Genomic DNA, 230,686 nt, shown 5'->3' with positions numbered 1-230,686 from the left:
GGCGCGGTGGATATGCCGGGCGAGCAGCTCTTTACCGGTGCCAGTCTCACCGCGAATCAGCACTGAAATCGCACGTGGAGCCAACTGCTCCAACTCCTCGCGCAATTGCCGCGAGCGTGGGTCAACGAACACCAACGCCTTGGCGCGAATGCTCAGAGGGCTTTTTTCCGCATCGGGAAAGGTCAGCAATGGCTGACCGAAAGTTTCGAAACTCATGGCAGGCTCCCGCCCAAAACCGCCAGCCGACGGGGGCGTTGAATAATGAGGTCAGGCGCGACGGCGGGCGTGATGTTCCAGGCGATTTTGCAGGCGATAGAGATAGGCGAAACCCTGCTCCCAACGCTGATGCCCGGACTTGACGTTGATGTGCCCGGCACCGGCAAGAATCCCCGCCTCCGCCCCCCAGTTGCGTGCCAGTTCGAGCGCGCGCGGGGCACTGACGGCGGCGTCGTTGTCGGAGCTGACGACCTGACTGGGAAACGGCAAAAGATCCGTCGGGATCGGCGCGAAATTGCGCAGTGCCGGCGCACAGGCAGGACGCTCGACATCGGCCGGCGCAACCAGCAACGCCCCGCGCACCTGACGCAGGTATTGCAGCGGCGCAGTCGCCGCCCAGTGGGCAACGGTGATGCAGCCGAGGCTGTGAGCGATGAGGATCACCGGGGTGCTGTCTGCGGCAATCGCTTCGGCCAGCGCCGCGACCCAGTCCTCACGGCGCGGCGTCAGCCAATCAGCCTGCTCGACCCGCGCGCTGTTGGGCAGGCTGTTCTGCCAATGGCTTTGCCAATGATCATCTGGCGATCCTTGCCAGCCCGGCACAATCAGGTAACGGATTGATTCGTTGCGCATGGGGAGCTCTCCTGCATCGTGTCTGTTCCGGGTCGAGTATAGGGAGAGGAGTTATATTCGTTAAGGAATAAGAAGCTATTTATTAAGACCTGTATCGAATATGTGATTTGTGTAGGGCATAAGATTCCCCCCCCTCACCCCAACCCTCTCCCCCAAGGGGGCGAGGGGGGAAAGGGAGCCGATCTTCAGGTTCTTCAAATCTTGAGTTCGACTGGATTTCTCATATCGGTGTATAGCCGCCAGACACCCCGGTCAGTCCCCTCTCCCTCCGGGAGAGGGCTAAGGTGAGGGGCTTTTTCAAAAACCGAACGCAAAAAAAAGGGCCGCACCCTGCCAAGGAGACGGCCCCGGAAAAACGAAAGTCTGTTACCGCGCGGTGATCACCGACAACTTGCTAATCCCCGCCCGTTCGATCGAAGCCATGGCTCGCGCCACTTCGCCGTAGTTCACCCCGTCATCGGCCTGCAACTGCACGCGCACCTCCGGGTCCTTGGCCTTGGCCGACTTCAGGTTGAATTCGAGCAAGTCAGGCTGAATCTCATCCTTGTTGATAAACAGTTTGCCGGCGCCGTCGATGCTCACCACCAGCGGGTCTTTCTGCTCGACCGGCGCCACCGCTTCGGTCTTCGGCAGGTTGATCGGTATCGCGTTGGTCAGCAGCGGCGCGGTGACGATAAACACCACCAGCAGCACCAGCATCACGTCTACCAGCGGCGTCACGTTGATTTCGCTGAGCACCTCATCCGTGTCTTGCGTGGAGAAGGCCATATCAGGACGCCTCCTTCACTTTTGCCGCGTTGCCCGACGTTGCCACTTTGTGTGCGGTCGGGTGGATCAGCACGCGGAACGCGCTCTTCTGCGCCAGGCTGTAGAAGTCGTGGGCGAAGTCATCCAGATCCGCGGCGGTCAGTTTCAGCCTTCGCAAAAAATAGTTGTAAACCAGCACCGCCGGCACCGCGACGGCGATCCCCACGCCGGTCGCGACGAGTGCCGCACCGATCGGGCCGGCCACCGTTTCCAGGCTCGCCGAACCGGCGGCGCTGATGCCTTTCAAGGCCTCCATGATTCCCCACACCGTGCCAAACAGACCAATGAACGGCGAGGTGCTGCCGATACTCGCGACAACCGCCAGACCGGTTTCCAGCGAACGCCGTTCGCGGACGATCTGCTGGCGCAAGGCACGCTCGAGGCGATCCTGATGGTTGATCGCCTGGCTCAGATCATTCGCCTGCGGCGCCTCGCCCACCTGGATCGCTGCATAGCCAGCCTGCGCCACTCGCGCTGCGGCGCCGGGCTGGGTTTCGCTCAACTCTGCCGCGGCATCCAGACTCGACGCCGCCCAGAAACGTTTGTGAAAGCGCCGATCCTGCGCTTTCAGACGACCGAACTGCACAGCCTTGAGCAACGCCAGGCCCCAAGTGGCAACGGAAAAAACCACCAGCAGCCAGATCACCGCGCTTTCGATGGATTCCAGTGGAGATGCCAGTAACGTCATGATGTGTTCCCTCGTGTAAACATTTCGCGCGAATTTGGTTTCGGTTTAATGAATCTTGAAATCGATGGGCACGCTGACCCAGCCGTCCTGGGCGACATCACCCTGCTTGGCCGGGACGAAACTCCAGCGCTTGACGGCATTCAGCGCCGCATCGTCGAGCTGTTGCCGACCACTGCTTTTGGCAATCTGGATCTCGCCCGGTTTGCCGCTGGCCAACACATGCACCCGTAACAACACCGTGCCTTCCCAACCGCGCCGCTGGGCCAGCGACGGGTATTCCGGCGCCGGATTTTTCAGATACGCAGCGTTGGCTGAAGCCGGAGTAACAGGCGCCGGTGCCGGTGGCGCAGGAGGCGCTGGAGCGGCGACCGGGGCTGCGGGTTTCGCTGGCGCTGGCGGTTGCTCTACTGCCTTCGGCGCCGGTTTGGGCGGCGGTTTCACCACCGGTTTGGGTTTGGCGATCGGCTTGGGCGGCGGCGGTTTTACCGCCAATTCGTCTTCCACTGGCGGTGGCGGTTCGACCACCGGCGCCGGCGGCGGCGGCGCAACAACCGGCGGCGCGGGCGGAGCCGGACGCGAAAACTCGATGGTCATCGGCGGAATTTCCGGCGGTACCACCGGCAGCACTGGCGTCGGCTTCTGGCTGACCCAGTAAATCACCGCGCCATGCACGACCAACGCGAGCACACCGAGCAAAAGGGTTTCGCGTCGACTCAAAATGCCCTTGGGAGCACGTTGCAAACGCAACTGCCCCAACGGCACCCTATGCGGCCGGCCAAGATCGACCAGCTCGCCACTCGGCGTGTGCCGCCACAGCAATTCCCCTGCGCTGGCGGCGGTCTGGACATTGCCCATTGTTCAACTCCCTGCGGTCTCTTTCGTTCTACTAGCCAAAGCGATCGTCTCGCCATTCGTGAAGCCCCCACGGCGTAGTCGACGGGGCAATCATTGGGCCTGAACGCTTATCACCGAAAGTAATCTTTGAAGTTATGTATAGATCTGCATGGAATATACAAATCGGTCTTTTTCACCGAGGCCACGCGCTACAAGGGCTGCAGCGATGAGCCGTAAATCGCATGCCTTTGCGGCATGAAAAGTATTCGTCCACGGCATCCATCCGCGCCCTTCAACGGCTGGCATTGGTTTGCTGCACGCCGACAGCGGGCGCGATCACTGCAGTCTCTGAACGCGGTGTACCGGCAGGCACCCAGTCATAGCTCACCGGCAGCGCTCGATACACCCAGTTGCTGATTGCATCGCTGCCCGGCGCTTTGCCCAGATACGGGCTGACGTATTCCCAAACGTTTTCACCACTGGCGGTTACCTGGAAAAACCGTCCGTTCATGCCTTCGTCGATCAACGTGTTGCCGTTGGGCAACCGCCGCGCACTGCTGATGAACGAGCTATAGAACGCCCAGCCCGGCTGCTTCGTATTGGCCGCGCTGTACTGCCAGACGATTTGGTTTTTCTGTGGGTCGATTTCCAGCACCCGCGAGCCGGATATCAACCCAAGGGTGACGTTTGGATAGCCCGCCGAGCCCTGGTTATCGAACACCAGCAGATTGCCGGCGCCGGGCAGCCCGGCGGGGATGATGTGCGCGTCATGCTGGCCGACGAACTGATCGACCGGACGCGGCAGTTTCTGCGCGGTTTTCGGATTGATCAGCGGCAGATTCGGCCCCAGCCGCCAGACCACTCTGCCGCTGCTTTTGTCGATGATGGCGATGAAGTTGGCGTTGCGTGAATCGATCAACAGATTGTCCGGACTGAAGCGCTTGTCACCGGCGTCGAACCACTTGTTCGGCCCGACCAGACTGAGGTTGTTGATGTGCAGGTAATCCGGATTGTCACTGGCGCGCACCAGTTTCAATTGCTCGGCAGTGAAGCCGAATTCGCTCAGATGATCCGAGGCCAGCCACTGCCATTTCACTGCACCGTCGGGGCTGACTTCGTAGATCACATCATCGATTACTTCGGGCGCCTTGAAGCCTGTGACCTTGTGCACCTTGTTCGCCAGCACCACGGTGTTGCCATTGCTCAAGCGCCGCTGATCGTGATGTTGCTGCGCCGCGCCACCGGGAGCCTTGTCGCCCCACTGCCAAACCACTTTGCCGTCCCAGTCGAGTTCGCCGACGCTCTGGTTGCCCAGGCCATTGCCCGCCGAGCCGAGCTTGCCGGGGTCCTTGTCACTCAATTGCAGCAGCACATGGCCGCGTTTACCGCCGACCAGTTGCGGGTCGATGATTGCGGACGGGAAACCTGCCTGCGGCCAGGTCTTCACTTCGTTGCCGTTCATGTCGATCAGGTGCGTCTGTTTGTCGGCACCGCTGAAGATCACGTACTGGTTAAACGCCTTGTCTGGGTCATAACGGGTGACTCCAGTCGGGTACACACTGGGCGCGGCGAAAGCACCGCTGCTCAGGACTGCGCCGGATAGCAGCAGGGGTAAAGCGCTTTTGATGGGCAACATGGTGCAGCTCCTTGAAGGCAAATCAGAAGTCGTAGCGACCGGTAACGCCGAGGGTGCGCGGGGTGCCGAGCAGGCCTTCATAGCCGCCGTTACCGCCGGTCCACAGGGTCGTGTAATAGGTTTTGTCGAAGGCGTTTTTCAGCCACAGCGAGACGTCCCACTGGCCCTGATTGAAATCGCCGCGCAGGCCGGTGGAAAGGTTGACCACCGCGTAACTGGGTATCTGCCCGTAATCGGAATCCTCGACCGTGCCCACCGCTTTGGAGCGAAACGCATAGCTGCCGGTGACGTAGGGTTCGAAGCCGTTAGCCAGATTCCATTTGTATTCGCCGTTGGCGTTGCCGATCCATTTCGACGCGCCGACCACTTGATGGCCGCTGAGGTCGCACGAGGCCGGTGCACCCGGGGCCTGGCTGACTTCCGGCGGGCACGGCGCATCCTTGTACGAGAGGTAGCTGACGTCGTTGTACGAGCCGTTGAAATTCAGGGTCAGGCCACGCAGCGGCACCAAGCTGCTTTCGAACTCGATGCCACGCGAGCGCACCGAGCCTGCGTTGGTCAGGTATTGCACGCGGTTGGCGGCGTCGTAGGCGTTGGTCTGGTAAGCGTTGACCTGGGTCCAGAACACGTTGGCGTTGAGTTGCAGGCGGCGATCCCACAGGGTGCTTTTGAAGCCGAGTTCGGCGTTGTTGGCGCGCTCGGTGCCGATCAATAACGAGTCGGCGCCAGCGGTAGGTGCGGAGCCGACCGCAAGGTTGACCCCGCCGGATTTCTCGCCGTGGGACAGCGTGGCGTAACCGAGTATGTCGTCGGTGATGCGATAGCTCAGGTTGAGCAGTCCCGAGGGGCTGGAGCTGTACTGATTCAAGTCTCCGGAATCGTAGACGCCGGCACGGCCGCGACGCGCATTGGCTGCCGCACCCGCCACCGCCACGCCACCGAGCGGCGCGTTGCGGCTGACCGAGGCGTTTTTCTCCTCGTAGGTGCCACGCACCCCGGCGGTGAAATCCAGCCGCTCGCTCAGGTGCCAGGTGCCTTGGGCAAACAGGGCGAAACTGTCGGTCTTGATATGGCCGTTGCCGACGCTGCTGACGTTGGCCAGGGCGCCTGCCGGCGTGCCGTTCCAGATATCCGCTTGCGGGCCGTAATAGGCGAAGGATTTGTTGTCCAGGTCCGAGCCGAAATAGTAGGCGCCGACCACGTAATCGAAGAACTCGCCCTTGGGCGAGGCCAGGCGAAATTCCTGCGAATACTGTTTGTCTTCCACCGACACACCGGCGTTGTAACTGGCCGGCACATTGAGGCCGTCATCGTTGCGCGGGGTGAAATTCCAGAAACGATAAGAGCTGACCGACGTCAGGGTGAAGTCGCTCGGCAACGTCCAGTTGGCTTCCACTGAAGTGCCGCCCTGATGCACGGTGACGTGCTGGTCATTGTCGAGATTGACCTTGCGATGCCGGCCGTTGACCAGCGTCGCCCCGGCCGCGCTGGCCCGCGATTCATACAGATTGACGCCGTTGATGGTCGGCCCGGTGTTGTACAGCACGCGGGTGCCGGCACTGGAATCTTCTTCGTTGTAATCGCCGATCCAGCGCAGATTGAAATTTTCATTGGGCTTGAACAACAGCTGCGCGCGGAAGCCCTCGCGGGAGCCGCCGTTGAGGTCGTGGCCGTCATATTCGTTCTTGATGTCGCCGTCACTGCGCGTGCGATAGGCGGAAAAACGTCCGGCCAACTCATCATTGAGCGGCCCGGAAATCGTGCCCTTGGTCTGGAAATAACCGTCCTCGCCGACCGATGTTTCGATGCTGCGCTCAGGCGTGAAACTGGGCGCGCGGGTGCTGATATTGATGACCCCGGCGGTGGTGTTCTTGCCGAACAGCGTGCCCTGCGGCCCGCGCAAGACCTCAAGCTGCTCGATATCCATCAAGTCGAACACTGCCATACCCGGACGGCCCAGATAAACGTTGTCGATGTACAGGCCAACGCTGCCTTCCAGGCCATCACTGGCCGGGTTGTTACCGAGGCCACGGATCGACACGCTGGACTGCCGCGCATGCATGTAAGCGACGTTGACGCTGGGCACCAGTTGCTGCAAATCCTGAATCCGGTAAACCCGCTGCGTCTCCAGATTCTGCCCGCTGACCACGCTCATTGGCGTCGGCACGTCTTGCGAACTTTCTTCGCGGCGGCGCGTGGTGACGGTCACGGTTTCCAGCTGCGAACCGTTGGCCGCCGCTGTGTCTGCGGGGACGGGCGGAGGGGTTTCGGCTTCGGCGGCATAGCCGTGAGTCCAGCTGGCGCTGCCTGCCAGCAACAGCGCCAAAGGCAGGCGTTTGAGCCGTCGGGGAGATGGGGGTAACGCGAGATTCAACGGACTCATGGCGCGGCTCCTGGTCAAAAAACACACAGACATCTTCAGTGCTGCATATTCTTTTCAGTTATTTATTTATGGATTTACAAATATTTACTGCATAAGAGATTGCCTTTATAAGGAGTCGACCTAATGCATATCCAATGCATTTCCCGGATATTTTTTATGTGAAAAATGCATATCGACTTGCGCCAATTGCGTCACTTCATCGCTCTGGTTGAGCAACGCAGCTTTGTCGCTGGCGCGCAGGCGGTGAACCTGTCGCAGTCGGCATTCAGCCGCAGCATCCAAGCACTGGAACACAGCGTCGGCTGCCAGTTGGTCGACCGTGGGCGCAAGGAATTGCCGCCGACCAAACAGGGCCATGTGCTGCTCGAACATGCGCGGCGACTGGTCAGCGGTGCGCAGCAGATGGCCAATGAGATCAGTCAGTTCAATGGCCTCGAGGCCGGGGAATTGCGCTTTGGTTGCGGGCCGGCGCCAGCCGCCGGATTGATCCCGCGCGCGATCGGCGCATTCATCGGCCGCTACCCGAAGGCGCGCGTACAGTTTCTGGTCGATGACTGGCAGAGCCTGAGCAAACGCCTGCTCAGCGAAGAGTTCGAATTTTTCGTCGCCGATACCCGACAATTCGAGGCCGACCCGGATTACCAGACCCACCGCCTGCGGGCGCGCAAATGGCATTTCTGCTGCCGCGCCGGGCATCCGCTGACGGCGTTCGAACGCATCACCGCCGAGCAGTTGCTGAGTTATCCACTGGCCGTAAGCATTCGCCCGCCGAACCTGCGCAAGGTCATCGTCGACCTCAGCGGCCGCCCTGATTTCACCCCGAATGTGGAATGCGAAAACGGTTCGACGCTGTTGAGCGTGGTGCTGCGTTCGGAGGCGATCGGAATTGTCGGCGCGTATTCCGATGCGCTGCATCTGGCCAAGGGTGAGCTGGTCTGTTTGAAGATCGAAGGCCTGGCGGATGATCTGGAGGAGCTGTACACCCGCTACGGCATTGTCAGCCGCGCCGGATATCGGTTGTCACCGTTAGCCGAAGCGATGATTGAGCAGATCAAAGTGGTTGATGCGGAGGATCAGGAAGTTTGTTCGCTGGAGAATTTTGCTGTCTGAGCTGGCCCCTTCGCGAGCAGGCTCGCTCCCACAGGAATACGCATTTCAAATGTGGGAGCGAGCCTGCTCGCGAAGAGGCTGATGCAATCGCTGCATAAAAACCATTCCCCAAATGCACTTGCCGAACACCCCACGCGAAAGCGAAAACCCTCACCTGTCCCACTGACCGGTGAATCCCATGCCTACCCCATCCAACCCCGTGCGCAACGTGCTGTACATCATGTGCGATCAACTGCGCCGCGATTACCTGTCCTGCTCCGGACACCCGCATCTGCATACACCGAATATCGATCGCCTCGCAGCTCAAGGGGTGCGTTTCAGCCGTGCCTACACCCAAGGTACGATCTGCGGCCCGTCGCGGATGTCGGCCTACACCGGGCGCTATGTCAGCAGTCATCAAGTGGCCTGGAACTCGGTGCCGTTGCCGCTGGATGAATTGACGATCGGCGATTACCTGCGACCTCACGGCATCCGCACCGCGCTGGTCGGCAAGACCCATGCGACGGCCAATGTCGACGCCTTGCAGCGGCTGGCGATCAACCCGCAAAGCGCGCAAGCCGAGTTGCTCAATGAGGTCGGCTTCGAACCGTACCTGCGCCACGACGGCATCTACCCCGACGATCCGTCATTCGACGACAAGCGCGAATCCGCGCCCTATACCCAATACCTGCGCGCGCAGGGCTTCGATGGCAAGAATCCCTGGCACGACTGGGCGAATGCCGCCGAAGGCGAGAACGGTGAAATCCTCAGCGGCTGGAAAATGCGTCATGCGAATTTGCCAGCACGAATTCCCGAGCAACACTCAGAGACTGTCTACACTACAACTCGGGCCATCGACTTCATCGCTGAGCAAGGCGATAAATCCTGGTGTTTACACCTCTCGTACATCAAACCACATTGGCCATATATCGTACCGTCGCCATACCACGCCTTGTACAGTACGAAATCGATTCTGCAACCGATCCGCGCGACGCTCTCCGAAGCCAGCAAACACCCCGTATACACTGCCTTTCGCCAACATGAGGAAAGCCGCAACTTCTCCCGCGATTCAGTACGATTGAATGTAATCCCCACCTACATGGGCCTGATCAAGCAAGTGGATGATCAGTTGGGGAGACTGTTCGATTTTCTACAGAGCAACGGGCGCTGGGATGACACGTTGATCGTGTTCACCAGCGATCACGGCGATTTCCTCGGCGATCATTGGCTCGGCGAGAAGGAGTTTTTGCTGGAGCAGGCGGTGGGTGTGCCGTTGATCGTGCGCGATCCTCGGGGGGCGGCGGATGTCACTCGCGGCACTGTCGATGAGCGCTTGGCAGAAACCATCGATGCGCTGCCGACATTTCTTCAAGCACTGGGATTGCCGGCAGCAGAGCATCGGCTTGAAGGGCGTTCATTGATCCCGTTGCTGCACGGGGAAAATCCCGATTGGCGCCGCTATGCAATCAGCGAATACGACTACGCCTTCCAGGCCCCGGCGCGGGAACGTCTCGGCCAGCCGATCGACCGTTGCCGCATGACCATGGTGCGCAGCGAGCGCTGGAAATACCTGGCGTACGACGGGTTTAGACCGCAGCTGTTTGATCTGTTGAATGATCCGCAGGAGCTGAATGATCTGGGTGAGGACCCGGCATACGCGGCGGTGCGCGAGGAGCATGCCGGATATCTGTTTGAGTGGATGAGGGGGTTGAAGCGGCGGACGACGATCAGCCATCCGGAGATCGATTTGCGCGGGCAGCGGTTTCGTTATGGCGAACCGGAAACCGAGAAGGTTGTTCAGATTGGTGTTTGGTAGCGGGAAGAGCCCCTCACCCTAACCCTCTCCCGGAGGGAGAGGGGACTGAATGGGGGATATTTCAGAGGTGCACCGACCTGATCCAGCTTCACCGAATCCATAATCGATAAGGTCTTTCAGGTCGATGCATAACGCGAGATAACTCGGTCGGCTCCCTCTCCCTCTGGGAGAGGGCTGGGGTGAGGGGCTCTTGATCTTCAATCACGACCTTTGATGGTCTGGCTGCGCTGCCCATTCACCCCCACCGGCACCTCGCCCTTGAGCGTCACCCGGCGCACCACGCGATCCTGGGTGCCGTAATCATCAATCGCGTAATGCTGCGTCGAGCGGTTGTCCCAGATCGCCACATCTCCAGCCTGCCAGCGCCAGCGCACGGTGTTTTCCTGGCGGATCACATGGCTCTGCAGCAAGCCGAACAGGTGTGCCGAATCGGCCTGTGAATAACCTTTGATGCGTTTGACGAAATGCCCCAGCAGCAAGCTCTTCTCGCCGCTGATCGGGTGCACGCGCACCACCGGGTGCTCGGTTTCGTAGACGGTCGAGGTGAAGACTTTGCGATAGCGCTCCAGCTTCTCTGCCGAGACGTCCGGCTTCGCCCCGGCGTAGTCGTACTCGTTGCTGTGCACAGCGGTCAGTTTGTCGGCCAGCTCACGCAGCTCGCTCGGCAAACCGCTGTAAGCGGTCGCGGTGTTGGCCCACAGCGTATCGCCGCCGAATGCCGGCGCAACCACCGAGCGCAGGATCGATGCTTTCGGATAGGCATCAACGAAGGTCACGTCGGTGTGCCAGGAATTGGCGCGCTGGCCCTCGGCGCCGTCCAGCTCCAGAAGGTAGCGAGTGCCTTCACGCACCGGCACGGTCGGGTGCGCCACCGGTTCGCCAAGCAGATGGGCAAAGGCTTCCTGACGCTGATCGTCGAGTTGCGTCTGCTCGCGGAAGAACAGCACTTTGTATTCGACCAAGGCTTGCTGGATGACTTCGACAGTGGCGGCGTCCAGCTCACCGGACAGGTGAACGCCGCGGATTTCGGCACCGATACGACCGGCCACCGGGTGAATTTCCAGCGCGTGAGAAACGGGTTTTACAGCGAGTGCGGCATTGCTCATGGGAAGACCCTCATCGACGGCTTGCGGTTTTGACGGCAGCGAAACAACGCTCTATCTATATTCCATTTACATCTAATAGATAATCACATGCTTCGTTGGCGGAATAAGAGCTTGCATTTAAAACCTCAAGCAACCCTCGTCGCAAATGCCTTCGAGCTATTTTTAGGATGCCGGAAAAGCATATGGATCTTCGCCAGTTGCGCTACTTCATCGCCCTTAACGAACACCGCAGTTTTGTCCGTGCGGCAGACGCCATGGGCATCACTCAACCGGCGTTCAGCCGCAGCATTCAGGGGCTGGAGCAGGAATTCGGTTGCGTGCTGGTCGATCGCGGCAACAAGGATCTGCGCCCTACGCCCGAAGGCCAGGTGGTGCTGCAACACGCCCTGAGCCTGGTGCAGGGCGCAGCTTTGCTCAGCGCCGAAGTGACGCAGATGACCAAGCTCGACGCTGGCGAAGTGCACTTCGGCTGCGGCCCGGCGCCGGCAGTGAAACTGGTGCCGGATGCGGTGGCGCAGTTCATCAATGCGCACCCGAAAGTGCGCACCTGTTTTCAAGTGGATAACTGGGAAAAACTCAGCCGTGCGCTGAGCCGCGAAGAGATCGAATTCTTCATCGCCGACATCCGCCATTTCGAGTCCGACCCGAATTTCCAGACGCAACCGCTGACGCCCAAGCGCGGCGTGTTTTTCTGCCGGCCGGGGCATCCGTTGCTGGCCAAGGAAAGCCTGTCGACCAACGACATGTTCGACTACCCGCTGGCCGCCACACTGATCCCGCCGGGCATTCGCAAGCTGCTGGCGAACCTGAGCGGGCGCATCGATTTCTCGCCGACCATCGAGACCGAGCACTTTCCGGCACTGGTCAAAGTGGTGCTGCAATCCAATGCGATAGGTGTCGGTACCGAGGAGGCGTTTGCCGAGGATGTCGCCAAGGGCTCGCTGGTGCTGCTGCACTGGCGCAACCTGCCGCAGAACCTCGAAACGATGAACGCGCGCTGCGGCATCGTCAGCCGCACCGGGTTTCGACTATCACCAGCAGCGAGGGCAATGATCGAGACGTTGATTGCGGTGGATCGGCAGGACGTCAGCGTCGCCGTCTGAAAACCTTCGTGGCACACGCCGATCGTTCCCACGCTCTGCGTGGGAATGAATCCCGTGACGCTCTGCGTCACAAAGGACGCGGAGCGTCCTCGGCTGCATTCCCACGCGGAGCGTGGAAACGATCTGGAAGCTAAAGCCTGGCTGCAGAAAGCTCTGGCGCCACCCAATCACTGACCTTGAACGGCTTGCGGATCAGCTTCTGCTGCGCCGCCAGGTCGACCTTGTCTTGCAGGCCGCTCAAGAACACCGGATCCAGTGTCGACGGGAAAATCTCGCTGAGATTCTGATCCTTCAGATCCTGAGCAAGAATCACCGGCGGATAACTGGCCAGCCCTGATACCAGCTGCACATAGGCGTCCTTGTTGCTGTCCTGCGTCAGCCACTCGACCGCTTGCTGCTGCGCCTTGAGCAGTTTCGCAATGACCTCAGGATGGGCGTCGACAAACTTGCCATTACCCAGCAGCACCGCCTGCACGCTGCCAGCGCCGCCAAGGTCCTTGGTGTTGAGCGGCAATTCCGCCAGGCCTTTGGCTTGCAAGGCACTCAGCGCGGAGCTGCCCCACGAGGCATCGATCTGCTTGGCCGCGAGTGCCGAAACCGCCGCGTTGAAATCCAGATTGATCACCTTCAGATCCTTCTCGCTCAGGCCCTGACTGGCGAGCGCCGCATCGAACGACAGCTGCGTCGCCGTCCCGCGAAAGATCGCCACGCGTTTGCCCTTGAGATCCTGCAAGGTCTTGATCCCCGAGCCGGGCACCACGCCGAGGTATTGCTTGACCCCACGCGCCGTCGCGCTGAGCAGGCGCGTGTCCAGACCGTTGGACTTGCCGATGATCGCGGCCAGATCGCCGAGATAGGCCAGATCGACCTGCCCATTGGCAAACGCCTCATTGATCACCGGCCCGGCGCCCTTGAAGAAACTCCACTGGATCTTGATGCCCTGCTCGGCGAAGGCCTTTTCGAAGATCTGCTGATCGCGCAGCACATCGACGATGCCGCCGCCGCTGTGTTGAGTGCCGGCGCTGAGGTCGGGCACGGCGATGCGGATTTCCTTGAGTTCTTCGGCTTGGGCGCCAAGCGCAAGAAAGCCTGCAAGCGCCGGGGCGGCCAGCAGGCTGATGATTCGTTTGAAGGGAAGGTTCATGGGTGCGGCTCCTTGATCGCTGAGGAGCCGAAAGTAGGCTGACTGGCTACATTCGCTTAAATACTAAAAATTCACATTTTTATATCTTTATGAGCTAAGCAAGTGGTTGTGCGGCGTGCAGCGCGATATGCATTAACAGCATCGAAAATATTCTTCGAATGCATTGGATGCGCGTAAGCAGGCAAGCCTTAAATGGATTCGCTTATCTCCCGATAGCATCGAATGCAACTTTGTTAGATCAGTTTCATATATGACGAAACCCAGTGTGGGAGCGAGCCTGCTCGCGAATAGGCCATACCAGCCGACATCAGTGCTGCCTGAAACAGCCATTCGCGAGCAGGCTCGCTCCCACATGAAAAGCGGTTCGCCATGCAACCCGACAACGGAGGTCACCCATGGCCCGTCAATCTCTGCTCAGCCTGCCGCTGGCCGCGCCGCCGCTGAAAAGCCGTCGCACCTGGCCGAGCCTGAATCAACGCCTTTTGCCCTGGCTGCTACCCGTCAGCCTGTTCGTCCTGTGGTGGCTGGCCGCGCGCAATCAGTGGATGAGCGAGCAGATCCTGCCGGCGCCATCGCTGGTGTGGAGCAGCGCTGTGGAACTGGCCCAAGGCGAGTTGTGGAGTCATTTGTGGATCAGCCTGCAACGGTTGTTCTGGGGCTTGTTGGCAGGCGTTTCGACCGGCGCGGTGCTTGGCGCCGCACTGGGCTTCAGTCGACGTCTGGAGCGCCTGGTTTTTCCGACATTCGCTGGATTGGCGCAGGTGCCGACGCTGGCGTGGATTCCGCTGTTCATGGTGTTCTTCGGCATCGGCGAAGTGCTGAAACTGGTGGTGCTGATCAAGGCCATTGTGGTGCCGGTGACCTTGCACACACTGGTTGGCGTGCGCGATGCGCAACCGAAACTGCGCGAAGCCGCCGCCGTGTTGCGCCTGCCGCCGCGTCTGCTGATTCGTCGTCTGGTGCTTCCCGCTGCGCTGCCGGCGTTCATGGCTGGCGTGCGCCTGGCACTCGCCGCCGGCTGGACCTCGTTGCTGGCGGTCGAGCTGCTGGCCTCCAGTGAAGGCATCGGCTATCTGATGGTCTGGGCGCGGCAGCTGTTCATGCTCGACATCGTGTTCGTGTGCATCGTGGTCATCGGTCTGATCGGTGTGGCCATGGATCGCGGCATCGGCCTGCTCGACCGCAGACTGGTGCACTGGCCGCACCCGGCCACCGCGCACATCACACGCGGCCCGCGCTATCAGGGCTGGCAACGCCTGCAACCGTGGCTGTTGCCGCTGGGCTTGTTGGCGCTCTGGCAACACGCCAATGATCAGCAGTGGGTCGACGCGAATATTCTGATCAGCCCTGCGGCTGTGCTGAGCACGACGTGGGACGGACTACTCGACGGCACGCTGGTCAACGGCATGGCGCTGAGCCTGAGCCGCACCCTGGGCGGCTTGCTGATCGGTGGCGGCCTCGGTTTCGCCCTGGGCTTGCTGCTCGGCCTGTCGCGTTTCAGCGAACGCCTGCTCGGCCCGACACTCGCCGCACTGCGGCAGATTGCGATTTTCGCCTGGGTGCCGCTGCTCACCGCGTGGTTCGGCCTCGGCGAACTGGCCAAGTGGGTGTTCGTCGCTCTCGCCGCCTTCTTCCCGCTGTTCGTCGCCACCCAGCGCAGCGTCGCCAATCTCTCGCCGCAACTCAACGAAGCCGCGCAAGTGCTGCGCCTGAGGCTCGGCCAGCGCCTGCGTCGACTGGTGCTGCCCGGCGCTGCGCCGGGGATTTTCGCAGGGCTGCGATTGAGCCTGATCTACGCCTGGCTCGGCACCATCGGCGCTGAATATTTCATGCCGTCCAATGGCGGCATCGGCAGCCAGATGATCGGCGCGCAGCAGCTGTTGCGCATGGATCTGATCATGGCCGGCATGCTGCTGGTCGGCCTCACCGGCGCCCTGCTCAACCTGATCGGCCAACGCCTGGAAATTCGCGCGACCCGCTGGAGACACGCATGAACGCACCGATTGTCAGCTTCAACCACGTAGGCAAATCCTTCGCCGTCAACGGTTTCGAACTGGAGGCGATTCGCGAATTCAACCTGGACATTGCCGAGGGCGAATTCGTCGCCATCGTCGGCTCCAGCGGCTGCGGCAAATCCACTTTGCTGCGTTTGCTGGTCGGCCTCGACACCGAGTTTCGCGGACAGATCAGTGTCGATGGCAAGGCCGTCAGCGGCATCGGCGGCGAGCGCGGTATCGTCTTTCAGGAACATCGTCTGTTTCCGTGGCTGACGGTCGCCGACAACATCGGCCTCGGTCTGGTCAATGAACCGCTGAGCGGAGCGCAGAAACAACAACGCATCAAAGACTTTATCGAGCTGGTCGGCCTCAGCGATTTCACCGCGGCCTATCCGCATCAACTCTCCGGCGGCATGGCGCAGCGCGTGGCGATTGCTCGCGGTCTCGTCGCCAGCCCGCGAATCCTGTTGCTCGACGAACCCTTCGGCGCCCTCGACGCACTGACCCGCCAGCAAATGCAGGACGAACTGCTGGCAATCCGCGAACGAGCAAAGATCACCACGATTCTGGTGACCCACGATGTCGAGGAAGCGATTTTTCTGGCCGATCGCGTGGTGGTGATGGAGCCGCGTCCGGGGCGGATCAAGCAGGTGGTCGACATCGCCCTGCCGCACCCGCGCCAGCGCAGCAGTTACGACTTTCATCAGCTGCGCGAAGAACTGCTGCACGAGCTGACCAGTGATGACCATTACCAACCGAGCGCACCGGTGCAGATCCGCGATCTGCCGCTGACGTTCATTGCCTGCTGAACAGGAGTTTCGCGATGCCGCAACGTCCCAACTTTCTAGTGATTCTGGCCGACGACCTAGGCTTTTCCGACATCGGTGCGTTCGGCGGCGAAATCGCTACGCCGAACCTCGATGCGCTGGCCGAGAACGGCCTGCGCCTGACCGATTTCCACACCGCACCGACCTGCTCGCCGACGCGCTCGATGCTGCTGACCGGCACCGATCACCACATCGCCGGCATCGGCACCATGGCCGAAGCGTTGACCCCGGAACTGATCGGCAAACCTGGCTACGAAGGCTACCTGAATGACCGCGTCGTCGCCCTGCCCGAGCTGCTGCGCGAGGCTGGCTATCAAACCTTGATGAGCGGCAAATGGCATTTGGGTCTGAAGGCTGAACTGGCGCCCCATGCGCGCGGTTTCGAGCGCTCGTTTTCACTGTTGCCGGGCGCTGCCAACCACTATGGTTTCGAGCCGACCTACGATGAGCAAACGCCGGGCCTGCTGAAATCCACCCCGGCGCTGTACATCGAGGACGATCAGTTTGTTGACGAGTTGCCGAAGGATTTCTATTCCTCCGATGCCTTCGGCGACAAGCTGCTGCAGTACCTCAAGGAACGCGATCAGACCCGGCCGTTCTTCGCTTACCTGCCCTTCTCCGCGCCGCACTGGCCGCTGCAGGCACCGGCCGAGATCGTCGAGAAATACCGTGGCCGCTATGACGCCGGCCCACAAGTGCTGCGCCTCGAACGCCTGGAAAAACTCAAGGCACTGGGTCTGATCGAGGCAGACGTCGAACCGCACCCGCTGATTCAGCTCAGCGCGCAGTGGGACGCGATGAGCGATGAGCAAAAGCAGATTTCCGCACGAGCCATGGAGGTCTACGCGGCGATGGTCGAGCGCATGGACTGGAACATCGGCCGGGTCGTCGATTACCTGCGCCAGCAAGGCCAGCTCGACAACACCTTCATCCTGTTCATGTCCGACAACGGTGCCGAAGGCGCGCTGCTGGAAGCGTTCCCCAAATTCGGCCCGGAGCTGATGACCTACCTCAACCAGCATTACGACAACAGCCTCGACAACATCGGCCGGGCCAATTCCTACGTCTGGTACGGGCCGAACTGGGCGCAAGTGGCAACCGCGCCGTCACGCTTGTTCAAGGCTTTCACCACCGAGGGCGGGATCCGCGTGCCGGCGCTGCTGCACTATCCGCAACTGCCGCTCAAAGGGCAGATCAGCCATGGTTTCGGCACGGTGATGGATATCACCCCGACCATTCTCGATCTGGCTGGCGTGCGGCATCCGGGTAAACAGTGGAAAGGCAAAGCGGTGGCGCCACTGCGCGGCAAGTCGTGGCTGGGCTTCCTGTCCGGCGAGACCGCGCAGGTGCATGACGAGCACACCGTGACAGGGTGGGAATTGTTCGGACGCCGGGCGATTCGCCAGGGCTCGTGGAAAGCGGTATGGATTCCCGGGCCGGTCGGGCCAGCGACCTGGCAACTTTATGATCTGGCGAATGATCCAGGGGAGATTCATGATCTGGCGTTGAGTCAGCCGCAGAAACTCAATGACTTGATCGGGCATTGGCAGCGGTATGTAGAAGAGACCGGGGTGATCCTCAGTGCTTCGCCGTTTCAGCCGGATTCATAGGGTCTGACAGATCGTATTCGCGAGCAGGCTCGCTCCCACAGGAAACCGGATTCCAACTGTGGGAGCGAGCCTGCTCGCGAAGGGGCCTGTGAGCGCAACCCATCAAGCCCGGGCTGAACTCACCTCTTCATGCACCATTCCAGCCGGACGCACAAACCGGTTCGCCCGGCCAAACGTGCCGAAATCATTGAACCGCACGCCCATCTCGCGCATCACCTTGTGCGCCACCGGCACGGTCATCTGACGAATGTAAAACGGCTCCTTGACCACGAAATGATGAATCCCGTGACTGCTGCCGAAGTTGAAGCAGAACGCTTGCAACGGCCACAGCCACCACGGGTTCAGCACCTGGCATTGCTGCAGCACATTGCCCGGTTCGACGTCGCCGTAGTAATGCATGTTCGAGCTGATGAAGTGCAGGCAGAAAGTGCGCAGCACGTTGGGGCCGATGATCACCACGGCGGCGATATCGATCACCTGCATCACCGACAGCGTGGTGGCCGACCACTCGATGGGCGAGCCGAGCAAATGCGCGATGCCGTTGGCCCCGTGAAAGCCGAGAAACACGTACCACGCTCCCCAATGCAGCAGCGCCAGCGGTGCGTAGACCTTGAGCACGCGCTTGCCGATGCTCCACTTGTGTGCCCAGGTCCTGGCGCGGAGCAGGCGGATAAAGGCCGACATGACGTTATCGCCAACCATCAGCAGACGGGCAAAACCCCACGGCTCGCCGTTGGTGATTGCGCGCTCTTCCATGTCGGCTTCAGTGCCGGAAACCTTGTGATGGTTGAGGTGCAGATGACGACGGATCCACGGGTTGATCGTGCTCGGTCGCGCCAGCCAGACCAGGCCCATCATCAGGTTGTGCGGCACGCGCTGCTTGCGAAAGTACATGCTGTGGATCAGGTCGTGTTCCAGCTCATGGGTCAGCGAGGCGAAAAAAGCATTGAACAGCAGGCACACCCACCAGGCCATATGGCCAGTGATGTACAGCGCCGCCGAGCCGATCATCCCGGCCAGCGCCAACGCCAGAATCCCCGCACCGAGGGCATCCTGACGCTGAAGAATCGGGTAGCGCTCACGCAATTGCGCACCCTTGGCCAACACCACTTGGCGAATATGTGCCGAGCGCTGCGCCGCATTCAGTCGTTCAGGGCTTGCAGAAGTACCGTCCATGCTTCCATCCTCGGGTCTAAGATGAATGCATCGTGCCTTGCCGGGGTTCGATCCGCGCTAGCCAAGAACGCCAACCTGTTGACCGGACGCGCCAATCAGCATGAAGGAACCGACCTCCCTCGCCAGCTGGACCCGCGCCTTGCGCAAACAACTCGACGCGCTCGGGCTGGACAGCCTTGCCTTGTGCCAACAGGCCGGGCTCGACCCAGCGCTGATGGACGACCCAAACGCGCGCTATCCGCTGTCCGGCACCACGCGCTTGTGGGCACTCGCCGTGCAGGCCAGCGGCGACCCGGCGCTGGGCTTGCGCGTGTCGCGTTTCGTCAGCCCGACCACGTTCCACGCGCTCGGTTATGCGCTGGTGGCCAGCGGCAGCTTGCGCGAAGTGTTCGAGCGCATCGTGCGCTATCACCCGGTGGTCAGCGATGCGCTGGAACTGGAGCTGAGCCGTAGCAATGACCGTTATCAATTTCGCCTGAAAATTCCGCCCGGCAACCCGGCGCCGGCCTTCGAAGCCATCGACGCATTTACGGCGATCTACGTGCGCACCTGCCGCAATCGCCTCGGCCGTGACTACGCACCGCTGGCGGTGTACTTGCGCCGCCCCGAACCGAGCGATGCCCAGCAATGGCACAAAGTCTTCCGCGCGCCGGTGTATTTTTCCGCCGCCGAAGACCGCCTGGAATTCGCCCTCAGCGACTTCGACAGCCACCTCGACGACGCCAACCCGGAACTGGCCGAGCACAACGAAGCCGTACTCAAACGCACCCTCGCCCAGCTCAAACCGCTGACCTGGGAGCGCAAGGTGCGCGATGCCATTGAAGAACAACTGCCCGAAGGCGAACCGAGCGCCGAGCGCATCGCCCAGGCCTTGCACCTGAGCCTGCGCAGCCTGCAGCGGCATCTGGCGGATGAGGGCTGTCGCTTCGACACCCTGCTCAACGAAAGCCGCGAAAATCTCGCGCTGCTGCACCTGCGTGACCCGCAGTGTTCCTTGAGTGAAGTCAGCTATCTGCTGGGATTCGCTGACACCAGCAGCTTCAGCCGCGCGTTCAAGCGCTGGACCGGGATGACGCCGGGGCAGTTTCGGGATCAGTTGCGCTGATCCGAAATCACCATTGTGTGATCCAGCGCCTTCGCGAGCAGGCTCGCTCCCACCGTTGGAATGCGTTTCCTTGTGGGAGCGAGCCTGCTCGCGAAGAGGCCGTCAGACCACCACAAACCCCAGCTCAAAAACAGTGCCGTCGGCGTCACTCCTCACCCGCACCTGCCCGCCATGCAACTGCATGATCGACTGCACGATCGCCAAACCCAGCCCACCCGAATCTCCCGGTTCCGCACGTGAAGGATCGACGCGGTAGAAACGGTCGAACAGTTTGCCCAGATGCTCAGGCGCGATGACCGGGCCGTGGTTGTGCACTTGCAGCCAGCACATACCCGGTTCATCGCGGCGTTGCAGGCTGATCAGGCTGCCGGGGTCGGCGTGGCGTACGGCATTGGCCAGCAGATTGCCGAGGGCGCGTTGCAGCAGTTGCTGGTCGGCGAGCAATTCGCCGTGCATGCGGTTTTGCAGTTGGAGGTCGCGGTCATCGGCCAGGGCTTCGAAGTAATCGCAGAGCTCGTCGCCGACGTTGCGCAAGTCCAGTGTGTGCAGATTGAGCGCACGTTCGGCCTGTTCGGCGCGGGCGAGGAACATCAGGTTCTCGGCCATGCGCTTGAGCCGTTCGAACTCTTCCATGTTCGAGGCCAGCACTTCCTGATATTCGGCCGTGCTGCGCGGATGGTTCAGGGCCTGGCCGTTGCTGGCGAGCAAGGTGTGCAGAGGGGTGCGGATTTCGTGGGCGAGGTCGGCGGAGAATTGCGACAGGCGCTGCACGCTGTCGTCCAGCCGCGCCAGCATGGTGTTGAGCGCGTGCACCGGCTCGCGCAGTTCGCTCGGCGTGCCCTCGGTAGGCAGGCGTCGATCGAGGCTGCGCAGATCGATACTGCGCACCGCTTCGCTCAACTGATGCAAGGGCTGCAAGCCACGCCGCAGCAATAACAGGCCCAGAGCAAACGCGAGCACCGCGCCGAGGCCGACGGACAGGTACAGACGCAGGCGATAACTGCCGAGCATCTGCTCACGCTCGCTGAGCACTTTGCCGGCGATCACCGTGAGGGTTTCACCGTTGGGGCCTTGGGCCTGGCCGGACAGCAAGGCCAATTCGGCGCCGTCGCTGGCCTGCCAGGTGAGCACGTCACGGCGCTGCGGCATTTGCTCTCGCGCTAATGCATTGAGCGCCGGCAGTTCACGCTGACGCGGGTTGATCGCGATCACGCTGGAGCCGTCGGCCCGGCGCACCAGCAGCAGACTGTCGAGATTACCGAGCATGTTCTGATACAACCGTGGCCGTGCCTGCAAGGCGTCGAGGCTGTCGCTGTCGGCGAGCAAGGCGCGCACTTGCTCGAGGCGACCGAGCAAGGCCATGTCGTCACGAAAGGCCAATTCCGAGGCCAGCGAGCGGTAGAGGAACACGCCGATTGCGCTCAGCACCAGCGCGCAGACCATGGCGAAGGCCAGCGCCAATCGCCAGGCGATCGACTTACTCCACATCGTCCGGCGCTTCCAGTTGATAACCGACGCCGCGCACGGTGTGGATAAGTTTCGGCATGTACGGGTCGTCAACCTTGGCGCGCAAACGACGCACGGCGACTTCGACCATGTTGGTGTCGCTGTCGAAATTCAGGTTCCACACCTGCGATGCGATCAGCGTGCGCGAAAGCACTTCGCCCTGGCGGCTGGCGAGCAGCTGCAAGAGGGCGAATTCCTTGTTGGTCAGGGCAATGCGCTGGCCGCCGCGACTGACCCGGCGGCGCAATACGTCGATTTCCAGGTCGGCGATGCTGTACGACTCGGCTTCGCGCATCGGCCCGCGTCGCAGTAGCGTGCGCACGCGCGCGAGCAACTCGGCGAAGGCGAAGGGTTTGAGCAGGTAATCGTCGGCGCCGAGCTCAAGACCACGCACGCGGTCTTCGATAGCGTCCTTGGCGGTGAGAAACAGCACCGGTGTGGCGCCGCGCTGGCGGATCAGTTGCAACAATTGCCAGCCGTTGAGACCCGGGAGCATCACGTCGAGGATGATCAGGTCGTATTCCTGCTGCTCGATAAAATAGCGGCCGTCGAGGCCATTGAGCGCAACATCCACGGCGAAACCCGACTCGCCCAGACCCTTGGCGAGGAAGTTGGCGGTTTTGGCTTCATCTTCTACGACCAGCAAACGCATGGCACACCTCGATTGATCAGGCACACAGGCTAGGCGTGTTCGGCGCCGTTGCCCATTACAAACTTGTAATCCGCCTGACGGGGTTCTGACGAAGTGCGCCGGTTAAGGTGCAGACCTTCCCATTCGGAGCCTGCACATGACCGTCAAATACCTTGTCGCCAGCCTGATCCTCGGCCTCAGCGGCGCTGCAAGTGCCACGCCAGAACTGCCGCGCCACGCCGATCTCGACCTGAAAACCGCACGCTGGCTGGCGGACAAGGCGATGAGCAGTTGCACCGGCACGGTGTCGGTGCTCGACCGTGGCGGTAACTTGCTGGTGACGTTGCGTGGTGACGGCGTCGGGCCGCACAACACCGCCGCCAGCCAACGCAAGGCCTACACCGCGCTGTCGACCAAGACGCCGACGCGGCTGTTCGCCGAGCGCGCCCGCAGCAACCCGGAAACCGCCAACCTCAACACCCTCGATGAATTGCTTTTGCTCGGCGGCGGCATTCCGTTGTTCGCCGGCAGCGAACTGGTCGGCGCCATGGGCGTGGCCGGTTCCGGCGGCGGTGAGCAAGACGAAAACTGCGCCCGCGCCGCCGCCGACAAAGCCGGCCTGACCATCACCCGTTCCCACTAAGGAGATCCACCATGACCACCCTGCGCATGACTCTCGCCGCCCTCGGCCTGAGTGCTGTTTCCAGCCTGACGATGGCCGCCGGCAATCCGCTGAGCGTGCACGTGCTCAACCTGGAAAACGGCCTGCCGTCACCGGGCATCAACGTCACCCTGGAAAAACACGTCGGCGAAAACTGGCAACCACTGGCCCAAGGCACCACCAACGAGCAAGGGCGGATCGCCGAGCTGTTCCCGGCCAAACAGCCATTCGAAGCCGGTGAATACCGCGTGGCGTTCAAGACCGGCGAGTACTACCAGAAGATCAAGCACGAGACGTTCTTCCCGGAAATTCCGGTGATCTTCCAGGTCAAGCAGACCGATCAGCACTACCACATCCCGCTGCTGCTGAGCCCGTACGGTTTCTCGACCTATCGCGGTTCGTAAAATAAACACAGATCCTTTGTTGGAACTGGTTTCTGTGGCGAGGGGATTTATCCCCGTTGGACTGCGCAGCGGTCCCATTTTTCAGGGCCGCTTCGCGCCCCAGCGGGGATAAATCCCCTCGCCACAGGTGCCAGTTCCGACATTGGATCGGTTTCAGTTTTCAGATCGTCGCCAAGGCACGCAATCTCGCCGCATCGAGAATTTCGATTTCGCCGTATGCGAGCCCGATAATCCCCTGCCCCTGCAGATCCTTGAGGATCTGATTGGTGGTCTGCCGCGACAGCGACAGCATCGCCGCCAGCTGCTCCTGCGGCAGTTGCAGCGTCCGGCGTGGTGCGTCGAGTTCGCCGTAGCCTTCGGCAATCATCAGCAGCCGATGGGCGAGACGCGCCGGGGCTGGCAGCAGGCTCAGCTGTTCGAGATTGATGAAGGCCAGGCGCAATTTGTGGCTCATCAACAGCGCCAGATGCCGCCAGTACTGCGGCTGTTCGTCGAGCAATTTGAGCAACGCCGCTTGCGGAACATTCAGCAAGGTGCACGACCCGACTGCATAGGCATCGTGAGTGCGAGGCTGGCCATCGAACAGGCAGATTTCGCCGAACCAGTGCGGCGCCTCCACCAGACTCAACAACGCCTCCTTGCCCTGCTCGCTCACCGCGCCGATGCGCACGGCGCCATCGAGCACTGCATACAGACCGCACGGCGCATCGCCACGCTGGAACAATCGTTGTCCCGCCGTCAGCCGCCGCTCCCGAGCCAGCGCCAGCAGGCTATCCTGAAAAGATGCAGGCAAATGACTGAACCACTGGCCGCTGAGTAACTGTGCACGAATTTGCATAACCACTCCTGGAGTGTCGCCTGCCCGACAGAGCGAACGCGGATCCCGAGGGATGATGCATTCAACCCCACTGGAGGAACAACAATGAAAAGCCTCGTCGACCATCTCAGTCAATACGCCGCCTACCACCGCGACCCGCGCAACATCGCCAGCCACTTTATCGGCATTCCGCTGATCGTGGTGGCGGTGGCTGTCCTGCTGTCACGGCCGCAGTGGGAGCTGGGCGGGCTGTGGATATCTCCAGCCGTTGTGGTGGCGCTGGCCTCGGCGTGGTTTTACCTGCGTCTGGAGTTGAAGCTTGGCGTGTTGATGACAGTACTGATGGGGCTGTCGGTGTGGGCCGGGCATGCACTGGCGCAGCAGAGCACCATGGTCTGGCTGAGCAGCGGCCTGGCGATGTTCGTGATCGGCTGGGTGATCCAGTTTGTCGGGCATCACTATGAAGGGCGCAAACCGGCGTTTGTCGATGACATCAGCGGGCTGATTGTCGGGCCGTTGTTCGTTGTGGCTGAGTTGGCGTTTCTGCTGGGGATACGGCAGGAATTGAAACAAGAGATCGAGTTGCGGGCGGGGATGGTGCGGGTCAATCCGAATCGCGCTGCTGTCTAGATCGTATTCGCGAGCAGGCTCGCTCCCACATTTGGAATGAGTTTTCCCTGTGGGAGCGAGCCTGCTCGCGAAGCTTTTGCCTTTAAATATTGGCGACTTTCTGCCAGACCTTCGGCTTGAAGAACAGGGTTTCACCCTTGGCCAACCCGATCAGGCTGTCGTGGTCTTTCACCACTTCGGCCTCGATCAAATCCGTCTGCCCCTCAACCTTCAACGTCACCCGCGTGGTCGCGCCCAACGGCCGGATATCGCGCACTTCAGCGGCATGGTGATCTTCCAGCTCATGCTTGGACAACGACACTTCGTGCGGGCGGAACAGCACGTGGTTGTCTTCGCTCAACAGCAAGCGGTTCGAGTCGCCGAGGAAGTGATAGACGAAATCGCTGGCCGGGTTTTCGTAGACGTCGCCCGGTGAGCCGATCTGCTCGATCACACCCTTGTTCATCACCACGATGCGGTCGGCGACTTCCATCGCTTCTTCCTGGTCGTGGGTCACGAACACCGACGTCAGGTTGATGTCTTCGTGCAGCCGCGCCAGCCAGCGCCGCAGTTCCTTGCGCACCTTGGCGTCGAGGGCGCCGAACGGTTCATCCAGCAGCAGCACTTTAGGTTCCACCGCCAAAGCACGGGCCAAAGCGATACGCTGACGCTGGCCACCGGACAACTGCTCCGGGTAGCGATCCGACAACCAGTCCAGCTGGACCATGTTCAGCAGTTCGTGGACCTTGGTGGCGATCTGGCTTTCGCTCGGGCGCTGGTTTTTCGGTTTCATCCGCAGGCCGAACGCGACGTTGTCGAACACCGTCATGTGGCGGAACAAGGCGTAATGCTGGAACACGAAACCGACGTTACGATCACGCACATCGTGGCCGGAAACGTCCTCGCCGTGAAAAACGATGTTGCCCTGATCCGGGGTTTCCAGACCGGCAATAATCCGCAGCAAGGTGGTTTTGCCGCAGCCCGACGGACCAAGCAGCGCGACCAGCTCACCGCTGTGGATATCCAGGCTGATGTTGTCCAGCGCCTTGAACGCGTTGAAATTCTTGCTGACGTTACGCACTTCGATCGACATGAATTATTCCTCCGCGGCGCTGGCGCGCAGGCGGTTAATACGGTTTTCGCTCCACTGCTTGAGCAGCAGGATGAAGAGCGCCAGGATCAGCAACAGGCTCGCCACGGCGAACGCGGCCACGTGGTTGTATTCGTTGTAGAGGATCTCGACGTGCAGCGGCAAGGTGTTGGTCACCCCGCGAATGTGCCCGGAAACCACCGACACCGCACCGAACTCGCCCATGGCCCGCGCGGTACACAGCACCACGCCATAAATCAGGCCCCACTTGATGTTCGGCACGGTGACGTGCCAGAACATCTGCCAGCCATTGGCACCGAGCAGGCGCGCGGCTTCCTCCTCTTGGGTGCCTTGTTCCTGCATCAGCGGGATCAGCTCCCGGGCCACGAACGGCACGGTGACGAAAATCGTCGCCAGCACAATGCCCGGCAGGGCGAAGACGATCTGGATGTCGTGATCCTGCAGCCACGGCCCGAACAGGCCCTGCGCACCGAACATCAGCACGTAGACCAGACCGGCGATCACCGGCGACACCGAGAACGGCAGGTCGATCAGCGTCACCAGCATGCTCTTGCCACGAAACGAGTATTTGCTCACGCACCACGCCGCACTGACACCGAACACCAGGTTCAGCGGCACCGAAATCAGCACCGCGAATACGGTGAGTTTCAGTGCCGAAAGCGCGTCCGGCTCAAAGATCGCGGTGAAGAACGCGCCGAGACCGTTTTTCAGACCTTGCGATACGACGATGAACAACGGCAGCAGCAGAAACAGGAAAAAAATCAGCCAGCCAAGACCGATCAGGACTCTGCGCGAAGTGGCGCTGCCACGGCGCGCAGCGTTGGCCGAAGAGGCGGCCGCAATGGACGATTGGGACATGTTCGCGCCTCCTTATGGGGTTTCGATGCGCCGCTGCAGCAAGTTGATCAGCAGCAACAGGATGAAGGAAACCACCAGCATCAATACGCCGATGGCGGTAGCGCCGGTGTAATCGTATTGGTCGAGTTTGACCATGATCAGCAGCGGCAGGATCTCGGTTTTCATCGGCATGTTGCCGGCAATGAAAATCACCGAACCGTACTCGCCGACGCCACGCGCGAACGCCAGGGCAAAACCGGTCAGCCAGGCGGGCAGCAGTGCCGGAACCAGAATGTGGCGAAATACCTGCCATGGCTTCGCACCCAGGCACGCCGCCGCTTCCTCGACTTCACGGGGAATATCGGCCAGCACCGGTTGCACCGTGCGCACCACGAACGGCAGCGTGACGAAGGTCAGTGCGAGGGTGATGCCCAGTGGGGTGTAGGCGATTTTGAAACCGAGATCGGCAGCGAACTGCCCGACCAGCCCGGCCGGCGCGTACAGCGCGGTCAGCGCGATACCGGCCACAGCGGTCGGCAGGGCGAACGGCAGATCGATCATCGCATCGATCACCTTGCGCCCGGGGAAGGTGTAGCGCACCAGCACCCAGGCCAGCAGCGTGCCGATGATGCCGTTGATGATCGCCGCACACAGCGCGGTACCGAAGCTCAGCTTCAATGCAGCCAGCACCCGTGGTGCGGAGATGATCGTCCAGAACTGATCCCAGGTCAGCTGGGCGGCGTGGACGAACATCGCCGCCAGCGGGATAAGCACAATCAGGCTGAGGTACACCAAGGTGTAACCCAGCGTCAGCCCGAAGCCGGGTATGACGGGGGAGATACGACGCGACATAAAAGTCCCTGGTTGAAAACGCATCAATGTGGGAGTGAGCCCTGTGGTGAGGGGACTTATCCCCTCACCACAAAAGCTCAGTCCCACATGTCATGTGCCCAGACATCAGGCCGGTTGAAGGCGAGATTACTGCGCCTGATAAATCTGGTCGAACACGCCGCCGTCGTTGAAGAATTTCGGCTGCGCGGATTTCCAGCCGCCGAAGTCCTTGTCGATGGTCACCAGTTCCAGTTTCGGGAACTGCTGGGCGTACTTGGCCGCTACATCCTTGTCACGTGGACGATAGAAGTTTTTCGCCGCGATTTCCTGGCCGGCCGGGCTGTATAGATGCTTGAGGTAGGCTTCGGCGATCTGCGCGTTGCCCTTCTTCTCGGCATTCTTGTCGACCACCGCCACTGGCGGTTCGGCGAGGATCGACAGCGACGGCACGACGATGTCGAACTTGTCCGCGCCGCCGTCTTCTTTCAGCGCCAGGAACGCTTCGTTTTCCCAGGCCAGCAACACGTCGCCTTGACCGTTGTTGACGAAGGTGATGGTCGAACCGCGGGCGCCGGTGTCGAGGATCGGCACGTGCTTGAACAGGGTTTGCACGTATTCCTTGGCCTTGGCTTCATCACCGCCGTTGGCTTTCAGGCCATAGGCCCACGCGGCGAGGAAGTTCCAGCGCGCACCGCCCGAGGTTTTCGGGTTTGGCGTGATCACCGAGACATCGTTCTTGACCAGATCGCCCCAGTCCTTGATGCCTTTCGGGTTGCCCTTGCGCACCAGGAACACGATGGTCGAGGTGTACGGCGTGCTCGCTTGCGGCAGACGCTTCTGCCAGTCGGCCGGCAGGCTCTTGCCGAGCTTGGCGATTTCGTCGATGTCACCGGCCAGGGCCAGGGTCACCACGTCAGCACGCAGGCCATCGATCACCGCACGGCCCTGCTTGCCCGAGCCACCGTGGGACTGCTGGATTTTTACAGTGTCGCCGGCATGGTCCTGCTGCCAGAACTTGATGAATTCGGCGTTGTATTCCTGATACAGCTCTCTCGTCGGGTCATACGACACGTTGAGCAGCTCGTAATCCTTGGCAACGGCGGAACCGGCAAACACGGCACTGACCAGCGCGGCCAGAGCGTAACGGCGAATCGACGACATGGTGAAAGCTCCTGGAATTCTTGGTGGTGGCTTTTTCTTATGTATTGCTGGAATCGGATCGCGTTGAAAGATCGCCGCCTTCGCCAGCTCCTGCACGCAGCCCCTGTAGGAACTGCCGAAGGCTGCGATCTTTTGATCTCACCCCGGTTGTTTACCGGGTTGCTGCAAACGAAATTTCTCTTTGCGTTCGATCTGTACGACTTGCGCGTTGTGCACAGTGATCTCCACCGCGCCGAACCGCAGATCGCGCAGGGCGCTCTGGATTTCACGCAAGATGGTGCTTTCGTCCTGACCGTCAACGCTGCGAAGGGATGCGCTCATGGTGCTGCTCCTTTGAAGGGGATTTGCCTGGCAGTGGGCGGCACTGCGTTCGGCGTGGGAGCAATATAAGAGAGGCATGGATATTCTTAAAAAGACTATTTAAGAATGTTTATATAACCAGAAAACAATATGAGAGAGGGCAAGGGGTTTGCGCTGATTTGAAATCGTCAAGAGAACTTGTGGCGAGGGGATTTATCCCCGTTGGACTGCGTAGCAGTCCCGTTTTTTTGGGGTCGCTTCGCGACCCAACGGGGATAAATCCTCTCGCCACAGGATCGGTGTTAGCCATATAGGCTTATTCAGCCAATCATTGGCGTTTTCGCCCAATCAAGCCGATCCGCAGACACCGGCCGCCCAAACCAGTAGCCCTGCCCCAGATCGCATTCCTGCGCCAACAGAAATGCCGCCTGCTCAACCTGTTCGATCCCTTCGGCATGGACCTGCATGCCCATGCTGCGGGCCAGCGCGATGATCACCCGGACAATCGCCACGTCATCTTCATCCCACGGCAACCCGGCGACGAAGCCCTGATCGATCTTGAGTTTCTGCACCGGCAGGCGCTTGAGCCGCAACAGCGAGGAATAACCCGTGCCGAAATCATCGATGGCCAGACGCACACCCAGCTCGCGCAAGCGATGCATCTGTTCCAGCGCCACTTCAGGGTCATCCATCACCGCGCTTTCGGTAACTTCCAGTTCCAGATAGACCGGATCCAGCCCCGTGTCGTGCAGCACCTGCGCTACCTGCTGGTAAAGCTCACGTCGGGCAAACAGCCGCGAGGAGACATTCACCGCGACGAACGCCAGCACCACGCCGCTCTGCTGCCATTGGCACATCTGTCGGCAAGCCTGCTGCATCACCCAGGCATCGATCTCGGCGATCAGCCCGGTGCGCTCGGCAATCGGAATGAATTCTGCCGGTGACACCAGACCGCGTTGCGGATGCTGCCAACGCACCAGTGCCTCGACGCCAACCAGACGGCCGCTTTGCAGGTCATGCACCGGTTGGTAGTAGACACGCAGTTCCTCCTGCTCCAGTGCGCGGCGCAGCTCGAAGGCGATTTCGACCCGTTGCTGGGCATGGGCGGTCAGCTCTTCGGTATACAGCGCGTAGCCATTGCGCCCGCTACTTTTGGCCTTGAACAGCGCGCTGTCGGCGTTGCGTAACAACTGCTCGGCGCTGAGGGCATCGCTGGGAAACAGGCTGATGCCGATGCTCGCGTTGATGAACAGTTGATTGCCATCTACCAGCACCGGCTCCTTCAAGGCGTCCAGAGTCCGTTGCGCCAGCGCGGCGGCCTGGGCCGGCTGTGGACAACTTTCCGCGAGCACCGCGAACTCGTCACCACCGAGCCGCGCCAAGGTAATGCCGTGGCCGAAGAGTTCCTGCAAACGCGTCGCCACCGCTTTTAGCAACCGATCGCCGACGTTATGCCCGAGGCTGTCGTTGATCATCTTGAAATGATCCAGATCGAGCATCAGCAGCGCGCAGCCACGTTTGTGTGTCTGTGCCGACGCCAGCGCCTGCTCGGCGCGATCGCTGAACAGCAGGCGATTGGGCAGATCGGTCAACGGATCGTGATGCGCCAGGTGTTTGAGCTCGGACTCGGAATCCTTGATCGCACTGATGTCGGAGAACACCGCCACGTAATGGCTGAGCCGGCCGGAATCATCGTGAATCACCCGGATGGTTTGCCACTGTGGATAAATCTCGCCAGTCTTGCGCCGGTTCCAGATCTCGCCGCTCCACTCACCTTCAGCCTCGAGGGTAGCGAACATCGCCTGATAGAAGCCCGGCGGATGATGGCCGGACTTGAACAGACTGGGCTGCTGGCCGATGACCTCGTCGCGCCGATAACCGGTGATCTCGATAAAGGCCCGATTGACGTGGACGATCAGGCCCCGGTGGTCGGTAACCAGCACCCCTTCGCGAGTGCAGTCGAACACGGCGGCCGCCTGACGCAGACGCTCACGGTCGGTGTGGCGCTCGCGCAAATGCGCGCCGATGCCGAGAAACCCGCACAGCCGCGCCCGTGCGAGGAAAATCAGCGCGGCGCTGATCGTCGCCAGCAGATAACCGTTGATCAGTTGCCAATGGGTCAGCTCACGGGAGTCATCGAAGAATCTGCTTAATAAATGATCAGAAACTTGCAGCCACAGGGCGGCCAGTACGAGGTAGAGCAGCGCTGCACGCAAGGCATCGCGGTAAGTCGCAGACATTCGGTCGTCCATGTCCCTACAAAAAGGTTGGAATTATAGGTCAAGAAACATTCAGCGACTTCTTATCTGAAAGGGCGACTGGTTTTATCTGTGTGCTTAGTGATAATGCAACGGCTGTTTTTATCTTTATCGAGGGCCCTATAGCCTATGTGGTACGAAGGTTTTCTTGGCTTGTCGGCCTGGTCACTGGTCGCGGTCACCCTGCTGATGACCCATGTGACGATTGTCGCCGTCACGGTCTATCTGCACCGTTACTCGGCCCACCGCTCGCTCGAGCTGAATGCGGGTCTGAAGCACTTTTTCCGTTTCTGGCTGTGGCTGACCACGGCGCAGAACACCCGCGAGTGGACTGCCATCCACCGCAAACACCACGCCAAATGCGAGACCGAGGATGACCCGCACAGCCCGGTCATCAAGGGTCTGTCCACCGTACTGCGCACCGGCGCCGAGCTGTACCGCAGCGAAGCGCAGAACCCGGAAACCCTGCGCATCTACGGCAAGAACTGCCCGGAAGACTGGATCGAACGCAACGTCTACAGCCGCTATCCGCTGCTGGGCGTGGCGATCATGGGCGTGATCGACCTGCTGCTGTTCGGCACCATCGGCATCACCATCTGGGCGATCCAGATGATGTGGATTCCGGTGTGGGCCGCTGGCGTGATCAACGGTCTGGGCCATGCTGTCGGCTACCGCAACTTCGAATGCCGTGACGCGGCGACCAATCTGGTGCCGTGGGGCATCCTGATCGGCGGCGAAGAGCTGCACAACAACCATCACACCTACCCCAACTCGGCCAAGCTGTCGGTGAAGAAGTGGGAATTCGACCTCGGCTGGGCGTGGATCAAGGTCTTCTGCTTCCTGCGCCTGGCCAAGGTGCAGCGGGTCGCACCGATTGCCCACCGCGTCGAAGGCAAAGGCAGCCTGGACATGGACACCGCCATGGCGATCCTCAACAACCGCTTCCAGATCATGGCCCAGTACCGCAAATTGGTGATCGGCCCGCTGGTCAAGCAAGAGCTGGCCAAGGTTGATCATTCGGTGCGCCACCAGTTCCACCGGGCCAAACGCCTGCTGTCGCGGGAAACCAGCCTGCTGGAAGACCGTCATCACCTGCGCATCCAGACCATGCTCGAACACAGCCATGCTTTGAAAGTGATCTACGAGAAGCGCCTGGCTTTGCAGCAGATCTGGGTCAAGACCAGTTCCAATGGCCACGACATGCTGGCCGCCATCAAGGAATGGATTCACGAGGCCGAGGCCAGTGGCATCCAGTCGTTGCGGGATTTTGCTGATCAGCTGAAAACCTACTCGCTGCGTCCTGCGACTGCCTGACCGGCAACGAGGCTGTGATCTCAAAGATCGCAGCCTCATTGCACTCGTCAGCTCCACCCCCCCACCGCCCGGCAGGACTCGGTAATGGCCGGGAACTTCGCCGAAAATCACCTATCTCAATGACACTTCGCCATTCCGGCGGGTTGTCCTGTGGCCGTTGTCGACATTGCGGCGCGCCCTTTGAGATTTGTGCCGATGGTCAACAACAACCAGAAAGACACAACCTACACCCAATGGCCTGAGGCCGCGCAAACGCTGATGGCGCTGATGCATGCGCAGGGCGAAGTCGCGCGCCTGAGCGAGCGCGAACAATTGATCAGTTCGCTGCTGGTCAGCGTCAACGCCGTGCTCTGGGCTTTCAACTGGGAAACCCGCCAGGTGTTGTACGTCAGTCCGGCCTATGAACGGATCTTCGGCCGTTCCGCCGCGCTGTTGTTGGCGGATTACAACCAGTGGCGCGACAGCATTTATCCCGATGATCTGGAGTACGCCGAGCAGAGCCTCGCCGAAGTCCTGCACCGAGGTGCGGTGGAAGATCGCGAGTACCGCATCATTGCCGCCGATGGCCAGGTGCGCTGGCTCAGCGACAAATGTTTTATCAATCGCCAGGACGAGCCTGGACAGCCGGTAATCATCGTCGGCATCGCCGAAGACATCACTGACAAGAAAAACATGGAAACCGAGTTGCAGCGCTTGGCCACCACCGATGTGCTGACGCAAAGCAGCAACCGCCGCCACTTCTTCGAATGTGCCCACCGCGAGTTCGCCGAGGCCCGCCGCCAAGGCACACCGCTGGCCTTCCTGCTGCTGGACATCGACGATTTCAAAGTGATCAACGACAGCTACGGCCACCCCGAGGGCGACAACGTGCTGCAACGGATCGCCGAATGCGGGCGCGGCTCATTGCGCCGTGGCGATCTGTTCGGGCGGATTGGTGGTGAGGAGTTCGCTGCGGTGTTTCCCGGCTGTGCGCCGGAGATGGCCGTGCAAGTGGCAGAGCGACTGCAGCAGGAAATCCAGCGACTGCGCTTCAACCACGACGGGCAAGCATTCAGCATCACCGTGAGCCAGGGTCTGACCAACCTCACCGACGAAGACAAGAGCCTGGACAGCCTGTTCGCCCGCGCGGATGCGGCGATGTACGAGGCGAAACGGCAGGGCAAGAACCGGATTATTGCGGCCTGATCCGTATTTTGTGGCTGCCGCAATTCCTGTGGGAGCGGGCTTGCCCGCGATGAGGCCCGCACTTTCAACAAAAATGTTGCCTGCGCTGGCGCCTTCGCGAGCAGGCTCGCTCCCACATTGGAATGTGCTGATCTGTCATTTGCGCATCCGCAGCAACTCCGGCAGCCCGATCTTGAGCAACCGCGCCGTCCGGCTCTTCGCCAGTTCCTCTACGCCTTCATGCTCGGTCAGCCGCGCCATCTGCGCCGCCATGTGCATCACCAGCGCCTCGCGACTGTAAACGCCACCACCGAGCTGGTAGGCCGAAGCAATCAACTCGCGCAACTCCAGCGGCAGACGCCAGCGGGTGCGCAATGCCGAGCCATAAGAGGCGCCAAACTTCGCCAACGCTTCACCCACCTCCTGCAACTCGTCCAGCTCGCCGCCGGCCTGCTGCCATTCCTGCAAGCAGCGCAGCAGCGCCAGATCACCGAGCCGATGCAGCATCCCGGCGCAATAGCAGCGCTCCTGATCCAGATCGAGCAGGCGCGCCAGCGTGCGGGCGTATTCCGCTGTGTGCAGTGACAGCTCCCAATAGCGCTCGGCGTAATCCGCCAGGCATGGATCGCTGAGTCGCGCGCTGCGTTTTAGCGCCAGGCCGAGAATCAGGTTCATGCTCTGCCCGGTGCCGAGTCGGTGCAGCGCCTGGGCCAGGGTTTGCACCGGCGCGCCGTAGTGTTGCGCGGCACTGTTGGCGGCTGCGATCAGCACGGCGGTAATCTGCGGATCGGTGCGGACCTCTTCCTCCAGCAACTTGAGGTCCAGCCCTTCGGGATTGAGGCTACGCTTGACCGCCACTTGCACGTCGGTCATCAACGGCGCGCCATCGGCCTGCTCGCGACGCCGCTCAAGGAACACCGAGAGCGTCATGCCCGGCGCCAGTGCCGGCACTTCGCATACCACCGCTTCGCCAGCGTTGAGCAGCAACCCCTGCAAGCGCTCGGTCAGGTCTTCCATATTCAACGGCTTGGTCAGGTACGCCGTCGGCGCCAGCGGAATCGCTTCGCGCACACTGGCGCTGTCGTTGCGGCTGCTCGTCAGAATGAACGGCAGCGGCGGATTGCGTTTGCGCTGCCGGACGCTGCGCAGCACATGCAATCCGTCGATGCCGGGCAGCTCCCAATCGACGATGGCCAAGTCGTAGGGCACCTCGCTGAGCAACGACATTGCCTGCTGGCCATCGGCACACAAATCCAGGCGCGCATCGCAGCGCACATTGAGCAGCACTTGTTTGAGCAGGTCACGGGACCAGGGATCGGCCTCGGCAATCAACACCCGGGGTACAGCGGGTAAATCAACGGCAGTCATGCGCGCTCTCCTTGCAATGCCTGAACCTTAGCCAATGCTGGCGATTCGATACAGGGCAAACAGGTCCGATGTGTTTCAAGGGACGAAAAAAACCCGCCGAAGCGGGTTTTTGTCGAACAAGTCACACCAACGGATCAGAGCTCAGAGAAGCACTCTTCGATGATCGCCAGGCCTTTGTCCAGTTGCTCGTCTGGCGACGTCAGCGGAACCAGCACGCGCAGCACGTTACCGTAAGTGCCGCAGGACAGCAGGATCAGGCCCTTGTCACGCGCCTTGGCCACCACAGCGGCCACGGCAGTCGGGTTCGGCTTGTGGCTGTCGCCGTTTTCGAACAGCTCGACCGCGATCATTGCGCCCAGCGCACGCACTTCACCGATCACCGGGTACTTGGCCTGAATCGCCTTCAGGCCAGTGACCAGACGCTCACCGACAGCCTTGCAACGGTCCAGCAGTTGCTCTTCTTCAAACACTTCCATCACGGCCAGTGCAGCGGCGCAAGCGATCGGGCTACCGGCATAGGTGCCGCCCAGGCCGCCCGGCGCAATGGCGTCCATGTACTCGGCCTTGCCGCACACGCCGGCCAGCGGGAAGCCGCCAGCGATGGACTTGGCGAATGTGGTGAGGTCGGCGGCAACGCCCATCTGTTCCATAGCGAAGAAGGTGCCGGTACGGCCAGCGCCGGTCTGCACTTCGTCAGCGATCAGCAGGATACCGTGCTGGTCGCACAAAGCGCGCAGACGCTTCATGAATTCCTTCGGCGCGACGTAGAAACCACCTTCGCCCTGCACTGGCTCGATGATGATCGCAGCGATGTCTTTCGGCTCGGCGTCGTTCTTGAAGATGCGTTCGATGGAAGCGATCGAATCGTCGATGCTCACACCGTGCAGTTCGTTCGGGTACAGCGCGCGGAAGATGCCGCCTGGCATCAGGCCCATGCCGGCCGAGTACGGCACGACTTTACCGGTCAGGCCGAGGGTCATCATCGTGCGACCGTGGTAAGCGCCGGTGAATGCGATCACGCCAGCGCGGCCAGTGGCGGCACGGGCGATCTTCACGGCGTTTTCCACCGCTTCGGAACCGGTGGTGACCAGCAGGGTTTTCTTGGCGAAATCACCCGGCACCTTGGCGTTGATTTTTTCGCACAGCTCAACGTACGGCTCGTAGGCCAGTACCTGGAAGCAGGTGTGGGTCAGCTTGTTCAGCTGTTCGGTCACGGCGGCGATGATTTTCGGGTGCACGTGGCCGGTGTTCAGTACAGCGATACCGCCAGCGAAGTCGATGAACTCACGACCTTCAACGTCGGTCACGGTGGCGTTCTTTGCCGACTCGGCGAAGATCGGGTGAATCTGGCCAACACCACGAGGTACGGCATTGGTGCGGCGGGCCATCAGTTCAGCGTTAGTCTTGCTCATTACAGTCCTCATTCGCCGCTCATCGGGCGGCGTGGTTCAAGGATGAAGCGGGAGAAATCGGCGGTAGCAGCATGCGATGATCGACTGCCACGGCGTTCCTGGCCGCAGAGAAAATTCCTGTTTGAAACCACGCAAAGGGACAGCGCTCTCGTGCCCTTTGCGTTTGCAGCGATCCCTTTCCCGGCTTAGATGCCCAGGCAGAGGTATTTGATTTCCAGGTAGTCTTCGATGCCGTACTTGGAGCCTTCACGGCCCAGGCCCGAAGCCTTGATGCCGCCGAACGGCGCGACTTCGTTGGAGATCAGCCCGGTGTTGACGCCGACCATGCCGTATTCCAGCGCTTCGGCGACACGGAACACACGGCCGAGGTCACGTGCGTAGAAGTACGAGGCCAGACCGAATTCGGTGTCGTTGGACATGGCGATCACTTCGGCTTCGTCTTTGAAGCGGAACAGCGGCGCCAGCGGACCGAAGGTTTCTTCCTTGGCCACGGCCGCGTTTTTCGGCACGTTGGTGAGAATGGTCGGCTCGAAGAAGTTGCCTTCCATCGCCTTGCCGCCCGCCAATACGGTGGCACCTTTGCTCACGGCGTCAGCGATGTGTTCCTGAACCTTGGCCACGGCTTTTTCGTCGATCAGCGGGCCGGTGGTGGTGCCGTCTTCCAGACCGTTGCCGATCTTCAGTTTGGCTACAGCTACTTTCAGCTTCTCGGCGAACGCATCGTAGACCGCGTCCTGAATGTACAGACGGTTGGCGCAGACGCAGGTCTGGCCATTGTTGCGGTATTTGGAGATGATCGCGCCTTCGACGGCCTTATCCAGATCGGCGTCGTCGAACACGATGAACGGCGCGTTGCCGCCCAGTTCCAGCGAGACTTTCTTGATGTCCTTGGCGCATTCGGCCATCAACTGGCGACCGATTTCGGTCGAGCCGGTGAAGGACAGTTTGCGCACGATCGGGTTGCTGGTCAGCTCGCTGCCGATGTCGCCAGCGCTGCCGGAGACCACGCTGAACACGCCCGCAGGAATGCCCGCGCGCTGAGCCAGTTCGGCCAGGGCGAAAGCGGAAAATGGAGTTTGCGATGCTGGCTTGAGCACCATGGTGCAACCGGCGGCCAGCGCCGGGCCGGCCTTGCGAGTGATCATTGCCGCCGGGAAGTTCCACGGGGTGATCGCGGCGGTGACGCCAATCGGTTGTTTGATGACGATCAGGCGCTTGTCCGGCTGATGACCCGGAATCACGTCACCGTAGATGCGTTTGGCTTCCTCGGCGAACCACTCGATGAACGATGCGGCGTAAACGATTTCGCCCTTGGCTTCGGCCAGCGGCTTGCCCTGCTCGAGGGTCATCAGGCGCGCGAGGTCGTCCTGGTTCTCGATCATCAGCTCGAACCAGCGACGCAGTTTGCCGGCACGCTCTTTGGCGGTCAGTGCACGCCAGGCCGGCAGCGCCTTGTCGGCGGCCTCGATGGCACGGCGGGTTTCAGCGGCGCCCATCTTCGGCACGGTGCCGAGGATTTCGCCGGTTGCCGGGTTGTTGACCTTGATCGTCTGACCGTTGTCGGCATCGACCCAAGCGCCATCGATGAAGGCTTGCTGGCGGAACAACTGGGTGTCTTTAAGCTGCATGTCGGCTTTCCTTAACAGCACCGCGGCCTGCGCGGAGCAAATTATGATTGTAGAAAGGCGCCTCGCAAGGCTGCCGTCAGGGAAATCAGTGAGCGGATTGTGGCGCATCAACAGTGCACGACCGGGCGCACCTGCGCTGCAACATCCCGCCAAAGAGCGTTTGAAATCTCAAACGGATCGTAGGTTCAAAGGGGGTAAAGGACAATAGGTCGTTCGAAAAAAAGAACAAAAATGCCGCTTTTCAGATCAACGCACACAATACCCATGCCGCAGGAAAAACCTTAGATCAACCCCGACGAAGCGCCAAGCGAGGGTTTTGCAGGACGTTACCGCTTTAAGGAATGCAGCGATTTTGCGCCGACACGCACACTGACAAAACCCGCCAAACCCGGCATGGACGCCCCGAGCCGACCTAGGTATGATGTCGCCCGCTGCACCAGTAGCTCAGCTGGATAGAGTACTGCCCTCCGAAGGCAGGGGTCGTGGGTTCGAATCCCGCCTGGTGCACCATGAATCAAACGAGAAAGCCCCGGACTGTGATGGTCCGGGGCTTTTTTGTGGGCGATGGCAAGATCGCTGGAACGCCGTCACTCCGTCGTCCAGTCAAACTCGTCATATTCATCGTCGTCATCCCCCTCCTCCTCAGCCTCGTCAAATACCTCGTCTTCTTCAACGAGGTCTTCTTCCGGCTGATTCAGCAGAAACTCCTTACGTGTCTCGGTTACTGCACGCCGCATTTGTTCGCCCTTTTCCGGGCAGTTGAGTAGCTGGGCGATGCGGTCGATTTTTGCTGCCACGGTGTCCTCCAGCGCATTGGCAATGGCTCGATAGTGCGCGTTTTCGCGGGGCAATGCCAAATGGCTGGGGATTCAGGGCAATCAGCCGCCCGGGAGCGGCCGAACCTCAGCGGTGATAACGCCGCACCGCGCTGCTGTTACGCAGCACGTGGCCTTTGATTTTTTCCATCAGCTCGGCGCGGGTCAGGCCGGCAGGCAGGGCGTCCGGAGCGAGGTCGAGGGCGTAGATCTGGATGATGTAGTGGTGCGCGCTGTCGCCCACTGGCGGGCATGGCCCCATGTAATGGGTGTTGCCTTTGCTGTTGGTGCCGCCGACGCCTTCGAGGGCGGATTTGGCACCGACGCCGGCCGCGATCTGGTGGGTGGTGGGTTTGATGCCGTAGTGAATCCAGTGATCGACGCCCAAGCCTTTCTGGCCATCCGGGTCGTGCATGACGATGGCGTAGCTCTGGGTACCGGCCGGGCCGGCGTTCCAGCTCAGCGCCGGCGACTGGTTCTTGCCGCCGCAGCCGGGTGCGTCACTTGCCGCTGCCGAGGTGAACAGACGGTTATCCGACACGCCGGGGATGCTCAGGGTGAAGCGCTCCTGGGCCTGCGCCGGGAACTGCACGCAAAGGGTCACGGCGATGGCCGCCAGCCATGGGTTGAGAGAGGTCAATCGGGTCATTCCGGGAGCACCTTGTGCAGTGAGGCCGTCGTCGGCCCGCAAACTATAGCCGTACCGTTCGTGCCTTGGCAGTAGCAAATGGCTGAACCTCGCGCGGCGCCGCCAACTCACAAGAGAAATGCCTGCGAGGAAGCCGAAAATGTCCCTGCACCGTGTCGCCCGTTTCGCCGATGTCCCGCAAGACCGTGGCCTGCAAGTCGAAATCGGCGACTGCAAGATCGTCCTGCTGCGTGCCAACGGCGAGTTGCGGGCTTTTCAGGGCCTGTGTCCACATGCCGGCGCACCGTTGGCCGAGGGGGCGTTGTGTCACGGCAGGTTGATCTGCCCCTGGCACAAAGCCGCCTACCGCGCCGAGGACGGCGGCCTGTGCGAGCCGCCATCGCTGGACAGTCTCAAGCGCTATCCGCTGGAGTTGCGCGGCGATGAAGTGTGGGTCGATGACCAGCCGTTGCCCGATCCGCACACCCCGCCCGCTGACGATTCAAGAACATTCGTGGTGGTCGGCGCCGGGGCGGCGGGCACGGCTTGCGCGGCGGCATTGCGGGAGAAGGGTTTTGGCGGGCGCATCGTGCTGGTCGATGGCGAACCGGGTGCCGGATACGACCGCACGGTGTTGAGCAAATTTGTCCCCGCGGGGGAAATGTCGCCCAAAGATGTCCCGCCGCTGCGCGATGAGGCGTTCTATCAAGCGCAACGGATTGAGCGCGTGCAAGGCGAAGTGACTTCACTCGACGCCCCAGGCAAAACGCTTCATCTGCACAACGGCGGCATCCTGCGCTACGACGCCGCTGTACTCGCCACCGGTGGCGCGCCCAATCCGTTGAAGCTGCCTGGCGCCGGGCTGGCGAACGTTTTCGTCCTGCGGTCGAAAGCCCAGGCTGAACAGATCATCAACGCCGCTCAACCTGGCCAGCGCGCGGTGATCATCGGCGACAGTTTCATCGCCCTCGAATGCGCATCGGCCCTGCGCGAGTACGGCCTCGACGTTACCGTGCTTGCACGCCATGCAATCCCCTTTGCCAAGCAATTCGGCGAAGCCGTGGGCAAGGCGATTCGCGCCTTGCACGAAGAGCACGGGGTGAAGTTCATCAGCGAACACGAGGCCACGCAGATACTCGGCGAAGACAAGGTCGAGGGCGTGCTGCTCGATAATGGCCTGCGTTTGGCGGCGGATCTGATCCTCGCTGGCGTCGGCGTTCACCCGGCCACTGCACCTTTTGACTCATTGCCCAAGGAAGAAGACCAATCGTTGCGTGTCGACGACGGCATGCGCGTGAGCGATGGTTTATGGGCCATCGGCGATATCGCCACGTTTCCGCTGAGCGGCCAGCCAACTCGCATCGAACATTGGCGCCTGGCCCAGCAACACGCGCGGATTGCCGCCAGCAACATGCTGGGTGGCGAGGAGCATTATCTGGATGTGCCGTTCTTCTGGACGTACCACTTCGGCAAGAACTACGACTATCTCGGTCACGCGCAGGAGTGGGACGAGGTCGAGTTCAACGGGGAGCCGGAACAGCCGCCATTCATTGGCCTGTTTGCAAAAGACGGTATCGTCGTTGCGGCGGTGGCCTGCGACAAGCAACGCGCGATGGCGCTGCTGGCCGAGCGGATGAAGCAACCTCTGCGGATCAAAGAGGCCTGGACGCTGATTCAGGCCTGACACCGGTCCTGTAGGAGCTGACGAGTGCAACGAGGCTGCGATCTCTTGATCTTGTTTTTACATAAGCAAAATCAAAAGATCGCAGCCTTCGACAGCTCCTACAGTGGAGGTCACGTCAGCCGGTTCACCGGCTCGCGATTGTCATCTTCATCGGCATGCAGAAAGATCACCCGCTGTTGCCCCAGCGGCGCGGGCAAGGCCTGCTGCTGTAACGGCCAGAAATGCGTTTCCACATGGCTGATGTCGCCGTCCTGATCGTTATGAATGGTCATCACCCCCGGCGTGCGCAGTTTCTGGAAACGCTCGTCGCACAGCTTGAAACTCTTGCTCAGACCTTCATCGCCAATCACCGGTGACGGCAAACGGCGCTGGGCGAAGCTGCGGCTTTTGCGTTGCTGGTAACGCGCCCAACCGATCAGAATCACCGCGTTGACCAGCGCCACCCACATATAAACCTGCAAAGTGCCCAAGGCGTCGAACGCCGAATGATCGATGCGCGGCCCGCCGGTGGTTTCGATCAACGGCCATAACCCGCGTACCAGCAGGAACAGCAGGCCAACCCAGGCCAGAACGGTGAGGATCACGTCGATCACCACCAGAAAGGGCCGCTGGCGAGTCCGGATAATTTTCATTTGATGACTTCCTCCTGGTCGTCGCCCAGCGGGCGAATGCCCCGATCAGGACTGACCCAGCGCGCGCGTTTTTTGTGTTGGCTGAACAACACTCTGGGGAAACTGACCAGGGTGGTCAGCAGACTGACGAGCCAGAACACCAACGGATACCAGACCACCCAGAACATGGTCTTGCCCAGACCCGGCTCATAGCGCCGGTCAATGACGATGCTGACGGCAAACTGCACCAGGCAGACAAACGCCAGCAACAGACCGGTGAAGGCCGGTGGCATCAGGTGATCCACGGCGATCGCGTCGGGCATGACCATGAACTTGCCCATGCCCCAGAAAATCACCGACAGCAGGAAAGTGAAGGCCCAACCGGTGGACAGGCAGTATTCGAACAGCAGCGGCCACAGGTAGCGATGGCGGTACTGCCAGATGCCGCGAATGTTCTTGAACAGCACTTCGGCGCCGCCCTGAGCCCAGCGCAGACGCTGCTTCCACAGACCGCCGAGGGTTTCCGGCATGAGGATCCAGCACAGTGCGCGCGGTTCGTAGAAGATGCTCCAGTGATCCAGTTGCAGCTTCCAGCTGATGTCGATGTCTTCGGTGATCATGTCCGGGCTCCAGTAGCCGACCCGGTTCAGCGCGGTGCGGCGGAACGCGACGATCACCCCGGAGACGGTAAAGATGCGCCCGAACACCCGTTGCGTACGTTTGATCAGGCCGATGATCGAGGAGAACTCGCCGACCTGCACCCGCCCGATCAAGGTCGAACGCGTGCGGATCCGCGGGTTGCCGGTCACTGCGCCAAGACGTGCGTTATCCAGCATCGGCGCGACCAGGTACGCCGCAGTGTTTGGGGCCAGCAAGGCGTCGCCGTCGATGCACACCAGATACTCGCTGCGCGCAGCAATCGCGCCCATGCGCAGGGCTACAGCCTTGCCCTGGTTTTCCGCCAGATGCAGAACCCGCAGTCGCGGATCTTCCTTGGCCAGCGCATCGAGCACAGCGGCAGTGTTGTCCTTGGAGCCGTCGTTGATCGCGATGACTTCGATGTTCGGGTAATGCTGCGCCAGCGCCGCGTGGATGGTATCGGCAGCGTTATCACCTTCGTTGTAGCAAGGAATCAGGATCGAAATCAGCGGTTCGCCTTCCAGCGGCGGCGGCAGCGTGTCGTCCTGCCATGGCCAGTGGCGCTCCCAGTGCAGCCAGAAATACAGGCCGCCGGCGATCCACAACCCGGACATGAACAGTGGGTAGAAGAACACGAACGACATCAGGAACTGGCCGGTCACGAGGAAGATCAGCCCCAGCGGAACGCCAAGGACAATCGCCAGAACAAGCAGGGCTAACAGTCTATCCAGCATGTTATGGATTCCATTTGTTGGAGAGTGCAGGCCTTACGGTTTTCAGGTCTGGCAGGTTGTCGAGAAAGTTGTCCGGGTAGTAACCGAAGCTGGTTGCGCCTTGACGCTTGAGCCGGCCCATCCAGTCCGCCAGATGCACGGCGTCGATATCGGCCTGATCCTTCTGGTTCCAGTCACGCGCCTGCAATTCGAACACGGTGCGGTTGAGCGCGCCGGGACGTTTCTTCACCGTGGCGACCAGTTCTTCCAGCCACGGGCCGGACTCGGCCAGCGTCTGTTTTTCCATCAACGGCATGGCCATTGGCGCCGTCCAGTCGTAGGTGGCGAGGAAGTCATCGAGGTTCTGTGCGAACCACGCTTCGCTCTCTGGATTGAGCATCGGTTCGGCGAAGATGTTGCGTGCCGTCAGCACTTGCGGGCCGCGAATCGCACGGACTTTCGCGGTCAATTCGTTGGTGAAGTCGATCAGGTAGCGGCTCTTGAAACGCGTCCAGCGTTGCATCGCCGCCGGATCGTCGCGCAGCGCGGCAATCGAACCTGGCAGACCTTGAGCGGCGTAGGCCTTCAGGGCATCCGGGCTGGCGTCCTCGAAATCCGAGAGCACCGCATCGTCGTGGTAGAGAATGCCGTCGACCGAGGTCAGCCGCGCCACGTCTTCATAGATTTCACCGATGATCTTGCGCACTTCCGGATTGAACGGTGACAGGCGTTTGTACTGTTTCGGATCGACCGAGGTGGTGGCGGTTTTCGGGTCCCAGCGGGTCACGCGCGGCAGCTTCGAATCCAGTTCGAAACTCAGCACCGGCATCCACGCAAAGACCTTCACGTGGGCACGGGTGCGCAATTGCCAGGCGACGCGGTCGAACAGGTCGGCGCGCATCGGCAAGTGACGGTTGGGGAAGTACAGCGAATGCACCAGACCATCGCCCTTGGGATCGGCGAAGGCTTGCAGGAACACCGTGCTGGCGCCCAGGTCAGCCATGCGCTGCACCAGTTTGCCGAGGTTGATGTCCTGCTGGGCCGGGTCCGGGTCGTAGACGTTGTCGAGGTCGACATGCACCACGCGCATCGGCGCTTCGGCCTGCACCGAGACGATGCTGTTGGCGAAATGCTCGCCATCAGGATCGGAGGCGACCAGAAAGCGCGGCCCGCTCATCAGGTTATCGAGGGTGTCGAGGCCGTCGTCCAGGGTCAGGGCCATTTCGTAGCCCTCCTCGCCAACCACGGTCAGCGACGTACCGTCGGCGGTGCCGTACGGCCAGACCCAGACGCGTGGTTTGTAACCGGTGGCCTTGCGGATCTTCTCGGAAATGTTTTTCACGTCGGTGCGAATGCGCGCCTGGAAATCGGCTTCGGATTCGTAGCGTTTGGTCACCGGGTCATAACGCCGGGTCGCGGCGGCCGGCTGCAGGTTGCCCTGCGGGTTGCCAAGGATGCCTTTGTGGTTGGCATCGGTGTGAGCGGCGATCTCTACCAACCCGGACCTGGAAATTTCGCGGATCTGCTGCCAGGTCAGGAAGTTCTCACGGTTACGCGGCGTGCCGGCGAAATCCACCGGTTGATTGAGCGGCGTGTCGATCCAGGTGCCAACCGGCGCCAGCAAGGCTGGCCAGTTGTAGGCGCGCAGCACTGGCAGCACGCGGGTATAGAAGCTGGCGTAACCGTCGTCGAAACTGAGCAACACCGCTCTCGCCGGCAGCTCCGGGCCGCCATTGCGTGCGGCCATGATCTGGTCGACGGTCACTGGTTTGTAGCCGTTCTCGCGCAGCCAGGCGAGCTGCTCGATCATGCGCTCGGTGCGCACCGCCACCACGGCCTGATCAGGATCACGGTCTTCGACATCGTGGTAGGCGATGCCGAGCACGTGGTTTTTTGGCCACGGTTGTTCACTGGCCGCGACCGGGCGCTCGGAGGGCGGCGCGAAGGCCGGGGCTTGCTGGGCGCAGGCGCTGACCAGCAGCGCTCCCAGCAGAAGGATGAAACGCGAGATAAAAGGCATCTTCAAACTCTTCTAGAAGCGGAAAGTGAGGTCGACAAGCAGACGCAGATCAGTTTCCCGATCACCGTCATAAGGCCGGTTGATCACACTGAACATGCCGCCCACATCGAACACGTCGTTCCAGGCGTACCGTTGGCCGTAACCGAGCAACGCCATGCCGCCGGTGCCGTGGTCGCGCTGGCTGTAGGTGCCCGCGCCGGCCTGGAATTGCTGGCTCCAGGAAGTTTCGTAGCGGTGGTAGAGCACGTGATTGACGTTGACCAGCGGCATCACGCTGAAGTCCGACTTCGGGTTGAAGTACGGCACGTCGTCGGATTTCGAGTTGTGGCTGGTGCCGACTTCCAGACCAGCGTCGACCTGAATGTTCGGCGCGGTGTAGATGCCCTCGCGCCCGGTCACCAAGGCTTCGACGCGGTTGTTGCCATCGCTGAAGTGCGACGGGCTGACCGACACGCGCCACTCGCGGCTTTCGTTGGCGCGCCAGCGCAGGAACGCACTGCCGCCATTGGCCTTGATGTCGCTGTTGAGCGCGCGCAGCGGCGTTTCCGCCGAGAGGTATTCGAGGCTGCCGCCGTACTGCCAGTGATCGTTGATGTCGCGGGCTATCGCCAGGCGTGCGCCTTGTTTGTCACCGAAGCCGTAATCGTGATTCGACACCTCGGCTTCGAGGGTCATGTCACGGGTGCGCCGTTCCAGGCCGACACGCTGGAAGCGATGGTGGCCGGTGCCTTCGGCGAAATCACCGGTGGCATAACCGGCCCCGGCGAAGACACGCCAGTCTTCGTTGATCGGCGGGCTGTACAGCGTGCTCTGGATACCGAAATCACGGCTGCCGCTGACCGCACCGGCATCGCCGCTGCCGCCACCGTTGGCCTTGCCGCCGTAGGCTTCGACGCGCAGTTCGGCCATGTCATGCACTTCCCGTTCGCGAGCCAGGCGCTGCACTTGGCGGTTGTCCGGATAACGCGCGACCACATCGTCGACCAGCGCATCGTTCTGCCGCCACTCCTGCAACTCCATCGCGGTGCGCGCCTGAGCGACTTCCAGGCCGGCATCGCGGGGCGCCATGCTCTCGGTTTCCTTGAGCTGATTTTCCGCGCGGCGCGGCCACTGTCGGGCGAGGTAAAGATCGGCCTGGGCCAGACGCAAGCCAAGGTTGCCCGGCGCCTGATCGACCAAAGTCTGCAAACGCTCTTCACCGTGCGGAAGATCGGAACCGTAGGTACCGGCCTGGGCGGCGAGTTGCTGGGCGTCCATCCATTCATCGTTGGGGTTGCCGATGGGCAGACCTTTGAGCTCGACGCGCGGACGCTGGGCTTTCGCTGCGTCTTCGGCGACCTTGCGTGCTTCATCGGCGCGGTCGCTTTCCAGCAGCGAGTAGTAAAGCGCAGTGCTGTCCTCAAGACGATCACCGACATCGGCGTCCGGCGCCGAAAGCACCTGGCGATACAGATCGGTGGCAATCTCGGGCTCACGCTGATCCAGATAAGACGCTGCCACCCAGCGCAGGGCATAGGTCGGAATTTCCACGCCTTCGGCTTGCAGCTTTTGATATTCGCTGATGACGTCGGCGGTGCGCGCCCGCGCCTTGAGCGCGCCCATGCGGTCGATGCGCCAGCGCGTCACGTCATCGTGAGCAGTGGCGTCAGGGGTCCAGGTTGCGAGCAATTTGTCGTAATCGGCCAGCGCGCGGTCGGCAATGACGTAGCGTTCCTTTTCGCTGCGGGTGGCCAGTTCGGCGAGGCGCACGCGTTCGGCGGCGAGATCGCCTTCCAGGCGGCGCAAGGTCACCGGATCAATCAGGCCGGGACGTTGACTGGCCAGCCGCAGCGCCGGTTCTGGCAGGCGGGCCTTTTGCAGGGCGACCACGTACTCGCGGGCAACTTCCGGCTTGTTGCCGGCGCGGATGAAGGCCTGATCGTATTCGAAGAGTGCGTCGTACTGTTTGCCGGCGCGACCGAGTGCGTAGCCCAAGGCGAGACGGCGTGACGGATCGTCGGGTTTGGCGGCGACCAGCGCCTGGGCGCGGGTGACGGCCTGATCGGGCTTGCCGGCATCGGCCTGAGTCAGCGCGAGACCCAGTTGCAGGTCGGCGTTGTCCGGCTCCAGCACCAGCGCCTTGTTGTACACCTGGGTGGCCTGATCCCAGCGCTTGAGGTTGCGATAGGCACGCGCAACGGCAGTCAGCGCCTGCACCGGCAGAACGCGGTCACGGCCTTGGGTTTCATAGACCTTGACCACTTCGGCATCGAGCCCGGCCCAACTGGCGATTTGCAGATGATCGCTGATCTGGCCTTCGCTGGCCTGGCCCGGCGGCACCTGACGCAGCACGGTCAACGCAGGCGTGTAATGCCCGGCCCGGGCATCGCGCACCATCTCGTCGTAGGGTGTGTCGGCCAACGCCAGCAGCGGCCAGAGCAACTGGCTGCACAGGGCGAATCGGAACAAAGGGCGTAAACCACGATGTAATACAGGGCCATCAATACGCGGCATTTGTCAGCATCCTTACATGGCCAGCCGGGTCGCAATGCCCTCCTTGCCCATTCGTAACGGTGGCCGACAAAAACAGCCTTCGGCCAAGCTTGGTGAGGCAGTCTGCACGCAAGCGAGAGCGAATTTTCACAACGCAATATTTGTTCAGAATCGGTCCATCTGTACAAAATCCGTACAGCAAAACGCCCGGCGCCTGTTCACACAGGGGCCGGGCGTCTGGGGGGGCGCGGTTGGGTTTATTGCTCTTGGGTGACGCCGGCAAACTTGCTCATGAGGAAACCGATGAACTGCTCGACGGTCATCTTCTGGCCGTTGAATTCGACCTGATTGGCCGCGTAATGCAGTTTGGTCACCACGTTGGTGCCGTCGGCGACAGCCAGTTGCGAGCCGACCGCCATGCCGGCGAACATGTCCGCCGCTTCCTTGGACTGATCGACGATGGCTTTGGCGTCAGTCTGGCCATCGAGTTGCGCCTGCACGCTGAGCAGATCGACCAGCATCGGCTTGGATACCTGAATGTTCAGGTCGAGCAGCGCGATCAGTTGCTTGCCGAGTTGATCCGGCGGCAGATCCATCGATTGCGGCTTGGTCAGGTCGATCACCAGATTGGCGCGGCTTTCACCGTTGGCGGTGTTGAACGACAGGTTCTCCAGCGCCAGTTGCGGGCCGGCCGCCAGCAACTTTTGCAGATCGGCTTTGACCTGGGCATTTTCCGCTTCGGTCAGATTCAGCTCCGGTGCCGGCAAACCCTGCGCGGCGGCCTCGGCGGCAGCTTTTTCGTATGGCTGCAATTTGGTCTGATAGATCTGCATCAGCGACATGGTCGACGGAATGTCGAGGTTCTTCAGGCTCATGGCCATGGCCGCCGAACCGACTTTCTTGTCGTTGAGCGTCACTTCGCCGATTTTGTAGTCGGCACGCCCCGAGGCGTTGCTGCCGCTTTCTTCGGTGCGGTTCTTCATTTCGAAGTTCTTCACGCCCAGCACCATCGGCTTGGCACCGAAGGTGGTTTTGCTGCTGGTCACTTCCAGGGTGTTTTCCCCGGTGTAGTAGCCGTAGCTGCTCTTGGCGAGGTTGCTGGCCAGGGTCAGACCGTTGAGCTCGACCTGCACCGGCGCCTGGTCTTCCGACACGGTGACCAGTTTCAGGTTGTCCATGTAGCCGTCGGCCTTGACCTTCTGCGCCTGGGCGCTGGCGGCGATGTCCATGCTCAGACCGGAAAACTTCAGGCTCGACTGCTCATCCAGCGCGGTTTCGAACGGCACCAGATTCAGAGTGCTGGTGGTCGATTCGTCGTAGCCGATGTTGGTCACGCCCTTGAGCGGCGCGGCGCCGTTGGTGGCGGCGAACCATTTTTCCGTGGACGGGCTCTTTTCCAGCTCGTAGTTGCTGGTGGCCATGACCGGCAGCCACTTCAGCGAAACCAGGCGCGAGAACGGCAGCGGGCCGTGTTCGATGTGGTCGACGAACAGCAGCTCGACCGGCGCATCGCCGAACATCTCGCCCTCGCCCTTGAGACGATAGTGCGCGGTGCTGGTGAAGGTGTGGCGCTCCAGCGATACCAGTTCCAGCGACGCGGTGCCGTTGGAGCCGGCCATGGCGGTCTGCAGCTCTTTGTTGGCGTTGCTGACGGCGTTGTTCAGTACGCCTTCGATCTTGGTCCCGGTGTACCAGGCCCCGCCTGCGCTGATCGCGCCAATGGCAACAACAATTCCGAGAAGCACGCCTGCTGATTTATTCATGAATGACCTGATCGGTTTCCGTGGCTGTGGATGAAGTCGTCTTCCTTGAACCCAGGATCGGGTCGCGGCTCGACTGTGCGCAATTAAGCGATGGAGATTAGCACCGGGCGCGGGCGACGGCCCAATGTTTAAAGGTTAAAGAGTGTCTATGGACACTTGGGAGAGCAAAAAGATCGCAGCCTTCGGCAGCTCCTACATTTGCAATCCGATTGTCCTGTAGGAGCTGCCGAAGGCTGCAATCTTTTGATTTCAGGAATACTGAACCTCGATTTCATCCAGCTGATGATCAAAGCTCTTCAGCCGCGCGGTCCAGGTATACACCAGCACTTCAAAGTCACGATCGATCACCGCTCCGCCGGTGGTATCCGCCCGCACATCGCAGAAATCCAGCTGATAGCGTTCACGAGCCATGGCCGTGGCGACGTCGGACAGCTCGCGCGCGTTGTTCAGCCAGTGCCAGCCGTCATCGGCGATCTGCTTGTCGAGTTCCAGGCATTGCTTCTTCAGCGCTTCGAGGCTTTTTTCCAGAGGCGTGCCGGTGAGCTCGCCCATGACTTCGGCGAAGGTTCGCCCGGGCTGCCAGTAACTGCCCCAGAAGTAGCGGTCGAACACGGTTTCGACCCGGCGCAGGGCGACTTTGGTGTCCCAGATCAGCACGAGCATCCTGCCCCGTTCGAGCTGGCGCTTCTTGACCCGTTGCAGCTGAATCGAGGTCCACGCGACGACGACGATCGCCATCACCGCGATCAGCGCAACGGCGCTGTCGAGGAAGATCATCGCCGTATCGATCTGGTGGGCCAGCATGATCCCGTAGAAATACGTGGCCGAGAGCAGCACCAGTGCGACCAGAGCGCACCAGAAGCCGAGAGCGTAAGGGTTTTTCATTATTGTTTCCCCTGGGCCAGCACGAGCAATGTGCATTGCAGGAGCGCTTGGCATGGGGCGCCCCTGCAACACTTCAAAGCATAGCAACGGCCTCAGGGTTTGCTGGCGCTCGAGGTGTTCGTTCGTCCGCTTTCCCAGCCACCGCCCAGGGCGAGGAACAAATCGATCTGGCTCATCGCGACCTGGGTGTTGGCGGCGGCCAGTTGCGCGGTGACATCGGTATAGGTGCGGGTCGCTTGCAGGTCGGCAAGGAACGACTCGCGGCCGGCCTGGAAGAAGCGGTGCGTCTGCTCGGCGGCGAGCTTGGCCGACTGCTCGGCTTCGGCCAGCGCATCGCGGCGTTGCAGCAGCGCGCTGTACTGGGCCAGACCGGTCTGCGTTTCGCGGATGGCGTTGAGCACCACGCCGTCGAAATGCGCCAGCGCGCCTTGAGTGTTGGCCTCGGCTTCACGAATGCGCGCACGGGCGCCGTTGGTCGGTACTTTCCAGCTCAGCGACGGGCCAAAGCCCCAGCGGTTGGTCGACGGGTCGCCAAGGTCATCAATGATGCCGACGGTGCCGATGGTCGCGCCGATGCTGATGTCCGGGTACAGCTCGCCGGTGGCGATGCCGATGCCGGCGGTTGCCGCTGCAAGACGCCGCTCGGCCTGACGAATATCCGGGCGGCGCTTGAGCAGCGCAGCGCCGTCACCGACCGGCACCAGTTGCGCGATCTTCGGCAACTCGGCGCAACTGGCGGTACCTGCCGGCAACTGTTCGACCGGTTTGGCCAGCAGCATCGACAGACGGAACAGCCCGGCCTGACGCGCTGCTTCATAGCGCGGCAAGTCGGCGCGCAGGGATTTGAATTGGGTCTGCGAACGGGTGACCTGAGTCTCGTCACCACGCCCGGCGTCACGCAGACGCTGGATCAGCGTGGTGCTCTGCGATTGCAGATCGAGAGAGTGCTCGGCGATTTCCCGCTCTTCGTTGGCTGCGCAGACCTGGGTGTAAGCACGAACCACGTCTGCCACCAAGGTGATACGCGCAGTGTCGGCTGCGGCCTGAGTCGCATCGGCATTGGCTTTGGCCGCTTCGATGCCGCGCTGCAAGGTGCCCCACAGGTCGAACTGGTACGAAGCGCTGATACCGATATCGGCGATGTTGGCCACCGGGACTTTTTCCGGCAGCAGGAACGCCTGACCGGATTCCTGCAAACGTTGCGCACCCATTTTCACCCCGCCGCTCCAGCCGCCAGCGGCCTCGGCTTCATCCACCTGAGCACGTGCCCGCGACAGGTTCGCCGCCGCCACGCGCAAGTCGGTGTTGGAAGCCATGGCCTGCTGTACCAGTTGATCGAGGCGCGGGTCTTTATACAGCCGCCACCAGTCCGCTGGCACCGGCGCCGAGACCACCGGCTTGCCGGCGACTGCCAGCTCACCCTGAATATCCTTGCGCTGCACCGCCGCGTCGGCGGGCACCTGATAATCCGGGCCGACCATCTGACAGGCCGAGAGCATCACGCCCAACCCGGCGATCAACCAGGCCCTGCTCATGGCTGCGGCTCCTCATGCTGGTCGTCGATGATCGACACGGTGGCGGTACGCCCGGCAATCATGCGGAAGTCGGCCGGTACATCATCGAATGCGATGCGCACCGGAATCCGCTGCGCCAGGCGCACCCAACTGAACGCCGGGTTGACGTTGGGCAGCAGGTTGCTGCCGCTGGTGCGGTCGCGGTCTTCGATGCCGGCGACGATACTTTCGACATGCCCGCGCAACCGCGCGCGGTCGCCGATCACGCGAATATCCACCGATTGCCCGACGTGAATGCCGTCGAGTTTGGTTTCTTCAAAATAGCCGTCGATGTGGAATGAATTGCTGTCGACCACCGATAACACCGGGCGCCCGGCGGTGACGAACTCCTGCGGACGCGGCGCGCGGTCGTTGACGTAACCGTCGACCGGGCTGCGGATCACCGAGCGATCGAGGTTGAGCTGTGCACTGTCGACCGCCACCAAGGCTTCGGCCAATGCCGACTGCGCACGGGCGACGCGCGACTGGCTTTCTTCCAGTTGTTCGGCCGGCACCAGGTTACCGAGGCCACGGTTACGCTTGGCTTCACGCTGCGCCTGGGCGAGGGTTTCTTCGCGATCGGCAACGGCGGCCTTGGCCTGGCGCAGAGCCAGTTTGAAGCGATCCTGGTCGATGCTGAACAGCACCTGACCGCGCTTGATCAACTGGTTGTCCTTTACCTCGACCTGCTGGATCAGCCCGGACACGTCCGGAGCGATCTGGATGATGTCGGCACGAATGTGGCCGTCGCGGGTCCACGGCGCGAACATGTAATACATCACCATGCGCCAGACGAGGACAACGGCAAAAGTCACGATCAGCAGGGTCAGAACCACGCGACCGATGGTCAGAAACGGTTTTTTCATGTCATCAGGTATCGACTGAGTGAGTCCACGCCGTACAGCAGCACGGCATAGAGCGCCACGTTGAACAATGCCCGGTGCCAGACCAGACGGTAAAAGTGCAGGCGTTGCAGCACGCCATGCACCAACAAAAACAGCACGTAAGTGATGCCCATCAGCACCAGCAGGGTCGGCAGGAAGATGCCGCTGATATCCAGATCACCGATCATAGGGGCGCTCCATCGGGCAGCGGTTCTTCGGGCTCGGCGCTGGAGACGAACTCGACGCCGGGCAGCAAGGCCAGACGCAGACCGCTCAAGGCGTGCAACAGGTGCAGACGGGTTTCATCGTCACCCTGGCCGTTGAGCGCACGGCGCGTGCGATCGAGGGTCATCAGCAGACCGCTTGGCGCCGGCAGGCGTTCGTCGGCTTTGAGGCAGGCACGGAAATATTCGCCAACCTCGCCCACCACTTGTCGCAGCAGGGCATTTGGCACGCCGGTGACGCGCGGGGTGTAGGCAAGCAGATCGAGCATATTCAGACCGACACGCACTTCGCGCATGGCGATGCCGGTGTCCTGACCTGTCAGGGCCAGACGCGGCAGGTGCTGCATCAGCCGATCGAGCAGCTGCACGCCCAACTGCCGATGCTCGGCGAGGCTGGCCGGCTCGGTCATGCTGACGATGTCTTTCCAGCTGAATCGGGTCAGACGCTTGGCCGCCAGTTCGGCACCGAATGGCCGCGCCACCAGCGTCCAGATGAAGGCGAACAACAGCCCCAGCGGTCCAGCCAGATTGGAGTTGGCGAAGGCGAAAAAGTCCGCGTCGTAGGCACCCTGAATACTGATGAACGACGAGGTATTGACCAGCGTCAGCAGCATGCCGAGGTAGAAACGCGGCTGCACGGTCAGCGTACCGATGCAAATGAACGGCACGGCAAACGCCAGCACCAGCATCGGGAAATCGTGCAGGTTGGGCAGAATCAGAAACAGATAAAGACTGGCGAACAGCACCGACATCCCGGTCCAGAAAAAGAACCGGTAAATCTGCGGCGCCGGGTCGTCCATCGAGGCAAAGAAGCTGCACGCCACCGCTGCCAGGATCACCGCGCTGCCGCCGTCAGGCCAGCCGAGCAGGATCCACAGCACCGAAGCAACGATGATCGCCAGAATGGTCGAGGTCACCGAGTAGAGCATCAGCCCGCGATCGATGAACGGCGTCAACCGGCCCAGGCGCCAGTGCCGGTACACCGCGCGCCAGCTGTCCTGGCGCTCGCAAAGAATCGCATCCTGCAGGCTGCGGCAGTCCTGCCACAGATCGATGAATTCACCGAGGCGGTAAATCGCATTGGAGAACAGCAACTGTTTGCGCTCCTCCAGCGCTTCGGCGCTCGGTTGCAACGCGTCGAGTTGATCTCTCAGTGCTTGCCAGCGCTCGAGATTGGCGTCCGCGTGGCCCAGCCATTCCCGGGTCGCGGTCAGCAACGGCTGGAATTTTTCCACCAGTTCCGGGGTGCGGCGTTCGAGGGCGTACAGCGAATCCTCTAGGGCATCGATCACTGGCAACAGGTGAATCATCCGGCCGCGCAGTTCCTTGGTGTTACGCACGGTTTGTGGCCGCGCGCCTTCGTGGGGCAACTGGCCGATCATCAACTCGAGGCTGTTGAAATTGGCGACCATGGCCATGCGCAGCGCGGTGACCTCTTCCGGCTGCACATCGCGGCTGAGAAACTTCAGGCTGTAGCTCGTCGCATCGGCGAACCATTTGCTCACGGCATCATTGAACACCGGCGCCAGGCGTCGCGGCCAGAACATCGCACCGACCACCGCAGCGACGGCGATGCCAAGGAAAATCTCTTCGGTACGCGCCTCGGCCACGTCCCACACCGCCAGCGGATTATCCACCACCGGCAGGGCAATCAGCGGCAAGGTGTAACCGGCCAGCATCAGCGCATAACTGTTGGCGGTACGCAGATGCAGGGACATGAACAACAAGATCCCCGTCCACAAGGCAATCACCACCACCAGCACATACGGGCTCTGCACGAACATCGGCACGAACAGCACCGCCGCCGCTGCGCCGAGAAATGTACCGGCCGCGCGGTACAGCGCTTTGGAGCTGGTCGGGCCGAGAAACGGGCTGGAGACGATGTACACCGTGGCCATCGCCCAATACGGACGCGGCATTTGCATGAGCAAGGCGATGTACAGCGCAATCATCGACGCGGCAAAAGTACGGACCCCGTAAAACCAGTCACGGGCCGGCGGCATGCCAGTGAAAAAACCGTTCAAGAATTGACCACCACAGGCGAACTCGCCGCCTCAAAAGCCCTGAGTACCCGAAGCGTAGCTTCCAGATCGCTGCGCTCGATGCCTTCCAGCACCTCATGCCGCAAGCGCACCAGCTCGGCCTCCACCGCTTGCACCAGCTCGCGGCCGGTATCGGTCAGGCTCAGGCACTTGGCCCGGCGATCCTGGGCATCTTCGGTGCGACAGACGTAACCGGCGTGGCACAGCTGATCGAGCAAACGCACCAGCGAAGGACTCTCCATCCCCGCAGCCTGGGCGACTTGCACCTGACGCACGCCCTCGCCCAAACGCCCGATCATCAACAAGGGCACGGCGCAGGCTTCGGAAATTCCATAGTTGACCAGCGTGGTCTGGCAGATCTTCCGCCAATGCCGGGCGGCCACCACCATGGCGCTGCTGATGTTCATCTGGAGACTGTCGAGGGAATCGGACACGGGATAACGGACACTGTTAGTTTGCTAACTATCAATATCGCATTGGAGGGGAATTTCAGTCAAGTTTTGAAACAAATCTCCCTACGCTTGGCCGAGGCGTACCACGAGTTGGATTTGTAATTTTTCGAAGAAAAAATCTAATGCGACGGACAAAACGAAATTTTTTTTACAGTAAGGAGGTTTTTTTTACATCTGAGCCTTTTCGCGCAATTTTTTTTACATGCTGCGCCTCATGCCAGACGATACATCAACTGATCCCGCACTTTGGTGGCCCAGTCCGGTCACTCAAGAATCTCATCGACAAACATCGGCCACTTGAATGAAGCGGGGGCTCGTTCAACGGTTCCTGGCAGCATCGTAAACGCTGCTGCGTTCGCGCTTGCCAACCGCTAGCACGGAAACCACGACTCGTTCGTCGATGACTTGGTAAACCAATCGATATCCCGAGGCTTTGAGTTTGATTTTGTAGCAGTCGGGCATGCTGTGGAGGGCGTCAGCCGGGATTCTGGGAAGCTTCAGCCTCTCACCCAGCTTCTTTTTGAACTGCTCCCGCAACGTATGACCCAGCTTGTTCCACTCTTTGTGCGCAGACGGCAGAAACTCAAGCTTATAAGTCATCCAGGCTTACCGAAATGGGCGTTTCGTGGAGGCGGGAACGAACAATGTCAGCCAGCTCAAGATCATCAAGCCGCTCCATCATTGCTTCATAAACTTCGGCCGGCACCATATAGCCCATGACGCGATTGTGGTTGAGGACAGCGACGGCCCCCCCATGTGCACCGTTCAACACGGCAGTAGGATTTTTCTTCAGTTCAGAGACACTGACAGCCATATCGGCGAGAACGCTTTGCATAATAAGAACCTCAAATTAGGACGTGATTTTGGTCTATTTATGCCATGTGGACAACTGTGGCGTTCAACGAGGATACAACTTCGCGATGATCACCCCACCCGCCCCTTCCGCAACATCACATTCAACTGATCCACCACCTCCGCCCAATCCGCATCATCCAGAATCTCCTCGCGCAGAAACTGCGCCTGACTTTCCGTCCAGAAAAACGCGTCAGCCAGATGCAAATCCGGTTTGAGCGGCGAATGGCTGGCGATGAATTGGTCGATGCCGGTCGGATCATCTTCGAGGCCGAGCTGTTTGAACAGGGCCGGTAGGCTGTGCTGCGGATTTTCCATGATGCAACTCCTCTGCAATTCAGGTCCGGCGTTGCGCCGTTTGCTGCAATGGAGTTGATCATAGCTGGCGCTGCGGGTTCAGGGTCTGGCGACGTCAGGTGAGCCTGCGGCCAGTTGCGCTGCCGGATAGACCGATTGCCACCCGCCGCCCAACGCCTTGTACAAACCGACCATCGCCAGGGAGACGCCGGTCGAGCTTTCCACCCATTGCTCCTGCGTGGCGAGCAAGGCGCTCTGCACGGTGAGGACGTTGACGAAATCGACCACGCCTTCGACGTATTGCTGTTGCGCGGTGCGCAGGGCGATCTGGTTCTGGCGCACGGCTTCGGCGAGGCTGTCGCGCCGGCGCTGGCTGGCGTTGTAGGCGGTCAGTTGGTCGTCGATTTCATGCCAGGCGCGCAGCACGGTTTGCTGGTAGGCGATGGCCGCTTCTTGTTGCTGGGCTTCGCGCAGTTGCAGCATGCCGCGAAGGCGACCGCCGTCGAACAACGGCAAGCTGAATTGCGGGCCGATGGCAAAGGCACGCGAGCCCCATGAACCGAAATCGCTCAGCTGCATGGCCTGTGAACCGAGGTTGCCGGACAGGGTGATGCGCGGATAGAAATCGCCCTTGGCCACGCCGATGTTGGCGGTGGCGGCGTGCAGACGCGCTTCGGCCTGGCGGATATCGGGGCGGCGTTCGGCCAATTGCGACGGCAGGCCGATGGCGACCTGCAGTGGTGACTGCGGTACTGCCGCGTCTGTGGATAACGTTTCAGCGAGAGCTTGCGGTGGCTCGCCCATCAAGAGACTGATCGCGTTGATCAGTTGCGCCTGACGCTGCTCGAGCGCCGGCAGCCGTGCCTCGATGGCGGCGACTTGCGCGGCGGCTTCGGCGACGTCCAGGTCGGTCGCCACGCCATCGGCCAGCCGCAGCTGCGAGAGTTTCAGGCTGTGGCGAGCGACGTCGAGGTTCTGCTCGGTGACGGCGCGTGTGTTTTGCACGCCGCGCAGCTGAATGTAGTTTTGCGCAGTGTCGGCGAGCACGGTCAGCAGCACACCGCGACGGTTGTTTTCCGCCACTTCGAGGTTGGCATCTGCGGCTTCGGTTTCACGGCGCACGCGGCCCCAGAAGTCCAGCTCCCATGAGGCCGAGAAACCGGCATCCCACAGGTTGAAAGCCTCGTCGCCGTTATTTCCCGATGGATCGTTCAAGCCTTTGCCACTGTTGCGTTTACGTGCGTAGCTGCCGGTGGCGGCGCTGTTCGGATAACGCTCGGCGGTGATCACCTGGCGCGCAGCGCGGCTTTGTTGCAGGCGGCTGCTGGCCAGTTGCAGGTCGAGGTTGCTGTTCAGCGCGCGCTGGGTGAGCGCGGACAGCTGCGGGTCCTGGAAGGTTTCCCACCAGCGTTCGTTCAAGGGTTCGCTGACGGCCTGGCTTGGGGCGGACCGCGCCTGTGTGGCCCAGTCGGCAGGTTGGGTGGCTTCGGGTTTCTGGAAGTCCGGGCCGACGGTACAAGCGCTGAGGCTGACTGCAAGCAAGGCACTCAGGGTGAGCTGCTGCCTATGCCCCCATCGCTGGCAAGCCAGCTCCCACAAGGATTGTGCAGGTTGTGCAAAATGGTTCAGCCTGCCAATGACCCCTGTGGGAGCTGGCTTGCCAGCGATGAGGCCAACCGATTCAACACCGATCATCGCTGCGTCACCTCGCGCCCGGACGCCTTTGAGCTGGCGGTATCAATACTCGCCTCGACGGACATCCCCACCCGCAACCGCTCGGCCAGTGGCTGGCCCGGTTCCAGCAAGATCTTCACCGGAATCCGCTGCACAACCTTGGTGAAATTACCGGTGGCGTTATCCGGTTTCACCGCCGCAAAGGTCACGCCAGTTGCCGGCGCAATGCTCTCGACGCGGCCAGTCAGGGCTTCACCGCCCAAGCTGTCGACCCGCACTTGCACATCCTGCCCGGGCTGCATGTCGGTCAACTGGGTTTCCTGAAAATTGGCCACCACATAGGCCTGCTGCAACGGCACCACCGCCAACAGCTTGCTGCCCGGCGTGACGTAGGCGCCGACACGCACCGCCCGCTCGCCGATCATGCCGTCCTGCGGCGCAGTAATACGCGTGTAAGAGAGGTTGAAACTGGCAATCTCCAGCGCCGCCTGCGCGTGTTTCAGATTGCCTTCGGCGGCGTTGCGCTGGGCGGTGAGAATCTCGACCTGCTTGCGTTCGGCCGCCAGTTTCGCCGTCGCAGTGTCGAGGCGCGCCGAGGCCTGATCGATGCGCGTGCGCGCCTGCTGCGCGTTCTGCACGGTACCAGCGCCGACACCGGCGAGATGGTTGTAGCGGTTCAGTTCCTGCTGCGCAAAAGCCATTTCCGCTTTGGCCGAGACCACGGTGGCCCGCGCCTGAGCAATCAGCGACGCCTGCCGCTCCAGGGTCGCGTTGGCGTTCTGCAACTGCGCCCGCGCGACCAGGGTTTGCGCATCCGCCGCTTCCGCCGCTGCGCGCAAATCACGGTCATCGATCAGCGCCAGCAACTGCCCGGCCTTGACCTGCTGGTTGTCTTCGACCAGCACCTGCTTGATGAACCCGGCCACGCGCGGCACAACCAGGGTGTAGTCGGCGGAGACGAAGGCGTCGTTGGTGGTTTGCTCGGTGCGTTGGCCGAACAGCCCGGGCATTGCCAGGTACACCAGCACGCCCACCGCCAGCGCGGCAGCCACGGCCACCGCGAGTTTTTGCTTGGATTGAGTCATAAAAAACCTTCAGTTTCAGTACAGCGATCAGGTCGGCGCGCGCGGCGGATAAATCCGCGTCGGCAGCCAGAAAATCAGCAGGATCAACGCCACGGCAACGCCGGCCATGCACAGGTACAAATCGGACGAAGTCAGCACCACCGCCTGCTCATGCACGCGGTGAGCGAGGCCCGGATCGCTGTGATCGGCCAGTGGCGAATTGCCGAGGCTGTCGACCAACATGGTCGAATGAAAATGCAGGCGCGCGGTGGTCAGCGCTTCGATGACGCCGGTGGCGACCACGGCGGCAAGGCCTTTGACAGTGTTGAACCACGCCGACGCGAACGGCCCTTCCATCGGCGTGATGCTGCCGGTCGACAACATCAGCAGCGGCAATACCGCCATCGGCTGGCCGAAAATCTGCAGCCATTGCAGGACGTAGAAATCATCGCGAATCCATACCGAAGTCAGGTGCGAACCGCCGAGGCAGGACAGCGCGAGCATGCTCAGACCAATGCCGAGCACCCAGCGGCAATCGACCCAGCGCAAGTTGCATAGCGCCGCCACCAATGGCAGCGCAATCAGCTGCGGCAGCGCGGCAATGAGCATGATCGGCGCGGTTTGCGCCGGACGATAACCCTGCACCTGGGCCAGATAACTCGACGGAATCAGCACCACCGCCAACAGCACGATCAACACCCCGGCGAGGGTGATCAGGGCGAACAGCAGGTTGCGGATGCCGAGCATCTGCAGCTTGAAAAACGGAATCGGCTGCGACCATTCATTGATCATAAAAGCCACCAGCAGCAGCGAACCGGCACCGAGTAATCCACAGATCAGATTCGACTCGAACCAGTCCAGCCGATTGCCCTGCAACAGACCGATCACCAGCATGCAGATCGCTGGAAAGCCCAGCAGCAGGCCTTTCCAGTTGAACGACTTGAGGCGCTCCAAGCGCAGCGGATCCTGGGGCAATCCGTAAGCCACTGCGGCCATGGCGATCAGGCACGGCACGATGATCTGCCAGAAGGTCCATTGCCAGCCGACGTATTCGGTCCACAGACCGGCCAGCGGCGTGCCGAGTCCCGGGCCGAAAGTCGCGGTCAGTGCGTAGCCGGCCAGTCCGTAAAGTTTGATGTTCGCCGGGAGAAAGCGCAGCGCGACGGTCATCAGCATCGGCGGCAATGCACCACCGGCGAGGCCCTGGAGGATGCGCATCAACAACAGACTTTCGTAGTTTGGGGCGAACGGGCACAGCACGCCGAGCAGAGTAAACAGGCCGATCGCGCAGAGGGTGAAGCGACGCAGCGAGAAGGTCACCGAGCACCACGGCGCAAAGGCCATGGCCGCGACCGACGTGGCGGTGTAGCTGGCGACCAGCCAGGTGCCTTCGTCGTAGCCGATGTGCAGCGCACCGCGAATATCGGCGAGTGCGACTTTGGTGACCATCTCGTTGAGGCCCGAGACCAGCACGGCCAACAGCACGCCGACCAGACCAATGATGATCCGCGCCCCGAACACCGGTGGCGCAGCCGCCGTCGCCGGGCTGGTCGCGGCGAGAGGCGCCGAGACCGTCAGGGATGTCATGAATGAAAAGCTCCGGGGGTGAAAATACCGGAGCATTTTAGTGGGGCTTGATGCTGACGAAAATTGACTTATTGGCAGGTTATAAGTGCATCAGACGCAACGGTGAATGCCTATGTGGGAGCGAGCCTGCTCGCGAAAGCGGTGGACCAGCCGCCATTGAGGTGACTGACTCGACGCCTTCGCGAGCAGGCTCGCTCCCACAGGGATTCGATGGTGCCTGATGATTTACGGCTGTGCCGCCAGCCACGTTTCATCGCAGCAGGTCTTGAGGGTTTCGCGCAGCCAGCGGTGGGCCGGGTCCTTGTCGAAGCGCGGGTGCCAGGCTTGGGTCAGCATCAGCATTGGCAGCGGAATCGGCAGGTCGAATGAACGCAGTTTCAGGCCCAGCCGCCGCACGCTGAGCAGGGCTTCTTTAGGCACCGGCAGGATCAGGTCGGAGTCGGGCAGGGCAAACATCGCCGCATGGAAACTCGGCGCGATCACCGCCACCCGGCGCTCCAGCCCCAACGCATTCAACGCCGTGTCGATCGGGCCGCGAGCGATGCCACGCCGCGACATGCTGATATGGGAAAAACCGGCGTAGCGCTCAGCGGTGATTTCGCCGTCGAGCAGCGGATGGTTCTCGCGCACCAGGCCGACGAAATGCGTGGAGAACAGGTTCTGTACCTTAACCTCCGGCGTGAGCGGTCGGGTGTTGCTGACGCTCAGATCGATGCGTCCTTCGCGCAGCGCTTCATCGTCGCCATCGCCTTCCGGGACGAAGCGCAATTCGCAATGCGGGGCGAGTTGGTCGAGGGTATCGAACAGCTTGCCGCCGTAAACGCCGACGAAGAAATCATTGGCGCGAATGCTGAAACGTCGACGCAAGGTGCCTAGCTCGACGCTGTCGGCGGAGCGAAACAGCAGCGCCGCCTGCTCGACCACGTCGCGCACCTGTTCGCGCAGTTCGAGGGCTTTGGGGGTCGGCACCAGACCACGCCCGGCGCGCACCAGAATCGGATCGCCGATGGCTTCGCGGATCCGCGTCAGTGTGCGGCTCATGGCCGCCGGGCTGAGGTTCATCCGCCGCGCCGCACCGACCACACTGCCCTCGTCGAGCAAGGCATCGAGGGCGACCAGAAGGTTCATGTCCGGGAGTTGCATGCTGAGCACTCTTGGCTGATCTGGATTGATCCGGGCGCAATGCTAACAAACATCCCTCAAGAGTGACGATGCCGGCGCTGGCCTCTTCGCGAGCAGGCTCGTTCCCACCCTGGAATGCGCTCTCATGTGGGAGCGAGCCTGCTCGCGAAGAGGCCGGCCCAGCCAACGAAGATCTCAGCGCTGCATACCCCAGCGCTTCACCGTCACCCGCTCAAGGGTGGCAAACACCAGATTCTCCACCAGCAAACCAATCAGGATCACCACCGCCAACCCGGCAAACACCTTGTCGGTGTACAGCTCATTGCGATTCTGGAAGATGTACCAGCCCAGCCCGCCCTTGCCACTGGTCGCGCCAAACACCAATTCGGCCGCGATCAAGGTGCGCCAGGCGAACGCCCAGCCAATCTTCAAACCGGCGAGAATCGACGGCAGCGCCGCCGGGATCAGAATGAACAACACAAGGCGCAACCCCTTGAGACCATAATTGCGCCCGGCCATACGCAGCGTTTCGGAGACGCCGAGAAATCCGGCATAGGTGTTCAGCGCCAGCGCCCACAACACTGAATGCACCAGCACGAAAATCAGACTGTTCTGCCCCAAGCCGAACCAGAGCAGCGCCAGCGGCAGCAGGGCAATCGCCGGCAACGGGTTGAACATCGAGGTCATGGTGCTGAGCAGATCACGTCCCAACTGGGTCGAGACCGCCAATGTCGTCAGAGCGAACGCGAGGACGATGCCGATCAGGTAGCCCTTGATCAGCACCACCAGGGAGATCCACACCTTGGCCAGCAACTCGCCACTGAGCAGACCGTCGAACAGCGCCTGCGCGGTTTGCAAAAAACTCGGCAGCATCAGGTCGTTGTTCTGAATCCGCGCGACCACTTCCCAGATGATCGCCAATACGATCAGGATCAGGCTTTTGCGCAACCAGCCCTGTTGCCACAGGCGCGTGCCAAGCGGCAATTCGCGCTCGACCGGCACTGCGGTCAGCGGCTCGAGCACGGTTTCGAATTCTTCACGCACGGATGATGAATGGCTCATCGGGTAGTCCTCCTGGCCGCTCAATAGGCGATGCGAATGTCGTTGAAGTCGTGATCACGCTCGGTCTCCAGCGCCTGGCCCTCATCGAACAGCAGACGATGAATGCGCCGCGCCGATTCCTGAAACGCCACGCCGCCGAGGCTGTGCAGGTCGTATTGATGGCTGTGCACTTCGGCGCGCACCCGGCCTGGATGCGGTGACAGCAAGAGGATGCGATTGCCCACCACCAATGCTTCTTCAATCGAATGGGTGACGAACAACAAGGTGAAGCGCACCTCTTCCCAGAGCAGCAGCAACTCTTCCTGCATCTTGCGGCGGGTCAACGCATCGAGTGCAGCGAAGGGTTCGTCCATCAAAAGAATTTTCGGTTGCATGGCCAAGGCCCGGGCGATCGCTACCCGCGCTTTCATGCCGCCGGACAAGGTGTGTGGATAGGCGTCGGCGAATGCTGCGAGGCCGACCTTTTCCAGATAGTGCAACGCACGCTCTTCGGCTTCTTTCTTGTTCAAGGTGCGCGAGGCGAGCAGCGGGAACATCACGTTCTGCTTGACGGTTTTCCACGGCGGCAACTGGTCGAATTCCTGAAACACCACAATGCGGTCCGGCCCCGGCGCATCGACGCGCTGGCCTTGCAGGCGGATCTCGCCTTCGCAAGGCCGGATGAACCCGGCGACCGCCTTGAGCAAGGTCGATTTCCCGCAACCGGACGGGCCGAGCAGGACGAAACGATCAGCCGGGTCGACGGAGAAACTGACTTGATGGGTAGCGCGCACCACTCGCTGCGGCGTGCGGTATTCGAGGCTGACGTGATCGACGGCCAGCAACGCTTCGCTGTGGGCGATCGGGTTGCTGGCCGCGTGGCCTGGCAAAGGGGCGTTCATGGTCGATCTCCGGCAAATCAGAAAGGCGCATCGCCCTGAATGGTCGTGCGATACAGCTTGCGGCGCAGGTGCGCAGGACAGCCGGCGGCGAGATGGATCAGCGAGCGGTTGTCCCAGAACACCAGATCATGCGGCTCCCACTGATGGCGGTAGATGTTTTGCGGCAGCACGCTGTGGGCGAAGAGTTCGCCGAGCAGCTGACGACTTTCGTCTTCCGGCAGACCGACGATGCGCGTGGTGAAGCCTTCGCTGACGAACAAGGCTTTGCGGCCGTTTTCCGGATGGGTGCGCACCACTGGGTGCACCACTTCGGCGACTTGGGCCAGTTGTTCCGGGGTCAGGGTCGGGCGCCAGTTACCTTCGAACTTGGTTTCGCTGTAGCGCGCGGTATAGGAATGCGCAGCGGAACGTCCTTCGACCGCAGTGCGCAAGGCAGCGGGCAAGTCGTCCCAGGCTTTGTGCATGTCGGCGAACAGCGTGTCGCCGCCCTCGGCGGGCAGCTCTTGGGCGTGCAGCATCGAGCCGAGACTTGGCAGCTCTTTATAGGAGAGATCGGAATGCCAGAACTTGCCGGCGTCACCGAGACCGATGTTCTGGCCGTTCTCGATAATGTTGGAAACGATGAGGATTTCCGGGTGATTGGCCAGCAGGAACTGCTTGAGCACATGGATCTGCAACACGCCGAAACGGCGGCTGAAATCGATTTGCTGTTGCGGGGTAATCTGCTGATCGCGGAAGACCACGACGTGGAAATCCAGGTGCGCGCGGTGAATCCGCGCGAAGTCCTGATCATTGACCGGCCGGCGCAGGTCGAGGCCAACGATCTCGGCGCCGACGGCACCGCTGAAGGGGCGAATTTCGAAGATTTGCGGCGCGACAGTTGCGGCGCTTTCGGTGGCAGTAGCGGCGGACATCAATCATCTCCCACGCACGGCGCGCTCACGGACGCGCTCGTCGATCAGACACTCACGCTGGATTGCGTGTCGGTTCAGGTCGTGCGGCGCGCCGATTGGTCGGCAGGTACGCAGGTGGGTGACTTTATAGCTATAAGAATTGGAAATTAAATACCGTTAATGAATAACGATATGGCGAATGGTGAGGGGGTGGGTGACCATTTGTGTCACTTACCGACGGATATGTAGCGCTTCGGAGGACGCCTTCGCGAGCAGGCTCGCTCCCACAGTTGGAATGCAATCTCCTGTGGGAGCGAGCCTGCTCGCGAATAGGCCGTCACCAGCGCCGAAAATCTAGCGCTCGTGCAACGCCTCAGCCCGCGCCCGGATAATCGGCTTCAGCAAATAGCTCAGCACCGACTTCTTGCCCGTGATGATATCCACAGACGCAACCATCCCCGGGATGATCAGCAGTGGCTTTTCATCCGTGCCCAAGTGGCTGCGCTCGGTGCGCACTTTGATCACGTAGTAAGTGGTTTTCTTGTCTTCGTCGGTGATGGTATCCGCACCGATCTGCTCTAGCTGCGCCTTGAGCCCGCCGTAAATGGTGTAGTCATAGGCGGTGAATTTGACGATTGCTTCCTGACCCGGATGCAGGAACGCGATGTCCTGCGGGCGGATCTTGGCTTCGACCAGCAGGGTGTCGTCCAGCGGCACGATTTCGACCATGTCGCTGCCCGGCTGGATCACACCGCCGATAGTGTTGACCAGCAACTTGTTGACGATGCCCCGCACGGGTGAGGTAACCAGCGTACGGCTGACGCGGTCTTCCAGCGCCTTGCCGGTGGCCTGGGCCTTGTTCAGATCGGTGCGCGCTTCGTTGAGTTGGGTCAGCGCTTCGCTGCGGAATTTGCCGCGGGTTTCGTCGATCTTGCGCTGCACTTCCTTGATCGCCGATTCGGCGCGCGGGATGGCCAGCGTGGTCGCGTCGAGCTGGCCACGGGTTTCCACTTCGGCACGCTTGAGGCGCAACACTTCCACCGGCGAGACCGCGCCCTGCGCCACCAGCGGCTCGGACATGTTGATTTCCTGACGCTGCAAGCCGAGTTGCTGACGGTACTGCGCCTGCTTGGAGCTGAACTCACGCAGCTCTTGCTGACGCTGGATCAACTGCTCCTGCAAGCCGCCGATTTCATCGTGTAACTGCTGACGGCGGCTGATGTACAGCGACTCTTCGCTTTTCGCCTGGCCCGGCACGGCTTTGAGTACGTCCTCGGGGAAGTTCAGCGGACGATCATCGACTTCCGCGCTCAGACGCTCGACCCGCAGCAGCATCGACAGGCGATCAGCCTCGGTTTCGCCGACGTTGGAGGCAAAACGCGTGTCGTCGAGACGAATCAGCGGCGCGCCGGCCTCGACGATCTGGCCTTCCTTGACGAACAGCTCGGAGACGATACCGCCCTCCAGGTTCTGGATTTTCTGAATCTTCGACGACGGAATCGCCTTGCCGTCGCCCTTGGTCACCTCGTCGATCACGGCGAAGTTGGCCCAGAGCATGAGGAACACGAAAAAGCCGATGATCGCCCAGATGGTCAGGCGCACGACGCGCGGGGCGTCTTCGATCAGCGCCTTGTTGACCTCCGGCAGCGGCTGACCCTGCAGCGAGGCAGAGCCCTTGAAGTAGCGACGGATCGACTCCTTGACACCGGACTTAAGCAACACTGATCTGCCCCTTCTTCAACGCTTCCATCACGGCGGCTTTCGGGCCGTCGGCGAGAATCTGCCCGCGATCGATCACCAGCAGGCGATCGACCAGCGACAACAGCGATGCCCGGTGCGTGACCAGCACCACGGTCTTGTTTTCAATCACTGCTGCGAGGCGTTGCTTGAGGCGTTCTTCGCCGGTGTTGTCCATCGCACTGGTTGGCTCATCCATCAGCAAGATCGGTGGATTGAGCAACAGCGCCCGGGCCAGGGCGACGTTCTGTCGTTGGCCGCCGGAGAGGTTCTGCCCGCGCTCGCCGACTTGCAGCTCGTAGCCTTGCGGGTGCAGACGGGCGAATTCGTGGACGCCGGCCAGTTCGGCGGCTTGCAGCACCAGCTCGTCTTCGACGTAACGCGCGCCGGACACCAGGTTGTCACGCAGGGTGCCGGACAGCAGCTGGATGTCCTGCGGCACGTAACCTATGTTGTAGCGCAGTTCGCTGACGTCGATCTGGCGGATGTCCACGCCGTCGACCAGCAAGGCACCGTCGTCCGGTTGATAAAGGCCCACCAGCAGTTTCGCCAGCGAACTCTTGCCCGAACCGCTGCGGCCGATGATGCCGATCTTCTCGCCGGGACGGATGACCAGGTTGATGTTCTTCAGCGCCGGGTTCTGCTGGTCCGGGTAGGTGAAGCTGAGCTGACGGCATTCGATCGCACCCTGCAAAACCTTGCGGCTCAGCGGGCGCTCTTCGAAATTGCGCTCCTGGGGCAGCTCCATCATCTGGTCGACCGAAGTCATGGTCACCCGCGCCTGTTGATAGCGCGTGAGCAGGCCGGACAGCGACGCCAGCGGGCTCAGCGCACGACCACTGAGCATGTAGCAGGCAATCAGCCCGCCCATGCTCAGGTTGCCGGCGATGATCTGGTACACGCCGAAGACGATCATGATCACCCCGGCCAGTTGCTGGATCAGCAAGGTGATGTTCATCGCCAGACCGGAGAGCATTTTCACTCGCAGCTCGAGGCGGCTGAGGGTGCCGATGGTCTGCTCCCACTGATACTGGCGCTCGCTTTCGGCGTTGTTGACCTTGACCGCGTCCAGACCGGCGAGGGTTTCGATCAGGCTCGACTGGCGCTCGGCGCCCAGCGCCATGGTCCGTTCCATGGTCGCGATCAACGGCTTCTGCAAGGCGTAGCCGATCAGCAGGGCAATCGGGAAAGCCAGCACCGGAATCCACACCAGATGCCCGCCGAGAATGGCGATGACGATGAAAATCAGGATGGTGAACGGCAGGTCGATCAGGCTGGTCAGGGTCAGCGACGCGAGAAAGTCGCGCAGGCTCTGAAACTCATGGATGTTCTGGGCAAAGCTGCCGACCCGCGCCGGGCGGTATTTCATCGCCATGCCGACAATGCGCTCGAACAGCGTGGCGGAGATGATCAGGTCGGTTTTCTTCCCGGCCAGATCCAGGCACAGGCTGCGCAGGCTCTTGAGGATCAAGTCGAAGATGTAAGCGCCGGTGATGCCCAGCGCCAGCACCCAAAGGGTTGCTTCGGCCTGGTTCGGCACCACGCGGTCGTAGACATTCATCACGAACAGCGGCGCGGCCATGGCGATGATGTTGATCAGGAAACTGGCGGCGATCGCATCGGCGTACAGCCAGCGCGAACGCTTGAGGGTGTCACGGAACCACGAGCGTGCGCGCGGGATCAGCGTGCCGTGGTTGACGTCGAATTTGTGCTGCGGCTGGGCGAAGAACACTTTGCCGGTGTAATCGTCGCTCAGCAGTTCGCGGCTGACCACCGATTCGCCGCCATCGCTTTCGCTGAGCAGCACGCGTGCTTCGTCGTCGCCCTGCCAGCCGAGCAGGACGGCGCTGCGGCCATCCTTGAGCAGCAACAGCGCGGGCATGGCGATCGCCGGAATTTCTTCGAGCTTGCGCTGCAACACCCGCCCCTGCAGGCCGGCGCGAGCTGCTGCGCGCGGCAGCAACTCGACACTCAAACGTTGTTTGGGCAGCGGCAGGCCGGTGGTCAGCATCGCCGCGCTGGCAGGCTTCTGGTGCAGCATGCACAGGGCGAGCAGACCATCCAGCAACGGATCGTCATGCAACGCGCGTGGATCATGGCTGAGTTGAACTCGACTGACTTCTGATTCCACGCTCGACACTCTTTAACAGTTGAAAGGGATAACTCAGTTCATCCCAGGCAGCTGGACCTTGGGCTTCACGTCGTTCTGCACAACGGATGCCAACGGCGCGACCACTCCCTGGCTTTTGAGCAATTGGCCCATGGTCGCCTTGATTCGGTACTGAGTAAATAACTGAATGTTCTTGATTTCCGCCAGACGCCGCGAGGCGGTGAACAGTTCGTTTTCGCTGTCGAGCAAGTCCAGCAGGGTGCGTTCGCCGAGGCTGAATTGACGCTGGTAGGCAGTACGCACCGAGGTGCTGCGATCGACGTATTGCTGAGCGATCGGCACCTGAGCATTGGCGTTGTTCAGCGCGTTCCAGGCCAGGCCGAGCTCTTCGTTCAACTGACGCAGGGCGTTGTTACGGATGTCCAGCGCCTGGTTGGCCAGGTACGACTTGGATTCCAGATCAGCCTTGTTGCTGCCACCGGAATACAGGTTGAAGCGCATGCGCAGCATGGCCTGCCATTCATTGTTGTGGCCGTTCTGGCCGTCGATATCGTTATCGGCGGTACGGCCCAGTTCGGCGTCGAAGCGCGGGTAAAAGGTCGATTTGGCGGTGGCGAACTGCTTCTCGGCAGCGGCAATATCCGACTCGGCGGAACGCAGGATCGGGCTGTTTTCCAACATCTGCGCGCGGGCTTCATTGAGGTTGGCGGGCATCATCGCCATGAACGGCGCCGGGCGCTCGAGCTGGTCGGGCATCTGGCCTACGGCGCTGAGGAAGTTGGTTTCCGCGTCGGCGAGGTTGGTCTGTTCGGTGATCAGGTTGTTGCGGGCCTGGGCCATGCGCGCTTCGGCCTGATCAAGGTCGGCACCGCTGCCGACGCCGCGCTGGGTGCGCAGCTGGATCTGGTCGTAGATGCGCTGGTGGCTCTTGAGGTTCTCCTCGGCCAGACGCACGAATTCGCGACGGGTCAGCACGTCCAGATACACCTGGGCGACGGTCAGTGCAGTACGCTCGGAAGTGCCCAGCAGCGAGTAAGCACGGGAGCTGACGTTGGCTTGTTGACGCGCAACTTCGTTGGACGTCGCGAAACCGTCAAAAACCATTTGCGAGAGACGTAAACTTGACTCGCTGCGGTTCAACGTCTCCCAGTGATTGCTTCCACCGTTCGCTCGCGTGGTCACACTGTCAGTGCCTTCACGGCCATAACCGCCCAGCAGATCGACCTTGGGCAGGTATCCCCCTTTCGCAGCCTTTAACTGATAATCCGCCGCCAATCGACTGTTGACCCCCGCCTGAATCTCCGGATGGACATCCAGCGCCTGTTGCATGGCTTCTGGTAAGGATTGTGCTTGTACAAAAGAGGCGGCGAGAGCGAAGGGAGCGGCAAGGAGCAAAAGCGAACGCATGGTTGGAATTTTCCCGGAACTTCTTGTCTTGAATCACAGCAGAAACGTGGTGCTGCGTCGGATGATGGCAACCCTAAAGACCGTATGTCGGAAAGTTCAAAACAGGAACTGGATGACAGGCTGAAGGACAGGTCGCCGCGGAAATATCAATGTGACATTAGTGGGGCGATTGTTTAGGATGGCTCCCAGAAGGTCAATAGTTTGGCATAAAGTTAATCGCGATAATTTATAGCCAGATTATTGACGGAAATACAGCGTCAATAAGTTATCCATTTATAGAAAGTACGTCCAGACTGAAGTGGCGCCGACGCCCGTCAGGTCCATGGAAGTCAACTGAATGTGACACCCCGGAGAGTCTTCAATGAGCAGTGTTGTTGCCGTCGTCAAAAGCATTGTCGGTCAGGTTTTCGTGGTGTCCCCAGAGGGCGTGCGTCGCGTACTCGTTGAAGGCGATCGCCTGTATGTCGGCGACCAGATCGATACCGGTCTGTCCGGCGCGGTGTCGCTGGAACTGGCCGATGGCCGCATGCTCGATCTGGGCCGTGACACTCAGTGGAGCGCCAGCTCGCCTGACTCCAGCACTGACCTGGCCGAAGCCACGGCGCAGGCTGCGCCTTCTGTAGAAGAACTGCAGCAAGCCATCGCCGCCGGTGTCGACCCGACCACCGCACTCGAATCCACCGCGGCCGGCCCGACCGCCGCAGGTACCGGCGGTGCGGCCGGTGGTGGTCACAGCTTCGTCATGCTCGACGCTACCGCTGGCCGCGTCGATCCGACCATTGGCTTCCCCACGGCGGGCATCAATTCTGCCGGGCAAGTCGCGCAGGACACCACGGGCGGCCTGACCACCGACACCACCACCAACGCACTGCGTGACTCGACCCTGAGCCTCAGCGCCACGCCGACCATCACCGAAGCCGGCGGCGTGCTGGTGTACACCGCGACCCTGACCCAGGCGCCGCTGACCGACCTGACCATCACCCTGTCCAACGGCGCAGTAATCGTCATTCCCGCCGGCGCCACCACCGGCACCGTCAACGTGCCGCTGGCACCGAACGACACTGTCTATAACGACCCGACCCAGATCGACGTGACCGTCACCGGCACCAGCGGCGGCAACGGCATCACCGTGACCCCGCCGACTATCCCGGCGACCACGCAAGTGACCGACACTGTCGACACCACTACCGTCACGTTGACGGCTGGTTCGAGCGTGACCGAAGGCAGCCAGATTACCTACACCGCGACGCTGACTAACCCGGCGCAGACACCGGTTACCGTCACCCTGTCGAATGGCTCGACCATTACCATTGGCGCTGGCCAGACTAGCGGCACCGTCAACGTGCCGACCCCAGCCAATGACGTCTACAACAATGGCAGCACCGTCAGCACCACCATTACCAGCGCTACCGGCGGCAACTTTGAAAACCTGGTGCCAAGCAACACGCCTGCGGTCACCACGATCACCGATTCTGTAGACAACACCGGCCTGACCCTGACTGCGACCAACAATATCGTTGAAGGCGGTCAGATCACTTACACCGCGACACTGACCAATCCGGCGCAAACCCCGGTAACTGTCACTCTGTCCAACGGTTCGACCATCACCATTGCTGCTGGCGAAACCGTGGGCACCGTCAACGTGCCGACTGCGGTCAACGACGTCTACAACAATGGCGGCACCGTCAGCACCACGATCACTGGCGCAACTGGCGGCAACTTCGAAAACCTGGTGCCAAACACCACGCCAGCCGTTACCACGATCACTGATTCGGTTGATGACACCGGCCTGACCCTGACTGCGACCAACAATATCGTTGAAGGCGGTCAGATCACTTACACCGCCACCCTGACCAACCCGGCGCAGACGCCGGTAACCGTCACTCTGTCGAACGGTTCGACCATCACCATCGCGGCTGGCGAAACCGTAGGTACCGTCAACGTGCCAACAGCGGCCAATGACGTTTACAACAATGGCAGCACCGTCAGCACCACGATCACTGGTGCAACCGGTGGCAATTTCGAAAACCTGGTGCCAAGCAACACGCCTGCGGTCACGACGATCACCGATTCGGTCGACAACACCGGCCTGACCCTGACTGCGACGAATAACGTCGTCGAAGGCGGCCAGATCACTTACACCGCGACGTTGACCAACCCGGCACAAACCCCGGTAACCGTCACTCTGTCCAACGGTTCGACCATCACCATTGCAGCCGGCGAAACCGTCGGCACCGTCAACGTGCCGACTGCGGCCAATGACGTCTACAACAATGGCAGCACCGTCAGCACCACGATCACTGGCGCAACTGGCGGCAACTTCGAAAACCTGGTGCCAAACACCACGCCAGCCGTTACCACGATCACTGATTCGGTTGATGACACCGGCCTGACCCTGACTGCGACCAACAATATCGTTGAAGGCGGTCAAATCACTTACACCGCGACCCTGACCAACCCGGCGCAAACCCCGGTAACCGTCACCCTGTCCAACGGCTCGACCATCACCATTGCTGCCGGCGAAACCGTTGGCACCGTCAACGTGCCAACAGCGGCCAATGACGTTTACAACAATGGCAGCACCGTCAGCACCACGATCACTGGTGCAACCGGTGGCAATTTCGAAAACCTGGTGCCAAGCAACACGCCTGCGGTCACGACGATCACCGATTCGGTCGACAACACCGGCCTGACCCTGACTGCGACGAATAACGTCGTCGAAGGCGGCCAGATCACTTACACCGCGACGTTGACCAACCCGGCACAAACCCCGGTAACCGTCACTCTGTCCAACGGTTCGACCATCACCATTGCAGCCGGCGAAACCGTCGGCACCGTCAACGTGCCGACTGCGGCCAATGACGTGTACAAGAATGGCAGCACCGTCAGCACCACGATCACTGGCGCAACTGGCGGCAATTTCGAAAACCTGGTGCCGAACACCACGCCAGCAGTCACTACGATCACCGACTCGGTCGACAACACGGGCCTGACCCTGACAGCGACCAACAACATTGTTGAGGGCGGTCAGATCACCTATACCGCGACACTGACCAATCCAGCGCAGACGCCGGTTACCGTCACCCTGTCGAACGGCTCGACCATCACCATTGCTGCGGGCGAAACCGTCGGTACCGTCAACGTGCCAACAGCGGCCGACGACGTCTACAACAATGGCAGCACCGTCAGCACCACGATCACTGGCGCTACCGGTGGCAATTTCGAAAATCTGGTGCCAAACACCACACCAGCCGTGACCACCATCACCGACTCGGTCGATGACACTGGCCTGACCCTGACCGCGACCAACAACATCGTTGAAGGCGGTCAGATCACTTACACCGCGACACTGACCAATCCGGCACAAACCCCGGTAACCGTCACTCTGTCGAATGGTTCGACCATTACCATCGCGGCCGGCGAAACCGTCGGCACCGTCAACGTGCCGACGGCGGCCAATGACGTCTACAACAATGGCAGCACCGTCAGCACCACGATCACTGGCGCTACCGGTGGCAATTTCGAAAACCTGGTGCCAAGCAACACGCCTGCGGTCACCACGATTACCGATTCGGTGGATGACACTGGCCTGAGCCTCAGCGCCACCGGTTCCGTGGCCGAGGGTGGCCAGATCACCTACACCGCCACGCTGACGAATCCGGCCGGCACCCCGGTAACCGTGACCCTGAGCAACGGCTCGGTGATCACCATTGATGCCGGCAAAACCACCGGCACCGTTAGCGTTCCAGCGCCGGCCGATGACGTCTACAAAGACGCCGGCCAGGTCGAAGTCAGCATCAAGGACGCCACCGGCGGCAACTTCGAAAATCTGGTGCCGAACACTACGCCGGCTGTGACCGAAATCACTGACACCGTCGATACCTCGACGGTGAAGCTGAGCGCAGACACCTCGGTTGCCGAAGGCGGCACCGTGACTTACACCGCCACCGTCGGCGCGCCAGTCACCGGTTCGCCTGTGGTCGTGACGTTGGCCAACGGTCAGAACATCACCATCGCCGTCGGCCAGACCACTGGCTCCATCACCTACACTGCACCGAACGATGCCTTGACCGGCAACGCTCCGCTGACCAATTCGATCACTGGCGTAACCGGTGGCAACTACGAAAATCTGGTGGCGGACAAAACTCCAGTTTCGACCACCGTCACCGACGTGGCCGACACCACCAATCTGTCGCTGAGCGCGACCGCTTCCGTGGCTGAAGGCGGCCAGATCACTTACACCGCAACCTTGACCAATGCTGCTGGCTCGCCAGTGACCGTGACCTTGTCGAACGGCGCCGTCATCACCATCAAGGCAGGCGAAACCAGCGGTAATGTGAGCTTCCCGGCTCCGTCCGACGACGTCTACAAAGACGCCGGCTCCGTGCAGGCCACCATCACCAGCGCCACCGGCGGCGACTTCGAGAATCTCGTTCCGAGTACCACGCCAGCGGTCACTCAAGTCACCGACACCATCGATACCTCGACGGTCAAATTGACCGCCGACACTTCGGTCGCTGAAGGCGGCACCGTCACCTACACCGCCACTGTCGGCGCGCCCGTCACCGGCTCGCCAGTTGTCGTGACCCTGGCCAACGGCCAGAACATCACCATCGCCGTCGGCCAGACCACCGGCAGCGTTACCGCCCCGGTATCGAATGACGTGCAGATCGGTCACGCACCACTGACCAACTCGATCACCAACGTCAGCGGTGGCAACTACGAGAATCTGGTCGCCGACAAGACCCCGGTCAGCACCACTGTGACCGACACCGTCGACACCACCAGCGTCGCGCTGACTGCCACCGGCAACGTCAACGAAGGCGGGCAGATCACCTACACCGCGACGCTGAGCAACCCGGCCGGCGCGCCTGTGACCGTGAATCTGAGCAACGGCTCGGTCATCACCATTGAAGCCGGCAAGACCACCGGCACCGTGACCGTTCCGGCACCTGCCGATGACGTCTACAAAGACGCCGGCAAAGTCGAGGTGACCATCAAGGACGCCACCGGTGGCAACTTCGAAAATCTGGTGCCGAGCACTACGCCTGCGGTGACCAATGTTGCCGACACGGTCAACACCACGCACCTGACCCTCAGCGCAGAAAGCTATGTGCTCGAAGGCTCTTCGATCACTTACACCGCAACGCTGACCAACGCCGCGCAGACGCCGGTGACCGTCAACCTGAGCAATGGCCAGACCATCACCATCGAAGCCGGCAAGACCAGCGGTTCGGTGACGATTGCCGCACCGAGCGATGACGTCTACAAGGACGTCAGCAAGCTCACCGTAACCATGACCGATGCCAGCGGCGGCAACTTCGAGAAACTCGACGTCAGCAAGACCCCGGTCAGCACCACGGTCAACGACACCGTCGACACAACCGCACTGACCCTGACTGCCAGCGATACCGTCAGCGAAGGTGGCCAGATCACCTACACCGCGACCCTGAGCAATCCGGCCGGCACTGCGATGACCGTGACCCTGGCCAACGGCGCGGTGATCAACATTGCCGCTGGCGCGACCAGCGGCTCGGTGAATTTCCCGGCGCCCGCCAACACCCCGTACATCGATGGCAGCAACGTGCGGACGGCGATCGCCAGCCACAGCGGCGGCAATTTCGAGCGCGTCGAGGCCGATCGTTCAGCTGTGGTGACCAAAGTCACCGACGCCGTCGACACCACCAACATCAGCCTGAGCGCCACCGGCAGCGTTGCCGAGGGCGGCTCGATCGTCTACACCGCCACCCTGAGCAATCCGGCCGGCACCGCCATGAGCGTGACCCTGAGCAACGGCGCGGTGATCAACATTGCCAAGGGTGCGAGCACTGGCACTGCGACCGTCGCCGCGCCTGGCGATGATGTGTACAAGGACGCCGGCAAGGTCGATGCGAGCATCGCCAAGACCAGCGGCGGCAACTTTGAAAATCTGGTGATCGACAAGACGCCTGCGGTAACTGATGTCACCGACACCATCGACAACAGCACCGTTGCGCTGACCGCCAGCGCCAGTGCGGTGGAAGGCGGCGTGGTTGTATACACCGCGTCCGTGACCGCACCGGTCACCGGTTCGCCAGTGCTGGTGACTCTGTCCAACGGCCAGACCATCACCATTCCGGTCGGCGCCAGCAGCGCCAGCGTCAACTTCACCGCGCCAAACGATGCACAGGCCGGCGGCAACACTCTGAGCGTGAAAATCGACGGCGCCAGCGGTGGCAATTACGAAAATCTCGTCGCCGACCAAACCCCGGCGGTGACCTCGGTAACCGACGTCGCCGACACCACCAACCTGTCGCTGTCCGCGACCGGCTCCGTCGCCGAGGGCGGTTCGATTGTCTACACCGCGACCCTGAGCAACCCGGCCGGTACCCCGGTGACCGTAAATCTGAGCAACGGCGCGGTGATCACCATCGAGGCCGGCAAAACCAGCGGCACCGTCACCGTTCCGGCACCTGCCGATGACGTCTACAAAGACGCCGGCAAAGTTGAAGTCACGATCAAGGACGCCACCGGCGGCAACTTCGAAAACCTGGTGCCAAGCACCACGCCAGCGGTTACTGATGTCACCGACACCGTCGACACCTCGACGGTCAAACTGACCGCCACCGAAACCGCGGCCGAAGGTGGCACCGTCACCTACACCGCCACCGTCGGCGCGCCGGTCACCGGTTCGCCTGTGGTCGTGACCCTGGCCAATGGTCAGAACATCACTATCGAAGTCGGCAAGACCAGCGGCAGCGTGAGCACCACCGCGCCGAACGACGTCCTCTCCGGCCACGCGCCGCTGACCAACTCGATCACCAACGTCAGCGGCGGTAATTTCGAAAATCTTGTCGCCGACCAGACCCCGGTCAGCACCACCGTGACCGACACCGTCGACACCACCAACCTGTCGCTCAGCGCGACCGGCGCGGTGAACGAAGGCGGCCAGATTACCTACACCGCAACCCTGAGCAACGCCGCCGGCACACCGGTCACCGTGACCCTGTCGAACGGTGCGACAATCCTCATCGAGGCCGGCAAATCCACCGGCACCGTGACCGTCGATGCACCGAAAGATGACGTCTACAAAGACGCCGGCAGCGTTGAAGCGACCATCCAGAGCGCAACCGGCGGCAACTTCGAAAACCTCGTCACCAGCACAGCGCCGGCGGTGACCACGGTCAACGACACCATCGACACCACCACCGTGTCGCTGAGCGCCACTGCGAACGTCGCTGAAGGCGAAACCGTGGTCTACACCGCGACCGTGGGCGCGCCAGTGACCGGTTCGCCGGTCACCGTCAGCCTGTCCAACGGCCAGACCATCACCATCGCCGTTGGCGAAACCACCGGCAGCGTCAACTACGTCGCGCCGAACAGCCCGCTGGCGGGCGGCAGCTCGTTGAGCGTGACCATTGATGGCGCCACGGGTGGCAATTACGAAAAACTGGTGGTCGACGGCAAGTCCGCAGACACCGTGGTTTCCGACACTACCGACACCACCAATCTGAACCTGAGCGCCAGCGACTCGGTCGCCGAAGGCGGCCAGATCACCTACACCGCAACCCTGACCAACCCGGCCGGCACACCGGTGACCGTGACCCTGTCGAACGGCGCCACCATCACTATCGATGCAGGCAAAACCACCGGCACCGTGACCGTCGACGCACCTAAAGATGACGTCTATAAAGATGCCGGCAAAGTCGAAGTGACCATCGAGGGTGCGACCGGCGGCAACTTCGAGAACCTGGTGCCAAGCGCGGTTCCAGCGGTGACGAATGTCACCGATACCATCGACACTTCGACGGTCAAACTGACCGCCGATACCTCGGTCGCTGAAGGCGGCACGGTCACCTACACCGCCACTGTGGGTGCTCCGGTCACCGGCTCGCCTGTGGTCGTGACTCTGGCCAACGGCCAGACCATCACCATCGGTGTCGGCCAGACTACTGGCACTGCAACCGCTGTTGCTGCGAACGATGCGCTGACCGGCAACGCCCCGATCACCAACTCGATCACTGGCGTAACTGGCGGCAATTTCGAAGATCTGGTTGCAGACAAAACTCCAGTTTCGACTTCTGTCACGGACGTTACCGACACCACCAACCTGTCGCTGAGTGCGACCGGTTCCGTGGCCGAAGGTGGCTCGATCGTTTACACCGCTACGCTGACCAACGCCGCTGGCTCGCCAGTGACCGTGACCTTGTCGAACGGCGCTGTCATCACCATCAAAGCAGGCGAAACCACCGGCAATGTGACCGTTGCGGCACCGTCCGATGACGTTTACAAAGACGCCGGTTCCGTCCAGGCGACGATCACCAGCGCCACCGGCGGCAACTTCGAAAACCTGGTACCAAGCACTGCTCCGGCCGTGACGACAGTCACCGACACCATCGATACCTCGACCGTCAAACTGACCGCCGATACTTCGGTCGCTGAAGGCGGCACCGTGACTTACACCGCCACAGTCGGCGCTCCGGTCACCGGCTCGCCAGTTGTGGTAACTCTGGCCAACGGTCAGACCATCACCATCGGCATTGGCCAGACTACTGGCACTGCAACCGCTGTTGCTGCGAACGATGCGCTGACCGGCAACGCCCCGATCACCAACTCGATCACTGGCGTAACTGGCGGCAATTTCGAAGATCTGGTTGCAGACAAAACTCCAGTTTCGACTTCTGTCACGGACGTTACCGACACCACCAACCTGTCGCTGAGTGCGACCGGTTCCGTGGCCGAAGGTGGCTCGATCGTTTACACCGCTACGCTGACCAACGCCGCTGGCTCGCCAGTGACCGTGACCTTGTCGAACGGCGCTGTCATCACCATCAAAGCAGGCGAAACCACCGGCAATGTGACCGTTGCGGCACCGTCCGATGACGTTTACAAAGACGCCGGTTCCGTCCAGGCGACGATCACCAGCGCCACCGGCGGCAACTTCGAAAACCTGGTACCAAGCACTGCTCCGGCCGTGACGACAGTCACCGACACCATCGATACCTCGACCGTCAAACTGACCGCCGATACTTCGGTCGCTGAAGGCGGCACCGTGACTTACACCGCCACAGTCGGCGCTCCGGTCACCGGCTCGCCAGTTGTGGTAACTCTGGCCAACGGTCAGACCATCACCATCGGCATTGGCCAGACTACTGGCACTGCAACTGCTGTTGCTGCGAACGATGCGCTGACCGGCAACGCCCCGATCACCAACTCGATCACAGGCGTAACTGGCGGCAATTTCGAAGATCTGGTTGCAGACAAAACTCCAGTTTCGACTTCTGTCACGGACGTTACCGACACCACCAACCTGTCGCTGAGTGCGACCGGTTCCGTGGCCGAAGGTGGCTCGATCGTTTACACCGCTACGCTGACCAACGCCGCTGGCTCGCCAGTGACCGTGACCCTGTCGAACGGTGCTGTGATCACCATCAAGGCTGGCGAAACCAGCGGTAATGTGACCGTTCCGGCACCGTCCGATGACGTCTACAAAGATGCCGGTTCCGTCCAGGCAACGATCACTAGCGCTACCGGTGGCAACTTCGAGAATCTGGTACCGAGCACAGCTCCGGCCGTGACGGCTGTCACCGACACCATCGATACCTCGACAGTCAAACTGACCGCCGACACTTCGGTGGCTGAAGGCGGCACCGTGACCTACACCGCCACAGTCGGCGCTCCGGTCACCGGCTCGCCAGTTGTGGTAACTCTGGCCAACGGCCAGACCATCACCATCGGTGTCGGCCAGACTACTGGCACTGCAACCGCTGTTGCTGCGAACGATGCGCTGACCGGCAACGCCCCGATCACCAACGCCATCACCAACGTCAGCGGCGGCAATTTCGAGAATCTCGTCGCCGACAAGACCCCGGTCAGCACCACCGTGACCGACACCGTCGACACCACCAATCTGTCTTTGAGCGCCACCAACTCGGTGGCCGAAGGTGGCCAGATCACCTACACCGCGACCCTGACCAACGCCGCTGGCTCGCCAGTGACCGTGACCCTGTCGAACGGCGCCGTGATCACCATCAAGGCTGGCGAAACCACCGGCACCGCAACTGTTCCTGCACCGTCCGACGACGTTTACAAAGACGCCGGTTCCGTCCAGGCAACGATCACCAGCGCTACCGGTGGCAACTTCGAGAATCTGGTACCGAGCACAGCTCCGGCCGTGACGACAGTCACCGACACCATCGACACCTCGACCGTCAAACTGACCGCCGACACTTCGGTGGCTGAAGGCGGCACCGTGACCTACACCGCCACCGTCGGCGCTCCGGTCACCGGCTCGCCAGTGGTTGTGACTCTGGCCAATGGTCAGACCATCACCATCGGCGTCGGCCAGACTACTGGCACCGCAACCGCTGTTGTTGCGAACGATGCGCTGACGGGCAACGCTCCGATCACCAACTCGATCACTGGCGTGAGCGGCGGCAATTTCGAAGATCTGGTTGCGGACAAAACTCCAGTTTCGACTTCTGTCACCGACGTTGCCGACACGACAAATCTGTCCTTGAGCGCCAGCAATTCGGTGGCGGAAGGTGGCCAGATCACTTACACCGCGACCTTGACCAACGCCGCTGGTTCGCCAGTGACCGTGACCTTGTCGAACGGCGCTGTGATCACCATCAAGGCTGGCGAAACCACCGGCACCGCAACTGTTCCTGCACCGTCCGACGACGTCTACAAAGATGCCGGTTCTGTGCAGGCGACGATCACTAGCGCTACCGGTGGCAACTTCGAGAACTTGGTACCGAGCACAGCTCCGGCCGTGACGACTGTCACCGACACCATCGATACCTCGACAGTCAAACTGACCGCCGATACATCGGTGGCTGAAGGCGGCACGGTCACCTACACCGCCACTGTGAGTGCTCCGGTCATCGGCTCACCTGTGGTCGTGACTCTGGCCAACGGTCAGACCATCACCATCGGCATTGGCCAGACTACTGGCACTGCAACCGCTGTTGCTGCGAACGATGCGCTGACCGGCAACGCCCCGATCACCAACTCGATCACAGGCGTAACTGGCGGCAATTTCGAAGATCTGGTTGCAGACAAAACTCCAGTTTCGACTTCTGTCACGGACGTTACCGACACCACCAACCTGTCGCTCTCGGCGACCGGTTCTGTGGCTGAAGGTGGCTCGATCGTTTACACCGCTACGCTGACCAACGCCGCTGGCTCGCCAGTGACCGTGACCCTGTCGAACGGTGCTGTGATCACCATCAAGGCTGGCGAAACCAGCGGTAATGTGACCGTTCCTGCACCGTCTGATGACGTCTACAAAGATGCCGGCTCTGTGCAGGCGACGATCACCAGCGCTACCGGTGGCAACTTCGAGAATCTGGTACCGAGCACAGCTCCGGCCGTGACGACAGTCACTGACACCATCGACACGTCGACCGTCAAACTGACCGCCGATACTTCGGTGGCTGAAGGCGGCACCGTGACTTACACCGCCACCGTCGGCGCGCCGGTAACCGGTTCGCCTGTCGTCGTGACTCTGGCCAACGGCCAGACCATCACCATCGGCGTCGGCCAGACCACTGGCACCGCAACCGCTGTTGCTGCGAACGATGCGCTGACTGGCAACGCTCCGATCACCAACTCGATCACTGGCGTAACCGGCGGCAACTTCGAAGATCTAGTCGCCGACAAAACTCCGGTTTCGACTTCTGTCACCGACGTTACCGACACTACAAATCTGTCGCTCAGCGCCACCAACTCGGTGGCCGAAGGTGGCCAGATCACCTACACCGCGACCCTGACCAACGCCGCTGGTTCGCCAGTGACCGTGACCTTGTCGAACGGCGCTGTGATCACCATCAAGGCTGGCGAAACCACCGGCACCGCAACCGTTCCGGCCCCGTCCGATGACGTCTACAAAGACGCCGGTTCCGTCCAGGCAACGATCACTAGCGCTACCGGTGGCAACTTCGAAAACCTGGTACCGAGCACCACGCCAGCCGTGACCAGCGTCACCGACACCATCGACACCACCACCGTAAAACTGAGCGCAACCGCCACAGCGGCAGAAGGCGGCAACGTCGTCTACACCGCGACCGTCGGCGCGCCAGTCACCGGTTCGCCAGTGGTGGTCACTTTGGCCAACGGCCAGAACATCACCATCGCGGTCGGCCAGACTACCGGCACCGTAACTGCCGTCGCACCGAACGATGCGCTGACCGGCAACGCGCCGCTGACCAACTCGATTACCAACGTCAGCGGCGGCAACTTCGAAAACCTCGTCGCCGACAAGACTCCGGTCAGCACCACCGTGACCGACACCGTCGACACCACCAACCTGTCGCTCAGCGCGACCGGTTCCGTGGCCGAAGGTGGCCAGATCACTTACACCGCGACCCTGACCAACGCCGCTGGCTCGCCAGTGACCGTGACCCTGTCGAACGGTGCCGTGATCACCATCAAAGCGGGCGAAACCACCGGCACCGTGAACGTTCCAGCGCCAGCTGACGACGTCTACAAAGACGCCGGCACCGTGCAGGCGACCATCAGCAGCGCCACCGGTGGCAACTTCGAAAAACTGGTATCGAGCACCACGCCAGCAGTGACCAGCGTCACCGACACCATCGACACCACCACCGTCAGCATCACTGGCAGCAGCTCGGTGACCGAAGGCCAGACCGCCAGCTATACCGTCAGCCTCAATCACCCGGCGCAGACCGAAGTGACCCTGAAAATCGTCTACAGCGGCACTGCTGCCGACGGTTCGGACTTCACCGGCGTGTACACCGTGAAGATCCCGGCGGGCGCCAGCAGCGCGCAGTTCAACGTCGTCACCCTCGATGACAAGATCACCGAAGGCACCGAGAACTTCGTGGTCAAGATCGATTCGGCTACCGGCGGCAACTTCGAGAACCTCGCGGTCAGCAGCACCAATGGCAGCGTCAGCACCTCGATCATCGACAACGATGCGCCACCGGTGCTGGATCTGGATGCCAACAACTCCAGCGGTGCGACCGGTGCCGATTACAAAGTGACGTTCACCGAGAACACCCCGGGCGCCGGCGTGTCGATCGCTGACACCGACATCAGCATCACCGACCCGGACAGCACGATGCTGACCGGCGCCACTGTGGTACTGACCAACCGTCAGGACGGCGATGCGCTGAATCTGGGCAATAGCGTCAACGGCATCACCATCAATGCCAACAGCACCAACGGCACGGTGACCCTGACCCTCTCGGGTAACGCGACCCTGGCCGACTACATGCAGGCCATCAAGAACATCAGTTTCACCAACAGCAGCGAAAACCCGAGCACCGTGCCGCGCGTCATCACCGTGACGGTGACTGATGGCGGCAATTACTCCAACACCGCGACGACCACGGTCAACGTGGTGGCGGTCAACGATGCACCGGTTGCTGCGCCGAGCAATGTCACCGGCAACGAAGACACGCCGCTGGTACTCGGCTGGTCGACCTTCGGCGTCAGCGATGTCGACAGCCCGGCGAGCAGCCTCGGTATCAAGATCACGCAACTGCCGGGCGAGGGCAAACTGCAGTATCTGGACGGCTCGACCTGGAAGGATGTTGCCAACAACCAGACCTTCAGCAAGGCCGACATCGACGCCGGCAAGCTGCGCTTCCTGCCGGATGCCAACGAGTCGGGCACCAACGGTTATGGCGGCACCGGCCTGGGCAACAATCAGGCGGACTACGCGCAGATCAAGTTCCAGCCTACCGATGGCCAGACGCTGGGCAGCACCGGCACGGTGAAGATCGACATCACGCCAGTGGCGGATGCGCCGACCGTAGCCGTGGCTGACAACAGCGTGAAATCCACCGGCCTGATCAAGGAAGTCTGGACCGGTCTCGCGGGGCTGGGCACTGACGGCAGCGGCGCGAACTCGACCACCCTGAAAAACGTGATCGACGCCGCCGGCAAACCGAACTCCAGCGGCAACGTCACCAACGTGCAGTCTGACGGCAGTGTCGCCGCCGGTACGGCGTCGAAGACCTCGGGCCTGATCTACCTGGAAGCCGGCAAGACCTACAGCTTCAGCGGCGTGGCCGATGACAGCCTGCTGATCACCATCGGCGGCAAGAACGTGGCGTCGGGTACCTGGGGCGCGGGCGGTGCGATCAACGGCTCGTTCACCCCGACCACCAGCGGTTACTACACGCTCGACATCTACCACCACAATCAGAGCGGCCCGGGCAGCTACGACGTCAACCTGTCGGTCAACGGCGGCACGCCAATCGATCTGAGCAACGCCGGCGTGCCGATCTACACCGGTGTGCAGGACCTGATCAACTCGGGCGTGACCGTCTCCGATCTGCACGGCACCAACGGCGAAGGTTATTACGACGGCTACAAGCTCAACACCGGCGCTGAAGGCACCACGGTGAAACTGTCGGCAATCAGCACCGCGCTGACCGACACCGACGGCTCGGAAACCCTGAGCGTGAAGATCAGCGGCGCACCGGTCGGTTCGGTGCTCAGCGATGGCGCGGGGCATACCTTCACCGTTACCGCGAGCAATGGCGAAGCCAACGTCACCGGCTGGAACCTCGGCTCTCTGACCGTGACTCCGCCGACCTACTACAACGGCCAGTTCAACCTGACCGTGACCTCGACGTCCACCGAACAGGTCGGCGGCTCGGCAAGCAGCACCGCGACCATTCCGGTCACGGTAGTGCCTGCGGTGTACAACGCGGTCACCGCCACCTCGGGTGATGACAACGTCATCGGCACCGACGCCAACGACATCATCGTCGCTGACATCGGCGGCCTGACCGTGGTGCCGGGCACCAACTACAACATTGCGTTCATGGTCGACAGCTCGGGCAGCATGAGCACTTCGTCGCTGAACGCCGCGAAAGACTCGCTGACCTCGGTGTTCAACAGCCTCAAGCAAAGCCTGGGCGGCAGCAACTCGGGCACGGTGAACATATTCCTGGTGGACTTCGATACCCAGGTCAACAAATCGGTGTCGGTGAATCTCAACGACCCGAACGCGCTGACGATGCTCAAAGCCGTACTCAACTCGATGGGCTCTGGCGGCGGTACCAACTATGAGGACGTGTTCAAGACCACGGCCAACTGGTTCCAGAGCGCCGACGCAGTGGCCAACACCGGGGCGAAGAACCTCACGTACTTCATCACCGATGGCCAGCCGACTTACTACCAGACCGGCGAGCAGACCAACCCGACGCTGTATGGCAACGTGAAACTCGACAGCGTGGTAAACACCAGCAACTACAAGCAGGGCGACACGTTCAGCACCTACATCGACAACTCGCACTACCTGACCATCAACAGTGCCGGCAGCGTTGTGCTGCAAACCTACAACTCGTGGTGGGGCTGGAGCAGCGAGACCCTGGGCACGATTCATGCGCAGGGCGACGGTACTTATGAATTGTCGAACCTCGCGGGTACCGGCAACAGCACCAACTCGTCGACGACCAGCAACTCGACCAGCGGCTTTGCCTTGTTGAGCGGGTTGTCGAGCGTCGAAGCCATTGGTCTGAACAACGACGTCAGCCTCAACGACCTCAAGCCGTACGATTCGGACAAAACGCCGCAAACCAACATCGATCCGAAGGACCTGGCCAACTCGATCATCGGCCATACCGAAGCGACGATGCCGGGTAACGACACCGTCAACGGTGGCGAAGGCAACGACATCCTGTTCGGCGATCTGGTCAGCTTCAACGGCATTGCCGGCGAGGGTTACCAGGCGATGCAGGCGTTCGTTGCCAAAGAGACCGGCGTCGACGTCAGCAAAGTCACCACCAGCAACGTGCACCAGTACATCACCGAGCACTATCAGGCGTTCGATGTGTCCGGCGCGCACGACGGCAACGACACGCTGCTCGGTGGCGCAGGCAATGACATCCTGTTCGGCTCGGGCGGCAACGACCTGCTCGACGGCGGCAAAGGCAATGACATCCTGCTCGGCGGCACCGGCAACGACACGCTGATCGGCGGTCAGGGCAACGACATCCTCATCGGCGGTTCCGGTGGCGACACCTTCGTCTGGAAATCGGGCGACACCGGTAGCGATGTGATCAAGGATTTCAAAGCCAGCGAAGGCGACCGCATCGACCTGCGCGACCTGTTGCAGGGCGAGACCGGCAGCACGATCGACAACTTCCTGAAGATCACCACAGTGGATGGCACGTCGTCGCTGCAAGTCAGCTCGGCGGGCAAATTCAACTCGGGCGATGCCGCTGCGGCCACGCCGGACGTGACGATCAAACTGGAAGGCAACAATTGGGCGAGCGCCAACCTGCACAACCTGATTGCCGGCAGCGATCCGACCATCAAGGTCGATCACAACAACAGCTGAGGCTGAAACAACAACGGCCGCCTCTTGTGAGGCGGCCGTCGCGTTTGCGGGCAATGTAGCGGTGACGATTTGATCGGCGCCCCGCATACTGGCGCGCAGTTGGCTATGCTGCTGACAGCATGACGCTGTTCATTTGTGAGGGATGCTCAATGTTTTACGTGCAACGCGATGCGCAAGGCCAGTTGATTCGCGTGGAAGCTGCGGCGTACGCCGAGGCCACGGAAACGCTGCCCGCCGATAACCATGAGATTCAGGCGTGGTACGCCAACGAAGCCGTGGAAAACAGCCTCAAACAGCTCAAGCAGAGCGACTTTGAAATGATTCGGGTACTCGACGACCTGATTCAGGTGCTGACCCAGAAAGGCGTGATCCGCGTCACTGACCTGCCAGCGGCGGCCCAGGCCAAACTGATGGATCGTACCCAGGCACGTGAAGCGCTGGGCGGGTTGAGCCAGTTGATCGATGAGGATGAGGGTGGGTTGATCTGATCCTCCCAGGATCCAAAGCTTACCCTCACCCCAGCCCTCTCCCTGAGGGAGAGGGGGCCGATCGAGGTGTCTTGCGCTATCCATCGACCTGAGCGATCGAGTCGATTTTGGATTCAGTGGAGCTCTTGCACGTCGGCGTATCTCGTAAATATCCCACGGTCAGTCCCCTCTCCCTCTGGGAGAGGGTTAGGGTGAGGGCGCTTATTGGCTCACCCCCAAGGCTTCGGCTCACCGAGCAACTGCCCCTGCACGCCATACAAGCCCATCTCGCGAATCACTGACAACTCCCCTTCAGTCTCGACCCGCTCGGCAATCAGCGGCAGATCGATGCTGTGCGCTGCGCGCTGGATCGCTTCGATGAACAGGCGCTTGTCGCTCTCCTGATCGATCGCCCGAATGTAGCTGCCATCGATCTTCAAGTACGCCAGACCCAACCGCGCCAGGTTGCCGATCATGCTGAAGCGCCCGCCGAAGCGCTGCAGACTCAGCGAGAAACCGAGCTCGCGCAGGCGTCGGGTCAACTGTTCCAGCACGGCCTGTTCAGGCAATTGCTCCTCGCCGATTTCCAGAGTCAGACGCGCGCCGAGATTGGAATGCGCGCGCAGAATCTCGAAGACCTTGTTCAGCGCCTGCGGGTCGGCCAGCGTCGCCGAGGACAGGTTCAGCGCCAGCGAATCCTCGTGCCCCTTCATCTGCTCGAGCACGCGTTCGAGCATCAGCCGGTCAAGCCGCGCGGTCCAGCCGAAGCGCTCCAGCCACGGCAGAAAGCGCCCGGCGGGAATGGTCTGGCCCTGCTCGTCGAGCAGGCGCGACAGGACCTTGTAATGCAGCACCAGTTGCGTGTCCTGCGCGGCGACCACCGGCTGGAAATACAACTCGAAACGCTGCTGACTCAAGGCCTGATCCAGCAGTCGATGCCAAGCGTGATGGTCGTCACCGACCTCCGCCACCAGACTCTGATCGATGCACGCCCAATTCTGCTCGCCTTGGCCTTCGGCCTGCGCGAGTGCCTGATCGCCCAGTGTCAGCACCGCTTGCGGGGAGTCGCCGTGAGCGAAGGGCGCCAGCCCGATCGAAGCCACCGCCGGCACATCGGTCGCGCCAGTGGCATGCAGGCTGCTCAGGGCATTGTCGAGATTCTGCGCCAGTTGCAGCGCTTCCTCACGCACCAGCCCCGGCGCCAGCACGGCGAATTCACCGCCGCGAATGCGCGTTACCAAGTCCTGGGTTTGTGGATATCTGGCGCACTCGCGGGTCAGTTGCTCACCGACAGCCTTGAGCAATTGGTCGGTACGCTGGCCGCCGAGACGCTGGTTGAGCCCGGCCAGATCCTTGACCCGCAACAGCAGCAAATAACCGGAACTGGCCTGCTCCGGGTTGCTCACGCGGTTGTTCAGTTGCATCTCGAAATAACGACGGTTGGCCAGGCCGGTGAGGTTGTCCTGATAGGACTCGGTACGCAGTTTTTCACTGCGCTCGGCCTGCTCCTGAAACAGCGTCTTGAGCTTCTCGACCATCTGATTCATCGCCTGCACCACGCGACGCAATTCAGGCGTGCGCGGCAGATCCGACAGGCTGAGAAACTCGCGGCGGGCAATCGCATGGGACTGCTGAACCATGTAATCGAGCGGCTTCAACTGCCGACGCAGCAACAGCGCGCCGAGCACCGCACTCAATGCACCGCAGATCAGCAACCAGCCAAGGCTGCCCAGTGCGCTCTGCCACAGCTTGGCCACGGCGAACATCGGATGGCTGACGACTTCGACCCGCGCCGCCTGCTCCCAGCCACGACTGACCAGTGCATCGCCACCAGCCGGCTCGAGGCCGATCAGTTTGACGAACCAGTCCGGCACATTGCTCACCGCCGGGGTACCGCTACGCTCGACAATGGTCTGGTCGGTCTTCACGTCGACCACGCGGATGCTCGCGTAATAACCGCTGTCGAAAATCGAACTGACCAACAGCTCGACCATCGCCGGGTCGTCGATATTCGGCGTCAGCGACAACGCCAGCGCCGTCGCCGCGTCCTGTGCGTGGGAGCGCAACTGGTTGACGTACTGGGTGCGCGAGCTCTCCAGGCTGACCATGAAGCTGCCGGTGAAGGCCACGACCAGGAACAGACAGATAGCGATCAACAGCTGTTTGAACAAAGACATCTGAGCGCGTGCTCCTAGTTAGTCGTCTCGACCGGGAAACCTTCGGCCTGCATTTTTTTCAGCACATCCTGCCAGCGTGACAGGCGTTTGGTGTCGCCGACCTTTTTATTGCCCTTGGCGCCTGGCAGATACAAACCTTCGGCATTGAAAGAGTAGACCGGCAGCAAATCGGTTCGCTGCGCCGCCGGCTGGATCGGATCGATCAGGCTGTCGAGCACCAGCGGCATGGCATCGGGGGTCGCATAGTACGTCAACACCATGTGCGCGCGGTTCTGGCGCAGCGCCTTGACGTAGGTGATGCGCAGCTTGTCACTGGAAACGCCGAGATGGCGCAGGCTGAAATACTTGGCGATGGCATAGTCTTCACAGTCGCCGGCGCCCTTCCACAGCGCTTCGATCGGGGTTTCCCAGTAATCCACTTCGCGCCACAGATCGATGTCTTCGACGTAACGCACCTGCTTGTTGAAGAACAGGTTCACCACTTTGAGCTTGTCCATCTCACTGGCCTGCTTCTGCGTCGCCAGCAGATTCTGCCAGGCATCGATGCGCTGCTGCCCGGCGCCCAGTGGCCCATAAAGAGCAGTGGCCTTGCGGCTGATCGCGGAAAAATCCCAATCGGCGTGCAGACCGCCCAGCATGACGCCGGCCAGCAGCAATGCGCAGCCAAGCCAGCGCAAGGTCCGAGGGATCGCGAAACGTACCGCCACTGCAGGTTTCCAGAAGGACAGAAAGGAAGCGTTTGATGGTGAAGCTTAGCCCGGCAAAAAACAATGGCACCGTGAGATCATCGAAGACGCGCTAGACTTGAGATTGCAGCGCTTTGTTTTACAAGGTTTGACAACCTGTAGAGCAATCACTAGTGTCATTTGGATCCAAATATTGCGACCTACAGGGTGTGTTGTCGTGACTCAGAAGCCCAAACCGCTGCACAGCATTAAAGTCGAGGGACCGATTCCTGCGCATCTGGCCCGGTCGGTGATTGAAGAAACCCTGCGCTCGGCCATTCTCGATGGCCGCCTGCCCTGTGGCACTGCGCTGCGCCAGCAGGATCTGGCCGATCTGTTCGGGGTCAGCCGCATGCCGGTGCGCGAAGCCTTGCGTCAGCTCGAAGCGCAAGAGCTGCTCAGCGTCACCACGCACAAAGGCGCCGTAGTCGCACCGCTGATCCAGGGCGATGCCGCTGAAACCTACGAGTTGCGCATTTTGCTCGAATCCGAGGCATTGCGGCAGTCCATTCCGCTGCTGACTGAGGCCGAGCATCAACTCGCCGCCGGCTACATCGAAGAACTGGAAGCGCAGCACGACTACAACGAGATCGGCCGCCTCAACCGTCTGTTCCACATGGCCCTGTACAGCAAGGCGCCCAATCAGCGACTGCTGCGTCTGGTGGAAGACGGTCTGAATGAAGAAGAACGTTTTCTGCGTTTCAATCTGGAAGCCATGGGCCTGGGCAAGCTGTCCCAGGATGACCATCGCGCCATGCTCCAGGCCGTGATCGAGCGGGACATCCCGCGCTCGCTCGAAATGCTGGAGCAGCACCTCAACCGTGGCGTCGAGGTCATCACCCGCTACCTCGCGACTCCCGCCGCACAGAAGCGCCACACCGCACGCTGATATCTCGTACGTCGAATAATCCCCTTACAAATCTTCGCGACCGCTCTGCTGCCGGGTCTGGCAGCGGATCGGCGTGCCCGCTGGCGACCGCCCCGACCCTGCCGACGCGTTTCCGCTGCCCGCCGATGACCAATCGGTAATAGCCCTGACGGCAATTTACCCGCACTCTTCCAGCGCCACCCCTACAGAACGGGGACGCGCCGCCCTGACGGCACAGTCCCCGCAACAGGAACCTACGGAAGGAGCCTTGTCACGGGAAACAGGAAGTCATGGCGCCGGTCCCGGCCAACTTTCGCCCCCTTTGAATTCATAAACTTCCCTTGTTTAAAAAGTTGCTTCGAGTGAGGCATTCACTCTTGTTATCGATTTTGGCCGTTATTAGCCGAAAGGAGTAACTACGCCCAAATAAAACTTGATCCGAAAGTTTTATCGGCCACTCTCATATTCAAAAAACAGCCAACTTAAAATAATTGAAAATAAACTTGTTAAATGCATTTGCCCTGTATTAGTTTTTCTCTCGCCAGGTTTGAACGTCGCCGTTCAGCGCGGCATACCTCACGTAACAACCGCAGCACCCGTGGCGCCGCAACGGCGCCACAGCGCAATCAATATTTGCCCGGCCAACTTGCTATCCAACTTGCTCGACCGCTTACAGCGACTGAAAAGAACCGTGCACTTCAATCAATGATAAAGGACATCATGATGCCCACTAAGCAGCAACTCGCCCTGAAGAAAGCCGAACTGAGTATTCACCCGATCTTTTCCGAGATTACTTCGTTATCGGTATTACGCCGTTTCATGGAAACCCATGTATTTGCCGTATGGGACTTCATGTCGCTGACCAAGCGCCTGCAACAGGAACTGACCTGCACGCGTTTGCCCTGGTTGCCGCCGCGCGATCCCCACGCCGCTCGGTTGATCAACGAGATCGTGCTGGGCGAGGAATCGGACGATCGCCTCGATGCCGGCCACTACAGCCACTTCGAGTTGTACCTGGATGCGATGCGCGAAATCGGCGCGAGCACCTCGGCGGTGGAGCGCTTCGTCGCGTTGCAGCGCGAAGGCGTGAGTTATGACGTCGCATTGCAAAGCGTCGATGTCGACCCGGCGGCCGCGCAGTTTGTCCGCGATACCTTGCGCATTGCTCTGGATGCGCCGGGACACAGCGTCGCTGCGGCGTTCCTGCACGGTCGCGAGAGCGTTATTCCGACGATGTTCCAGCGCATCCTCGATGATTGGGGCATCGGCATCGAACAGGCGCCGACCTTCCGCTACTACCTGCAACGGCATATCGAAGTCGATTCCGAAGATCACGGCCCCGCCGCCGAGCAGTTGCTGGAGCGTCTGGTGGACGGCGATCCGCAGCGCGCAGCCGAGGTTTACGCCAGCGCCATCGCTGCCGTGGAAAGCCGCATCGCCTTGTGGGACGGGCTGCGCTTGAGCATGGGCGCAAAAGTTGCCGAGGTGGCCCAATGAACGCTGCCGACTATCAATCCTTCGCCGAGGCCTGGGAAAGCCGCGCGACCATCCGCACCCGTCCACGGCGGTTGCTCGAAGACGATCAGCGCTTGATCTATCCACTCAGCCGCCAGCCGCTGGTGCTCAGCGAAACCTTCCTGCGTGAATGCCCGCAACAACGTGATTTCGCCCTAGTGCAGACGTTGTACAAATTCATCAATGACGTAGTGATTTTCGAGACCGAAATCGTCGACAAGACCGCCCGCAGCATTGCCAAGAATCGCTTCGCCGTGGCGTTCCCGTTCGCCTGTCGTTACGACGCGATGACCGTGGTGGTCGATGAGGATTACCACGCGCTGGTGGCCATGGATTTCATGCAGCAAACGGTGGCACTGACCGGTATCGAACCGATTCCGTTGCCCGACGAAATCGAATTGAGCCGGGCGATTCCCGCCGCTGTTGCGCTGGCGCCGCAACACCTGCGCAGCGCGGTGGAATTGATCTGCGTGGCGATCGCCGAAAACACCGTGACCGGTGATGTCGCCGCGTTCGCCCGCGACGATTCGGTCAAGCCATCAATCAAGGGCCTGATGGCCGACCACTTGCTCGACGAGGGTCGCCACTCGAGTTTCTGGGCGCGCATGGTGCGCATCTATTGGCACACCGCCAGCGACGCGGACCGCGAAACCATCGCGCAGATTCTGCCGGTGTTCATCGGCCATTACCTGACCAACGACATCCAGAAGTCCTTCGATTTGCGCCTGATCGATGCGCTGCCGGTCAGCGAAACCACGCGCCATTCACTGCGCGAAGAAATTGCCGGATTGGCCTTCCCGATCAATCGCCACCACCCGCTGGTGGGCAACATCGTCAGGTTTTTCCACAACAGCTCGCTGCTCGACACACCGTGCGTGCAGCACGCCCTGCGCGACTATCTGGTTTGAGGAGACCGACATGAAACGTCTCGACATTTTGCTCACCGGCGCCGGCCAGGCCATGACCGACCTGGCCCGGGAGCTCGAACAGCATGGCCATGCTGTGACCCGCAGCGGCGTGGCTCAAACGGCGGTGGATCTGATCATCGACGATGGCTTTATCGCTGCCGGCGACTTCTGCGCCATCCCGCATCTGCACCTGCGCCTGGGTGTCGCCGCGCAAGAGCATGGCGGCCTGCCGACCCTCGACTTGCTGTGCTTCCTCGGCTCGTCGCTGATCAGCCGCGCACCGATCGGCGATGAGCCGTCCGGCAACGGTCAGTCGCTACGCCAACGAGCGCTTGCCCATGTGGTCGACGAAGTGGCGTTGCTGGTCAGCCGCTTTTCCCGCGATGCCGATTATTTGAAGCATGCCCCAGCCCTCAAAGCGCCGGATTTCGAACGCCTGGAAGATCTGCTGTTTCTCGACAAACTGGCATATGTCCACCGTCTCAACGACACGGCAAATCCGGCGCTGCTGGAGCAGGCGCAAATCCCGCTGATCGAGCGCCTGCGACAAAGCCTGATCGAACATGCCGAACGACCGGCGCTGCATGTCGGCGGGAAGACCATCAGCTACGAGCAGCTGCACGCCCACAGCCGCGCGATTCAACAGCGCCTGCTGCCCTTGCTCGAGCAACATCCGCAACCGTGGGTGGTCGCTGTCTGCCAAGGCAAAAGCCCGGCACTGTTCGCCTCGATTCTGGCGATTCTCGGCAGCGGCGCGGTGTACTTGCCGCTGGAGCCGAGCCATCCTTTGCAGCGCCAGCAATACATCCTGGAAAACGCCGGCGCGGTGCTGTTGCTTCACGATGGACAGCAGGCGCTCAGCGAGTCGATAGCGGGGCTGGATGTCAGTGGCATCGAAGCGCCGAACGCCGATCTCGACCGGCCGCTGATGCAGCACCGCCCGGTGCTCGATGCGCCGTGCATGGCGCTCTACACCTCGGGTACCACCGGGCATCCGAAAGGCGTGCTGCTCAGCCAGGCCAATCTCGCCCACTTCACCGCGTGGTACGCCGACTACGTGCAGTTGCACGCCGAGAGTCGGGTGTTGCAGTTCTCATCGCTGAGCTTCGATTCATCGCTGATCGACATCTTCCCCAGCCTGCTCGCAGGGGCAGAACTGGTCGTGCCCGACGACACCCAGCGCCGCGATCCTTTGCAGCTGATTGCGCTGATTCGCCGACGACAACTGACCCACGCCTTCCTGCCGCCGGCGCTGTTGAGCATCCTGCCGCTGGAGCAACTGGAGGGCGTGCAGGTGATGACCGGCGGTGATGTCTGCGAGCCGTACGTCATCGAGCAACTGACCCGCCAAGGCACTCTGCACAACCTGTATGGCCCGACCGAAGCCACCGTGCTGATCACCGCGCGCCAGCTCAAACCGGGCGACAGCAACCGCACGCTGGGAGGGCCAATCGCCAACAGTCGGGTGCTGATTCTCGACGACGATCTGCAACCGGTGCCCGATCAAACCGTCGGTGAGCTGTTCATCGTCGGCCCCGGTGTCTGCCTCGGTTACCTGAACAATCCGCAACAGACCGCCGAGCGTTATCTGACCCTGTCGCTGCCCGGCGGCGAGACCTTGCGCACCTACCGCAGCGGCGACATGGCCCAGTGGGGCGAGCACGGTATCGAGCTGTGCGGGCGGCGCGACAATCAGGTGAAAATCCGTGGCTTTCGCGTCGAGCCGGAAGAGATCGAGCGCTGCCTGCGCGAGAGCCGCTTGTATCGGCAGATTGCCGTGGTCATCGACAGTCAGCGACGCATTCTGGCGTTTATCGCCCAGCCACAAATCGAGACTGCCCGCGACGAATTGAAGGCTCACGCCCGGCAGTTTCTGCCGGACTACATGCAACCGGTAGCGTGGACCGAACTGGCGCAGATGCCGTTCGCCAGTAACGGCAAAGTCGATCGCAAGGCGCTGCTGGCATTGCCGGTGACGGTACAGGACAACGCTGCGAAATGCCTGCCGGCCAATGCTGATGAAGCGCTGCTGTTGGAGATCTGGGCCGAGTTGCTGGAACTGCCGACCAGCGACATTTCCACTGACGAAAGCTTCTTCAATCTCGGCGGTCATTCGATTCTGCTGTCGCGGATGTTGCTGCGCTTGCGTGAGGAATTCGGCCGGAGCATTTCGATCAATCGCTTCATCGAACAGCCGACCATCAGCAAACTGGCGACGCTGGTGCGCGGCAGCGATGACAGCGCCGTGCTCAGCGCTCAGGCCATGGCCGACGCCGAGCGCGAGCTGGATATCGAACCGCTGCCGATCAGCCGCATGGGCGATGTGCACAAGGTCATCGTCACCGGTGCCAACAGTTTTGTCGGCGTGCACATCGTCGAAGCGCTGCTCGGTTGGGGCGCCAGCGAGGTCGCCTGTCTGGTACGTGATAGCGCCGGGCAAACGGCGACGCAACGCTTCGCTCAGGCACTGCGCGAAAACCGTCTGGAGCACCTCGATCTCAGCCGTGTGCGGGTTTACGCAGCTGATATCAGTCGCCCGCAACTGGGCCTGGGCGATGAGGATTATCAGCGCCTGGACCGCGAGTTCGGTGCGCTGGTACACAACGCCGCCAACGTCAACCACGTACTCGATTACGAGTCCCTGGCGGCGGACAACGTCGAGCCGATCTTCGCCCTGCTGAAGCTGTGCGAGGGGCGCAGTAAGAAGGTCTTCAACTTCGTCTCGACCCTGTCGGCATCCAGCACCGTGGATGATGCCGGTCGGGTGCTGGAACTGCCCGCCGCCGCGACGCCGCCGATCTACATTCGCAACGGCTACAACCTGTCGAAGTGGGTCGGCGAACGCATCCTTGAGCGGGCGCGCGAACGGGGTGTACGCGTCAATCTGTATCGCCCCGGCAACATCAGCTTCAACAGCCTCAGCGGCGTTTGCCAGCCTCACAAGAACCGTTTGATGCTGATGCTCAAGGGCTCGATCCAGCTCGGTCAGGTTCCGGCCTTTGCGCTGAATTTCGACCTGATGCCGGTGGACTTTCTCGCCCGCTTCATCGCCTTCCATGCCAGCCGTTATTCAGCTGATCGCGCGGTGTTCAATCTGCACAATCCCGAGCCGCTGAGCTGGGATGCCTACGTCGCGTCGTTCCGCGAAACCGGCAGCGAGTTTGCGCTGGTCAGCGTCGCCGATTGGCAGCAGCAACTGAACCGGGTCGACGCCGACAACGCGCTGTTTGGCGTGCTCGGTTTCTACCTCAACGGCTTTGAAGAAGACATCGGCGACATCTCGCTGATCGGCCACGCCAACGCCGAGGCCGGCGTGCAGCAGATGGGCGCGCACTACCCGCAGAAATCCCCCGCGCTGCTGCGTCGCGGCTGCGACTACCTGAAAGAAATCAACTTCATCTGACTCATCCAAAAGGAGCAACACCATGAGCAATCTGCAACCCGACACCCTGATCAAAAACCCGCAAGGCTGCCACGTTGTGTCGTCGAAGGAAGTGCCGGCGAACGCGGCACAAGTCTGGGCGGTCGTTGGCGATTTCGCTGGCTTCGATCGATTCATTCCGGCGCTGTCACACACCGAAATGACCGGCGAGGGCGTGTCTTCGCTGCGCAAGAAAATCTTCAAGGACGGCAACGTCGTGGTCGAACAACTCAACTCGCGCGATGAACAGGCGCGACGCATGACCTGGACGACGATTTACAACACCCTGGGGGTGGCGAATCTGTGGGCGGCAATGCAGGTGGAATCGCTGAGCGAAGGGAAGTCGCGAGCAATCTGGACGATCATTGCCGAACCGGCTTCCGGTGGGGAAGAGGCGCTGCCGGAATTCAGGGAATTCGTGCAAGGGTTTGCCGATGATGCGATGGGGAATGTCTTGAAGTTGTTTGTTTAAGGCATCGGTTTGGCGGTGATTGAACCGCCGCTTTCGCGAGCAGGCTCGCTCCCACATTTGGAATGCATTTTCCCTGTGGGAGCGAGCCTGCTCGCGAAGAACGATAACGCGGTCTGCGATCTGTGAATCAGATCTTGAAGCTGTCGACCAACTGCTTCAACCGGTTCGCCTGCTGCGACAACGCATCACAATCCTTCAACGTTTCGTTGAGGTTGGCCACGCTCTGCTGGTTCAACAGGTTGATCTGGTTGACGTCGACGTTGAGAGTTTCCACCACCGCAGTCTGCTCTTCAGTCGCAGCGGCCACCGACTGGTTCATACCGTCGATTTCGCCGATACGCTGAGTCACGCTGACCAGACGCAGACCGGCCTGATTCGCCACTTCCACGCTCTGCTCGCTTGACGCCTGGCTGGCGTTCATGGTGCTGACCGCCTCACGCGAGCCGACCTGCAGCGAGGTAATCATCTTGTGGATCTCTTCCGCCGATTCCTGGGTGCGATGCGCAAGGTTGCGCACCTCATCGGCAACCACGGCAAAACCGCGCCCGGCTTCACCGGCACGCGCGGCTTCGATGGCGGCATTGAGCGCCAGCAGGTTGGTCTGCTGCGAGATGCCTTTGATCACATCGAGAATGTGGCCAATGTTGTCGGTGCTGGCGTTCAGGGTTTCGATCTGTGTGCACGACAGGCTGATTTTCTGCGACAGCTCGGTCATCGCCTGAATGGTTTGCTCGACCACCTGACGACCGTCGTCAGCTTGCTCGCTGGCGCCACTGGCGTGCTGCGAAGCATCCGCCGCGTTGCGCGCGATCTCCTGAGTAGCGGCGCCCAGCTGATTGATCGCCGCCGCGACGCTGTTGGTGCGCGCACTTTGCTCGTCGGAACCGACGATCGAAGCGTTGGACGACGCCATCACCCGTTGCGACAAGTCGTGAACGTGACGAGTCGCCGACGACACTTCGGAAATCGATGCGTGAATCCGTTCAACGAACTGGTTAAACGCGCTGCCCAGTTCACCGAACTCGTCTTTGCTCTCGACCACCAGACGCCGGGTCAGATCGCCCTCGCCCTGGGCAATGTCTTTCATCGCGCGGCCCATGGTGGTCAGCGGACGCATCAACACGTTGATCAACAGGCTCAGCAGCAAAGCAATCGCCGCGACCGCGACAAACATGGCGATCAACGCCGAAGTGCGGAATTGGCTGAGTGCGGCGTAGGCCTTATCGCGATCGATCGACAGACCGATGTACCACTGCGCATTCGGCAGATCGCTGACCGGGGTGAACGAGAGAATGCGCTCCTGACCGTTGAGCACGACATTCTGGTTGCCCTTCTCGATGCGCACGCTGGTATTCGGGTAAATGTCCTTGAGGTTTTTCATTACCTGATCTTTGTCCGGGCTGACGATCACCTGACCGTCAGCACTGACCAGAAACGCATGGCCGAGGCCACCGAAGTCCACCGAGTTGATGATCTTGACCAGGGTTTCCAGGCTCAGGTCACCGCCGACCACACCGAGCAGTTCGCCGTCCTTCTTCACCGGCATGGCGATGGTCACCACCAAGCCGCCGACTGCCGCCATGTACGGCGGCGTCAGCATGGTTTTGTCGGCGGCCACGGCCTGCTTGTACCAAGGCCGCTGACGCGGATCGTAACCGTCCGGCATCTTCGCATCGGGGCGCTGGGTGAAGACACCGTTGGCCTGGCCGACGTAAGTGAACTGGAAGTTCGAAGTGAAGGCCGGTTGATCGACAAGGCCCGGCAAGTCGGCATTCCTGCCTTGATGGGCAACGTTCTGCGCGAGGTTTTCCAGCACCAGAATCCTTCCGCTCATCCAGTTCTGCACGCTGCTGGCGGTGAGGTCACCGGCCTGCTGCACAGAGGACTGCAGATTCTGGCGAATGGTGTTTCGCTGCAAGTAATCGTTGTAGAGCGTGAACAACGCGAACGCCAGGACGACGACGCCCGAAGCGGCCAGGAGGATTTTATGGCTGAACTTGAGATTCATTTCATGGGACTTCTTATGCCAAAAGTGGGGATGCGTTCCGGTTGCAACATTCCATGTACAGCGCAGGCAGCGTTCTTCTGGCCGCTCTACTTTGGTGCACGCATTTCTCACCAGTCTGTCGGCCAACGGCGGAGAAATCTTAGGGCCGCGTGAGAAATGGACGGTTTTAGGACAGGATTCCCGCCGAACGGCGTGCCAGAGCGGCTGCGAGGGAATTTTTCACAACCGCCATAGGGACGACGGTTGCAAAATCTGTAACCCTTGATGACAATGCGACTAATTATCATTTGTGACGTTCGGGCTGGCGTGGTCATGTCTTCACCTGAGTTGGTCGTACAGGCGCTTTACGGTAGTCATCACGGCTGGCTCAACGCTTGGCTGCGCGCGCGGCTGGGCAACGCAGCGGATGCGGCGGATCTGGCTCAGGACACTTTCCTGCGCCTGCTGCAACGCACCGAACGCCTCGAACTCAAAGCGCCTCGCGCTTTCCTGCGGACCATCGCGCGCGGCCTGGTGATCGATCATTGGCGTCGCGAGGAAATCGAGCGGGCCTATCTGGAAACCATTGCTCATTTGCCTGAAGGCGAAGTACCTGACGCCGAATCGCGCGCGTTGGTGCTGGAACTGCTGGAAAGCATTGCGCGCATGCTTGAGGGTTTGAAGCCGAAAGTGCGTCAGGCGTTTCTCCTGGCGCAGTGCGAAGGTTTGACTCACAAACAGATCGCCGAGCAGTTGGGCGTGTCGGTACGTTCAGTGGAACGCTACGTCGCCGATGCGCTGTATCACTGCTATGTGTTGCGATATGAAAGCTGATGCCTGTGGATAATCTCTCACTCGGTCGCCGCGTCGAGCCGCGTCAACACGTCGTCAAGCAAGCGATTCACTGGCTGCTGCGGCTGCGCAATAACCACGGCAATTCGCGGCTGACTCGCCAATGCGAGCAGTGGCGCGCCGAGCATCACGAACATGAAATCGCCTGGCAGCGGGTACAGTCGCTGCAAGCCGAATTGAGCTCCAGTCTGCGCGCCGTGCCGGGTGCGCAGGTCGCTTTCAACACCTTGGAAAACAGTGCGCAGGGGCTGGGCCGACGCCAGGCTTTGAAGTTGTTGTCGGGCGCGCTGTTGATGGGCTCCGCCGCGTGGCTGGCCAAGGACAGCGCCGCCTGGCAGCAATGGAGTGCCGACTACGCCACGGCGACCGGCGAACGGCGCGGTTTCCAGTTGCCCGACGGCACGCGCATCGAACTCAATACCGCCAGCGCCGTGGACCTGGATTACACCGCGCAGCAGCGCCTGATCAAACTGACCCGTGGCGAAATCATCGTTACCTGCGGCGGCTCTGACGAAGGCGCGGCATCCGATCGACCGCTGCGCGTACAGAATCGCCACGGGAGTTATGAACCGTTCGACGCGCGTTTCATTTTGCGTCAGGACGATCAGTGCACGCGGCTCAGCGTTACCCGCGGCCGAGTGTTGGTTCGCGCTGGCGGTCATTCCCTCGAAGCGCTCGCCGGGCAAAGTTTTCTGGTCGACCAAAGCGGTTTGCGCGCAGCGCCGACGCCGGATATGGATGCGGGCGCCTGGCTCGACGGTTTGGTCGTCACGCGCAATATGCGCCTGGGTGATTTTCTTGCTGAAGTCGCCCGTTATCGCCCGGGGTTTCTGAGTTGCGCGGCGGATATCGCAGACTTGCGCCTCTCTGGGGTGTTCCGTCTGGAGGACACCGACAGGCTGCTGGCGGTCCTGCCGCAGACGCTGCCGGTGCAATTGCGTTATCGCACCCGTTGGTGGGTGACCCTGGAACGTGCGGTGTGATTATTTTTGGCGGGTTTTCGCAGGCAGTCCGGCTTAGTCAGTAAGCACTTCAACTCAGCCCTCGCGACTGCCTACGGAAATCCACAATGACTGTCCGCGCCACTTGTAAGAACCCTCTGAATTTCACTGCAGAATCGACACTGCTGCGCCATGCGGTTCGGGCGGCACTGCTGACCACCGCGCTGGGCGTCAGCGTGTTACCGAGCCTGAGTCTGGCCGCCAACACCGGCACCGAGATCAGCCACCGCTACAACATTGCTGCCGGGCCATTGGGCGAGGCGTTGAATCAGTTTGCCCGGCAGGCCGGTATCACCCTGGCGATGACACCGCAACAGACTCAAGGTCAGCAATCACCCGGCGTGCAGGGTGAATATTCGACCGACCAGGCCTTGAGCCATTTGCTCGGCGGCTCCGGACTGGAAGCCGTCAGCCAGGACGGCAGCAGCTACATTCTGCGCCCGCTGGCTGAAAGCGAAGCACTGGCCTTGCCGACCACCGATATCAAAGGCTTCGCCCTCGGCAACGCGCTGGGCAGCATGGCCGGCTACAACGCCACGCACAGCCAGATCGCCACCAAGACCAGTACCGCATTGCTGGAAACCTCGCAAAGCGTATCGGTGGTCACGCGCGAGCAAATGGATGACCAAGGCTCGCAGACCGTCTCGCAAGCGATGCGCTACGCCCCGGGCGTGCTGACCAACCCGTATGGCGCTACGCACCGTTACGACTACGTGGCGATGCGCGGTTTCAACGACGGCTCGGTGGACAACATCTACCTCGACGGCCTCAAGTCGATGGGCGACAGCGGCACCTACAGCACCATGCAGGTCGATCCGTATTTCCTTGAGCGTGTGGACATTCTCAAAGGCCCGTCGTCCGTGCTGTACGGCCGCAGTTCGCCCGGAGGCCTGGTCGCATTGACCAGCAAAAAGCCGTTGTATGAGGCCTACCATCAGGTGCAAGCCACGGTGGGGACGCAAGGCCAGCGTGGGGTTGGTTTTGACTTCAGCGGTCCGGTCGATGACGACAAGCGCATTGCCTATCGTCTGACCGGACTAAGCGATCAGTCCGACACGCAATTCGACCATAACAAGGAAAAACGCTTCGCCCTTGCGCCGACGCTGAGCGTCGATTTCAGCGAAGACACCTCGCTGACTCTGCAAGCCTATCTGCAGCACGATCCGGACGGCGGCTATCACGGCGGCGTTCCGGCGGACGGCACAGTCCATCAGCGCAATGGCGAGCGCATCTCGCCGCGCTTCTTCGAGGGCGAGCCGGGGATCGATGGCTACTCCCGTGACCAGCAGTCGTTTGGCTATCAGTTCGAACATCGCTTCAACGATGTCTTCACCGCCCGGCAGAATTTCCGTTATCTCGATTCCAAAGTGAACATGGATCAGGTCTACGCCTATGGCTGGACCACTCCGACCAGCAATGAACTGAACCGTTATTACACCGGCGGTGATGAGCGCCTGCATGCGTTTATCGTCGACAACATGCTGCAGGCCGAATTCTTCACCGGCGCGACCAAGCACACAGTCCTGATGGGCGCGGATTATCAACGGCGCAAAACCGTGGTCGACTGGACCAGTGGTGGACTGGCGCCGATCAATGCGTTCAATCCGGTATACGGCAACTCGGCGATCGAAATGTACGGCGACACCAGCTATCTGCGTCGCCTCGAACAGACCGGTGTGTACCTGCAAGACCTGATCGAGATGGACAAGTGGCGCTTCTCGCTGGGCCTGCGTCAGGACTGGGTCGAGACATCCGATGAAAACCGCATCGCCGAAGCGGGGCGTCCGGTTGGTACAGAGATCAATGATCGGCGCACGAAACTCACTGGGCGTGCCGGCGCTTTATATCTGTTTGATAACGGTCTGGCGCCATACATCAGCTACTCCGAGTCTTTCAACCCGAACTCCTATGCCGACAGCGCCGGCAACCCATTGGCTCCTACCGATGGCACACAGTGGGAAGTCGGTTTGAAGTACCAGCCGCCGGGCACCGACAATCTGTTCACCGCCTCGCTGTTCCGCATCGACCAGGAAAACCTCGCGACCAAACTGCCGCAGGAAAACTTCTATCGCGCAGTCGGCGCTGTGCGCTCGCAAGGTCTGGAGGTGGAGGCGCACATGCAACTGACCGACAACTTCAAAGTACTCGGCAGTTACACCTTCACTGATATCGAATATTCAAAATCGATGATCAGCACTTTGAGTACGCCGAGCGATGTAATCGAAAACAAGGGCAACTCGCCGACTCAAGCGCCGCGCCACATGGCCTCGCTATGGGCTGACTACAAATTCGACAGCGCCGCACTTGATGGTCTTCGCCTGGGTGGCGGCGTGCGATATGTCGGCTACAGCTGGGCCGATGCGGAAAACACGATGAGGGTGCCGTCTTACACGTTGTTCGACGCCTCGATTGGTTATGACCTGGGCAAGATTGGTTTGAAGGGTGTTGATGTACGGCTCAACGCGAACAACCTGACCAATGAATCCTATGTCGCGTCCTGCGCCAGTCTGAACTTCTGCTACATGGGCGAAGAACGCAACGTAGCGGCGACCGTCAGCTATCAGTTCTAAAGCCGTGTCCTGTGCATAAAAAGCCAGCCCCTGATATCAGGGGCTGGCTTTGTCGTTTCTTCGGGGGTGTTCTGTATGCGTGCGTTTCTGGTTTTATTGCATCGATATATCGGCCTGGCCATTGCGGTGTTTCTATTGCTGGCGGGCCTTACAGGCAGTGTGCTGGCGTTCAATCATGAACTGGATGAATGGCTGAATCCGCAATTCTATAAAGCGACGTCAGTGGGTGAGCGCCTGCCGCCCGGCGCGTTGGTAGAGGCGGTGCAAACTGCACATCCGAAACTGCAAGTCTGGTACATGGAGTATCCGCAGGAGGCGGGGCATACGGCGCTGCTGGCGGCCGTTCCGCGTAAAGATCCGGCGACGGGCCAGCCGTTCGATGAGCGCAATCAGGTGTTCTATCTGGACCCGATCAGCGCGGAGCAAAAAGGCGCGCGCTACTGGGGTGAATGCTGTTTTCAGCGGGAGAACTTCATCCCGTTCATTCTGGAGTTTCACTACAACCTGACATTGCCGGGTAACTGGGGATTGCTGTTGATGGGTGGGGTGGCCATCGCGTGGGTGATCGACTGCTTTGTCGCATTGTGGCTGACGTTGCCGCGCGGCAAGCCCTTCTGGAAGAAGTGGGCGACTGCTTGGAAGGTCAAAGGCGGGCATGCCTACCGCTTGAACTTCGACCTGCATCGCGCTGGAGGATTGTGGTTGTGGCTGCTGCTGTTACCGATCGCCGTCAGCAGCGTGGCAATGAACTTGCCGAGCCAAGTGTTCAAGCCTGCGGTTTCTTTGTTTTCGCCCATCGAGCCGAGCATATATGAAGCCAGAGGACGAATGCCCGCCGATCAACTGGGGACGACACAGTTGAGTTATCAACAGGCGTACGAAAGGGCATTGCAGGAAGGGAAGCGATTAGGGCTGACGGTGGCAATCGGCGAGTTGTATTACAGCTTTGAGTACAACTTCTACGGCGCAGGATTTGGACAGCACGATACGGACGCACACGGTAAATCCTGGTTGTTTTTTCACGGTACCGATGGCCGATTATTGGGACAGGAGATCGCGGGACAGGGCACGCTTGGAGAGCAGTTCTATCGACTCCAGTTGCCCATACATGGGGGACGGATCATCGGGGTGACAGGGCAGATAATGATCGCGGTACTGGGTGTGTTGATTGCGGGGTTGTCAGGGACGGGCGTCTATATTTGGTGGCGCAAGTGGCAGGCAAGACGCAGCACCAGGATCCGAAGAACAGCCTGATCTTTCGTACACGCTTAAATGACAAAACCCCTGTCTGCGTTAGCAGACAGGGGTTTCGGAATTCAATCTTGACGATGACCTACTCTCACATGGGGAAACCCCACACTACCATCGGCGATACATCGTTTCACTGCTGAGTTCGGGATGGGATCAGGTGGTTCCAATGTTCTATGGTCGTCAAGAAATTCTTTATCTGGCCCGTCAACACGGTAACAAGCCAGCAAAAACAGGAACTTCTACTAAAACAAAACCCCAACTGCTTTCGCAATTGGGGTTTCGGAATTTAATCTTGACGATGACCTACTCTCACATGGGGAAACCCCACACTACCATCGGCGATGCATCGTTTCACTGCTGAGTTCGGGATGGGATCAGGTGGTTCCAACGCTCTATGGTCGTCAAGAAATTCGGGTACTGACTCGTGACCAGATGGCCTCGCTTCAGCAAATTGGGTATGTGACAGCTAGGTGTTTGTGAATTTCGAACTTTCGGTTCGTTTCGTCTTCACACACCGCAATCTGGCGCCTTTTCAGGTCAGCAAATTGCTTGGGTGTTATATGGTCAAGCCTCACGGGCAATTAGTATTGGTTAGCTCAACGCCTCACAGCGCTTACACACCCAACCTATCAACGTCGTAGTCTTCGACGGCCCTTCAGGGAACTCAAGGTTCCAGTGAGATCTCATCTTGAGGCAAGTTTCCCGCTTAGATGCTTTCAGCGGTTATCTTTCCCGAACATAGCTACCCGGCAATGCCACTGGCGTGACAACCGGAACACCAGAGGTTCGTCCACTCCGGTCCTCTCGTACTAGGAGCAGCCCCTCTCAAATCTCAAACGTCCACGGCAGATAGGGACCGAACTGTCTCACGACGTTCTAAACCCAGCTCGCGTACCACTTTAAATGGCGAACAGCCATACCCTTGGGACCGGCTTCAGCCCCAGGATGTGATGAGCCGACATCGAGGTGCCAAACACCGCCGTCGATATGAACTCTTGGGCGGTATCAGCCTGTTATCCCCGGAGTACCTTTTATCCGTTGAGCGATGGCCCTTCCATACAGAACCACCGGATCACTAAGACCTACTTTCGTACCTGCTCGACGTGTCTGTCTCGCAGTCAAGCGCGCTTTTGCCTTTATACTCTACGACCGATTTCCGACCGGTCTGAGCGCACCTTCGTACTCCTCCGTTACTCTTTAGGAGGAGACCGCCCCAGTCAAACTACCCACCATACACTGTCCTCGATCCGGATAACGGACCTGAGTTAGAACCTCAAAGTTGCCAGGGTGGTATTTCAAGGATGGCTCCACGCGAACTGGCGTCCACGCTTCAAAGCCTCCCACCTATCCTACACAAGCAAATTCAAAGTCCAGTGCAAAGCTATAGTAAAGGTTCACGGGGTCTTTCCGTCTAGCCGCGGATACACTGCATCTTCACAGCGATTTCAATTTCACTGAGTCTCGGGTGGAGACAGCGCCGCCATCGTTACGCCATTCGTGCAGGTCGGAACTTACCCGACAAGGAATTTCGCTACCTTAGGACCGTTATAGTTACGGCCGCCGTTTACCGGGGCTTCGATCAAGAGCTTCGCGTTAGCTAACCCCATCAATTAACCTTCCGGCACCGGGCAGGCGTCACACCCTATACGTCCACTTTCGTGTTTGCAGAGTGCTGTGTTTTTAATAAACAGTCGCAGCGGCCTGGTATCTTCGACCGGCATGAGCTTACGGAGCAAGTCCTTCACCCTCACCGGCGCACCTTCTCCCGAAGTTACGGTGCCATTTTGCCTAGTTCCTTCACCCGAGTTCTCTCAAGCGCCTTGGTATTCTCTACCCAACCACCTGTGTCGGTTTGGGGTACGGTTCCTGGTTACCTGAAGCTTAGAAGCTTTTCTTGGAAGCATGGCATCAACCACTTCGTCACCCAAAGGGTAACTCGTCATCAGCTCTCGGCCTTAAGATCCCGGATTTACCTAAGATCTCAGCCTACCACCTTAAACTTGGACAACCAACGCCAAGCTGGCCTAGCCTTCTCCGTCCCTCCATCGCAATAACCAGAAGTACAGGAATATTAACCTGTTTTCCATCGACTACGCTTTTCAGCCTCGCCTTAAGGACCGACTAACCCTGCGTCGATTAACGTTGCGCAGGAAACCTTGGTCTTTCGGCGTGGGTGTTTTTCACACCCATTGTCGTTACTCATGTCAGCATTCGCACTTCTGATACCTCCAGCAAGCTTCTCAACTCACCTTCACAGGCTTACAGAACGCTCCTCTACCGCATCATCCTAAGATGATACCCGTAGCTTCGGTGTATGGTTTGAGCCCCGTTACATCTTCCGCGCAGGCCGACTCGACTAGTGAGCTATTACGCTTTCTTTAAAGGGTGGCTGCTTCTAAGCCAACCTCCTAGCTGTCTAAGCCTTCCCACATCGTTTCCCACTTAACCATAACTTTGGGACCTTAGCTGACGGTCTGGGTTGTTTCCCTTTTCACGACGGACGTTAGCACCCGCCGTGTGTCTCCCATGCTCGGCACTTGTAGGTATTCGGAGTTTGCATCGGTTTGGTAAGTCGGGATGACCCCCTAGCCGAAACAGTGCTCTACCCCCTACAGTGATACATGAGGCGCTACCTAAATAGCTTTCGAGGAGAACCAGCTATCTCCGAGCTTGATTAGCCTTTCACTCCGATCCACAGGTCATCCGCTAACTTTTCAACGGTAGTCGGTTCGGTCCTCCAGTCAGTGTTACCTAACCTTCAACCTGCCCATGGATAGATCGCCCGGTTTCGGGTCTATTCCCAGCGACTAGACGCCCTATTAAGACTCGCTTTCGCTACGCCTCCCCTATTCGGTTAAGCTCGCCACTGAAAATAAGTCGCTGACCCATTATACAAAAGGTACGCAGTCACAGAACAAAGTCTGCTCCCACTGCTTGTACGCATACGGTTTCAGGATCTATTTCACTCCCCTCTCCGGGGTTCTTTTCGCCTTTCCCTCACGGTACTAGTTCACTATCGGTCAGTCAGTAGTATTTAGCCTTGGAGGATGGTCCCCCCATATTCAGACAAAGTTTCTCGTGCTCCGTCCTACTCGATTTCATGACTAAGAGATTTTCGCGTACAGGGCTATCACCCACTATGGCCGCACTTTCCAGAGCGTTCCGCTAATCTCAAAGCCACTTAAGGGCTAGTCCCCGTTCGCTCGCCACTACTAAGGGAATCTCGGTTGATTTCTTTTCCTCAGGGTACTTAGATGTTTCAGTTCCCCTGGTTCGCCTCTTGCACCTATGTATTCAGTACAAGATAACCATCTTATGATGGCTGGGTTCCCCCATTCAGACATCTCCGGATCAAAGTCTGTTTGCCGACTCCCCGAAGCTTTTCGCAGGCTACCACGTCTTTCATCGCCTCTGACTGCCAAGGCATCCACCGTATGCGCTTCTTCACTTGACCATATAACCCCAAGCAATCTGGTTATACTGTGAAGACGACATTCGCCGAAAATTCGAATTTCTCAACTAAGAGAACTCACAAATTTTACCTTAGCCTGATCCGTTACCAGTGAAAGTAACGTTCAGTCTATCTTTCTATCACATACCCAAGTTTTTAAAGAACGATCTAGTCAAAGACTAGAAATCAACATTCATCACCGTACCGGTGGAATGCTCATTTCTAAGCTTTCAAACTTCAGAAGCAGTAGTGGTGGAGCCAAGCGGGATCGAACCGCTGACCTCCTGCGTGCAAGGCAGGCGCTCTCCCAGCTGAGCTATGGCCCCGTATTCCTACAGGCGTTTCCCACAAAAAATTGGTGGGTCTGGGCAGATTCGAACTGCCGACCTCACCCTTATCAGGGGTGCGCTCTAACCAACTGAGCTACAGACCCAATTTCGGGCTGCTTCTATCGTCTTCTTCAATGAATCAAGCAATTCGTGTGGGAGCTCATGCAGCAGCTGATATCGTCGATTAAGGAGGTGATCCAGCCGCAGGTTCCCCTACGGCTACCTTGTTACGACTTCACCCCAGTCATGAATCACACCGTGGTAACCGTCCTCCCGAAGGTTAGACTAGCTACTTCTGGTGCAACCCACTCCCATGGTGTGACGGGCGGTGTGTACAAGGCCCGGGAACGTATTCACCGCGACATTCTGATTCGCGATTACTAGCGATTCCGACTTCACGCAGTCGAGTTGCAGACTGCGATCCGGACTACGATCGGTTTTATGGGATTAGCTCCACCTCGCGGCTTGGCAACCCTTTGTACCGACCATTGTAGCACGTGTGTAGCCCAGGCCGTAAGGGCCATGATGACTTGACGTCATCCCCACCTTCCTCCGGTTTGTCACCGGCAGTCTCCTTAGAGTGCCCACCATTACGTGCTGGTAACTAAGGACAAGGGTTGCGCTCGTTACGGGACTTAACCCAACATCTCACGACACGAGCTGACGACAGCCATGCAGCACCTGTCTCAATGTTCCCGAAGGCACCAATCCATCTCTGGAAAGTTCATTGGATGTCAAGGCCTGGTAAGGTTCTTCGCGTTGCTTCGAATTAAACCACATGCTCCACCGCTTGTGCGGGCCCCCGTCAATTCATTTGAGTTTTAACCTTGCGGCCGTACTCCCCAGGCGGTCAACTTAATGCGTTAGCTGCGCCACTAAGAGCTCAAGGCTCCCAACGGCTAGTTGACATCGTTTACGGCGTGGACTACCAGGGTATCTAATCCTGTTTGCTCCCCACGCTTTCGCACCTCAGTGTCAGTATCAGTCCAGGTGGTCGCCTTCGCCACTGGTGTTCCTTCCTATATCTACGCATTTCACCGCTACACAGGAAATTCCACCACCCTCTACCATACTCTAGCTTGCCAGTTTTGGATGCAGTTCCCAGGTTGAGCCCGGGGATTTCACATCCAACTTAACAAACCACCTACGCGCGCTTTACGCCCAGTAATTCCGATTAACGCTTGCACCCTCTGTATTACCGCGGCTGCTGGCACAGAGTTAGCCGGTGCTTATTCTGTCGGTAACGTCAAAATTGCAGAGTATTAATCTACAACCCTTCCTCCCAACTTAAAGTGCTTTACAATCCGAAGACCTTCTTCACACACGCGGCATGGCTGGATCAGGCTTTCGCCCATTGTCCAATATTCCCCACTGCTGCCTCCCGTAGGAGTCTGGACCGTGTCTCAGTTCCAGTGTGACTGATCATCCTCTCAGACCAGTTACGGATCGTCGCCTTGGTGAGCCATTACCTCACCAACTAGCTAATCCGACCTAGGCTCATCTGATAGCGCAAGGCCCAAAGGTCCCCTGCTTTCTCCCGTAGGACGTATGCGGTATTAGCGTTCCTTTCGAAACGTTGTCCCCCACTACCAGGCAGATTCCTAGGCATTACTCACCCGTCCGCCGCTGAATCCAGGAGCAAGCTCCTCTCATCCGCTCGACTTGCATGTGTTAGGCCTGCCGCCAGCGTTCAATCTGAGCCATGATCAAACTCTTCAGTTCAAACATCTTTGGGTTTTTAAGAAACCCTAAACTTGGCTCAGCAATCGTTGGTTACATCTTTGATTTCTCGCGGAGTAACTTGTGATGCTGATAATCTTGTTGACTATCAGTCTGACTGCACAAGCACCCACACGAATTGCTTGATTCAGTTGTTAAAGAGCGGTTGGTTAAGATCTTTCGTCTCAACCGAGGCGCGCATTCTACAGCAGCCTCATTTGCTGTCAAGTGATTATTTTCAGAAGCTTTCGAAGAATTCTTCAACAACTTCAACCACTTGCGCTTCCGATCTCTCGTTAGCGGGAGGCGAATTCTACAGCGTTAATCGCTGCTGTCAACACCTCTTTTTCTCCGCTTTCGACCGAGAAGATCGAACCGTTAAAAGAGCTACACATCGCTGCTCTTTCAACTTCTTCCAGACTTCGATGACCTGAAGCAAGTCGCTGTCGAAAACTGCGTAACTCTCTGAATCTCAAGGAGTTTTCCGTTTCGACTGCGCCGGAAGTGGGGCGAATTATAGACCTCTGGAATCTGCCGTCAACCATTAATTTCGCTTTTCTTTCAATAACTTGCGTATTGGTTAAAAAACATTCAATCAAATGAGAAAAGAGCTTCTTCTATATAGAAGAAGACTTAAAGGACGCCTTCCTCCTTCAACGCAGCCACCGCGCCTGCCCCCAGACCCAGCACCCGCTGCAGAACCTCTAATGTGTGCTCACCTAATAAAGGAGGCGCATGACGATATTCAACGGGCGTCTCCGACAATCGAATCGGGCTGGCCACCTGAGGCACCATCCCCGCCAATGCATGCGGCAGCTCTATCGCCAGACCGCGCGCCTTCACTTGGGGATCTTTAAACACCTGCGACAGATCATTGATCGGCCCACAAGGCACACCCGCCTGCTCCAGTTGAGCAACCCACTCGGCCGTGGTCTTGAAGACCGTAGCTTGGCGGATCAACGGGATCAGCACCGCGCGGTTCGCTACCCGCAGCTTGTTGGTCGCGAAGCGCGGATCATCCGCCCACTGCGGTTGGCCAGCCACCTCTGCGAACTTGCGGAACTGCCCGTCATTACCCACGGTAAGAATGAAGTCACCATCCGCCGTAGGAAAGTCCTGATAAGGCACGATGTTGGGATGCGCATTTCCCAGACGCTTTGGCGCATTGCCCGTGGTCAGGTAGTTCATCGCCTGGTTAGCCAGACACGCGACCTGCACATCCAGCAACGCCATATCGATGTGCTGGCCACCACCGTCGTGATCGCGATGAGCCAACGCCGCGAGAATCGCCACCGTTGAATACAGCCCAGTAAGAATGTCCGTGAGCGCGACACCGACTTTCACCGGACCAGCACCGTCGTCTCCTTCGGGTCGGCCGGTCAGGCTCATCAAGCCGCCAAGCCCCTGGATCATGAAGTCATACCCTGCGCGCTTCGCGTAAGGGCCGGTCTGGCCGAAGCCGGTGATGGAGCAATAGATCAGATTCGGGTTGAGCGCCTTCAGCGACTCATAGTCCAGACCATAGGCCGCCAGACCACCTACTTTGAAATTCTCAATCAGAATGTCCGACTTCGCCGCCAGGTCGCGCACCAGCTTCTGCCCTTCAGAACGGGTGAAGTCGATGGTCACCGATTGCTTGTTGCGGTTTGCCGAGAGGTAATAAGCCGCTTCCGATGTGTTCTCGCCGTAAGCATCTTTAAGAAAGGGCGGGCCCCAGGCGCGGGTGTCATCACCATTGCCCGGGCGCTCGACCTTGATCACCTCGGCGCCCAGGTCGGCGAGGATCTGTCCGGCCCAAGGCCCGGCCAGTACTCGCGATAAATCCAGTACCCGTAGATGCGACAGCGCGCCCATGGTCCGCCCTCCTATTAATAGAACGCCTGCAGACCGGTTTGCGCACGCCCGAGGATCAGCGCGTGAACGTCGTGGGTACCTTCATAGGTATTCACCACTTCCAGGTTGACCAGATGACGGGCCACGCCGAACTCATCGGAGATACCATTGCCACCGAGCATGTCGCGCGCCATCCGCGCAATATCCAGCGACTTGCCGCAGGAGTTGCGCTTCATGATCGAAGTGATTTCAACGGCGGCGGTACCCTCGTCCTTCATCCGGCCCAGTCGCAAGCAGCCTTGCAGCGCCAGAGTGATCTCGGTCTGCATGTCGGCGAGTTTCTTCTGCACCAGTTGAGTCGCGGCCAACGGTCGACCGAATTGCTGACGATCCAGAGTGTATTGACGCGCGGTGTGCCAGCAGAACTCGGCCGCGCCCAGTGCGCCCCAGGAAATGCCGTAGCGTGCGGAGTTGAGGCAGGTGAACGGACCTTTCAGACCTCGGACGTCCGGGAAGATGTTTTCTTCCGGCACGAACACGTTGTCCATGACGATCTCGCCGGTGATGGAAGCGCGCAGGCCGACCTTGCCGTGAATCGCCGGAGCGCTCAGACCTTTCCAGCCTTTCTCCAGAACGAATCCACGGATATCGCCGGCGTCATCCTTGGCCCAGACCACAAATACGTCAGCGATCGGGCTGTTGGTGATCCACATCTTCGCGCCGGTCAGGCTGTAGCCGCCATCGACCTTGCGCGCCCGGCTGATCATCGCGCCCGGATCGGAACCGTGGTTCGGCTCGGTCAGACCGAAGCAACCGATCCATTCGCCGGAGGCCAGTTTCGGTAGGTACTTCTGCTTCTGTGCTTCGGTACCGAATTCGTTGATCGGCACCATCACCAATGAGGATTGCACGCTCATCATCGAGCGATAGCCAGAGTCGACGCGCTCGACCTCTCGGGCAATCAGGCCATAACTGACGTAATTCAGACCACTGCCACCGTATTGTTCGGGAATGGTCGCGCCGAGCAGGCCGACTTCACCCATCTCGCGGAAGATTGCCGGGTCGGTCTTTTCATGACGGAAAGCTTCGAGCACACGCGGGGCGAGACTCTGTTGAGCGAACTGCGCGGCGGTGTCGCGGATCATCCGCTCTTCTTCGGTGAGCTGTTGATCCAGCAGCAGGGGATCGATCCAGTTGAAGCTAGCTTTACCGCCCATGAGTGTGCCCTCGCAATCGGGTGAATTAACGTGGCATTGATCCTAGGCGCGGTTCGCCGTCGGAGCAAACGAGGATTTCGCATTCTGTTGTGCTAATTTCTCACTCCGTACCGTCGCGAATAGCCTTTTATGCGGCGCATTAGTGAGGTTGACGTACATGCGCAGGAAGATCCCCAGCACCGCCGCCCTGATCAGTTTCGAAGCTGCCGCCCGCCATGAGAGCTTTACCCGTGCTGCTGAAGAACTGTCGCTCACCCAAGGCGCCATTTGCCGACAGATCGCCAGCCTGGAAGATTTCCTCAGCGTGGAACTGTTCCGACGCTCGCGACGTGGAGTGAAACTGACCGAGGCGGGTCTTTCCTACAGTCGTCGGGTGGCGACTCAGCTTGATGCGGTGGAGCGCGACACCCTCTCGGTAATGGGCCAGCAGGGCACCAACGTCATCGAGCTCGCCGTCGTCCCGACCTTCGGCACGCAATGGCTGCTGCCACGGCTCAAGGATTTCCAGCTCAAGCACCCGGAAGTGACCGTCAACCTGACCAACCGCACCCGGCCATTCCTGTTTGCCGACACCGAATTCGATGCCGCGATTTACTTCGGCGACGCCGACTGGTCGGGTACCGAATCCCACAGATTGATGGGCGAGAATCCGATGCCGGTGTGCAGTCCCACCCTACTTGGCAATCGCAAACATCTGACAGCGCAAGCCATCGCTGACCTACCGCTGCTGCAGCAAACCACCCGACCTTACGCCTGGCGCCAATGGTTCAACTCGCAGCAATTGAATATCCCTCGCGACATGACAGGTCCACGCTACGAGCTATTCTCCATGCTTGCCCAGGCAGCCATGCACGACATGGGCGTCGCGCTGATTCCGCCGTTTCTGATTCAGCGCGAGCTGACAGAGAAACGTCTGGTGGTTGCCAACTCTCAAGCGCTTTCCAGCATCAAGGCCTATTACCTGATGATTCCGGAGCGAAAGGTCGAATCGGCATCGCTGAAGGCATTTCGTGACTGGCTGGTAAATCAGGCGCAGAGCTACAGCCTAGAAGAATAAAGGCTTTGCGCAATACCTAACCCCGTAGTCAGAAAAACCAAAGCCCTACAGATATAACTATATGTCGCTTTTAAGCAGACTGTATCCGAAAGTCGTACAGACGTCCTACAAGCTGCCAAACACGCGGCTTTGAGCCTCTAATGGCGACTCATTGCTGCCTATTCACGCCACCGATGCGAATTTTTTTCAAATTCAGCCAGAATCCTTGCAGGGCACGGCCTGCAAGGGGTTCAACTGGCCATCTGCGACACTCGGTCACGGCATGACTTGTAGTTAATTTTCCGTCACCCGTCATAATCCCTTGAAGGTCATAAAGTTCGCCTGCAAAATGCCGCGCCCCGCCCTGATTCGGCGGGATCGTGCTGATCGGCCGCCCCAGTCGCACCATCCGTAGTGCATGGGTTTACTCAACAAGATCACGCAGGAGATTTGACGTGCACATTGGTGTTCCTCTCGAAACCCAGACCGGTGAAACACGGGTTGCTGCAACCCCGGAAACCATCAAGAAGCTGATCAGCCAAGGCCATAAGGTCACTGTGCAAAGCGGCGCTGGCGTTAAAGCCAGTGTCGTCGACAGTGCCTATGAAGCGGCCGGCGCAAGCATTGGCAGCGCCAATGACGCGTTTGGCGCCGAGCTGATTCTCAAAGTGGTCGCGCCAAGCGATGCCGAACTGCCGCTGATCAAGCGCGGCACGGTGCTCGTGGGCATGCTCAACCCGTTCAACAACGAGACCATCGCGAAGATGGCCGAATGCGGCATTACCGCGTTCGCCCTCGAAGCGGCGCCGCGCACCTCGCGGGCGCAGAGTCTTGATGTGTTGTCGTCGCAGGCGAACATCGCCGGCTACAAAGCGGTGTTGCTCGCGGCTCACTATTACCCACGCTTCATGCCGATGCTGATGACTGCTGCGGGTACCGTGAAAGCGGCGCGGGTGCTGATTCTTGGTGCAGGCGTGGCCGGTTTGCAGGCGATTGCCACGGCGAAACGCCTGGGTGCGGTGATCGAAGCGTCCGACGTGCGCCCAGCGGTGAAGGAACAGATCGAATCCCTCGGCGCGAAGTTCGTCGACGTGCCTTACGAGACCGATGAAGAGCGCGAATGCGCCGTCGGTGTCGGCGGTTACGCGCGGCCGATGCCGGCGAGTTGGATGCAGCGTCAGGCCCAGGCCGTGCACGAGCGCGCCAAGCAGGCCGATATCGTCATCACCACCGCGCTGATTCCGGGCCGCAAAGCGCCGACGCTGCTCAGCGCCGAGACCGTGGCGCAGATGAAGCCGGGCTCGGTGGTCATCGACCTAGCGGCCGCTCAGGGTGGCAACTGTCCGCTGACCGTCGCCGATCAGGTCGTTGTGGAAAACGGTGTGACGATCGTCGGTCCGACCAACCTCGCCGGTGAAGTCGCCGCCGACGCTTCGGCGCTGTACGCACGCAACCTGCTGGACTTCCTCAAGCTGGTGTTCACCAAGGAAGGCCAGTTCGACGTCAACCTCGAAGACGACATCGTCGCCGCGTGCCTGATGTGCCGCGACGGCCAAGTCATCCGCAAAAACGCCTAAGCAGGGATTCAGACGATGGAAGAGCTTATCTCCCCCGGTATCTACAACCTGATCATCTTCGTGCTGGCGATTTATGTCGGTTACCACGTGGTCTGGAACGTTACACCTGCGCTGCACACGCCGTTGATGGCAGTCACAAACGCCATTTCCGCGATCGTGATCGTCGGCGCCATGCTCGCCGCTGCGCTGACAGTCACGCCTTTGGGCAAGACCATGGGCACGCTGGCTGTGGCACTGGCGGCGGTCAATGTGTTCGGTGGCTTCCTGGTCACTCGCCGCATGCTTGAGATGTTCAAAAAGAAAGCCCCGAAAGCAAAAGAAGAGGCGCCGAAGTAATGAGCATGAATCTCGTGACGACGCTCTACCTGATCGCGTCGATCTGCTTTATCCAGGCCCTCAAAGGCCTGTCCCACCCGACCACCTCGCGGCGCGGCAACCTGTTCGGCATGCTTGGCATGGCGCTGGCCATCATCACAACGGTCGGCCTGATCTATAAGCTCGGGGCTGAGCTCGCTACAGCCGGTATCGGTTACGTCATCGTTGGCCTGCTGGTCGGCGGCACCGCCGGTTCGATCATGGCCAAACGCGTTGAAATGACCAAGATGCCGGAACTGGTAGCGTTCATGCACAGCATGATCGGCCTCGCGGCGGTGTTCATTGCCATTGCGGCAGTGGTTGAGCCGCAGTCGTTGGGTATCGTTAAACAGCTGGGCGATGCGATCCCGGCGGGCAACCGTCTGGAGCTGTTCCTCGGTGCGGCAATCGGTGCGATCACTTTCTCCGGCTCGGTGATTGCCTTTGGCAAGCTCTCGGGCAAGTACAAGTTCCGCCTGTTCCAGGGCGCACCGGTACAGTTCAGTGGCCAGCACAAGCTCAATGCGATTCTGGGTCTGGCAACGCTGGTTCTCGGTCTGACTTTCATGTTCACCGGCAACCTTACGGCGTTCGCACTGATGCTGGCGCTGGCGTTCGTGATGGGCGTGCTGATCATCATCCCGATCGGCGGCGCCGACATGCCGGTGGTGGTTTCGATGCTCAACAGCTATTCCGGCTGGGCGGCGGCGGGCATCGGTTTCTCGCTGAACAACTCGATGCTGATCATTGCCGGCTCGCTGGTGGGTTCGAGCGGTGCGATTCTCTCGTACATCATGTGCAAGGCGATGAACCGCTCCTTCTTTAATGTACTGCTCGGCGGTTTCGGCAATACGGCAGATGCAGGTCCTGCCGGTGCGCAGGAAGCCCGCCCGGTGAAATCCGGCTCGGCGGATGACGCGACTTTCCTGCTGACCAACGCCGACACCGTGATCATCGTGCCGGGTTATGGCTTAGCAGTAGCGCGTGCACAACATGCGCTGAAGGAGCTGACCGAGAAGCTGACCCATCGTGGCGTGACTGTGAAGTACGCGATCCACCCGGTGGCCGGTCGGATGCCTGGGCATATGAACGTCCTGCTCGCCGAGGCCGAAGTGCCTTACGACCAGGTGTTCGAGATGGAAGACATCAACTCCGAGTTCGGTCAGGCCGACGTGGTGCTGGTGCTCGGCGCGAACGACGTGGTCAACCCGGCCGCGAAGAACGATCCGAAGTCACCGATTGCCGGTATGCCGATTCTCGAAGCGTTCAAGGCCAAGACCATCATCGTCAACAAGCGCTCGATGGCCAGCGGCTATGCCGGTCTGGACAACGAATTGTTCTATCTGGACAAGACCATGATGGTTTTCGGCGACGCGAAGAAAGTCATCGAAGACATGGTCAAAGCGGTCGAGTAATCACCCGTTGCAATAACGAACGCCCCGACTTGTCGGGGCGTTTTTGTTTGCGCCAGACGCTGGACAATTTGCCGCGTTGTTGCAGATCCGGTAACGGTGTTTTACTGCAAACCCGCGAAATAGAGGCCTCGTTTGCGACCTTGGTAGCGGGACAGGCGCCGGCCAAATTCACTAGACTGCGCATCCTGCTACTCGTTGCCCGAGATAATAATCCATGTACCGTGACCGTATTCGCCTGCCTTCGTTGTTGGACAAAGTGATGAGCGCTGCCGACGCCGCTGCTCTGATTGAGGACGGCATGACCGTCGGCATGAGCGGTTTCACCCGCGCCGGCGAAGCCAAGGCCGTTCCCCATGCACTGGCCGAGCGCGCCAAGGTCACGCCGCTGAAGATCAGCCTGATGACCGGCGCCAGCCTGGGCAACGACCTCGACAAGCAACTGACCGAGGCCGGCGTGCTGTCGCGGCGCATGCCGTTTCAGGTCGACAGCACGTTGCGCAAGGCAATCAACGCCGGCGAAGTGATGTTCATCGACCAGCATCTCTCGGAAACCGTAGAGCAACTGCGCAACCAACAGTTGAAGCTGCCGGACATTGCCGTCATTGAGGCAGTCGCCATCACCGAACAAGGCCACATCGTGCCGACCACTTCGGTGGGCAACTCGGCCAGCTTCGCGATCTTCGCCAAACAAGTGATCGTCGAGATCAACCTGGCCCACAACGCCAACCTCGAAGGCCTGCACGACATTTATATCCCGACGTACCGCCCGACGCGGACGCCAATCCCGCTGGTGAAAGTCGACGATCGCATCGGCAGCACGGCGATCCCGATTCCGCCGGAGAAGATCGTTGCGATTGTCATCACTCAGCAGTCGGACTCGCCGTCCACAGTGTCGGTACCGGACGTTGATACCAACGCTATCGCTGAACACCTGATCACCTTCTTCAAGCAGGAAGTTGCGGCCGGGCGCATGACCAACAAGCTCGGCCCGCTGCAAGCCGGAATTGGCAACATCGCCAACGCGGTGATGTGCGGCTTGATCGACTCGCCGTTCGAAGACCTGACCATGTATTCGGAAGTGCTCCAGGACTCGACTTTCGACCTGATCGATGCCGGCAAGCTGAGCTTCGCCTCGGGCAGTTCGATCACCCTGTCCGAGCGCCGCAACAGCGACGTGTTCGGCAACCTGGAGAAGTACAAGGACAAACTGATTCTGCGGCCGCAGGAGATCTCCAATCACCCGGAAGTGGTGCGGCGTCTGGGCATCATTGGCATCAACACCGCGCTGGAGTTCGACATCTATGGCAACGTCAACTCCACCCATGTCTGCGGTACGCGGATGATGAACGGCATCGGCGGTTCCGGCGACTTCGCGCGCAATGCGCATCTGGCGGTATTCGTGACCAAGTCGATCGCCAAGGGTGGCGCGATTTCCAGCGTGGTGCCGATGGTCAGCCACGTCGACCATACCGAGCATGACGTCGACATCCTGGTGACCGAAGTCGGCCTCGCCGACCTGCGTGGCCTGGCGCCACGGGAGCGTGCACGAGTGATCATCGACAACTGCGTGCATCCGGACTTTCGCCAGGCACTGAATGACTATTTCAGCGCTGCCTGTGCAATCGGCGGGCACACCCCGCACATTCTGCGCGAAGCCCTGAGCTGGCATATGAACTTGGAAGAAACCGGGCGCATGCTGGCGGTGTGATTCACACAGATAACCACCGAGGCAAACACAGTTTTGCCTCGGTGGATGCGCGCGAGAAGCAGGATCGCAAAAAACTGTACTGCTGTACCGGTCTTTTCCTACAGCAAAGCCCTACTCAATCCCGTGATACGAGCCGAAATGCACCAATCAAGTGCGGACAGGTACAGTTTGCCCAATTTCGACCCGTACACCATCCATAAACAGTTAACTGCTCACTCACAATACAAATGAACTGTATCTACAGAGACTATCCAAACGAGAGGATCATGGGCACCAGTCAAACCACTACCTGATCCCGCCACAAGCGGAAGGATGTCAACCATGGAACGTACACTCAGTTCCGAACTGTTCTTCGAAGACAAAGCTGTAAACACCCAGGCTTCCCTGCCTCTGCGCGTTATTGCCAACCTGATGTTGTGGCAGCGCCGCATCTCCAGCCGCCACCAACTGGCCCGTCTGGATTCGCGTCTGCTGGCTGACGCCGGTATCAGCGAAGCACAACGCTACGAAGAGCTGAGCAAGCCGTTCTGGCGCTAAGCAGCGTCGCTGGCTCTGGTCGTCAGACCCACCGCCAGCAACCCGAATTGCACAAGCAGAACCCGTCGTGGGCAACCACGACGGGTTTTGTCGTTTCAGGGGCCTTGAATGCTCTAAAACGCATATATGAACGAGCACAGGTACAATTTAAGAAATACTCGAATATACCAGTACAGTTATCCAGAAACTTTGGAGTATCACTGGCCACCACTGGGCGAACCGCATCTGGCAGCCTAATATCCATGCAGAACGTGGCGAACGTTGCGCAACAGGCGTCTGACTCCTCAGATACCGAGCCACCTCTCACTACGGTTTATCCAAAGGAGTTCCATCATGACCCGTCTTCGTCTGCTCAGTGCCGCCGCCCTGCTGGCCGTGGCTGCCAACGCCAGCGCTACCAGCTTCATCGTCACCACCGACTCGATCGTCGGCGCGCTGAAAGCCTCCTCCGACGCCACTTCCGATGTGACCTCCTCGTTCCGTGACGACAAGATCGTCCTCGCCGCCCGCGACGATGCCGCCAGCTTCGTGGCCAGCGAAGGCGATATCCGTGGAGTGAAGCTGGAAAGCGCGCTCGATCACATCCGCCATCAGGCGCCGCAACTCAATGCCACCGATGCCCAATTGGCTCAGGCCATTCTGACCCTCTGATCGTTTGCGGTATTGCGGGACACGCCAGCCGTGTCCCAATGTTTCAACGCTGGCTCTGGCCCGGGCATTTGCGCTAGCCTTCAGGCTCGTTAACAGTTGTCGAGTCCCATGCGCTTTCTTCCAAACCTGCTCATCTCTTCTACTTTATTCACGGCCTGCTGGGCGATGTCCGCCAACGCCTTCGATGCTTTCAATGCGTCGACCCAAGGCACGGTTGTCAGCGGTTACGCCACCAGCATGGTGTCTTCTGCGCCGTTCGACCGTAAACTGCTGCGCGCCGCTCATGATGACGCGGCCGCCTTTGTTGCCAGTGACGGTGAATGGCGAGGCGCAAGGCTGGAATCCGCGCTGCATTACCTGCGCAAAACCCGGCCGAAACTTCATGCCAGCGACCTTGAACTGGCAGAGGCAATTCTCGTCCAATAGTTATCCTTTTCCTTCCGGAGTCGTTCCATGCGTAGCCCGCTGATTGCTGCCGCCTTTGGCCTGTTTGTGTTGGCCGATGTGGCCCAGGCGCACACCCTGGTAGCCACCAGTAACATCATCGTTCGTGCCTCCCAGCGCAGCATCGATTTCACTTCCGATACCACCACGTCGATTCGCGATTCGAAAATCATCCGCGAAGCCCACGACGACGCCGCCAGTTTCGTCGCCAGCAACGGCGACATCCGTGGCGCGCATCTCGAAGCCGCGCTCAACACTTTGCGTAATCGCGTGCCGGAAGCGCGCGACGCCAGTGATCAGGTACTCGCCGAAGCCATTCTCGCGCTGTGAAGTCCGTTGGCGCCTGGCTGCTGGCCGGGGCATTGTTGCTGCTCGGCAACAGCGCCCACGCCGGCCTGCAATTGCGGCTCAAGACCGAGGGTCTGAGCCCGGCTCAACAACAGGCCAGTCAGGCGCTGATCGATGAGGCGATGGCGAAACTGCCGCCGAGCTTCATCGAGCGGCTGGATCGGCGCATCGACGTCGGCTGGACCGACGACATGCCTGCCAACGCTTACGGGCAGGCGACGCTGGTGTCCGAGCTCGATCTGAATCGCAAACTGCTCGCCGGTCTCACCGATGGCAGCGCGGCGAAAGAGAAAACCAATCGCCCCCACGGCACTGTGCGCCAGGAACTGCTGGCCACGGTGCTGCACGAAATCACGCATATCTACGACCGCGCGCGTTTATGGCCGAGCGCCGAGCGCACGTTGATCCAGCTCTGCACCCGACGCTTCAACAGCGCCGGGCTGATCGGTATGCCCGATGAGTGTCGCGGGCAGAACGGTCGCCGCTTCACCATCAGCGACGACCCGCGCCTGCTCGATCTGGCCGGGTGGCAACAGTACGTCGGTCGCCGTGGCGAGCGTGAACAACATAACCGACAGATCGCCCGCAGTCCGGATCTTTACGAGATCTCCAGTCCCAAGGAATTCGTCGCGGTCAACATGGAGTACTTCCTCCTCGACCCGAGCTACGCCTGCCGCCGCCCGGCGCTGTATCGCTACTACAAGGAACATTTCGGCTGGGCGCCGCCAGCGCAGGACACCTGCAGCAAGAGCTTCGCCTTTCTCAATGCGGGCAATGACTTCGCCAAGCAGCCTCTGGGGCAAGTCGATCCGGAACGGGTCTATGCCGTCGATTACCTGCTGGCCGAGGCCAATCAGAACTGGGTCAGCCGCTGGGGTCACAGCATGCTGCGCCTGGTGATCTGCGCCCCCGGTCGCCCGCGTGGCCCGGATTGCCGCCTCGACCTCGACCAGCACCTGGTGCTGTCCTATCGCGCCTTCGTTGGCGATGTGCAGCTGTCGAGCTGGGACGGACTGGTCGGCAAATACCCGTCGCGGCTGTTCGTATTGCCGCTGGCGCAAGTGATCGACGAATACACCAAGACCGAGCTGCGCAGCCTCGCTTCGGTGCCGCTGAAGCTGTCTCGCGAGGAAATCGAAGGCGTCGTCGAACATGCCGCCGAGATGCACTGGAGTTACGACGGCAACTACTTCTTCCTGTCCAACAACTGCGCGGTAGAAGGTTTGAAACTGTTGCGCAGTGGCAGCAATAACAGCCAACTGGTCAGCCTCGACAGCATCATGCCCAACGGCCTGCTCGAAGTGCTCAAGGGCCGTGGTCTGGCCGACACCAGTGTGCTCGACAATCCGAAAGAAGCGCTGCGTCTGGGTTACCGCTTCGACTCGTTCCGCGATCGCTATCAAGCGATGTTCGATGTGTTGAAGAAGCAACTGCCGATCAAGCAGACCACTGTCGAAGACTGGCTGTCACTCAGCGCTGAACAACGCCGCGAATGGTTCGACCGCGCCGACCTGCGCACCAGCGCGGCGCTGTTGCTGCTCGAGCAGGCGAGTTTCCGCCGGCAGTTGTTACTGGCGCAGGATGAGGTCAAGCAACGTTACCTCGGCGCCCGCGAGCTGGAAAATGGCGGCATGGACAAGGCCAACGCGACCTTGCAGGAGATCCTCGCCAACAGTGGTTTCCTCAGCCGCCCGGCGGAACTGCTCGACTCTAAAGGGTACGGACTACCGCAGCCGAGCGAGTTTGGCCGACTGGAAGCGGAAAGCAGCCAGCGGCAGAAGAAGCTGCTGGCACTGTCCGGCGATCTCGATACCGAAGTGCGCAAGCTGCTCGAACCCAAGCGCGCCGCCGAGATTGCCGCCAGCGAGGCCAACGTCAAGCAGATTGGCGAGCATTTGCGCAAACTGCACAAGGCTTCGGGCGGACTGCAATTACCCTGAGCACAAAAAAAGGCTTCAGAACGCCTGTTCTGAAGCCTTTTTGTTTTCCCCTGCGGCTTTAGAGGCGAGCCTTGCGCACGCCTTGGGACAGCGCCGAACACAGACTCAACACGCCATCGATGGCCTGCTCAGGCGTATCGGCACTGGCGATGTGATCGATCAACGCCGAGCCCACCACCACACCGTCAGCCAGACGCGCTATCGCCGCAGCCTGCTCCGGCGTACGGATACCGAAACCGATGCTGATCGGCAGGTCGGTATGCCGACGCAGACGTGCAACCGCCTCTTCCACATGTTCCAGAGTCGCTGCACCGGCGCCGGTGACACCCGCGACCGACACGTAGTAGACAAAACCGGAACTACCGTTGAGCACACGCGGCAGGCGCGCGTCGTCGGTGGTCGGCGTGGTCAGGCGGATGAAGTCCAGGCCAGCAGCCTGCGCCGGGTCGCACAGCTCTTCGTTGTGCTCTGGTGGCATGTCGACCACGATCAGGCCATCGACGCCGGCATCCTTGGCTTCTGTGATGAAACGCTCGACGCCGAATTTGTGGATCGGGTTGAAGTAACCCATCAACACCAGCGGCGTGTCGCTGTTGCCTTCACGGAATTCGCGAACCATTTGCAGGGTTTTCGCCAGATTCTGTTTGGCGCCCAGTGCGCGGATATTGGCCAACTGGATCGCCGGGCCATCGGCCATCGGATCGGTGAACGGCATGCCCAGTTCGATCACGTCGGCACCTGCGGCAGGCAGGCCTTTGAGGATTGCCAGCGAAGTGTCGTAGTCAGGATCGCCAGCGGTGACAAAGGTCACCAGCGCGGCGCGGTTCTGTTGCTTGAGGTCGGCAAAGCGGGTTTGCAGGCGGCTCATCAGTGTTTCTCCTGCTGCGACTGTTGCATATGGTGCATTACGGTTTGCATGTCCTTGTCGCCACGGCCCGAGAGGTTGACCACCATCAGGTGATCCTTCGGCAGCTTCGGTGCACGTTTGAACACTTCGGCCAGGGCGTGAGCGCTTTCCAGGGCAGGGATGATCCCTTCCAGACGGCAGCATTTGTGGAACGCTTCAAGCGCTTCGTCGTCGGTCACCGAGGTGTACTGGACGCGGCCGATGTCATGCAACCAGGCGTGTTCAGGGCCGATGCCCGGATAGTCGAGGCCAGCGGAAATCGAGTGGGCGTCGATGATCTGCCCATCGTCGTCCTGCAGCAGGAAAGTGCGGTTACCGTGCAGCACGCCCGGCACACCGCCGTTCAGACTGGCCGCGTGCTTGCCGGTTTCGATGCCATAACCGGCGGCTTCGACGCCGATGATCTCCACGCTCTTGTCATCGAGGAACGGGTGGAACAGGCCCATGGCGTTGGAACCGCCACCGATGCATGCCACCAGACTGTCCGGCAGACGACCTTCCTGAGCCTGCAGCTGATCGCGGGTTTCCTTGCCGATGACGGCCTGGAAGTCGCGGACCATTGCTGGATAAGGGTGTGGGCCGGCCACAGTGCCGATCAGATAGAAAGTGTTGTCGACGTTGGTCACCCAGTCACGCAGGGCTTCGTTCATCGCATCCTTCAGGGTGCCGGTGCCAGCCACCACCGGAATGACTTCAGCGCCAAGCAGCTTCATGCGGAAGACGTTGGCCTGCTGACGTTCGATGTCGGTGGTGCCCATGTAGATCACGCAGTCCAGACCGAAACGCGCAGCGACGGTGGCCGTGGCCACGCCGTGCATGCCGGCGCCGGTCTCGGCGATGATGCGCTTCTTGCCCATGCGCCGCGCCAGCAGGATCTGGCCGATGCAGTTGTTGATCTTGTGCGCGCCGGTGTGATTCAGCTCTTCACGCTTGAGGTAGATCTTGGCGCCGCCGCAGAACTCGGTCAGGCGTTCGGCGAAATACAGCGGGCTCGGACGTCCGACGTAATCACGCTGGAAGTAGGCCAATTCTTCTTTGAATGCCGGATCTTCCTTGGCCGCTTCGTATTCGCGGGCCAGGTCGAGGATCAACGGCATCAGGGTTTCCGCTACATAACGGCCACCGAACGCACCGAACAGGCCGTTGGCGTCAGGGCCGTTGCGCAGATCAGAGGTGTTCGAAGTCTGGGTCATGGGTCGCTCCAGGTAAATTCGGTCAGAAGACAATGACGACCACTCTACCCCTGACTTTCCAGGCTGAAAACCGATAAGATCGCCGCAACCTGTCAGGAAAACTCACAGATACCATGAGCCACGACCTTCCCCCGCTCAATGCCTTGCGCGCCTTCGAGGCCACCGCCCGTCTGAACAGCGTCAGTCAGGCTGCCGAGCAGCTGCATGTCACTCACGGCGCGGTCAGCCGCCAGCTGAAAGCGCTTGAAGAACATCTCGGAGTGAGTCTGTTCGTGAAGGATGGGCGCGGCTTGAAACTCACAGATGCCGGCGTGCGTCTGCGCGATGCCAGCGCTGAGGCGTTCGATCGCTTGCGCACTGTTTGTGCGGAATTGACCCAAAGCACTGCCGATGCGCCGTTCGTGCTTGGTTGTTCGGGGAGTCTGCTGGCGCGCTGGTTCATTCCGCGCCTGGGGCGGTTGAATGCCGATTTGCCTGATCTGCGACTGCACCTGTCGGCCGGTGAAGGCGATCTCGACCCTCGGCGCCCGGGACTCGATGCGCTATTGCTGTTCGCCGAGCCACCGTGGCCGGCCGATATGCAGGTCTATGAACTGGCGGCGGAACGCATCGGCCCGGTGATGAGCCCGTTATTCAGCGGTTATCAGAACCTGCACGACGCTCCTGGCGCAGAATTGCTCAAGCAGCCCTTGCTGCACACCACCTCTCGCCCACAAGCCTGGCCGAGCTGGGCGCAGCAAAACCACCTCGATCCCAAGGCGTTGAAGCTCGGGCAAGGTTTTGAGCATTTGTATTATTTGCTGGAGGCGGCTGTTGCAGGTCTCGGCGTGGCTATCGCACCGGAGCCGCTGGTAACCGAAGATCTGAAGGCAGGACGCCTGGTTGCGCCATGGGGCTTCTGCGAAACCCCGGCGCAACTGGCGTTGTGGCTACCCAAGCGCGCCGCGGACGGGCGCGCTCGGCAACTGGCGCAGTGGCTCAAAAACGAGCTGCGCCAGCCTGATCACTCACCGCGCTTGAACAAAAAGTAGGCAGCGAGCAGACCGATTGCACCGACAGCCACGCCAGCCGTGGTCCATGGGTGTTCCTGCGCATAGTCACGAGTGGCAATGCCGGTCTCGCGGGTTTTCACTTTGACTTCTTCGTACGCGTCGCTGAGCAGATGACGGGAATGTTTCAGTGCACTTTCGGCATTGCTTTTCAGCGCCTTGAGGGTCTTGCGCGACTCGTCCGAAGCATCGTCTTTCAAGCTTTCCAACGATTTGAGCAGACTCTCGATCTCGGCTTCCATGCTTTGCAACGAGGCTTTACGTAAAGAGGTGTTGGCCATGGTGGCTCTCCTGCATTGGTGATGAGTGGCGTGTGTTGGTTGGGACTTCACCACTTCGAGAAAGTGCAGAAATTCTGAACTTCGCCAGCGCAGCGGCGCCGAAATCAACAGTGCAATTGCCTGCTAGGCTCAATTTCACACGCCATTCCAACCCAAGGAGAACGCCATGAGTGACCATCACACGTACAAGAAAGTCGAGCTGGTCGGTTCGTCCACCACCAGCATCGAAGACGCCATCAACAACGCACTGGCCGAAGCCAACAAAACCCTGCGCAATCTGGAATGGTTTGAAGTGACCGAAACCCGTGGCCACATCGAAAACGGCCAGGTGGCGCACTTTCAGGTAACGCTGAAAGTCGGCTTCAAGATTGCCGCCAGCTGAGTTTGAGCTAGTCTTCTGAACTTGCGCGCTGGCCGAGTGCCATAGGGAATGGCAAAGCGCTACAAGGTGAGCGCATCGGGTGGATGACCCGATGCCCGCCTCATTCAATCCGACCAGGGAGTGCGACCGATGAAGAAGTTCATGTTGGCAGTAGGTTTGTTGAGCCTTGCGGGTGGTGCGTTTGCAGCCGGCAAGCCATGTGAAGAGCTGAAAAGCGAAATCGCCGCGAAGCTCGACGCCAAAGGCGTATCCGGTTATTCGCTGGAAGTTGTCGACAAGGGTGCGGCCGTTGATGGCGACGTCGTCGGCAGTTGCGAAGGCGGCAGCAAGGACATCGTCTACAAGCGAGGTTGATTGCGCCTGAAACACAAAAGCCGACGTGGATGCGTCGGCTTTTTTGTGGACGATGATTTTCCGGGTAGGAGCTGCGGGACGCTGCGATCTTTTGATCTTGATTTCAAATCATAATCAAAAGATCGCAGCCTCGTTGCACTCGACAGCTCCTACAAGGGCTCGCGTTATCCCTTCATGACTTGGGCCAGCAATTCGTAGGAATGGATGCGATCGGCGTGTTCGTAAAGATCACTGGTGAAAATCAGCTCGTCCGCCTGGGTCTGCTCGATCAAAACCTCAAGCTTGGCGCGGATCTTCTGCGGGCCGCCGACCATGGCGAGACCGAGGAAATCGCCCACCGCTTCACGTTCATGGGGCAGCCACAGGCCGTCCATGGTTTTCACCGGCGGACGCTGCACCAGGCTCTGACCACGCATCAGCGCAAGAATGCGCTGGTACACCGACGTCGCCAGATAATCGGCTTGCTCATCGGTATCCGCTGCCACCAGCGGCACGCCGAGCATCACGTACGGCTTGTCGAGCACCGCCGACGGTTTGAAGTGATTGCGGTAGATGCGGATCGCCTCGTGCATGAAGCGCGGCGCGAAGTGCGAGGCGAAGGCGTAAGGCAAGCCGCGCTCACCCGCCAATTGCGCACTGAACAGGCTTGAGCCGAGCAGCCAGACCGGCACGTTGGTGCCGGTGCCGGGCATGGCGATCACCCGTTGCTCCGGGGTGCGCGGGCCGAGGTAGCGCATCAGTTCGGCAACGTCTTCAGGGAAGTCGTCAGCGCTGCCCGAGCGCTCACGGCGCAAGGCGCGGGCGGTCATCTGGTCAGAGCCGGGCGCGCGGCCCAGACCCAGGTCGATCCGTCCCGGGTACAGGCTCTCGAGGGTGCCGAACTGCTCGGCGATCACCAGCGGCGCATGGTTGGGCAGCATTACCCCGCCGGAACCGACGCGGATCGTCGACGTGCCTCCGGCCAGATAGCCGAGCAACACCGAAGTTGCCGAACTGGCGATGCCGTCCATGTTGTGATGTTCGGCGACCCAGAAGCGCGTGTAGCCGAATTTCTCGGCATGCTGCGCCAGGTCCAGCGAGTTGCGCAGCGATTGCGCCGCGCTGCCGTTTTCGCGCACTGGCACCAGGTCGAGGGTGGAAAATTTTACGTCGGACAGTTTTTTCATGAACCTGCATCTCCGGGTGGGGAGGCAGGTTTTTCTTGCGAGCGAAAACCTGCCAAATCCATAAGCGTGTTTTATGGAATGAGGGCATATACCCGAGATTCAATAGCAGCGGCGAAATTTCCTACTAAAAAAGTCAACGATTCAGCCAGGCTGAACTTTGTTCCGCCGTCTATCCTCAGAAGCCTTGCTAGTAAAAACCGCGAAGGCGCGGCGTCCCGCGCCACATTTGAGGAGGCAGACATGGCTATCGTGAAAAAGGCATCGGCGCATTGGGAAGGCGATCTGAAAACCGGTCTCGGCTCGATCTCCACCGAAACCGGCGTACTGCGCGAAGCGCCGTACGGCTTCAAGGCGCGCTTTGAAGGCGGCAAGGGTACCAATCCGGAAGAACTGATCGGCGCGGCCCACGCCGGCTGCTTTTCCATGGCGTTTTCGATGATTCTCGGCGATGCCGGCCTGAAGGCAGACAGCATCGACACCAACGCTGAAGTCACCCTCGATCAGGTTGACGGCGGCTTCGCAATCACTGCGGTAAAGCTGATTCTCAAGGCGAAGATTCCAGGCGCAACTCAGCAGCAGTTTGAAGAACTGAGCAACAAGGCCAAGGAAGGTTGCCCGGTTTCCAAAGTGCTGAACGCGAAGATCACCCTCGAGGCTTCGCTGGTCAGCTGATTGGGCGTTTGCAGGGCTGACGCTTTCGCGGGCAGGCTCGCTCCCACAGGGGATTTGTGCACGGCGCAGATCCAGTGGGGGAGCGAGCTTGCTCGCGAAGGCAGTCTAGAAACCTGCTCAGCGGCCGGCAATTAATACAAGGTGTGAGCAAAGTCAGAACCCGCTCCGCAGAATTGTGGTCGAATAATCGACAGCAGCTTCAGCGCACACCCGTGCGCGCTGCCTCAAGGAGCTTCATCGATGAAACGTATTGGCTTGGCGATCCTTTGCAGTGCACTGGCCACTTCCGCTTTCGCAGCCCCCAAGAAGTGCGAAGAGCTCAGAAAGGAAATCGAGGTTAAAATTCAGGCGAAAGCGGTCCCAACGTACACCCTGGAAATCATCACGGCGGAGGAGGCGAAGCAGCATGACTCGGCCATGATCGTCGGTACTTGCGAGAACGGCACCAAGCGAATCATCTATCAGAAAAACGATAGCTGATTGCCTATCACGGCACGCAATTGATCTGCCGCTCGTTGGCAACGATCTGCCCCTGACGATTGATCAAGCGTGCACTTGGCGTGAAGGCCAGCGATCGGGCCTCAAGGCGGTAACGCTGCCCGGCCTCGAAGTATTCATAGGGCACGGTCATGTAACACAGCCGCTCTTGCGGATCGGTATCCATGCCCTGACCACCCCCGAATACTTCGAAGTCAAAGCGCACGGTGAGCTCATGACTACCGGGCGTCACCTGAAAAAACCGTCCGTCGCGCGAGCGCTGTTTATCCAGGCGCTCGGCCATCAGCACCTTGCCGCCGGGGGTAGGCATGGCGAAGTCGACCCAGGCTTTGTCTGGATCGGCCGCCGGCAACGGGCTCTGACAACCGGCGAGCACACTGGCGGCCAGCAATGTCGTCAACTTGCGCATGATCGATATCCTTAGACGGGATTTCCAGCATAGCGCCGATCAACTGCTCTGACAGCCCGCCGGTGTGCCCTGACCGACAACCTTGCGCTGTTCGTCATACAGCTTGGCCCAAGGCCTGAAGCCGATGCTGCCAGCCTGCAGCTGATAGCGCTGGCCGGCGTTGAAGTCCTTGAATTTCACGCTCAACTGGCAATCGCGCCACAGCGGTTCGGCAGTCGGGCCGATATTGGTGGCCTCGACCGGGAATTGATAGCGCACCTTCAGCTCATGGCTGCCGGGCTGCACTTCGAAATAGCGTTTGTCGATGGCCTGGGTGGCATCGACTTGAACGGCTTGCAGCGCCGTGTCGTGTTGGCGAGCGTCAAGATCGATCCAGGCTTGCGAGGGGTCGGGGTCGGGCATTCCGAATCCGGCACAACCGGCCAGCGTCAGCAGGCCTCCTGTCAGCATGAACATGCGCATAGCGGTGCTCCTTGAGGCGGGATAGTCTTGGGGCAGACTTTCCGGGGAATTTCTTATTTTGATCAGGCCGTTTTCCAGCCTTGGGTTACTTGATCGCGTTTTTCCGATTTTGTTTCCGGGTGTGTTGTTTTTGTTGCTCAACGGTTGCGCCAGCGTCAGCTATTACAGCCAGCTCGCCAGCGGCCAATTGCAATTGCTGCGCGCCCGGGAGCCGGTGGAGAAGGTCATTGCCGACCCCAGCCGCGATGCCAAATTGCGCGCGCATCTGGCTCAATCACAAAAGGCCCGTACCTTTGCCAGCGAGCATCTGCATTTGCCGGATAACCAGAGCTATCGCCTGTACGCCGATATCCATCGCCCCTACGTGGTGTGGAATGTGTTCGCTACTCAAGAGTTCTCCCTGACACCGCAGAATCACTGCTTCCCGATTGCCGGCTGCGTGGCCTATCGCGGCTACTACAGCCAGAGCGCCGCCCGTGGCGAAGCGGCGATTCAACGTTTGCAGGGTATGGATGTGTCGATCGGCGGGGTCGAAGCGTACTCGACGCTTGGATGGTTCAATGACCCGATCCTCAATTCGATGATGGGCTGGGGCGATGAGCGACTGGCCACGCTGATCTTTCATGAGCTGGCGCACCAGAAGTTCTATGTGAAGGACGACACCGAATTCAACGAGTCATTTGCCACGTTTGTCGAGCAGGAAGGTACGCGGCAATGGCGCGCCTTTCGCGGGCTACCGGCAGAGTCGGATGCGAGGCTCAAGCAGCGTGACCAATTCATCGAACTGGTACTCGCCACGCGCTCACGACTGGAGAAGCTGTATGCGCAGCCGCTGTCGGTTGAGCAAATGCGTGAGCACAAAGCAGCTGAATTCGAGCGCTTGCGCCGGGAGTATCAGGCAACGCGCGACAGTCAGTGGGCCGGGGACAAGCGCTATGACGCCTGGGTCAATGCGCCGCTGAACAATGCGCGGTTGTTGCCGTTCGGGCTGTATGACCAGTGGGTGCCGGCGTTTGCGGCGCTGTTCAGGCAGGTGGGTGGGGATTGGCTGAGGTTCTATGCCGAGGTTGAGCGGTTGGGGCGATTGCCGGTTGATGAGCGTAAGGCGGCTTTGAGGGCCTTGGCAGTTCCTGAGTCCACCAGCGGCTGAACGGGCCTCATCGCTGGCAAGCCAGCTCCCACAGGGACAGCGGTGAGCCTGAAGAATCGCTAACCTGTGGGAGCTGGCTTGCCAGCGATAGCCATCTGCTCAGCGCTGCAAAAAAGCCTGATGCAACGCATTCAAAGTTTCGAAGTGATAAGCCGGCGATTCGGCGTTCAATTCCTCGAAGCTGCCAAACCCATAGCCCACCGCCGCCGCATCCAGGCCGTTGCTGCGGGCGCCGATCAGGTCATGCTTGCGATCACCGATCATCAGGGTCTGTGCCGGGTTCAGGCGTTCTTCCTCAAGCAGGTGCGCAATCAGCTCAACCTTGTTGGTCCGCGTGCCGTCCAGCTCGCTGCCGTAGATCACTTTGAAGTGGCGGGCGAAGTCGAAGTGCCGGGCGATCTCGCGGGCGAACACCCACGGTTTGGACGTTGCGATGTACAACTGCCGCCCCTGCCCGCTCAAGGTTTCCAGCAACGGCGTCACCCCGTCGAACACCCGATTCTCGTAGAGCCCGGTGACCTTGAAGCGCTCACGGTAGAAATTCACCGCTTCCCAGGCCTTGGCCTCGTCGAAGTCGTAAAACTGCATGAACGCTTGCAGCAGCGGCGGGCCGATGAAGTGTTCAAGTTTGCTCAGGTCCGGCTCGTCGATGCCGAGATTGGCCAAGGCAAATTGAATTGAGCGGGTGATGCCCTCACGCGGGTCGGTCAGGGTGCCATCGAGGTCGAACAGTACAGTCTGGTAGTGCATGGAAATTCCCGAGCAGGTGTAAGGCGATTCAGAGCTGGTCGTAGCCTTCGGCCAGATGCAGGTCCTTGAGCTTGACGTAATTCGCCGCGCTGTAGGTGAAGAAGGCGTTTTCCTTTTCGGTCAGCGGGCGCACTTGCTTGACCGGGCTGCCGACATACAGGAAGCCGCTCTGCAGACGCTTGCCCGGCGGCACCAGGCTGCCGGCGCCGATGATCACATCGTCCTCGACCACGGCGCCGTCCATGACGATGCTGCCCATGCCGATCAATACGCGGCTGCCAACGGTGCAGCCGTGCAGCATGACCTTGTGGGCGATGGTCACATCATCGCCGATCAGCAAGGGAAAACCGTCCGGGTTGAACGGGCCGGCGTGGGTGATGTGCAGCACACAGCCGTCCTGCACGCTGGTGCGCGCACCGATGCGGATGCGGTGCATGTCGCCACGGATCACCGTCAGCGGCCAGACCGAGCTGTCTGCGCCAATTTCGACGTCGCCGATCACCACCGCCGAACCGTCGACGAATGCGCCGTTGCTCAAGCGGGGGGTGTGATTCTGATATTTGCGAAGGGACACGATTAGTTCTCTCTCTGTCGCCGATAGCTGCGGTGAGTGCCGATTGTAATTAAGATGGGCGCATGTTTCTTCCAGCCAAGGTGCCAACCGTGAGCGTGAACAACCCTCTTTTGCAGTCCTACGACCTGCCGCCGTTCTCCACGATCCGTGCCGAACACGTCCTGCCCGCCATCGAAACCATCCTCGCGGACAACCGCGCCGCCATCGCCGAGATCCTCAAGACCCAGGGCAAGAACCCGACCTGGGCCGGTCTGGTGCTGGCGATGGATGAACTCAACGATCGCCTCGGTGCAGCATGGAGCCCGGTCAGCCATCTTAACGCCGTGTGCAACAGCGCCGAACTGCGTGAAGCCTACGAGTCGTGCCTGCCGGCTCTGAGCGCCTACTCCACCGAAATGGGCCAGAACCGCGAACTGTTCCAGGCGTATGAAGCGCTGGCCAACAGTCCGGAAGCTGCCAGTTTCGACGTCGCGCAAAAAACCATTCTGGAACACGCCCTGCGCGATTTCCGTCTGTCGGGTATCGATCTGCCGGAAGCCGAGCAGAAACGTTACGCCGAAGTGCAGAGCAAGCTGTCCGAGCTCGGCAGCCGCTTCTCCAACCAATTGCTCGACGCCACTCAGGCGTGGACCAAACATATTACCGATGAAGCCGCCCTCGCCGGCCTGACCGATTCGGCCAAGGCGCAAATGGCTGCCGCCGCCCAAACCAAAGGTCTGGATGGCTGGTTGATCACTCTGGAATTCCCCAGCTATTACGCGGTGATGACCTACGCGCAAGACCGCGCGCTGCGCGAAGAAGTCTACGCCGCCTACTGCACCCGTGCCTCGGATCAAGGCCCGAATGCCGGGCAGAACGACAACGGCCCGGTGATGGAAGAGATCCTCGACCTGCGCCAGGAACTGGCCCGACTGCTGGGCTTCGCCAGTTTCGCTGAACTGAGCCTGGCGACGAAAATGGCCGAATCCAGTGATCAGGTGCTGAGTTTCCTGCGTGATCTGGCCCAGCGCAGCAAGCCGTTCGCCGCGCAGGATCTGCAACAACTGCGCGCTTACGCCGCCGAACAGGGCTGCGCCGATCTGCAAAGCTGGGACAGCGGTTTCTACGGTGAAAAACTTCGCGAGCAGCGTTACAGCGTTGCTCAGGAAACCCTGCGTGCCTACTTCCCGATCGATAAAGTACTGAGCGGCCTGTTCGCCATCGTTCAGCGTTTGTACGGTATCGAGATCGCCGAGCAGAAAGGCTTCGACACTTGGCACCCGGACGTCCGCCTGTTCGAGATAAAGGAAAACGGCCAGCACGTCGGCCGCTTCTTCTTCGACCTGTATGCCCGCGCCAACAAGCGTGGCGGCGCATGGATGGACGGCGCCCGCGACCGTCGTCGCACCGTCGACGGCGTGCTGCAAAGCCCGGTGGCCAATCTGGTGTGCAACTTCACCCCGGCCGACAGCGGCAAGCCTGCGCTGCTGACCCACGATGAAGTGACCACCCTGTTCCACGAGTTCGGCCACGGCCTGCATCACCTGCTGACCCGCGTCGAACACGCTGGCGTATCCGGCATCAACGGCGTGGCCTGGGACGCGGTCGAGCTGCCGAGCCAGTTCATGGAAAACTGGTGCTGGGAGCCGGAAGGCCTCGCGCTGATCTCCGGCCACTACGAGACCGGCGAGCCACTGCCGCAGGACCTGCTGGAAAAAATGCTCGCGGCGAAGAACTTCCAGTCCGGGCTGATGATGGTGCGTCAGCTGGAGTTTTCGCTGTTCGACTTCGAACTGCACGCCACCCACGGCGATGGCCGCAGCGTGGCGCAAGTGCTGGAGGGCGTGCGTGACGAGGTGTCAGTGATGCGTCCACCGGCTTACAACCGCTTCCCCAACAGCTTTGCGCACATTTTTGCCGGTGGTTACGCGGCGGGTTACTACAGCTACAAGTGGGCCGAAGTATTGTCCGCCGACGCCTTCTCGAAATTCGAGGAAGACGGCGTGCTCAACGCCGACACCGGTCGGGCGTTCCGCGAAGCGATTCTGGCGCGCGGCGGTTCACAGGCACCGATGGTGCTGTTCGTCAACTTCCGGGGCCGTGAGCCGTCGATCGACGCGCTGCTTCGCCACAGCGGCCTGAGTGAGGACGCGGCAGCATGAGCGACGGCCCTGTGATCACCAAGAAGCGCTTTATCGCCGGGGCGGTCTGCCCGGCGTGCAGCGAGCCGGACAAACTGATGATGTGGAACGAAGACGGCGTGCCGCACCGCGAATGCGTGGCTTGCGGTTACTCCGACACCCTCAACGAGCAGGGCCTGTCGGTGCCCAAAGAGCTGGGCACGCGGGTCAATACCAGCGCGCTGAAACCTGCCGCCGACAAAAAGGTTCAGGCGGTGCAGTTCTTCCCCAACCCCAAGTTGAAGAAAAAGTCCGACGAGCAACAATGACAACGACCGCTGCCTGCCGATCATCGTCGGCAGGTGGCGGTATCTATTCACCACCTTGCCTCTGCGCTTCCTGATTAGGCTGGCCAATCCAGCCCTCTCTCACGGAAGACGCCATGCCTGACACCAACCCACTCCTGCAACATTGGCAGTTGCCGCCCTGGTCGGCGATACGCGCCGAGCACTTGCTGCCGGCGGTCGAGCGCATCGTTGCCGACAACCTGCTGATCATCGAAAACGTCATCGCCACTCAGGTCGATCATCCCAACTGGGACGACGTGGTAATTGCCATCGATGAAGCCGATGCGCGCCTGGATGAAACCATGGCGATCATCGAATTCCTCTCGATCAGTCATGCCGATGAGCCCCAGTGGTTGATGCAGGAAGCCCTGAGTACGCACGCCGCGCAGCGTTACAAGACTGCGAAGGCTGGCAATCGACAGTTGCTCCAGGTTTATCAACGATTGGCACAGAGCTCCATAGCCGCCAGCTTCAGTGATGCACGCAAAGCCTCGCTGGCGAAAATCCTGCGCCGGTTTCACTTGGCGGGAAGCGAATTGTCGAGTGCGCAGCGCAAGGATCTGGCGCGATTGAACGGCGAAATCGATCTGCTGGAAAAGCGCTTCATGAGCAACCTCAAATCGGTCAACGCGGCATGGAGCAAGGACATCGACGATGCCGCGCTATTGGCGGGACTGCCGGCCGAAATGCAGGCGCATCTGGCCGCCAATGCCGACAAGGCCGGCCTGCCCGGGTGGCGGCTGACCCTGGATCAGAACACTTACCAACAGGTCATGAGGCGGGCACAACACCGCGGACTGCGCGAGGAGTATTTCAAAGCCTGGTGCACCCGCGCTTCGGATCAGGGGCCACAGGCCGGTCGCTTCGATAACGGCCCGGTGCTGGAAAAACTGCTGGCCGCACGTCATGCCAAAGCCCGGCTCTTGGGTTTTGACAACTTTGCCCACCTGCGGCTGCACAACCGGATGGCCACCGGTACCGATCAGGTTGGTCGTTTTCTGCGCCAGCAGATCGCCCGCAACGCCGTGTCACTGGCGGGCGAGACCGATGATTTGCAGGCCTTGGCCCGCGAGCACGGGGTTGAACAGCTAGAAGCGTGGGATCACGATTTCCTCGCCGGGCAATTACGCCTGAAGCAGTCCGGCGGCACGGAGCAGGACCTGCGCGAGTTCTTCGCGCTGCAAGCCACACTGCACAGCCTCTGCCGCTTCAGCGAGCATATGTTCGGTATCAGCATCAGCGAAAATACCGTCCACGAGCGTTTCGCCGAAAATGTTCGCCTGTTCGAAATCAGCGAGCGTCAGCAACCGGTTGGTTACATCTACATCGACCCGTTCCACCGCGACGCGGGCAACGACTATGCCTGGACCGGTGTACTGCGCAATCGACGGATCACCGCCGAAGGCCGACCATTACTGCCGATTGCCTCGCTTCAATGCAATTACACGGCGGCCGCAAACGGGCAACCCTACCTGCTGGATCCGCAGGATCTGCGTGTTCTGCTGCACGAATTCGGCCATTGCCTGCATCATGTGCTGACGCGTTCGCCGCATTACAACCTGTCCGGCATTTCGCATCTGAGCCGCGACGCTGCCGAGTTTGTCGGGCAACTGTTCGAAAAATGGGCGTTATCCGGGCAATTCCTGCGCTGGCTGGGTACGCATCACCAGAGCGGTGAGCGTCTGTCCGAAGCGCAGGCCAATACCGCGTTTTCCGCCACAGGCATCCAGCGCAGCCGGGAGACGGCAATGCTGTTGCTGAACGCGCTGGTCGACTTCGAACTGCACCGCTGTCACGGTGACGGTCGCACTGTTCAGCAAGTAGTCGAGGATGTGCAAAGTGAGTTCGCGCACCTGTCCATCCCGGCCTACTGCCGCTTCGCCAACAGCTGCGATTATCTGGTTACCGGTTATGAGGCTTCGCTGTACGCCTACAAATGGTCGGGTGTGCTGGCGAGCGAGGCGTTCAAGCGCTTCGAACGTGAAGGTCTGTTCAACGAACAGACGGGCCGCGACATGCGCGAACACCTGCTCTCGGGGGACAGGCAGGCACTGCCCGCCGCACTGCAAGCCTTTCTCGGAAAACCCATCGACAGCGCACTGTTTCCTGCGCCAGCCGATTGAACTGATCAACGCTGGACGTGCGCCGAGTCGAACCAGCTCTTCATCGAACACATGGCGAATGCACTGGTGCTGCATTCGCCATTGATCAAGGCTTCATGCAACCGATCGACATCGGCCTGCATCACGTAGCGCACGCTGTCGTGGAAATGCTGACTGTCACCAAAACCGCCCTCGGTCATTTCCTTGAGCGCCTGCTCTTTACTCCAGCCCTGTACCACCACGCGGTACATCGCCGCCATCAGTCCGGTGCGGTCAGAACCGTGCTTGCAGTGCATGAGCACCGGGCCGTCGGCTTCGGCGGACTGAATCGCGCGCAAAGCCTTGAGCACATCGCTGTCGTCGACGTGGTTGGTGCGATACGGCAGCTGCACTTGCTTGATGCCCGGCGCGGAGAGCCAGTCGCTATCAGCGTCAGGCAGGAAGTTGATTACGGTGACGACATGCAGATCGTTCAACAGCGGCACCGCACTGCGGCTGGGCAAGGCGCTGCGATACAGCGTCGGTGACATGCGGAACAGGTTGAACTGCGCCTCAACCGGCTGCGCCCACTCGGCCGGGCGAGATGGCGTGGCGTCGGCCGCCCGGGCGGCAATGCCATGCAACAGTGCAACAAGCGAAAAACATAACGCGGGGAAAAAGCGCACTCGAGACATGCTGGGCTGACCGTTTCGGCAATCTTCATGGGAGGAATTGCAGCTTCGCTATCAAGCGGTCAATACGCCGTGAGCCGGCCGTCAAAGAAACGTGAATCGGCGCCTCGCCGGGCTTTTTTCCGTGCAAACGGTTTTTCTTGATGCTTAGCCTGCTACCATTTGTCACATGATGTTGCAGAGGGAACGGCTTTTACCCGACCGGACCCTGATCGTCGCAACGCAAAATTCCTCGAGCTGCTCGCAGAAGCGGCTGACTTCTATGCCTGATGAGGTGCCCCCCATGTCTGATCAAGATCGAGACAACCCGCGGCGTGAGTTCTTGCGCAAATCCCTGACCCTGATTCCGGTGGTCACGCTTGCCGGTACCGGCCTGGGCAGCAGCGTGCTGCAAGCCGCACCTGAAAGCACACCGGCGCCGGCCGCAGCAAAACCGGCCTCTGTCGCTGGTGACTATCAGCCGAGCTTTTTCACCGCTGAAGAATGGGCATTCATCAATGCCGCCGTCGCCCAGTTGATCCCCAACGACGCGCAAGGCCCCGGTGCCCTCGAAGCCGGCGTGCCGGAATACATCGACCGGCAGATGAACACCCCGTACGCCGCCGGTGCCCTGTGGTACATGCAAGGCCCGTTCAATGCCGACGCGGCACCGGAGATGGGCTGGCAGAGCAAACTGGTGCCCAAAGACATCTATCGCCTCGGCATCGCCGCCACGGATCAGTGGGTAAAAGGTTTGAGCGGTAAAACATTTGCCGAGCAAGACAGCGCTACCCGAGACGATTTGCTCAAGCAACTGGAAGCCGGCAAGCCGCAGTTCGATGCGGTGCCGGCGAAGATCTTCTTCAATCTGCTGCTGCAAAATACCAAGGAAGGTTTCTTCTGTGACCCGATCCACGGTGGCAATAAAGGCATGGTCGGCTGGACCATGATCGGTTTCCCCGGCGCCCGCGCCGATTTCATGGATTGGGTGGAACGCAACGAGCAATACCCCTTCCCGGCAGTGTCGATTCGCGGCGAGAGGGCGTAAGCATGGCAACGGTAATGAAGAAGGTTGATGCAGTCATCGTCGGTTTTGGCTGGACTGGCGCGATCATGGCCAAGGAGCTCACCGAGGCGGGTCTGAACGTGCTGGCGCTGGAGCGCGGGCCGATGCAGGACACCTACCCCGACGGCAACTATCCGCAGGTGATCGACGAACTCACCTACAGCGTGCGCAAGAAACTCTTTCAGGACATCTCCAAAGAGACGGTGACCATTCGCCACAGCGTCAACGACATCGCCCTGCCCAACCGCCAGCTGGGCGCGTTCCTGCCGGGGAATGGCGTCGGCGGCGCCGGTCTGCACTGGTCGGGCGTGCACTTTCGTGTCGACCCGATCGAGTTGCGCATGCGCAGCCACTATGAAGAACGCTACGGCAAAAGCTTCATCCCCAAAGACATGACCATTCAGGATTTCGGCGTCAGCTATGAAGAGCTGGAACCGTTTTTCGACTTCGCGGAAAAAGTCTTCGGCACCTCCGGCCAGGCCTGGACGGTGAAAGGCCAACTGGTTGGTCAGGGCAAGGGCGGTAACCCATACGCGGCGGATCGTTCCAACCCGTTCCCGCTTCAAGCGCAGAAGAACACCGTATCCGCACAGCTGTTCGGCAAAGCGGCCACAGAAGTCGGTTACAAACCCTACAACCTGCCTTCGGCTAATACTTCGGGGCCGTACACCAATCCCTACGGCGCACAGATGGGGCCATGCAACTTCTGCGGGTTCTGCAGCGGCTACGTCTGCTACATGTATTCCAAGGCCTCGCCGAACGTGAACATTCTGCCGGCGCTCAAGCCCCTGCCGAATTTCGAACTGCGGCCCAACTCCCATGTGCTGCGGGTCAACCTCGACAGCAGCAAGTCCAAAGCGACCGGCGTCACCTACATCGACGGCCAGGGCCGCGAGATCGAGCAGCCGGCGGATTTGGTGATCCTCGGCGCATTCCAGTTGCACAACGTGCGTCTGATGCTGCTGTCCGGGATCGGCAAACCGTACGACCCGATCAGCGGCGAAGGCGTGGTCGGGCGTAACTTCGCCTACCAGAACATGGCCACCATCAAGGCCTTCTTCGACAAGGACACCCACACCAACAACTTCATCGGCGCTGGCGGCAACGGCGTGGCGGTGGACGATTTCAACGCCGACAACTTCGACCACGGCCCGCACGGCTTCGTCGGCGGTTCGCCGATGTGGGTCAACCAGGCTGGCAGTCGACCGATTGCCGGCACCTCGAACCCGCCGGGCACACCGGCCTGGGGCAGCGCATGGAAACGCGCCACCGCCGATTACTACACCCACCAGGTGTCGATGGACGCCCACGGCGCGCATCAATCCTACCGTGGCAACTACCTCGATCTCGATCCGGTGTACCGCGATGCCTACGGCCTGCCGCTGCTGCGCATGACTTTCGACTGGCAGGAAAACGACATCAAGATGAACCGCTTCATGGTCGAGAAAATGGGCAAGATCGCCCAAGCCATGGGCCCGAAAGCGATCGCGGTGATCGGCAAGCAGGTCGGCGACCACTTCAACACCGCCTCGTACCAGACCACCCATCTCAACGGTGGCGCAATCATGGGCACCGATCCGAAGACCAGCGCCCTGAACCGCTATTTGCAGAGCTGGGACGTGCACAACGTATTCGTCCCGGGCGCCTCGGCGTTCCCGCAGGGCCTGGGCTACAACCCGACCGGGCTGGTGGCGGCGCTGACCTACTGGTCGGCAAAAGCGATCCGCGAGCAATACCTGAAAAACCCCGGCCCGCTGGTACAGGCTTAAGGAGCGATGACCATGAAAACTTTCGTTATCGCGACCCTGGCGCTGCTTGGCAGCGCCGCTATCCATGCGGCTGAAGTTGATCAAGCCTTGATCAAAAAAGGCGAATACCTTGCCCGCGCCGGTGACTGCGTGGCCTGCCACACGGCCAAGGGCGGCAAGCCGTTCGCCGGCGGTCTGCCAATGGAGACGCCGATCGGCACGATCTACTCGACCAACATCACCCCGGACAAGACCGGTCTGGGCGACTACAGCTTCGAAGACTTCGATCAGGCCGTGCGCCACGGTGTGGCCAAAAACGGCAGCACGTTGTACCCGGCGATGCCGTATCCGTCCTACGCGCGGGTCAACCAGGCCGACATGCAAGCGCTGTACGCCTACTTCATGCACGGCGTCGAACCGGTGGCGCAGGAGAACAAGGCCAGCGACATTCCCTGGCCGTTGAGCATGCGCTGGCCGCTGATGGGCTGGCGCTGGCTGTTCGCGCCGAAGGTCGAGGATTACCAGGCCACGTCGGCCGATCCGGTGATCGATCGTGGCGCGTACCTGGTCGAAGGCCTCGGCCACTGCGGCGCCTGTCACACCCCGCGTGCGCTGACCATGCAGGAAAAATCCCTGAGCGCGGCGGACGGCAGCGAATTCCTCGCCGGCAGTGCGCCGCTGGAAGGCTGGATCGCCAAGAGCCTGCGCGGCGATCACAAGGATGGCCTCGGCAGCTGGAGCGAAGAACAACTGGTGCAATTCCTCAAGACCGGGCGCAGTGATCGCAGCGCAGTGTTCGGCGGCATGAGCGATGTGGTCACCCACAGCATGCAGTACATGAGCGACGCCGACCTCACCGCGATTGCCCGCTATCTCAAATCACTGCCGGCCAATGACCCGGCGGATCAGCCGCATCAGTACGACGAGAAAGTGGCCAAAGCGCTGTGGAACGGCGACGACAGCCAACGCGGCGCGTCGGTGTACATCGACAACTGCGCCGCCTGCCACCGTACCGACGGCCATGGCTACACACGGGTGTTCCCGGCGCTGGCGGGCAATCCGGTGCTGCAAACCGACGATCCGACCTCGCTGATTCATATCGTGCTCAAGGGCGGGACTTTGCCGGCAACGCACACCGCGCCATCGACCTTCACAATGCCCGGTTTCGCCTGGCGCCTGTCGGATCAGGAAGTCGCGGATGTGGTGAGTTTCATCCGTGGCAGCTGGGGCAACAAGGGTGCGCCGGTGAAAGCTGCCGATGTTGCCGAGTTGCGTACGGAGGATATGAAGCAGACCTCCGGTGACGATCTTGGGCAGCTCACCTCGCATAACTGAGCGAAATGTGTCGACAGACCGCTGGCACGACATGACTTCGCATGTTGAGTCAGCGGTGTTCATCGTGTCGATTTCAGACCTCTGAACTGCACAAACGCATCCGCCAACTGCAAGTACAGTCTCTTGTCATGGTTATCGATATCGCCATCCCCGTCGCTATCGATAACCTCTTCGGAAAGCAGGTCATAGCGATCGTTTGCCTGCGATGAAGAGGCAAATAGCGCGTAGTCGTAGTCCATCATTTCGGTGGCGTTATCGCCATAATGATAAAAAACAACCTCGGGACTTCCGTCGCGTTCCATGTCTGCAATTTCAAGCAAAATTCTGATTGGCATCACATTCAATCCATTCCGGTTGGCAAGACGTTATTAGTCATGAGGCTTTAACCTAAGACGGCGCTTGCAACCACGTCTACTGTCATATCTGACAGGGTGTATGTGCACACAGTTGTGAGAACGTCGGTTACGATCAGAGAAAGCCCTGAATGCTGTTCCTCTCCGCGAACATAGCGGACATGAACAACCACAACTGACCACTCGCCCGGCGGCACTAGCCAGATGACGATCGCCCCGATACTGTGCGCATATACAGTATCGGGGCGTTTTCATGTCTATTCCATTGCCACCTCGCGGTCGCGGCACCGCGACCAACCCGCACAACCGCTTTGCGCCCAGTCGTTCGGTGGCCGAGGACGACGGCTGGTATCAGGAAGTGCCAGAGACGCAAAACACCGAAGTGATCATCGAGAAGGCCAAATCGATCATCAGCCGCAACACCTCGCCGGATCTGCCCTTCGACCGTTCGCTCAATCCCTATCGCGGCTGCGAACACGGCTGCATCTATTGCTACGCACGCCCCAGCCACGCCTATTGGGACATGTCGCCGGGCCTGGATTTCGAAACCCGGCTGATTGCCAAGACCAATGCCGCCCAGATCCTTGAAGAACAACTGAGCAAACCCGGCTATCAATGTGCGCCGATCAATCTCGGCTCCAATACCGACCCGTATCAGCCCATCGAGCGCGAATACAAAATCACCCGTCAGACCCTGGAAGTGCTGCTGCGTTACCGGCATCCGGTGACCATTGTCACCAAAGGTTCGCTGATTCTGCGCGATCTCGATTTGCTGACCGAGTTGGCGCAGCAACGGCTGGTGTCGGTGATGATCAGCCTGACCACCCTGGACGACGAACTCAAACGCATCCTTGAACCACGCGCCGCTGCGCCCAAGGCACGCTTGCGTGCGATCCGGGTGATGCACGAAGCAGGCATTCCAGTAGGCGTGCTGTGTTCGCCGATGATTCCTATGATCAATGACAGTGAGATCGAAAGCCTGCTCACCGAGGCCCACGCCGCCGGTGCGCAAAGCGCTGCCTACATGATGCTGCGCCTGCCGCTGGAAGTCGCGCCGCTGTTCGAGGAGTGGTTGCAGGCGCACTATCCGCAACGTGCCGCCCATGTGCTGAGCCTGATCCGCCAGAGTCGCGGCGGCGAACTCTACGACAGCCGTTTCGGTGCGCGCATGCGCGGTGAAGGACCGTTTGCAGACCTGCTCGCACAAAGATTTGCCAAGGCCATCAAAAAGCTTGGCCTGAACAAACGCGAGGGCTATAACCTCGACTGCTCGGCCTTCTGTCCGCCGGGTCGCCAGATGTCGTTGATTTAGCGACAATTGGCTTTGGGTTGACGGGTTGGAATCCTTCCGCCGAAACACGCCAGTCACGTTTTTTGTGACCTGGAACACACGTTCTAGAGCGTTTGATTCAGTTTCAGTTAAGTTTCGGCGGCTACCTTGTTCATCGAGTGACTGACGGGTCGGGATGACCCGGATGGTTTAAACAGCCACTGGCTTCATACCGGAATACCGGGGAAGACTCCCTGAATCCGCACAAGAGGATGAATCATGAGTGACAAGGATAAACAGTCGTTGGCTGCCTCGGCGCAAAGCCCTGAAGCACAATCCGCCGATGCAGCACTGCGACAGATCGTTGATGGCTTTTTACGCTTTCACCATGACGTTTTTCCGCAGCAGGAAGAATTGTTCAAGAAGCTCGCCACCGCTCAGGCGCCCAAGGCGATGTTCATCACTTGCGCCGACTCGCGCATCGTTCCCGAGCTGATCACCCAGAGCTCGCCGGGCGATCTGTTCGTTACCCGTAACGTCGGCAATGTGGTGCCGCCCTACGGTCAGATGAACGGCGGCGTCTCCACCGCGATCGAATACGCGGTACTGGCGCTGGGCGTGCAGCACATCATCATTTGCGGCCACTCCGATTGCGGCGCCATGCGCGCGGTACTCAACCCCGACAGCCTGGAAAAAATGCCGACGGTCAAAGCCTGGCTGCGCCACGCTGAAGTCGCAAAAACCATGGTGCACGACAACTGCAACTGCACCGACGAAAAAGACAGCATGCCGATCCTCACCGAGGAAAACGTCATCGCCCAACTGCAGCACTTGCGTACCCATCCTTCGGTAGCCTCGCGCATGGCGAACGGTCATCTGTTCATCCATGGCTGGGTCTACAACATCGAAACCAGCGAAATCAAAGCTTACGACGCGGACCAGGGTCGTTTCCTGCCTCTCGACGGCAGCCATCCGATTCCTGTGGCGACGCCCAAAGCGCGCTTCTAAATCTTCCCAACAATCTGTGTGGTATGACGCCGGCCGCTGATTCAGCGGTCCGGCCTCGCCACGCCTGAAGAAAACTTCGGGAGAATCGCCATGCGTGCGGCTCAATTGAAAGCTGTGTTGCCACGGGAGCTGCTCGCTTCCGTGGTTGTGTTTCTGGTCGCCCTGCCGCTGTGCATGGGCATCGCGATTGCCTCAGGGCTGCCGCCGGCAAAAGGTCTGATCACCGGCATCATCGGCGGCCTGGTGGTCGGTTGGCTGGCGGGGTCGCCGTTGCAGGTCAGCGGTCCGGCGGCGGGTCTGGCAGTGCTGGTTTTCGAGCTGGTGCGCCAGCATGGCGTCGAGATGCTCGGACCGATCCTGCTGCTCGCCGGTTTTCTGCAACTGGTCGCCGGGCGACTGAAGCTTGGCTGCTGGTTTCGGGTCACGGCGCCAGCGGTGGTCTACGGCATGCTCGCGGGCATTGGCGTGTTGATTGTGCTCTCGCAAATCCATGTGATGCTCGATGCCAAGCCGCAGCCTTCCGGGCTGGACAACCTCACGGCGTTCCCAGCGGCCGTGGCGCAGGCCTTGCCATCGTTCGGCTGGCAGGCGGGTCTGCTCGGTCTGTCGACGATTGCGGTGATGTGGCTGTGGGAAAAATTCCGCCCGCATTCGCTGCGCTTCATTCCCGGCGCATTGCTCGGTGTGGGTCTGGCGACGGTGGCGAGCCTGATGCTGGCGTTGCAGGTCAAACGCGTTGAGGTACCGGCGAACCTGGCCGAGGCGATCGATTGGCTCAAGCCGGCCGACCTGATGAGTCTGGCCGACCCGACACTGCTGATTGCCGCGTTCGCCGTGGCGTTTATCGCCAGTGCCGAAACCCTGTTGTCCGCCGCGGCGGTGGACCGCATGCACAGCGGCGTGCGTTCGGACTTCGACCGTGAACTGTCGGCGCAAGGTGTCGGCAACATGCTCTGCGGTCTGGTCGGCGCGCTGCCGATGACCGGGGTGATCGTGCGCAGCTCGGCCAACGTCCAGGCCGGTGCGACCACACGCTACTCGACGATTTTCCATGGCCTGTGGCTGCTGGCATTCGTGCTGTTGCTGTCGAGCGTGCTGCAAAGCATTCCGGTGGCGAGCCTGGCGGGTGTGCTGGTGTATACCGGCTTCAAGCTGGTCGACCTGAAAGCTTTCCGTGGTCTGGGTCGGTACGGGCGGATGCCGATGTTCACCTACGCCGCTACAGCGTTGGCGATCATCTTCACTGACCTGCTCACCGGTGTGCTGATCGGCTTCGGTCTGACCATGTTGAAGCTGGCATTCAAGGCTTCGCGCCTGAAGATCAGCCTGATCGACCTGCCGCAGGACGGCGAGATGGAACTGCGTCTGGTTGGTGCAGCGACGTTCCTCAAAGTGCCGGCGCTGACCCAGGTGCTGGGCAGCATTCCTCACGGCACCACAGTGCATGTGCCGCTCAACAACCTGAGCTACATCGACCATTCGTGTCTCGAGTTGCTTGAGGAGTGGGGCCGGGCGAATGCGGCGAAGGGGTCGAAGCTGTTGATCGAATCGCGCGGGTTGAAGCGACGGCTGGAAGGCCGGGTGCGGACCAATACCGGGATTGGTGCGGCGGGTTAGAAGTCGACCTCAAACGCAAACCCTGTGGGAGCGAGCCTGCTCGCGAAAACGGAACATCAGCCAACAGAGATGTTGAATGATCGACCGCATTCGCGAGCAGGCTCGCTCCCACACTGGATTTATGACCCAAGAAAATCAGGCAGCAGGCTGATCGAGCTCAAGCCCCACACCCAACCGGCGGCTCATGCACGGCCAGCGTTTCCACGCCGCGCCAGTGTCCGGGCTGCTGAGTTTCTCGCGATAGGCTTCTACCGACTCCAAAGCAAAACTCTCTTCGTTGAGCATCTCGTCGATCGCGTGATGCACCGCTTCGTCCAGTTGGTTGGCGAATTCCTCACCGATCAATTGGTGAGCAATCAGGTTGGCGACCGTCATGTCCAAGGGGATCAATGGCTGGCCGAAATGCTTGATGTACAGGTCGTTGACCTCTTCGACAAAACGGTGTGCCAGATAGGCCTCGTCGAGCAGGCTGTCCAGGCCGACATGTCCGGCCATGATCGCTGGCGGCTGGAGGAAATACTGCTCGGCGATCTTCAGCACCGGTTTGATCTGCGATTCGATTCCCGCTTCCCTGGCGACTTCATTGGCTGCATCCAGCAGGTCTGGTACTTCATCGATGTAGGCGGCGACAAAACGTGTCAGAACGCCCTGGGCGTCGGCTTCCGGCAACTGGATCGCCGGGTGCAGGTGAGGCAGCTTGCTTTCCAGCTGACGGGTCAGCAGGCCGGTGTCTTTTTCGTGCTGTTGGGCTTGTTGGATCTGCTCGCGCAATGCGGCGGTGTTCATGAAAACTCCAGGAAACAAGGCAATGAAATAGGGAAGACATAACTTAGCTGGCTTACGAAAAACGCTAAGACGCATTTGTCATAATTATTTCATCCTTGATGCAGCTGCGTTATATCCATTCGCCACCACTCGTCTGCATCCTTCTCCATTCGGGCACTTGAACGCAAGCGCCGGGTGTTTCAGCTCATTTACGTGCCCGGGTTGCAAATCCCGGGCGCTGTCTATACTCGCCAATGAATGGAGTTAGCTGATGACGCCCGACTGCACCCGCAGCAAGGCCCGGCGATTCAAGTTCGTAGTCTGATGCAGCCGCTCCCTTGCCGCAGGCGATACGCCGGCGGGATAACAAGAACGATAAGGGGAACCCGCAATGATGCGACATCCACATGTCTGGATGGGCCTCCTGTTGTGGTCGATTTTCAGCCCGGCCAACGCGGCATGGACTGTGAATATGGCGCCTGGAGCGACTGAAATCAGTCACGCAGTATTCGACCTGCACATGACCATTTTCTGGATCTGTGTGGTGATCGGGATCATCGTCTTCGGCGCCATGTTCTGGTCGATGATGGTGCACCGCCGCTCTACCGGCCAGGTCGCGGCCAAATTCCACGAAAGCACCGGCGTCGAGATCATGTGGACCATCGTGCCGCTGCTGATTCTGGTGGCCATGGCCGTCCCGGCCACTGCGACGCTGATCAAGATGTACGACACCAGCGAGCCGGACATCGATATCCAGATCACCGGTTATCAGTGGAAGTGGCACTACAAATACCTGGGCCAGGACGTCGAGTTCTTCAGTAACCTGGCCACCCCCGCCGAACAAATTCACAACAAAGAAGCCAAGGGCGAGCATTACTTGCTCGAAGTCGACAAGCCGCTGGTGCTGCCGATCGGCGCCAAGGTGCGCTTTCTGGTGACCTCGGCCGACGTCATTCACTCCTGGTGGGTGCCGGCGTTTGCGGTCAAGCGCGATGCGATTCCCGGGTTCGTCAACGAGGCCTGGACGCGTATCGACAAACCCGGCCTCTACCGTGGCCAGTGCGCCGAATTGTGCGGCAAGGACCACGGCTTCATGCCGATCGTGGTCGAGGTCAAGGAACAGGCCGACTACGAAAAATGGCTCGCCGAGCGCAAGGCCGAGGCCGCGCAGCTCAAAGAACTGACCAGCAAGGAATGGACCCTCGACGAGCTCAAGGAGCGCGGCGACAAGGTTTACCACACCACCTGCGTTGCCTGTCACCAGGCCGAAGGCCAGGGCCTGCCGCCGATGTTCCCGGCACTCAAGGGCTCGAAAATCGCCACCGGGCCGATCAAGGATCACCTGAGCATCGTCTACCACGGCAAACCGGGCACCGCCATGGCGGCGTTCGGCAAACAGCTGTCGGAAGTCGATATCGCAGCGGTCGTGACTTACGAACGTAATGCCTGGGGCAACAACAAGGGCGACATGGTCACGCCAAAAGAAGTGCTGGAGCTGAAACAGGCGGAAAGCAAATGAGCCGGTCAATTGCGTATTCAGTGAACCGGTCGGGGCAGCGCGCCCCGGCCCGCCCCGTCCAACTTCGTAAAGGAGACCGGCCATGAGCGCTGTCATCGATGACCACGGTCACGCCGACCACGCCCACGGCCCCGCCAAAGGCCTGATGCGCTGGGTGCTGACCACCAACCACAAGGACATCGGCACGCTGTACCTGTGGTTTGCCTTCTGCATGTTCCTGCTGGGCGGCTCGTTCGCCATGGTCATTCGCGCCGAGCTGTTCCAGCCCGGCCTGCAGATCGTCCAGCCGGAATTCTTCAACCAGATGACCACCATGCACGGTCTGGTCATGGTGTTCGGTGCGGTGATGCCGGCATTCGTCGGTCTCGCCAACTGGATGATTCCGCTGATGGTCGGCGCGCCCGACATGGCCCTGCCACGGATGAACAACTTCAGTTTCTGGCTGTTGCCGGCAGCGTTTCTGCTGCTGGTCTCGACCCTGTTCACCCCCGGTGGCGGGCCGAATTTCGGCTGGACGTTCTACGCGCCGCTGTCGACGACTTATGCACCGGAAAGCGTGACGTTCTTCATCTTCGCCATCCACTTGATGGGCATCAGTTCGATCATGGGCGCGATCAACGTAGTCGCGACCATCCTCAACCTGCGCGCCCCCGGCATGACCCTGATGAAAATGCCGCTGTTCGTCTGGACCTGGCTGATCACTGCGTTTCTGCTGATCGCAGTGATGCCGGTGCTCGCTGGCTGCGTGACGATGATGCTCATGGACATCCACTTCGGCACCAGTTTCTTCAGTGCTGCCGGCGGCGGTGATCCAGTGCTGTTCCAGCATGTGTTCTGGTTCTTCGGCCACCCCGAGGTGTACATCATGATCCTGCCGGCGTTCGGCGCGGTCAGCCAGATCATCCCGACCTTCGCGCGCAAGCCGCTGTTCGGCTACACCTCGATGGTCTATGCCACGGCGAGTATCGCGTTCCTGTCGTTCATTGTCTGGGCGCACCACATGTTCGTGGTCGGCATCCCGCTGGTGGGCGAGTTGTTCTTCATGTACGCGACCATGCTGATCGCCGTGCCGACGGGTGTGAAAGTGTTCAACTGGGCAAGCACCATGTGGCAAGGCTCGATGACCTTCGAGACGCCGATGCTGTTTGCCGTGGCGTTCGTCATTCTGTTCTCGATCGGTGGTTTTTCCGGGCTGATGCTGGCGATCGCCCCGGCGGATTTCCAGTACCAGGACACCTACTTCGTTGTCGCGCACTTCCACTATGTGCTGGTGCCCGGGGCGATATTCGGCATCTTCGCCTCGGCCTATTACTGGCTGCCGAAGTGGACCGGGCACATGTACGACGAAACCCTCGGCAAGCTGCATTTCTGGCTGTCGTTCGTGGGCATGAACCTGACCTTTTTCCCGATGCACTTCGTCGGCCTTGCGGGGATGCCGCGACGGATTCCGGATTACAACTTGCAGTTCGCCGATTTCAACATGGTCTCGTCGATCGGCGCGTTCATGTTCGGCGCCACGCAGATCTTCTTCCTGTTCATCGTCATCAAGACCATCCGTGGCGGCGCACCGGCCCCGGCGAAACCGTGGGACGGCGCCGAAGGGCTGGAGTGGAGCGTGCCGTCGCCGGCGCCGTATCACACCTTCACCACGCCGCCGGAAGTGAAATGAACACCTCCTGTTTTTTGCAATGTGTACAGAGGCACAGATCCCAAGTGGATGCTCACAGATCTTCTGTGGATGTACACAGATCCCCCGTGGCGAGGGGATTTATTCCCGTTGGGCTGCGCAGCAGCCCCAAAATCTGCAATCGAAATTTATCAGGTAGACCGTGTGCGCTGGATTCAGGGCCGCTTCGCAGCCCAACGGGGATAAATCCCCTCACCACAGCATCACCGGCCACCAGGGAACACGAGGGAGGCATGAACCATGGCTGACTCGATCTCGCTGAAGAAGCTCGTCATCCGCCTGTTGCTGGTGGTGGTGGCGATGTTCGTCTTCGGTTTCGCCTTGGTGCCGATCTACGACGTGATGTGCAAAGCCTTCGGCATCAACGGCAAGACCGGCGGCCAGTATGCGGGCGAGCAAGTAGTGGACACGTCGCGCCAGGTGCGCGTGCAGTTTCTCTCGACCAACACCGCCGACATGCCGTGGGACTTTTACCCGAAACACTACGAGCTGACCGCCAATCCCGGCGCGGTGAACGAGATGGTCTTCATCGCACGCAATCCCACCGACAAACCGATGAGTGCGCAAGCGGTGCCGAGTATTGCGCCGAGCAACGCCGCGGCGTTTTTCCACAAGACCGAATGCTTTTGCTTTACCCAGCAGGTGCTGCAACCCGGTGAACAGATCGAGATGCCGGTGCGTTTCATCGTTGACCGCGACATGCCCAAGGAAGTGAAGCACCTGACGCTGTCCTACACGCTGTTCGATATCACCGCCCGACATCCGCCGGTGGCTGTTAACACTGGCGGTTGAGCGTGGCCGATAAGGAGAACAATAAATGGCAACTCATGAGCATTATTACGTCCCGGCCCAGAGCAAATGGCCGATCATCGCCACGCTCGGGATGTTCGTCACCGTGTACGGCCTCGCCACCTGGTTCAACGATCTCAAGGCCGCACGCCCGGATTCCCACGGCCCGCTGATCTTTTTCGTCGGTGGCCTGCTGCTGGCGTACATGCTGTTCGGCTGGTTCGGTGCGGTGATCAAGGAAAGTCGCGCGGGGCTGTACAGCCCGCAGCTGGACCGCTCGTTCCGCTGGGGCATGAGCTGGTTCATCTTTTCCGAGGTGATGTTCTTCGTCGCCTTCTTCGGCGCGCTGTTCTATGTGCGCCATGTGTCCGGGCCGGCGCTGGGCGGTGAGGGGCCGAAAGGCATCGCGCACATGCTCTGGCCGAACTTCGAATTTGTCTGGCCGCTGCTGCACACACCTGATCCGAAACTGTTCCCGCCGCCAAAAGAAGTCATCAGCCCGTGGGGCCTGCCGCTGATCAACACCATTCTGCTGGTCAGCTCCAGCGTGACCATCACCATCGCCCACCATGCGCTGAAGAAAGGCCATCGCGGTGCACTGAAACTGTGGCTGGCGATCACCGTACTGCTGGGCATCGCGTTCCTCGGTTTCCAGGCCGAGGAATACATCCACGCCTATAAAGAGCTGGGGTTGACCCTCGGCTCGGGCATCTACGGCGCGACGTTCTTCATGCTCACCGGATTCCACGGCGCCCACGTGACCATCGGCACGATCATCCTGTTCGTGATGCTGATGCGCATCATGAAAGGCCACTTCGACAACGAGCACCAGTTCGGTTTCGAGGCGGCGAGCTGGTACTGGCACTTCGTCGATGTGGTGTGGATCGGTTTGTTCTTCTTCGTTTACGTCCTCTGACTGCTGGCGCTACCAGGGCGCATGGGACACCAACTGGCCGCTATAGAAACCCCAGGCCATCAGGCCGACGGTGACCACGGCCAGTGCCACCCGAACACTCAGGGCGATGACCAGGCGATTGGAGCTGCTGTCGTCCTTGACCAGGAAAAACAGGCCGCTGAACAGGCTGACGACCGTGGCAATCAGCATCAGGACGATCGCTGCTTTGAACATGGCAAGACTCCGGGGGACAGGCGATGCAATTGAGTATAGCGATCGCGATGACTGACTTTATGGCGCGCCCATGAAGCGCTTTCGCCCGGGCGTGATTCCCACTGTCGTGGTGGCGCTGTTGCTGCCGCTGATGGTTGCGCTGGGCTTCTGGCAACTGGGCCGGGGCGCGGAGAAAACCGCGCTGCTGGCCAGTTATGCCGAACGTCGCGTGGCCGAACCGCTGGCCAGCAGTGAACTGCTCGCCAGCGCCGACCCGGCTTACCGCCGCGTGCGCCTGCACGGCCAGTTCGACCCCGCCCATACCCTGTTGCTCGACAACCGCCAGCGTGGCGGCAAGGTCGGCGTTGAACTGCTGCAACCGTTTCAGGATCAACGCAGCGGTCTCTGGCTGCTGGTCAATCGCGGCTGGCTGCCTTGGCCCGACCGGCGTGTGCCGCCGCAATTCACGACACCCGCCGAGGCGCTGACGCTCGACGCCTGGGTCTATGTCGCCCCCGGCGCAACGTTCCAGTTGCACGCCGATCCGGTCAGCAGTGTCTGGCCGCAGACCATCACCGCCGTCGAGCCGGGCAAATTGTGGCAAACCCTGGAGCGCGACGGCTTCGCCTACGAATTACGGGCCGAACCCGGCCCGGTCAGCTATCAGACCGATTGGCCGGTAGTCGCGATGGGTCCGGAAAAACACCTCGGCTACGCCGTGCAATGGTTCGCCATGGCCACGGCCCTGCTCGGTCTTTACCTCTATTTGGGCTGGCACAACGCAAAGGAGAAACGCCATGGGAAGCGCCATGAATCCACCCAGCATGTCTGAGGCCAAACCCGTTCTCAGCCGCCGGCGCGGGCGCATTCAGTTGTTGCTGATCGTGCTTGGCGTGGTCGGGCCGATGCTGCTCGCCACCGGCATGTACAAATTGCAGTTCTGGGTGCCGGAAGGACGCAGCTATCACGGCGAGCTGATCGGCAACGGCCAGACCCGCGCCGACCTCGGCGTGCAGGCCGACGAGCAGCGCTGGCAGATTCTGGTCACGGCGCCGAAGGATTGCGCCGTCGATTGCCAGCAACTGGTTTATCTGGCGCGGCAGATCCAGATCAGCCTCGGCCGCGAAGCCGGCCGCGCCAGCCACGCCCTCGCCGCCGCGCAACCACTGAGCGCCGATTACGCCGCCAAGCTCGACCGTGAATATCCGCAGCTGCAGCGCTATCCGCTGGATGCCGGGGTGTTCAACAAGACCACCGGCGACAAAGCCGTGCCGCAGCTGTGGATCGTCGACCCACACGGCAATCTGGTGCTGCGTTACGAGCCGAATGTGAAGGGCAAGGATCTGCTTAACGACCTGCGGCATCTGCTGAAACTGTCGAACATCGGATGAGGGCATCGTCATGGCCAAACCTGGATTTCGCCTCGCGCTGTTTGCCACCCTGCTGGCACTGATTGTAGTGCTGCTCGGCGCCTATACGCGCCTGACCCACGCCGGCCTCGGCTGCCCGGACTGGCCAGGCTGCTACGGCTTTATCAGCGTGCCGAAAAGCGAGGCGCAACTGGCCCATGCCGAACTGCACTTCCCTGACGCGCCAGTGGAGGCGCACAAGGGCTGGAACGAGATGATTCACCGCTACTTCGCCGGCACCCTCGGTTTGCTGATTTCAGTGCTGGCCGGGCGCGCGTGGGTCAACCGGCGCCATCCGGGCCAGCCGCTGAAACTGCCGCTGTTTCTGCTGGCGGTGGTCATCGCCCAAGCGGCGTTCGGTATGTGGACGGTGACGCTCAAGCTCTGGCCACAAGTGGTCACCGGACATTTGCTCGGCGGCTTTGCCACGTTGAGTCTGCTGTTTCTGTTGACGCTGAGGTTATCCGGCGTGCTGCCGGCGCTGACGGTACCGAAGCGCCTGCAATATTGGGCGACGGCGGGGCTGCTGCTGGTGATCGGCCAGATCGCCTTGGGCGGCTGGGTCAGTTCCAACTACGCAGCGGTGGCCTGCATCGACTTCCCCACCTGCCACGGCCAATGGCTGCCGCCGGCGGACTTCGCCAACGGTTTCCACCTGACCCAGCACATCGGCCCGAATTATCTCGGCGGGCAACTCGATAGCGATGCACGCACGGCGATTCACCTGACTCACCGCATCGGCGCTTTGCTAGTGACGGTCGTACTGCTCGGTCTGGCCTGGCAGTTGAAAGCGGTAGGCATGACCCGATTGGCCGGATTGCTGCTGATCGCCCTTGCGGCGCAGATCACCCTCGGCATCAGCAACGTGCTGTTTCATCTGCCGCTGCCGGTGGCCGTCGCCCATAACGCTGGCGGTGCGGCGTTATTGCTGACGCTGGTACTGGTCAATTACCACGCCCGCACCAGCCTGCTGCGGGTGAGCCAACCGGTGCTGGCGCGCTGGCGCTTGAGTGCGCACAAACCTGCCGTTGCGCCCATCGCATTGAAAGGAGAAACGCCATGGCGAGTCTGATCGGCGAGCGTGCGGCGCAAGCGCTGTGGCGCGATTATCTGGAGCTGACCAAACCGAAAGTCGTGGTGCTGATGCTGATCACCTCGCTGGTCGGCATGTTCCTCGCCACCCGCGCGGGCGTACCGTGGACAGTGCTGGTGTTTGGCAATCTGGGCATTGCCTTGTGTGCCGGCGGTGCGGCGGCGGTCAATCATGTGGTCGATCGGCGTATCGATGCGGTAATGGCGCGCACGCACAAACGTCCCTTGGCCGAAGGCCGGGTTTCACCTGCGGCGGCGCTGACCTTCGCCTTGGTGCTGGCGCTGCTCGGTCAGGCGCTGCTGCTGACTTTCACCAATCAGCTGACCGCGTGGCTGACCCTCGCCTCGCTGCTCGGTTACGCGGTGGTCTACACCGGTTTTCTCAAGCGTGCGACGCCGCAGAACATCGTCATCGGCGGCCTCGCTGGCGCGGCGCCACCGCTGCTCGGCTGGACCGCCGCCACCGGCCATGTCAGCGCCGAACCGCTGTTGCTGGTGCTGATCATCTTCGCCTGGACCCCGCCGCATTTCTGGGCGCTGGCGATTCATCGCAAGGAGGAATACGCCAAGGCCGACATTCCGATGCTGCCGGTGACCCATGGCGAGCACTACACCAAAGTGCACATTCTGCTCTACACCTTCGCGCTGCTGGCAGTGAGCCTCTTGCCCTACGTGATTCACATGAGCGGCGTGCTGTATCTGGTCTGTGCGCTGGCGTTGGGCGCAAGGTTTCTGCAATGGGCCGTGGTGCTGTACCGTGGCACTAGGCCGCACGCGGCGATCAATACCTTCAAGTACTCAATCTGGTACTTGTTCCTGTTGTTCATCGCCCTGCTCGTAGACCACTACTTACTGTTGAACCTATGACCCGAACCCAGAAAACCGTCTTCATCCTCGTCGCCGTGATCGCGCTGATCCTCGGGCTTACCGTCAACAAAGTGCTCAGCGGCAAAGGCCAGGGCGACCCGACTGCGCTGATCGACGCCGGAATCATCCTGCTGCCGCAGAGCCGCAACCTGCCGGACGTGACCATGACCGATCAGGACGGCAAACCGGTTGCCATCGATGAGTTGAAAGGCAAGTGGAGTCTGTTGTTCTTCGGCTACACCTTCTGCCCGGACATCTGCCCGACCACCCTGGCGCAACTGCGACAGATCAAGAGTGAATTGCCGAAAGAGGCTGTGGATAAATTGCAGATCGTACTGGTCAGCGTCGACCCCAACCGCGACACGCCGAAGCAGTTGAAACAGTACCTGGGCTACTTCGATCCGCAGTTCATTGGCCTGACGCCTTCATCTATCGAAGAGCTGCAGAAGGTGGCGAATGCGGTGAGCATTCCGTTCATTCCGGCGGATACCAGCAAGCCGAATTACACCGTGGACCACAGCGGCAATCTGGCGGTGATCGGGCCGGATGGTACGCAGCGTGGGTTTATTCGGGCGCCGTTGAACAATGCCAAGCTGGTGGCGCAGTTGCCGGCGATGCTTGAGCGAAAATAGGATCAACACCAGTCCAATGTGGGAGCGAGCCTGCTCGCGAAGAGGCCAGCACATTCAACATCTGTTTTGACTGACACACCGTATTCGCGAGCAGGCTCGCTCCCACACAGATCATATTCCAGGCAAAAAAAGGGGCGCATCAAATGCGCCCCTTTTTCATTGCAGCAACCTGAATCAGAACGCCGGCAATACCGCGCCTTTGTACTTCTCGGTAATGAACTGCTTCACTTGCGGGCTGTGCAGCGCAGCCGCCAGTTTCTTCATCGCGTCGCTGTCCTTGTTGTCCGGGCGGGACACGAGGATGTTTACGTATGGCGAGTCGTTGCCTTCGATCACCAGCGCATCCTTGGACGGATCAAGCTTGGCTTCCAGCGCGTAGTTGGTGTTGATCAGCGCCAGATCGACCTGGGTCAGCACGCGCGGAATGGTCGCGGCTTCCAGTTCACGGATCTTCAGGTCTTTCGGATTCTCGTCGATGTCTTTGACGGTCGACAGAATGTTCTTCGAATCCTTGAGCTTGATCACGCCAGCCTTGTCCAGCAGCAACAGCGCACGGCCGCCGTTGGTGGCGTCGTTCGGGATCACCACGTTGGCACCGCCGGGCAGGTCTTTCAGATCCTTGATCTTGCTCGAATATGCGCCCAGTGGCTCCAGATGCACACCGGTCACGGCTACAAGATCAGTGCCCTTGGCCTTGTTGAATTCATCAAGATACGGCTGGTGCTGGAAGAAGTTCGCGTCCAGACGCTTTTCCGCGACCTGTACGTTCGGCTGAATGTAGTCGGTGAAGACCTTGACCTTCAGATCCACGCCTTCCTTGGCCAGGGCCGGTTTGACGAACTCGAGGATTTCCGCGTGCGGCACCGGAGTGGCGGCAACGGTCAGGGTCTCGGCGTGGGCCGAAAACGCCGCAACAGCGGCGAAAGCAGCGATCAGTTTTTTCATTCAGCTAACTCCTTGTGAGGGCGCCCGCCAGCGAATGGCCCGCGCCTCTTGATTAAAAAACCGCTTATTTGCGCGAGAAATGCACGACCAGGCGGTCGCCAACCATTTGCAGCACTTGCACCAGAATCAACAGCAGCACCACGGTGACGATCATCACGTCGGTCTGGAAACGCTGGTAGCCGAAACGGATCGCCAGGTCGCCCAGACCACCGGCGCCGACCACACCGGCCATCGCCGTGTAGGACACCAGTGTAATCGCTGTCACCGTAATCGCTGCGAAGATGCCCGGACGGGCTTCCGGCAGCAGGGCGTTCATGATGATCTGCCGCGTGGTCGCGCCCATCGACTGGGTCGCTTCGATGATGCCGCGATCGACTTCGCGCAGCGCGGTTTCCACCAGACGCGCGAAGAACGGCGTGGCGCCCACCACCAGCGGCGGGATCGCCCCGGCCACACCCAGCGAGGTGCCGGTGATCAGCACGGTGAACGGGATCATCACGATCAGCAGAATAATGAACGGCAGCGAACGCAAGATGTTCACCACCAGCGACAGCACGGCGTAGAGGCCACGGTTCTCCATCAACTGACGCGGGCTGCAGAGAAACAGCAGCACCCCCAGCGGCAGACCGAGCAGCACGGTGAACAACAGCGAACCGCCGAGCATCAGCATGGTGTCGCCAGTCGCCAGCCAGATTTCGTACCAGTCGATATTGGCGAAGAAACTCATCAGGTCGGCCATTAGCGCAACACCTCCATGTGAACGTCAGCGGCGGTGAAGCGGGCAAACGCCGCTTCCATGTCGCCACCGGTGACAGCGAGGGTCAGTTGCCCGTACGGAATGTCTTTGATGCGGTCGATGCGACCGGCAAGGATGCTGTAGTCGACGCCGGTTTCCCGGGCGACGGTGCCGAGCAACGGCGCGTAGGTCGCTTCACCCTGGAAGGTCAGACGCACGATGCGCCCGGGCACGTGGGCGAAATCGTCACGCTGCTCGCTCTCGTCAATCTGCTCGCTTTCCTGGACGAAACGCTTGGTGGTCGGGTGCTGCGGATGCAGGAACACATCGGCCACCGGACCCTGCTCGACGATCACGCCGGCGTCCATCACCGCGACCTGATCGCAGACTCGACGGATCACGTCCATTTCGTGGGTGATCAGGACAATGGTCAGTTTCAGCTCGCGATTGATTTCTGCCAGCAGTTGCAGGACCGATGCGGTGGTCTGCGGGTCGAGGGCGCTGGTGGCCTCGTCGCACAGCAGAATCTTCGGCTTGGTCGCCAGCGCACGGGCGATGCCGACGCGCTGCTTCTGACCGCCGGACAGTTGCGCCGGGTACTTTTTCGCGTGGTCGGACAAACCGACCCGCGCCAGCAGCTCGGCCACCCGTTGGTTGATTTCACTGCTCGACAGCTCACCGGCCAGGGTCAGCGGCAGGGCCACGTTGTCGGCGACGGTCTTGGAGGCGAGCAGATTGAAGTGCTGGAAGATCATCCCGACCTGCTGGCGGAAACGGCGCAGGCCGTTGGCGTCCAGTGCGGTGACTTCTTCGCCGTCGACGATGATCTTGCCGCCACTGGAGTCTTCCAGGCGATTGATCAGACGCAGCAGGGTACTTTTGCCCGCACCGGAATGGCCAATCAGGCCGAACACCTGACCGTTCTCGATGGCGAGACTGGTCGGGTGCAGCGCGGGAATATCCTTACCGGCAACGCGGTAAGTCTTGTGGACGTTTTGAAACTCGATCACGTAGCGAACCTTGTGGGGCGCGTTGGAAAAGGATCAGCGGTTAGCCGGGCGCGCATTTTAGCCTGTCCGTATAGAGGTTCTTAGCATTTATTTCGCAATTAACCTTCAATTTGGCAATAACGCGATCAAAGGTCAGATAAACGGAACGGCTGAAACGCTCATCAGTCACTACTTAAGCGACTTGAAACCCCTGGGTGCCGTGCCCGGGAATCACTCAAGGGTCTTCGGAAGGCATCCGGGGCCAAACGAGGAGTTTACGTCTGATGAGCATCAAAAAGCCTGCACCTGATAAAAGCGAAATGGCCGGGACCGATACCCCGGATCGCGCCAACACCAACGCCAAGCTCGACAGCCTGGAAGAATTCCGTTCCGACGCCACCGGTCAGGCACTGCGGACCAATCAGGGCGTGAAGATCGCCGACAACCAGAACACCCTCAAAGCCGGGCCGCGCGGGCCATCGCTGCTGGAAGACTTCATCATGCGTGAAAAGATCACGCACTTTGACCATGAGCGCATTCCGGAGCGTATCGTCCATGCGCGCGGTACCGGCGCCCACGGTTTCTTTCAGACCTACGAGAACCATGCAGCACTGACCAAGGCCGGTTTCCTGCAGGATCCGGGCAAGAAAACCCCGGTGTTCGTGCGTTTTTCTACGGTGCAGGGGCCACGGGGTTCCGGCGATACCGTGCGTGACGTGCGCGGCTTTGCGGTGAAATTCTTTACCGACGAGGGTAACTTCGACCTGGTCGGCAACAACATGCCGGTGTTCTTCATTCAGGACGCGATCAAGTTCCCGGACTTCGTCCACGCGGTGAAACCCGAGCCGCACAACGAAATCCCGACCGGCGGCTCGGCTCACGACACGTTCTGGGACTTCGTCTCGCTGGTGCCGGAATCGGCGCACATGGTCATCTGGGCGATGTCCGACCGGGCCATCCCGAAAAGCCTGCGCAGCATGCAGGGCTTTGGCGTACACACCTTCCGCCTGATCAACGCCGAGGGCAAATCACGCTTCGTCAAATTCCACTGGCGCCCTACCGCCGGCACCTGTTCGCTGGTGTGGGACGAGGCGCAGAAGCTCGCCGGTAAGGACACCGACTACCACCGCCGCGACCTGTGGGAAGCGATCGAGATGGGCGATTACCCGGAATGGGAACTGGGCGTGCAAATCGTCGAAGAAGAGAACGAACACGATTTCGACTTCGACATCCTCGACCCGACCAAGATCATCCCCGAAGAAATCGTCCCGATTACGCCGTTGGGCAAAATGACCCTGAACCGCAACCCGGACAACTTCTTCGCCGAAACCGAGCAGGTCGCCTTCTGCCCTGGCCACATCGTGCCGGGTATCGACTTCTCCAATGACCCGTTGCTGCAAGGTCGGCTGTTTTCCTATACCGACACGCAGATCAGCCGACTCGGCGGGCCGAACTTCCATGAGCTGCCGATCAACCGTCCGGTGGCGCCGTTCCACAACGGCCAGCGTGACGCGCAGCACCGCACCACCATCGATAAGGGTCGTGCCTCGTACGAGCCGAACTCGATCGACGGCGGTTGGCCAAAAGAAACCCCGCCAGCGGCACAGGACGGTGGTTTCGAGAGCTACCCGGAGCGCATCGATGCGGCGAAGACCCGTCAGCGCAGCGAGTCGTTCAGCGATCACTTCTCCCAGGCCCGCTTGTTCTTCAACAGCATGAGCGACCACGAAAAAGAGCACATCATCGCTGCCTACAGCTTCGAGCTGGGCAAGGTCGAGCGTGAGTTCATCCGTGCCCGTGAAGTGAACGAGATCCTCGCCAATATCGACCTGACCCTGGCCAAACGTGTGGCTGAAAACCTTGGTTTGCCGGCACCCGCCAAAGGCACGGTCGAAGTGCGCAAGACCTCGCTGGAGCAATCGCCAGCGCTGAGCCAGGCCAACCTGCTGCCAGGCAACATCAAGACGCGCAAAGTGGCGATTCTCGCGGCCAACGGCGTTGATGCTGCAGCCATCGATGCGATGAAGAAAGCACTTGAAGCCGAAGGCGCCCACGCGAAACTGCTCGGCCCGACCTCGGCGCCAGTGAAGACCGCTGACGGCAAGGCATTGCCGGTGGATGCGTCGATGGAAGGCATGCCTTCAATTGCGTTCGATGCGGTGTTCGTACCGGGTGGCGCGGCGTCGATTACCGCGTTGAGCGGTGACGGCGTGGCGTTGCACTACCTGCTCGAAGCCTACAAGCACCTGAAGGCGATCGCGCTGCACGGCGAGGCCAAGCAATTGCAGGACTTGCTGAAGCTGGATGCGGATGCTGGGCTGCTGCAGGGCGCGGATGTAGGGGCGTTGACCAAACCGTTCTTCGCCGCGATCGGCGAGCACCGGGTCTGGGCGCGCGAGCCTAAGGCCAAGGCTATTCCGGCTTAAGATCTTTATTGGTTGAGAGGACGCTTTCGCGAGCAGGCTCGCTCCCACAGGTACGCTGTTGCACCTGCGGGAGCGAGCCTGCTCGCGAAGCTTTTTATGGCTTGCGCGGACTTAAAACCATCTGCGCCGGAACCGTGCGCAAGATCTGCTTCTCGATCTGCAAATCAAAATCAGGATCGAGCTTCTTTACTCGCTTGCTCAGCAACGTCGCCAGCCACGGATAATCCGCGGTGCGCGGCGCCTGGATGCTGACGGCGCATTCGTAATTCACCACATCGGCGGCGATAGCATCGAGTTGTCGTTGCAGCTTGTGAATATCACCGATGTTCAACGCAACAGTGGTGCTCTCGGCGGTCGGGTCGATGACCTTGGCTTTCGGCCTGGCTTCGGCAGCCAGCAACGCGGCCTCGGCCTTTTCCAGCTCGGCCTTGCGCGCTTCGGTGATCGCGCCGTTGACGCCGCCGGTCAGCGCTGGCGCCTTGGGCATCAGAGCACGGGCGCGGCTGAGCGCGGTGGCGGCAGCGTTGACATCGCCTTTTTGCAGGACGATCTGGCTGCGGCGCAGGTACGCTTCGGCCAGCTGCCGCTGGTACTGCTCAAGGGATTGATCGTTGGGGGTCGCGGCCTGCAACGTGGCCAACTGGTCTTCGGCGGTGGCCAGTTCGCTGCTGGCCAGGCTTTGCTCCAGCTGCGCGATGGCCGTAGCCCGCGCATCGGGGACTTCAGCCACCGGCGGCGTGCTTTGGCAGGCGCCCAGCAGCACTGAAAATGCGACAAGGAGCAGATAACGGGAGGCGAACGGCTTCATTCCTGCGACTCTCTAATTGCGCAAAAAGCGGCCAAGTCTACACCCCACGACGGGGCAGAACAAAACTCAACAGAAACAGCGCGGCTGCCGTCACAACGATAGACGGCCCCGCCGGGGTGTCCTTGAACCACGACAACGCCAGCCCGCCGCACACCGCGAGCATGCCCAGCAGGCTCGCGCCCAAGGCCATCTGCTCCGGCGAACGGGCGTGACGCTGTGCCGCAGCCGCCGGGATGATCAGTAGCGATGTAATCAGCAACACCCCGACGATTTTCATCGCCACGGCGATCACCACCGCGATCAACAGCATCAGCGCCAAGCGCAAACCCGCAACCGGCAAGCCTTCGACCCGCGCCAGTTCTTCGTGCACGGTGACCGCCAGCAGCGGTCGCCACAGCGTCACCAGCAACACCAGCACCGCCGCGGTGCCACCGAGAATCCACGCAAGATCGCTCGGACTGATTGCCAGCAAGTCGCCGAACAGATAGGCCATCAGGTCGATCCGCACTTCATGCATGAAGCTTAGTACCACCAGGCCGAGAGAGAGGGTGCTCGGTGCAAGAATTCCCAATAGTGTGTCGGATGCCAGTGGCTGACGCTGTTGCAGCGTCACCAAGAGCACCGCCAGCAGCAGGCAACCGACCGTCACCGCCACCGTCGGGCTGACGTCCAGCAAAAAGCCCAGTGCCACGCCGAGCAATGCGGCGTGGGACAGGGTATCGCCGAAATAGGCCATGCGCCGCCACACCACAAATGAGCCGAGCGGTCCGGCCACCAGCGCCAGGGCCAGACCTGCAAGCAGGGCATACAAAAGAAAATCAGCCATGCTTGCAGCCGTCTCCATGAACATGAGGTTGCCCGCCGAGCGGGCCTTTGACCACCGAACCGTGCAGGTCGTGGGCGTGGTCGTGATGGTGGTGATAGATCGCCAGACTCGGCGCATTCTTGCCGAACAACTCGACAAATGCCGGATCGCCGCTGACCTGCTCGGGGTGCCCGGAGCAGCAGACGTGGCGGTTGAGGCAGACCACCTGATCGGTAGTGCTCATCACCAGATGCAAATCGTGGGACACCATGAGCACGCCGCAACCGTGGCGGTCACGCAGACGGGTGATCAGGCTGTACAGCTCGGCCTGCCCGGCCACGTCGACGCCCTGCACCGGTTCATCCAGCACCAACAGTTCCGGCTCACGCAGCAGTGCCCGAGCCAACAGCACACGCTGCATTTCGCCGCCGGAAACGCTCTGCACCGGGCTGTCGATCACGTGTTCGGCGCCGACTTCCTTCAACGCGGCCAAGGCACGCGAACGATCGACGCCAGGCACCAGGCGCAGGAAGCGCAGCACTGACAGCGGCAGCGTCGGGTCGACATGCAGCTTCTGCGGCATGTAGCCGACGCGCAATTTCGGCTTGCGCCAGACGCTGCCACTGTTCGGCTTCAACAGCCCGAGCACGGCGCGTACCAGCGTGGTCTTGCCGGCGCCATTGGGGCCGATCAGGGTGACGATCTGCCCCGGCTCGACGCTCAGCTCGATGTTGTCCAGCACGGTCTGCCCGGCAAACGTGACGGCGACCTGCTCCAGACGGATCAGCGCGTTGCTCATCAGGCCCCCTGGCAACCGGCGCACAGACCAACAACTTCGACCGTCTGCGCTTCGACGATGAAACCGACATCTTTGGCGCTGCTGATGATCGCGTCGCTGATCACTTTTTGCTCAAGTTCGATGGCGGCGTGGCACTCGCGGCAGATCAGGAACTGGCCTTGATGCGCGTGTTCAGGATGCACGCAGCCAACGAAGGCGTTGAGCGACGAGATGCGATGGACCAGGCCGTTTTCGAGCAGGAAATCCAGTGCGCGGTACACCGTAGGCGGCGCTGCGCGGCGGCCGTCCTGCTCGCTGAGCACCGCAAGGATGTCGTAGGCACCCAGCGGCTTGTGACTCTGCCAGACCAGTTCCAGCACGCGGCGGCGCAGGGCAGTCAGACGCAAACCTTTCTGCGCGCACAAGGTATCGGCCTCGGACAGAGCGCTGTGCACGCAATGGGAGTGGTCGTGGGGACGGCTGGCAATCGGTGTAATAGGCATGAGCGGCGACGAGATTTGCTGGAGACGTTATTATGTTACCCGTTCTCGCTTCCTTGAGTGGTCATCGTGTCCCGACTTTTTTCTGTTTTTGTGGCTTGTGTTGCCAGTTTTCTGCTGATCGGTACGGCCCAGGCCGAGGTCAAAGTGCTCACCAGTATCAAACCGTTGCAGCTGATTGCCGCTGCCGTGCAGGACGGCGTGGCGATTCCCGAGGTGCTGCTGCCGCCGGGTGCCTCCCCACACAATTACGCCCTGCGCCCATCCGACGTACGGAAGGTGCAGTCAGTCGATCTGCTCTACTGGATCGGCCCGGACATGGAAGGTTTCCTGCCGCGCGTACTCGGCGGTCGCAGCCTGCCGAGCGTCGCCGTGCAGGATCTGCCGGGGCTCAAGCTGCGGCATTTCGGCGCGGACAACCATTCCCACGCCGAAGAGGCCGATGAGCATGATCACGACCATCGCCCCGGCTCGCTGGACGCACACCTGTGGTTGTCACCGGCCAACGCGCGGGTGATCGCTGACAAAATGGCCGCCGACCTCAGCGCCGCCGACCCGGCCAATGCCCAGCGCTATCAGAGCAATGCCAAAGCCTTCGATGAACGTCTGGATGCGCTGGATCAGCGCTTGAAGAAGCGTCTGGCCAATGTCGAAGGCAAGCCGTACTTCGTGTTTCATGAGGCGTTTGATTATTTCGAAGACGCTTACGGCCTGAAGCACGCCGGGGTGTTCGCGGTGGCCGCCGAAGTACAGCCCGGCGCCCAGCATGTCGCGGCGATGCGCAAGCGTTTGCAGGAAGTAGGCAAGACCTGTGTGTTCAGCGAACCGCCGTTGCGTCCGCGCCTAGCGGAAACCCTGGTGGCCGGTTTGCCGGTGAAACTCGCCGAGCTGGATGCGTTGGGTGGTTATACGCCGGCGACGGCTCAGGGCTATGAGCAGGTGCTGGAAAAACTCGGCAATGATCTGGCCGGGTGCCTGGAGTCGCTGTAACAACACAAACCTTGTGGGAGCGAGCCTGCTCGCGAAAGCGGTTGGTCAGTCAGCAAAAATGCTGAACGGGCCGCCGCCTTCGCGAGCAGGCTCGCTCCCACAGGTTCGTGTTTGCTTGGCGAATCTACTCAGAGGGCGAAGGGCAACGGTGTATTGACCTTCTGCCGCTGCGCCAGGCGCTGCTCGAATTCCTGCGGATCGTGAATCAACACGTCCTGCCCGGCGAACTGCTCGGCGGCGATCAGGCGTGACAGCCAGAACCGCACACAAGCCACACGCAACATCGTTGGCCAGAGCTCAGCCTCCGCCGCCGTGAACGGGCGCAGCGCCGCGTAGGCACCGAGGAATGCCCGGGCGCGCGGGCCATCGATCACGCCCTCCTCGTCCGAACACCAGTCATTCAACGCGATCGCCACGTCGTACAGCATCGGCCCCGAGCAGGCGTTGTAGAAGTCGATCAACCCGGTCAGATGGGTGCCTTCGAACATGGCGTTGTCGCGGAACAGATCGGCGTGAATATTGGCGCGAGGTAGCGCAAGAATCTTCTCTTTGCGCTCGGTGATCTCATCCAGCGCCTTTTGCAGCAAGGCACGCGGCTCATCGCTCAGGTGCGAGAGAAATTCAGTGCCCTCCTCCAGCATCCAGTCCAGGCCGCGATCGGTCTTGCGCTTGATCATGCGCTCGCCCTGGGTTGCCAGATGCAGATGCGCCTGCAACTCGCCGACCTGCGCGCAATGCTGGGCGTTGGCGACCTTGATGTGCTTGCCCGACAGACGCGGTTGCAGCAGCGCCGGTTTGCCTTTGAGCTCACGCAGGGCCAAGCCGTCGGTGGTGCGCAGGGCGTAAGGCACCGGCAGTTCGGCTTCGTGCAGCACGTCGAGCAGGTCGATGAAGAACGGCATCTCCTGCACCGGGCCGCGTTCGACCAGGGTCAGGACAAACTCGCCCTGCTCCAGACTGATGAAGAAATTGGTGTTTTCGCTGCCGGCGGCGATCCCCTGGAAATCGAGCAGGCGGCCGAGCCCGTAAGGGGCGAGAAAGGTTTCCAGCTCGGGCCGAGCCAGGGGAGTGAACACAGACATGTCTTGACTGCCAGTACGGGCGCCGCAACGGCGGCGCCACAAGTGAATTAAAAACCTACTTCCATTCGAAGATCTTCCATGACGGGATCAGCATATCCGGCTGGTCCGAGCGGATGAAGTTGGCATCCGTTCCGTCGGCGCGCACCAGAAAGTACGGCGGCGCGCCCTTCGGCGTGACCTTGATCGCATACAGGAAACCGTTCTGACGGTACTCCTGAATAGTCTTGTCGCCCTCCGTGCGGATGGTGACCTCGGGGTCGCCGCCCGGCGCATCATCCGCCGCAATCGCGGCCAGTGGTGAGACAGCGATCAACCCGACCAGCAGCAAGCGATTTAACGTACGCATGATAACCTTGTCCCTTTGTCGTCAACGGTCCCGCTATTCTAGCGCCGGACCCGCCGAAAAGGTTGATCCTGCTCATGAGCCAAGCCCCCCTCGTCCTGGTGGACGGTTCGTCTTACCTGTACCGCGCCTTTCATGCACTGCCACCACTGACCACGTCCAAAGGCCTGCCGACCGGTGCGGTCAAAGGCGTGCTGAACATGCTCAAGAGTCTGCGCAAGCAGTACCCGGACAGCCCCTTCGCCGTGGTGTTCGACGCCAAGGGCGGAACATTTCGTGACGAGATGTACGCCGAATACAAGGCCAACCGGCCGAGCATGCCCGATGACATGCGCGTGCAGATCGAGCCGCTGCACCAGAGCGTGATCGCCCTCGGCTTCCCGCTGCTGTGCGTCGACGGCGTCGAGGCTGACGACGTGATCGGCACCCTCGCCCGCAGCAGTGCGGCGGCCGATCGCCCGGTGATCATTTCCACCGGTGACAAGGACATGGCGCAACTGGTCGACGGCCACATTACCTTGGTCAACACCATGTCCGGTAGCTCGATGGATGTGGAAGGCGTGAAGGAGAAATTTGGCGTCGCACCGGAGCAGATCATCGATTATCTGGCACTGATGGGCGATTCCTCCGACAACATTCCGGGCGTGCCGGGCATCGGCCCGAAGACGGCGTCCGGCCTGTTGGTCGGCGTCAACGGCGGTCTGACCGAGCTGTACGCCAACCTCGACATCGTGCCGACCCTGCCGATCCGTGGCGCAAAAACCTTGCCGGCCAAGCTCGAAGAGCATCGGGAAATGGCTTTCCTGTCCTATCAACTGGCGACCATCAAGGTCGACGTGCCGCTGGATATCGGCCTCGATGATCTGCAGATGGGCCAGGAAGATCCGGCCAAACTCTACGAGCTGTACACCCTGCTGGAATTCAAGAGCTGGCTCAATGATCTGGATCGCGATGCCAAGCGTCTGGAACTGAGTGCGGCGGCCGAACCTGCGCCCGCCCATGATCTGTTCAGCGCCCCGCAAGCCGAGGCACCTGTTGCCCCTGCCGAGGCCGCGTACGAAACCATCCTCGATCAGGCTCGCTTCGACGTCTGGCTGGAAAAACTGCGCAACGCCAAACTGATCGCCTTCGACACTGAGACCACCGGCATCGACGCGCAGCGAGCGCAACTGGTCGGTCTGTCGTTCGCCGTACAGGCCAACGAAGCTGCGTACATCCCGCTGACCCACTCCTACATCGGCGTGCCGGAGCAGCTGGATCGCGACACCGTGCTGCGGGCACTCAAGCCGATTCTGGAAGACCCGAGCAAACTCAAGGTTGGCCAGCACGCCAAGTTCGACATGAACATTCTGGCCAACTGCGCCATTGGCGGCGATCAGAGTGAAGGCATCAGCGTGCGCGGCATCGCCTTCGACACCATGCTCGAGTCCTACGTACTCAATTCCACCGCGACCCGTCACGACATGGACAGCCTCGCGCAGAAGTACCTTGACCACACCACGGTGAGCTTCCAGGACATCGCAGGCAAAGGTGCCAAGCAACTGACCTTCGACCAGATCGCTCTGGAACAGGCCGGGCCGTATGCCGCCGAAGACGCCGACATCACTCTGCGCCTGCACCAGATCCTGTTCGACAAGCTCAGCGCGATTCCGAGCCTGGCCAGCGTCTTGACCGACATCGAAATCCCACTGGTACCGGTATTGGCGCGCATCGAACGCCAGGGCGCGTTCGTCGATGCCGAACTGCTCGGCATTCAGAGCATTGAGCTGGGCAACAAAATGGTCGCGCTGGAGCGTGAAGCCTTCGAAATTGCCGGAGAGGAATTCAACCTCGGCTCGCCGAAGCAGCTGGGCGTGATTCTCTATGAAAAGCTCGGCCTGCCGGTGCTGAAGAAAACCGCCAAGGGCCAGCCGTCCACCGCTGAAGAAGTGCTGGCGAAACTCGCCGAAGACGATCACCGCTTGCCGAAGGTGCTGATGGAGCACCGTTCGATGAGCAAGCTGAAAAGCACCTACACCGATCGCCTGCCCGAACAGATCAACCCGCGCACCGGGCGCATCCACACCTCGTATCATCAGGCCGTGGCTTCGACCGGGCGCCTGTCTTCCAGTGATCCGAACCTGCAGAACATTCCGGTGCGCACCGCCGAAGGCCGACGCATTCGTCAGGCGTTCGTCGCACCGAAGGGTTACAAACTGCTGGCGGCGGACTATTCGCAGATCGAACTGCGGATCATGGCCCACCTGTCCCGCGACGAAGGCCTGATGAACGCCTTTCGCAACAATCTCGACGTGCACACTGCAACCGCTGCCGAAGTATTCAAGGTCGAGCTTGATCAAGTGACCTCGGACCAGCGCCGCAGCGCCAAGGCGATCAACTTCGGTCTGATCTACGGCATGGGCGCGCAGAAGCTCGGCAAGGACATCGGCGTCGACACCAAGACCGCCAAGGCTTACATCGACACCTACTTCGCCCGTTATCCAGGCGTGCGCGAATACATGGAGCGTACCCGCGCGCAAGCGGCGGATCAGGGTTACGTCGAAACTTTCTTCGGTCGTCGCCTGTACTTGCCGGAGATCAACTCGAACAAGCCGCAGGAACGCGCCGCTGCAGAACGCACAGCGATCAACGCGCCGATGCAGGGCACGGCAGCGGACATCATCAAGAAAGCGATGGTGGCTGTGGATAACTGGCTGGCCACGTCGGGGCTGGATGCCCGGGTCATCCTGCAAGTGCACGACGAACTGGTGCTGGAGGTTCGCGAGGATCTGGTCGAGCAGGTCAGTGCCGAAATTCGTACGCACATGAGCGAAGCGGCGAAACTGGATGTGCCGCTGCTGGTGGAAGTTGGCGTGGGCAACAACTGGGATGAGGCGCACTGAGTTTGTAAAGGTGCCGCGACGCGACGTCGCGGCAAGTCCCGTAAACCGGCTTAGAACGATAAATGCTTGAGGCTATTCCAAAGCTTTTTGAAAAAAATCTGAACTAATCTGTCGACCGAACACTCAGAGATACTGAATGGCTGGTGAAGCCCTTCGATGCTCCTATGTTGTGTTAAGTGTTGGCAGATATCTGAACCCCGCCCTAGCGGTTCGGAACTTGAACCCCGGAACTTCTCCCTCCCCAATGAAGTCCGGGGCTTTTTTTGCCCCAAAACTGGCTGTGATGCCGTCATGCTGCGTTAAAAGCACCGCTAAAAATGCTCATTTAGGTACCCTAAACTCCGCTTTTTAGCGGTGCTTTCGCCTTGCCTGACAGCACCACAGTCAGTTTTGAAATTGTCTTACTCGGCTGCCGCCTCGGTGTTTTTGTCTGCCAGTTCCATCCAGTCGGCCAATACGGTGTAGGCCTCTTCCAGGCCCATGCGTTTTGGTGCGGAGAACAACTGGATGGTGATCGAGTCGCCCCAGCCTTTGCGGATTTCCGACTGTACTTTCAGCAGGGTGTTCTTGGCTGCGCCGTAGGTGAGTTTGTCGGCTTTGGTCAGCAGGATGTGCATCGGCATGCCAGCGGCGACGGCCCAGTCGAGCATCAGCAGGTCGAAGTCGGTCATCGGATGGCGGATGTCCATCATCAGAATCAGACCTTTCAGACTCTCCCGACCACCGAGGTAAGCCTCAAGGTGGCGCTGCCAGTGCTGCTTGAGCGGGATCGGTACTTTTGCATAACCGTAGCCCGGCAGGTCGACCAGACGGCGATCATCGTCTAGCTTGAAGAAGTTCAACAGCTGTGTGCGACCCGGAGTTTTCGAGGTGCGCGCCAGGCTGGCGTGGGTCAGGGTGTTCAGCGCGCTGGATTTGCCGGCGTTGGAACGACCGGCAAACGCCACTTCGAAGCCTTCGTCGTCAGGGCATTGATCGACTTTGGCGGCACTGAGCATGAATGTGGACTGTTGGCACAGGCCGAGGATGGGATTCTTGAGTTGCATGGGATTTCCGATGTGGGCGGCGCCGGGATTGGGCGCGGAACGCGGTGTCGCTTCCGTTTCAGTGACGCCAGTATATAATGCCGCAGATTTTGTGTGTGCTTTGTCCCAGCGAAGGATGAAGCTCACGAGAGCGACAGACTTTGATTGCGCATTAGAACGCAGAACGCTCTCAACCCTGAAAAGGTCGTTTTATGACGAAATGGCTGCTGGCTGCCGGAGTCTTGATGCCGCTTTACAGCGCACAGGCTACACAGGATCCGGAAGCCGTGTACAACCGTGTTTGTGGTGCCTGTCATTCCGGCCAACTACCCATGGCGCCCGCAAGAGGCGATCAGGAAGCTTGGACGCCGAGGTTGGCGAAAGGTATGGGGACGCTGGTGCAACACGTGACCCAGGGTTTCAAGGCGATGCCGCCGCGTGGTTTGTGCATGGACTGCAGTGCCGAGGATTACCAGGCCATCATCCTGTGGATGAGCGAGAGTAAGCCCGGTCCATAACTTAACCCTTAGCCGTAGTTGGATTAGCTGATGAACAAATTGATCGTGAGTCTGCTGTTGACCGTGGGAATTTCAGGTATCGCCCATGCTGCCGGCGATGCCGCAGCAGGCCAGGCCAAAGCTGCCGTGTGCGGAGCCTGCCATGGCCCGGACGGCAACAGCATGGCGCCAAACTTTCCGAAACTGGCAGGTCAAGGTGAACGCTACCTCGACAAGCAATTGCACGACATCAAGTCGGGCAAGCGCGTAGTGCTGGAAATGACCGGGCTGCTGACCAACCTGAATGACCAGGATCTGGCCGACATCGCTGCGTACTTCGCCAGCCAGAAAGGCAGCGTCGGCGCCGCCGATCCGAAGATCGTCGCTCGCGGTGAAGCGCTGTTCCGTGGCGGCAACCTGGAAAAAGGCCTGCCAGCCTGCACCGGCTGCCATTCGCCGAACGGTGCCGGCAATGCTGCAGCAGGCTTCCCGCATCTGGGTGGCCAGCATGCTCAATACATCGCCAAGCAACTGACCGATTTCCGCAAGGAAGAAGGCGGTCGCGCCAACGACGGCGACGCAATGACCATGCGCACCATCGCGCGCAAGCTGAGCGACGAAGACATCGCTGCGGTTTCCAGCTACATCCAGGGCTTGCACTGAGACCCTGATTCGAGGGTTGCACGAGGCGCGTAACGCCTGCCACGTTAACGCTCGATTAATCCTTCGCAGCAAGTATAAAAAGGGTGGCTTTGGCCGCCCTTTTTTGTGGCCGCTGCCGTTACACTACAGCACTCATGCCCGCCAGGATCTGTGTCGCAACAGGTCGAGCGAGGCGACCCAAATTGTTCAGGAGTAAAGCATGCGTAATCTGATCATCAGCGCCGCCCTCGTCGCTGCCAGCCTGTTCGGCATCACCGCCCAGGCCGCTGAAGCCCCTGCCGCCCCTTATGTCGAACTGGCCAATCCGGTGCCGGTTGCAAAGCCTGGCAAGATCGAAGTGGTCGAGCTGTTCTGGTACGGCTGCCCGCATTGCTACGCTTTTGAGCCAGTGATCAATCCATGGGTTGAAAAACTGCCGTCCGACGTCAACTTCGTGCGCATTCCCGCCATGTTCGGCGGCCCATGGGACGCTCACGGCCAGATGTTCCTGACTCTGGAAGCCATGGGTGTCGAGCACCAGGTGCACAACGCCGTGTTCAACGCGATCCAGAAAGAACACAAGAAGCTCACCGACAAGAATGACATGGCTGACTTCCTCGCCACTCAAGGCGTGGACAAGGACAAGTTCCTCGCCACTTTCGACTCGTTTGCTATCAAAGGCCAGATCGTCAAGGCCCGTGAGCTGGCGAAGAAGTACGAAATCACTGGCGTGCCAACCATGATCGTCAATGGTAAATACCGCTTCGACATCGGCTCTGCCGGCGGTGCCGAGCAAGCATTGAAGCTGGCTGACGATCTGGTCGCCAAAGAGCGAGCGGCGAACAAGGCTGCTGCCAACTAAGCGCGGCATTCGCCATGCGCCGCTGGAAGTCCGAACGCATCGTTGGCCTGCATGATCCGCAGGTCAACGAGCATCATCTGGCGTCTACGGGCCTGCCCGCAGACCAGCGTCTGCGCTTGCTCAGTTTCAACATTCAGGTCGGCATCAGCACCGAGCGCTACCGGCATTATCTGACCCGCAGCTGGCAGCATCTGCTGCCGCACACCGGGCGTTCCGGCAATCTACAGAAGATCGGTGACCTGCTCGGCGACTTCGATCTGGTCGCCCTGCAGGAAGCCGATGGCGGCAGCCTGCGTTCGGGCTACGTCAATCAGGTCGAACATCTGGCCCATCTCGGCGCCTTTCCCTACTGGTATCAACAACTCAATCGCAACCTCGGTCGACTGGCCCAGCACAGCAATGGCGTGCTCAGTCGCCTGAAGCCGTGGGCGATCGAGGATCATCCGCTGCCCGGCCCGAAAGGTCGCGGCGCGATCCTGCTGCGCTTCGGCGAAGGTCCGGAAGCGCTGGTGGTGGTGATGATGCACCTGGCCCTCGGCGCGCGGACCCGCAGCCTGCAACTGGCCTACATTCGTGATTTGATCAGCGGTTACAAGCATCAGGTGCTGATGGGCGACATGAATACCCATGCCAGCGACCTGCTCGAACACTCGCCATTACGCGATCTCGGCCTGCTGGCCCCGCAGGTGGAAGCGACCTTCCCCAGCTGGCGCCCACAGCGTTGCCTTGATCATATTCTGCTCAGCCCGACCCTGACCCTGGAAAAGGTCGAGGTACTGGCCCAGCCCATTTCCGATCACCTGCCGGTCGCGGTGGAAATTCGTCTGCCGGGTTCGCTCACGGCCGACGCATTGCCCGCGTTGAGCCCTGCCCCTCGCGGAACCTGTGAATGAGCGACGACGCCCAGCGCTGGAAAGAGAAGTACCTCAAGAGCATCGAACAGCAGGACAAGCTCGAACGCCGCTGGGCCGCGCGACTCGACCTGCTGCGGCGCGGTCTGGTGCGCAGCACGCTGGCGGCCGAAGGCACCGACAAGGCTGTCGATCAGTGCATGAAAGAAATGCGCGAAGTCGTGCGTACCGATGACATGGACGCTGGCCTCGCCGCCCTGCTGCCGCGCCTGGAAAAAGCCGTGCTCGACTCCGAGCAGCGCCGCGAGACCCGCATCGATCAGGTCAGCACCGCGCTGACCGCGCTGGTCACCCAGTTGCAGGCTTTGCCATTGCCGCGCGAAGTCGCGCAACCGCTGAAGAAATTCGCCAAACAACTGGACAGCCGCGTCGGTCAGGCGCGGGAAATGCCACTGCTGCTGAGCGAGCTCAGTGGCTTGCAGGGCAAGGCCTTGAGTCAGTTGGAGACGCCTGCCGAGCCGGGTCGGCCGGGGTTGTTGCAGCGTTTGTTTGGTAGTCGCGACAGTGAAGAAACCGTTGCACCGGCGGCCGACATACCAGCAACACCAGTGCCGCAGCTGGTCGAAGCTCAGCAGCCTGAACCGGAGCCTGCGCAATCGGCACCGGTGGCCAACGCGGAGCCAGCGATCGCAGCGCCCGAGACCATCATCGAAACGTCCGCCCAGACGCCGCCTGATGAGCCGCAAGTCGTTGCGTTCGCTGCGCCTGTGGTCGTCGTTGAAGCCGAGCCAGCGCAAGTTGAACCCGCCGCGGACGCCGAGATGACCGTCGCTGCGCCAGCAACCGAGGCGTTCAACCCCGATGAATTGATCCACCCCGGCGATCCCTCGCCGCTGCTCCTCGACAGCCTGCCCTTGCCCGAGCCAATCGCTCAAGCATTGGCCGCTATCGACCCGGAGCAGTCGGAACACGACATCCTCTTCGCTCTGCCGGATTCCCCGGAGCCGTCCTACAGCTCCGTGGCCAGACACATCGAAGACACGCTGATCGGCCTGCTCGACGACCTGACCCTGCCCGAGCGCCACCGGCCGCAAGCCGAAGCCATGCGCGAACGGCTCAAACACGGACTGAACTGGTACGAGCTGCTACCGATCCTCGACGATCTCGCAACCTTGATGCTGGCGATTACCGATAGCGGTCAGCACGAATTCGAAGCCTATCTGCAACAGCTCAACGAACGCCTTGAAGCGTTCCAGAGCAACCTGCAAGCGGCCAGCGAAGGGCATGCCGACAACAGCTCGGCGGCGCGGGCCATGGACACGCAGATTCGCGAGCAGGTCGACGGCTTGCAGAGCAGCGTCCAGCAAGCAGCCGACCTCGATGACCTCAAGCATGTGCTGGAGAATCATCTGGAAGGCCTGCTGGGAACGATGGATCAGCACCAGAAGCAGCGCGACGCCCGCGAGCAGGAAGTCGCCGCCAGGTTGAAGAGCCTGTCGGAGCGCGTGGCGCATATGGAGCAGGAAGCCATGGGCTTCCGTGAACATCTTGAAGAGCAGCGGCAGAAAGCCCTGATCGATCCGTTGACCGGCCTGCCTAACCGCGCGGCGTGGAGTGAACGCCTGGAGCATGAAATCCAGCAATGGCAGCAGCACGGCAACACCCTTAGCCTGGCCATGCTCGACCTCGATCATTTCAAGCGCATCAACGACAGCTACGGCCACCTGGCCGGCGACAAAGTCCTGAAGATCATCGCCACAGTGCTGCGCAAGCGCCTGCGCGGCTCGGATTTCATCGCCCGTTTCGGCGGTGAAGAGTTTGTGCTGTTGCTGCCGGCGACGCCGCCAGCGGTTGGCGCAAAACTGCTGGAAACCCTGCGCGCGGCGATCGAAGCCTGCCCGTTTCATTTCAAGGGCGAGCGAGTGACCATTACGATTTCCATGGGACTGGCATCGTTCAAGGTCGGAGAACACAGCGATCTAGTGTTGAAAAGAGCCGATCAGGCGCTGTATCGGGCAAAAAACGCCGGACGCAACCGAGTGGAGCTCGGCTAAGGCAATTGTTCCATTTTGTTTAATTCCGCCCGCTGGCGGACGCTGGCCAAACCGGTACGTTACACTGTTGCATTACTGTCTTCTGCGTATTGTCCTCTGCCATGAAATTCTTTGCCCTTGTTGCCTCGCTGTTCGTCCTCGCTGGTTGCGCCAGCGGCCCGCGTTACGACACCAGCCACCCTTCGGCCAATTACGACAGTCGCATCCAGTTCGTTGTGGTGCATTACACCTCGGCGTCGCTGGAGCGTTCGCTGCAATTGCTGACCCATGGCGACGTCAGCAGCCATTACCTGATCGGCGATGACAACAACGCCACAATCTACAAGCTGATGGACGAAAACCAACGGGCCTGGCACGCCGGCGAGAGTCAATGGCAGGGCCGCACCTGGTTGAACTCCAGCTCCATCGGCATCGAAATCGTCAATCCCGGCTACAAGGACACCCCGACCGGGCGCCTGTGGTATCCGTACAGCGAAGCGCAGATCGAATCGTTGATCACCCTGCTCAAGGACATCAGCAAGCGCAACGGCATCAGCCCGCGGCACATCATCGGTCACAGCGACATCGCGCCGCTGCGCAAGCTTGATCCGGGGCCATTGTTTCCGTGGAAACGTCTCGCTGATGAAGGCTTGGGACTGTGGCCGAACGAGCAAGCGGTAGCGCGTCAGCAAGCCGTGTTCAACAGCAGTCCGCTGCCGGAACCAGGCTGGTTCCAGGCGCAACTTGCGCGCCTGGGTTACGACACGCCGCAGACCGGCGAGCTGGACGTCGCCACGCGCCACGTCCTCGCCGCGTTCCAGATGCATTACCGCCCTGCTCGCTTCGACGGGACGCCGGATGCGCAAACCGCGGCACTTCTTCTGGTCCTCAATCAGACAAAATAATGACGCCCGCCCGACGGTCAGGGCGAAATCGCAATCAGCAGCTATAACTCATGGTAATTCTTCGGAAAATCCTTGATGGCTGCGACCCGAGAGACGCTGCGTAGCTGGTTTTATCGCCCTGCTTTTTTGGCGATGATCGCGGCTGTCCTCAGCGCCAGTCTGTTGATCGCCGGCGGTATGTTCGCGGCGATACGCCAGATGGAAATGCGCGAGAGCCAGGAAATGAACGCCCAGGGCGAGCGTTTCCTCGCTCGCCTCGAACAATTGTTCGGCCAGTTGCGCGAAAGTCTCGACGACCTTGAAGCCCAGCCCTTGCGCGGCTGCGACGAAGAAATGATCGCGACCCTGCAGCAAGTCACCTTCAACTACCGCTTCGTCTATGAAGCGGCATATATGGACGCTTCGCGATTCTGCTCCAACCGTCCGCGCCAGGAAGGTCTGTCGTTGGTGCGCGCGCCGGACATTCAGGGCCCGACCTACAGCTATTGGCTGAACACCACCACCGAACCCGATGAAAACCGCGCGGCACTGATGCTCGGGCGCGGTAACTTCCGTGTCGCTACCTCGCGCGGACATTTGACCGACATGGTTGATCTGTCGCCCGGCAGCAGCCTGCTGGTGGTACTCGATCACGGCACTCGCGCGATTCCGGTGCTCGGCACCGCACAGACCTGGCCACCGACCGAACCCTGGCCACCGAAGAGCCGTGATGCGCTGCAAGTCACGCAAACGCGGCTGATCTATCGCATGCCCACCGACAACCCGGAATATCAATTGGTGCTGATCACGCCGCGCACGGGCATGCACGTCCCGGCTGTGTGGTGGTGGCTGTTGCCGGTGTGCCTGATCGCCGGCGCCGTTGTCGGCTTTCTGACCTTGCTGCTGGTGCGTCAGCGCCAGTCACTGGATGCCGAGCTGCACGGTGCGATCCGCCGGGGTGAGTTGCAGGTGCTGTATCAGCCGATCTTCGACCTCGACAGCCGCCACTGCGTCGGCGCCGAAGCGCTGCTGCGCTGGCGGCGCCCGGACGGCACCCTGACCAGCCCCGACCTGTTCATTCCGATGGCGGAGAACACCGGGCAGATCCGGCAGATGACCGACTTCGTGTTGCAGCGTCTGCTCGAACAACTGGGCCAGTTACTGCGCGCCAATCCGCAGCTATATATCTCGGTGAACCTCGCGGCCTGCGATGTCATGGTGCCGCGCATCGGCCAGGTCATGGCGCGGCTGCTGGCGCTGCACCGTGTCGCCGCGCGGCAGATAGCCTTCGAAGTGACCGAACGCGGTCTGATCGATGTAGTGGTGGCGCGGGAAAACCTGCAAGCCTTGCGCGACGTTGGCCATCAGGTGCTGATCGATGATTTCGGCACCGGCTATTGCAGCCTTGCCTATCTGCAGACCTTGCCGGTGGACTGCCTGAAGATCGACAAGGCGTTCATCGATGCGCTGGGCCATGACGCGGCGAGCAGCGGCGTCGCTCCGCACATCATTCACATGGCGCAGGCGCTGGATCTGAAAGTGATTGCCGAAGGCATCGAGCTGGAATCCCAGGCAGCGCTGCTCAGCAGTGAGGGGGTCAAGTTCGGTCAGGGCTGGCTGTTCGCCCACGCCTTGAGCGCCGTGCAATTCATCGAACTGATCACCCGAGGTCGACGCCTGGCCGGGCGGCGTATGGACGACGAGGCTTAAACGGCCAGCGCCATGTAGAACTGGGTGCCCTGCCCAGGCCGCGAGTAGACGCCCATGCGCCCGCCGTGCAACTGGACGATTTCCTTGCACAGCGCCAGGCCGAGCCCGGCGCCGCCCTTCTTGCGCCCGACCTGCACGAACGGCTCGAAAATCCGCCCCTGCTGGCCGTAGGCAATGCCTTCGCCATTGTCTTCGACGCTGATGATCACCCGCTCGCCATGGCGGCGCGCCTGCAGACGGATCTGGCCGTCGCGGGCGGTATGGCGCAAGGCGTTGTCGATCAGGTTGTCGAGGACGCGATCGAGTTGCGCCTGATCAGCCTGCAACCTCGGCAGCGGGCCTTGAATCTCGACGTTCAGCGCAACACCTTTGGCCGCAGCCACGTCGGCAAAGCGCAGTTGCGCCTGCTCCAGCAGGTCCTCAATGGAACATGGCGCCAGGGTGAGTTTCTGTAGACCGTTCTGGTAGCGCGAGAAATTCAGCAAGTCGTTGATCAATTGCATCAGCCGCTGCATTTCTTCGTTGACCGTATCCAGCAGGTCAGCTTCGCGCGATTCAGCCGGGAATTTCGCCCTCTCGCGAAACAGTCCGAAGGCCATGTGCATGCCTGTGACCGGCGTGCGCAGTTCATGGGAAGCGCGCAAGACAAACTCACTGCGCACGCGCTCGAACGCGCGTTGCTCGGTGACGTCGTGCAGCACCATCACCGCACCGAGAATATGCCCTTGGGTATGACTGACCGGCGTCAGGCTGTAAGTCAGCAGGCGCGATTCGCCATCGACTTCGATGCTCAGATCTTCCGGCGCCCGCTCCAGCGTGCCGCCGCGCAGGACCAATTGCAGTTGTGCATCCAGTTCCGGGCGGCCGAGCGCGGTGCCCAAGCCTTGGCCCAGTCGATCGTCTTCCCAGCCCAACTGGCGCTGAGCAACGGGGTTGAGGTGTTCGAGCTGGCCCTGGCGGTCAATCATCAACAAACCGTCGTCGATACTATCGAGCACCGCTTGCAAGCGCTGCTGGCCGGCCAACAGTTCGTCGACATTCATCGCCTGGTGTTCGCGCAACGCCTCGGCCATCAGGCCGAAGCGCCGCGACAGCAGGTTGACTTCCATGGCCGTGGAAATCGGCAGAGTCACGTCATAGTTGCCCTGGCCGATGTTGTCGGCAGCCTTGGCCAGCGCTTCGATCGGTGCGCCGAAGCGCCGAGCAATGCCCTGCGCCGTGACAAAACCGATGATCAGCACCGCCAGCCCGACCAGGCCAAGCAGCCCGGCTATCAGCAGGGCACGTTCGCGAGCGGCGTGCTGCACCTCATTGATACTGTCCAGCGCGTGCTTGTGCTCAGCAATCAACCCATTACGCAGAATATTGAAGCGCTCGCGGAAATCCGCGCTGGTGCTGGCGTTCTTTGCCGCTTCGGCAGTCACGTCGAATGAGGCGAGGAAGCTCAGGTAATCGGCCTTGGCCTGGCGGAAACCGTAAGGCTGGTCATCGCCCTCCTGCTGTTGGGCGATGCCTTGGTCGAGCAACTCGAAGTAGTGCTGCTTGGACGCTTCGAACGCGACGGGGTCGGGTTTTTCGGCGAGCATGATGATCAATTGATCACCGAGGGTCTGGCGCAGCTTGAGCCCCAGATCCAGGGTGACAAAGTTGCTGCGCACCAGCGCTTCCTGCGACCCGGCCATCTGCATCACGCTGACCAGCCCGAGCAAGAGCCCGAGCAAGGCCACGGTGATCAACGCAGAAATGCTCAGGAACAGGCGCGTGCGCAGCTTGATCGCCAGTTTCATCGCGCAGTGCTCACAGGTTGTACTGCTTGCGTTTGCGATACAGGGTCGAGGCGTCGATGCCGAGGGTTTTCGCCGCTTGATCCAGGGTGCCGGCGGTGGCCAGAACCGCGCCGATGTGCGCTTTCTCCAGCTCGTCCAGGCTCAGTGCCGCGCCGACCCGTGGCGCGTTGTTGGCCGGTTGTTCGGCCATGCCCAGGTGGCTGATTTCAACGCGTTCCTGCGGGCAGATGATGCTGGCCCGCTCGACCACGTTGCGCAGTTCGCGAATGTTGCCCGGCCAGCGATAACCGAGCAGCGCTTCGCGCGCCTCATCGCTAAAGCCGCGCGCTGGGCGTGCGTACTCTTTGACGAAGCGTGCGAGGAAGCGATCGGCAAGGGTCAGGATGTCTTCGGCGCGCTCGCGCAATGGCGGCAGATGCAGGGTGATGACGTTGAGGCGATAGAGCAGATCTTCGCGGAAGCGGCCGTCGCGGACCATGTCTTCGAGATTGAGGTTGGTGGCGGCGAGGATGCGCACATCGGCGCGGCGAGTGACCGGGTCGCCGACCCGCTCGTACTCCTTGTCCTGAATGAAGCGCAGCAACTTGGGTTGCAGAGTCAGAGGAAAGTCGCCGATCTCGTCGAGAAACAGCGTGCCGCCATCAGCCTGATTAACACGCCCCAAGGTGCTTTCACTGGCACCGGTAAACGCGCCACGACTATGGCCGAACAGCTCGCTTTCCATCAACTCGGCAGTCAGCGACGGGCAGTTGATGGTGACGCAGGACTTCTTCTCGCGCTTGCTCCAGCCGTGGATCGCACGGGCCAGTTCACCTTTACCCGTGCCGGACTCGCCAAGGATAAGAATGTTGGCGTCGGTGCTTGCGACCTGACGGGCCGTTTCCAGCACGACTTTCATCGCCGGGCTATGGGAATCGAGGCCGTCTTTCGGTTTGCGGATCTCGCCTTCCAGCGCTTCAAGGCGCGCAGAGAGCTGGCGTACTTCCAGCTGCTTGGCGGTGGCCAAGCGCAGTTGATCAGGGCTGCATGGCTTGACCAGATAATCGGCGGCGCCAGCCTGGATGGCATCAACCGCAGTGTCGACCGCCGAATGGGCGGTGACGATCACTACGCGCATCCACGGCGCCTGAATGCGCATCTGCGCGAGGACGTCGAGACCGTTGTCCTCGCCCAGACGCAAATCGAGGAAGCACAGGTCGAAGACCTGACGTTGCAGCAAAGCATCGGCTTGGGCCGCGCTATTGGCGGTGGCTACCGTATAGCCTTCGTCTTCGAGGCAATAACGAAACGTACGCAGGATGGCGGATTCATCGTCCACCAGCAGAATGCGGCCTTGTTGCTCAGTGGCAGATTCCATTTTTCCTACGCTCCATAGTGATTAGTCTTGGGTTAGTCCCGGAAAAATCGGGCAAGTTGCATGGTTGATTCTGAACGATACCAGCCATAGGAGGGTAGCTCTCTACTGCCATAACGGCCAATTCATTGATTTCGTTGAGTTTTAAAACATTCGGCGTTTTGCAGGGCAGATCCTGCGTCCTCTTCTGACATCTGCGTACCGGTAGCAATTCCATATCATCGAAATTTCCCACGAAATAATCGTGCATTGCGCACGACCGCAGAAGAGCCATCGTGCAGGATGCGTCGCAGGAAATTTCCGAAGAGCACGTAACTTATTGTTTTTATTGATAATTTCTGACATCAAAAAACTGGCATGCAGGCTGCAATACCTCACTCAGCCCGGGCAGAACAGCACTGCCCTAACAGAACAAGCGTGAGGAACACAGGATGACTCGCCCAATCGCCGCCCAAGTACGTATTTCGCCACTGCAGATCCAGCAAGGTCTGTTCGGTGTACTGGCGTTGCTGATCACCCTGATCGTCTGCCAGCAGTACATGAGCTGGGAAAACAGCCGTAAACCCGAGCCATTGATTTCGATGCAGCACAGCACTCAGACGCACTTCAGTGCCGTGAGCAGCAGCCAGGCTGAAAACGCTTCGATGCACATGATCGATGTCGACCAGGCGCAACCGCTGGATCAATTGCCACGGGAAGAGCGCTGGGTTTTCTAAGTCAGTGAATACATTCGGGCGCGTAGCGCCGGAAATCGGAAACACCCCTAAATAGAGAAGTAAGGAGAATCACCATGTTGAGCTGGGCAATTACATTCTTGATCATTGCCATCATCGCCGCCGTTCTGGGCTTCGGTGGTATCGCGGGCACCGCCACGGGTATCGCCAAGATTCTCTTTGTCGTGTTCCTGGTGATGTTCATCGCTTCCTTCTTCTTTGGCCGTCGCGGCCGAGGTTAACGATGATCGGTCTCAAGACATTGGCCGCCGCCCTGCTTCTGGGCGGCAGTGCCATGGCCATGGCGGCCAATGATGGCCAGACTCGGGTCAACGAACTGCTCGCCTCCGACGCGCAGTACCGTGAAACCTGGGAAGGCGTGATCAAAAAGGAAGAGCGCGTACCGGAATGGGTGATCAACCTGTCCGGCACCTCCGAACAACAGATGCACGCCGTTACGGAAGATGGTGATCAGTATCTGGTCGGCCCGCTCTGCGAGAGTCAGGACAAGTGCCTGAATCACCGGTTGATCGTGGCCTTCAGCTTCGACAAGGATGACGCCTACGCCATGCTGGTCGATGTGCCGGAAGGTCTGCCGCAAGACAAGTCGCCGACGCGACACGCGACTTATCGCTTCTTCGGCAAACCTGATCAGGGCATGCAGGATCTGCTGATGGAAACCCTGAAGAAAGATCCGAAGTGGTACTGACGCAGGACGCGCAAAGGTTTCGAACACGAAAGCAGCGCCCCGCTGCTTTCCACTGCGCCGCCCGATGAGGGTCGGTGCATGACCAGGGGGCCGGGACGTTCTGACTGATGCAGAGTCGGAGTGACCTACGGGTACAGGGAGTACCTGCGCGAGGGCCGGGTCAGGGTAAAAGCTGCGCCGCAGGTTCGTCGACCCGATGGTCTGACGAATCTGCGCTGGGCTTTGAATCAGCTAAACCATTGATCCAGCGCGCCAATCCCCTTCTTTGAATCGTCGACACTGTGCGGAAAAACATTTCGCGGTGTTTCCTGACGACCGTATATCGACAAAGATCGCGCTCGATTCGTGTGACTCCTAGTCTTTCGATTTGGAGTTTTTCCGGAAATTTCCGCCAATTCCCGCTGTACAAAATTTGACCGCCCTAAGCTGTAATGGCCGGTTCACGGCACTTATGCCGGCTGAAATGTCACAATCGAACCGCTTGGGACGCCAGTTTCAATTGAAAAAGCTCATGCCGATTCGGCATAGGGTAGGCGTTTACGGCATTAGACGGCGCCACCTTGCATCGGAATAGTTGCGCCTTTTTTCGCCTGCCGAAGAGCCGTAAACACGCGCTTCGGGGCACCTTATACGGAGGCAGATGCACAGACTTTTCCGCTGATGAGCGTTCCAGTTCCTGCATGTGCCTGAGTCAAACGCAAGTAAGGGTAAAGATAATGAAGAAGGCAAAAATCAGCCTCGCCTGGCAGATCCTCATCGGTCTGGTTCTGGGGATTGCACTGGGTGCGTTGCTCAATCACTTCAGCGCCGAGAAGGCCTGGTGGATCAGCAACGTCCTGCAACCGGCAGGCGATATCTTTATCCGTCTGATCAAGATGATCGTGATCCCGATCGTCATTTCCTCGCTGATCGTCGGCATCGCCGGCGTGGGCGACGCCAAGAAGCTCGGGCGTATCGGCCTGAAGACGATCATCTATTTCGAGATCGTCACCACCATCGCCATCGTCGTCGGCCTGGTGCTGGCCAACGTGTTCCATCCGGGCACCGGCATCGACATGAGCACCCTGGGCACGGTGGATATCTCCAAGTACCAGGCGACCGCCGCCGAAGTGCAGCATGAACATGCGTTCATCGAAACCATCCTCAACCTGATCCCGTCGAACATCTTCGCGGCCATGGCTCGCGGCGAAATGCTGCCGATCATCTTCTTCTCCGTACTGTTCGGTCTCGGCCTGTCGAGCCTGCAGTCGGACCTGCGCGAGCCGCTGGTAAAGATGTTCCAGGGCGTTTCGGAAAGCATGTTCAAAGTCACCCACATGATCATGAACTACGCTCCGATTGGCGTATTCGCACTGATCGCGGTGACCGTCGCCAATTTCGGCTTCGCTTCGCTGTTGCCGCTGGCAAAACTGGTGATTCTGGTTTACGTCGCCATCGCCTTCTTCGCCTTCGTCGTGCTGGGCCTGATCGCCAAGCTGTTCGGCTTCTCGGTGCTCAAGCTGATGCGCATCTTCAAGGATGAGCTGGTGCTGGCCTACTCCACCGCTTCCTCGGAAACCGTGCTGCCACGTGTCATCGAGAAGATGGAAGCCTACGGCGCGCCGAAAGCCATCTGCAGCTTCGTGGTACCGACCGGTTACTCGTTCAACCTCGACGGCTCGACCCTGTACCAGTCGATCGCGGCGATCTTCATTGCCCAGCTGTACGGCATTGACCTGTCGATCAGCCAGCAACTGCTGCTGGTGTTGACGCTGATGGTCACCTCCAAAGGCATCGCCGGCGTACCGGGCGTGTCCTTCGTGGTGCTGCTGGCCACTCTGGGCAGCGTTGGCATCCCGCTCGAAGGCCTGGCGTTCATCGCTGGTGTCGATCGCATCATGGACATGGCGCGTACTGCACTGAACGTGATCGGTAATGCCTTGGCAGTGCTGGTTATCGCGCGCTGGGAAGGCATGTACGACGACGCCAAGGGCGAGCGTTACTGGAATTCCCTGCCGCACTGGCGCAGCAAGGAAAAACTGCCGGCTGGCGAGATTTCCAAGAACTGACACCCCCCTGTAGGAGCTGCCGCAGGCTGCGATCTTTTGATCTTGCTTTTAAAAAACAAAATCAAAAGATCGCAGCCTTCGGCAGCTCCTACAGTAGATTGAGGCCACCCAGTAAATCGGGGGGCGGCAGATCCATACGAACCCTGGAGAAATCCGGGGTTTGTCGTTTCTGGTGACCCCGCTATCATTCGCCGCATTCTTCGGGGGATTTGACTGATGCTTAATGGCCTGTGGCTTGGCTTCTTCATCGTGGCAGCCGTGTCGGCGCTGGCGCAGTGGCTGATCGGCGGCAACGCCGGGATCTTTGCGGCGATGGTGGAAAGCATTTTCGCCATGGCCAAGCTGTCGGTCGAAGTCATGGTGCTGCTGTTCGGCACCCTCACCCTGTGGCTGGGCTTTCTGCGCATCGCCGAAAAGGCCGGGATCGTCGAGTGGCTGGCCAAGGTGCTCGGTCCGCTGTTTCTGCGGCTGATGCCGGAAGTCCCGGCCGGCCACCCTGCCCTTGGCCTGATCACGCTGAACTTCGCCGCCAACGGTCTGGGCCTGGACAACGCCGCCACGCCGATCGGCCTCAAGGCCATGAAAGCGCTGCAGGAGCTGAACCCCAGCGCCACCATCGCCAGCAACGCGCAGATCCTGTTTCTGGTGCTCAACGCCTCGTCGCTGACCCTGCTGCCCGTGACCATCTTCATGTACCGCGCCCAGCAAGGCGCGCCGGATCCGACGCTGGTGTTCCTGCCGATTCTGCTGGCGACCAGTTGCTCGACCATCGTCGGCTTCCTCTCCGTTGCCGTCATGCAACGCCTACGCATCTGGGACCCGGTGGTGCTCGCCTATCTGCTGCCCGGCGCGCTGATCCTCGGCGGCTTCATGGCCCTGCTTGGTACGCTTTCTGCGACAGCACTGGCGGGATTGTCGTCGATCCTCGGCAATCTCACGCTGTTCGGCTTGATCATGCTTTTTTTGCTGATCGGCGCGCTGCGCAAGGTCAAGGTGTACGAGGCGTTCGTCGAAGGCGCGAAAGAGGGCTTCGATGTGGCGAAGAACCTCTTGCCGTATCTGGTGGCGATGCTCTGTGCGGTTGGCGTGTTGCGCGCCTCTGGTGCGCTGGATTTCGGCCTGGACGGTATTCGTCATCTGGTCGAGTGGGCCGGCTGGGACACGCGCTTCGTCGATGCGCTGCCGACGGCGATGGTCAAACCGTTTTCCGGCAGCGCCGCGCGGGCGATGCTCATCGAGACCATGCAGACCTCCGGCGTCGACAGCTTCCCGGCGCTGGTCGCGGCGACGGTGCAGGGCAGTACCGAAACCACGTTCTATGTGCTGGCGGTGTACTTCGGCGCGGTGGGCATTCAGCGCGCGCGGCACGCTGTGGGGTGTGCGTTGCTGGCCGAGTTTGCCGGAGTGGTGGGCGCTATCGGGGTCTGCTACTGGTTCTTTGGTTGAGCAAAATTCCCATGTGGGAGCGAGCCTGCTCGCGAAGACGGAGTGTCAGTCAACGCTTAAGTGACTGATACACCGCTTTCGCGAGCAGGCTCGCTCCCACAGGAGTTGTGGTGTGTCAGCGCGGTTGCGGGGCGAGTTTCTGGCCTTGCTCCACGGCCCAAGCCACAACCTTGGCCGTCAGGCGATCACTGGCCAGGCCAAACCCGGCGACCACCGCTGGCACCTGCACATCATTCAACGACTGGCGCTCTTCAAAACGGCGGCTGGCGAGGATGCGCTGGTCGTAACCACGCACCAGCAACGCATCAACCCGCACCACAACGCCGGCCTGGGTGCCCTGATATTCCGTCTGAAACGCCTGCAAGCTACCGCCCAGCTCCAGATCCGCCTGAAAGTTGCTGTCGTCGGTGCTCAGCAGCGTCACTCGACCATCACGCTGGAATCCATCGAGCAGACGATTGCGCAGCAGTACCGGCGCCGGATCGCTCCAGCGCGAGCCCTTGTAGGAGCTGATCACATCGCCCTGCGGAATCACGGCAATGCTCGGCCGGTTCAGTGCTTCGCTGGCCTGCAATTTATTCAAGCGCAACGACCACGACTGCGCCGCCGCCGGGCTGGCCGAGGCGGGCGCTTGCGCGGCGGGCAGGCGGTAGACATCCGAAGGTTCCGACTGGGGCAAGATCGAGCACGCGCCGATCAGGGTCAGGCCAGCGCCGAGCAGGGCGATTCGAGTCAGTTTCATGGGGTGAATTCCTTGTTCTTGTCGCTGCCCAGCAGGTAGCCGCTGGGGTTGGCCTCAAGGCGCTGGGAAATCGCGCGCAGCGAGGTCAGCGTCTCGCGCAGTTCGCGAATCGCCGGGGCCAGGCCGTTGAGGCCCTGCATGCCGTTATCCAGCGAATTCTGGTTTTTGCTGAGCAAGCCGTTGATGGTCACGCTGCTTTGCTCCAGCGACTTCATCGCCTGTTCGGCACTGCCAAGGGCCTGTTTGCCCTGATCGTTGAGCAGGCCGTTGGCGTTGCGCATCAGCAGTGAGGTCTGCTCGAGCATGCTGCCGGCCTGTTTGCCGACCGTTGCCAGTTGCTGCATGGCTTGCTTGATGTCGCCGCGCTGGTCATTGATGGTGCCGGTGGTCTGTTCCAGATGGGCGAGGGTCTTGCTCACGCGCTCGACGTTTTCCGCGGAGAACATGTGGTTGGCGTTTTGCAGCAGGGCGCTGATGCCGGTCATCAAGTCGCTGCTGTCGTTGAGCAGACGCGAGATAGGCGAGGGCGAGGCGACCAGAGTTGGCAATTTGCCGTCATGCCCGCGCAATTTCGGGCTCTCGGGTGTGCCGCCGCTGAGCTGGATGATCGACGTGCCAGTAATGCCGGTCAGTGCCAGCTTGGCCTGGGTGTCTTCCTTGACCGGCGTGTCGCCCGCCAGACGAATCCGCGCCAGCACCCGGCGCGGGTCCTGCGGATCAAGGCGCAGGCTGACCACGTCTCCGACCTTGATGCCGCTGTACTGCACCGAGCTGCCCTTGGACAGACCGCTGACCGCCTCGTTGAACACCACTTCGTAATCCTTGAATTCGGTGTCGACGCTGGATTTGGCCAGAAACAGGCCGAAGAGCAGGGCGCCGGCCACGACGATCACCGTGAACAGGCCGATCAACACATGATGGGCTCGGGTTTCCATATCAGACCTCGTTGAGCAGTTTGGCGGCGTCCAGCGCCGAGCGGCCGCGCGGGCCGTGGAAGTATTCGTGAATCCACGCGTCGGCGGTTTCCGAGACGACGTCGATAGGGCCGGCAACCAGCACTTTCTTCTGCGCCAGCACCGCCACGCGATCGGTGATGGTGTACAGCGTGTCGAGGTCGTGGGTCACCAGAAACACGCTCAGCCCCAACGCATCGCGCAGGGTCAGGATCAATTGATCGAACTGCGCCGCGCCAATCGGATCGAGTCCGGCGGTGGGCTCATCGAGAAACAGAATGTCCGGATCCAGCGCCAAAGCCCGCGCCAGCGCCGCGCGCTTGATCATGCCGCCAGACAGCGACGCAGGGTATTTGTCCGCCGCCGACAACGGCAGCCCGGCCAGCGCCAGTTTCACCGCCGCCAGATGCTCGGCGTCGTGACGGCTGAGGCCGGCGTGTTCGATCAGGGGCAGGGCGACGTTCTCGGTCACGGTCAGCGACGAGAACAGCGCGCCCTTCTGGAACAGCACACCAAAGCGCCTTTCGATCAGCGAGCGCTCATGCTCGGGCAGATTCGGCAGGTTCTGGCCGAAGACCTTGACCATGCCCTCGCTGGGCCGATTCAGCCCGACGATGCTGCGCAGCAGCACCGATTTGCCGGTACCGGAGCCGCCAACCACGGCGAGGATCTCGCCCTTGTACACGTCCAGATCAAGGTTCTCGTGCACGCTCTGCGGGCCGAAGCGATTGCACAGGCCACGGACTTCGATCACCGCCTCCGAGGGCGCGCGGGGTAGACGACTCACCAGCCCATCTCCATGAAAAACAGCGCGGCCACCGCATCAAGCACGATCACCACGAAAATCGACTGGACCACGCTGGAGGTGGTGTGCGCGCCGACCGATTCGGCGCTGCCGCTGACCTTGAAACCTTCCAGGCAACCAATTGCCGCGATCAGGAAGGCGAAGATCGGCGCCTTCACCAGCCCGACCAGAAAATGCTGAATGCCGATGTCCGATTGCAGTAGCGAAAGGAACATTGCCGGCGAAATATCCAGCGACACCGCACAGACCACACCGCCGCCGACGATCCCCGAGAGCATCGCCAGAAACGTCAGCATCGGCAGCGCCACCAGCAGCGCTAGCACACGCGGCACCACCAGCAATTCGATCGGGTCGAGGCCAAGGGTGCGGATCGCGTCGATTTCTTCGTTGGCCTTCATCGAGCCGATCTGCGCGGTGAATGCACTGGCGGTGCGCCCGGCCATCAGGATCGCCGTGAGCAACACGCCGAATTCGCGCAGGAACGAGAAGCCGACCAGGTCCACGGTGAAAATCGTCGCGCCGAAACTGGCCAGTACCGTGGCGCCAAGAAACGCCACCACCGCACCGACCAGAAACGTCAGCAAGGCCACGATCGGCGCAGCGTCGAGGCCGGTCTGCTCGATGTGCGCGATCATCGGCGTGATCCGCCAGCGCTTGGGCCGCAACAGACCACGGGCGATGACTTCGAGAATCAGGCCGACGAAGCCGAGCAGTTGCAGCGTGTCGGTCCAGACCTTGTCCACCGCGCGGCCGATGCGCGTCAGCAGTTGCACGCTGACGCTGACTTCCGGCTCCTTGATCGGCACGCAGAAATCACTCAGCGAGCAGTACACGGTTTGCAGCAAGGCGCGGTCGGCAGTTGAAAGGGTGCAATCGGGGTGTTCGGCGGTTTTGCCCAAGCGCTCGGAACCGAGCAGCTCGACCAGCAATGACGCGCCAGCGGTGTCGAGGGCTCCGAGGCCGTTCAGATCGATGGAAGTGTTGGCGTCGTACTGGCCGCGGAGCTTTTCGCTCAGATGCTTGAGCGCGGTGTAGTGGGCGAGCGTCCAGTCGCCGCTGACCCGCAGACGGGCAGGGCTGAGCGCGGTGTCCAGGTGGGCACTGCCGGGGGTTGGGCTGCTGGTCATAAGCTCCGTGCTTGTACGGCCGTTACGAGATCCTACGTAATAGCACGAACCGGATTACTTTTCTTTGGCCGGTGTGCTGTCGGTAATTGCGAAACGCAGCACGCCGATCAACTGGCCATCCTCGGTCAGCACCCGCACCTGCCACTTGCCCGCCGGGTTGCCGGGGAAATTCTGTTTGTGCGTCCACGCCCGGTAGCCTTCCTTGCGCCCGCCATGGATGTCGAGGGCGATGCGGTCGACCTCTTTGCCGTTGTAGGTCCACACGTGATAAATCCGCTCGTCGAGACCGCGCGGCGCGTTGATCGCAGTGTAGGCGTAGAGCCCGCCGCTGCGGATCTGCTCGGCACTGACGGTGTCGAGGCTGGCGCCGGGGGTGCGATCCTGCAACTGCGTGCTGATCGCTACGTCGGTCATCCACAGCGTTGCCGGCGGCACCCACGAACGCAGCGCCCAACCGACGCCGCCGATGCCGAAGGTAATGAACAGAATCGCCAGGGCATTGCGCACTGTGCGGATCGGGAAGATTGACGCCAGGCTCGGGAACGACAGCAGCACGGCAATTCCCAGCGCCCATTTGAAACTCTGCGCGGTGGTCAGGTGCATGATCACCGGCAACGCAGTGAGCAGTGCGGCGAACAGGGTCAGGGTGTGCAGCGCGAGAAACGCCCAGCGCCGTGGCGCCAGCCATTTGTAGTACAGCGGATCGACGATGGAGATCAGTGCGGCAACGCTGAGCAGCCCCGTGAAGACAAACTGGCCGCTGTTCCACGTAGTGGTGATGAAGAAGAATGGCAAAACGAAAAACAGGCTTTCCTGATGGATCATCTGCGTCGCGTAACGCAGCAGCGGCTGGGGAATTTCGCGTTTGAAGATCCGTGTGAACAGCCCGGTCAGGGTGTTTTCCAGCATCAGCCAGATCCAGCTGAGCAGCATGATCACCGTGATCCAGCTGGCCAGGCCCTGTTGGCGATCGACGAGGATGAAACTGCCGACCCCGGAAATGAAACCACCCGCCGCGATCAACCCGGGGTAGCGCTTCATCAGCTCGAGAAGGCGCTGGATAAGGAGGGTCAGTTTTGGCATTTTGGCGGTTCACGACGATATGGGGAAAATCCCGGAAAGGTTAACGCCGCATGACCCCTGTGGCGAGGGGATTTATCCCCGATCGGCGGCGCAGCCGTCGTAGATCCTGCGAGCGAATTCTGTCTGGATATACCGAGCTGCCCTTATCGGGGCTGCTGCGCAGCCCATCGGGGATAAATCCCCTCGCCACAAGTGCTCACTCACCACAGGATTAATGGCTTCCAGCAATTTTTTGGCGACGATACACACGCCAGCCGATCAACATCAGCAGCACCAGCCCCACCCCACCTGCAGCCAGCCACAACACTTGATCATCACTGATCAACGGCTTCTCGATCCGGATATACCCCGGCTGCAGCAACAGCTCGCGCATCGCCTTGTTCGCCGCTTCCAGCGTCACCCCCTGCAACTCCCGCGCGGGATTGGCAAAGCGACCATCCTGATAGTCGGCCAGCGCGCTCCAGTAATAGTCCGCCAGTGCGCTGTTGCCCTGCACGGCCCAGGCCTGGTGGGCGATGGCGGCTTGCTTGATGCGGGCGAAGGTGCTCGGGTCGAGACCGTTTTGCAGCAGGTCGGCCTTGAGGTCTTCAAGCACCTGGATGGCTTCGTCGACGTCATCGCGATCCAGGTCAGCGTTGAGGCTCATGAAGCCGACACCGCCGAACACTTCGCGCTCGGCCCACGGTCCGTACGACAAGCCATGGTTGAGACGAATCTGCCGGTACAACGCCCAGTCGAGGTAATCCTTGAGAATGTCGAACGTCTGATCGTACTGATCGTCGAGCACCGGTTCCGGCACCAGCCAGTGCAGCTTGGCGCTGTCGCCGATAAAGCCACGGGTGAGGGTGCGTTCATGGGCGGCGCTGGTGCGGATGTCCGGCAGCGCCCGATGCTCGCTCGGCTCGACCGGCTCCAGCTCACCCCAGGTACGCTCCAGATAGGCCGGCAGCAGTTTGTCGAGTTCGCCGACGACGATCAGGGTCATATTGTTCGGCGCGTACCAGGCCTTGCGCACCCTCTCCAGTTGCTCCTGGGTCAGATGGCCGACTTCGGCACGCTGCGGGCATTTCAGTCCCAGCTCGACAGCCAGTTGATTGCTCGCGGTATGACCGAGGTCCTGACGGTCGAGGAAACGTTGCAGCCTGGTGTAGTGCCCGCCGTCCTCACGCTCGACCACCCGTTTCGCCGCGTTGATTGCGTTGTCGTCGATGCGTGTCTGGGTCAGCAGCGCGAGCAGCAGGTCGAGCACCTTGCGCTGGTTTTTCGCCGGGGCTTCGATGACGAACGTGGTGTCGGCATTGCTGGTGAACGCATTCCAGTCCCCGCCCAGCGCCTGCATGCGTTCTTCCAGGCCGCCTTCGCCAGTGGCGTCGATACCGCTGAACAGCAAGTGTTCGAGCAAATGCGGCAGCTCTTTTTCGTCGCAGTCGAAGTCATCGAGGCCGACGCCGACCACCAGCCGGATCGCCACATGCCCACGCTCGGTGCCGGGTTTGAGCATCAGCTGTAAACCATTGGGCAGCGCATAGCCTTCGACCTGAAACCGATCCAGGGCAAAAGCGGGCAGGGAACCGAGCAACAGACAGGCAAACAACAGGCAACGCATAACAGGCTTCCATACGGCTGATTTGGAGATCCGTGTCGTCAGTCAGGGCCCCATCGCTGGCAAGCCAGCTCCCACAAGGATCTGCGGCGCTTACAAAACCCTGTGGGAGCTGGCTTGCCAGCGATGACGGTCTCAAGGCTGAACCACTGTAACTGACTGGCCCCAGCCCCAGACGTTCAAGGCGAATGCGTAATGTCGGCCATGTCATCCACCGCCAGCGCGCCGGTGTCCGCCGTTTCCAGCACCACATAGGCGCTGCTGCAGAACAAAGAATTGAGCCGTTTCATGTCGGCGATCAACTCCAGATGCAGCGAGCTGGTCTCCAGGCTCTGAACGATCTTGCGTTGCAAACGGCTGACATGCGCATGGGCCAGACGCCGTTCCTGCGCACGAAAGCGGCGTTTCTCCCGTAACAACTGCCGCGCGCTTTCGCGGTCGCCGCTGAGAAACACCGACAGGCCCAGGCGCAGGTTGGCGATCAGTTGCTGTTGCAGCCCGGCAAGATCTTCCAGGCCTTCTTCGGAAAACGAACGGCGCTGCGAGGTCTTCTGCTGCTGGATCTTGCGCAGCATGCGCTCGATCAGGTCGGCGGCGAGTTTCAGGTTGATCGCCAGTTCGATGATCTCGGCCCAGCGCCGACTGTCGTGCTCGCCGAGATCCTCGCGGGGCATCTGCGCCAGATACAGCTTGATCGCGCTGTACAGCGCCTCGACGTCATCGGTCAGGCGGCGCATCTCCTGGGTGACGGCGGTCTGCTTGCCGCGCAACACATCGAGGGAGGCGTCGAGCATGTTGTCGAGCAGATCGCCCATGCGCAGGGTTTCCCGCGCGGCATTGGCCAGCGCCAGGCTCGGTGTGACCAGCGCGGTCGGGTCGAGATGGCGCGGCTTGGCGGCGCCGTTGACCTCCGGCCGCTCCGGCAGCAGCCACGCACAAAGCCGCGCCATCGGCCCGACGCTCGGCAGCAGGATCAGGCAGCGCGCGGTGTTGTAGAGCAGGTGGAAGCCGATGACCATTTCCTGCGGGCTGAAATCAAGGCTGTCGATCCAGTGCACCAGCGGATCTAGCACCGGGATGATCAGCAGCAGGCCGATCAATTTGTACAGCAGACTGCCCAGCGCGACCTGGCGGCCGGCGGCGTTCTGCATGCTGGTGCTCATGAAGGCGAGAATGCCGCTGCCGATGTTGGCGCCGATCACCAGACCGATCGCCACCGGCAAACTGATCACCGCAGCCCCGGCCAGCGTGGCGGTGAGCAGCACGGCGGCGAGGCTGGAGTAGGAAATCATCGCAAACAGTGCGCCGACCAGGGCATCGAGGAGGATGTCGCCGGTCAGCGAGGCGAAAATCACCTTCACCCCCTGCGCATGGGTGATCGGCGCAGCGGCCTCGACGATCAATTGCAGGGCGAGAATGATCAGCCCCAGCCCGATCGACACCCGGCCCATTTGCCCGAGCCGCGTCTGTTTGCGCGACAGAAAGAAAATCACCCCGAGGAAAATCAGCAGCGGCGATAGCCACGACAGATCGAGGGTCAGCACCCGCGCCATCAACGCGGTACCGACATCGGCGCCCAGCATGGTCGCCAGCGCCGGGGTCAGCGCCATCAAACCCTGACCGACAAACGAAGTGACCAGCATCGCCGTGGCGTTGCTGCTCTGCACCATGGCGGTGACGAGAATACCGGCGATGAACGCCAGCCATCTCTTCGACATGTTCTGGCCGATGACATGTCGCAGATTGGTGCCATAAACCCGCAGGATGCCGGTTCGGACGATGTGCGTGCCCCAGATCAACAGGGCGACGGCGGACAACAGATTGAGCAGGGTGAGCATGCAGACCCCCTGTAGTAGCAGCGCCCCAGAGGGGCAAGTGGAAGGCACCGCGCGGTTTCTACGTTCTTGATACTTAAGCTGTAGTTGGCTAACGGCCTCGGCGCCAGCATTGCACAGCTAAAGCGTGGATTGAAACAAAAGTGTCATGAAAAGCGCTTCATACACTCCCTTTAAATCAACGCCGTCTCCTGTGGGAGCTGGCTTGCCAGCGATGGCGTCAGCACAACCAACATTGATGTCGCCTGACACTCCGCTATCGCTGGCAAGCCAGCTCCCACAAGGTCCGCAGTGACTGAATGTTGCACAAACAAATGTGGGAGCGAGCCTGCTCGCGAAAGCGGTGGGCCAGCCAACATTGTTGTCGACTGGCACTCCGTCTTCGCGAGCAGGCCCGCTCCCACAGGGGTGTAGCGTGCTGCCGGGACTACCGGGTTACTGGCCCGGCACATCCTTGCGCAGTTTCACCGGATCCTGCTGTTTCTTTTTCCGGGCCATCGCGCCGCGCAGTTTGATGTTGATCGCTTCCACCGCCAGCGAGAACGCCATGGCGAAGTAGACGTAGCCTTTTGGCACGTGCACGTCGAACGATTCGGCGATCAGCACGGTACCGACCACCAGCAGGAACGACAGCGCGAGCATTTTCAGCGACGGGTGCTTGTCGATGAATTCGCTGATCTTGCCCGACGCCAGCATCATCACCAGCACTGCCACGACGATCGCCGCGACCATGACCGGGACGTGGGAAACCATGCCGACGGCAGTGATCACCGAGTCCAGCGAGAAGACGATATCGATGATCGCGATCTGGATGATGGTGTAGAGGAAGTTGCCGCCCTTGCCCGATGGCGCGTCGTCGCTTTCATCTTCACCTTCCAGCGCGTGGTACATCTCCTGCGAACTCTTCCACAACAGGAACAGGCCACCGAAGAACAGGATCAGGTCGCGGCCGGAGATGCCCTGGCCGAACACTTCGAACAGGTCGGCAGTGAGGCGCATGACCCAGGTAATCGACAGCAGTAACAGGATCCGCGTGACCATGGCCAGGCCAAGACCGAAGATCCGTGTGCGCTGCTGCATGTGTTTCGGCATGCGGCTGACCAGGATCGAAATCATGATGATGTTATCGATACCGAGGACGATTTCCAGGGCGGTCAGGGTAAAAAAGGCAACCCAGATTTCGGGGTTGGTCAGCCAATCCATGTGTATTCCTTTGAGCGAGTGTTAAACCGAAAAAGGTCCGGGCTTCAAACCGCGAAGCCGGGACCCGTAACGGTGAGTCTTGGGCTTATAGAGTGCTGAACAGCGGGAAAGTCCCCAACAGCAGTGCAGCAATCAGAATGCAGATGCACACCAGGATCGCCCATTTCAGGGTGAAACGCTGGTGATCACCGAAATCGATGCCGGCCAGCGCCACCAACAGATAGGTCGACGGCACCAACGGGCTCAGCAAGTGGACGGGCTGGCCGACGATCGAGGCACGGGCCATTTCCACCGCAGTGATCCCATAGTGGCTGGCCGCTTCGGTCAGCACCGGCAATACACCGTAATAGAACGCATCGTTGGACATGAAGAAGGTGAAGGGCATGCTCACCAGCGCCGTAATCACCGCCAGGTACGGGCCGAGGAATTCCGGGATCACCGCCAACAGGCTCTTCGACATCGCATCGACCATGCCGGTGCCCGACAGGATACCGGTGAAGATACCGGCCGCAAAGATCAGCCCGACCACTGCCAGCACGCTGCCGGAATGCGCGGCGACGCGATCCTTCTGCATTTGCAGGCATGGGTAGTTGACGATCATCGCAATACTGAACGCCACCATGAACAGCACCGGCAGCGGCAACAGGCCGCCGATCAGCGTGCACATCAGGCCGAAAGTCAGTGCGGCATTGAACCAGATCAGCTTCGGACGGCGTGCGTCGGGGAATTGCGAGACGCTGATTTCACTGTGATCGATCTCGTCGCCAACCAGGTGCAGCTCGCCGAGGCGGGCACGTTCACGCTTGCCGTAGAAGTAGGCAATCACCAGGATCGCCAAGACACCGGCGGCCATGGCCGGGATCATCGGTACGAAAATGTCCGAAGGATCCACATGCAGGGCACTCGCCGCGCGGGCGGTCGGGCCGCCCCACGGGGTCATGTTCATTACGCCACCGGCGAGGATGATCAGACCGGCCATGATTCGCGGGCTCATGCCGATGCGGCTGTACAGCGGCAGCATCGCAGCCACGCAGATCATGTAAGTGGTCGCGCCGTCACCATCGAGGGAAACGACGAGCGCCAGAACGGCGGTACCGACCGAAACTTTCAACGGGTCGCCCTTGACCAGTTTGAGGATCTTGCGCACGGCCGGGTCGAACAGACCGGAGTCGATCATCAGGGCGAAATACAGAATGGCGAACATCAACATCACGCCGGTCGGCGCCAGTTTGGTGATGCCTTCAAGCATCATCGGGCCGATCTTCGGCGCGAAACCACCGAACAGGGCGAACAGGATCGGGATGATGATCAGGGCGATCAGCGCGGACAGGCGCTTGGTCATGATCAGGAACATGAACGTGATGACCATGGCGAAGCCAAGGAAAGTCAGCATGGGAATACTCCAGGCGTAGCGCGGCTAGTTGAATGAGCGGATCGGGCGGGATCAGCGCAGAACGGGAGGCGCGAGGCGTACGGGCGGAGTGACCAGCAGGAAGCGGGAGAAACGGCGGGTTGCAGAAGACATCAGAATCACCATTGTTGTTGTTAATTGGGCCGGGCCTGTGGAAAAAACACAGGGCTTGGGCCAACCGGTCTGTTGCCGGGAGTGGGGCGATCCTAATCGGGGAAGCTTTCAGCTACCTTTCGCGACCGAAAGCGATGAATGAATGGTCAACCGGCGGTCGGATGCAGCGACAGCCAATGAATACGGGCCAAGAAGCGATGCGAGGGAACGGACAGACAACGCTGGCTGGCAGTCTGGACATATTCGTTATCAGTTCAGCGTCAGCATCTGGTTAAAAAATCGACAGGTCCAGCGGCCGCACCGCGCCCATCCAGATCGCGTGTTCGGTGTGGTCGAGCAGGTCGTTGCCAGTGTCCGGATGCAGGAACACCACCAACCCCTTGCGGTTAAGCGCCAGCCACGGCAGCACCTCGCCGATCAGCTCGGGACCGAAAGCCAGTTGGCAGCTCCAGTCGGGGTGCGGCCCCACCGGGCGTTCGTGCACGCGGCCCATTTTCAGCGCAAACAACTGCGCGGCCTGCTCGCACAAGGCCCGCGCCTGGTCGATGCCTTGTGCGTCGAAATAGACATGGGCGTGATAACCCTTGATCCCTTGCATCGTGTCGCCTCTCAATCGGTTCGAACCCTTGGCTGTTTACACCGTCACAGGTCATATAGGACAACAATAAGGAAAACAGCCATGAAAAATGCCGAGACCCCAGTGGTCAAAGTGGTGCTTTATGGTGCCATGGCCAGCCTGGGCGGTGCATTGATGGCTGAATTGCTGCGTCGCCAACACGAAGTCATCGCCATTCTCGACGATCTCACCGCACTCGCGCCGCGTCCGGGGTTGCGCACCAAGACCGGCGATCTATTCGATGCCGAGCGGGTCAATCAGAGCGTCGCCGGCAGTTCGGCGGTGATCTGCCTGCTGGACGCGCCGGGGCTGCCGTTCAGCAGCGACCACGTTGAGCGCTCGGTGACGCTCGGCCCGGTGGAGCAGGTGCTGGCAGTCGACGCCTTGGTCGAAGGTTTGCAACTGGCCAGCGTGCCGCGCCTGTTTCTGGTCGGCAACTTCGGTGTGCTCGACGAGCCTGACAATGACGAGCGCCTGCAACGTCACGCTGCCGAAGAAATCCTCGAGGCGGTACAAAGCAGCTCACTGCGCTGGACCTTGGTCAATGCGCCCCATGGAGTGGCCGGATTGACCATCGAGCACTTCAGTCAGGTCGGCGGCAATCTCGAACCGGGATTGGCCGAACCGCTGGAACGCTTGAACCGTGTCGCGGTGGGGATTGCCGATGAACTGCGGTTGAACCTGCATGTGGGGCAGCATGTGAATTTTGTGGCGGCTTCTGATTCGTAAAAGATCGGACGATCTTTTGCTCTTCACACCGCAATCGAGGGCAGGGCCAGACCGTTAAGCGATTCGGCACTGCTGGCCTGTTCCGCCATTAACCAATCAACAAATTCCTGAATCAACGCACCCCGACGCTTGCGTTGCGGCAACACCACGTAATACCCCAGCCGCGACAGCGTGGTTTCCGCCAGCGGCCGGCACAGCAAACCCTGCACCAGCAAGTTATCCACAAGGTGCCGCCAGCCAATCGCCACGCCTTGTCCGCCGATCGCCGCCTGAATCAGCAAGGTGTAATTGTCGAAGCGCAATTGCCCCGGCGCTGGCGGCGTAGTCAGGCCCAACTGACGAAACAAGCCACTCCAGTCGAACCAGTTGCTGCTGTTTTCCCCACGCAGATGCAACAGCGGAAATTCCAGCAGGGCCTGCGCGGGCAACGGCAATGAACGCTCCTTGAGCAGCAGCGGGCTGCACACCGGGAACACTTCTTCGCTGAACAGCCAGTGGCTCTCACCCTGCTTGAATCGACCATCGCCAAACAGGATCGCCACGTCGATGTCGGTGCGCAGCATGTTGTGGTTGCGCTCGCTGGTGACCAGGCTGACATCGATATGCGGATTGGCCTCATGGAAGCGATGCAGGCGCGGCATCAACCAATAAGCGGCAAAAGCGAAATCCGTGGCCACTTGCAGCACCTCATGTTGCTGCTGAGTGCTGATTGCGCTTAATCCTGCGTCGATATTCTGCAAACCGAGGGCAACTTGCTGGAAAAGCAGGCTGCCCACCTCAGTCAATTCGATGCCCCGGTAGATCCGATCGAACAGGCGCGTACCGAGCTGCTCTTCCAGACGTTTCATTTGCTGGCTGATCGCCGGCTGCGTGGTGCCAAGCTCCACCGCAGCAGCGGTAAAACTGCGATGGCGGGCCGCCGCTTCAAAAGCGCGCAGCAGATCGAGGGAAAGGTCACCGAGGGCGTCATACATAAGCTGTACTTATCCTAGTCATTGTCCGGCGCGGGCTTTACCGGAACAGGCATGGAATCCATGCTCGATCGCAGCACTCTCGCATAAATATTCAACATGGAATGCCGCGATCACATGAAGCGCAAGAACATTCTTTTCATCATGGCCGATCAAATGGCCGCGCCAATGTTGCCGTTCTACGGCCCATCGCCGATCAAACTGCCGAATCTGTCCCGCCTCGCCGCCCAAGGCGTGGTGTTCGATGCTGCTTACTGCAACAGCCCGCTGTGCGCGCCGTCGCGCTTCACCCTGGTCAGTGGCCAGTTGCCGAGCAAGATCGGCGCCTACGACAACGCGGCCGATTTCCCCGCCGACATTCCAACTTACGCGCATTACCTGCGGCGTCTCGGCTACCGCACCGCGCTGTCGGGCAAGATGCATTTCTGCGGGCCGGACCAGTTGCACGGTTATGAAGAACGCCTGACCAGCGACATCTACCCGGCCGATTACGGTTGGGCGGTGAACTGGGACGAGCCGGACGTGCGGCCAAGCTGGTATCACAATATGTCTTCGGTGCTGCAAGCCGGGCCGTGCGTGCGCACCAATCAGCTGGATTTCGACGAAGAGGTGGTGTTCAAGGCGCAGCAATATCTTTTCGATCACATTCGCGAGGATGGCGAGCAACCGTTCTGCCTGACCGTGTCGATGACCCACCCTCACGATCCGTACACGATTCCCAAGGCTTTCTGGGATCTGTATGACGATGCCGATATCCCGTTGCCTACAGCCTTGAACCAGGACGAACTCGATCCGCACTCGCAACGTCTGCTCAAGGTTTACGACCTGTGGGACAAGCCGCTGCCTGTGGATAAAATCCGCGATGCCCGTCGCGCCTACTTCGGTGCTTGCAGCTATATCGACGCCAATGTCGGCAAACTGCTGCAAACCCTCGAGGAAACCGGGTTGATCGACGACACCGTCATCGTCTTCTCCGGTGACCATGGCGACATGCTCGGCGAGAAGGGCCTCTGGTACAAAATGCACTGGTTCGAGATGGCCGCGCGGGTGCCGCTGCTGATCAGCGCACCGGGACAATTCGAGGCGGGCCGGGTCAGCGCCGCCGTATCCACCGCCGACCTGCTGCCGACCTTCGTGGATCTGGCCGGTGGCACGCTTGAGCCGGGCCTGCCGCTGGACGGCCGTTCCTTGCTGCCGCACCTGCAAGGGCAGGGCGGGCACGACGAGGTGTTCGGCGAATACATGGCCGAAGGCACTGTCAGCCCGCTGATGATGATCCGTCGGGGTGCCTACAAATTTATCTACAGCGAAAGCGACCCGTGCCTACTCTTCGATGTGGATAACGATCCGCGCGAAGAAGAAGAGCTGAGCCAATCGCCGCAACATCGTCAGCTGTTCGAAGACTTTCTCGCCGAAGCGCGGGCCAAGTGGGACATTCCGGCGATCCATCGGGACGTGCTGGCCAGCCAGCGCCGACGCCGTTTCGTCGCCGATGCGTTAACCATCGGCAAGTTGAAGAGCTGGGATCACCAGCCGCTGGTCGATGCCAGTCAGCAGTACATGCGCAACCACATCGACCTTGATGATCTGGAGCGCAAGGCCCGTTATCCACAACCCTGCCAAAACCAAAAATGTTAAGGGGAAGTCCATGCGCAAGTTATCCACAGCTGTCACTGTCGGCCTGATCGCATTGAGCAGCGCCTCGGCGTTCGCCGAGCAAAGCTGCGAGACCGTGAAGATGGCCGATCCGGGCTGGAGCGACATCGCCGCAACCAATGCCATCACCGGGTTTCTGCTGGACGGCATGGGCTATAAGGCCAAAGTCGACACCCTTGCAGTGCCGATCACCTTCGGCGGCTTGAAGGATGGCCAGGTTGACGTGTTCCTCGGCAACTGGATGCCGGCGCAGCAGGGCTTCTATGACAAGTTCGTCGCTACTGGCGATGTGACGCAATTGGCCAAAAACCTGGAAGGCACCGAATTCACCCTCGCCGTCCCCGACTATGTCTGGGAGGCGGGTGTGCATGATTTTGCCGACCTGAACAAATTCGCCGACAAGTTCGACAAGAAGATCTACGGCATCGGCTCAGGCGCGCCGGCGAACATTTCGCTGCAGGAGATCATCAAGAAGAACGACTTCAACATGGGCCAGTGGAAGCTGATCGAGTCCAGCGAACAGGCGATGCTCGCCGAAGTGTCGCGGGCGGTGAAGAAACAGAAATTCGTCACCTTCCTCGGCTGGACCCCGCACCCGATGAACGTGCAGCTGAAAATGCGTTACCTCAAGGGCGGCGAAAAATACTTCGGCGACACCGGCAGCGTCTTTACCCTGACCCGCAAGGGCTACGCCGAGGCCTGCCCGAATGTGGGCAAGTTACTGACCAATCTGGCCTTCACCCAGGACATGGAGAACAGCATCATGGCCGAGGTGGTGAACAAGAAGATCAGCAATGCCGAAGCGGCGAAGGCGTGGATCAAGGCCAATCCGGCGGTGCTGGACAAGTGGCTGGATGGCGTGAAGACCGTGGATGGCAAGGATGCGTTGGTGGCGGTGAAGGCCAAGCTTTGATCTCAGGGTTGCTGGAATAGCGTTCGGCTGGAGATTTTTGCCCCCTCACCCCAGCCCTCTCCCCCAAGGGGGCGAGGGGGAAAGGGAGCCGATCGCTGTTGAATCGAAACTTGCGTTCAACGCCGAAATCGCAGGTCGGTGAATCTTCAACAAACAGCTCGGTCAGTCCCCTCTCCCTCAGAGAGAGGGCTAGGGTGAGGGGCTTTTACACCTGACACCCTGATAACCTTGAACAAAACCCCAACCGCGAGGACCCATGGCCTTCCCCAGCCGTCATTCACTTTTTCCTTTCCTGAACTGGTTGCCACGGCAAACCCGTGCCAGCATCGGACGGGACCTGACCGTCGGCCTCAGCGGTGCGATTCTCGCCTTACCCCAGTCGATTGCCTACGCGCTGATTGCCGGGCTGCCACCGGAATACGGTCTGTACGCCGCAATCATTCCGGTATTGGTCGCGTGCCTGTGGGGTTCGTCATGGCATCTGATCTGCGGCCCCACCGCAGCGATTTCGATTGTCCTGTACGCCAGCGTCAGCCCGCTCGCGGTGCCGGCTTCCGAGGACTACATCACTCTGATCCTGCTGCTGACGTTCCTTGCGGGGATTTTCCAATGGTTGCTCGGCTTGCTGCGTTTTGGCGCACTGGTGAATTTCGTTTCGCATTCGGTGGTGCTCGGCTTCACCCTCGGCGCCGCCGTGGTGATCGCCATCGGGCAATTGCCCAATCTGCTCGGGCTGGAATTGCCGGCCAACACCACAGCGCTCGCCAGCGTGATGGATCTGCTGCGACATCTGGGGGCTGTGGATAAGCCTTCGCTGATGCTCGGCGTCGCCACAGTGATCGTCGGCGTGGCCCTGAAAAAACTCCTGCCGCGCTGGCCGACGCTGTTGCTCACGCTGGTGCTGGCCAGCCTGCTGGTGTGGGTCTGGCCGGCGATGTTTGGTCATGTGCATCTGGTCAGCGCTTTCGTCGGACGCCTGCCGCCGCTGAGCGCCTTGCCGCTGGATCTGGAGGTGATCCTGCGCCTGCTGCCAAGCGCGGTGGCGGTGGGCATGCTTGGGCTGGTCACCAGCCTGTCGATTGCCCGCTCGATTTCGGCGCGCTCGCAACAGTTGCTCGATGCCAATCAGGAAGTCCGCGCACAGGGTTTGTCGAACATCGTCGGTGCGTTCTTTTCCGGGTCGCTCTCAGCCGGATCGTTTACCCGCTCGGGATTGAGTTATGAGGCGGGGGCCTGCTCGCCGCTGGCCGGGGTGTTTTCGGCGCTCTGGGTGGCGCTGTTCGCGGTGTTCGGCGCCGGGCTGATTGCACACATTCCGATCCCGGCCATGGCCGGCAGCATCCTGTTGATCGCCTGGGGTCTGGTCGATCACCGGGGCATTCGCGCTTTGCTGCGGGTCAGCCGCGCCGAGTTCGTGGTGATGGCCCTGACTTGCCTGGCGACTCTGCTGCTGGAATTGCAGACGGCGATCTACGCCGGGGTGCTGGCGTCATTGTTTTTCTACCTCAAGCGCACCTCGCAACCACGGGTACAGCATTGGCGCGACGGTGACGACGATGTGTTGCGCGTGGGTGGTTCGATCTTCTTCGGCGCCAGCCATTACCTGCAAGTGCGCCTGCAACGCCTGCATGGCGCGCGGGTGGTGATCGAGGCAGAGCAGATCAACTTCATCGATTATTCGGGGGTGGAGATGCTGCATCAGGAAGCGCGACGGCTGCTGGGCCAGGGTCGCAGCCTGACCTTACGCCGGGCGCGGCCGCCAGTGGTGGAGGAACTGAGGAAGCTGGAGGGGGCGGAGAAGTGCCCAATCAGGTTTGAGGATTGATCTGATATCGCGGTGGTGATGCGATTCGCGAGCAGGCTCGCTCCCACATTGATCGTATTTCAATGTGGGAGCAAAGCTTAAAGGGCCAGTTGGCGGCGCAGCTCGGCGAGTACCGGCGCGGTATCCGGGCGTACGCCACGCCACAGCCAGAACGCCTCGGCTGCCTGTTCGGCGAGCATGCCCAGACCATCCATCGCCAGCGCCGCGCCGTGCTCAGTGGCCCAGCGGCAGAACGCGGTCGGTTCCTTGCCGTACATCATGTCGTAGCACAGCGTCTGGCCTGGCTCGATCAGGCTTGGCGCAATCGGCGGCACGTCACCGGTCAGGCTGGCGGAGGTGGCGTTGATGATCACGTCCACCGGTTCGCGCAGCCAGTCGAAACCACTGGCCGACACCGGCCCGAGGTCGCAGAACAACTCGGCCAGCAGTTCAGCCTTGTCCACGGTGCGATTGGCGATGATCACCGAGGCCGGCTTCTCCGCCAGCAATGGCTCCAGCGCACCGCGCACCGCGCCGCCAGCGCCGAGCAAAAGGATGCGCTTACCGGTCAGGCTGAACCCGGCATTCACCGTCAGATCGCGGACCAGGCCGGCGCCATCGGTGTTGTCGCCGAGCAGTGAGCCATCGTCCAGTTTGCTCAAGGTGTTCACCGCACCGGCGCGCTGCGCGCGGGCGGTCAGGCTGTTGGCCAGACGGTAGGCGTCTTCCTTGAACGGCACCGTCACATTGGCGCCGCGCCCTTCGCGAAAGAACGCCTTGGCGCAGCCGACAAAATCATCCAGCGGCGCCAGCAGCGTGCTGTAGTCGAGGCGCTGGCCGGTCTGTTCGGCGAACAACTGGTGAATCATCGGCGACTTGCTGTGGCCGATCGGATTACCGAAAACGACGTAACGATCCATCACCCGTCCTCAGGCCTCGGCCAGCCAGTCGCGATCCTGCAGGAAATAATCGGTCAGGCGCGCTTCTGCGCTGCCCGGCTCGGCCTTCCAGTCATAGCCCCAGCGCACTTGCGGTGGCAGCGACATCAGAATCGATTCAGTGCGGCCACCCGATTGCAGACCGAACAGCGTGCCACGGTCGTAAACCAGGTTGAATTCGACGTAGCGGCCTCGGCGGAATTCCTGGAATTCGCGCTGCTGGGCAGTGAAGGCGTCGTTCTTGCGCCGTTGCACGATCGGCAGGTAGGCCTCGATATAGGCATCGCCGATGGCGCGCATGAAGGCGAAACTGGTGTCGAAATCCCACTCGTTCAGATCGTCGAAGAACAGACCGCCAATGCCACGTGGCTCATGACGATGCTTGATATGGAAATAGGTGTCGCACCAGGCCTTGTAACGCGGATAGACGTCCGCACCGAACGGCGCACAGGCTTGCTCGGCGACGCGGTGCCAATGAATGCAATCTTCCTCAACGCCGTAATACGGGGTCAGGTCGAAACCGCCGCCAAACCACCAGACCGGTTCTTCGCCTTCTTTTTCAGCGATGAAAAAGCGCACGTTGGCGTGGGAGGTCGGCACATGCGGGTTGTGCGGGTGGATCACCAGCGACACACCGAGCGCCTCGAAACCACGCCCGGCCAGTTCCGGCCGATGGGCGCTGGCCGAGGGCGGCAGGCCGCTGCCGAATACGTGGGAAAAATTGACGCCGCCCTTTTCGATCAGCGTACCGTTTTCCAGCACGCGGGTGCGCCCGCCACCGCCCGCCGGCCGGGTCCAGGCGTCTTCGACGAAGCATTTGCCGCCGTCTTCGGTTTCCAGTGCAGCGCAGATGCGGTCTTGCAGATCGAGCAGATAGGCCTTTACGGCGTCGGTGCGGGTCGTCATGGCTTCACCTTGAATCGGGCGGCGCCCCGGCAGGCGGGCGGCGCAAATGGGCGCGTAGCATACCATCGCAGACCGGCGCGCCGCAGTTGACGAAGATCAAGCAGGGGAGTTGGATAGAGGGCTTAGCAACGACCCAAGGAGAGCAGGCAGATGGCAAAGCGTATCCAGTTCCGCGCCCACGGCGGTCCCGAAGTGCTCGAACATGTTGACTACGAACCCGATGAACCCGGGCCGAATCAGGTGCGCGTGGCCAACCAGGCGATCGGCCTGAACTTCATCGACACCTATTACCGCAGCGGCCTCTATGCACCACCCGCGTTGCCGTCCGGCCTGGGTTCGGAAGGCGCCGGCACGGTCGAAGCGGTGGGCAGCGAAGTCACCCGTTTCAAGGTCGGCGATCGCGTGGCATACGGCAGCGGCCCGCTCGGCGCCTATAGCCAGCTGCATGTTCTGCCGCAGGACAATCTGGTGCACCTGCCCGATGAAATCAGTTTCGAAACTGCCGCCGGGGTCATGCTCAAGGGTCTGACCGTGCAATACCTGCTGCGCCAGACCTACCAACTGCAGGGCGGCGAAACCATTCTGTTCCACGCCGCAGCCGGTGGCGTCGGCTCGCTGGCCTGCCAATGGGCCAAAGCGCTGGGCGTGAAGCTGATCGGCACCGTCAGCTCGAAGGAAAAAGCCGAACTGGCCAAGGCCAACGGCGCCTGGGCCACCATCGACTACAGCCATGAAAACGTTGCCGAGCGCGTGCTGGCGCTGACTGACGGCAAGAAAGTCCCGGTGGTGTATGACGGCGTCGGCAAGGACACCTGGCTCACGTCCCTGGACAGCGTGGCACCACGTGGCCTTGTAGTGAGTTTCGGCAATGCTTCGGGCGCAGTCGACGGCGTCAACCTGGGCATTCTTGCCGCGAAGGGCTCGTTGTACGTCACCCGGCCTACGCTGGCGACCTACGCCAACAACGCCGAGAACCTGCAGCGCATGGCCGACGAGCTGTTCGAGATGATCATCAGCGGCAAGCTGAAGGTCGACATCAGCCAGCGCCATGCATTGGCCGATGCGGCAAAAGCACAAACCGAACTGTCGGCACGGCGCACTACCGGTTCCACGATTCTGTTGCCATAACGCTTCAAGTTGATACTCGGTGAACTCTTCCATGAGTTCGCCGAGTATCTTTCAGCTATATCAAGTACATCTTCCGGTGAAGCTTCTTCGCCGCTGGCCTACGACCGGAAAACTTCCTGCGCAACTTCTTCGACTCGTATACAAGCCATTTCTCTGCCCACTCTTCGATTATTGGCGGATCAATACTGACGGTTATGAACATCACGATACTCCGGCTGATGCACGTTCATGTTCACAGGCTGATCCAGGGCCATCAGGATTTGCCGCCATTCGGCGGACAACAGCCAATAATCGCCCCGGGCACGCTGCTCGATATGCATGGCGTGCGAAGCGATCGGTGTCAGGCCGAAGCGCTGAAACAGTTGCCGCTGTGGCGATCTGCACAAGGCCGTTACCCCCTGATATCCGCGATCGATCGCCCATTCGGCGGCGGTGGCGAGCAGGCCATTGATCGACACCGGCCGGTGCTGCTGGGAATGGGTAATCAAGCGACTGAATTCGACATGCCGAGCCAATGCCACAGTGGGAGACACATGATGCTGCGCCAGTGAGGCCCATTCGAACGGCGCCGGGGTTGCCCGCAGCACTGCAATGAGTTGATCTCGCTGGTAGAGCAGGAAGTGCGTACTGCGCGAGGTGATCGCCAAGCGGGTTTCCAGCGCCCGGGCTCTGGAGGTGAGCATGTAATGCTGCAATCGCAGGCGAAACTGTCGATTGATGAAGCGTTCAAATTCCCCGGCATCCGATCCTGCCTCAAGAATGGCCACACGATAGTCGGCCTGTTGATTCTTGAGTGTCTCCTGAAAGCCCTGCAGATAATCCTTGAGGTGTAAATCCGTAATATCCATTACTTCTCCGCAGCCATTAATATTTCGAAGTTGCTTCAAGCACATTGAAAGAATGGATGCTTTTGGAAATCTCGCCACTGCACGCGCTCTGATAATCACGTGGGAAAACTTACAGATATTTCAGACTCAAAGATTCGTCTGACGCATGCAAGAACAATGGCAACGGATAAGTTTTGAACGAATGCAGGAATAAACTGCGGGCATGCGCAGAACTCCTCGTCATAGCGCCGAGGAGTCCGCAAAAAATAAAAAGAATGGCGTCAGTCAGGACGAACGACGTTACCGGTGGCCAGGTCGCGGATCACACTGGGGTTCTTGCGCCCGCCAAGGCTGCCGCCGAGCACCAGATCGACCTGCCCACGGAAATACTGCTCGATGCGCAAACGCGTGCGCGCCGGCGGTCGCCCCTGTGGATTGGCTGATGTCGAGATCAGCGGCCCGACCAGCGAGCACAAGTCGCGCACCTGCGGGTGATCGCTGACTCGCAGCGCTACGGTGTCATGCACGCCTGTGACCCACTCCGGCAACAGGTTCTGGTGCGGCACCAGCCAGGTGTTCGGCCCAGGCCAGGTGCTGGCCATGCGGTCGATCCAGTCCTGCGGGAAGTCCTCGAAGAGGAAATCGAACTGGCGGATATTGTCGGCGACCAGGATCAGCCCTTTGCTCACCGAGCGATTCTTGATCGCCAGCAAGCGGTCCACTGCGTCTTCGTTCCACGGGTCGCAACCCAGCCCCCAGACGGCTTCGGTTGGATAGGCAATCACCGCGCCGGCGCGAACTTCACGCGCGGCTTGTTGCACACGCCAACTGTTGACCATGAAAAAACTCTCCACAAACAGGTTTCGCGCAGTTTACCGATCTTCATCGTAAAACCTAGCTCGACCGCGCCAGCCAGCGACCGTTTTCGCATACCGCACGGCCTTCGATTTCCAGCTCGGTCAACGTTGCCAGCACTTTCGGCAACGCCCAGCCACAGCTCGCGGCCAACGCCTCGCTGGTGTGCGGCGCGGCGTGAAGCAGCGCCAGCAACGGGTGATCGGCCTGCGGCGGCGCTGTGGATAACAACGGTTGCTGCCAGCCGCGCAGCGCTTCGAGGATATGTTCAATAGTCTCCACCAACACCGCCCCGTCGCGAATCAACTGATGACAACCGCGCGCGCCGGGGTGATGGATAGAGCCTGGAATGGCATAAACCTCGCGCCCTTGCTCTGCCGCCAGCCGCGCGGTAATCAACGAACCGCTGGCAACACTGGCCTCGACCACCAGCACGCCGAGGGACAAACCGCTGATGATGCGGTTACGCCGGGGGAAGTTACTCGCGGTTGGCCCGGCGTCCAGCGGAAACTCCGAGAGCACCGCGCTGCCCGACGCAATCATCGCCTCAGCCAGGCGTTTATTGCGCTGTGGATAAAAATTCTCCAGGCCCGTGCCAAGCACCCCCACGGTCAACCCGCCAACGTCCAGAGCAGCCTGATGGGCAGCGGCATCGATGCCCAGCGCCAGACCACTGGTGATGACAAAACCGGCCCCGGCCAGACTGCGAGAAAACGCCGCCGCCGTGTCCATGCCCGGGCGCGAAGCGCGGCGGCTGCCGACCATCGCCAGTTGCGGTTTTTCCAGAATCGACGGATCGCCGGCGACGAATAACATTGGCGGCGGGTCAGGAATCTGCGCCAGCAACGCTGGATAGTCCGCCTGGTCCCACATCAGCAAATGTTGATCGGGGCGCTCTAGCCAGCGCATTGCGTGGCTGGCGCCGTCGCGCACCGTCGGACAACGCCGTGCTTCGGCACACGCCGCCGGCAACCCCAGCGAGCGCCAGGCACTGGCCGGCGCGCTGAGGGCTTTCGACGCCGAGCCGAAGGCTTCGAGCAATTTGGCAAAACGCTTGGGGCCGATATCCGGCATGCGGTGCAGGCGCAGACGCGCCTCCAGTTCCGCCGGGGAAATGGCTGTACTGACAGACAACATGAATGGATCATCCTTGATCGTTCTGTGCTCCGAACCATTCGGAACAAGTTGTGGATAACTCTGTTGGTAACTTGTTAAGCAAGCTTACGGATTTCGCACCTTGTCGAGCACCGCCAGCGAGCGTGAAGCATTGAGGACCAGGCCGTAACTGAGTTTGTCGTAGGTGCGGAACACCATCAGCAGGCCGGCGCGTTCATCGGGAATCTTCAACGGCTGGCCAGTGATCCGGTCGCGCACCGTTTCGCCGGTTTTCATCACCGCCAGGACATTGCCTTCGGCCAGACCGTCACGTTTGCCTTTGTTCAGGGTAACCACGTCCATCACACCGATCTGCGTGACGCCGCGTGGCACGTCGATGATCAGGCCGTCGATGGAACGCTTCGGCGCGCTGGGCATGAAAGTCGAATTGATCGAGCGTTCTTCACCGCCGAACAAGCGGTCACCGAGGCGCACTTCCTGGGTGGTGCGTTGCAGGGCGAGAGTGGCGACGTCGCCTTCGGTGGCAACAACCTCGCCGCCGCCGATATCGTCGGCGTTGATGCCGAGGAATTCCTTGGTCTGCGGGTCAGTGTAGACCTTGCCCTGGCGGAAGATGCCGTACACCGGTTGCTCCGGATCGAAATGGCCACGGGCGAAGATGCGGTCACCGGTACCGCTGAGCACCCGTTCGGCATCGCCGGCGACGATGTACGGCGCCTTGTCGAAGTCTTCGGCCTTGTCGACGATGCGATTGCTCAGCAGAAAACTGTTGATCGATTTCAGCGGAATGCTCGGAATCGCCTCGGCCACCGGGCTGGTGCGAATCCGTGGCGAGAGCTTGATGGTGCCGCGCGACTCGCCACGCTGGACGGTCAGTTGCGGCTGGCCGTTGACGTAGCTGAGGGTCAGCGTGTCGCCGGGATAGATCAGGTTGGGGTTTTCGATCTGCGGGTTGGCCCGCCACAGTTGTGGCCACTGCCACGGCTCGCGCAGGTATTTGCCGGAAATGTCCCAGAGCGTGTCCCCGGAAACCACCGTGTATTGCTGTGGAAAACCATCCCTGAGTTGCACTTGCCCTTGCGCGGCGCCGGCCGAAGCCAGAAGCAGCAGGGCGAGTAGTGTTTTCCTCATGCAGTGAATCCCTTTATCATGTGCGTTCGCGTGAATCGTCAGAGCCCCCGTGGCTCGCTTCTGTTTTTCAGAAGCTACGCTTCACAACGGTAGCCTGCATCTTCGGACCCGCCAGGCCATCGACCCGACTTTACTCAACGTGTGCAGCAATCGAAGCCTATGGCCATTTTAAACATCCTCGAATTTCCGGACCCGCGTCTGCGCACTATCGCCAAACCGGTGGCTGTAGTGGACGACGAAGTGCGTCAGTTGGTCGACGACATGTTTGAAACAATGTATGAAGCGCCGGGCATCGGCCTTGCCGCGACCCAGGTCAACGTGCACAAACGTATCGTCGTGATGGACCTGTCCGAAGACCGCACCGAGCCACGGGTGTTCATCAACCCCGAGTTCGAATCGCTGACCGAGGAGATGGACCAGTATCAGGAAGGCTGCCTCTCGGTACCGGGCTTCTACGAAAACGTCGACCGCCCGCAGAAGGTCAAAATCAAGGCGCTGGACCGCGACGGCAAGCCCTATGAGCTGATCGCCGAAGGCCTGCTCGCGGTGTGCATCCAGCACGAATGCGACCACCTCAACGGCAAATTGTTCGTCGATTACCTGTCCACGCTCAAACGCGACCGGATCAAGAAGAAGCTGGAAAAGCTGCACCGCCAGAACGCTTGATGCCCCTCTTCAAAGGCTTGCTGCGGCAAGCCTTTTTCTTTTTATGAGACGCCTTTCATGACTGAGCCACTGCGCATTGTTTTTGCCGGCACCCCGGAATTCGCCGCCGAACACCTCAAGGCCCTGCTGAGCAGCCCGTACGAGATCGTCGCGATCTACACCCAGCCGGATCGCCCGGCCGGCCGTGGGCAAAAACTGATGCCAAGCCCGGTCAAACAACTCGCCCTGGAAAATAATATCCAGGTGTTGCAGCCGCCGACCTTGCGCAATGCCGAGGCCCAGGCGGAGCTGGCCGCGCTGAAGCCGGACTTGATGGTGGTGGTCGCCTACGGTTTGATCCTGCCGCAAGCGGTGCTGGATATTCCGCGTCTGGGTTGCATCAACAGCCATGCGTCGTTGCTGCCGCGCTGGCGCGGTGCGGCGCCGATCCAGCGCGCGGTCGAACACGGCGATGCCGAAAGCGGTGTAACGGTGATGCGCATGGAGGCCGGGCTGGATACCGGGCCGATGCTGCTCAAGGTCGTCACGCCGATCAGCGCGCAAGACACTGGCGGCACCCTGCATGATCGCCTCGCCGAGATGGGTCCGCCCGCAGTGGTGCAGGCGATTGCCGGTCTGGCTGCCGGCACCCTGCAAGGTGAGGTGCAGAACGATGAGCTCGCCACTTACGCGCACAAACTGAACAAAGACGAAGCACGCATCGACTGGAGCCGCCCGGCGGTGGAGCTGGAACGTCTGGTCCGCGCCTTCAATCCATGGCCGATCACCCACAGCACGCTCAATGGCGAAGCGTTGAAAGTGCTGGCCGCGACCGTGGCCGAAGGCACTGGCGCTCCGGGTGAAATCCTCAGCGCCAGCAAGGACGGCCTGATTGTCGCCTGCGGTGCACAAGCGCTGTGCCTGACCCGCCTGCAATTGCCCGGCGGCAAGGCGCTGAACTTCAGCGACCTGTTCAACAGCCGTCGTGAGAAATTCGCCGTCGGCAGCGTCCTCGGCGCTGCGGTGGAAGCGCAATGAACCCGCGTCTGGCCGCCGCCAAGGCGCTCGCCGCCGTACTCAGCGGCAAGGCTTCGCTGAACAGCTCCCTGCCGACGCAACTGGACAAGGTCGAGGATCGTGATCGCGGTTTCACTCAGGATCTGGCCTTCGGCACCGCACGCTGGCAGCCACGCCTGTCGGCATTGGCGGAAAAACTTCTGCAGAAACCGTTCAAAGCCGCCGACGCTGATGTCGAGGCGTTGCTGCTGGTCGGTCTGTATCAACTGCTCTACACCCGGGTACCGGCCCATGCCGCGATCGGCGAAACCGTCGGCTGCGCAGACAAGCTGAAAAAGCCCTGGGCCAAAGGCCTGCTCAACGCCGTGCTGCGCAATGCCCAGCGCGAAAGCGAGACGATCTTCGCCGAACTGGAACGCGACCCGGTGGTGCGCACAGCTCACCCGCGCTGGCTGCAAAAATCCCTGAAGGCATTTTGGCCCGAGCAGTGGGAAGCGATCTGCGCAGCGAACAACGCGCATCCGCCGATGATCCTGCGGGTCAACCGCCGTCATCACAGCCGCGATGCTTATCTTGCGTTGCTGGGCGAAACCGGGATCGCCGCGACACCGTGCGTTTACAGCCGCGACGGCATCGTCCTCGAAGCTGCTGCCGACGTGCGCAGCCTGCCGGGTTTCGCCGAAGGCTGGATCAGCGTGCAGGACGAAGCCGCGCAACTGGCCGCCGACCTGCTCGATCTGGCCCCGGGCCAGCGCGTACTCGACGCCTGCTGCGCCCCTGGCGGCAAGACCTGCCACATCCTCGAAGCCGAACCGGCGCTCGCTGGCGTGGTAGCGGTGGATCTGGAAGCCAAGCGTCTGGTGCGGGTGAAGGAAAACCTTGAGCGCCTCGGCCTCGACGCTGAACTGATCGCCGCCGACGGTCGCGATACCGAGAAATGGTGGGACGGCAAGCCGTTCCAGCGCATCCTCCTCGACGCGCCATGCTCGGCCACCGGCGTGATCCGCCGTCATCCGGACATCAAACTGACCCGTCAGCCGGACGACATCGTTGCCCTCGCGCAACTGCAAGGCGAACTGCTCGACGCCATGTGGAAAACCCTCGAAGTCGGCGGCATCCTGCTCTACGCCACCTGCTCGACGCTGCCGACCGAGAACACCGAAGTCATCGCCGCGTTCCTCGAGCGCACCCCCGGTGCCCGTGAACTGGATCTGGCCACAGCGGCCGGCATCAAGCAGCCCCATGGTCGCCAGTTGCTGGCCCAGCAGGGCGGGCATGACGGGTTTTACTACGCCAAGCTGATCAAGATCGCCGCCGCGCGCGGCTAAACGGATTCATGGAGTGACTGGATGAAAATCATCATCCTCGGTGCGGGACAGGTCGGCGGTTCGCTGGCCGAACATCTGGCCAGCGAGGCCAACGACATCACTGTGGTCGACACCGATGGCGAGCGCCTGCGCGACCTCGGCGACCGCCTCGATATCCGCACCGTGCAGGGCCGGGGCTCGCTGCCCTCGGTGCTGCGTCAGGCCGGTGCCGACGACGCCGACATGCTGGTAGCGGTGACCAACAGCGACGAAACCAACATGGTTGCCTGCCAGGTCGCGCACACGCTGTTCCACACGCCGACCAAAATCGCCCGGGTGCGCGAAGCGTCATACCTCAATCGCGAGGAACAACTGTTCCAGAACGAAGCGATTCCGGTCGACGTGCTGATCAGCCCCGAGCAGGTCGTGACCAACTACATCAAGCGCCTGATCCAGCATCCCGGCGCCTTGCAGGTGATCGACTTCGCCGAAGGCGCGGCGCAACTGGTGGCGGTGCGCGCCTATTACGGCGGGCCGCTGGTGGGCCAGCAACTGCGCCAGTTGCGTGAGCACATGCCGAACGTCGAAACCCGCGTAGCGGCGATCTTCCGCCGTGACCGGCCGATTTTGCCGCAGGGCGACACAGTGATCGAGGCCGATGACGAGGTGTTCTTCATCGCTGCCCGTGAGGACATTCGCGCAGTGATGAGCGAAATGCGTCGCCTCGACGAAACCTACAAACGCATCGTTATCGCCGGGGGCGGGCAGATCGGCGAGCGCCTGGCCGAGGCGATCGAAAGCCGTTATCAGGTGAAGATCATCGAGATGAGCCCGGCGCGCTGCCGCTACCTCTCCGATACCCTCGACAGCACCGTGGTCTTGCAGGGCAGTGCGTCGGATCGCGATCTGCTGCTGGAAGAGAACATCGCCGACGCCGATATCTTCCTCGCCCTGACCAACGACGATGAAGCCAACATCATGTCGTCGCTGCTGGCCAAACGGCTGGGGGCGAAGAAGGTCATGACGATCATCAACAACCCGGCCTACGTCGACCTGATCCAGGGCGGCGACATTGATATCGCCATCAGCCCGCAACTGGCGACCATCGGCACCTTGCTCGCCCACGTGCGCCGTGGCGATATCGTCAGCGTGCACTCACTGCGGCGCGGCGCGGCGGAAGCGATCGAGGCGATTGCCCACGGTGATGCGAAATCGAGCAAGGTCATCGGCAAACCGATCGAGAAGATCGGCCTGCCACCAGGCACCACCATCGGCGCGGTGATCCGCAACGAGAACGTGATCATCGCCCACGACGACACGGTGATCGAAGCGGGTGACCATGTGATTCTGTTCCTTGTGGATAAAAAGCATATTCGCGATGTGGAGAAGCTGTTTCATGTGGGATTGAGCTTTTTCTGACCTGAAGACAACGTTGCCCGTGATGGCCCCTTCGCGAGCAGGCTCGCTCCCACAGTGGAATGCATTCCAAATGTGGGAGCGAGCCTGCTCGCGAAAGCGGTCTGACAGACTCGCAGGTTCTCTGACGAACAATAGAAAGGAATCCGCCAATGCTCGAATCCCTGGAAAAAATGCTCGCCAAGGGTGTGGATAACGCGCTGTTGCGCTTCGGTCTGGGCAAGGGTTATCTGGACTTGGGTGAAAACGCCAAGGCTGCCGAGCATTTTCAGCGTTGTGTCGCTTTCGATCCGAAATACTCGGCAGCGTGGAAGCTGCTGGGCAAGGCGCAGCTGGCGCTAGGCGATCACGCCGCTGCGCGTCAGGCCTGGGAACAAGGCCTGGCAGCGGCCCGCGCCCACGGTGACAAACAGGCCGAAAAGGAGATGACGGTGTTCCTGAAAAAGCTCGAGCGACAGGCGCCTTGAGCTATAGACAGCACAAGGCGTCTCCATTGACCGTCATCAGATCGAAGCCGCTCAGTACCAGCGCGCCTCGCCCGGCGGACGCTTCTTGAAGCGTTTCATGCTCCACATGTACTGGCTCGGATACGCCGCAACATAACGTTCCACTACCTTGCTCATCGCCGCGCAGGACTCTGCGGTATCGGTGCTATACATGGCTTCGGGCGCGGCTTCGAGAATGACTTTGTAGCCCGAGCCGTCAGGCAGGCGCAGGGCGTGCAGGAACACACCGACCGCTTTGCCGCCGGCCAACATGTTCGGCACGAATTTGCTGGTCAGCGCCTGAGTTGCGAAGAACGGCACGAAAATCCCGGCGGATTCGGCCGGTTCCGGGTCGGCGGGAATGCCCACGGCACCACCCTTGCGCACTTCCTTGATGACGCTGAGAATGCCTTCCTTGGTCGACGCCGCGACCTTGTTGCCCAGCTGCACGCGCTGTTTACGCAGCAATTCATCCACTGCCTTGAGCTTCGGCGGACGATAGAAAATGATCGGTTTGCACTGGCTGCAATAGAAGTGGTTGAGCACTTCCCAGTTGCCGAGGTGGCTGGTGATGCCGACCACGCCTTTGCCCGAAGCGAGCGCGTCTTTCAACACATCGAGGCCTTCGACTTCGCGAACCAGATCGATCGAGCGCTGCGCCGGCCAGATCCACGCGCAGGCGCTTTCGGTCAGCGACTTGCCGATGTCCTTCAAACTCTGTCCGACCAGACGCTCACGTTCGGCCGCATCCATCTGGGGAAAACACTTGGACAGGTTGATCCTTACCACGTCGCGGGAACGGTTGGGGGTTTTCCACATGATCCAGCCGATCGCCGAACCCACGGCCTGCACGGCCCGCCATGGCAGCAGGGCAAACAGCCGCAGAGCGCCTACCAGCAAGGCGCCTTTAAACTTTTCCACAGGTCACTCCTGATCTTTGTGCTGTGCGCGAGGCGGGCATTCTAACCGGCGTTGGCGAGCTGCGCGTAGCGGTCGCAATCCTGGGTGTGGTCCATGACCATGCCCGAGGCCTGCATCAGCGCGTAGCAAATGGTCGGACCGACGAAGGTGAAGCCGGCTTTTTTCAGCGCCTTGCTCATCGCCAGCGCTTCGGGGGTGATCGCCGGGACTTCGCTGCGATCCTTGAAATGATTGATGATCGGTTGGTCGCCCACGAACGACCAGAGCAATGCCACCGGATCCTCCAGCGCCAGCCACGCCTGGGCATTGCGCCGGGCGGCGTTGAGTTTCAGGCGATTGCGGATGATGCCCGGGTCGAGCATCAGTTCGTCGATCTCGGCGTCACTCATCTGCGCCACGCGCTGCACATCGAAGCCGAACAGCACCTGACGGTAACGCTCGCGTTTGCGCAGCACAGTGATCCACGACAACCCGGCCTGGAACCCTTCGAGCAAAAGCAACTCGAACAAACCCTGCGCATCGCGCAGCGGCGTGCCCCACTCCTGATCGTGATAAGCCATGTACAGCGGATCTTCGGTACACCAAAAGCAGCGTGGCATAAGGCTCCAGGGGGCGTGCGCAGCAACGAATCGGGTATACTCCCGCTCTTTAAATCGCAGCCCAAGAAACAGGTGAATTTCGTGAGCCAGCCTACGCCAGCCGTGCGTACCTTCCAAGACTTGATCCTCGCGCTCCAGCAATACTGGGCCGAGCAAGGTTGTGTGGTACTTCAGCCCTACGATATGGAAGTAGGCGCCGGCACTTTCCACACCGCGACCTTCCTGCGCGCCATCGGCCCGGAAACCTGGAACGCCGCGTACGTGCAGCCAAGCCGCCGTCCGACTGACGGCCGTTACGGCGAAAACCCGAACCGTCTGCAGCACTACTACCAGTTCCAGGTAGTCCTGAAGCCGAACCCGGACAATTTCCAGGAACTGTACCTGGGCTCGCTCAAGCATGTCGGCCTCGACCCGCTGGTGCACGACATCCGCTTCGTCGAGGACAACTGGGAATCGCCGACCCTCGGCGCCTGGGGTCTGGGCTGGGAAGTCTGGCTCAACGGCATGGAAGTCACCCAGTTCACCTACTTCCAGCAAGCGGGCGGCATCGAGTGCTACCCGGTGACCGGCGAGATCACCTACGGTCTCGAGCGTCTGGCGATGTACCTGCAAGGCGTCGATTCGGTCTACGACCTGGTCTGGGCTGACGGCCCGTTCGGCAAAGTCACCTACGGCGATGTGTTCCACCAGAACGAAGTGGAGCAGTCCACTTACAACTTCGAACACGCCAATGTCGACAAACTGTTCGAGCTGTTCGACTTCTATGAAAGCGAAGCCAAGCGCCTGATCGAACTCGACCAGCCGCTACCGTTGCCGAGCTACGAAATGGTGCTGAAGGCGTCGCACACCTTCAACCTGCTGGATGCGCGCCGGGCGATCTCGGTGACTGCGCGTCAGCAATACATTCTGCGCGTACGCACCCTGGCGCGTTCCGTTGCGCAAGCCTACCTGCTGGCCCGCGCCAAGCTGGGCTTCCCGATGGCGACCCCGGACCTGCGTGACGAAGTACTGGCCAAGCTGGAGGCTGCACAATGAGTGCGCAAGATTTTCTGGTTGAACTGGGCACCGAAGAACTGCCACCCAAAGCCCTGAACACTTTGGCTGATGCGTTCCTCGCCGGTATCGACAAGGGCCTGCAAGCCGCCGGCCTGAGCTACGAAAGCAAAACCGTTTATGCCGCGCCACGTCGTCTGGCCGTGCTGATCACTGCGCTGGCCACTCAGCAGCCGGATCGCAGCATCAACCTCGATGGCCCGCCGCGTCAGGCCGCTTTCGACGCTGACGGCAATCCGACTCAGGCCGCCCTCGGCTTCGCCAAGAAGTGCGGCGTCGAGCTGAGCGAAATCGACCAGAGCGGTCCGAAACTGCGTTATAGCCAGAACATCGCCGGCAAGCCGACCGCGAGTCTGCTGCCGACCATCGTCGAGGATTCGCTGAACGACCTGCCGATCCCGAAACGCATGCGTTGGGGTGCGCGCAAGGAAGAATTCGTGCGTCCGACGCAGTGGCTGGTGATGCTGCTCGGTGATCAGGTCATCGATTGCACGATCCTCGCGCAGAAGGCTGGCCGTGAATCCCGTGGTCACCGTTTCCATCATCCGGAGAGCGTGCGCATCGGTTCGCCGTCGAGCTATCTCGCCGACCTGCGTGCCGCTTACGTATTGGCCGATGCCAACGAGCGTCGCGAGATCATCAGCAAGCGCACCGAAGAGTTGGCCACCCGTCAGGAAGGCACGGCGATCGTGCCGCCGGCACTGCTCGACGAAGTGACTGCGCTGGTTGAATGGCCGGTGCCGCTGGTGTGCTCGTTCGAAGAACGCTTCCTCGACGTGCCGCAGGAAGCGCTGATCACCACCATGCAGGACAACCAGAAGTACTTCTGCCTGCTGGATGCCGACGGCAAGTTGCTGCCACGTTTCATTACCGTGGCCAACATCGAAAGCAAAGACCCGCAGCAGATCATCGCCGGTAACGAGAAAGTGGTGCGCCCACGCCTGACCGACGCCGAGTTCTTCTTCAAGCAGGACAAGAAGCACAAACTCGAAGACTTCAACCTGCGCCTGCAAAACGTGGTGTTCCAGGAAAAACTCGGCAGCGTCTACGACAAGGCCGAGCGCGTTTCCAAACTGGCCGCGTACATCGCCGCACGTATCGGCGGCAACGCCTCGTGGGCTGCCCGCGCGGGCCTGCTGTCGAAGTGCGACCTGGCCACCGAAATGGTTGGCGAGTTCCCGGAGATGCAAGGTGTCGCCGGTTACTACTACGCCCTCAATGACGGCGAGCCGCAGGACGTCGCGCTGGCGCTGAACGAGCAGTACATGCCACGCGGTGCCGGTGCCGAATTGCCAGCGACCCTGACCGGTGCAGCCGTGGCGATCGCCGACAAGCTCGACACTCTGGTCGGCATCTTCGGTATCGGCATGCTGCCTACCGGCAGCAAAGACCCGTATGCCCTGCGCCGTGCGGCACTGGGCGTGCTGCGTATCCTGATCGAGAAACAACTGGACCTGGACCTGAACGACGCCGTGGCTTTCGCGGTGAATGCATTCGGCGGCAAGGTCAAGGCTGCCGGCCTCAACGATGCCGTGCTGGACTTCATCTTCGACCGCCTGCGTGCGCGTTATGAAGACGAAGGCGTCGACGTCGCCACTTACCTGTCGGTCCGTGCCCTCAAGCCGGGCTCGGCGCTGGACTTCGATCAGCGTGTGCAGGCGGTGCAGGCCTTCCGCAAACTGCCGGAAGCGGCAGCGCTGGCGGCGGTGAACAAGCGCGTGTCGAACCTGTTGAGCAAAGTCGAAGGCTCGGTACCGACCGTGGTCGAGGCGAAGTATTTCGACAATGCCAACGAGTTCTCGCTGTATTCGGCAATCCAGCAAGCGGATCAAGCGGTGCAGCCAATGGCCGCGGCGCGTCAGTACAACGAATCGCTGGCACGCCTGGCGGCACTTCGCGAGCCGGTCGACGCGTTCTTCGACGCGGTGATGGTCAATGCCGACGACGCCAATGTGCGAGCTAACCGCTACGCGTTGCTGGCGCGCCTGCGTGGCCTGTTCCTCGGTGTTGCCGACATTTCGCTGCTGGGTTGAGGGATTGCTGTTGAAACTGCTGATTCTCGATCGTGACGGCGTGATCAATTACGACTCCGATGCCTACATCAAGTCGGTGGAGGAGTGGATTCCGCTGCCCGGCTCGATCGAAGCGATCGCGCAGTTGAGCAAGGCCGGCTGGACGGTGGCGGTGGCCACCAACCAGTCGGGCATTGCTCGCGGCTATTACGACCTCGCCACCCTCGAGGCCATGCACGCGCGCCTGCGCGAGCTGGTCGCGGAGCAGGGCGGTGAAGTCGGTTTGATCGTGTATTGCCCGCATGGCCCGGACGAAGGTTGCGATTGCCGCAAACCGAAACCGGGAATGCTCAAAACCATTGCCGAGCATTACACGGTGCCGTTGACCAATGTCTGGTTCGTCGGCGACAGCCTTGGTGACCTGGAGGCCGCCAAAGCCGTCGATTCACAGCCAGTTTTGGTGAAGACCGGGAAAGGCGAAAAGACTCAGGGTAAAACCCTGCCGGTTGGCACCCTGATTTTTGACGATCTGGCGGCGATTGCCGCAGAACTTATCCACAACTAGAGTACTTCTGAATTTCCTGGCCAGGGATTGCTCGGGAGTGCGCTTGAACAGTCGGGGCATTGCCCCGTAACGGTAACCGTCGCCATGTCGATACTGCGGGCCTTCAGAATCTTTGTTTTCTATCTGCTGCTGGGCACAACAGCGTTGCTGTGGTGCAGCCTGAGCTTTTTCATCGCGCCGTTTCTGTCCTTCAAGGCGCGCTATCGTTTCATCAACGTGTACTGGTGCCGTTGCGCCCTGTGGCTGACCAAGGTTTTCCTCGGCATCCGCTACGAAATCAAAGGCGCGGAAAACGTGCCGGACCGGCCCTGCGTGATTCAATCGAACCATCAGAGCACTTGGGAGACCTTCTTTCTCTCCGCTTATTTCTCGCCATTGAGCCAAGTGCTCAAGCGCGAATTGCTCTACGTGCCGTTCTTCGGCTGGGCCATGGCAATGCTGCGCCCGATCGCCATCGACCGCGACAACCCGAAGGCCGCGCTCAAACAAGTCGCGGCCAAAGGCGACGAGCTGCTCAAGGACAACGTCTGGGTGCTGATCTTTCCCGAAGGCACACGAGTCCCCTACGGCACTGTCGGAAAATTCTCCCGCAGTGGCAGCGCATTGGCGGTGAATGCGGCGCTTCCGGTGCTGCCGATTGCACACAATGCCGGCAAATTCTGGCCAAAAATCGGCTGGGGCAAACAGTCTGGAGTGATCACTGTGGTCATCGGCGAACCGATGTATGCCGAAGGCAGTGGGCCGCGCGCCATCGCTGATCTGAATGACCGTGTGCAGGCGTGGAACGAGAAAACCCAGCGTGAAATGGGCTCGCTGCCACCGGCGCCACAGGCACCGGCCGCGAGTGACCAACTGGCTGTCTGAATTTTGTGGATAACCTGTGTACGCTTTTGCTAAAAAAGACCGCAATTGTTTTCTAACTTATTGATTTTCATAGATATTTATAAATTTATGAATTGAACAAAATCCGTGCATAAGTTTTATTCGGATGTAAAAAAACCGGCCGTTATAGCCGGTTTTTTTGTGCCCCTTTTTCATTCAGCAAGCAGCGGCAACTCGATAAGGAAAGTGGTTCCCGCATCGACCACGCTACGACACTCAATCGTACCGCCATGATGATCAATCACGGCTTTGACCATCGACAAACCCAAGCCCACGCCGTCGATGCCCTGGGCCGAAGAGAAACGCCGATACTGGCTGAACAGGTCAGGCAATTCATCGGCGGCAATGCCCTTGCCCTGATCGGTCAATTCGCAGCGCAGCCACTGTCCAGCACAGCTGACCTGCAGTTGCACAGTGCTGTCTGCGGGGCTGTACTTGATCGCGTTTTCCAGCAGGTTGAACAGGGCGCGCGTCAGCAATCCCTGATCGGCCAGAATCAGCCGCTCCTGGCATTGCTCATCGACCTCGTTGAGCAGCTCGATGCGTTTCTGCTGGGCGATCGGCAACGCCTGATCGAGCACATCCAGTACCAGCATGGCGAACAATGTCGGGCGGAACTGGTAGGTTTCGGATTCAGCCCGCGCCAACAAGACAAAACCATCAGTCAGATCCAGCGCGCGGCGCACCTGGCGCTCAATCTGCTCGAACAGCGGCGCATCAGCACCCGCCTGGTGACGATGCACATCCAGCAGGGCGAGGATCGCCGAATGGGGGGCGCGCAGGTCGTGGGAAAGAAAACGCAGCAGGACGCCGCGCTGCTCCTCAGCCGCACGCTCGGCACTCAAGTCCGTCAGGCTGAGCAGCCAACCGATCGGCGTATCGCCGTCGACCGGCAGCAGCGCCGCTCTTTCCAGGCGCAGACTGCGCTCCTTGTGATCGCGAAATTCCAGCAGCGGCAGGGTGGCCAGCGGCGGTCGCGGCGCTGTGGATAATTCCGGATAGCCGAGCCGTGCCAGTTGATCGAGCACGTCATCGCCCACCAGCGGATCCTCGAACAACTCGCGCGCCTTGCGATTGCCCAGCAGGATCTTGCCCAGCGGATCACTGATCAGCGTCGCCACCGGCAGGTATTCCAGGCCATCGGCAATGAACCGCCGGGTGTCGCGGGTGCGGCTCATGGCTTGTTCGAGCGCCATGATCTGGCCCTGCAAACGGTCGGCACCGGTGAAGCGGGTCCGCCGACGTTCAGGGAAGACTTTCGGTTCGCTGTCCAGACGTGCCAGCTCCCAGCCGAAATACGTCAGCACAACACTCAAGCGTCGCCAGTTCCAGATCAGGTAACCGAACAACATCCCCAGGGCTGCTGGCGTTGGCGACCACCAGTAGCGGACTTCGGCCAGCAGGGCGCTGGCGATCAGCGCACAGGCCATACCGACCAAGGTTACCCACAGCGCCCAACGCGGCCGCCACAGCAACAATCCCAGCACACCCGCGACCATCGCCACGGACAACAGAGCGCCGGGCGCTGGCGACAGATTGTGCAGATTGATCTGGGCGCGATAAGACAACAAGGCAGTCAGCGGCAACAGCACTAGACTTATCCACAACCACTCGCGCACCAGCCGCCGGAACAGACGCTGGACCTGGCTCGGCTCACGACTTTCACGTCGGCGTTGAGGGTTACGCATGAGGCAAAGGGCAGGGCAGTGGATAGGGTTTCATAGGTCTCTGGTCGGAGGCGTAGACCCGAAGAATCATAGCGGACGTCGACCACCGACGGGCTGCTTCTTTCATCGCGGCCGGGGAGTCGCTATTGTCGACATCCCAGCCCCAGCGACAAGGAACACCGCCGATGCGCGTTGCCATTCTGGACGACGAACCCGCCGAACTGCGCCGGGTCGAGCAAACCCTGGAGCAAATGGCCGAAGCGGGCGAGCAGCCGTGGTCACTGCACAGCTTCGAGCGCGGCGAAGACTTGTTGCGCCAGCTGCGCCGGGAAACCTTCGACCTGTTGATTCTCGATTGGCAACTTCCTGATCTCACGGGTCTGGCACTGCTGCGCTGGACCCGCGAACACATGGACGCGCCACCCGCTGCAATCATGCTCACCAGCCGCGATGGCGAGAGCGATATCGTTCAAGCCTTGAATGCCGGGGCTGACGATTATGTCAGCAAGCCGTTTCGCCCCAATGAGTTGAAGGCGAGGGTGGCTGCGGTATTGCGTCGGCATAGCCAACCGCGCAGCGCGGCGGGCGAAATACAGACGTTTCACGATCTGACTTTCGACGACGCCGAACTGACCGTCACCCGTGAAGGCAAACCGATCCTCATGACCGAACGCGAATACCGCCTGGCGCGTTGCCTGTTCAGCAACCTGGGGCGGCCATTGTCGCGGGATTACCTGTACGAGCGCTTCTGGCCGAACGAGGAGACAACTTCTTCGCGGCCACTGGATACGCATATCTACCGATTGCGCAACAAGCTCGGGCTGACAGCGGATCGGGGTTGGCAGTTGCTGACAATTTATGGGTATGGGTATCGGTTGGAGAGTGTCGGCACTGGAAATGAGTGAGGCCAAAAAAAACCCCGGCATTGGCCGGGGTTTTTCATGAGCGGGTAGCAATCAGGATCAGAAATCCAGGTTGGAAACCGCCAATGCGTTGCTCTCGATAAAGTCTCGGCGAGGTTCGACCGCATCACCCATCAGGGTGTTGAAGATCTGGTCTGCACCGATGGCGTCTTCGATGGTGACTTTCAGCATGCGCCGCACGCTTGGGTCCATGGTGGTTTCCCACAGCTGATCCGGGTTCATTTCGCCCAGACCTTTGTAGCGCTGGATGGTGTGGCGCTTGGTGCTTTCGGCCATCAGCCAGTCGAGGGCTTCCTTGAACTCGGTAACGGCTTTCTTGCGCTCGCCACGCTGGATGTACGCGCCTTCATCGAGCAGGGTGCTCAGTTGCGCGCCCAGGGTGACCACGGTTTTGTAGTCGTTGCTGCCGAAGAAGTCGCGGTTGAAGGTGACGTAGTTCGACAGGCCGTGGGAGATCAGTTCGACCTCTGGCAGCCAGACGCCACGTTCGCGATCCTCACGCAGGCTGGCCTTGTAGACCAGACCCGACTTCTCGTTGGTACGCAGACGGACTTCATACTGCGCCAGCCACTCTTGCATCGCCGCGTGGTCGCCCAGGGTTTCCAGACTGACGGCCGGCAGATAGATGAAGTGCTCGGTCAGCTCCTGAGGGTACAGACGCGACAGACGCTTGAGGGTCTTCATGACCATGCGGAAGTCGTTCACCAGACGTTCCAGCGCTTCACCGGAAATGCCCGGGGCTTCTTCGTTCAGGTGCAGGCTTGCATCTTCCAGGGCCGACTGCGTCATGTACTCTTCCATGGCGTCGTCGTCTTTGATGTATTGCTCTTGCTTGCCTTTTTTGACTTTGTACAGCGGTGGCTGGGCGATGTAGATGTAGCCACGCTCGATCAGCTCCGGCAGCTGACGGAAGAAGAAGGTCAGCAGCAGGGTACGGATGTGCGAACCGTCGACGTCAGCATCGGTCATGATGATGATGTTGTGATAGCGCAACTTGTCGATGTTGTACTCTTCGCGACCGATGCCACAGCCCAGAGCGGTGATCAGCGTGCCCACTTCCTGGGACGAGATCATCTTGTCGAAACGCGCTTTCTCGACGTTGAGGATCTTGCCCTTCAACGGCAGGATCGCCTGGGTCTTGCGGTTACGTCCCTGCTTCGCAGAACCGCCTGCGGAGTCACCCTCCACCAGATACAGTTCGGACAGCGCCGGGTCTTTTTCCTGGCAGTCGGCGAGCTTGCCCGGCAGACCGGCGATGTCCAGCGCGCCTTTGCGGCGGGTCATCTCACGGGCCTTGCGCGCGGCTTCACGGGCACGGGCGGCGTCGATCATCTTGCCGACTACCAGCTTGGCTTCGTTCGGGTTCTCCAGAAGGAAGTCGGAGAAGTATTTGCCCATCTCCTGTTCCACTGCAGTCTTCACTTCGGAAGACACCAGCTTGTCTTTGGTCTGCGAGCTGAACTTCGGATCCGGCACTTTCACCGAGATGATCGCGGTCAGGCCTTCACGAGCGTCGTCACCGGTGGTGGCGACTTTGTGCTTCTTCGCCAGACCTTCCTGCTCGATGTAGTTGTTCAGGTTACGCGTCAGTGCCGAGCGGAAGCCCACCAGGTGGGTGCCGCCGTCGCGCTGCGGAATGTTGTTGGTGAAGCACAACAGGTTCTCGTTGAAGCTGTCGTTCCACTGCAGGGCGATTTCCACGCCGATGCCGTCTTCACGCTGGATGTTGAAGTGGAACACCTGATTGACCGCAGTCTTGTTGGTGTTCAGGTATTCAACGAACGCACGCAGGCCGCCTTCGTACTTGAACAGCTCTTCCTTGCCGCTGCGCTCGTCCTTGAGGACGATGCCGACACCGGAGTTGAGGAAGGACAGTTCACGAATGCGCTTGGCGAGGATGTCCCAGCTGAAGTGAATGTTCTTGAAGGTTTCGCTGGAAGCCTTGAAGTGGATCTGGGTACCGGTGGTTTCGCTGTCGCCAACGATGGCCATCGGTGCCTGAGGCACGCCGTGGACGTAGGTCTGTTCCCAGATCTTGCCACTGCGGCGAACGGTCAGGACCAGTTCTTCGGACAGCGCGTTCACCACCGACACACCTACGCCGTGCAGACCGCCGGATACTTTGTAGGAGTTGTCGTCGAACTTACCGCCAGCGTGGAGGACGGTCATGATGACCTCTGCGGCGGAAACGCCTTCCTCTTTATGCACGTCTACCGGGATGCCACGACCGTTGTCTTTAACGGTGATGGATTCGTCCGGGTGAATGATGATGCTGATGTCGTCGCAATGGCCGGCGAGGGCTTCGTCGATCGAGTTGTCGACCACTTCGAACACCATGTGGTGCAGACCGCTGCCATCGTCGGTGTCACCAATGTACATACCGGGACGTTTGCGTACGGCATCCAGGCCTTTCAGCACTTTAATGCTCGTTGAGTCGTACGTATTTTCTTCGCTCAATGCCTTCACTCCCGATGGTCGTGGGTCTGGGTGATACGGCCCTGTTCCACGTGGAACAAAGCGACTGGCGTTTCCGTCTGCCAGCCTTCCCTCAGTAATTCGTGATCTACACAGGTGATAAACACCTGGCAGCGTAAGTCTTCCAGCAAGCGGCATAGCGCGCGACGGTGGCTCTCGTCCAGCTCGGACGGCAAGTCATCCACCAGATAAATACACTGTCCGCGACGGGCCTGGCTGACCAGGTGCCCTTGGGCAATCCGTAGTGCACAGACCACAAGCTTCTGCTGACCCCGGGACAGGATGTCCGCGGCATTGTGTGCGCCCAATCTGAGACGCAAATCAGCTCGTTGCGGTCCGGCCTGGGTGTGCCCCATCTGCTGGTCCCGTTGTACGGAAGCGGCGAGTACGGCGCTCAATTCGCGGTCCTTGTCCCAGCCTCGGTAATAGCTGAGCGTCAAACCCTCGAGCTCAACCAGTTCGCTCAAGGTCTGTTCGAAGACCGGTTTCAAGGCTGTGATGTAAGCGCGGCGGTATTCATCGATTTCAGCGCTGGCCTGGCACAGTTCCCTGTCCCAAACCGCTTGCGAAACGGCGTCAAGTGTACCATGCCGCAGCCAGGAGTTTCTCTGGCGCAGCGCCTTCTGCAAACGCTGCCAAGTGGCCATGAAACGCGGTTCGACGTGGAACACGCCCCAGTCGAGAAACTGCCGGCGAATCTTCGGTGCGCCTTCCAGCAGACGGAAGCTGTCCGGGTTGATCAACTGCAGCGGCAGGATCTCCGCCAGCTGCGCAGCGCTACGGGCGTTCTGGCCGTCGATGCGAATCTGGAACTCGCCCTGACGGTCGCGGGAAATCCCCAGCGCACTGTGTCCGCCTTCAGCCAGCTCAACCTGACCGAATACGGTACAGGCGAGCTGTTCGTACTGAATCACGGGCAACAGCCGCGTGCTGCGAAACGAACGGGCAAGCCCCAGCAGATGAATGGCTTCCAGAACACTGGTTTTGCCGCTGCCGTTGGCGCCGTAAAGAATGTTGATGCGGGGGGAGGGGGAGAAGGTCACCGGGTGCAGATTGCGCACCGCGGTGACCGAAACACGACTTAACGACATTCAGGATCAGCTGATTACAGACGCATCGGCATGACAACGTAAGCCGAATCGTCATTGTCGGACTCTTGCACCAGCGCACTGCTGTTGGAGTCGGACAGGATCAGGCGAACCTGCTCGGTGGTCATCACGCCCAGCACGTCGAGCAGATAGCTGACGTTGAAGCCGATCTCCAGCGAGCCGCCGTTGTATTCAACGCCCACTTCTTCTTCCGCTTCTTCCTGCTCCGGGTTGTTGGCCTGGATCTTCAACTGACCGCTGGCCAGTTGCAGACGGATACCGCGGTACTTCTCGTTGGACAGAATCGCGGTACGGCTGAACGCTTCACGCAACGCCTGACGATCGCCGAGTACCAGCTTGTCACCACCTTTCGGCAGGACGCGCTCGTAATCCGGGAATTTACCGTCGACCAGTTTCGAGGTGAAAGTGAACTCGCCAGTGGTGGCGCGGATGTGGTGCTGGCCGAGGACGATGCTGACATTGCCATCCGGCTCGGTGAGCAGACGCGCCAGTTCGAGGATACCTTTGCGCGGCACGATCACCTGATGGCGATCCGGCTGACCGATATCGGCCTGCATCGAGCACATTGCCAGACGGTGTCCGTCGGTGGCCACGGCGCGGATCACACCAGCGGAAACTTCCAGCAGCATGCCGTTGAGGTAGTAACGCACGTCCTGCTGGGCCATGGCGAAGCTGGTGCGTTCGATCAGACGACGCAGTTTGCTTTGCTCCAGGCTGCAGGTCAGCGAGCCCGGGCCTTCTTCGACGGTCGGGAAATCGTTGGCCGGCAGGGTCGACAGGGTGAAGCGGCTACGACCGGCCTTTACCACCAGCTTCTGCTCGTCGACCTTGATGTCGATCAGCGCATCGTTGGGCAGGCTTTTGCAGATATCCATCAGCTTGCGCGCCGGCACGGTGATGGAACCGGTTTCGGCCGGCTCTTCGAGTTGCACACGACCGACCAGCTCGACTTCCAGGTCGGTACCGGTCAGCGACAGTTGCTGGCCTTCGACGACCAACAGCACGTTGGACAGTACCGGCAAGGTCTGTCGGCGCTCGACGACGCCTGCGACCAGTTGCAGGGGTTTCAACAGGGCTTCGCGTTGAATGGTGAAATGCATGGTCTAGTCCCTTGCCTTAATAAGCTGCGCTGGTGTTCATCAAGTGGTCAGTGTACGCAGCAGGTTCTTGTAGTCCTCGCGGATGTCCGCGTCGGATTCCTTAAGTTCGTTGATCTTGCGGCAGGCGTGCAGCACGGTGGTGTGGTCGCGGCCGCCAAACACATCGCCGATTTCCGGCAGGCTGTGGTTGGTCAGTTCCTTGGACAACGCCATGGCCACCTGACGCGGACGAGCCACCGAGCGCGAGCGGCGCTTGGACAGCAGGTCGGAAATCTTGATCTTGTAATACTCGGCGACGGTGCGCTGAATGTTATCCACAGAAACAAGTTTGTCCTGCAACGCCAGCAAGTCTTTCAGGGATTCGCGAATCAGCTCGATGGTGATGTCGCGGCCCATGAAGTGCGAGTGAGCGATCACACGTTTCAGCGCGCCTTCCAGCTCACGAACGTTCGAGCGGATGCGCTGGGCGATGAAGAACGCGGCGTCATGGGGCAACTCGACTTTGGCCTGATCGGCCTTCTTCATCAGGATCGCCACGCGGGTTTCCAGTTCCGGCGGCTCGACCGCAACGGTCAGGCCCCAGCCGAAGCGGGATTTGAGGCGTTCTTCAAGGCCTTCGATTTCTTTCGGGTAGCGGTCACTGGTGAGAATGACCTGCTGACCACCTTCAAGCAGCGCGTTGAAGGTGTGGAAAAACTCTTCCTGGGAACGCTCCTTGCGGGCGAAGAACTGAATATCGTCGATCAGCAAGGCGTCCACCGAACGGTAGAAACGCTTGAATTCGTTGATGGCGTTCAGTTGCAGCGCTTTGACCATGTCGGCCACGAAACGCTCGGAATGCAGGTATACGACCTTGGCATTCGGATTCTTCTTTAATAGATGGTTGCCCACTGCGTGCATCAAGTGGGTTTTACCCAGGCCGACGCCACCATAAAGGAACAGCGGGTTATAGCCGTGCTTGGGATTGTCCGCCACCTGCCAGGCCGCCGCACGGGCTAGCTGGTTGGATTTACCTTCAACGAAGTTTTCGAAGGTGAACGTGCGATTCAGGTAACTGGTGTGCTTGAGCGCACCTTCTACCTGCACGGTGCGCTGCTCCGCGCGAACCGGGGCCTGCTGCGAAGCGGCGCCGGCCATCGGGTCGAAGCTGTCGCGGGAAGGTTCTTCGCTGACTTCAGCGGCCTTCTGTGTGGAACGTTTGGCCGGAGCAGGCGCGGGCGCCGGTGCCGGGTTGCTCGCTGGCACATTATTGGCCTGCGCCTGAGCAACCTGCGCGGCCGCCAGTGGCGCATTGGGTGCAGCGCGAGGTGCCGAGCTGCGTTTGCTGCCTATTAACAAGGACAGCGCCGGCGTCGAGCCATTGCCGTGCTCATCCAGCAGTTCAAGAACGCGGCCCAGGTACTTTTCGTTGACCCAGTCCAACACGAAACGATTCGGTGCGTAGACGCGCAACTCGTCGCCTTCGGCTTCGACCTGTAGTGGACGGATCCAGGTGTTGAATTGTTGGGCAGGCAGCTCTTCGCGCAAAAGCTCCACGCACTGCTGCCAAAGTTCCACTGACAC

General features: G+C 60.5%; 189 protein-coding genes, 3 tRNA genes, 4 rRNA genes and 1 pseudogene (1 of these 197 cut by a window edge). 89 read left to right on the top strand and 108 right to left on the bottom strand.

Annotation, left to right across the window (positions count from 1 at the left end; genetic code table 11):
* From NF676_RS01565 to NF676_RS01535, 7 genes are all read right to left on the bottom strand, one after another.
* Positions 1 to 216 carry the 5' portion of a sigma 54-interacting transcriptional regulator gene (locus NF676_RS01565; RefSeq protein WP_252887117.1) on the bottom strand. It extends 717 nt beyond the left edge of the window, so the window shows 216 of its 933 coding nt (coding positions 1–216); it begins with the start codon at positions 214 to 216; its stop codon lies off the left edge, out of view.
* Between the two features lie 51 nt (positions 217 to 267).
* Positions 268 to 849, bottom strand: coding sequence for an alpha/beta hydrolase (locus tag NF676_RS01560; protein WP_252887116.1), 582 nt, complete (start codon positions 847 to 849; stop codon positions 268 to 270).
* Between the two features lie 366 nt (positions 850 to 1,215).
* Positions 1,216 to 1,617 carry an ExbD/TolR family protein gene (locus NF676_RS01555; protein ID WP_122508390.1) on the bottom strand — a complete coding sequence of 134 codons (402 nt, stop codon included), beginning with the start codon at positions 1,615 to 1,617 and terminating at the stop codon, positions 1,216 to 1,218.
* Position 1,618: 1 nt separating this feature from the next.
* The gene (locus NF676_RS01550; RefSeq protein WP_041477454.1) at positions 1,619 to 2,344 is read right to left on the bottom strand and encodes a MotA/TolQ/ExbB proton channel family protein; all 726 of its coding nucleotides are present in this window, start codon (positions 2,342 to 2,344) and stop codon (positions 1,619 to 1,621) included.
* 45 nt (positions 2,345 to 2,389) lie between these two features.
* On the bottom strand, positions 2,390 to 3,199 hold the full coding sequence (locus tag NF676_RS01545) for an energy transducer TonB (RefSeq protein ID WP_252882983.1): 810 nt from the start codon (positions 3,197 to 3,199) through the stop codon (positions 2,390 to 2,392).
* 271 nt (positions 3,200 to 3,470) lie between these two features.
* Positions 3,471 to 4,814 (bottom strand): aryl-sulfate sulfotransferase, encoded by a 1,344-nt coding sequence (locus NF676_RS01540; protein WP_056787033.1) that lies wholly within the window; start codon positions 4,812 to 4,814, stop codon positions 3,471 to 3,473.
* Between the two features lie 22 nt (positions 4,815 to 4,836).
* Complete coding sequence (locus NF676_RS01535; RefSeq protein WP_252887115.1) at positions 4,837 to 7,197, bottom strand: TonB-dependent receptor; 2,361 nt, start codon at positions 7,195 to 7,197, stop codon at positions 4,837 to 4,839.
* 165 nt (positions 7,198 to 7,362) lie between these two features.
* On the opposite strand from NF676_RS01535, the gene NF676_RS01530 reads away from it, so the two are divergent.
* Positions 7,363 to 8,307 carry a LysR family transcriptional regulator gene (locus NF676_RS01530; RefSeq protein ID WP_252887114.1) on the top strand — a complete coding sequence of 315 codons (945 nt, stop codon included), beginning with the start codon at positions 7,363 to 7,365 and terminating at the stop codon, positions 8,305 to 8,307.
* A gap of 178 nt (positions 8,308 to 8,485) precedes the next feature.
* Positions 8,486 to 10,102, top strand: a complete 1,617-nt coding sequence (locus NF676_RS01525; RefSeq protein WP_252887113.1) for an alkaline phosphatase family protein — start codon at positions 8,486 to 8,488, stop codon at positions 10,100 to 10,102.
* 197 nt (positions 10,103 to 10,299) lie between these two features.
* On the opposite strand, the gene NF676_RS01520 is transcribed toward NF676_RS01525, so the two are convergent.
* Positions 10,300 to 11,208, bottom strand: a complete 909-nt coding sequence (locus tag NF676_RS01520; RefSeq protein ID WP_252887112.1) for a TauD/TfdA dioxygenase family protein — start codon at positions 11,206 to 11,208, stop codon at positions 10,300 to 10,302.
* Between the two features lie 182 nt (positions 11,209 to 11,390).
* On the opposite strand from NF676_RS01520, the gene NF676_RS01515 reads away from it, so the two are divergent.
* Positions 11,391 to 12,311: a LysR family transcriptional regulator gene (locus NF676_RS01515; RefSeq protein WP_252879220.1), complete on the top strand. Its 921-nt coding sequence runs from the start codon at positions 11,391 to 11,393 to the stop codon at positions 12,309 to 12,311.
* A 130-nt stretch (positions 12,312 to 12,441) separates the two neighbouring features.
* On the opposite strand, the gene NF676_RS01510 is transcribed toward NF676_RS01515, so the two are convergent.
* Complete coding sequence (locus NF676_RS01510) at positions 12,442 to 13,455, bottom strand: ABC transporter substrate-binding protein (RefSeq protein WP_016772231.1); 1,014 nt, start codon at positions 13,453 to 13,455, stop codon at positions 12,442 to 12,444.
* A 395-nt stretch (positions 13,456 to 13,850) separates the two neighbouring features.
* Between NF676_RS01510 and NF676_RS01505 the strand changes: the two genes are divergently transcribed.
* Genes NF676_RS01505 through NF676_RS01495 form a run of 3 tightly spaced genes read left to right on the top strand, consistent with a single transcriptional unit; the run spans position 13,851 to position 17,889 of the window.
* Positions 13,851 to 15,449, top strand: coding sequence for an ABC transporter permease (locus tag NF676_RS01505; RefSeq protein ID WP_095181124.1), 1,599 nt, complete (start codon positions 13,851 to 13,853; stop codon positions 15,447 to 15,449).
* Entirely contained in the window at positions 15,446 to 16,261 is an 816-nt protein-coding gene (locus NF676_RS01500) for an ABC transporter ATP-binding protein (protein ID WP_041477445.1), read from the top strand. The genes NF676_RS01505 and NF676_RS01500 overlap by 4 nt, the downstream gene beginning before the upstream one ends.
* Before the next feature lie 14 nt (positions 16,262 to 16,275).
* Positions 16,276 to 17,889, top strand: a complete 1,614-nt coding sequence (locus NF676_RS01495) for an arylsulfatase (protein WP_252887111.1) — start codon at positions 16,276 to 16,278, stop codon at positions 17,887 to 17,889.
* Positions 17,890 to 17,991: 102 nt separating this feature from the next.
* On the opposite strand, the gene NF676_RS01490 is transcribed toward NF676_RS01495, so the two are convergent.
* Entirely contained in the window at positions 17,992 to 19,065 is a 1,074-nt protein-coding gene (locus NF676_RS01490; RefSeq protein ID WP_252887110.1) for a fatty acid desaturase, read from the bottom strand.
* A 100-nt stretch (positions 19,066 to 19,165) separates the two neighbouring features.
* Between NF676_RS01490 and NF676_RS01485 the strand changes: the two genes are divergently transcribed.
* Positions 19,166 to 20,170: an AraC family transcriptional regulator gene (locus NF676_RS01485; RefSeq protein WP_252887109.1), complete on the top strand. Its 1,005-nt coding sequence runs from the start codon at positions 19,166 to 19,168 to the stop codon at positions 20,168 to 20,170.
* A gap of 102 nt (positions 20,171 to 20,272) precedes the next feature.
* Here the strand turns inward: NF676_RS01485 and NF676_RS01480 are convergent, their stop codons facing one another.
* Positions 20,273 to 21,658: a heavy metal sensor histidine kinase gene (locus NF676_RS01480; protein WP_252868592.1), complete on the bottom strand. Its 1,386-nt coding sequence runs from the start codon at positions 21,656 to 21,658 to the stop codon at positions 20,273 to 20,275.
* A complete protein-coding gene (locus NF676_RS01475; RefSeq protein WP_041477440.1) occupies positions 21,648 to 22,328 on the bottom strand; it encodes a heavy metal response regulator transcription factor in 681 nt (226 codons plus the stop codon). Before NF676_RS01475 ends, NF676_RS01480 begins: the two co-directional genes overlap by 11 nt.
* Positions 22,329 to 22,464: 136 nt before the next feature.
* Here NF676_RS01475 and NF676_RS01470 point away from each other — a divergent pair, with 136 nt between their 5' ends.
* Both NF676_RS01470 and uraH read left to right on the top strand, forming a co-directional pair.
* The gene (locus NF676_RS01470) at positions 22,465 to 22,950 is read left to right on the top strand and encodes a GlcG/HbpS family heme-binding protein (protein WP_041477439.1); all 486 of its coding nucleotides are present in this window, start codon (positions 22,465 to 22,467) and stop codon (positions 22,948 to 22,950) included.
* A gap of 11 nt (positions 22,951 to 22,961) precedes the next feature.
* Positions 22,962 to 23,372 (top strand): hydroxyisourate hydrolase, encoded by a 411-nt coding sequence (gene uraH / locus NF676_RS01465; protein WP_252887108.1) that lies wholly within the window; start codon positions 22,962 to 22,964, stop codon positions 23,370 to 23,372.
* A gap of 160 nt (positions 23,373 to 23,532) precedes the next feature.
* Here uraH and NF676_RS01460 read toward each other — a convergent pair whose 3' ends face one another.
* Positions 23,533 to 24,210 carry a Crp/Fnr family transcriptional regulator gene (locus NF676_RS01460; protein WP_252887107.1) on the bottom strand — a complete coding sequence of 226 codons (678 nt, stop codon included), beginning with the start codon at positions 24,208 to 24,210 and terminating at the stop codon, positions 23,533 to 23,535.
* A gap of 84 nt (positions 24,211 to 24,294) precedes the next feature.
* Between NF676_RS01460 and NF676_RS01455 the strand changes: the two genes are divergently transcribed.
* Positions 24,295 to 24,819 carry an Mpo1 family 2-hydroxy fatty acid dioxygenase gene (locus NF676_RS01455; protein ID WP_236168253.1) on the top strand — a complete coding sequence of 175 codons (525 nt, stop codon included), beginning with the start codon at positions 24,295 to 24,297 and terminating at the stop codon, positions 24,817 to 24,819.
* 82 nt (positions 24,820 to 24,901) lie between these two features.
* Here the strand turns inward: NF676_RS01455 and NF676_RS01450 are convergent, their stop codons facing one another.
* From NF676_RS01450 to dibA, 6 genes are all read right to left on the bottom strand, one after another.
* Complete coding sequence (locus tag NF676_RS01450; protein WP_252887106.1) at positions 24,902 to 25,891, bottom strand: sulfate/molybdate ABC transporter ATP-binding protein; 990 nt, start codon at positions 25,889 to 25,891, stop codon at positions 24,902 to 24,904.
* Between the two features lie 3 nt (positions 25,892 to 25,894).
* Positions 25,895 to 26,767 carry a sulfate ABC transporter permease subunit CysW gene (gene cysW, locus NF676_RS01445; RefSeq protein ID WP_041477435.1) on the bottom strand — a complete coding sequence of 291 codons (873 nt, stop codon included), beginning with the start codon at positions 26,765 to 26,767 and terminating at the stop codon, positions 25,895 to 25,897.
* Between the two features lie 12 nt (positions 26,768 to 26,779).
* Entirely contained in the window at positions 26,780 to 27,598 is an 819-nt protein-coding gene (cysT, locus tag NF676_RS01440) for a sulfate ABC transporter permease subunit CysT (RefSeq protein WP_016772245.1), read from the bottom strand.
* 126 nt (positions 27,599 to 27,724) lie between these two features.
* On the bottom strand, positions 27,725 to 28,738 hold the full coding sequence (locus tag NF676_RS01435) for a sulfate ABC transporter substrate-binding protein (protein ID WP_252882976.1): 1,014 nt from the start codon (positions 28,736 to 28,738) through the stop codon (positions 27,725 to 27,727).
* A gap of 138 nt (positions 28,739 to 28,876) precedes the next feature.
* A complete protein-coding gene (gene oscA / locus NF676_RS01430; protein ID WP_007917682.1) occupies positions 28,877 to 29,059 on the bottom strand; it encodes a sulfur starvation response protein OscA in 183 nt (60 codons plus the stop codon).
* Between the two features lie 299 nt (positions 29,060 to 29,358).
* Positions 29,359 to 31,278 carry a phosphodiesterase DibA gene (gene dibA, locus NF676_RS01425; protein ID WP_150743108.1) on the bottom strand — a complete coding sequence of 640 codons (1,920 nt, stop codon included), beginning with the start codon at positions 31,276 to 31,278 and terminating at the stop codon, positions 29,359 to 29,361.
* A gap of 147 nt (positions 31,279 to 31,425) precedes the next feature.
* On the opposite strand from dibA, the gene desA reads away from it, so the two are divergent.
* Together desA and NF676_RS01415 are read left to right on the top strand one after the other, a co-directional pair.
* Positions 31,426 to 32,610, top strand: coding sequence for a delta-9 fatty acid desaturase DesA (desA, locus tag NF676_RS01420; protein WP_016772248.1), 1,185 nt, complete (start codon positions 31,426 to 31,428; stop codon positions 32,608 to 32,610).
* A gap of 195 nt (positions 32,611 to 32,805) precedes the next feature.
* Positions 32,806 to 33,795, top strand: a complete 990-nt coding sequence (locus NF676_RS01415) for a GGDEF domain-containing protein (protein ID WP_252887940.1) — start codon at positions 32,806 to 32,808, stop codon at positions 33,793 to 33,795.
* Positions 33,796 to 33,930: 135 nt separating this feature from the next.
* Here NF676_RS01415 and NF676_RS01410 read toward each other — a convergent pair whose 3' ends face one another.
* The 3 genes from NF676_RS01410 to gabD form a co-directional block, all read right to left on the bottom strand.
* Entirely contained in the window at positions 33,931 to 35,142 is a 1,212-nt protein-coding gene (locus NF676_RS01410) for a response regulator (protein WP_095181137.1), read from the bottom strand.
* A 134-nt stretch (positions 35,143 to 35,276) separates the two neighbouring features.
* Positions 35,277 to 36,554 carry a 4-aminobutyrate--2-oxoglutarate transaminase gene (gabT, locus tag NF676_RS01405; RefSeq protein WP_016772251.1) on the bottom strand — a complete coding sequence of 426 codons (1,278 nt, stop codon included), beginning with the start codon at positions 36,552 to 36,554 and terminating at the stop codon, positions 35,277 to 35,279.
* Positions 36,555 to 36,739: 185 nt separating this feature from the next.
* Positions 36,740 to 38,182: an NADP-dependent succinate-semialdehyde dehydrogenase gene (gene gabD / locus NF676_RS01400; RefSeq protein WP_024011131.1), complete on the bottom strand. Its 1,443-nt coding sequence runs from the start codon at positions 38,180 to 38,182 to the stop codon at positions 36,740 to 36,742.
* A 433-nt stretch (positions 38,183 to 38,615) separates the two neighbouring features.
* Between gabD and NF676_RS01395 the strand changes: the two genes are divergently transcribed.
* Positions 38,616 to 38,692: transfer RNA gene (locus NF676_RS01395), tRNA-Arg, on the top strand.
* 77 nt (positions 38,693 to 38,769) lie between these two features.
* Here NF676_RS01395 and NF676_RS01390 read toward each other — a convergent pair.
* A complete protein-coding gene (locus NF676_RS01390; RefSeq protein ID WP_016772252.1) occupies positions 38,770 to 39,039 on the bottom strand; it encodes a hypothetical protein in 270 nt (89 codons plus the stop codon).
* 46 nt (positions 39,040 to 39,085) lie between these two features.
* Positions 39,086 to 39,646: a YbhB/YbcL family Raf kinase inhibitor-like protein gene (locus tag NF676_RS01385; protein WP_016772253.1), complete on the bottom strand. Its 561-nt coding sequence runs from the start codon at positions 39,644 to 39,646 to the stop codon at positions 39,086 to 39,088.
* A gap of 139 nt (positions 39,647 to 39,785) precedes the next feature.
* On the opposite strand from NF676_RS01385, the gene NF676_RS01380 reads away from it, so the two are divergent.
* The gene (locus tag NF676_RS01380; protein WP_252887105.1) at positions 39,786 to 41,309 is read left to right on the top strand and encodes an FAD-dependent oxidoreductase; all 1,524 of its coding nucleotides are present in this window, start codon (positions 39,786 to 39,788) and stop codon (positions 41,307 to 41,309) included.
* Between the two features lie 110 nt (positions 41,310 to 41,419).
* Here the strand turns inward: NF676_RS01380 and pgaD are convergent, their stop codons facing one another.
* The 24 genes from pgaD to NF676_RS01260 form a co-directional block, all read right to left on the bottom strand.
* A complete protein-coding gene (gene pgaD / locus NF676_RS01375; protein WP_095181140.1) occupies positions 41,420 to 41,941 on the bottom strand; it encodes a poly-beta-1,6-N-acetyl-D-glucosamine biosynthesis protein PgaD in 522 nt (173 codons plus the stop codon).
* On the bottom strand, positions 41,938 to 43,293 hold the full coding sequence (pgaC, locus tag NF676_RS01370; RefSeq protein WP_252882972.1) for a poly-beta-1,6-N-acetyl-D-glucosamine synthase: 1,356 nt from the start codon (positions 43,291 to 43,293) through the stop codon (positions 41,938 to 41,940). The genes pgaD and pgaC overlap by 4 nt, the downstream gene beginning before the upstream one ends.
* 1 nt (position 43,294) lies before the next feature.
* Positions 43,295 to 45,292, bottom strand: coding sequence for a poly-beta-1,6-N-acetyl-D-glucosamine N-deacetylase PgaB (pgaB, locus tag NF676_RS01365; protein WP_150742990.1), 1,998 nt, complete (start codon positions 45,290 to 45,292; stop codon positions 43,295 to 43,297).
* 12 nt (positions 45,293 to 45,304) lie between these two features.
* Positions 45,305 to 47,785, bottom strand: a complete 2,481-nt coding sequence (gene pgaA / locus NF676_RS01360) for a poly-beta-1,6 N-acetyl-D-glucosamine export porin PgaA (protein ID WP_252887104.1) — start codon at positions 47,783 to 47,785, stop codon at positions 45,305 to 45,307.
* Positions 47,786 to 48,021: 236 nt separating this feature from the next.
* Positions 48,022 to 49,527 carry a YdgA family protein gene (locus tag NF676_RS01355; protein ID WP_252887103.1) on the bottom strand — a complete coding sequence of 502 codons (1,506 nt, stop codon included), beginning with the start codon at positions 49,525 to 49,527 and terminating at the stop codon, positions 48,022 to 48,024.
* A gap of 249 nt (positions 49,528 to 49,776) precedes the next feature.
* Complete coding sequence (locus NF676_RS01350) at positions 49,777 to 50,412, bottom strand: NADH:ubiquinone oxidoreductase subunit N (protein WP_071174014.1); 636 nt, start codon at positions 50,410 to 50,412, stop codon at positions 49,777 to 49,779.
* Positions 50,413 to 50,504: 92 nt separating this feature from the next.
* A complete protein-coding gene (locus tag NF676_RS01345) occupies positions 50,505 to 51,947 on the bottom strand; it encodes an efflux transporter outer membrane subunit (protein ID WP_073471477.1) in 1,443 nt (480 codons plus the stop codon).
* Positions 51,944 to 52,831 (bottom strand): efflux RND transporter periplasmic adaptor subunit, encoded by an 888-nt coding sequence (locus NF676_RS01340; protein ID WP_056786955.1) that lies wholly within the window; start codon positions 52,829 to 52,831, stop codon positions 51,944 to 51,946. Before NF676_RS01340 ends, NF676_RS01345 begins: the two co-directional genes overlap by 4 nt.
* Entirely contained in the window at positions 52,828 to 53,037 is a 210-nt protein-coding gene (locus NF676_RS01335; protein WP_016772264.1) for a DUF1656 domain-containing protein, read from the bottom strand. The genes NF676_RS01340 and NF676_RS01335 overlap by 4 nt, the downstream gene beginning before the upstream one ends.
* Positions 53,034 to 55,097 carry an FUSC family protein gene (locus NF676_RS01330; protein WP_252887102.1) on the bottom strand — a complete coding sequence of 688 codons (2,064 nt, stop codon included), beginning with the start codon at positions 55,095 to 55,097 and terminating at the stop codon, positions 53,034 to 53,036. Before NF676_RS01330 ends, NF676_RS01335 begins: the two co-directional genes overlap by 4 nt.
* Positions 55,094 to 55,522 (bottom strand): MarR family winged helix-turn-helix transcriptional regulator, encoded by a 429-nt coding sequence (locus tag NF676_RS01325; protein WP_016772266.1) that lies wholly within the window; start codon positions 55,520 to 55,522, stop codon positions 55,094 to 55,096. Before NF676_RS01325 ends, NF676_RS01330 begins: the two co-directional genes overlap by 4 nt.
* 363 nt (positions 55,523 to 55,885) lie before the next feature.
* Positions 55,886 to 56,167, bottom strand: coding sequence for a type II toxin-antitoxin system RelE family toxin (locus tag NF676_RS01320; RefSeq protein ID WP_071174010.1), 282 nt, complete (start codon positions 56,165 to 56,167; stop codon positions 55,886 to 55,888).
* A complete protein-coding gene (locus tag NF676_RS01315; protein ID WP_041477418.1) occupies positions 56,157 to 56,402 on the bottom strand; it encodes a type II toxin-antitoxin system Phd/YefM family antitoxin in 246 nt (81 codons plus the stop codon). Before NF676_RS01315 ends, NF676_RS01320 begins: the two co-directional genes overlap by 11 nt.
* A gap of 89 nt (positions 56,403 to 56,491) precedes the next feature.
* On the bottom strand, positions 56,492 to 56,737 hold the full coding sequence (locus NF676_RS01310; RefSeq protein ID WP_252887101.1) for a DUF2789 domain-containing protein: 246 nt from the start codon (positions 56,735 to 56,737) through the stop codon (positions 56,492 to 56,494).
* Positions 56,738 to 56,815: 78 nt separating this feature from the next.
* A complete protein-coding gene (locus NF676_RS01305) occupies positions 56,816 to 58,411 on the bottom strand; it encodes an efflux transporter outer membrane subunit (RefSeq protein WP_252887100.1) in 1,596 nt (531 codons plus the stop codon).
* Complete coding sequence (locus NF676_RS01300) at positions 58,408 to 59,475, bottom strand: HlyD family secretion protein (RefSeq protein ID WP_252887099.1); 1,068 nt, start codon at positions 59,473 to 59,475, stop codon at positions 58,408 to 58,410. Before NF676_RS01300 ends, NF676_RS01305 begins: the two co-directional genes overlap by 4 nt.
* 27 nt (positions 59,476 to 59,502) lie before the next feature.
* Positions 59,503 to 61,041 carry an MFS transporter gene (locus NF676_RS01295; RefSeq protein ID WP_252887098.1) on the bottom strand — a complete coding sequence of 513 codons (1,539 nt, stop codon included), beginning with the start codon at positions 61,039 to 61,041 and terminating at the stop codon, positions 59,503 to 59,505.
* A gap of 225 nt (positions 61,042 to 61,266) precedes the next feature.
* On the bottom strand, positions 61,267 to 62,184 hold the full coding sequence (locus NF676_RS01290; RefSeq protein ID WP_016772273.1) for a LysR family transcriptional regulator: 918 nt from the start codon (positions 62,182 to 62,184) through the stop codon (positions 61,267 to 61,269).
* A 174-nt stretch (positions 62,185 to 62,358) separates the two neighbouring features.
* Entirely contained in the window at positions 62,359 to 63,225 is an 867-nt protein-coding gene (locus NF676_RS01285; RefSeq protein WP_041477414.1) for an ABC transporter permease, read from the bottom strand.
* Positions 63,226 to 63,245: 20 nt separating this feature from the next.
* Positions 63,246 to 64,106: an ABC transporter ATP-binding protein gene (locus NF676_RS01280; RefSeq protein ID WP_252887097.1), complete on the bottom strand. Its 861-nt coding sequence runs from the start codon at positions 64,104 to 64,106 to the stop codon at positions 63,246 to 63,248.
* A gap of 17 nt (positions 64,107 to 64,123) precedes the next feature.
* Positions 64,124 to 65,020, bottom strand: coding sequence for a TauD/TfdA dioxygenase family protein (locus NF676_RS01275; RefSeq protein ID WP_236168266.1), 897 nt, complete (start codon positions 65,018 to 65,020; stop codon positions 64,124 to 64,126).
* 333 nt (positions 65,021 to 65,353) lie between these two features.
* Positions 65,354 to 66,721, bottom strand: a complete 1,368-nt coding sequence (locus tag NF676_RS01270; protein ID WP_024011116.1) for an HlyD family type I secretion periplasmic adaptor subunit — start codon at positions 66,719 to 66,721, stop codon at positions 65,354 to 65,356.
* Positions 66,711 to 68,867, bottom strand: a complete 2,157-nt coding sequence (locus NF676_RS01265) for a type I secretion system permease/ATPase (RefSeq protein ID WP_122508361.1) — start codon at positions 68,865 to 68,867, stop codon at positions 66,711 to 66,713. Before NF676_RS01265 ends, NF676_RS01270 begins: the two co-directional genes overlap by 11 nt.
* 33 nt (positions 68,868 to 68,900) lie before the next feature.
* On the bottom strand, positions 68,901 to 70,253 hold the full coding sequence (locus tag NF676_RS01260) for a TolC family outer membrane protein (protein ID WP_016772278.1): 1,353 nt from the start codon (positions 70,251 to 70,253) through the stop codon (positions 68,901 to 68,903).
* Positions 70,254 to 70,614: 361 nt separating this feature from the next.
* Between NF676_RS01260 and NF676_RS01255 the strand changes: the two genes are divergently transcribed.
* On the top strand, positions 70,615 to 86,553 hold the full coding sequence (locus tag NF676_RS01255; RefSeq protein WP_252887096.1) for a LapA family giant adhesin: 15,939 nt from the start codon (positions 70,615 to 70,617) through the stop codon (positions 86,551 to 86,553).
* 149 nt (positions 86,554 to 86,702) lie between these two features.
* Entirely contained in the window at positions 86,703 to 87,041 is a 339-nt protein-coding gene (locus NF676_RS01250; protein ID WP_016772279.1) for a hypothetical protein, read from the top strand.
* 209 nt (positions 87,042 to 87,250) lie between these two features.
* Here the strand turns inward: NF676_RS01250 and lapD are convergent, their stop codons facing one another.
* Complete coding sequence (lapD, locus tag NF676_RS01245; RefSeq protein WP_252887095.1) at positions 87,251 to 89,197, bottom strand: cyclic di-GMP receptor LapD; 1,947 nt, start codon at positions 89,195 to 89,197, stop codon at positions 87,251 to 87,253.
* A gap of 14 nt (positions 89,198 to 89,211) precedes the next feature.
* Positions 89,212 to 89,904 (bottom strand): cysteine protease LapG, encoded by a 693-nt coding sequence (lapG, locus tag NF676_RS01240; protein ID WP_056786901.1) that lies wholly within the window; start codon positions 89,902 to 89,904, stop codon positions 89,212 to 89,214.
* Between the two features lie 196 nt (positions 89,905 to 90,100).
* On the opposite strand from lapG, the gene NF676_RS01235 reads away from it, so the two are divergent.
* The 5 genes from NF676_RS01235 (at position 90,101) to NF676_RS01215 (ending at position 97,106) form a co-directional block, all read left to right on the top strand.
* Complete coding sequence (locus NF676_RS01235; protein WP_056786898.1) at positions 90,101 to 90,811, top strand: GntR family transcriptional regulator; 711 nt, start codon at positions 90,101 to 90,103, stop codon at positions 90,809 to 90,811.
* A gap of 699 nt (positions 90,812 to 91,510) precedes the next feature.
* On the top strand, positions 91,511 to 92,287 hold the full coding sequence (locus NF676_RS01230; protein ID WP_252868570.1) for a DUF3050 domain-containing protein: 777 nt from the start codon (positions 91,511 to 91,513) through the stop codon (positions 92,285 to 92,287).
* Entirely contained in the window at positions 92,284 to 93,213 is a 930-nt protein-coding gene (locus NF676_RS01225) for a diiron oxygenase (RefSeq protein WP_252868569.1), read from the top strand. Before NF676_RS01230 ends, NF676_RS01225 begins: the two co-directional genes overlap by 4 nt.
* A gap of 10 nt (positions 93,214 to 93,223) precedes the next feature.
* A complete protein-coding gene (locus NF676_RS01220) occupies positions 93,224 to 96,616 on the top strand; it encodes a non-ribosomal peptide synthetase (protein ID WP_252887094.1) in 3,393 nt (1,130 codons plus the stop codon).
* A gap of 22 nt (positions 96,617 to 96,638) precedes the next feature.
* On the top strand, positions 96,639 to 97,106 hold the full coding sequence (locus tag NF676_RS01215; protein ID WP_252868567.1) for an SRPBCC family protein: 468 nt from the start codon (positions 96,639 to 96,641) through the stop codon (positions 97,104 to 97,106).
* Between the two features lie 127 nt (positions 97,107 to 97,233).
* Here the strand turns inward: NF676_RS01215 and NF676_RS27675 are convergent, their stop codons facing one another.
* On the bottom strand, positions 97,234 to 98,019 hold the full coding sequence (locus NF676_RS27675; protein WP_370593577.1) for a methyl-accepting chemotaxis protein: 786 nt from the start codon (positions 98,017 to 98,019) through the stop codon (positions 97,234 to 97,236).
* 117 nt (positions 98,020 to 98,136) lie between these two features.
* Positions 98,137 to 99,114 (bottom strand): annotated as a pseudogene (locus tag NF676_RS27670) (cache domain-containing protein); the annotation flags it as partial.
* A 312-nt stretch (positions 99,115 to 99,426) separates the two neighbouring features.
* Here NF676_RS27670 and NF676_RS01205 point away from each other — a divergent pair.
* From NF676_RS01205 to NF676_RS01190, 4 genes are all read left to right on the top strand, one after another.
* On the top strand, positions 99,427 to 99,927 hold the full coding sequence (locus tag NF676_RS01205) for a sigma-70 family RNA polymerase sigma factor (RefSeq protein ID WP_041479723.1): 501 nt from the start codon (positions 99,427 to 99,429) through the stop codon (positions 99,925 to 99,927).
* Complete coding sequence (locus NF676_RS01200) at positions 99,927 to 100,928, top strand: FecR domain-containing protein (RefSeq protein ID WP_252887093.1); 1,002 nt, start codon at positions 99,927 to 99,929, stop codon at positions 100,926 to 100,928. Before NF676_RS01205 ends, NF676_RS01200 begins: the two co-directional genes overlap by 1 nt.
* An 86-nt stretch (positions 100,929 to 101,014) precedes the next feature.
* Positions 101,015 to 103,516: a TonB-dependent siderophore receptor gene (locus tag NF676_RS01195; RefSeq protein WP_252887092.1), complete on the top strand. Its 2,502-nt coding sequence runs from the start codon at positions 101,015 to 101,017 to the stop codon at positions 103,514 to 103,516.
* Between the two features lie 75 nt (positions 103,517 to 103,591).
* Positions 103,592 to 104,770: a PepSY-associated TM helix domain-containing protein gene (locus NF676_RS01190; RefSeq protein ID WP_252887091.1), complete on the top strand. Its 1,179-nt coding sequence runs from the start codon at positions 103,592 to 103,594 to the stop codon at positions 104,768 to 104,770.
* Positions 104,771 to 104,836: 66 nt separating this feature from the next.
* On the opposite strand, the gene rrf (NF676_RS01185) is transcribed toward NF676_RS01190, so the two are convergent.
* The 8 genes from rrf (NF676_RS01185) to NF676_RS01150 form a co-directional block, all read right to left on the bottom strand.
* Positions 104,837 to 104,952: ribosomal RNA gene (gene rrf / locus NF676_RS01185) — 5S ribosomal RNA — on the bottom strand.
* A gap of 105 nt (positions 104,953 to 105,057) precedes the next feature.
* Positions 105,058 to 105,173 (bottom strand): 5S ribosomal RNA (gene rrf, locus NF676_RS01180).
* A gap of 154 nt (positions 105,174 to 105,327) precedes the next feature.
* Positions 105,328 to 108,221: ribosomal RNA gene (locus NF676_RS01175) — 23S ribosomal RNA — on the bottom strand.
* A 247-nt stretch (positions 108,222 to 108,468) separates the two neighbouring features.
* A tRNA-Ala gene (locus NF676_RS01170) sits at positions 108,469 to 108,544 on the bottom strand.
* Between the two features lie 30 nt (positions 108,545 to 108,574).
* Positions 108,575 to 108,651, bottom strand: a tRNA-Ile gene (locus NF676_RS01165).
* 81 nt (positions 108,652 to 108,732) lie between these two features.
* Positions 108,733 to 110,269 (bottom strand): 16S ribosomal RNA (locus NF676_RS01160).
* The 16S, 23S and 5S rRNA genes sit together here with 2 tRNA genes alongside, the layout of an rRNA operon.
* Before the next feature lie 630 nt (positions 110,270 to 110,899).
* Positions 110,900 to 112,120, bottom strand: a complete 1,221-nt coding sequence (locus NF676_RS01155) for a CaiB/BaiF CoA transferase family protein (RefSeq protein ID WP_252887090.1) — start codon at positions 112,118 to 112,120, stop codon at positions 110,900 to 110,902.
* 14 nt (positions 112,121 to 112,134) lie between these two features.
* Positions 112,135 to 113,316: an acyl-CoA dehydrogenase gene (locus tag NF676_RS01150; protein ID WP_024015035.1), complete on the bottom strand. Its 1,182-nt coding sequence runs from the start codon at positions 113,314 to 113,316 to the stop codon at positions 112,135 to 112,137.
* Positions 113,317 to 113,473: 157 nt separating this feature from the next.
* Here NF676_RS01150 and NF676_RS01145 point away from each other — a divergent pair, with 157 nt between their 5' ends.
* From NF676_RS01145 to NF676_RS01100, 10 genes are all read left to right on the top strand, one after another.
* On the top strand, positions 113,474 to 114,373 hold the full coding sequence (locus NF676_RS01145; protein WP_252887089.1) for a LysR family transcriptional regulator: 900 nt from the start codon (positions 113,474 to 113,476) through the stop codon (positions 114,371 to 114,373).
* 434 nt (positions 114,374 to 114,807) lie between these two features.
* On the top strand, positions 114,808 to 115,929 hold the full coding sequence (locus NF676_RS01140) for a Re/Si-specific NAD(P)(+) transhydrogenase subunit alpha (RefSeq protein ID WP_041476446.1): 1,122 nt from the start codon (positions 114,808 to 114,810) through the stop codon (positions 115,927 to 115,929).
* Positions 115,930 to 115,944: 15 nt separating this feature from the next.
* Positions 115,945 to 116,265, top strand: a complete 321-nt coding sequence (locus tag NF676_RS01135; protein WP_003220416.1) for an NAD(P) transhydrogenase subunit alpha part 2 — start codon at positions 115,945 to 115,947, stop codon at positions 116,263 to 116,265.
* On the top strand, positions 116,265 to 117,698 hold the full coding sequence (locus NF676_RS01130; RefSeq protein ID WP_041476447.1) for an NAD(P)(+) transhydrogenase (Re/Si-specific) subunit beta: 1,434 nt from the start codon (positions 116,265 to 116,267) through the stop codon (positions 117,696 to 117,698). Before NF676_RS01135 ends, NF676_RS01130 begins: the two co-directional genes overlap by 1 nt.
* A 214-nt stretch (positions 117,699 to 117,912) precedes the next feature.
* On the top strand, positions 117,913 to 119,406 hold the full coding sequence (scpC, locus tag NF676_RS01125) for a succinyl-CoA:acetate CoA-transferase ScpC (RefSeq protein WP_071173986.1): 1,494 nt from the start codon (positions 117,913 to 117,915) through the stop codon (positions 119,404 to 119,406).
* A 321-nt stretch (positions 119,407 to 119,727) separates the two neighbouring features.
* The gene (locus NF676_RS01120) at positions 119,728 to 119,943 is read left to right on the top strand and encodes a DUF1127 domain-containing protein (protein WP_007911656.1); all 216 of its coding nucleotides are present in this window, start codon (positions 119,728 to 119,730) and stop codon (positions 119,941 to 119,943) included.
* Between the two features lie 333 nt (positions 119,944 to 120,276).
* Positions 120,277 to 120,594: a DUF2388 domain-containing protein gene (locus tag NF676_RS01115; protein WP_042608980.1), complete on the top strand. Its 318-nt coding sequence runs from the start codon at positions 120,277 to 120,279 to the stop codon at positions 120,592 to 120,594.
* 108 nt (positions 120,595 to 120,702) lie between these two features.
* Positions 120,703 to 121,020 (top strand): DUF2388 domain-containing protein, encoded by a 318-nt coding sequence (locus NF676_RS01110; RefSeq protein WP_122603580.1) that lies wholly within the window; start codon positions 120,703 to 120,705, stop codon positions 121,018 to 121,020.
* Positions 121,021 to 121,047: 27 nt separating this feature from the next.
* A complete protein-coding gene (locus NF676_RS01105) occupies positions 121,048 to 121,368 on the top strand; it encodes a DUF2388 domain-containing protein (protein ID WP_122506363.1) in 321 nt (106 codons plus the stop codon).
* On the top strand, positions 121,365 to 123,326 hold the full coding sequence (locus NF676_RS01100; RefSeq protein WP_252887088.1) for a DUF7844 domain-containing protein: 1,962 nt from the start codon (positions 121,365 to 121,367) through the stop codon (positions 123,324 to 123,326). Before NF676_RS01105 ends, NF676_RS01100 begins: the two co-directional genes overlap by 4 nt.
* Before the next feature lie 58 nt (positions 123,327 to 123,384).
* On the opposite strand, the gene trpA is transcribed toward NF676_RS01100, so the two are convergent.
* Positions 123,385 to 124,194, bottom strand: a complete 810-nt coding sequence (gene trpA / locus NF676_RS01095; RefSeq protein ID WP_252887087.1) for a tryptophan synthase subunit alpha — start codon at positions 124,192 to 124,194, stop codon at positions 123,385 to 123,387.
* The gene (gene trpB, locus NF676_RS01090) at positions 124,194 to 125,426 is read right to left on the bottom strand and encodes a tryptophan synthase subunit beta (RefSeq protein WP_016772302.1); all 1,233 of its coding nucleotides are present in this window, start codon (positions 125,424 to 125,426) and stop codon (positions 124,194 to 124,196) included. Before trpB ends, trpA begins: the two co-directional genes overlap by 1 nt.
* Positions 125,427 to 125,539: 113 nt before the next feature.
* Between trpB and NF676_RS01085 the strand changes: the two genes are divergently transcribed.
* Positions 125,540 to 126,457, top strand: a complete 918-nt coding sequence (locus tag NF676_RS01085) for a LysR family transcriptional regulator (protein WP_252885102.1) — start codon at positions 125,540 to 125,542, stop codon at positions 126,455 to 126,457.
* On the opposite strand, the gene NF676_RS01080 is transcribed toward NF676_RS01085, so the two are convergent.
* Positions 126,430 to 126,756, bottom strand: coding sequence for an ElaB/YgaM/YqjD family protein (locus NF676_RS01080; protein ID WP_039757078.1), 327 nt, complete (start codon positions 126,754 to 126,756; stop codon positions 126,430 to 126,432). The genes NF676_RS01085 and NF676_RS01080 overlap by 28 nt on opposite strands.
* A gap of 166 nt (positions 126,757 to 126,922) precedes the next feature.
* On the opposite strand from NF676_RS01080, the gene NF676_RS01075 reads away from it, so the two are divergent.
* Positions 126,923 to 127,138, top strand: a complete 216-nt coding sequence (locus NF676_RS01075; protein ID WP_016772305.1) for a dodecin — start codon at positions 126,923 to 126,925, stop codon at positions 127,136 to 127,138.
* Between the two features lie 129 nt (positions 127,139 to 127,267).
* The gene (locus NF676_RS01070; protein ID WP_056791302.1) at positions 127,268 to 127,492 is read left to right on the top strand and encodes a DUF1161 domain-containing protein; all 225 of its coding nucleotides are present in this window, start codon (positions 127,268 to 127,270) and stop codon (positions 127,490 to 127,492) included.
* 164 nt (positions 127,493 to 127,656) lie between these two features.
* Here the strand turns inward: NF676_RS01070 and NF676_RS01065 are convergent, their stop codons facing one another.
* On the bottom strand, positions 127,657 to 128,658 hold the full coding sequence (locus NF676_RS01065; RefSeq protein WP_056791299.1) for an LLM class flavin-dependent oxidoreductase: 1,002 nt from the start codon (positions 128,656 to 128,658) through the stop codon (positions 127,657 to 127,659).
* A 240-nt stretch (positions 128,659 to 128,898) separates the two neighbouring features.
* Between NF676_RS01065 and NF676_RS01060 the strand changes: the two genes are divergently transcribed.
* Both NF676_RS01060 and NF676_RS01055 read left to right on the top strand, forming a co-directional pair.
* Positions 128,899 to 129,330 (top strand): OsmC family protein, encoded by a 432-nt coding sequence (locus NF676_RS01060; protein WP_016772308.1) that lies wholly within the window; start codon positions 128,899 to 128,901, stop codon positions 129,328 to 129,330.
* 240 nt (positions 129,331 to 129,570) lie between these two features.
* Positions 129,571 to 129,810, top strand: coding sequence for a DUF1161 domain-containing protein (locus NF676_RS01055; protein ID WP_252887086.1), 240 nt, complete (start codon positions 129,571 to 129,573; stop codon positions 129,808 to 129,810).
* A 7-nt stretch (positions 129,811 to 129,817) separates the two neighbouring features.
* Here NF676_RS01055 and NF676_RS01050 read toward each other — a convergent pair whose 3' ends face one another.
* Positions 129,818 to 130,237, bottom strand: coding sequence for a PA0061/PA0062 family lipoprotein (locus NF676_RS01050; RefSeq protein ID WP_252887085.1), 420 nt, complete (start codon positions 130,235 to 130,237; stop codon positions 129,818 to 129,820).
* A 39-nt stretch (positions 130,238 to 130,276) separates the two neighbouring features.
* Entirely contained in the window at positions 130,277 to 130,699 is a 423-nt protein-coding gene (locus NF676_RS01045; protein WP_056791288.1) for a PA0061/PA0062 family lipoprotein, read from the bottom strand.
* 58 nt (positions 130,700 to 130,757) lie between these two features.
* On the opposite strand from NF676_RS01045, the gene NF676_RS01040 reads away from it, so the two are divergent.
* A complete protein-coding gene (locus NF676_RS01040) occupies positions 130,758 to 131,849 on the top strand; it encodes an aminopeptidase (protein WP_252887084.1) in 1,092 nt (363 codons plus the stop codon).
* Between the two features lie 99 nt (positions 131,850 to 131,948).
* Here the strand turns inward: NF676_RS01040 and NF676_RS01035 are convergent, their stop codons facing one another.
* Positions 131,949 to 132,599 (bottom strand): HAD family hydrolase, encoded by a 651-nt coding sequence (locus NF676_RS01035; RefSeq protein WP_252887083.1) that lies wholly within the window; start codon positions 132,597 to 132,599, stop codon positions 131,949 to 131,951.
* Between the two features lie 28 nt (positions 132,600 to 132,627).
* Complete coding sequence (locus tag NF676_RS01030; RefSeq protein WP_150637331.1) at positions 132,628 to 133,173, bottom strand: gamma carbonic anhydrase family protein; 546 nt, start codon at positions 133,171 to 133,173, stop codon at positions 132,628 to 132,630.
* Between the two features lie 89 nt (positions 133,174 to 133,262).
* Between NF676_RS01030 and prlC the strand changes: the two genes are divergently transcribed.
* The 3 genes from prlC to NF676_RS01015 all read left to right on the top strand — a co-directional run bounded on the left by prlC (position 133,263) and on the right by NF676_RS01015 (position 137,742).
* Positions 133,263 to 135,314 (top strand): oligopeptidase A, encoded by a 2,052-nt coding sequence (prlC, locus tag NF676_RS01025; protein WP_252887082.1) that lies wholly within the window; start codon positions 133,263 to 133,265, stop codon positions 135,312 to 135,314.
* Positions 135,311 to 135,601: a YheV family putative zinc ribbon protein gene (locus NF676_RS01020; protein ID WP_056791282.1), complete on the top strand. Its 291-nt coding sequence runs from the start codon at positions 135,311 to 135,313 to the stop codon at positions 135,599 to 135,601. Before prlC ends, NF676_RS01020 begins: the two co-directional genes overlap by 4 nt.
* 113 nt (positions 135,602 to 135,714) lie before the next feature.
* Entirely contained in the window at positions 135,715 to 137,742 is a 2,028-nt protein-coding gene (locus NF676_RS01015; RefSeq protein WP_252887081.1) for a M3 family metallopeptidase, read from the top strand.
* Between the two features lie 5 nt (positions 137,743 to 137,747).
* Here NF676_RS01015 and NF676_RS01010 read toward each other — a convergent pair whose 3' ends face one another.
* Complete coding sequence (locus NF676_RS01010) at positions 137,748 to 138,395, bottom strand: phosphatase domain-containing protein (RefSeq protein ID WP_024015019.1); 648 nt, start codon at positions 138,393 to 138,395, stop codon at positions 137,748 to 137,750.
* Between the two features lie 280 nt (positions 138,396 to 138,675).
* Between NF676_RS01010 and NF676_RS01005 the strand changes: the two genes are divergently transcribed.
* The 3 genes from NF676_RS01005 to NF676_RS00995 are packed head-to-tail and all read left to right on the top strand — an operon-like array spanning position 138,676 to position 142,520.
* Positions 138,676 to 139,419 carry a gluconate 2-dehydrogenase subunit 3 family protein gene (locus NF676_RS01005; RefSeq protein ID WP_056791272.1) on the top strand — a complete coding sequence of 248 codons (744 nt, stop codon included), beginning with the start codon at positions 138,676 to 138,678 and terminating at the stop codon, positions 139,417 to 139,419.
* A 2-nt stretch (positions 139,420 to 139,421) separates the two neighbouring features.
* A complete protein-coding gene (locus tag NF676_RS01000) occupies positions 139,422 to 141,206 on the top strand; it encodes a GMC family oxidoreductase (protein WP_110599617.1) in 1,785 nt (594 codons plus the stop codon).
* 12 nt (positions 141,207 to 141,218) lie between these two features.
* Positions 141,219 to 142,520, top strand: a complete 1,302-nt coding sequence (locus NF676_RS00995; protein WP_252877196.1) for a c-type cytochrome — start codon at positions 141,219 to 141,221, stop codon at positions 142,518 to 142,520.
* A gap of 59 nt (positions 142,521 to 142,579) precedes the next feature.
* Here NF676_RS00995 and NF676_RS00990 read toward each other — a convergent pair whose 3' ends face one another.
* Entirely contained in the window at positions 142,580 to 142,855 is a 276-nt protein-coding gene (locus NF676_RS00990) for a hypothetical protein (RefSeq protein ID WP_095182282.1), read from the bottom strand.
* 271 nt (positions 142,856 to 143,126) lie between these two features.
* On the opposite strand from NF676_RS00990, the gene NF676_RS00985 reads away from it, so the two are divergent.
* The 3 genes from NF676_RS00985 (at position 143,127) to NF676_RS00975 (ending at position 146,768) form a co-directional block, all read left to right on the top strand.
* A complete protein-coding gene (locus NF676_RS00985) occupies positions 143,127 to 144,185 on the top strand; it encodes a PA0069 family radical SAM protein (protein WP_252877195.1) in 1,059 nt (352 codons plus the stop codon).
* A 237-nt stretch (positions 144,186 to 144,422) separates the two neighbouring features.
* Positions 144,423 to 145,151, top strand: a complete 729-nt coding sequence (locus tag NF676_RS00980) for a carbonic anhydrase (RefSeq protein ID WP_016772323.1) — start codon at positions 144,423 to 144,425, stop codon at positions 145,149 to 145,151.
* Between the two features lie 90 nt (positions 145,152 to 145,241).
* Positions 145,242 to 146,768 (top strand): SulP family inorganic anion transporter, encoded by a 1,527-nt coding sequence (locus NF676_RS00975; RefSeq protein ID WP_071173969.1) that lies wholly within the window; start codon positions 145,242 to 145,244, stop codon positions 146,766 to 146,768.
* A 135-nt stretch (positions 146,769 to 146,903) separates the two neighbouring features.
* On the opposite strand, the gene NF676_RS00970 is transcribed toward NF676_RS00975, so the two are convergent.
* Complete coding sequence (locus NF676_RS00970; RefSeq protein WP_041476468.1) at positions 146,904 to 147,554, bottom strand: hypothetical protein; 651 nt, start codon at positions 147,552 to 147,554, stop codon at positions 146,904 to 146,906.
* A gap of 370 nt (positions 147,555 to 147,924) precedes the next feature.
* On the opposite strand from NF676_RS00970, the gene coxB reads away from it, so the two are divergent.
* From coxB to NF676_RS00950, 4 genes are all read left to right on the top strand, one after another.
* On the top strand, positions 147,925 to 149,052 hold the full coding sequence (gene coxB / locus NF676_RS00965; RefSeq protein WP_016772326.1) for a cytochrome c oxidase subunit II: 1,128 nt from the start codon (positions 147,925 to 147,927) through the stop codon (positions 149,050 to 149,052).
* Between the two features lie 82 nt (positions 149,053 to 149,134).
* Complete coding sequence (gene ctaD, locus NF676_RS00960) at positions 149,135 to 150,721, top strand: cytochrome c oxidase subunit I (RefSeq protein ID WP_016772327.1); 1,587 nt, start codon at positions 149,135 to 149,137, stop codon at positions 150,719 to 150,721.
* Between the two features lie 258 nt (positions 150,722 to 150,979).
* Positions 150,980 to 151,531 (top strand): cytochrome c oxidase assembly protein, encoded by a 552-nt coding sequence (locus NF676_RS00955; RefSeq protein WP_252887080.1) that lies wholly within the window; start codon positions 150,980 to 150,982, stop codon positions 151,529 to 151,531.
* Positions 151,532 to 151,556: 25 nt separating this feature from the next.
* Positions 151,557 to 152,444 carry a cytochrome c oxidase subunit 3 gene (locus NF676_RS00950; RefSeq protein WP_095182286.1) on the top strand — a complete coding sequence of 296 codons (888 nt, stop codon included), beginning with the start codon at positions 151,557 to 151,559 and terminating at the stop codon, positions 152,442 to 152,444.
* A gap of 9 nt (positions 152,445 to 152,453) precedes the next feature.
* Here NF676_RS00950 and NF676_RS00945 read toward each other — a convergent pair whose 3' ends face one another.
* Positions 152,454 to 152,657: a twin transmembrane helix small protein gene (locus NF676_RS00945; protein ID WP_016772330.1), complete on the bottom strand. Its 204-nt coding sequence runs from the start codon at positions 152,655 to 152,657 to the stop codon at positions 152,454 to 152,456.
* A gap of 70 nt (positions 152,658 to 152,727) precedes the next feature.
* Here NF676_RS00945 and NF676_RS00940 point away from each other — a divergent pair, with 70 nt between their 5' ends.
* From NF676_RS00940 to NF676_RS00920, 5 genes are read left to right on the top strand one after another with little or no spacing between them, the layout of a single operon-like run.
* Positions 152,728 to 153,468 carry an SURF1 family protein gene (locus NF676_RS00940; protein ID WP_252877193.1) on the top strand — a complete coding sequence of 247 codons (741 nt, stop codon included), beginning with the start codon at positions 152,728 to 152,730 and terminating at the stop codon, positions 153,466 to 153,468.
* A complete protein-coding gene (locus tag NF676_RS00935) occupies positions 153,434 to 154,027 on the top strand; it encodes a PA_0111/PP_0108 family redox-active disulfide protein (protein ID WP_252887079.1) in 594 nt (197 codons plus the stop codon). The genes NF676_RS00940 and NF676_RS00935 overlap by 35 nt, the downstream gene beginning before the upstream one ends.
* 10 nt (positions 154,028 to 154,037) lie before the next feature.
* Positions 154,038 to 155,117, top strand: a complete 1,080-nt coding sequence (locus NF676_RS00930; protein ID WP_041476472.1) for a COX15/CtaA family protein — start codon at positions 154,038 to 154,040, stop codon at positions 155,115 to 155,117.
* Positions 155,105 to 156,004, top strand: coding sequence for a heme o synthase (cyoE, locus tag NF676_RS00925; protein WP_236167895.1), 900 nt, complete (start codon positions 155,105 to 155,107; stop codon positions 156,002 to 156,004). The genes NF676_RS00930 and cyoE overlap by 13 nt, the downstream gene beginning before the upstream one ends.
* Complete coding sequence (locus tag NF676_RS00920) at positions 156,001 to 156,636, top strand: SCO family protein (protein ID WP_041476474.1); 636 nt, start codon at positions 156,001 to 156,003, stop codon at positions 156,634 to 156,636. Before cyoE ends, NF676_RS00920 begins: the two co-directional genes overlap by 4 nt.
* 174 nt (positions 156,637 to 156,810) lie before the next feature.
* Here the strand turns inward: NF676_RS00920 and NF676_RS00915 are convergent, their stop codons facing one another.
* From NF676_RS00915 to NF676_RS00905, 3 genes are all read right to left on the bottom strand, one after another.
* A complete protein-coding gene (locus NF676_RS00915; protein ID WP_252887078.1) occupies positions 156,811 to 157,581 on the bottom strand; it encodes a MetQ/NlpA family ABC transporter substrate-binding protein in 771 nt (256 codons plus the stop codon).
* A gap of 64 nt (positions 157,582 to 157,645) precedes the next feature.
* Positions 157,646 to 158,320: a methionine ABC transporter permease gene (locus NF676_RS00910; protein ID WP_252887077.1), complete on the bottom strand. Its 675-nt coding sequence runs from the start codon at positions 158,318 to 158,320 to the stop codon at positions 157,646 to 157,648.
* On the bottom strand, positions 158,320 to 159,327 hold the full coding sequence (locus NF676_RS00905; RefSeq protein WP_016772338.1) for a methionine ABC transporter ATP-binding protein: 1,008 nt from the start codon (positions 159,325 to 159,327) through the stop codon (positions 158,320 to 158,322). Before NF676_RS00905 ends, NF676_RS00910 begins: the two co-directional genes overlap by 1 nt.
* A 263-nt stretch (positions 159,328 to 159,590) precedes the next feature.
* On the opposite strand from NF676_RS00905, the gene katE reads away from it, so the two are divergent.
* On the top strand, positions 159,591 to 161,732 hold the full coding sequence (katE, locus tag NF676_RS00900; protein WP_252887076.1) for a catalase HPII: 2,142 nt from the start codon (positions 159,591 to 159,593) through the stop codon (positions 161,730 to 161,732).
* A gap of 94 nt (positions 161,733 to 161,826) precedes the next feature.
* Here the strand turns inward: katE and NF676_RS00895 are convergent, their stop codons facing one another.
* The 4 genes from NF676_RS00895 to NF676_RS00880 are packed head-to-tail and all read right to left on the bottom strand — an operon-like array spanning position 161,827 to position 164,626.
* Positions 161,827 to 162,540 carry a PA5502 family lipoprotein gene (locus tag NF676_RS00895; RefSeq protein ID WP_150743228.1) on the bottom strand — a complete coding sequence of 238 codons (714 nt, stop codon included), beginning with the start codon at positions 162,538 to 162,540 and terminating at the stop codon, positions 161,827 to 161,829.
* A gap of 37 nt (positions 162,541 to 162,577) precedes the next feature.
* Positions 162,578 to 163,366 carry a zinc ABC transporter permease subunit ZnuB gene (gene znuB / locus NF676_RS00890; protein ID WP_016772340.1) on the bottom strand — a complete coding sequence of 263 codons (789 nt, stop codon included), beginning with the start codon at positions 163,364 to 163,366 and terminating at the stop codon, positions 162,578 to 162,580.
* Positions 163,359 to 164,144: a zinc ABC transporter ATP-binding protein ZnuC gene (gene znuC, locus NF676_RS00885; RefSeq protein ID WP_024014991.1), complete on the bottom strand. Its 786-nt coding sequence runs from the start codon at positions 164,142 to 164,144 to the stop codon at positions 163,359 to 163,361. The genes znuB and znuC overlap by 8 nt, the downstream gene beginning before the upstream one ends.
* On the bottom strand, positions 164,144 to 164,626 hold the full coding sequence (locus tag NF676_RS00880) for a Fur family transcriptional regulator (RefSeq protein WP_024014990.1): 483 nt from the start codon (positions 164,624 to 164,626) through the stop codon (positions 164,144 to 164,146). The genes znuC and NF676_RS00880 overlap by 1 nt, the downstream gene beginning before the upstream one ends.
* A gap of 66 nt (positions 164,627 to 164,692) precedes the next feature.
* On the opposite strand from NF676_RS00880, the gene NF676_RS00875 reads away from it, so the two are divergent.
* Positions 164,693 to 165,613, top strand: a complete 921-nt coding sequence (locus tag NF676_RS00875; RefSeq protein WP_252877190.1) for a zinc ABC transporter substrate-binding protein — start codon at positions 164,693 to 164,695, stop codon at positions 165,611 to 165,613.
* A gap of 128 nt (positions 165,614 to 165,741) precedes the next feature.
* Here NF676_RS00875 and NF676_RS00870 read toward each other — a convergent pair whose 3' ends face one another.
* Together NF676_RS00870 and NF676_RS00865 are read right to left on the bottom strand one after the other, a co-directional pair.
* A complete protein-coding gene (locus tag NF676_RS00870) occupies positions 165,742 to 166,695 on the bottom strand; it encodes a homoserine kinase (RefSeq protein ID WP_095182294.1) in 954 nt (317 codons plus the stop codon).
* A 55-nt stretch (positions 166,696 to 166,750) separates the two neighbouring features.
* Positions 166,751 to 167,041 carry a DUF2782 domain-containing protein gene (locus NF676_RS00865; RefSeq protein WP_041476480.1) on the bottom strand — a complete coding sequence of 97 codons (291 nt, stop codon included), beginning with the start codon at positions 167,039 to 167,041 and terminating at the stop codon, positions 166,751 to 166,753.
* Positions 167,042 to 167,115: 74 nt separating this feature from the next.
* Between NF676_RS00865 and polA the strand changes: the two genes are divergently transcribed.
* On the top strand, positions 167,116 to 169,920 hold the full coding sequence (gene polA / locus NF676_RS00860; protein WP_252887075.1) for a DNA polymerase I: 2,805 nt from the start codon (positions 167,116 to 167,118) through the stop codon (positions 169,918 to 169,920).
* Positions 169,921 to 170,321: 401 nt separating this feature from the next.
* On the opposite strand, the gene yihA is transcribed toward polA, so the two are convergent.
* The gene (gene yihA, locus NF676_RS00855) at positions 170,322 to 170,966 is read right to left on the bottom strand and encodes a ribosome biogenesis GTP-binding protein YihA/YsxC (protein WP_056791221.1); all 645 of its coding nucleotides are present in this window, start codon (positions 170,964 to 170,966) and stop codon (positions 170,322 to 170,324) included.
* Between the two features lie 191 nt (positions 170,967 to 171,157).
* On the opposite strand from yihA, the gene NF676_RS00850 reads away from it, so the two are divergent.
* The 7 genes from NF676_RS00850 to NF676_RS00820 all read left to right on the top strand — a co-directional run bounded on the left by NF676_RS00850 (position 171,158) and on the right by NF676_RS00820 (position 178,424).
* Entirely contained in the window at positions 171,158 to 171,463 is a 306-nt protein-coding gene (locus tag NF676_RS00850) for a c-type cytochrome (RefSeq protein WP_016772347.1), read from the top strand.
* A 30-nt stretch (positions 171,464 to 171,493) separates the two neighbouring features.
* Positions 171,494 to 172,105, top strand: a complete 612-nt coding sequence (locus NF676_RS00845; protein ID WP_041476483.1) for a c-type cytochrome — start codon at positions 171,494 to 171,496, stop codon at positions 172,103 to 172,105.
* Between the two features lie 199 nt (positions 172,106 to 172,304).
* The gene (locus tag NF676_RS00840) at positions 172,305 to 172,946 is read left to right on the top strand and encodes a thiol:disulfide interchange protein DsbA/DsbL (RefSeq protein ID WP_252887074.1); all 642 of its coding nucleotides are present in this window, start codon (positions 172,305 to 172,307) and stop codon (positions 172,944 to 172,946) included.
* Positions 172,947 to 172,960: 14 nt separating this feature from the next.
* Positions 172,961 to 173,839: an endonuclease/exonuclease/phosphatase family protein gene (locus NF676_RS00835; protein WP_024014985.1), complete on the top strand. Its 879-nt coding sequence runs from the start codon at positions 172,961 to 172,963 to the stop codon at positions 173,837 to 173,839.
* Positions 173,836 to 175,851 (top strand): GGDEF domain-containing protein, encoded by a 2,016-nt coding sequence (locus NF676_RS00830; RefSeq protein WP_095182297.1) that lies wholly within the window; start codon positions 173,836 to 173,838, stop codon positions 175,849 to 175,851. Before NF676_RS00835 ends, NF676_RS00830 begins: the two co-directional genes overlap by 4 nt.
* Positions 175,852 to 175,952: 101 nt before the next feature.
* A complete protein-coding gene (locus tag NF676_RS00825) occupies positions 175,953 to 176,735 on the top strand; it encodes an N-acetylmuramoyl-L-alanine amidase (RefSeq protein ID WP_252887073.1) in 783 nt (260 codons plus the stop codon).
* Between the two features lie 75 nt (positions 176,736 to 176,810).
* On the top strand, positions 176,811 to 178,424 hold the full coding sequence (locus tag NF676_RS00820; protein WP_095182299.1) for an EAL domain-containing protein: 1,614 nt from the start codon (positions 176,811 to 176,813) through the stop codon (positions 178,422 to 178,424).
* Here NF676_RS00820 and NF676_RS00815 read toward each other — a convergent pair.
* Positions 178,421 to 180,211 (bottom strand): ATP-binding protein, encoded by a 1,791-nt coding sequence (locus NF676_RS00815; RefSeq protein WP_095182300.1) that lies wholly within the window; start codon positions 180,209 to 180,211, stop codon positions 178,421 to 178,423. The two genes, NF676_RS00820 and NF676_RS00815, sit on opposite strands and share 4 nt — an antisense overlap.
* A 10-nt stretch (positions 180,212 to 180,221) precedes the next feature.
* Entirely contained in the window at positions 180,222 to 181,568 is a 1,347-nt protein-coding gene (gene algB / locus NF676_RS00810) for a sigma-54-dependent response regulator transcription factor AlgB (RefSeq protein WP_024014980.1), read from the bottom strand.
* A gap of 428 nt (positions 181,569 to 181,996) precedes the next feature.
* Between algB and NF676_RS00805 the strand changes: the two genes are divergently transcribed.
* From NF676_RS00805 to NF676_RS00785, 5 genes are all read left to right on the top strand, one after another.
* Complete coding sequence (locus NF676_RS00805; protein ID WP_024014979.1) at positions 181,997 to 182,281, top strand: hypothetical protein; 285 nt, start codon at positions 181,997 to 181,999, stop codon at positions 182,279 to 182,281.
* A gap of 74 nt (positions 182,282 to 182,355) precedes the next feature.
* On the top strand, positions 182,356 to 182,520 hold the full coding sequence (locus tag NF676_RS00800) for a DUF1328 domain-containing protein (RefSeq protein WP_003177151.1): 165 nt from the start codon (positions 182,356 to 182,358) through the stop codon (positions 182,518 to 182,520).
* A gap of 2 nt (positions 182,521 to 182,522) precedes the next feature.
* Positions 182,523 to 182,987: an inhibitor of vertebrate lysozyme family protein gene (locus NF676_RS00795; protein ID WP_016772356.1), complete on the top strand. Its 465-nt coding sequence runs from the start codon at positions 182,523 to 182,525 to the stop codon at positions 182,985 to 182,987.
* A gap of 716 nt (positions 182,988 to 183,703) precedes the next feature.
* Positions 183,704 to 185,035, top strand: a complete 1,332-nt coding sequence (gene gltP / locus NF676_RS00790) for a glutamate/aspartate:proton symporter GltP (RefSeq protein WP_039757150.1) — start codon at positions 183,704 to 183,706, stop codon at positions 185,033 to 185,035.
* Positions 185,036 to 185,251: 216 nt separating this feature from the next.
* A complete protein-coding gene (locus NF676_RS00785) occupies positions 185,252 to 186,481 on the top strand; it encodes a nucleoside recognition domain-containing protein (RefSeq protein WP_252887072.1) in 1,230 nt (409 codons plus the stop codon).
* Positions 186,482 to 186,596: 115 nt separating this feature from the next.
* Here NF676_RS00785 and NF676_RS00780 read toward each other — a convergent pair whose 3' ends face one another.
* The 10 genes from NF676_RS00780 to NF676_RS00735 all read right to left on the bottom strand — a co-directional run bounded on the left by NF676_RS00780 (position 186,597) and on the right by NF676_RS00735 (position 197,955).
* Positions 186,597 to 187,223, bottom strand: coding sequence for an ABC-type transport auxiliary lipoprotein family protein (locus tag NF676_RS00780; RefSeq protein WP_252887071.1), 627 nt, complete (start codon positions 187,221 to 187,223; stop codon positions 186,597 to 186,599).
* Entirely contained in the window at positions 187,220 to 188,158 is a 939-nt protein-coding gene (locus NF676_RS00775; protein WP_016772359.1) for an MlaD family protein, read from the bottom strand. The genes NF676_RS00780 and NF676_RS00775 overlap by 4 nt, the downstream gene beginning before the upstream one ends.
* Position 188,159: 1 nt before the next feature.
* Positions 188,160 to 188,963 (bottom strand): ABC transporter ATP-binding protein, encoded by an 804-nt coding sequence (locus tag NF676_RS00770; RefSeq protein WP_071173945.1) that lies wholly within the window; start codon positions 188,961 to 188,963, stop codon positions 188,160 to 188,162.
* On the bottom strand, positions 188,960 to 190,108 hold the full coding sequence (locus NF676_RS00765; protein WP_076564805.1) for an ABC transporter permease: 1,149 nt from the start codon (positions 190,106 to 190,108) through the stop codon (positions 188,960 to 188,962). The genes NF676_RS00770 and NF676_RS00765 overlap by 4 nt, the downstream gene beginning before the upstream one ends.
* Before the next feature lie 54 nt (positions 190,109 to 190,162).
* Positions 190,163 to 191,191: a DUF5924 family protein gene (locus tag NF676_RS00760; RefSeq protein ID WP_252887070.1), complete on the bottom strand. Its 1,029-nt coding sequence runs from the start codon at positions 191,189 to 191,191 to the stop codon at positions 190,163 to 190,165.
* Positions 191,192 to 191,402: 211 nt separating this feature from the next.
* Positions 191,403 to 192,797, bottom strand: a complete 1,395-nt coding sequence (locus NF676_RS00755) for a M16 family metallopeptidase (RefSeq protein ID WP_252887069.1) — start codon at positions 192,795 to 192,797, stop codon at positions 191,403 to 191,405.
* 176 nt (positions 192,798 to 192,973) lie between these two features.
* The gene (locus tag NF676_RS00750) at positions 192,974 to 194,632 is read right to left on the bottom strand and encodes a Na/Pi cotransporter family protein (protein WP_252887068.1); all 1,659 of its coding nucleotides are present in this window, start codon (positions 194,630 to 194,632) and stop codon (positions 192,974 to 192,976) included.
* A gap of 432 nt (positions 194,633 to 195,064) precedes the next feature.
* Complete coding sequence (locus NF676_RS00745) at positions 195,065 to 195,832, bottom strand: TerC family protein (protein ID WP_056791183.1); 768 nt, start codon at positions 195,830 to 195,832, stop codon at positions 195,065 to 195,067.
* Between the two features lie 85 nt (positions 195,833 to 195,917).
* Positions 195,918 to 197,225, bottom strand: coding sequence for a CitMHS family transporter (locus NF676_RS00740; RefSeq protein ID WP_056791180.1), 1,308 nt, complete (start codon positions 197,223 to 197,225; stop codon positions 195,918 to 195,920).
* A 403-nt stretch (positions 197,226 to 197,628) separates the two neighbouring features.
* Complete coding sequence (locus NF676_RS00735; RefSeq protein WP_252887067.1) at positions 197,629 to 197,955, bottom strand: DOPA 4,5-dioxygenase family protein; 327 nt, start codon at positions 197,953 to 197,955, stop codon at positions 197,629 to 197,631.
* An 81-nt stretch (positions 197,956 to 198,036) separates the two neighbouring features.
* On the opposite strand from NF676_RS00735, the gene NF676_RS00730 reads away from it, so the two are divergent.
* The gene (locus NF676_RS00730) at positions 198,037 to 198,702 is read left to right on the top strand and encodes an NAD(P)-dependent oxidoreductase (RefSeq protein ID WP_041476500.1); all 666 of its coding nucleotides are present in this window, start codon (positions 198,037 to 198,039) and stop codon (positions 198,700 to 198,702) included.
* 23 nt (positions 198,703 to 198,725) lie between these two features.
* Here the strand turns inward: NF676_RS00730 and NF676_RS00725 are convergent, their stop codons facing one another.
* Positions 198,726 to 199,676: a choline sulfate utilization transcriptional regulator gene (locus NF676_RS00725; RefSeq protein ID WP_252887066.1), complete on the bottom strand. Its 951-nt coding sequence runs from the start codon at positions 199,674 to 199,676 to the stop codon at positions 198,726 to 198,728.
* Positions 199,677 to 199,790: 114 nt separating this feature from the next.
* Here NF676_RS00725 and betC point away from each other — a divergent pair, with 114 nt between their 5' ends.
* The 3 genes from betC to NF676_RS00710 all read left to right on the top strand — a co-directional run bounded on the left by betC (position 199,791) and on the right by NF676_RS00710 (position 204,067).
* Positions 199,791 to 201,311, top strand: a complete 1,521-nt coding sequence (gene betC, locus NF676_RS00720) for a choline-sulfatase (RefSeq protein WP_252877179.1) — start codon at positions 199,791 to 199,793, stop codon at positions 201,309 to 201,311.
* Positions 201,312 to 201,321: 10 nt separating this feature from the next.
* Positions 201,322 to 202,242 (top strand): choline ABC transporter substrate-binding protein, encoded by a 921-nt coding sequence (choX, locus tag NF676_RS00715; protein ID WP_041476503.1) that lies wholly within the window; start codon positions 201,322 to 201,324, stop codon positions 202,240 to 202,242.
* A 256-nt stretch (positions 202,243 to 202,498) separates the two neighbouring features.
* Positions 202,499 to 204,067 (top strand): SulP family inorganic anion transporter, encoded by a 1,569-nt coding sequence (locus NF676_RS00710; protein WP_252877178.1) that lies wholly within the window; start codon positions 202,499 to 202,501, stop codon positions 204,065 to 204,067.
* A gap of 77 nt (positions 204,068 to 204,144) precedes the next feature.
* Here the strand turns inward: NF676_RS00710 and aroE are convergent, their stop codons facing one another.
* Both aroE and hemF read right to left on the bottom strand, forming a co-directional pair.
* Positions 204,145 to 204,966 carry a shikimate dehydrogenase gene (aroE, locus tag NF676_RS00705; RefSeq protein ID WP_252868530.1) on the bottom strand — a complete coding sequence of 274 codons (822 nt, stop codon included), beginning with the start codon at positions 204,964 to 204,966 and terminating at the stop codon, positions 204,145 to 204,147.
* A 9-nt stretch (positions 204,967 to 204,975) separates the two neighbouring features.
* Complete coding sequence (gene hemF, locus NF676_RS00700) at positions 204,976 to 205,890, bottom strand: oxygen-dependent coproporphyrinogen oxidase (protein ID WP_024014963.1); 915 nt, start codon at positions 205,888 to 205,890, stop codon at positions 204,976 to 204,978.
* Positions 205,891 to 206,040: 150 nt separating this feature from the next.
* Here hemF and NF676_RS00695 point away from each other — a divergent pair, with 150 nt between their 5' ends.
* Entirely contained in the window at positions 206,041 to 207,018 is a 978-nt protein-coding gene (locus NF676_RS00695) for a quinone oxidoreductase family protein (RefSeq protein ID WP_252887065.1), read from the top strand.
* 179 nt (positions 207,019 to 207,197) lie between these two features.
* Here NF676_RS00695 and NF676_RS00690 read toward each other — a convergent pair whose 3' ends face one another.
* From NF676_RS00690 to NF676_RS00675, 4 genes are all read right to left on the bottom strand, one after another.
* Positions 207,198 to 207,911, bottom strand: coding sequence for a hypothetical protein (locus tag NF676_RS00690; RefSeq protein ID WP_252887064.1), 714 nt, complete (start codon positions 207,909 to 207,911; stop codon positions 207,198 to 207,200).
* A 215-nt stretch (positions 207,912 to 208,126) separates the two neighbouring features.
* Complete coding sequence (tsaC, locus tag NF676_RS00685; protein WP_039757175.1) at positions 208,127 to 208,684, bottom strand: L-threonylcarbamoyladenylate synthase type 1 TsaC; 558 nt, start codon at positions 208,682 to 208,684, stop codon at positions 208,127 to 208,129.
* Between the two features lie 55 nt (positions 208,685 to 208,739).
* Positions 208,740 to 209,837, bottom strand: a complete 1,098-nt coding sequence (dprA, locus tag NF676_RS00680; RefSeq protein ID WP_041476507.1) for a DNA-processing protein DprA — start codon at positions 209,835 to 209,837, stop codon at positions 208,740 to 208,742.
* 84 nt (positions 209,838 to 209,921) lie between these two features.
* Positions 209,922 to 210,947 (bottom strand): LysM peptidoglycan-binding domain-containing protein, encoded by a 1,026-nt coding sequence (locus NF676_RS00675; protein ID WP_150743208.1) that lies wholly within the window; start codon positions 210,945 to 210,947, stop codon positions 209,922 to 209,924.
* A 159-nt stretch (positions 210,948 to 211,106) separates the two neighbouring features.
* On the opposite strand from NF676_RS00675, the gene def reads away from it, so the two are divergent.
* The 5 genes from def to NF676_RS00650 all read left to right on the top strand — a co-directional run bounded on the left by def (position 211,107) and on the right by NF676_RS00650 (position 215,799).
* Positions 211,107 to 211,613 carry a peptide deformylase gene (gene def, locus NF676_RS00670; protein WP_041476509.1) on the top strand — a complete coding sequence of 169 codons (507 nt, stop codon included), beginning with the start codon at positions 211,107 to 211,109 and terminating at the stop codon, positions 211,611 to 211,613.
* A 57-nt stretch (positions 211,614 to 211,670) separates the two neighbouring features.
* A complete protein-coding gene (gene fmt, locus NF676_RS00665; RefSeq protein WP_252887063.1) occupies positions 211,671 to 212,630 on the top strand; it encodes a methionyl-tRNA formyltransferase in 960 nt (319 codons plus the stop codon).
* Complete coding sequence (gene rsmB / locus NF676_RS00660) at positions 212,627 to 213,937, top strand: 16S rRNA (cytosine(967)-C(5))-methyltransferase RsmB (RefSeq protein ID WP_252887062.1); 1,311 nt, start codon at positions 212,627 to 212,629, stop codon at positions 213,935 to 213,937. The genes fmt and rsmB overlap by 4 nt, the downstream gene beginning before the upstream one ends.
* A 21-nt stretch (positions 213,938 to 213,958) precedes the next feature.
* The gene (gene trkA / locus NF676_RS00655; RefSeq protein ID WP_041476512.1) at positions 213,959 to 215,335 is read left to right on the top strand and encodes a Trk system potassium transporter TrkA; all 1,377 of its coding nucleotides are present in this window, start codon (positions 213,959 to 213,961) and stop codon (positions 215,333 to 215,335) included.
* A gap of 149 nt (positions 215,336 to 215,484) precedes the next feature.
* Positions 215,485 to 215,799, top strand: coding sequence for a tetratricopeptide repeat protein (locus NF676_RS00650; RefSeq protein WP_252887061.1), 315 nt, complete (start codon positions 215,485 to 215,487; stop codon positions 215,797 to 215,799).
* 51 nt (positions 215,800 to 215,850) lie between these two features.
* Here the strand turns inward: NF676_RS00650 and NF676_RS00645 are convergent, their stop codons facing one another.
* Both NF676_RS00645 and NF676_RS00640 read right to left on the bottom strand, forming a co-directional pair.
* A complete protein-coding gene (locus NF676_RS00645; RefSeq protein WP_039757181.1) occupies positions 215,851 to 216,738 on the bottom strand; it encodes a lysophospholipid acyltransferase in 888 nt (295 codons plus the stop codon).
* Positions 216,739 to 216,779: 41 nt separating this feature from the next.
* On the bottom strand, positions 216,780 to 217,337 hold the full coding sequence (locus NF676_RS00640; RefSeq protein ID WP_056791133.1) for a DNA-3-methyladenine glycosylase I: 558 nt from the start codon (positions 217,335 to 217,337) through the stop codon (positions 216,780 to 216,782).
* Between the two features lie 81 nt (positions 217,338 to 217,418).
* Between NF676_RS00640 and glyQ the strand changes: the two genes are divergently transcribed.
* The 4 genes from glyQ to NF676_RS00620 all read left to right on the top strand — a co-directional run bounded on the left by glyQ (position 217,419) and on the right by NF676_RS00620 (position 221,831).
* Positions 217,419 to 218,372 carry a glycine--tRNA ligase subunit alpha gene (glyQ, locus tag NF676_RS00635; RefSeq protein ID WP_003187265.1) on the top strand — a complete coding sequence of 318 codons (954 nt, stop codon included), beginning with the start codon at positions 217,419 to 217,421 and terminating at the stop codon, positions 218,370 to 218,372.
* Positions 218,369 to 220,423 (top strand): glycine--tRNA ligase subunit beta, encoded by a 2,055-nt coding sequence (glyS, locus tag NF676_RS00630; RefSeq protein ID WP_252877173.1) that lies wholly within the window; start codon positions 218,369 to 218,371, stop codon positions 220,421 to 220,423. Before glyQ ends, glyS begins: the two co-directional genes overlap by 4 nt.
* Before the next feature lie 4 nt (positions 220,424 to 220,427).
* Positions 220,428 to 220,967 (top strand): D-glycero-beta-D-manno-heptose 1,7-bisphosphate 7-phosphatase, encoded by a 540-nt coding sequence (gene gmhB / locus NF676_RS00625; RefSeq protein WP_164488352.1) that lies wholly within the window; start codon positions 220,428 to 220,430, stop codon positions 220,965 to 220,967.
* 84 nt (positions 220,968 to 221,051) lie between these two features.
* Complete coding sequence (locus NF676_RS00620; protein ID WP_137214499.1) at positions 221,052 to 221,831, top strand: lysophospholipid acyltransferase family protein; 780 nt, start codon at positions 221,052 to 221,054, stop codon at positions 221,829 to 221,831.
* Between the two features lie 170 nt (positions 221,832 to 222,001).
* Here the strand turns inward: NF676_RS00620 and NF676_RS00615 are convergent, their stop codons facing one another.
* The gene (locus NF676_RS00615; protein WP_252887060.1) at positions 222,002 to 223,537 is read right to left on the bottom strand and encodes a sensor histidine kinase; all 1,536 of its coding nucleotides are present in this window, start codon (positions 223,535 to 223,537) and stop codon (positions 222,002 to 222,004) included.
* Between the two features lie 164 nt (positions 223,538 to 223,701).
* On the opposite strand from NF676_RS00615, the gene NF676_RS00610 reads away from it, so the two are divergent.
* The gene (locus NF676_RS00610; protein ID WP_073470814.1) at positions 223,702 to 224,421 is read left to right on the top strand and encodes a response regulator transcription factor; all 720 of its coding nucleotides are present in this window, start codon (positions 223,702 to 223,704) and stop codon (positions 224,419 to 224,421) included.
* Between the two features lie 57 nt (positions 224,422 to 224,478).
* Here NF676_RS00610 and gyrB read toward each other — a convergent pair whose 3' ends face one another.
* From gyrB to dnaA, 4 genes are read right to left on the bottom strand one after another with little or no spacing between them, the layout of a single operon-like run.
* A complete protein-coding gene (gene gyrB, locus NF676_RS00605; RefSeq protein ID WP_024014948.1) occupies positions 224,479 to 226,896 on the bottom strand; it encodes a DNA topoisomerase (ATP-hydrolyzing) subunit B in 2,418 nt (805 codons plus the stop codon).
* A gap of 5 nt (positions 226,897 to 226,901) precedes the next feature.
* Positions 226,902 to 228,005, bottom strand: coding sequence for a DNA replication/repair protein RecF (gene recF / locus NF676_RS00600; protein WP_056791117.1), 1,104 nt, complete (start codon positions 228,003 to 228,005; stop codon positions 226,902 to 226,904).
* A gap of 14 nt (positions 228,006 to 228,019) precedes the next feature.
* A complete protein-coding gene (gene dnaN, locus NF676_RS00595; RefSeq protein ID WP_016772390.1) occupies positions 228,020 to 229,123 on the bottom strand; it encodes a DNA polymerase III subunit beta in 1,104 nt (367 codons plus the stop codon).
* A 39-nt stretch (positions 229,124 to 229,162) separates the two neighbouring features.
* Entirely contained in the window at positions 229,163 to 230,686 is a 1,524-nt protein-coding gene (gene dnaA / locus NF676_RS00590; protein WP_076564731.1) for a chromosomal replication initiator protein DnaA, read from the bottom strand.

The sequence above is a fragment of the Pseudomonas siliginis genome, from assembly GCF_024072275.1.
Classification (GTDB): Bacteria; Pseudomonadota; Gammaproteobacteria; order Pseudomonadales; family Pseudomonadaceae; genus Aquipseudomonas; species Aquipseudomonas siliginis.
Note: the sequence above shows the minus strand (reverse complement) of the source record. Positions and strands in the feature narration are given on the sequence as shown.

Excerpts from the sequence above, each read along its gene's own strand:
- NF676_RS00640 (WP_056791133.1), bottom strand. The coding sequence starts at position 217,337 with ATGCCACGCTGCTTTTGGTGTACCGAAGATCCGCTGTACATGGCTTAT.
- NF676_RS01215 (WP_252868567.1), top strand. The coding sequence starts at position 96,639 with ATGAGCAATCTGCAACCCGACACCCTGATCAAAAACCCGCAAGGCTGC.
- NF676_RS01255 (WP_252887096.1), top strand. The coding sequence starts at position 70,615 with ATGAGCAGTGTTGTTGCCGTCGTCAAAAGCATTGTCGGTCAGGTTTTC.
- NF676_RS01500 (WP_041477445.1), top strand. The coding sequence starts at position 15,446 with ATGAACGCACCGATTGTCAGCTTCAACCACGTAGGCAAATCCTTCGCC.
- NF676_RS01015 (WP_252887081.1), top strand. The coding sequence starts at position 135,715 with ATGCCTGACACCAACCCACTCCTGCAACATTGGCAGTTGCCGCCCTGG.
- NF676_RS01010 (WP_024015019.1), bottom strand. The coding sequence starts at position 138,395 with ATGTCTCGAGTGCGCTTTTTCCCCGCGTTATGTTTTTCGCTTGTTGCA.
- trkA (WP_041476512.1), top strand. The coding sequence starts at position 213,959 with ATGAAAATCATCATCCTCGGTGCGGGACAGGTCGGCGGTTCGCTGGCC.
- NF676_RS01065 (WP_056791299.1), bottom strand. The coding sequence starts at position 128,658 with ATGAAAAAACTGTCCGACGTAAAATTTTCCACCCTCGACCTGGTGCCA.
- NF676_RS01555 (WP_122508390.1), bottom strand. The coding sequence starts at position 1,617 with ATGGCCTTCTCCACGCAAGACACGGATGAGGTGCTCAGCGAAATCAAC.
- cyoE (WP_236167895.1), top strand. The coding sequence starts at position 155,105 with ATGGCGAGTCTGATCGGCGAGCGTGCGGCGCAAGCGCTGTGGCGCGAT.
- NF676_RS01060 (WP_016772308.1), top strand. The coding sequence starts at position 128,899 with ATGGCTATCGTGAAAAAGGCATCGGCGCATTGGGAAGGCGATCTGAAA.
- NF676_RS00820 (WP_095182299.1), top strand. The coding sequence starts at position 176,811 with ATGGCTGCGACCCGAGAGACGCTGCGTAGCTGGTTTTATCGCCCTGCT.
- NF676_RS01485 (WP_252887109.1), top strand. The coding sequence starts at position 19,166 with ATGAAGGAACCGACCTCCCTCGCCAGCTGGACCCGCGCCTTGCGCAAA.
- znuC (WP_024014991.1), bottom strand. The coding sequence starts at position 164,144 with ATGAGCAACGCGCTGATCCGTCTGGAGCAGGTCGCCGTCACGTTTGCC.
- NF676_RS01540 (WP_056787033.1), bottom strand. The coding sequence starts at position 4,814 with ATGTTGCCCATCAAAAGCGCTTTACCCCTGCTGCTATCCGGCGCAGTC.
- NF676_RS01550 (WP_041477454.1), bottom strand. The coding sequence starts at position 2,344 with ATGACGTTACTGGCATCTCCACTGGAATCCATCGAAAGCGCGGTGATC.
- NF676_RS01080 (WP_039757078.1), bottom strand. The coding sequence starts at position 126,756 with ATGGCCAACACCTCTTTACGTAAAGCCTCGTTGCAAAGCATGGAAGCC.
- NF676_RS01115 (WP_042608980.1), top strand. The coding sequence starts at position 120,277 with ATGACCCGTCTTCGTCTGCTCAGTGCCGCCGCCCTGCTGGCCGTGGCT.
- NF676_RS01460 (WP_252887107.1), bottom strand. The coding sequence starts at position 24,210 with ATGCAAATTCGTGCACAGTTACTCAGCGGCCAGTGGTTCAGTCATTTG.
- NF676_RS01320 (WP_071174010.1), bottom strand. The coding sequence starts at position 56,167 with ATGACTTATAAGCTTGAGTTTCTGCCGTCTGCGCACAAAGAGTGGAAC.
- NF676_RS00980 (WP_016772323.1), top strand. The coding sequence starts at position 144,423 with ATGAGTGACAAGGATAAACAGTCGTTGGCTGCCTCGGCGCAAAGCCCT.
- NF676_RS00985 (WP_252877195.1), top strand. The coding sequence starts at position 143,127 with ATGTCTATTCCATTGCCACCTCGCGGTCGCGGCACCGCGACCAACCCG.
- dibA (WP_150743108.1), bottom strand. The coding sequence starts at position 31,278 with ATGTCTGCGACTTACCGCGATGCCTTGCGTGCAGCGCTGCTCTACCTC.
- NF676_RS01035 (WP_252887083.1), bottom strand. The coding sequence starts at position 132,599 with ATGCACTACCAGACTGTACTGTTCGACCTCGATGGCACCCTGACCGAC.
- NF676_RS00930 (WP_041476472.1), top strand. The coding sequence starts at position 154,038 with ATGGCCAAACCTGGATTTCGCCTCGCGCTGTTTGCCACCCTGCTGGCA.
- cysT (WP_016772245.1), bottom strand. The coding sequence starts at position 27,598 with ATGTCGCGTCGTATCTCCCCCGTCATACCCGGCTTCGGGCTGACGCTG.
- pgaB (WP_150742990.1), bottom strand. The coding sequence starts at position 45,292 with ATGCCTTTTATCTCGCGTTTCATCCTTCTGCTGGGAGCGCTGCTGGTC.
- NF676_RS00815 (WP_095182300.1), bottom strand. The coding sequence starts at position 180,211 with ATGAAACTGGCGATCAAGCTGCGCACGCGCCTGTTCCTGAGCATTTCT.
- coxB (WP_016772326.1), top strand. The coding sequence starts at position 147,925 with ATGATGCGACATCCACATGTCTGGATGGGCCTCCTGTTGTGGTCGATT.
- NF676_RS01380 (WP_252887105.1), top strand. The coding sequence starts at position 39,786 with ATGTCCCTGCACCGTGTCGCCCGTTTCGCCGATGTCCCGCAAGACCGT.
- NF676_RS01000 (WP_110599617.1), top strand. The coding sequence starts at position 139,422 with ATGGCAACGGTAATGAAGAAGGTTGATGCAGTCATCGTCGGTTTTGGC.
- NF676_RS01260 (WP_016772278.1), bottom strand. The coding sequence starts at position 70,253 with ATGCGTTCGCTTTTGCTCCTTGCCGCTCCCTTCGCTCTCGCCGCCTCT.
- betC (WP_252877179.1), top strand. The coding sequence starts at position 199,791 with ATGAAGCGCAAGAACATTCTTTTCATCATGGCCGATCAAATGGCCGCG.
- lapD (WP_252887095.1), bottom strand. The coding sequence starts at position 89,197 with ATGTCTTTGTTCAAACAGCTGTTGATCGCTATCTGTCTGTTCCTGGTC.
- NF676_RS01535 (WP_252887115.1), bottom strand. The coding sequence starts at position 7,197 with ATGAGTCCGTTGAATCTCGCGTTACCCCCATCTCCCCGACGGCTCAAA.
- NF676_RS00785 (WP_252887072.1), top strand. The coding sequence starts at position 185,252 with ATGCTTAATGGCCTGTGGCTTGGCTTCTTCATCGTGGCAGCCGTGTCG.
- NF676_RS01050 (WP_252887085.1), bottom strand. The coding sequence starts at position 130,237 with ATGCGCAAGTTGACGACATTGCTGGCCGCCAGTGTGCTCGCCGGTTGT.
- NF676_RS01130 (WP_041476447.1), top strand. The coding sequence starts at position 116,265 with ATGAGCATGAATCTCGTGACGACGCTCTACCTGATCGCGTCGATCTGC.
- NF676_RS00955 (WP_252887080.1), top strand. The coding sequence starts at position 150,980 with ATGGCTGACTCGATCTCGCTGAAGAAGCTCGTCATCCGCCTGTTGCTG.
- trpA (WP_252887087.1), bottom strand. The coding sequence starts at position 124,194 with ATGAGCCGCCTGCAAACCCGCTTTGCCGACCTCAAGCAACAGAACCGC.
- aroE (WP_252868530.1), bottom strand. The coding sequence starts at position 204,966 with ATGGATCGTTACGTCGTTTTCGGTAATCCGATCGGCCACAGCAAGTCG.
- NF676_RS00865 (WP_041476480.1), bottom strand. The coding sequence starts at position 167,041 with ATGCGTACGTTAAATCGCTTGCTGCTGGTCGGGTTGATCGCTGTCTCA.
- NF676_RS01480 (WP_252868592.1), bottom strand. The coding sequence starts at position 21,658 with ATGTGGAGTAAGTCGATCGCCTGGCGATTGGCGCTGGCCTTCGCCATG.
- NF676_RS00950 (WP_095182286.1), top strand. The coding sequence starts at position 151,557 with ATGGCAACTCATGAGCATTATTACGTCCCGGCCCAGAGCAAATGGCCG.
- NF676_RS00750 (WP_252887068.1), bottom strand. The coding sequence starts at position 194,632 with ATGCTCACCCTGCTCAATCTGTTGTCCGCCGTCGCCCTGTTGATCTGG.
- NF676_RS01200 (WP_252887093.1), top strand. The coding sequence starts at position 99,927 with ATGCCTGTGGATAATCTCTCACTCGGTCGCCGCGTCGAGCCGCGTCAA.
- NF676_RS01560 (WP_252887116.1), bottom strand. The coding sequence starts at position 849 with ATGCGCAACGAATCAATCCGTTACCTGATTGTGCCGGGCTGGCAAGGA.
- NF676_RS00870 (WP_095182294.1), bottom strand. The coding sequence starts at position 166,695 with ATGTCTGTGTTCACTCCCCTGGCTCGGCCCGAGCTGGAAACCTTTCTC.
- NF676_RS01195 (WP_252887092.1), top strand. The coding sequence starts at position 101,015 with ATGACTGTCCGCGCCACTTGTAAGAACCCTCTGAATTTCACTGCAGAA.
- NF676_RS01205 (WP_041479723.1), top strand. The coding sequence starts at position 99,427 with ATGTCTTCACCTGAGTTGGTCGTACAGGCGCTTTACGGTAGTCATCAC.
- znuB (WP_016772340.1), bottom strand. The coding sequence starts at position 163,366 with ATGGCTGATTTTCTTTTGTATGCCCTGCTTGCAGGTCTGGCCCTGGCG.
- trpB (WP_016772302.1), bottom strand. The coding sequence starts at position 125,426 with ATGACCCAGACTTCGAACACCTCTGATCTGCGCAACGGCCCTGACGCC.
- NF676_RS01285 (WP_041477414.1), bottom strand. The coding sequence starts at position 63,225 with ATGAGCCATTCATCATCCGTGCGTGAAGAATTCGAAACCGTGCTCGAG.
- NF676_RS01290 (WP_016772273.1), bottom strand. The coding sequence starts at position 62,184 with ATGCAACTCCCGGACATGAACCTTCTGGTCGCCCTCGATGCCTTGCTC.
- NF676_RS00800 (WP_003177151.1), top strand. The coding sequence starts at position 182,356 with ATGTTGAGCTGGGCAATTACATTCTTGATCATTGCCATCATCGCCGCC.
- NF676_RS00695 (WP_252887065.1), top strand. The coding sequence starts at position 206,041 with ATGGCAAAGCGTATCCAGTTCCGCGCCCACGGCGGTCCCGAAGTGCTC.
- NF676_RS00995 (WP_252877196.1), top strand. The coding sequence starts at position 141,219 with ATGAAAACTTTCGTTATCGCGACCCTGGCGCTGCTTGGCAGCGCCGCT.
- NF676_RS01045 (WP_056791288.1), bottom strand. The coding sequence starts at position 130,699 with ATGCGCATGTTCATGCTGACAGGAGGCCTGCTGACGCTGGCCGGTTGT.
- uraH (WP_252887108.1), top strand. The coding sequence starts at position 22,962 with ATGACCACCCTGCGCATGACTCTCGCCGCCCTCGGCCTGAGTGCTGTT.
- NF676_RS00910 (WP_252887077.1), bottom strand. The coding sequence starts at position 158,320 with ATGGCCGACCTGATGAGTTTCTTCGCCAATATCGACTGGTACGAAATC.
- NF676_RS01545 (WP_252882983.1), bottom strand. The coding sequence starts at position 3,199 with ATGGGCAATGTCCAGACCGCCGCCAGCGCAGGGGAATTGCTGTGGCGG.
- NF676_RS00730 (WP_041476500.1), top strand. The coding sequence starts at position 198,037 with ATGAAAAATGCCGAGACCCCAGTGGTCAAAGTGGTGCTTTATGGTGCC.
- dprA (WP_041476507.1), bottom strand. The coding sequence starts at position 209,837 with ATGTTGTCTGTCAGTACAGCCATTTCCCCGGCGGAACTGGAGGCGCGT.
- NF676_RS01110 (WP_122603580.1), top strand. The coding sequence starts at position 120,703 with ATGCGCTTTCTTCCAAACCTGCTCATCTCTTCTACTTTATTCACGGCC.
- NF676_RS00675 (WP_150743208.1), bottom strand. The coding sequence starts at position 210,947 with ATGAGGAAAACACTACTCGCCCTGCTGCTTCTGGCTTCGGCCGGCGCC.
- NF676_RS00935 (WP_252887079.1), top strand. The coding sequence starts at position 153,434 with ATGGGAAGCGCCATGAATCCACCCAGCATGTCTGAGGCCAAACCCGTT.
- oscA (WP_007917682.1), bottom strand. The coding sequence starts at position 29,059 with ATGAGCGCATCCCTTCGCAGCGTTGACGGTCAGGACGAAAGCACCATC.
- NF676_RS01070 (WP_056791302.1), top strand. The coding sequence starts at position 127,268 with ATGAAGAAGTTCATGTTGGCAGTAGGTTTGTTGAGCCTTGCGGGTGGT.
- NF676_RS01325 (WP_016772266.1), bottom strand. The coding sequence starts at position 55,522 with ATGAACATCAGCAGCGCCATGGTGGTGGCCGCCCGGCATTGGCGGAAG.
- yihA (WP_056791221.1), bottom strand. The coding sequence starts at position 170,966 with ATGCAACTCAAGAATCCCATCCTCGGCCTGTGCCAACAGTCCACATTC.
- fmt (WP_252887063.1), top strand. The coding sequence starts at position 211,671 with ATGACTGAGCCACTGCGCATTGTTTTTGCCGGCACCCCGGAATTCGCC.
- NF676_RS01275 (WP_236168266.1), bottom strand. The coding sequence starts at position 65,020 with ATGTCCGCCGCTACTGCCACCGAAAGCGCCGCAACTGTCGCGCCGCAA.
- NF676_RS00745 (WP_056791183.1), bottom strand. The coding sequence starts at position 195,832 with ATGGATTGGCTGACCAACCCCGAAATCTGGGTTGCCTTTTTTACCCTG.
- NF676_RS00830 (WP_095182297.1), top strand. The coding sequence starts at position 173,836 with ATGAGCGACGACGCCCAGCGCTGGAAAGAGAAGTACCTCAAGAGCATC.
- NF676_RS00725 (WP_252887066.1), bottom strand. The coding sequence starts at position 199,676 with ATGTATGACGCCCTCGGTGACCTTTCCCTCGATCTGCTGCGCGCTTTT.
- NF676_RS00895 (WP_150743228.1), bottom strand. The coding sequence starts at position 162,540 with ATGAAGCCGTTCGCCTCCCGTTATCTGCTCCTTGTCGCATTTTCAGTG.
- NF676_RS01305 (WP_252887100.1), bottom strand. The coding sequence starts at position 58,411 with ATGATCGGTGTTGAATCGGTTGGCCTCATCGCTGGCAAGCCAGCTCCC.
- NF676_RS01300 (WP_252887099.1), bottom strand. The coding sequence starts at position 59,475 with ATGACTCAATCCAAGCAAAAACTCGCGGTGGCCGTGGCTGCCGCGCTG.
- tsaC (WP_039757175.1), bottom strand. The coding sequence starts at position 208,684 with ATGGTCAACAGTTGGCGTGTGCAACAAGCCGCGCGTGAAGTTCGCGCC.
- katE (WP_252887076.1), top strand. The coding sequence starts at position 159,591 with ATGAGCATCAAAAAGCCTGCACCTGATAAAAGCGAAATGGCCGGGACC.
- NF676_RS00850 (WP_016772347.1), top strand. The coding sequence starts at position 171,158 with ATGACGAAATGGCTGCTGGCTGCCGGAGTCTTGATGCCGCTTTACAGC.
- NF676_RS01135 (WP_003220416.1), top strand. The coding sequence starts at position 115,945 with ATGGAAGAGCTTATCTCCCCCGGTATCTACAACCTGATCATCTTCGTG.
- NF676_RS01085 (WP_252885102.1), top strand. The coding sequence starts at position 125,540 with ATGAGCCACGACCTTCCCCCGCTCAATGCCTTGCGCGCCTTCGAGGCC.
- NF676_RS00880 (WP_024014990.1), bottom strand. The coding sequence starts at position 164,626 with ATGCCTATTACACCGATTGCCAGCCGTCCCCACGACCACTCCCATTGC.
- pgaA (WP_252887104.1), bottom strand. The coding sequence starts at position 47,785 with ATGCCGCGTATTGATGGCCCTGTATTACATCGTGGTTTACGCCCTTTG.
- NF676_RS01295 (WP_252887098.1), bottom strand. The coding sequence starts at position 61,041 with ATGACATCCCTGACGGTCTCGGCGCCTCTCGCCGCGACCAGCCCGGCG.
- rsmB (WP_252887062.1), top strand. The coding sequence starts at position 212,627 with ATGAACCCGCGTCTGGCCGCCGCCAAGGCGCTCGCCGCCGTACTCAGC.
- NF676_RS01145 (WP_252887089.1), top strand. The coding sequence starts at position 113,474 with ATGCGCAGGAAGATCCCCAGCACCGCCGCCCTGATCAGTTTCGAAGCT.
- NF676_RS01525 (WP_252887113.1), top strand. The coding sequence starts at position 8,486 with ATGCCTACCCCATCCAACCCCGTGCGCAACGTGCTGTACATCATGTGC.
- NF676_RS01385 (WP_016772253.1), bottom strand. The coding sequence starts at position 39,646 with ATGACCCGATTGACCTCTCTCAACCCATGGCTGGCGGCCATCGCCGTG.
- NF676_RS01455 (WP_236168253.1), top strand. The coding sequence starts at position 24,295 with ATGAAAAGCCTCGTCGACCATCTCAGTCAATACGCCGCCTACCACCGC.
- NF676_RS01020 (WP_056791282.1), top strand. The coding sequence starts at position 135,311 with ATGAGCGACGGCCCTGTGATCACCAAGAAGCGCTTTATCGCCGGGGCG.
- NF676_RS01280 (WP_252887097.1), bottom strand. The coding sequence starts at position 64,106 with ATGAACGCCCCTTTGCCAGGCCACGCGGCCAGCAACCCGATCGCCCAC.
- NF676_RS01355 (WP_252887103.1), bottom strand. The coding sequence starts at position 49,527 with ATGAATAAATCAGCAGGCGTGCTTCTCGGAATTGTTGTTGCCATTGGC.
- cysW (WP_041477435.1), bottom strand. The coding sequence starts at position 26,767 with ATGTCCCAATCGTCCATTGCGGCCGCCTCTTCGGCCAACGCTGCGCGC.
- NF676_RS00990 (WP_095182282.1), bottom strand. The coding sequence starts at position 142,855 with ATGCCAATCAGAATTTTGCTTGAAATTGCAGACATGGAACGCGACGGA.
- NF676_RS00690 (WP_252887064.1), bottom strand. The coding sequence starts at position 207,911 with ATGTGCTTGAAGCAACTTCGAAATATTAATGGCTGCGGAGAAGTAATG.
- NF676_RS01345 (WP_073471477.1), bottom strand. The coding sequence starts at position 51,947 with ATGAGCAGGGCCTGGTTGATCGCCGGGTTGGGCGTGATGCTCTCGGCC.
- NF676_RS01315 (WP_041477418.1), bottom strand. The coding sequence starts at position 56,402 with ATGCAAAGCGTTCTCGCCGATATGGCTGTCAGTGTCTCTGAACTGAAG.
- gabT (WP_016772251.1), bottom strand. The coding sequence starts at position 36,554 with ATGAGCAAGACTAACGCTGAACTGATGGCCCGCCGCACCAATGCCGTA.
- NF676_RS00710 (WP_252877178.1), top strand. The coding sequence starts at position 202,499 with ATGGCCTTCCCCAGCCGTCATTCACTTTTTCCTTTCCTGAACTGGTTG.
- gabD (WP_024011131.1), bottom strand. The coding sequence starts at position 38,182 with ATGCAGCTTAAAGACACCCAGTTGTTCCGCCAGCAAGCCTTCATCGAT.
- NF676_RS00760 (WP_252887070.1), bottom strand. The coding sequence starts at position 191,191 with ATGCCAAAACTGACCCTCCTTATCCAGCGCCTTCTCGAGCTGATGAAG.
- NF676_RS00610 (WP_073470814.1), top strand. The coding sequence starts at position 223,702 with ATGCGCGTTGCCATTCTGGACGACGAACCCGCCGAACTGCGCCGGGTC.
- NF676_RS01340 (WP_056786955.1), bottom strand. The coding sequence starts at position 52,831 with ATGAAAAAACCGTTTCTGACCATCGGTCGCGTGGTTCTGACCCTGCTG.
- NF676_RS01410 (WP_095181137.1), bottom strand. The coding sequence starts at position 35,142 with ATGACTGCCGTTGATTTACCCGCTGTACCCCGGGTGTTGATTGCCGAG.
- NF676_RS00795 (WP_016772356.1), top strand. The coding sequence starts at position 182,523 with ATGATCGGTCTCAAGACATTGGCCGCCGCCCTGCTTCTGGGCGGCAGT.
- NF676_RS00920 (WP_041476474.1), top strand. The coding sequence starts at position 156,001 with ATGACCCGAACCCAGAAAACCGTCTTCATCCTCGTCGCCGTGATCGCG.
- NF676_RS01450 (WP_252887106.1), bottom strand. The coding sequence starts at position 25,891 with ATGTCGATCGAAGTGCGTAACGTCAGCAAGAATTTCAACGCGTTCAAG.
- hemF (WP_024014963.1), bottom strand. The coding sequence starts at position 205,890 with ATGACGACCCGCACCGACGCCGTAAAGGCCTATCTGCTCGATCTGCAA.
- NF676_RS01150 (WP_024015035.1), bottom strand. The coding sequence starts at position 113,316 with ATGGGCGGTAAAGCTAGCTTCAACTGGATCGATCCCCTGCTGCTGGAT.
- NF676_RS00620 (WP_137214499.1), top strand. The coding sequence starts at position 221,052 with ATGTCGATACTGCGGGCCTTCAGAATCTTTGTTTTCTATCTGCTGCTG.
- NF676_RS01495 (WP_252887111.1), top strand. The coding sequence starts at position 16,276 with ATGCCGCAACGTCCCAACTTTCTAGTGATTCTGGCCGACGACCTAGGC.
- NF676_RS01435 (WP_252882976.1), bottom strand. The coding sequence starts at position 28,738 with ATGTCGTCGATTCGCCGTTACGCTCTGGCCGCGCTGGTCAGTGCCGTG.
- gltP (WP_039757150.1), top strand. The coding sequence starts at position 183,704 with ATGAAGAAGGCAAAAATCAGCCTCGCCTGGCAGATCCTCATCGGTCTG.
- NF676_RS01470 (WP_041477439.1), top strand. The coding sequence starts at position 22,465 with ATGACCGTCAAATACCTTGTCGCCAGCCTGATCCTCGGCCTCAGCGGC.
- NF676_RS01415 (WP_252887940.1), top strand. The coding sequence starts at position 32,806 with ATGGTCAACAACAACCAGAAAGACACAACCTACACCCAATGGCCTGAG.
- NF676_RS00740 (WP_056791180.1), bottom strand. The coding sequence starts at position 197,225 with ATGCTGACTTTCCTTGGCTTCGCCATGGTCATCACGTTCATGTTCCTG.
- glyS (WP_252877173.1), top strand. The coding sequence starts at position 218,369 with ATGAGTGCGCAAGATTTTCTGGTTGAACTGGGCACCGAAGAACTGCCA.
- NF676_RS00825 (WP_252887073.1), top strand. The coding sequence starts at position 175,953 with ATGAAATTCTTTGCCCTTGTTGCCTCGCTGTTCGTCCTCGCTGGTTGC.
- NF676_RS01190 (WP_252887091.1), top strand. The coding sequence starts at position 103,592 with ATGCGTGCGTTTCTGGTTTTATTGCATCGATATATCGGCCTGGCCATT.
- scpC (WP_071173986.1), top strand. The coding sequence starts at position 117,913 with ATGTACCGTGACCGTATTCGCCTGCCTTCGTTGTTGGACAAAGTGATG.
- NF676_RS00975 (WP_071173969.1), top strand. The coding sequence starts at position 145,242 with ATGCGTGCGGCTCAATTGAAAGCTGTGTTGCCACGGGAGCTGCTCGCT.
- NF676_RS00735 (WP_252887067.1), bottom strand. The coding sequence starts at position 197,955 with ATGCAAGGGATCAAGGGTTATCACGCCCATGTCTATTTCGACGCACAA.
- algB (WP_024014980.1), bottom strand. The coding sequence starts at position 181,568 with ATGGAATCTGCCACTGAGCAACAAGGCCGCATTCTGCTGGTGGACGAT.
- NF676_RS01335 (WP_016772264.1), bottom strand. The coding sequence starts at position 53,037 with ATGATCGGTGATCTGGATATCAGCGGCATCTTCCTGCCGACCCTGCTG.
- NF676_RS00805 (WP_024014979.1), top strand. The coding sequence starts at position 181,997 with ATGACTCGCCCAATCGCCGCCCAAGTACGTATTTCGCCACTGCAGATC.
- NF676_RS00970 (WP_041476468.1), bottom strand. The coding sequence starts at position 147,554 with ATGAACACCGCCGCATTGCGCGAGCAGATCCAACAAGCCCAACAGCAC.
- NF676_RS01230 (WP_252868570.1), top strand. The coding sequence starts at position 91,511 with ATGATGCCCACTAAGCAGCAACTCGCCCTGAAGAAAGCCGAACTGAGT.
- NF676_RS00945 (WP_016772330.1), bottom strand. The coding sequence starts at position 152,657 with ATGTTCAAAGCAGCGATCGTCCTGATGCTGATTGCCACGGTCGTCAGC.
- choX (WP_041476503.1), top strand. The coding sequence starts at position 201,322 with ATGCGCAAGTTATCCACAGCTGTCACTGTCGGCCTGATCGCATTGAGC.
- polA (WP_252887075.1), top strand. The coding sequence starts at position 167,116 with ATGAGCCAAGCCCCCCTCGTCCTGGTGGACGGTTCGTCTTACCTGTAC.
- NF676_RS00840 (WP_252887074.1), top strand. The coding sequence starts at position 172,305 with ATGCGTAATCTGATCATCAGCGCCGCCCTCGTCGCTGCCAGCCTGTTC.
- NF676_RS01490 (WP_252887110.1), bottom strand. The coding sequence starts at position 19,065 with ATGGACGGTACTTCTGCAAGCCCTGAACGACTGAATGCGGCGCAGCGC.
- NF676_RS00650 (WP_252887061.1), top strand. The coding sequence starts at position 215,485 with ATGCTCGAATCCCTGGAAAAAATGCTCGCCAAGGGTGTGGATAACGCG.
- NF676_RS01515 (WP_252879220.1), top strand. The coding sequence starts at position 11,391 with ATGGATCTTCGCCAGTTGCGCTACTTCATCGCCCTTAACGAACACCGC.
- NF676_RS00765 (WP_076564805.1), bottom strand. The coding sequence starts at position 190,108 with ATGACCAGCAGCCCAACCCCCGGCAGTGCCCACCTGGACACCGCGCTC.
- NF676_RS00835 (WP_024014985.1), top strand. The coding sequence starts at position 172,961 with ATGCGCCGCTGGAAGTCCGAACGCATCGTTGGCCTGCATGATCCGCAG.
- recF (WP_056791117.1), bottom strand. The coding sequence starts at position 228,005 with ATGTCGTTAAGTCGTGTTTCGGTCACCGCGGTGCGCAATCTGCACCCG.
- NF676_RS00755 (WP_252887069.1), bottom strand. The coding sequence starts at position 192,797 with ATGCGTTGCCTGTTGTTTGCCTGTCTGTTGCTCGGTTCCCTGCCCGCT.
- NF676_RS00845 (WP_041476483.1), top strand. The coding sequence starts at position 171,494 with ATGAACAAATTGATCGTGAGTCTGCTGTTGACCGTGGGAATTTCAGGT.
- NF676_RS01310 (WP_252887101.1), bottom strand. The coding sequence starts at position 56,737 with ATGGAAAATCCGCAGCACAGCCTACCGGCCCTGTTCAAACAGCTCGGC.
- NF676_RS01505 (WP_095181124.1), top strand. The coding sequence starts at position 13,851 with ATGGCCCGTCAATCTCTGCTCAGCCTGCCGCTGGCCGCGCCGCCGCTG.
- NF676_RS01225 (WP_252868569.1), top strand. The coding sequence starts at position 92,284 with ATGAACGCTGCCGACTATCAATCCTTCGCCGAGGCCTGGGAAAGCCGC.
- desA (WP_016772248.1), top strand. The coding sequence starts at position 31,426 with ATGTGGTACGAAGGTTTTCTTGGCTTGTCGGCCTGGTCACTGGTCGCG.
- NF676_RS01105 (WP_122506363.1), top strand. The coding sequence starts at position 121,048 with ATGCGTAGCCCGCTGATTGCTGCCGCCTTTGGCCTGTTTGTGTTGGCC.
- NF676_RS27675 (WP_370593577.1), bottom strand. The coding sequence starts at position 98,019 with ATGGCGTCGTCCAACGCTTCGATCGTCGGTTCCGACGAGCAAAGTGCG.
- NF676_RS01520 (WP_252887112.1), bottom strand. The coding sequence starts at position 11,208 with ATGAGCAATGCCGCACTCGCTGTAAAACCCGTTTCTCACGCGCTGGAA.
- def (WP_041476509.1), top strand. The coding sequence starts at position 211,107 with ATGGCCATTTTAAACATCCTCGAATTTCCGGACCCGCGTCTGCGCACT.
- NF676_RS00615 (WP_252887060.1), bottom strand. The coding sequence starts at position 223,537 with ATGCGTAACCCTCAACGCCGACGTGAAAGTCGTGAGCCGAGCCAGGTC.
- NF676_RS01005 (WP_056791272.1), top strand. The coding sequence starts at position 138,676 with ATGTCTGATCAAGATCGAGACAACCCGCGGCGTGAGTTCTTGCGCAAA.
- NF676_RS01350 (WP_071174014.1), bottom strand. The coding sequence starts at position 50,412 with ATGAAAAACCCTTACGCTCTCGGCTTCTGGTGCGCTCTGGTCGCACTG.
- NF676_RS00940 (WP_252877193.1), top strand. The coding sequence starts at position 152,728 with ATGAAGCGCTTTCGCCCGGGCGTGATTCCCACTGTCGTGGTGGCGCTG.
- NF676_RS01510 (WP_016772231.1), bottom strand. The coding sequence starts at position 13,455 with ATGAACCTTCCCTTCAAACGAATCATCAGCCTGCTGGCCGCCCCGGCG.
- dnaN (WP_016772390.1), bottom strand. The coding sequence starts at position 229,123 with ATGCATTTCACCATTCAACGCGAAGCCCTGTTGAAACCCCTGCAACTG.
- NF676_RS01250 (WP_016772279.1), top strand. The coding sequence starts at position 86,703 with ATGTTTTACGTGCAACGCGATGCGCAAGGCCAGTTGATTCGCGTGGAA.
- NF676_RS01220 (WP_252887094.1), top strand. The coding sequence starts at position 93,224 with ATGAAACGTCTCGACATTTTGCTCACCGGCGCCGGCCAGGCCATGACC.
- NF676_RS00915 (WP_252887078.1), bottom strand. The coding sequence starts at position 157,581 with ATGAAAAAACTGATCGCTGCTTTCGCCGCTGTTGCGGCGTTTTCGGCC.
- NF676_RS01075 (WP_016772305.1), top strand. The coding sequence starts at position 126,923 with ATGAGTGACCATCACACGTACAAGAAAGTCGAGCTGGTCGGTTCGTCC.
- NF676_RS00775 (WP_016772359.1), bottom strand. The coding sequence starts at position 188,158 with ATGGAAACCCGAGCCCATCATGTGTTGATCGGCCTGTTCACGGTGATC.
- pgaC (WP_252882972.1), bottom strand. The coding sequence starts at position 43,293 with ATGCTGGATAGACTGTTAGCCCTGCTTGTTCTGGCGATTGTCCTTGGC.
- NF676_RS01120 (WP_007911656.1), top strand. The coding sequence starts at position 119,728 with ATGGAACGTACACTCAGTTCCGAACTGTTCTTCGAAGACAAAGCTGTA.
- pgaD (WP_095181140.1), bottom strand. The coding sequence starts at position 41,941 with ATGAAAATTATCCGGACTCGCCAGCGGCCCTTTCTGGTGGTGATCGAC.
- NF676_RS01530 (WP_252887114.1), top strand. The coding sequence starts at position 7,363 with ATGCATATCGACTTGCGCCAATTGCGTCACTTCATCGCTCTGGTTGAG.
- ctaD (WP_016772327.1), top strand. The coding sequence starts at position 149,135 with ATGAGCGCTGTCATCGATGACCACGGTCACGCCGACCACGCCCACGGC.
- NF676_RS01475 (WP_041477440.1), bottom strand. The coding sequence starts at position 22,328 with ATGCGTTTGCTGGTCGTAGAAGATGAAGCCAAAACCGCCAACTTCCTC.
- NF676_RS01155 (WP_252887090.1), bottom strand. The coding sequence starts at position 112,120 with ATGGGCGCGCTGTCGCATCTACGGGTACTGGATTTATCGCGAGTACTG.
- NF676_RS00780 (WP_252887071.1), bottom strand. The coding sequence starts at position 187,223 with ATGAAACTGACTCGAATCGCCCTGCTCGGCGCTGGCCTGACCCTGATC.
- NF676_RS01055 (WP_252887086.1), top strand. The coding sequence starts at position 129,571 with ATGAAACGTATTGGCTTGGCGATCCTTTGCAGTGCACTGGCCACTTCC.